At 60.3% G+C, this 224,007-nt stretch carries 205 protein-coding genes, 1 tRNA gene, 1 other RNA gene and 4 pseudogenes (1 of these 211 only partly in view); 100 read left to right on the top strand and 111 right to left on the bottom strand.

Annotated elements, in window-relative coordinates:
- Positions 1 to 394 precede the first annotated feature (394 nt).
- The 5 genes from FBZ99_RS05340 (at position 395) to FBZ99_RS05360 (ending at position 4,682) form a co-directional block, all read left to right on the top strand.
- Positions 395 to 1,468, top strand: a complete 1,074-nt coding sequence (locus tag FBZ99_RS05340; protein WP_145631832.1) for a Gfo/Idh/MocA family protein — start codon at positions 395 to 397, stop codon at positions 1,466 to 1,468.
- 3 nt (positions 1,469 to 1,471) lie between these two features.
- A complete protein-coding gene (locus FBZ99_RS05345; protein WP_145631835.1) occupies positions 1,472 to 1,933 on the top strand; it encodes a MaoC/PaaZ C-terminal domain-containing protein in 462 nt (153 codons plus the stop codon).
- The gene (locus FBZ99_RS05350) at positions 1,930 to 3,063 is read left to right on the top strand and encodes an extracellular solute-binding protein (protein ID WP_145631837.1); all 1,134 of its coding nucleotides are present in this window, start codon (positions 1,930 to 1,932) and stop codon (positions 3,061 to 3,063) included. The genes FBZ99_RS05345 and FBZ99_RS05350 overlap by 4 nt, the downstream gene beginning before the upstream one ends.
- A gap of 104 nt (positions 3,064 to 3,167) precedes the next feature.
- Positions 3,168 to 3,899, top strand: a complete 732-nt coding sequence (locus tag FBZ99_RS05355) for an SDR family oxidoreductase (RefSeq protein WP_113354848.1) — start codon at positions 3,168 to 3,170, stop codon at positions 3,897 to 3,899.
- Between the two features lie 108 nt (positions 3,900 to 4,007).
- The gene (locus tag FBZ99_RS05360; protein ID WP_113330574.1) at positions 4,008 to 4,682 is read left to right on the top strand and encodes a DUF1345 domain-containing protein; all 675 of its coding nucleotides are present in this window, start codon (positions 4,008 to 4,010) and stop codon (positions 4,680 to 4,682) included.
- Positions 4,683 to 4,713: 31 nt separating this feature from the next.
- On the opposite strand, the gene FBZ99_RS05365 is transcribed toward FBZ99_RS05360, so the two are convergent.
- The 8 genes from FBZ99_RS05365 to FBZ99_RS05400 form a co-directional block, all read right to left on the bottom strand.
- The gene (locus FBZ99_RS05365) at positions 4,714 to 4,887 is read right to left on the bottom strand and encodes a DUF1328 domain-containing protein (protein WP_069615987.1); all 174 of its coding nucleotides are present in this window, start codon (positions 4,885 to 4,887) and stop codon (positions 4,714 to 4,716) included.
- A 581-nt stretch (positions 4,888 to 5,468) separates the two neighbouring features.
- Positions 5,469 to 6,896 carry a gamma-aminobutyraldehyde dehydrogenase gene (locus tag FBZ99_RS05370; protein ID WP_113330573.1) on the bottom strand — a complete coding sequence of 476 codons (1,428 nt, stop codon included), beginning with the start codon at positions 6,894 to 6,896 and terminating at the stop codon, positions 5,469 to 5,471.
- A gap of 13 nt (positions 6,897 to 6,909) precedes the next feature.
- The gene (locus FBZ99_RS05375) at positions 6,910 to 7,725 is read right to left on the bottom strand and encodes an ABC transporter permease (RefSeq protein WP_113230843.1); all 816 of its coding nucleotides are present in this window, start codon (positions 7,723 to 7,725) and stop codon (positions 6,910 to 6,912) included.
- Positions 7,715 to 8,689, bottom strand: coding sequence for an ABC transporter permease (locus FBZ99_RS05380; protein ID WP_113354852.1), 975 nt, complete (start codon positions 8,687 to 8,689; stop codon positions 7,715 to 7,717). The genes FBZ99_RS05375 and FBZ99_RS05380 overlap by 11 nt, the downstream gene beginning before the upstream one ends.
- Complete coding sequence (locus FBZ99_RS05385) at positions 8,686 to 9,672, bottom strand: ABC transporter ATP-binding protein (RefSeq protein WP_145631839.1); 987 nt, start codon at positions 9,670 to 9,672, stop codon at positions 8,686 to 8,688. The genes FBZ99_RS05380 and FBZ99_RS05385 overlap by 4 nt, the downstream gene beginning before the upstream one ends.
- A 204-nt stretch (positions 9,673 to 9,876) precedes the next feature.
- The gene (locus tag FBZ99_RS05390) at positions 9,877 to 11,037 is read right to left on the bottom strand and encodes an ABC transporter substrate-binding protein (RefSeq protein ID WP_113354856.1); all 1,161 of its coding nucleotides are present in this window, start codon (positions 11,035 to 11,037) and stop codon (positions 9,877 to 9,879) included.
- Between the two features lie 105 nt (positions 11,038 to 11,142).
- Complete coding sequence (locus FBZ99_RS05395) at positions 11,143 to 11,799, bottom strand: 3'-5' exonuclease (protein WP_145631840.1); 657 nt, start codon at positions 11,797 to 11,799, stop codon at positions 11,143 to 11,145.
- A 68-nt stretch (positions 11,800 to 11,867) separates the two neighbouring features.
- Positions 11,868 to 12,776 (bottom strand): LysR family transcriptional regulator, encoded by a 909-nt coding sequence (locus FBZ99_RS05400; protein WP_113230838.1) that lies wholly within the window; start codon positions 12,774 to 12,776, stop codon positions 11,868 to 11,870.
- A gap of 195 nt (positions 12,777 to 12,971) precedes the next feature.
- On the opposite strand from FBZ99_RS05400, the gene FBZ99_RS05405 reads away from it, so the two are divergent.
- A complete protein-coding gene (locus tag FBZ99_RS05405; protein ID WP_113354864.1) occupies positions 12,972 to 13,808 on the top strand; it encodes a hypothetical protein in 837 nt (278 codons plus the stop codon).
- A 41-nt stretch (positions 13,809 to 13,849) separates the two neighbouring features.
- Here the strand turns inward: FBZ99_RS05405 and FBZ99_RS05410 are convergent, their stop codons facing one another.
- From FBZ99_RS05410 to gltX, 3 genes are read right to left on the bottom strand one after another with little or no spacing between them, the layout of a single operon-like run.
- Positions 13,850 to 14,134, bottom strand: a complete 285-nt coding sequence (locus FBZ99_RS05410) for a hypothetical protein (RefSeq protein ID WP_113354866.1) — start codon at positions 14,132 to 14,134, stop codon at positions 13,850 to 13,852.
- A gap of 37 nt (positions 14,135 to 14,171) precedes the next feature.
- Positions 14,172 to 15,668 (bottom strand): lysine--tRNA ligase, encoded by a 1,497-nt coding sequence (gene lysS, locus FBZ99_RS05415; protein WP_113354868.1) that lies wholly within the window; start codon positions 15,666 to 15,668, stop codon positions 14,172 to 14,174.
- 16 nt (positions 15,669 to 15,684) lie between these two features.
- The gene (gene gltX, locus FBZ99_RS05420) at positions 15,685 to 17,142 is read right to left on the bottom strand and encodes a glutamate--tRNA ligase (RefSeq protein ID WP_069615998.1); all 1,458 of its coding nucleotides are present in this window, start codon (positions 17,140 to 17,142) and stop codon (positions 15,685 to 15,687) included.
- A gap of 360 nt (positions 17,143 to 17,502) precedes the next feature.
- Here gltX and FBZ99_RS05425 point away from each other — a divergent pair, with 360 nt between their 5' ends.
- Entirely contained in the window at positions 17,503 to 17,913 is a 411-nt protein-coding gene (locus tag FBZ99_RS05425) for a hypothetical protein (RefSeq protein ID WP_113395321.1), read from the top strand.
- A gap of 45 nt (positions 17,914 to 17,958) precedes the next feature.
- On the opposite strand, the gene FBZ99_RS05430 is transcribed toward FBZ99_RS05425, so the two are convergent.
- The 3 genes from FBZ99_RS05430 to FBZ99_RS05440 all read right to left on the bottom strand — a co-directional run bounded on the left by FBZ99_RS05430 (position 17,959) and on the right by FBZ99_RS05440 (position 20,588).
- Positions 17,959 to 18,702: a TerC family protein gene (locus FBZ99_RS05430; protein WP_113354872.1), complete on the bottom strand. Its 744-nt coding sequence runs from the start codon at positions 18,700 to 18,702 to the stop codon at positions 17,959 to 17,961.
- A 157-nt stretch (positions 18,703 to 18,859) separates the two neighbouring features.
- Positions 18,860 to 19,699, bottom strand: coding sequence for a GyrI-like domain-containing protein (locus tag FBZ99_RS05435; RefSeq protein ID WP_145631842.1), 840 nt, complete (start codon positions 19,697 to 19,699; stop codon positions 18,860 to 18,862).
- A 208-nt stretch (positions 19,700 to 19,907) separates the two neighbouring features.
- A complete protein-coding gene (locus FBZ99_RS05440) occupies positions 19,908 to 20,588 on the bottom strand; it encodes a TetR/AcrR family transcriptional regulator (protein ID WP_113354877.1) in 681 nt (226 codons plus the stop codon).
- A 181-nt stretch (positions 20,589 to 20,769) separates the two neighbouring features.
- Between FBZ99_RS05440 and FBZ99_RS05445 the strand changes: the two genes are divergently transcribed.
- The 5 genes from FBZ99_RS05445 (at position 20,770) to xylA (ending at position 27,763) form a co-directional block, all read left to right on the top strand.
- A complete protein-coding gene (locus FBZ99_RS05445; RefSeq protein ID WP_113330562.1) occupies positions 20,770 to 21,990 on the top strand; it encodes an HlyD family secretion protein in 1,221 nt (406 codons plus the stop codon).
- Positions 21,991 to 22,016: 26 nt separating this feature from the next.
- Positions 22,017 to 23,618, top strand: a complete 1,602-nt coding sequence (locus FBZ99_RS05450; RefSeq protein ID WP_113354880.1) for a DHA2 family efflux MFS transporter permease subunit — start codon at positions 22,017 to 22,019, stop codon at positions 23,616 to 23,618.
- Between the two features lie 146 nt (positions 23,619 to 23,764).
- Positions 23,765 to 24,790 (top strand): LacI family DNA-binding transcriptional regulator, encoded by a 1,026-nt coding sequence (locus tag FBZ99_RS05455; protein WP_145631844.1) that lies wholly within the window; start codon positions 23,765 to 23,767, stop codon positions 24,788 to 24,790.
- 37 nt (positions 24,791 to 24,827) lie between these two features.
- Positions 24,828 to 26,285 carry a xylulokinase gene (xylB, locus tag FBZ99_RS05460; protein WP_113330559.1) on the top strand — a complete coding sequence of 486 codons (1,458 nt, stop codon included), beginning with the start codon at positions 24,828 to 24,830 and terminating at the stop codon, positions 26,283 to 26,285.
- Between the two features lie 167 nt (positions 26,286 to 26,452).
- Entirely contained in the window at positions 26,453 to 27,763 is a 1,311-nt protein-coding gene (xylA, locus tag FBZ99_RS05465; protein ID WP_113354892.1) for a xylose isomerase, read from the top strand.
- Here the strand turns inward: xylA and FBZ99_RS05470 are convergent.
- Together FBZ99_RS05470 and FBZ99_RS05475 are read right to left on the bottom strand one after the other, a co-directional pair.
- A pseudogene (locus tag FBZ99_RS05470) lies at positions 27,754 to 28,157 on the bottom strand (VOC family protein). The gene xylA and the pseudogene FBZ99_RS05470 sit on opposite strands and share 10 nt — an antisense overlap.
- A 12-nt stretch (positions 28,158 to 28,169) precedes the next feature.
- Entirely contained in the window at positions 28,170 to 29,195 is a 1,026-nt protein-coding gene (locus tag FBZ99_RS05475) for a LacI family DNA-binding transcriptional regulator (RefSeq protein ID WP_113354899.1), read from the bottom strand.
- Positions 29,196 to 29,362: 167 nt separating this feature from the next.
- Between FBZ99_RS05475 and FBZ99_RS05480 the strand changes: the two genes are divergently transcribed.
- The 5 genes from FBZ99_RS05480 to FBZ99_RS05500 all read left to right on the top strand — a co-directional run bounded on the left by FBZ99_RS05480 (position 29,363) and on the right by FBZ99_RS05500 (position 35,770).
- Positions 29,363 to 30,886 carry a sugar ABC transporter ATP-binding protein gene (locus FBZ99_RS05480; protein ID WP_113354902.1) on the top strand — a complete coding sequence of 508 codons (1,524 nt, stop codon included), beginning with the start codon at positions 29,363 to 29,365 and terminating at the stop codon, positions 30,884 to 30,886.
- Between the two features lie 58 nt (positions 30,887 to 30,944).
- Positions 30,945 to 31,955 carry an ABC transporter permease gene (locus tag FBZ99_RS05485; protein ID WP_145631847.1) on the top strand — a complete coding sequence of 337 codons (1,011 nt, stop codon included), beginning with the start codon at positions 30,945 to 30,947 and terminating at the stop codon, positions 31,953 to 31,955.
- Positions 31,956 to 32,024: 69 nt separating this feature from the next.
- A complete protein-coding gene (locus FBZ99_RS05490; protein ID WP_069616012.1) occupies positions 32,025 to 32,972 on the top strand; it encodes a substrate-binding domain-containing protein in 948 nt (315 codons plus the stop codon).
- A gap of 266 nt (positions 32,973 to 33,238) precedes the next feature.
- Entirely contained in the window at positions 33,239 to 34,294 is a 1,056-nt protein-coding gene (locus FBZ99_RS05495) for a sugar phosphate isomerase/epimerase family protein (RefSeq protein ID WP_145631849.1), read from the top strand.
- A gap of 288 nt (positions 34,295 to 34,582) precedes the next feature.
- Entirely contained in the window at positions 34,583 to 35,770 is a 1,188-nt protein-coding gene (locus FBZ99_RS05500) for a Gfo/Idh/MocA family protein (RefSeq protein ID WP_113354915.1), read from the top strand.
- Positions 35,771 to 35,815: 45 nt separating this feature from the next.
- Here the strand turns inward: FBZ99_RS05500 and FBZ99_RS05505 are convergent, their stop codons facing one another.
- On the bottom strand, positions 35,816 to 36,220 hold the full coding sequence (locus tag FBZ99_RS05505; protein ID WP_113420185.1) for a DoxX family protein: 405 nt from the start codon (positions 36,218 to 36,220) through the stop codon (positions 35,816 to 35,818).
- 258 nt (positions 36,221 to 36,478) lie between these two features.
- Between FBZ99_RS05505 and FBZ99_RS05510 the strand changes: the two genes are divergently transcribed.
- From FBZ99_RS05510 to FBZ99_RS05520, 3 genes are all read left to right on the top strand, one after another.
- The gene (locus tag FBZ99_RS05510; RefSeq protein ID WP_145631851.1) at positions 36,479 to 37,852 is read left to right on the top strand and encodes a GH1 family beta-glucosidase; all 1,374 of its coding nucleotides are present in this window, start codon (positions 36,479 to 36,481) and stop codon (positions 37,850 to 37,852) included.
- A 71-nt stretch (positions 37,853 to 37,923) separates the two neighbouring features.
- On the top strand, positions 37,924 to 38,472 hold the full coding sequence (locus tag FBZ99_RS05515; protein ID WP_173002424.1) for an NADPH-dependent FMN reductase: 549 nt from the start codon (positions 37,924 to 37,926) through the stop codon (positions 38,470 to 38,472).
- 110 nt (positions 38,473 to 38,582) lie between these two features.
- Positions 38,583 to 40,793, top strand: a complete 2,211-nt coding sequence (locus FBZ99_RS05520) for a putative bifunctional diguanylate cyclase/phosphodiesterase (RefSeq protein ID WP_145631853.1) — start codon at positions 38,583 to 38,585, stop codon at positions 40,791 to 40,793.
- A gap of 62 nt (positions 40,794 to 40,855) precedes the next feature.
- Here the strand turns inward: FBZ99_RS05520 and trhO are convergent, their stop codons facing one another.
- Both trhO and FBZ99_RS05530 read right to left on the bottom strand, forming a co-directional pair.
- On the bottom strand, positions 40,856 to 41,797 hold the full coding sequence (gene trhO, locus FBZ99_RS05525) for an oxygen-dependent tRNA uridine(34) hydroxylase TrhO (protein WP_113330586.1): 942 nt from the start codon (positions 41,795 to 41,797) through the stop codon (positions 40,856 to 40,858).
- A gap of 170 nt (positions 41,798 to 41,967) precedes the next feature.
- On the bottom strand, positions 41,968 to 42,453 hold the full coding sequence (locus FBZ99_RS05530) for a MarR family winged helix-turn-helix transcriptional regulator (protein WP_113330549.1): 486 nt from the start codon (positions 42,451 to 42,453) through the stop codon (positions 41,968 to 41,970).
- A 49-nt stretch (positions 42,454 to 42,502) separates the two neighbouring features.
- Between FBZ99_RS05530 and FBZ99_RS05535 the strand changes: the two genes are divergently transcribed.
- A complete protein-coding gene (locus FBZ99_RS05535; protein ID WP_145631855.1) occupies positions 42,503 to 44,008 on the top strand; it encodes an FAD-dependent oxidoreductase in 1,506 nt (501 codons plus the stop codon).
- A gap of 61 nt (positions 44,009 to 44,069) precedes the next feature.
- Here FBZ99_RS05535 and FBZ99_RS05540 read toward each other — a convergent pair whose 3' ends face one another.
- Positions 44,070 to 44,981 carry a CHAD domain-containing protein gene (locus FBZ99_RS05540; RefSeq protein WP_113354927.1) on the bottom strand — a complete coding sequence of 304 codons (912 nt, stop codon included), beginning with the start codon at positions 44,979 to 44,981 and terminating at the stop codon, positions 44,070 to 44,072.
- The gene (locus tag FBZ99_RS05545; protein ID WP_113330585.1) at positions 44,959 to 45,444 is read right to left on the bottom strand and encodes a CYTH domain-containing protein; all 486 of its coding nucleotides are present in this window, start codon (positions 45,442 to 45,444) and stop codon (positions 44,959 to 44,961) included. Before FBZ99_RS05545 ends, FBZ99_RS05540 begins: the two co-directional genes overlap by 23 nt.
- Before the next feature lie 160 nt (positions 45,445 to 45,604).
- Here FBZ99_RS05545 and FBZ99_RS05550 point away from each other — a divergent pair, with 160 nt between their 5' ends.
- The 3 genes from FBZ99_RS05550 (at position 45,605) to FBZ99_RS05560 (ending at position 47,370) form a co-directional block, all read left to right on the top strand.
- Positions 45,605 to 46,243, top strand: coding sequence for a 2-dehydro-3-deoxy-phosphogluconate aldolase (locus FBZ99_RS05550; RefSeq protein ID WP_113330546.1), 639 nt, complete (start codon positions 45,605 to 45,607; stop codon positions 46,241 to 46,243).
- A 126-nt stretch (positions 46,244 to 46,369) separates the two neighbouring features.
- Complete coding sequence (locus FBZ99_RS05555) at positions 46,370 to 47,065, top strand: tellurite resistance TerB family protein (protein WP_113330545.1); 696 nt, start codon at positions 46,370 to 46,372, stop codon at positions 47,063 to 47,065.
- 89 nt (positions 47,066 to 47,154) lie between these two features.
- Positions 47,155 to 47,370, top strand: coding sequence for a hypothetical protein (locus FBZ99_RS05560; protein ID WP_173002425.1), 216 nt, complete (start codon positions 47,155 to 47,157; stop codon positions 47,368 to 47,370).
- A gap of 38 nt (positions 47,371 to 47,408) precedes the next feature.
- Here FBZ99_RS05560 and FBZ99_RS05565 read toward each other — a convergent pair whose 3' ends face one another.
- The 3 genes from FBZ99_RS05565 to FBZ99_RS05575 all read right to left on the bottom strand — a co-directional run bounded on the left by FBZ99_RS05565 (position 47,409) and on the right by FBZ99_RS05575 (position 50,158).
- Positions 47,409 to 48,521, bottom strand: coding sequence for a nickel/cobalt transporter (locus FBZ99_RS05565; protein WP_145631858.1), 1,113 nt, complete (start codon positions 48,519 to 48,521; stop codon positions 47,409 to 47,411).
- Positions 48,515 to 49,174, bottom strand: a complete 660-nt coding sequence (locus tag FBZ99_RS05570; protein WP_173002426.1) for a DUF1007 family protein — start codon at positions 49,172 to 49,174, stop codon at positions 48,515 to 48,517. Before FBZ99_RS05570 ends, FBZ99_RS05565 begins: the two co-directional genes overlap by 7 nt.
- Positions 49,175 to 49,264: 90 nt before the next feature.
- Entirely contained in the window at positions 49,265 to 50,158 is an 894-nt protein-coding gene (locus FBZ99_RS05575; protein WP_113330541.1) for a LysR family transcriptional regulator, read from the bottom strand.
- 529 nt (positions 50,159 to 50,687) lie between these two features.
- Between FBZ99_RS05575 and odc2 the strand changes: the two genes are divergently transcribed.
- Together odc2 and FBZ99_RS05585 are read left to right on the top strand one after the other, a co-directional pair.
- Positions 50,688 to 51,821 carry an ornithine/lysine decarboxylase gene (gene odc2, locus FBZ99_RS05580; protein ID WP_112421581.1) on the top strand — a complete coding sequence of 378 codons (1,134 nt, stop codon included), beginning with the start codon at positions 50,688 to 50,690 and terminating at the stop codon, positions 51,819 to 51,821.
- Positions 51,822 to 51,934: 113 nt separating this feature from the next.
- Entirely contained in the window at positions 51,935 to 52,525 is a 591-nt protein-coding gene (locus tag FBZ99_RS05585; RefSeq protein WP_113354932.1) for a GNAT family N-acetyltransferase, read from the top strand.
- Between the two features lie 57 nt (positions 52,526 to 52,582).
- On the opposite strand, the gene FBZ99_RS05590 is transcribed toward FBZ99_RS05585, so the two are convergent.
- From FBZ99_RS05590 to FBZ99_RS05615, 6 genes are all read right to left on the bottom strand, one after another.
- Positions 52,583 to 53,965: a cytochrome-c peroxidase gene (locus FBZ99_RS05590; RefSeq protein WP_145631861.1), complete on the bottom strand. Its 1,383-nt coding sequence runs from the start codon at positions 53,963 to 53,965 to the stop codon at positions 52,583 to 52,585.
- A gap of 19 nt (positions 53,966 to 53,984) precedes the next feature.
- Positions 53,985 to 55,613 carry a phospholipase C gene (locus FBZ99_RS05595; protein ID WP_113355084.1) on the bottom strand — a complete coding sequence of 543 codons (1,629 nt, stop codon included), beginning with the start codon at positions 55,611 to 55,613 and terminating at the stop codon, positions 53,985 to 53,987.
- Positions 55,614 to 55,940: 327 nt separating this feature from the next.
- Positions 55,941 to 56,756, bottom strand: coding sequence for a serine O-acetyltransferase (gene cysE / locus FBZ99_RS05600; RefSeq protein WP_145631863.1), 816 nt, complete (start codon positions 56,754 to 56,756; stop codon positions 55,941 to 55,943).
- Between the two features lie 77 nt (positions 56,757 to 56,833).
- Entirely contained in the window at positions 56,834 to 57,823 is a 990-nt protein-coding gene (locus FBZ99_RS05605) for a WD40 repeat domain-containing protein (protein WP_145631865.1), read from the bottom strand.
- The gene (locus FBZ99_RS05610; protein ID WP_069613312.1) at positions 57,823 to 58,926 is read right to left on the bottom strand and encodes a CobW family GTP-binding protein; all 1,104 of its coding nucleotides are present in this window, start codon (positions 58,924 to 58,926) and stop codon (positions 57,823 to 57,825) included. Before FBZ99_RS05610 ends, FBZ99_RS05605 begins: the two co-directional genes overlap by 1 nt.
- A 140-nt stretch (positions 58,927 to 59,066) precedes the next feature.
- Positions 59,067 to 59,858, bottom strand: a complete 792-nt coding sequence (locus FBZ99_RS05615) for a creatininase family protein (RefSeq protein WP_145631867.1) — start codon at positions 59,856 to 59,858, stop codon at positions 59,067 to 59,069.
- An 86-nt stretch (positions 59,859 to 59,944) separates the two neighbouring features.
- Between FBZ99_RS05615 and FBZ99_RS05620 the strand changes: the two genes are divergently transcribed.
- The 3 genes from FBZ99_RS05620 to FBZ99_RS05630 all read left to right on the top strand — a co-directional run bounded on the left by FBZ99_RS05620 (position 59,945) and on the right by FBZ99_RS05630 (position 62,604).
- Entirely contained in the window at positions 59,945 to 60,457 is a 513-nt protein-coding gene (locus FBZ99_RS05620) for a MarR family winged helix-turn-helix transcriptional regulator (RefSeq protein ID WP_113354942.1), read from the top strand.
- Between the two features lie 117 nt (positions 60,458 to 60,574).
- Positions 60,575 to 61,594: a LacI family DNA-binding transcriptional regulator gene (locus tag FBZ99_RS05625; RefSeq protein ID WP_069613309.1), complete on the top strand. Its 1,020-nt coding sequence runs from the start codon at positions 60,575 to 60,577 to the stop codon at positions 61,592 to 61,594.
- A 41-nt stretch (positions 61,595 to 61,635) separates the two neighbouring features.
- On the top strand, positions 61,636 to 62,604 hold the full coding sequence (locus FBZ99_RS05630; RefSeq protein ID WP_145631869.1) for a 2-hydroxyacid dehydrogenase: 969 nt from the start codon (positions 61,636 to 61,638) through the stop codon (positions 62,602 to 62,604).
- Here FBZ99_RS05630 and FBZ99_RS05635 read toward each other — a convergent pair whose 3' ends face one another.
- Positions 62,605 to 63,393, bottom strand: coding sequence for a gamma-glutamyl-gamma-aminobutyrate hydrolase family protein (locus FBZ99_RS05635; protein WP_113330583.1), 789 nt, complete (start codon positions 63,391 to 63,393; stop codon positions 62,605 to 62,607).
- Positions 63,394 to 63,684: 291 nt separating this feature from the next.
- On the opposite strand from FBZ99_RS05635, the gene FBZ99_RS05640 reads away from it, so the two are divergent.
- The 6 genes from FBZ99_RS05640 (at position 63,685) to FBZ99_RS05665 (ending at position 70,869) form a co-directional block, all read left to right on the top strand.
- A complete protein-coding gene (locus tag FBZ99_RS05640; protein WP_145316010.1) occupies positions 63,685 to 64,791 on the top strand; it encodes a TRAP transporter substrate-binding protein in 1,107 nt (368 codons plus the stop codon).
- A gap of 230 nt (positions 64,792 to 65,021) precedes the next feature.
- On the top strand, positions 65,022 to 67,337 hold the full coding sequence (locus tag FBZ99_RS05645) for a putative bifunctional diguanylate cyclase/phosphodiesterase (protein ID WP_145631871.1): 2,316 nt from the start codon (positions 65,022 to 65,024) through the stop codon (positions 67,335 to 67,337).
- 228 nt (positions 67,338 to 67,565) lie between these two features.
- On the top strand, positions 67,566 to 67,790 hold the full coding sequence (locus tag FBZ99_RS05650; RefSeq protein WP_041677669.1) for an aa3-type cytochrome c oxidase subunit IV: 225 nt from the start codon (positions 67,566 to 67,568) through the stop codon (positions 67,788 to 67,790).
- A 110-nt stretch (positions 67,791 to 67,900) separates the two neighbouring features.
- Positions 67,901 to 69,064 (top strand): Re/Si-specific NAD(P)(+) transhydrogenase subunit alpha, encoded by a 1,164-nt coding sequence (locus FBZ99_RS05655; RefSeq protein WP_113354955.1) that lies wholly within the window; start codon positions 67,901 to 67,903, stop codon positions 69,062 to 69,064.
- A 1-nt stretch (position 69,065) separates the two neighbouring features.
- Positions 69,066 to 69,464: an NAD(P) transhydrogenase subunit alpha gene (locus tag FBZ99_RS05660; protein ID WP_113330529.1), complete on the top strand. Its 399-nt coding sequence runs from the start codon at positions 69,066 to 69,068 to the stop codon at positions 69,462 to 69,464.
- A gap of 10 nt (positions 69,465 to 69,474) precedes the next feature.
- On the top strand, positions 69,475 to 70,869 hold the full coding sequence (locus tag FBZ99_RS05665; protein WP_145632765.1) for an NAD(P)(+) transhydrogenase (Re/Si-specific) subunit beta: 1,395 nt from the start codon (positions 69,475 to 69,477) through the stop codon (positions 70,867 to 70,869).
- A 36-nt stretch (positions 70,870 to 70,905) separates the two neighbouring features.
- On the opposite strand, the gene FBZ99_RS05670 is transcribed toward FBZ99_RS05665, so the two are convergent.
- From FBZ99_RS05670 to rpsU, 4 genes are all read right to left on the bottom strand, one after another.
- Positions 70,906 to 72,561 carry a sensor histidine kinase gene (locus FBZ99_RS05670; protein WP_113354958.1) on the bottom strand — a complete coding sequence of 552 codons (1,656 nt, stop codon included), beginning with the start codon at positions 72,559 to 72,561 and terminating at the stop codon, positions 70,906 to 70,908.
- Positions 72,562 to 72,815: 254 nt separating this feature from the next.
- Positions 72,816 to 73,886 carry an NAD(P)/FAD-dependent oxidoreductase gene (locus FBZ99_RS05675; RefSeq protein ID WP_145631874.1) on the bottom strand — a complete coding sequence of 357 codons (1,071 nt, stop codon included), beginning with the start codon at positions 73,884 to 73,886 and terminating at the stop codon, positions 72,816 to 72,818.
- A gap of 114 nt (positions 73,887 to 74,000) precedes the next feature.
- Entirely contained in the window at positions 74,001 to 74,876 is an 876-nt protein-coding gene (locus FBZ99_RS05680) for a tetratricopeptide repeat protein (protein WP_113354963.1), read from the bottom strand.
- Positions 74,877 to 75,014: 138 nt separating this feature from the next.
- Complete coding sequence (gene rpsU, locus FBZ99_RS05685) at positions 75,015 to 75,227, bottom strand: 30S ribosomal protein S21 (protein ID WP_004117638.1); 213 nt, start codon at positions 75,225 to 75,227, stop codon at positions 75,015 to 75,017.
- 351 nt (positions 75,228 to 75,578) lie between these two features.
- Here rpsU and FBZ99_RS05690 point away from each other — a divergent pair, with 351 nt between their 5' ends.
- From FBZ99_RS05690 to FBZ99_RS05715, 6 genes are all read left to right on the top strand, one after another.
- A complete protein-coding gene (locus tag FBZ99_RS05690; protein WP_113330523.1) occupies positions 75,579 to 75,857 on the top strand; it encodes a hypothetical protein in 279 nt (92 codons plus the stop codon).
- Between the two features lie 162 nt (positions 75,858 to 76,019).
- Positions 76,020 to 77,273, top strand: coding sequence for a sarcosine oxidase subunit beta family protein (locus tag FBZ99_RS05695; RefSeq protein ID WP_113330522.1), 1,254 nt, complete (start codon positions 76,020 to 76,022; stop codon positions 77,271 to 77,273).
- Positions 77,273 to 77,692, top strand: a complete 420-nt coding sequence (locus FBZ99_RS05700) for a hypothetical protein (protein ID WP_145631876.1) — start codon at positions 77,273 to 77,275, stop codon at positions 77,690 to 77,692. The genes FBZ99_RS05695 and FBZ99_RS05700 overlap by 1 nt, the downstream gene beginning before the upstream one ends.
- A 15-nt stretch (positions 77,693 to 77,707) precedes the next feature.
- Positions 77,708 to 78,073, top strand: coding sequence for a sarcosine oxidase subunit delta (locus FBZ99_RS05705; protein ID WP_145631878.1), 366 nt, complete (start codon positions 77,708 to 77,710; stop codon positions 78,071 to 78,073).
- A complete protein-coding gene (locus FBZ99_RS05710; protein WP_145631880.1) occupies positions 78,070 to 81,066 on the top strand; it encodes a sarcosine oxidase subunit alpha in 2,997 nt (998 codons plus the stop codon). Before FBZ99_RS05705 ends, FBZ99_RS05710 begins: the two co-directional genes overlap by 4 nt.
- A complete protein-coding gene (locus FBZ99_RS05715) occupies positions 81,059 to 81,607 on the top strand; it encodes a sarcosine oxidase subunit gamma (RefSeq protein ID WP_145631882.1) in 549 nt (182 codons plus the stop codon). The genes FBZ99_RS05710 and FBZ99_RS05715 overlap by 8 nt, the downstream gene beginning before the upstream one ends.
- Here FBZ99_RS05715 and FBZ99_RS05720 read toward each other — a convergent pair.
- From FBZ99_RS05720 to FBZ99_RS05780, 13 genes are all read right to left on the bottom strand, one after another.
- Positions 81,604 to 82,092, bottom strand: a complete 489-nt coding sequence (locus FBZ99_RS05720; protein ID WP_113354973.1) for a MaoC family dehydratase — start codon at positions 82,090 to 82,092, stop codon at positions 81,604 to 81,606. The genes FBZ99_RS05715 and FBZ99_RS05720 overlap by 4 nt on opposite strands.
- Before the next feature lie 67 nt (positions 82,093 to 82,159).
- Complete coding sequence (gene glgX, locus FBZ99_RS05725; RefSeq protein ID WP_145631885.1) at positions 82,160 to 84,130, bottom strand: glycogen debranching protein GlgX; 1,971 nt, start codon at positions 84,128 to 84,130, stop codon at positions 82,160 to 82,162.
- Positions 84,131 to 84,341: 211 nt separating this feature from the next.
- Positions 84,342 to 85,970 (bottom strand): alpha-D-glucose phosphate-specific phosphoglucomutase, encoded by a 1,629-nt coding sequence (locus FBZ99_RS05730; protein ID WP_069613291.1) that lies wholly within the window; start codon positions 85,968 to 85,970, stop codon positions 84,342 to 84,344.
- A gap of 4 nt (positions 85,971 to 85,974) precedes the next feature.
- Positions 85,975 to 87,417 carry a glycogen synthase GlgA gene (glgA, locus tag FBZ99_RS05735; RefSeq protein ID WP_113330515.1) on the bottom strand — a complete coding sequence of 481 codons (1,443 nt, stop codon included), beginning with the start codon at positions 87,415 to 87,417 and terminating at the stop codon, positions 85,975 to 85,977.
- A gap of 3 nt (positions 87,418 to 87,420) precedes the next feature.
- The gene (glgC, locus tag FBZ99_RS05740; protein ID WP_113389204.1) at positions 87,421 to 88,683 is read right to left on the bottom strand and encodes a glucose-1-phosphate adenylyltransferase; all 1,263 of its coding nucleotides are present in this window, start codon (positions 88,681 to 88,683) and stop codon (positions 87,421 to 87,423) included.
- A gap of 26 nt (positions 88,684 to 88,709) precedes the next feature.
- Positions 88,710 to 90,917, bottom strand: coding sequence for a 1,4-alpha-glucan branching protein GlgB (gene glgB / locus FBZ99_RS05745; protein WP_145631888.1), 2,208 nt, complete (start codon positions 90,915 to 90,917; stop codon positions 88,710 to 88,712).
- Positions 90,914 to 93,376, bottom strand: coding sequence for a glycogen/starch/alpha-glucan phosphorylase (locus FBZ99_RS05750; protein WP_145316032.1), 2,463 nt, complete (start codon positions 93,374 to 93,376; stop codon positions 90,914 to 90,916). The genes glgB and FBZ99_RS05750 overlap by 4 nt, the downstream gene beginning before the upstream one ends.
- A gap of 296 nt (positions 93,377 to 93,672) precedes the next feature.
- On the bottom strand, positions 93,673 to 94,920 hold the full coding sequence (locus FBZ99_RS05755) for a vWA domain-containing protein (protein WP_246661080.1): 1,248 nt from the start codon (positions 94,918 to 94,920) through the stop codon (positions 93,673 to 93,675).
- Positions 94,921 to 95,068: 148 nt separating this feature from the next.
- Positions 95,069 to 95,947, bottom strand: a complete 879-nt coding sequence (locus FBZ99_RS05760; protein ID WP_113330511.1) for a transglutaminase family protein — start codon at positions 95,945 to 95,947, stop codon at positions 95,069 to 95,071.
- A 4-nt stretch (positions 95,948 to 95,951) separates the two neighbouring features.
- Complete coding sequence (locus tag FBZ99_RS05765) at positions 95,952 to 98,369, bottom strand: circularly permuted type 2 ATP-grasp protein (protein WP_145631890.1); 2,418 nt, start codon at positions 98,367 to 98,369, stop codon at positions 95,952 to 95,954.
- 13 nt (positions 98,370 to 98,382) lie between these two features.
- On the bottom strand, positions 98,383 to 101,703 hold the full coding sequence (locus FBZ99_RS05770; protein ID WP_145631892.1) for a transglutaminase family protein: 3,321 nt from the start codon (positions 101,701 to 101,703) through the stop codon (positions 98,383 to 98,385).
- A 183-nt stretch (positions 101,704 to 101,886) separates the two neighbouring features.
- Complete coding sequence (locus tag FBZ99_RS05775; protein ID WP_113354989.1) at positions 101,887 to 103,314, bottom strand: mannose-1-phosphate guanylyltransferase/mannose-6-phosphate isomerase; 1,428 nt, start codon at positions 103,312 to 103,314, stop codon at positions 101,887 to 101,889.
- Between the two features lie 299 nt (positions 103,315 to 103,613).
- Positions 103,614 to 104,714 carry a DUF475 domain-containing protein gene (locus tag FBZ99_RS05780; protein WP_145631894.1) on the bottom strand — a complete coding sequence of 367 codons (1,101 nt, stop codon included), beginning with the start codon at positions 104,712 to 104,714 and terminating at the stop codon, positions 103,614 to 103,616.
- 421 nt (positions 104,715 to 105,135) lie between these two features.
- Between FBZ99_RS05780 and FBZ99_RS05785 the strand changes: the two genes are divergently transcribed.
- Positions 105,136 to 105,387: a hypothetical protein gene (locus FBZ99_RS05785; RefSeq protein ID WP_113330506.1), complete on the top strand. Its 252-nt coding sequence runs from the start codon at positions 105,136 to 105,138 to the stop codon at positions 105,385 to 105,387.
- A 44-nt stretch (positions 105,388 to 105,431) separates the two neighbouring features.
- On the opposite strand, the gene FBZ99_RS05790 is transcribed toward FBZ99_RS05785, so the two are convergent.
- A complete protein-coding gene (locus FBZ99_RS05790; protein WP_113330505.1) occupies positions 105,432 to 105,902 on the bottom strand; it encodes a hypothetical protein in 471 nt (156 codons plus the stop codon).
- A 177-nt stretch (positions 105,903 to 106,079) separates the two neighbouring features.
- Positions 106,080 to 106,325 carry a hypothetical protein gene (locus tag FBZ99_RS05795; RefSeq protein ID WP_069613279.1) on the bottom strand — a complete coding sequence of 82 codons (246 nt, stop codon included), beginning with the start codon at positions 106,323 to 106,325 and terminating at the stop codon, positions 106,080 to 106,082.
- A gap of 213 nt (positions 106,326 to 106,538) precedes the next feature.
- On the opposite strand from FBZ99_RS05795, the gene FBZ99_RS05800 reads away from it, so the two are divergent.
- Complete coding sequence (locus tag FBZ99_RS05800; RefSeq protein ID WP_069613278.1) at positions 106,539 to 106,850, top strand: hypothetical protein; 312 nt, start codon at positions 106,539 to 106,541, stop codon at positions 106,848 to 106,850.
- Positions 106,851 to 106,989: 139 nt separating this feature from the next.
- Here the strand turns inward: FBZ99_RS05800 and FBZ99_RS05805 are convergent.
- Positions 106,990 to 107,064, bottom strand: a tRNA-Val gene (locus tag FBZ99_RS05805).
- A gap of 84 nt (positions 107,065 to 107,148) precedes the next feature.
- Positions 107,149 to 107,511, bottom strand: coding sequence for a response regulator CpdR1 (gene cpdR1, locus FBZ99_RS05810; RefSeq protein WP_004117561.1), 363 nt, complete (start codon positions 107,509 to 107,511; stop codon positions 107,149 to 107,151).
- A gap of 272 nt (positions 107,512 to 107,783) precedes the next feature.
- Between cpdR1 and FBZ99_RS05815 the strand changes: the two genes are divergently transcribed.
- The 3 genes from FBZ99_RS05815 (at position 107,784) to hisN (ending at position 110,351) form a co-directional block, all read left to right on the top strand.
- Entirely contained in the window at positions 107,784 to 108,683 is a 900-nt protein-coding gene (locus tag FBZ99_RS05815) for an N-formylglutamate amidohydrolase (RefSeq protein ID WP_245300428.1), read from the top strand.
- Between the two features lie 145 nt (positions 108,684 to 108,828).
- Positions 108,829 to 109,284, top strand: coding sequence for a YcxB family protein (locus FBZ99_RS05820; protein ID WP_145631896.1), 456 nt, complete (start codon positions 108,829 to 108,831; stop codon positions 109,282 to 109,284).
- 293 nt (positions 109,285 to 109,577) lie between these two features.
- A complete protein-coding gene (gene hisN / locus FBZ99_RS05825) occupies positions 109,578 to 110,351 on the top strand; it encodes a histidinol-phosphatase (protein WP_145631898.1) in 774 nt (257 codons plus the stop codon).
- 3 nt (positions 110,352 to 110,354) lie between these two features.
- Here the strand turns inward: hisN and FBZ99_RS05830 are convergent, their stop codons facing one another.
- Entirely contained in the window at positions 110,355 to 111,329 is a 975-nt protein-coding gene (locus FBZ99_RS05830) for an alpha/beta fold hydrolase (protein WP_145631899.1), read from the bottom strand.
- A 222-nt stretch (positions 111,330 to 111,551) separates the two neighbouring features.
- Between FBZ99_RS05830 and FBZ99_RS05835 the strand changes: the two genes are divergently transcribed.
- Positions 111,552 to 112,286, top strand: a complete 735-nt coding sequence (locus tag FBZ99_RS05835; RefSeq protein ID WP_145632768.1) for an SDR family oxidoreductase — start codon at positions 111,552 to 111,554, stop codon at positions 112,284 to 112,286.
- Here FBZ99_RS05835 and FBZ99_RS05840 read toward each other — a convergent pair.
- The 3 genes from FBZ99_RS05840 to FBZ99_RS05850 all read right to left on the bottom strand — a co-directional run bounded on the left by FBZ99_RS05840 (position 112,237) and on the right by FBZ99_RS05850 (position 115,021).
- On the bottom strand, positions 112,237 to 113,175 hold the full coding sequence (locus FBZ99_RS05840; RefSeq protein WP_145631902.1) for a LysR family transcriptional regulator: 939 nt from the start codon (positions 113,173 to 113,175) through the stop codon (positions 112,237 to 112,239). The genes FBZ99_RS05835 and FBZ99_RS05840 overlap by 50 nt on opposite strands.
- A 167-nt stretch (positions 113,176 to 113,342) precedes the next feature.
- On the bottom strand, positions 113,343 to 114,410 hold the full coding sequence (locus FBZ99_RS05845) for a cyclic nucleotide-gated ion channel (RefSeq protein ID WP_145631904.1): 1,068 nt from the start codon (positions 114,408 to 114,410) through the stop codon (positions 113,343 to 113,345).
- A 131-nt stretch (positions 114,411 to 114,541) separates the two neighbouring features.
- A complete protein-coding gene (locus tag FBZ99_RS05850; protein ID WP_113330579.1) occupies positions 114,542 to 115,021 on the bottom strand; it encodes an Lrp/AsnC family transcriptional regulator in 480 nt (159 codons plus the stop codon).
- A 131-nt stretch (positions 115,022 to 115,152) separates the two neighbouring features.
- On the opposite strand from FBZ99_RS05850, the gene FBZ99_RS05855 reads away from it, so the two are divergent.
- Complete coding sequence (locus FBZ99_RS05855; RefSeq protein ID WP_113395342.1) at positions 115,153 to 115,569, top strand: DUF2000 domain-containing protein; 417 nt, start codon at positions 115,153 to 115,155, stop codon at positions 115,567 to 115,569.
- Positions 115,570 to 115,921: 352 nt separating this feature from the next.
- Complete coding sequence (locus tag FBZ99_RS05860; RefSeq protein ID WP_015341097.1) at positions 115,922 to 116,386, top strand: Hsp20 family protein; 465 nt, start codon at positions 115,922 to 115,924, stop codon at positions 116,384 to 116,386.
- Between the two features lie 130 nt (positions 116,387 to 116,516).
- Here FBZ99_RS05860 and FBZ99_RS05865 read toward each other — a convergent pair whose 3' ends face one another.
- A complete protein-coding gene (locus FBZ99_RS05865; RefSeq protein ID WP_145631906.1) occupies positions 116,517 to 117,542 on the bottom strand; it encodes a bile acid:sodium symporter family protein in 1,026 nt (341 codons plus the stop codon).
- 107 nt (positions 117,543 to 117,649) lie between these two features.
- On the opposite strand from FBZ99_RS05865, the gene FBZ99_RS05870 reads away from it, so the two are divergent.
- Positions 117,650 to 118,507, top strand: coding sequence for a LysR family transcriptional regulator (locus tag FBZ99_RS05870; RefSeq protein WP_145631908.1), 858 nt, complete (start codon positions 117,650 to 117,652; stop codon positions 118,505 to 118,507).
- Positions 118,508 to 118,879: 372 nt separating this feature from the next.
- Here FBZ99_RS05870 and FBZ99_RS05875 read toward each other — a convergent pair whose 3' ends face one another.
- Complete coding sequence (locus FBZ99_RS05875; protein ID WP_145631910.1) at positions 118,880 to 119,929, bottom strand: threonine aldolase family protein; 1,050 nt, start codon at positions 119,927 to 119,929, stop codon at positions 118,880 to 118,882.
- 567 nt (positions 119,930 to 120,496) lie between these two features.
- On the opposite strand from FBZ99_RS05875, the gene gltB reads away from it, so the two are divergent.
- The gene (gltB, locus tag FBZ99_RS05880) at positions 120,497 to 125,221 is read left to right on the top strand and encodes a glutamate synthase large subunit (RefSeq protein WP_145631912.1); all 4,725 of its coding nucleotides are present in this window, start codon (positions 120,497 to 120,499) and stop codon (positions 125,219 to 125,221) included.
- A gap of 177 nt (positions 125,222 to 125,398) precedes the next feature.
- On the top strand, positions 125,399 to 126,853 hold the full coding sequence (locus FBZ99_RS05885; RefSeq protein WP_145631915.1) for a glutamate synthase subunit beta: 1,455 nt from the start codon (positions 125,399 to 125,401) through the stop codon (positions 126,851 to 126,853).
- 64 nt (positions 126,854 to 126,917) lie between these two features.
- On the opposite strand, the gene FBZ99_RS05890 is transcribed toward FBZ99_RS05885, so the two are convergent.
- From FBZ99_RS05890 to FBZ99_RS05900, 3 genes are all read right to left on the bottom strand, one after another.
- Positions 126,918 to 127,667, bottom strand: coding sequence for an aminoacyl--tRNA ligase-related protein (locus FBZ99_RS05890; RefSeq protein ID WP_113389191.1), 750 nt, complete (start codon positions 127,665 to 127,667; stop codon positions 126,918 to 126,920).
- Positions 127,668 to 127,906: 239 nt separating this feature from the next.
- The gene (locus tag FBZ99_RS05895; RefSeq protein WP_145631917.1) at positions 127,907 to 129,097 is read right to left on the bottom strand and encodes an SGNH/GDSL hydrolase family protein; all 1,191 of its coding nucleotides are present in this window, start codon (positions 129,095 to 129,097) and stop codon (positions 127,907 to 127,909) included.
- Positions 129,098 to 129,177: 80 nt separating this feature from the next.
- Positions 129,178 to 130,401, bottom strand: coding sequence for a lytic murein transglycosylase (locus tag FBZ99_RS05900; protein ID WP_145631919.1), 1,224 nt, complete (start codon positions 130,399 to 130,401; stop codon positions 129,178 to 129,180).
- Between the two features lie 205 nt (positions 130,402 to 130,606).
- Here FBZ99_RS05900 and galU point away from each other — a divergent pair, with 205 nt between their 5' ends.
- The gene (gene galU, locus FBZ99_RS05905; protein WP_095435793.1) at positions 130,607 to 131,494 is read left to right on the top strand and encodes a UTP--glucose-1-phosphate uridylyltransferase GalU; all 888 of its coding nucleotides are present in this window, start codon (positions 130,607 to 130,609) and stop codon (positions 131,492 to 131,494) included.
- A gap of 92 nt (positions 131,495 to 131,586) precedes the next feature.
- Here the strand turns inward: galU and FBZ99_RS05910 are convergent, their stop codons facing one another.
- On the bottom strand, positions 131,587 to 133,104 hold the full coding sequence (locus FBZ99_RS05910) for an outer membrane beta-barrel protein (protein ID WP_145631921.1): 1,518 nt from the start codon (positions 133,102 to 133,104) through the stop codon (positions 131,587 to 131,589).
- Between the two features lie 197 nt (positions 133,105 to 133,301).
- On the opposite strand from FBZ99_RS05910, the gene FBZ99_RS05915 reads away from it, so the two are divergent.
- Complete coding sequence (locus FBZ99_RS05915; protein WP_145631923.1) at positions 133,302 to 134,297, top strand: KpsF/GutQ family sugar-phosphate isomerase; 996 nt, start codon at positions 133,302 to 133,304, stop codon at positions 134,295 to 134,297.
- Here the strand turns inward: FBZ99_RS05915 and FBZ99_RS05920 are convergent, their stop codons facing one another.
- Both FBZ99_RS05920 and FBZ99_RS05925 read right to left on the bottom strand, forming a co-directional pair.
- Positions 134,298 to 134,756: an NfeD family protein gene (locus FBZ99_RS05920; RefSeq protein WP_113330415.1), complete on the bottom strand. Its 459-nt coding sequence runs from the start codon at positions 134,754 to 134,756 to the stop codon at positions 134,298 to 134,300.
- A 1-nt stretch (position 134,757) separates the two neighbouring features.
- A complete protein-coding gene (locus tag FBZ99_RS05925) occupies positions 134,758 to 135,774 on the bottom strand; it encodes an SPFH domain-containing protein (protein ID WP_145316072.1) in 1,017 nt (338 codons plus the stop codon).
- A 299-nt stretch (positions 135,775 to 136,073) separates the two neighbouring features.
- Here FBZ99_RS05925 and FBZ99_RS05930 point away from each other — a divergent pair, with 299 nt between their 5' ends.
- Positions 136,074 to 136,982, top strand: a complete 909-nt coding sequence (locus FBZ99_RS05930; protein ID WP_145631925.1) for a S1C family serine protease — start codon at positions 136,074 to 136,076, stop codon at positions 136,980 to 136,982.
- A gap of 34 nt (positions 136,983 to 137,016) precedes the next feature.
- Here FBZ99_RS05930 and hemH read toward each other — a convergent pair whose 3' ends face one another.
- The 9 genes from hemH to FBZ99_RS05975 all read right to left on the bottom strand — a co-directional run bounded on the left by hemH (position 137,017) and on the right by FBZ99_RS05975 (position 147,214).
- Entirely contained in the window at positions 137,017 to 138,051 is a 1,035-nt protein-coding gene (gene hemH, locus FBZ99_RS05935; RefSeq protein ID WP_113420222.1) for a ferrochelatase, read from the bottom strand.
- Between the two features lie 96 nt (positions 138,052 to 138,147).
- The gene (locus FBZ99_RS05940; protein ID WP_145631927.1) at positions 138,148 to 140,247 is read right to left on the bottom strand and encodes a 5'-nucleotidase C-terminal domain-containing protein; all 2,100 of its coding nucleotides are present in this window, start codon (positions 140,245 to 140,247) and stop codon (positions 138,148 to 138,150) included.
- Positions 140,248 to 140,395: 148 nt separating this feature from the next.
- Positions 140,396 to 140,719 carry a hypothetical protein gene (locus tag FBZ99_RS05945; RefSeq protein WP_145631930.1) on the bottom strand — a complete coding sequence of 108 codons (324 nt, stop codon included), beginning with the start codon at positions 140,717 to 140,719 and terminating at the stop codon, positions 140,396 to 140,398.
- Positions 140,720 to 140,747: 28 nt separating this feature from the next.
- Complete coding sequence (locus FBZ99_RS05950) at positions 140,748 to 141,137, bottom strand: hypothetical protein (protein WP_113355044.1); 390 nt, start codon at positions 141,135 to 141,137, stop codon at positions 140,748 to 140,750.
- A gap of 179 nt (positions 141,138 to 141,316) precedes the next feature.
- Positions 141,317 to 142,768 carry a homospermidine synthase gene (locus FBZ99_RS05955; RefSeq protein ID WP_113330409.1) on the bottom strand — a complete coding sequence of 484 codons (1,452 nt, stop codon included), beginning with the start codon at positions 142,766 to 142,768 and terminating at the stop codon, positions 141,317 to 141,319.
- Between the two features lie 242 nt (positions 142,769 to 143,010).
- Complete coding sequence (locus FBZ99_RS05960; RefSeq protein WP_145631932.1) at positions 143,011 to 143,295, bottom strand: YciI family protein; 285 nt, start codon at positions 143,293 to 143,295, stop codon at positions 143,011 to 143,013.
- A 4-nt stretch (positions 143,296 to 143,299) separates the two neighbouring features.
- Positions 143,300 to 143,941: an aminotransferase class IV family protein gene (locus FBZ99_RS05965; protein ID WP_145631934.1), complete on the bottom strand. Its 642-nt coding sequence runs from the start codon at positions 143,939 to 143,941 to the stop codon at positions 143,300 to 143,302.
- Positions 143,926 to 145,086: an aminodeoxychorismate synthase component I gene (locus tag FBZ99_RS05970; RefSeq protein ID WP_145631936.1), complete on the bottom strand. Its 1,161-nt coding sequence runs from the start codon at positions 145,084 to 145,086 to the stop codon at positions 143,926 to 143,928. The genes FBZ99_RS05965 and FBZ99_RS05970 overlap by 16 nt, the downstream gene beginning before the upstream one ends.
- A 268-nt stretch (positions 145,087 to 145,354) precedes the next feature.
- Positions 145,355 to 147,214 (bottom strand): M3 family oligoendopeptidase, encoded by a 1,860-nt coding sequence (locus FBZ99_RS05975; protein WP_113355062.1) that lies wholly within the window; start codon positions 147,212 to 147,214, stop codon positions 145,355 to 145,357.
- A 220-nt stretch (positions 147,215 to 147,434) separates the two neighbouring features.
- On the opposite strand from FBZ99_RS05975, the pseudogene FBZ99_RS05980 reads away from it, so the two are divergent.
- From FBZ99_RS05980 to FBZ99_RS06000, 6 genes and pseudogenes are all read left to right on the top strand, one after another.
- Positions 147,435 to 148,686, top strand: a pseudogene (locus FBZ99_RS05980) (sigma-54-dependent transcriptional regulator); the annotation flags it as partial.
- A 119-nt stretch (positions 148,687 to 148,805) separates the two neighbouring features.
- Positions 148,806 to 149,015 (top strand): annotated as a pseudogene (locus FBZ99_RS33865) (helix-turn-helix domain-containing protein); the annotation flags it as partial.
- Positions 149,016 to 149,190: 175 nt separating this feature from the next.
- Complete coding sequence (locus FBZ99_RS05985; protein ID WP_145631938.1) at positions 149,191 to 151,143, top strand: DUF882 domain-containing protein; 1,953 nt, start codon at positions 149,191 to 149,193, stop codon at positions 151,141 to 151,143.
- A 282-nt stretch (positions 151,144 to 151,425) separates the two neighbouring features.
- Entirely contained in the window at positions 151,426 to 152,043 is a 618-nt protein-coding gene (locus FBZ99_RS05990; protein ID WP_113389177.1) for a hypothetical protein, read from the top strand.
- A 123-nt stretch (positions 152,044 to 152,166) separates the two neighbouring features.
- Complete coding sequence (locus FBZ99_RS05995) at positions 152,167 to 153,009, top strand: glycosyltransferase family 25 protein (RefSeq protein ID WP_145631940.1); 843 nt, start codon at positions 152,167 to 152,169, stop codon at positions 153,007 to 153,009.
- 11 nt (positions 153,010 to 153,020) lie between these two features.
- Entirely contained in the window at positions 153,021 to 153,722 is a 702-nt protein-coding gene (locus FBZ99_RS06000; RefSeq protein ID WP_113355068.1) for a polysaccharide deacetylase family protein, read from the top strand.
- Positions 153,723 to 153,888: 166 nt separating this feature from the next.
- Here FBZ99_RS06000 and FBZ99_RS06005 read toward each other — a convergent pair whose 3' ends face one another.
- A complete protein-coding gene (locus FBZ99_RS06005) occupies positions 153,889 to 154,083 on the bottom strand; it encodes a hypothetical protein (RefSeq protein ID WP_113355070.1) in 195 nt (64 codons plus the stop codon).
- Between the two features lie 346 nt (positions 154,084 to 154,429).
- On the opposite strand from FBZ99_RS06005, the gene FBZ99_RS06010 reads away from it, so the two are divergent.
- From FBZ99_RS06010 to FBZ99_RS06025, 4 genes are all read left to right on the top strand, one after another.
- Positions 154,430 to 155,692: a flavin monoamine oxidase family protein gene (locus FBZ99_RS06010; RefSeq protein ID WP_145631943.1), complete on the top strand. Its 1,263-nt coding sequence runs from the start codon at positions 154,430 to 154,432 to the stop codon at positions 155,690 to 155,692.
- Positions 155,693 to 155,883: 191 nt separating this feature from the next.
- Positions 155,884 to 156,981: a branched-chain amino acid aminotransferase gene (locus FBZ99_RS06015; protein WP_145631946.1), complete on the top strand. Its 1,098-nt coding sequence runs from the start codon at positions 155,884 to 155,886 to the stop codon at positions 156,979 to 156,981.
- 101 nt (positions 156,982 to 157,082) lie between these two features.
- The gene (locus tag FBZ99_RS06020) at positions 157,083 to 158,012 is read left to right on the top strand and encodes an NAD(P)-dependent oxidoreductase (protein WP_145631948.1); all 930 of its coding nucleotides are present in this window, start codon (positions 157,083 to 157,085) and stop codon (positions 158,010 to 158,012) included.
- A 62-nt stretch (positions 158,013 to 158,074) separates the two neighbouring features.
- Positions 158,075 to 159,115 (top strand): NAD(P)H-dependent flavin oxidoreductase, encoded by a 1,041-nt coding sequence (locus tag FBZ99_RS06025; RefSeq protein ID WP_145631951.1) that lies wholly within the window; start codon positions 158,075 to 158,077, stop codon positions 159,113 to 159,115.
- A 65-nt stretch (positions 159,116 to 159,180) separates the two neighbouring features.
- Here FBZ99_RS06025 and FBZ99_RS06030 read toward each other — a convergent pair whose 3' ends face one another.
- The 3 genes from FBZ99_RS06030 to FBZ99_RS06040 all read right to left on the bottom strand — a co-directional run bounded on the left by FBZ99_RS06030 (position 159,181) and on the right by FBZ99_RS06040 (position 160,732).
- A complete protein-coding gene (locus FBZ99_RS06030; RefSeq protein ID WP_069613239.1) occupies positions 159,181 to 159,432 on the bottom strand; it encodes a DUF2312 domain-containing protein in 252 nt (83 codons plus the stop codon).
- Between the two features lie 172 nt (positions 159,433 to 159,604).
- The gene (locus tag FBZ99_RS06035; protein WP_113330394.1) at positions 159,605 to 159,910 is read right to left on the bottom strand and encodes a DUF1244 domain-containing protein; all 306 of its coding nucleotides are present in this window, start codon (positions 159,908 to 159,910) and stop codon (positions 159,605 to 159,607) included.
- A gap of 27 nt (positions 159,911 to 159,937) precedes the next feature.
- Complete coding sequence (locus FBZ99_RS06040; RefSeq protein WP_113389173.1) at positions 159,938 to 160,732, bottom strand: N-formylglutamate amidohydrolase; 795 nt, start codon at positions 160,730 to 160,732, stop codon at positions 159,938 to 159,940.
- A gap of 204 nt (positions 160,733 to 160,936) precedes the next feature.
- Between FBZ99_RS06040 and FBZ99_RS06045 the strand changes: the two genes are divergently transcribed.
- From FBZ99_RS06045 to FBZ99_RS06060, 4 genes are all read left to right on the top strand, one after another.
- The gene (locus FBZ99_RS06045) at positions 160,937 to 161,425 is read left to right on the top strand and encodes a DUF1036 domain-containing protein (protein ID WP_069613236.1); all 489 of its coding nucleotides are present in this window, start codon (positions 160,937 to 160,939) and stop codon (positions 161,423 to 161,425) included.
- The gene (pyk, locus tag FBZ99_RS06050; protein WP_113389172.1) at positions 161,425 to 162,864 is read left to right on the top strand and encodes a pyruvate kinase; all 1,440 of its coding nucleotides are present in this window, start codon (positions 161,425 to 161,427) and stop codon (positions 162,862 to 162,864) included. The genes FBZ99_RS06045 and pyk overlap by 1 nt, the downstream gene beginning before the upstream one ends.
- A gap of 126 nt (positions 162,865 to 162,990) precedes the next feature.
- Positions 162,991 to 163,872 (top strand): NAD(P)-dependent oxidoreductase, encoded by an 882-nt coding sequence (locus FBZ99_RS06055; RefSeq protein WP_113389171.1) that lies wholly within the window; start codon positions 162,991 to 162,993, stop codon positions 163,870 to 163,872.
- Positions 163,873 to 164,208: 336 nt separating this feature from the next.
- A complete protein-coding gene (locus FBZ99_RS06060; RefSeq protein WP_113389170.1) occupies positions 164,209 to 164,844 on the top strand; it encodes a LysE family translocator in 636 nt (211 codons plus the stop codon).
- Between the two features lie 4 nt (positions 164,845 to 164,848).
- On the opposite strand, the gene FBZ99_RS06065 is transcribed toward FBZ99_RS06060, so the two are convergent.
- The 4 genes from FBZ99_RS06065 to FBZ99_RS06080 all read right to left on the bottom strand — a co-directional run bounded on the left by FBZ99_RS06065 (position 164,849) and on the right by FBZ99_RS06080 (position 167,279).
- The gene (locus tag FBZ99_RS06065) at positions 164,849 to 165,820 is read right to left on the bottom strand and encodes a threonine ammonia-lyase (RefSeq protein WP_145631954.1); all 972 of its coding nucleotides are present in this window, start codon (positions 165,818 to 165,820) and stop codon (positions 164,849 to 164,851) included.
- An 89-nt stretch (positions 165,821 to 165,909) separates the two neighbouring features.
- Positions 165,910 to 166,482: a DUF4865 family protein gene (locus tag FBZ99_RS06070; RefSeq protein ID WP_145631956.1), complete on the bottom strand. Its 573-nt coding sequence runs from the start codon at positions 166,480 to 166,482 to the stop codon at positions 165,910 to 165,912.
- A 3-nt stretch (positions 166,483 to 166,485) separates the two neighbouring features.
- A complete protein-coding gene (locus FBZ99_RS06075; RefSeq protein WP_113355218.1) occupies positions 166,486 to 166,881 on the bottom strand; it encodes a cupin domain-containing protein in 396 nt (131 codons plus the stop codon).
- A gap of 5 nt (positions 166,882 to 166,886) precedes the next feature.
- Positions 166,887 to 167,279: a tautomerase family protein gene (locus tag FBZ99_RS06080; RefSeq protein ID WP_113355216.1), complete on the bottom strand. Its 393-nt coding sequence runs from the start codon at positions 167,277 to 167,279 to the stop codon at positions 166,887 to 166,889.
- 111 nt (positions 167,280 to 167,390) lie between these two features.
- On the opposite strand from FBZ99_RS06080, the gene FBZ99_RS06085 reads away from it, so the two are divergent.
- A complete protein-coding gene (locus tag FBZ99_RS06085) occupies positions 167,391 to 168,332 on the top strand; it encodes a LysR substrate-binding domain-containing protein (protein ID WP_145631958.1) in 942 nt (313 codons plus the stop codon).
- Here FBZ99_RS06085 and FBZ99_RS06090 read toward each other — a convergent pair.
- From FBZ99_RS06090 to FBZ99_RS06115, 6 genes are all read right to left on the bottom strand, one after another.
- Positions 168,311 to 169,360, bottom strand: coding sequence for an alpha/beta fold hydrolase (locus tag FBZ99_RS06090; RefSeq protein WP_145631960.1), 1,050 nt, complete (start codon positions 169,358 to 169,360; stop codon positions 168,311 to 168,313). The two genes, FBZ99_RS06085 and FBZ99_RS06090, sit on opposite strands and share 22 nt — an antisense overlap.
- A gap of 99 nt (positions 169,361 to 169,459) precedes the next feature.
- Entirely contained in the window at positions 169,460 to 170,089 is a 630-nt protein-coding gene (locus FBZ99_RS06095) for a hypothetical protein (protein WP_145631962.1), read from the bottom strand.
- Between the two features lie 90 nt (positions 170,090 to 170,179).
- Positions 170,180 to 170,305, bottom strand: a complete 126-nt coding sequence (gene ykgO, locus FBZ99_RS06100; RefSeq protein WP_003582204.1) for a type B 50S ribosomal protein L36 — start codon at positions 170,303 to 170,305, stop codon at positions 170,180 to 170,182.
- A 152-nt stretch (positions 170,306 to 170,457) separates the two neighbouring features.
- On the bottom strand, positions 170,458 to 171,516 hold the full coding sequence (locus tag FBZ99_RS06105) for a 5-(carboxyamino)imidazole ribonucleotide synthase (protein WP_145631964.1): 1,059 nt from the start codon (positions 171,514 to 171,516) through the stop codon (positions 170,458 to 170,460).
- Complete coding sequence (gene purE / locus FBZ99_RS06110; RefSeq protein WP_173002428.1) at positions 171,513 to 172,010, bottom strand: 5-(carboxyamino)imidazole ribonucleotide mutase; 498 nt, start codon at positions 172,008 to 172,010, stop codon at positions 171,513 to 171,515. The genes FBZ99_RS06105 and purE overlap by 4 nt, the downstream gene beginning before the upstream one ends.
- Before the next feature lie 16 nt (positions 172,011 to 172,026).
- Positions 172,027 to 172,230 carry a YdcH family protein gene (locus FBZ99_RS06115; protein WP_015341042.1) on the bottom strand — a complete coding sequence of 68 codons (204 nt, stop codon included), beginning with the start codon at positions 172,228 to 172,230 and terminating at the stop codon, positions 172,027 to 172,029.
- 230 nt (positions 172,231 to 172,460) lie between these two features.
- On the opposite strand from FBZ99_RS06115, the gene FBZ99_RS06120 reads away from it, so the two are divergent.
- Together FBZ99_RS06120 and FBZ99_RS06125 are read left to right on the top strand one after the other, a co-directional pair.
- Positions 172,461 to 172,634: a YdcH family protein gene (locus FBZ99_RS06120; protein WP_069613224.1), complete on the top strand. Its 174-nt coding sequence runs from the start codon at positions 172,461 to 172,463 to the stop codon at positions 172,632 to 172,634.
- Between the two features lie 254 nt (positions 172,635 to 172,888).
- On the top strand, positions 172,889 to 173,272 hold the full coding sequence (locus tag FBZ99_RS06125) for an NUDIX hydrolase (protein ID WP_113330382.1): 384 nt from the start codon (positions 172,889 to 172,891) through the stop codon (positions 173,270 to 173,272).
- Positions 173,273 to 173,350: 78 nt separating this feature from the next.
- On the opposite strand, the gene FBZ99_RS06130 is transcribed toward FBZ99_RS06125, so the two are convergent.
- On the bottom strand, positions 173,351 to 173,611 hold the full coding sequence (locus FBZ99_RS06130) for an ArsR/SmtB family transcription factor (protein ID WP_015341040.1): 261 nt from the start codon (positions 173,609 to 173,611) through the stop codon (positions 173,351 to 173,353).
- Positions 173,612 to 173,834: 223 nt separating this feature from the next.
- Between FBZ99_RS06130 and FBZ99_RS06135 the strand changes: the two genes are divergently transcribed.
- The 5 genes from FBZ99_RS06135 to FBZ99_RS06155 all read left to right on the top strand — a co-directional run bounded on the left by FBZ99_RS06135 (position 173,835) and on the right by FBZ99_RS06155 (position 178,923).
- On the top strand, positions 173,835 to 174,488 hold the full coding sequence (locus FBZ99_RS06135) for a thiamine phosphate synthase (RefSeq protein WP_145631966.1): 654 nt from the start codon (positions 173,835 to 173,837) through the stop codon (positions 174,486 to 174,488).
- 9 nt (positions 174,489 to 174,497) lie between these two features.
- Positions 174,498 to 175,718, top strand: coding sequence for a tetratricopeptide repeat protein (locus tag FBZ99_RS06140; RefSeq protein ID WP_145631968.1), 1,221 nt, complete (start codon positions 174,498 to 174,500; stop codon positions 175,716 to 175,718).
- A 190-nt stretch (positions 175,719 to 175,908) separates the two neighbouring features.
- Entirely contained in the window at positions 175,909 to 176,709 is an 801-nt protein-coding gene (locus tag FBZ99_RS06145) for an inositol monophosphatase family protein (RefSeq protein ID WP_112503102.1), read from the top strand.
- A 135-nt stretch (positions 176,710 to 176,844) separates the two neighbouring features.
- Positions 176,845 to 177,888, top strand: a complete 1,044-nt coding sequence (locus FBZ99_RS06150; RefSeq protein ID WP_113355205.1) for a MotA/TolQ/ExbB proton channel family protein — start codon at positions 176,845 to 176,847, stop codon at positions 177,886 to 177,888.
- A gap of 3 nt (positions 177,889 to 177,891) precedes the next feature.
- Positions 177,892 to 178,923 carry a peptidoglycan -binding protein gene (locus FBZ99_RS06155; RefSeq protein WP_113421520.1) on the top strand — a complete coding sequence of 344 codons (1,032 nt, stop codon included), beginning with the start codon at positions 177,892 to 177,894 and terminating at the stop codon, positions 178,921 to 178,923.
- Between the two features lie 4 nt (positions 178,924 to 178,927).
- Here FBZ99_RS06155 and FBZ99_RS06160 read toward each other — a convergent pair whose 3' ends face one another.
- The 4 genes from FBZ99_RS06160 to FBZ99_RS06175 all read right to left on the bottom strand — a co-directional run bounded on the left by FBZ99_RS06160 (position 178,928) and on the right by FBZ99_RS06175 (position 182,887).
- A complete protein-coding gene (locus FBZ99_RS06160) occupies positions 178,928 to 180,175 on the bottom strand; it encodes an RNA polymerase sigma factor (protein ID WP_145631970.1) in 1,248 nt (415 codons plus the stop codon).
- A gap of 7 nt (positions 180,176 to 180,182) precedes the next feature.
- Entirely contained in the window at positions 180,183 to 180,521 is a 339-nt protein-coding gene (locus tag FBZ99_RS06165; RefSeq protein ID WP_113330377.1) for a YciI family protein, read from the bottom strand.
- A gap of 248 nt (positions 180,522 to 180,769) precedes the next feature.
- Positions 180,770 to 180,958 (bottom strand): YegP family protein, encoded by a 189-nt coding sequence (locus FBZ99_RS06170; protein ID WP_015341032.1) that lies wholly within the window; start codon positions 180,956 to 180,958, stop codon positions 180,770 to 180,772.
- A 108-nt stretch (positions 180,959 to 181,066) separates the two neighbouring features.
- Positions 181,067 to 182,887 (bottom strand): ABC transporter transmembrane domain-containing protein, encoded by a 1,821-nt coding sequence (locus FBZ99_RS06175; protein ID WP_442966448.1) that lies wholly within the window; start codon positions 182,885 to 182,887, stop codon positions 181,067 to 181,069.
- 175 nt (positions 182,888 to 183,062) lie between these two features.
- Between FBZ99_RS06175 and rpmE the strand changes: the two genes are divergently transcribed.
- Positions 183,063 to 183,284 (top strand): 50S ribosomal protein L31, encoded by a 222-nt coding sequence (rpmE, locus tag FBZ99_RS06180; RefSeq protein ID WP_034503571.1) that lies wholly within the window; start codon positions 183,063 to 183,065, stop codon positions 183,282 to 183,284.
- Between the two features lie 74 nt (positions 183,285 to 183,358).
- On the opposite strand, the gene FBZ99_RS06185 is transcribed toward rpmE, so the two are convergent.
- The 4 genes from FBZ99_RS06185 to FBZ99_RS06200 form a co-directional block, all read right to left on the bottom strand.
- Entirely contained in the window at positions 183,359 to 185,296 is a 1,938-nt protein-coding gene (locus tag FBZ99_RS06185; RefSeq protein ID WP_145631974.1) for an elongation factor G, read from the bottom strand.
- A 275-nt stretch (positions 185,297 to 185,571) separates the two neighbouring features.
- Positions 185,572 to 186,087, bottom strand: coding sequence for a protease adaptor protein RcdA (rcdA, locus tag FBZ99_RS06190; protein WP_113330375.1), 516 nt, complete (start codon positions 186,085 to 186,087; stop codon positions 185,572 to 185,574).
- Positions 186,088 to 186,471: 384 nt separating this feature from the next.
- The gene (locus FBZ99_RS06195; protein WP_069611864.1) at positions 186,472 to 186,663 is read right to left on the bottom strand and encodes a DUF1192 domain-containing protein; all 192 of its coding nucleotides are present in this window, start codon (positions 186,661 to 186,663) and stop codon (positions 186,472 to 186,474) included.
- 29 nt (positions 186,664 to 186,692) lie between these two features.
- On the bottom strand, positions 186,693 to 187,967 hold the full coding sequence (locus FBZ99_RS06200) for an MFS transporter (RefSeq protein ID WP_145631976.1): 1,275 nt from the start codon (positions 187,965 to 187,967) through the stop codon (positions 186,693 to 186,695).
- A 225-nt stretch (positions 187,968 to 188,192) separates the two neighbouring features.
- Between FBZ99_RS06200 and FBZ99_RS33050 the strand changes: the two genes are divergently transcribed.
- On the top strand, positions 188,193 to 188,354 hold the full coding sequence (locus tag FBZ99_RS33050; RefSeq protein WP_173002429.1) for a hypothetical protein: 162 nt from the start codon (positions 188,193 to 188,195) through the stop codon (positions 188,352 to 188,354).
- Between the two features lie 48 nt (positions 188,355 to 188,402).
- On the opposite strand, the gene FBZ99_RS06205 is transcribed toward FBZ99_RS33050, so the two are convergent.
- The 8 genes from FBZ99_RS06205 to tkt all read right to left on the bottom strand — a co-directional run bounded on the left by FBZ99_RS06205 (position 188,403) and on the right by tkt (position 199,549).
- Positions 188,403 to 189,320, bottom strand: coding sequence for a PhzF family phenazine biosynthesis protein (locus tag FBZ99_RS06205; RefSeq protein WP_113355195.1), 918 nt, complete (start codon positions 189,318 to 189,320; stop codon positions 188,403 to 188,405).
- Positions 189,321 to 189,499: 179 nt separating this feature from the next.
- The gene (locus FBZ99_RS06210) at positions 189,500 to 190,684 is read right to left on the bottom strand and encodes a serine hydrolase domain-containing protein (RefSeq protein WP_233788672.1); all 1,185 of its coding nucleotides are present in this window, start codon (positions 190,682 to 190,684) and stop codon (positions 189,500 to 189,502) included.
- A gap of 411 nt (positions 190,685 to 191,095) precedes the next feature.
- Positions 191,096 to 192,121 (bottom strand): class I fructose-bisphosphate aldolase, encoded by a 1,026-nt coding sequence (locus tag FBZ99_RS06215; RefSeq protein ID WP_113355191.1) that lies wholly within the window; start codon positions 192,119 to 192,121, stop codon positions 191,096 to 191,098.
- 216 nt (positions 192,122 to 192,337) lie between these two features.
- On the bottom strand, positions 192,338 to 193,540 hold the full coding sequence (locus FBZ99_RS06220; RefSeq protein WP_113355189.1) for a phosphoglycerate kinase: 1,203 nt from the start codon (positions 193,538 to 193,540) through the stop codon (positions 192,338 to 192,340).
- A gap of 71 nt (positions 193,541 to 193,611) precedes the next feature.
- Positions 193,612 to 195,462 carry a potassium/proton antiporter gene (locus tag FBZ99_RS06225; protein WP_145631980.1) on the bottom strand — a complete coding sequence of 617 codons (1,851 nt, stop codon included), beginning with the start codon at positions 195,460 to 195,462 and terminating at the stop codon, positions 193,612 to 193,614.
- A gap of 442 nt (positions 195,463 to 195,904) precedes the next feature.
- Entirely contained in the window at positions 195,905 to 196,489 is a 585-nt protein-coding gene (locus tag FBZ99_RS06230; protein WP_145631982.1) for a putative glycolipid-binding domain-containing protein, read from the bottom strand.
- A 2-nt stretch (positions 196,490 to 196,491) separates the two neighbouring features.
- Positions 196,492 to 197,502 (bottom strand): type I glyceraldehyde-3-phosphate dehydrogenase, encoded by a 1,011-nt coding sequence (gene gap / locus FBZ99_RS06235; protein WP_113389153.1) that lies wholly within the window; start codon positions 197,500 to 197,502, stop codon positions 196,492 to 196,494.
- A 64-nt stretch (positions 197,503 to 197,566) separates the two neighbouring features.
- Positions 197,567 to 199,549: a transketolase gene (gene tkt / locus FBZ99_RS06240; RefSeq protein WP_145631984.1), complete on the bottom strand. Its 1,983-nt coding sequence runs from the start codon at positions 199,547 to 199,549 to the stop codon at positions 197,567 to 197,569.
- A gap of 402 nt (positions 199,550 to 199,951) precedes the next feature.
- Here tkt and FBZ99_RS06245 point away from each other — a divergent pair, with 402 nt between their 5' ends.
- The 3 genes from FBZ99_RS06245 (at position 199,952) to ssrS (ending at position 200,876) form a co-directional block, all read left to right on the top strand.
- Positions 199,952 to 200,227 (top strand): DUF4164 domain-containing protein, encoded by a 276-nt coding sequence (locus FBZ99_RS06245; RefSeq protein ID WP_015341018.1) that lies wholly within the window; start codon positions 199,952 to 199,954, stop codon positions 200,225 to 200,227.
- Positions 200,228 to 200,274: 47 nt separating this feature from the next.
- Positions 200,275 to 200,652 carry a cell division protein ZapA gene (locus FBZ99_RS06250; RefSeq protein ID WP_113355179.1) on the top strand — a complete coding sequence of 126 codons (378 nt, stop codon included), beginning with the start codon at positions 200,275 to 200,277 and terminating at the stop codon, positions 200,650 to 200,652.
- A gap of 65 nt (positions 200,653 to 200,717) precedes the next feature.
- A non-coding RNA gene (gene ssrS / locus FBZ99_RS06255) (6S RNA) lies at positions 200,718 to 200,876 on the top strand.
- 94 nt (positions 200,877 to 200,970) lie between these two features.
- Here the strand turns inward: ssrS and FBZ99_RS06260 are convergent.
- On the bottom strand, positions 200,971 to 202,770 hold the full coding sequence (locus FBZ99_RS06260; protein WP_145631986.1) for a chloride channel protein: 1,800 nt from the start codon (positions 202,768 to 202,770) through the stop codon (positions 200,971 to 200,973).
- A gap of 327 nt (positions 202,771 to 203,097) precedes the next feature.
- On the opposite strand from FBZ99_RS06260, the gene FBZ99_RS06265 reads away from it, so the two are divergent.
- The gene (locus FBZ99_RS06265; RefSeq protein WP_113330366.1) at positions 203,098 to 203,535 is read left to right on the top strand and encodes a MarR family winged helix-turn-helix transcriptional regulator; all 438 of its coding nucleotides are present in this window, start codon (positions 203,098 to 203,100) and stop codon (positions 203,533 to 203,535) included.
- A gap of 41 nt (positions 203,536 to 203,576) precedes the next feature.
- Here FBZ99_RS06265 and FBZ99_RS06270 read toward each other — a convergent pair whose 3' ends face one another.
- Positions 203,577 to 204,290: an SDR family oxidoreductase gene (locus tag FBZ99_RS06270; protein WP_145631988.1), complete on the bottom strand. Its 714-nt coding sequence runs from the start codon at positions 204,288 to 204,290 to the stop codon at positions 203,577 to 203,579.
- 43 nt (positions 204,291 to 204,333) lie between these two features.
- Positions 204,334 to 205,149 carry an SDR family NAD(P)-dependent oxidoreductase gene (locus tag FBZ99_RS06275; RefSeq protein ID WP_145631990.1) on the bottom strand — a complete coding sequence of 272 codons (816 nt, stop codon included), beginning with the start codon at positions 205,147 to 205,149 and terminating at the stop codon, positions 204,334 to 204,336.
- A gap of 101 nt (positions 205,150 to 205,250) precedes the next feature.
- Here FBZ99_RS06275 and FBZ99_RS06280 point away from each other — a divergent pair, with 101 nt between their 5' ends.
- Positions 205,251 to 206,114, top strand: a complete 864-nt coding sequence (locus tag FBZ99_RS06280) for a helix-turn-helix transcriptional regulator (protein WP_145631992.1) — start codon at positions 205,251 to 205,253, stop codon at positions 206,112 to 206,114.
- A 31-nt stretch (positions 206,115 to 206,145) separates the two neighbouring features.
- On the opposite strand, the gene FBZ99_RS06285 is transcribed toward FBZ99_RS06280, so the two are convergent.
- Positions 206,146 to 206,469, bottom strand: coding sequence for an ArsR/SmtB family transcription factor (locus tag FBZ99_RS06285; RefSeq protein ID WP_069611849.1), 324 nt, complete (start codon positions 206,467 to 206,469; stop codon positions 206,146 to 206,148).
- A 73-nt stretch (positions 206,470 to 206,542) separates the two neighbouring features.
- Here FBZ99_RS06285 and FBZ99_RS06290 point away from each other — a divergent pair, with 73 nt between their 5' ends.
- The 8 genes and pseudogenes from FBZ99_RS06290 to FBZ99_RS06325 all read left to right on the top strand — a co-directional run bounded on the left by FBZ99_RS06290 (position 206,543) and on the right by FBZ99_RS06325 (position 215,738).
- A complete protein-coding gene (locus tag FBZ99_RS06290) occupies positions 206,543 to 207,025 on the top strand; it encodes an SRPBCC domain-containing protein (RefSeq protein WP_069611848.1) in 483 nt (160 codons plus the stop codon).
- A gap of 470 nt (positions 207,026 to 207,495) precedes the next feature.
- Entirely contained in the window at positions 207,496 to 210,105 is a 2,610-nt protein-coding gene (gene mprF, locus FBZ99_RS06295) for a bifunctional lysylphosphatidylglycerol flippase/synthetase MprF (RefSeq protein ID WP_145631994.1), read from the top strand.
- The gene (locus tag FBZ99_RS06300; RefSeq protein WP_113330361.1) at positions 210,102 to 211,499 is read left to right on the top strand and encodes a virulence factor; all 1,398 of its coding nucleotides are present in this window, start codon (positions 210,102 to 210,104) and stop codon (positions 211,497 to 211,499) included. The genes mprF and FBZ99_RS06300 overlap by 4 nt, the downstream gene beginning before the upstream one ends.
- Before the next feature lie 141 nt (positions 211,500 to 211,640).
- Positions 211,641 to 212,369, top strand: coding sequence for an HAD family hydrolase (locus FBZ99_RS06305; protein ID WP_233788673.1), 729 nt, complete (start codon positions 211,641 to 211,643; stop codon positions 212,367 to 212,369).
- A gap of 105 nt (positions 212,370 to 212,474) precedes the next feature.
- Positions 212,475 to 213,062 (top strand): 5-formyltetrahydrofolate cyclo-ligase, encoded by a 588-nt coding sequence (locus tag FBZ99_RS06310; RefSeq protein ID WP_113355153.1) that lies wholly within the window; start codon positions 212,475 to 212,477, stop codon positions 213,060 to 213,062.
- 3 nt (positions 213,063 to 213,065) lie between these two features.
- Entirely contained in the window at positions 213,066 to 213,890 is an 825-nt protein-coding gene (locus FBZ99_RS06315) for a TIGR00282 family metallophosphoesterase (protein WP_113389149.1), read from the top strand.
- Positions 213,891 to 214,015: 125 nt separating this feature from the next.
- Positions 214,016 to 214,857 (top strand): annotated as a pseudogene (locus FBZ99_RS06320) (MBL fold metallo-hydrolase).
- A gap of 134 nt (positions 214,858 to 214,991) precedes the next feature.
- Positions 214,992 to 215,738: a YebC/PmpR family DNA-binding transcriptional regulator gene (locus tag FBZ99_RS06325; protein WP_069611841.1), complete on the top strand. Its 747-nt coding sequence runs from the start codon at positions 214,992 to 214,994 to the stop codon at positions 215,736 to 215,738.
- A gap of 54 nt (positions 215,739 to 215,792) precedes the next feature.
- On the opposite strand, the gene FBZ99_RS06330 is transcribed toward FBZ99_RS06325, so the two are convergent.
- A complete protein-coding gene (locus FBZ99_RS06330) occupies positions 215,793 to 216,596 on the bottom strand; it encodes an anti-sigma factor family protein (RefSeq protein ID WP_145631996.1) in 804 nt (267 codons plus the stop codon).
- Entirely contained in the window at positions 216,593 to 217,369 is a 777-nt protein-coding gene (locus FBZ99_RS06335) for a sigma-70 family RNA polymerase sigma factor (RefSeq protein WP_246661081.1), read from the bottom strand. The genes FBZ99_RS06330 and FBZ99_RS06335 overlap by 4 nt, the downstream gene beginning before the upstream one ends.
- A 321-nt stretch (positions 217,370 to 217,690) precedes the next feature.
- On the opposite strand from FBZ99_RS06335, the gene FBZ99_RS06340 reads away from it, so the two are divergent.
- The 3 genes from FBZ99_RS06340 to FBZ99_RS06350 all read left to right on the top strand — a co-directional run bounded on the left by FBZ99_RS06340 (position 217,691) and on the right by FBZ99_RS06350 (position 219,697).
- Positions 217,691 to 218,665, top strand: a complete 975-nt coding sequence (locus tag FBZ99_RS06340; protein WP_145631999.1) for an MBL fold metallo-hydrolase — start codon at positions 217,691 to 217,693, stop codon at positions 218,663 to 218,665.
- 25 nt (positions 218,666 to 218,690) lie between these two features.
- Positions 218,691 to 219,152, top strand: a complete 462-nt coding sequence (locus FBZ99_RS06345; RefSeq protein ID WP_145632001.1) for a tetratricopeptide repeat protein — start codon at positions 218,691 to 218,693, stop codon at positions 219,150 to 219,152.
- 107 nt (positions 219,153 to 219,259) lie between these two features.
- Positions 219,260 to 219,697 carry a DoxX family protein gene (locus FBZ99_RS06350; protein ID WP_145632003.1) on the top strand — a complete coding sequence of 146 codons (438 nt, stop codon included), beginning with the start codon at positions 219,260 to 219,262 and terminating at the stop codon, positions 219,695 to 219,697.
- A gap of 63 nt (positions 219,698 to 219,760) precedes the next feature.
- Here FBZ99_RS06350 and FBZ99_RS06355 read toward each other — a convergent pair whose 3' ends face one another.
- Entirely contained in the window at positions 219,761 to 220,759 is a 999-nt protein-coding gene (locus FBZ99_RS06355) for an LLM class flavin-dependent oxidoreductase (RefSeq protein WP_145632005.1), read from the bottom strand.
- Between the two features lie 192 nt (positions 220,760 to 220,951).
- Between FBZ99_RS06355 and ruvC the strand changes: the two genes are divergently transcribed.
- From ruvC to ruvB, 5 genes are all read left to right on the top strand, one after another.
- On the top strand, positions 220,952 to 221,464 hold the full coding sequence (gene ruvC, locus FBZ99_RS06360) for a crossover junction endodeoxyribonuclease RuvC (protein ID WP_015340996.1): 513 nt from the start codon (positions 220,952 to 220,954) through the stop codon (positions 221,462 to 221,464).
- A 60-nt stretch (positions 221,465 to 221,524) separates the two neighbouring features.
- A complete protein-coding gene (locus FBZ99_RS06365; protein WP_069611835.1) occupies positions 221,525 to 221,776 on the top strand; it encodes an AbrB/MazE/SpoVT family DNA-binding domain-containing protein in 252 nt (83 codons plus the stop codon).
- A 2-nt stretch (positions 221,777 to 221,778) separates the two neighbouring features.
- Positions 221,779 to 222,192 carry a type II toxin-antitoxin system VapC family toxin gene (locus FBZ99_RS06370; protein ID WP_145632007.1) on the top strand — a complete coding sequence of 138 codons (414 nt, stop codon included), beginning with the start codon at positions 221,779 to 221,781 and terminating at the stop codon, positions 222,190 to 222,192.
- A 12-nt stretch (positions 222,193 to 222,204) separates the two neighbouring features.
- Positions 222,205 to 222,819, top strand: a complete 615-nt coding sequence (gene ruvA, locus FBZ99_RS06375; RefSeq protein WP_113330350.1) for a Holliday junction branch migration protein RuvA — start codon at positions 222,205 to 222,207, stop codon at positions 222,817 to 222,819.
- A gap of 153 nt (positions 222,820 to 222,972) precedes the next feature.
- On the top strand, positions 222,973 to 224,007 hold the 5' portion of the coding sequence (gene ruvB / locus FBZ99_RS06380) for a Holliday junction branch migration DNA helicase RuvB (RefSeq protein ID WP_113250509.1). Its footprint extends 6 nt past the window's final position; 1,035 of the gene's 1,041 nt are visible here — the first part of the coding sequence; the start codon lies at positions 222,973 to 222,975; its stop codon lies off the right edge, out of view.

The following is a 224,007-nucleotide window of genomic DNA, read 5'->3' on the forward strand; positions in this document are numbered from 1 at the left end:
GCAACCATGCGAAAACTCCTCACCATCCTCAACGCCATCATTCGAGACGCAAGACCATGGCAAAACGCTTGACAGCAAAGACAGTCGCTCTCCCCAAGGGGAGAAGGAGTTTATGGTGCTCATCCGCCTCCATATGCGATAGCCCTGCCCCACAAGGGGGGAGATTGGTAAATCGCGGCTATCTCTGGCAAGCAACAGACATTGAATCTGCTGACATGACAGCTATTCGTTTCCCGAGGTGCTGCGAAACGCTTCAAGCGATCTCCCCCCTTGTGGGGGAGATGTCACGAAGTGACAGAGGGGGGTGTGTAGCTTCCACAACTTCCGAAGCCAATGTTCCTGGCTCCTTTTTCCGGGCAAAAGGTCAACCGACCTTGGTTTCAGGGAGGATGAGATGAACTTCGATCCCAAATCCCTGCGCCAATGGTGGCCGATGCCGTCGCATCCGCGTCCGATCGTGATTTTCGGTGCCGGCAGCATCGTCGGTGACGCGCATCTGCCTGCCTATAAACAAGGCGGCTTTCCGGTCGCGGGCCTCTACGATCCAAACACCGAGAAGGCGGTGGCACTGGCTGCTCGATGGGGCATTCGAGTTTTCGCCTCCGAGGCAGAAGCCCTTGCCGTCGATGGCGCGATCTTCGATCTGGCGACGCCGCCGGCAGCGCATGCGACGATCCTTTCGAAGTTGCCGTGCGGTTCCTTCGCGCTGATCCAGAAACCGATGGGCAGCGATCTTGCCGGCGCCTCCGAAATTCTGTGGGTCTGCCGCGAGAGGGATATCAAGGCGGCCGTCAACTTCCAGCTTCGCTTCGCGCCGATGATGCTGGCGCTCTACGATGCCGTGAACAAAGGGTATCTCGGCGAGGTCGTCGATTTCGATGCGTGGCTGGCGCTTGCAACACCCTGGGGCCTCTGGCCGTTCCTGAAAGGCTTGCCACGCATCGAGATAGCCATGCATTCGATCCACTATTTCGATTTCATTCGCGGGCTGCTCGGTAATCCTCAAGGGATCCACGCCAAGACCATCGGCCATCCCAACCATGATGTCGCCCAGACGCGGACGGCTGCGATTCTCGATTATGGCGACAAGGTTCGCTGCGTGCTCTCGGTCAATCACGACCATGATTTCGGCCGCAGGTTCCAGGCTTGTGAGTTTCGCATCGCCGGCACCAAGGGGGCGGCCTATGTCAAGCTCGGTGTCAATCTCGACTATCCCAGCGGGGAGCCGGACGAACTTTGGATCCGACCTGAGGGCGGCAGCGATTGGGTCGAGGTCAAGCTGGAGGGCGCCTGGTTCCCGGATGCCTTTGTCAATCGCATGGCCAACCTGCAGCGTTTTGCATCCGGCGAGGATCAGGAGCTGATCGGTTCCGTCGAGGATGCCTGGCAGACCATGGCTCTCGTCGAGGCCGCTTATCAATCGAGCGCCGCGCCGGCGACGCCGATTGCCGAACTTCCAAAGGCTTGAGCAATGGCAGAACAAACCCCCTATTTCGAAGATTATGAAGTCGGCCACGTCAGGGTGACCACGGGACGGACGATCACCGAGACGGATTTTGTTGTCCATGCTGGCCATACCGGCGATTTCTTCCCACATCACATGGATGCGGAATTCGCCAAGACCTTGCCCGGCGGCCAGCGCATCGCGCATGGCACGATGATCTTTGCGATCGGCGTCGGACTGACGGCCTCGCTCATCAACCCTGTCGCCTTTTCCTATGGTTACGATCGGCTCCGCTTCGTCCGACCGGTGCATATTGGCGATACGATCCGCACCCGCGTCACCATTTCGGCGAAGGAGGATGATCCGAAACGGCCGGCTTCCGGTCGTGTGGTCGAGCGTTGCGAAGTGCTGAACCAGCGCGACGAAGTCGTGCTTGCCGCCGATCATATCCTGGTCGTCGAGCGCAAGCCGAGCGCGGGGAAGGCATGATGGTAAAACTTAAGGGAATGACCTGGTCGCATCCGCGCGGCTACGATCCGATGATCGCCTGCTCGAAGGTGTGGCGGGAAAAGACCGGTGTCGAGATCAGCTGGGAAAAGCGCTCGCTGCAGGATTTCGAGACTTTTCCGGTGGAGGAGCTTGCCGCGCAATACGATCTCATCGTCGTCGATCATCCGCATGTCGGGCAGATCACGCGCGAGAACTGCCTGCTGCCGCTCGATGATGCAGGCTGTGCAGAGGAAATTGCCGCGATCGCCGCCGGCACCGTTGGGCGCTCCTATCCGAGCTACAACTGGCAGGGCCGGCAATGGGCCTTTCCGCTCGATGCGGCAACACAGGTGCAGGCCTATCGGCCCGACCGGCTGAGCGCGCCGGTCAAGAATCTCGCCGAATTCGTGACGCTCGCCAAGGAAGGCAAAGCGATCCTGCCGATGCGGCCGCCGCATTCGCTGATGACTTTCATCACGCTGGCTGCCCACCTCGGCACGCCCTGCAACATCGAAGGGCCGGATTTCATTGCCAAGGCCGATGGCGAAGCGGTGCTCGACTGGATCGCGCAGCTCGTTTCGGGCATGGATTCCAGCTGCTACGAAATGGATCCGATCGCGGTGCTCGACCTGATGGGCCAGCCTGACGGCCCCTATGTGGCGTCGCCGTTCATCTATGGCTACGTGAACTATTCCTTTGCCGGATTCAGGCGGGCGCGGATCGCTTTTGCAGATATGCCCGTGATCGATGGACGCGCGCCGAATGGCTCGGCACTCGGCGGCACTGGCATTGCGGTGTCGGCACGCACGCAAGCGCCTGAAGAGGCGAAGGCCTTTGCGCGCTGGATTGCGAGCGGGCCGGTGCAGGCGGGTGTTTATGCGAGTGGCAATGGTCAACCGGGCCATGCCGACGGCTGGATCAGCGATGCGGTCAATGCGCCGGCGCTCGATTTTTACCGCAACACGCGTGCGACGCTGGAAGGCGCCTATGTGCGGCCGCGGCATGATGGCTACATGGCATTTCAAAGCGATGCATCCGAGATGATTAGCAATGGACTGCGAAGCGGCGAGCGGCATACAGTCCTCGTCGACAAGCTGAATCATCGCTTCGCGCAGTCTTTCGAAGCGTAGTGAGGTTGCGCCAACTGATTGTTATTGCATGATCTTATCCGAGTTTCGGCTATGCAGCCAGCGGCATGGGTGGGGTCATGGTTCCCGAAGAAAGGATCAGGATTATGGGTCACGGGTTGGAAGGCAAGAAGGTCGTCATCACGGCGGCGGGGCAGGGCATTGGCCGGGCGTCGGCAGAGCGCTTCATCTCGCTTGGCGCACACGTCTACGCCACTGATATCAACGAGCAGACGCTCTCGACGCTTGATGGCGCGACCAAACATGTGTTGAACGTGCTCGATAGCGCCGCCGTCAAGGCCTACGCGGAAGAACTTGGCCCGATCGACGTGCTCTTCAATTGCGCCGGTTTCGTCCATGCTGGCACGATCCTGGACTGCGAGGAAAAGGATTGGGATTTCTCCTTCAACCTCAATGCCAAGGCGATGTACACCACCTGCCGGGCCTTCCTGCCGGGCATGCTGGAAAAGGGCAAGGGGTCGATCGTCAACATGTCCTCCGTTGCTTCCAGTGTGAAGGGCGTGCCGAACCGTTTCGCCTATTGCGCCTCCAAGGCTGCCGTGATCGGCCTGACCAAATCGATCGCCGCCGATTTCGTTGCCAAGGGCATTCGCGCCAATGCCATTTGCCCCGGTACGGTCGACAGCCCTTCGCTGCATGAGAGGCTCAGAGCAACCGGGGACTACGAGAAGGCAATGAAGGATTTTATCGCCCGCCAGCCGATGGGCCGGATCGCGACTGCCGAAGAGATCGCCGCACTAGTGACCTATCTCGCCGGCGACGAGGCGGGCTTCACGACAGGCCAGATCCACGTCATCGACGGCGGCTGGACGGGCTGAGGCTGCATTTTGAAGGTCGGAGGCCCCGTATTGCGAGGCTTCCTTTTATTTGCCACTCTCGTCGGCGAATCGTTGTTTTGAAAGACGATTTACGATCGGGAGAGCGGCATGGATGCGCAGGGACATTTGCATCATTCCAGATGGCGTGTGCTGTGGCGCAAGCATCATGTCATCCTGATTGCGGTTCTTGCCGGCATCGCCGTCTTTCTGCTTCTGACATCCCGCGAGTTCAATGCCAGCAATCTGCTGATCGCTTGGGATACGACCGCAATCGTCTATATCGTTTACAGCCTGTACAGGATGCTGACGGCCGACCCGCAGCGCATACGCAAGCGCTCGGCCGATCTCGATTTCTCGGATGGATTCCTGCTGTTCCTGTCGATTGCGGCAGCGCTCGCCAGCATCGGCGGCATTGCGCTGGATCTGCTTGGCGTCAAGGACGCCTCACCCGAAATCGCCTTCTACCGCGTGATGATGGCGATCGTGACGATCCTGATATCCTGGACCTTCCTGCATACGCTGTTCACCATCCACTATGCGCACCGGTTCTACAGCAGTCCGGGCAAGGGGCAGGGGCTGAAATTCGCCGAGCCTTTGGAGGAGCCGATATATTGGGACTTCCTCTATTTCTCCTTCACGATCGGGGTTGCGGCTCAGACCGCCGATATCGGTATTTCCACCGTTTCGATGCGTAAGCTCGCGCTTCTGCACGCGATCCTGTCGTTTCTGTTCAATACGACGATCCTGGCGCTCGCCATAAATGTCGGGGCGAGCCTGATCTAGGCCCGCCCCGATGCGCCGATGATTGCTGCCGTCAAACAACGGCATTGCCGGCCATGACGGCCAGGATCAGGAATATCAGGAAGATGATCAGGAAGATGGCGAAGAGAACGCGCGCAATGGTTGCGGTTGCCGCGGACACGCCGGAAAAACCGAAAAAGCCGCTGATCAAAGAAATCACAAAGAAAATGAGAGCCCATTTCAGCATTTAGCAATCTCCTCTGCGTTGTACTTCTTAAAGACGCGGGAGGAGGGTGAATTGTTCCGAAGGCGTTTTGGGGTAATGAGTATTGTTGCCTTCGACGGATGCTGTCGAGTCTGCTGAGGGTGCATACCCCCTCTGTCACTTTCGTGACATCTCCCCCACAAGGGCAGGGCTATCGCATATGGAGGCGGACGAGCGCCATAAGCTCCTTCTCCCCTTGGGGAGAAGGTGGCCCGAAGGGTCGGATGAGGGGGTTATCGATTTGAATTCATGGATTTTTGTGGTCTTGGCGGGCACCCCCTCATCCGCCTGGCGGCACCTTCTCCCCGCTGGGGAGAAGGGGGACAGCGGCGCTCTCCGCTCATATGCGATACCCTGCCCACAAGGGGGGAGATTGGTAACCTACGGCACCGTCACCGTAAAATAATCGACCTCGTATCCGCTGAACGATGGTGCCTCATTTTGAGGAGCTAGCGATGTGCCCCAACGATCTCCCCCCTTGTGGGGGAGATGTCACGAAGTGACAGAGGGGGGTACAGCCATGCGGTAAAATGGAGAATGCCGTTCACGTCGCGAACCCCTTCTCACCCATGATTGATCATCACATGCCGCACGGCGGTATAATCTTCGATAGCGTAGACTGACATATCCTTGCCGTAGCCGGATTGCTTGAGCCCGCCATGCGGCATTTCGTTGACCAGCATGAAATGGGTGTTGATCCAGGTGCAGCCATATTGCAGGCGGGCAGCGGTCTGCATGCCGCGGCTAATGTCCTTCGTCCAGACCGAGGAAGCCAGGCCGTAGTCGCTGTCGTTGGCCCAGGTGACGGCGTCGTCGGCATTGGTGAAGCGGGTTACGGAGACCACAGGGCCGAAGACTTCGCGGCGGACGATCTCGTCATCCTGCGTGGCGCCGGCAACGACGGTCGGGGCGTAGAAGAAGCCGTGCTCGCCGGAAATCTTGCCGCCTGTGGTGATTTCCATGTGCTTGTGTTCGGCGGCGCGGGTGACGAAGCTTTCGACGCGGTCGCGCTGGCGCTTGGAGATCAGCGGGCCGATTTCGTTCTCCGTGTCGTCAGCGAGGTTGAACTTGATGCTTGACACGGCCGAGGTGAGGTCGGCGACGAAATTGTCGTAGACCTTGGCGTCGGCATAGATGCGGCAGGCGGCCGTGCAATCCTGGCCGGCATTGTAATAGCCGAAGGTGCGGATGCCGGCGACCACGGCGTCGATATCGGCATCGTCGAAGACGATTACTGGGGCCTTGCCGCCAAGTTCGAGATGGGTGCGCTTGACCGTCTTGGCCGCGGCCTGCAAGACCTTCTTGCCGGTGGCAACATCGCCAGTGATGGAGACCATGCTGATCTTCGGATGGTTGATCAGCGCATTGCCGACGCTCTCGCCGCGGCCGAGGATGACGTTGACGACTCCTTCCGGCAGCACATCCGCCAGCAGCTTCGCCATCTTCAGCGCCGTCAGCGGCGTCTGTTCGGAGGGTTTGAAGACGACGGTGTTGCCGCCGGCAATGGCGGGAGCCAGCTTCCAGGCCATCATCATCAGCGGATAGTTCCAGGGCGCGATGGAGCCGACGATGCCGATCGGATCGCGGCGGATCATCGAGGTGTGGCCGGGCAGGTATTCGCCGGCGACCGGGCCGTGCAGGTTGCGCACCGCGCCGGCAAAGAAGCGATAGCAGTCGACGATCGCCGGGATTTCGTCATTGAGCACGGCATTGATCGGCTTGCCGCAGTTCAGCGCTTCCAGCGCAGCAAAGCCTTCGGCATCGCGCTCGATGGCGTCGGCGATCTTGAGGAGATAGGCCGAACGCTGGCTTGGCGTCGTCTGCGACCAGCTCGTGAAGGCCTTTTCTGCAGCATCGACGGCGGCGTCGATCTGCCCGAGCGAGGCCTCCGGCAAGTTGAGCACCGTCTCGCCTGTCTTCGGGTTGAGGACGCGTTCTTCCGTCTCCGTGCCGGCTTCGAAGCGGGAGCCGATCAGCATCTGGGTATCCATTATTCTCTCCCTTTCATTTGCCGCCGCCGGCGATCTGGTCGCCGTCGCGGGTAAGATAGTAGGCTGCCAGGATCGGCAGGAAGGTGACAAGCACGACGACCATGGCGACGACGTTGGTCACCGGTCGCTGGCGCGGGCGGATGAGTTCCTCCAGCATCCAGATCGGCAGGGTCATCTGCTGGCCGCCGGTGAAGGTGGTGACAATGACTTCATCGAAGGACAGCGCGAAGGCGAGCATGCCGCCGGCCAGCAGCGCCGTGCCAATATTCGGCAGGACGACATGGCGGAAGGTCTGGAAGCCATCGGCGCCAAGATCCATTGAGGCCTCGATCAGCGAGCCGGAGGTGCGGCGGAAGCGGGCGACGGCGTTGTTATAAACAACGACAACGCAGAAGGTCGCATGGCCGAGAACGATCGTCCAGACCGAGAAGGGGATATCGAACAGGCTGAAGGCGGAGCGCAGCGCAATGCCGGTGATGATGCCGGGCAGTGCGATCGGCAGGATGACCAAGAGCGAGATCGCCTCGCGGCCGAAGAACTTCGTTTGGCTGACGGCCGCGGCGCAGAGCGTCCCGAGGATCAATGCAATTGCGGTTGCGATGGTCGCGACCTGCACCGAGAGCGCCAGCGCCGACCAGACATCCGGCCTGTTCCAGGCGATACCGAACCATTGCAACGTCAGCCCCGGCGGCGGCCATTGATAGCTCTTCTCCTCCGTCGTGAAGGCATAGACGAAGATCAGAAGGATCGGCAGATGCAGGAAGAGCAGACCGCCCGCGGCTGCGATCTTCAGGGGGAAGGAGGCGCGTTGGCCACGATCAGAGCGCATCGAAAGCTCCCTGCTTTTTGGCGATCCAGAGATAGATGGCCATGATGACGATCGGCACGACCGAGAAGGCGGCGGCCAACGGCACGTTGCCGGCGGTTCCCTGCTGCGTATAGACGGCCTGGCCGATGAAGAGGCGCGAGGAGCCAATGATCTGCGGGATGATGTAATCACCCAGGGTCAGCGAGAAGGTAAAGATGGAGCCGGCGACGACGCCGGGCAAAGCGAGCGGCAGCAGCACGGTGCGGAAGGTCTGGTTCGGCGTTGCGCCAAGATCGGATGAGGCTTCCAGCAGATTGGCCGGCACGCGCTCAAGTGCTGCCTGCGTCGGCAGGATCATATAGGGCAGCCAGATATAGACGAAGACGAGGAAGGTGCCGATATAGCTGACCGAGAGCGAGTTGCCGCCGATGACGGGCAAGGCAAGCACGCCGTCGAGCAGCCAGCCGAGATGCAGCCTATCGAAGATCCAGGTGAGAATGCCTTCCTTGGCAAGGATCAGCTTCCAGGCATAGACTTTCACCAGATAGCTCGACCAGAGCGGCAGCATGACGCCGAGATAGAACAGCGCCTTCCATTTTCCCTGCGCATAGCGCGCCGCATAATAGGCGATGGGGAAGGCGACGAAGGCCGAGGCGACGGTGACGAGGGCGGCCATGACGACCGTGCGGACGATAATGTCGAAGTTGGCTGTATTCAGCAGCTGCGCATAGGTCGAGAGGGTAAATTCGTAATTCACCATTCCCGAGAAGTCGTCGATCGAGAAGAAGCTCTGCAGTAGCAGCGCGATCAACGAGCCGATATAGATGATGCCAAGCCAGAGCAGCGGCGGCGTCAGCATCAGGAAGAGCAGCAGCTTCGGCCGGCGCCAGAAGATATCCGATAGACGGCCAAAGATGCCGCCGCGGCGCGGCAGGATCGAGGCCGGTGCCTGGCTCGACGAGGCGGGGAAGGCGGCGGCGTTCATGCGGCGTCGTCCATATAATGCACATCCGCCGGCAGCCAGGCGAGGCGGACGGAGGCCCCTGTATCCGGAGCCGGCTGGCCGGCGGGTACGGTCACATGCAGGCGGGCGCCATTCGTCTCGACCGAGAGGCGGGTAGCGGCACCGAGAAAGCTCGTCGCCTTCACGGTCGCCGCCACGCCGCTCTCCTCAGTCAACCGGATGGCCTCGGGGCGCAGGCTCGCCCAGCGCCGTTCGCCGCCGAGCGACGACATGGTTTCGGGAGCGATGACGTTGGAGGAGCCGACGAAATCGGCAACGAAACGGGTCTTCGGCCGTTGGTAGATATCGTGTGGCGTGCCTTGCTGGACGATGCGGCCGTCGTTGAAGACGGCGACGCGATCGGCCATGGACAGGGCCTCGACCTGATCGTGGGTGACGAAGACGAAGGTGATGCCGAGCGCCCGTTGCAGGCTCTTCAACTCCTCCTGCATCTGCTCGCGCAGCTTCAGATCGAGCGCGCCAAGCGGTTCGTCGAGCAGCAGTACCTTCGGTTTGTTGACGAGAGCGCGGGCGAGCGCCACACGCTGCCGCTGGCCGCCGGAGAGCTGGCCCGGACGGCGGGCGCCATAGCCCGGCAACTTTACCAGTTCCAGCGCCTGTTCGGCAGCCCGCAGCCGTTCGGCCTTGCCGACACCCTTGACCATCAGCCCGTAGGCGACGTTGTCGAGGATGTTGAGATGCGGAAAGAGCGCATAATCCTGAAACACCGTATTGACGTTGCGCCTATAGGGTGGAACGCCTTCGGCGGTTTCGCCGAAGATTTCGATATGGCCGCCTGTGGGCTGTTCGAAGCCGGCAATCAATCTGAGGCAGGTGGTCTTGCCGGAGCCGGAAGGGCCGAGCATGGCGAAGAATTCGCCGGGCGCAATCTCCAGATCGACGCGGTCCACAGCGCGGACCTTGCCGAAATGGCGCGACACCTGCTGGAAACGAACGGCGTTCATTGGCTTCTCCAGGGAAGGGTTGTTTTTTCCTTCTCCCCAACGGGGAGAAGGTGCCCGTTAGGGCGGATGAGGGGGGCGAGGAGCGCAGCGACGAGGGCATTGAGCGGCAAGCGAAAGGCAATCCTTCGTATGCCGGGCCACCCCCTCATCCGACCCTTCGGGCCACCTTCTCCCCGAAGGGAGAAGGTATGTTTCCCGTGAAGATCACCGCCCGCCGATCACGCCGATGTAGTCGGAGACCCAGCGGTGATAGGGCACGCATTCCCCCTGCGTGCTGCATTTCGCGACGGGCGTCTTCCAGAACTTGATCTTGTCGAAGTGATCATAGCCGTTGGTGGCGCAGCCGCTGTCGGTCAGGAGTTCGTTGCCCTTGCAAGCTGCCGGAACCGAGGGCACGGCGCCGAACCAGGCGGCGGCATCGCCCTGAACCTTGGCCTGCAGCGAATGTTCCAGCCACATATAGGCGCAGTTCGGATGCTCACTGTCGGCATGCAGCATGGTTGTGTCGGCCCAGCCCGTCGTTCCCTCATCCGGGAACGTGGAGGCGATCTTCTGCTTGTCGGCCTGCAGCAGGTTCACCTGAAACGGCCAGGAGCCGGAGGCGACGACACCTTCGTTCTTGAAGTCGTCGGTCTGGATCATCGCGTCGTGCCAGTAGCGGCTGACGAGCTTGCGCTGGCCGCGCAGCAGTTCGAGGGCCGCCTTGTACTGATCTTCGTTGAGCTCGTAGGGGTCCTTGATGCCGAGTTCAGGCTTGTGGGCCATGAGATAAAGGGCGGCATCGGCAATATAGATCGGCCCGTCATAGGCCTGCACGCGACCCTTGTTCGACTTACCATCAGGCAACGTCGTTTCTTCGAAAACGACATTCCAGCTCTTCGGCGCCTGGCCCTTGAAGGCATCGGTATTGTACATCAGCACATTCGGGCCCCAGAGATAGGGCACGCCATAGTGAATGCCGTTGACCGTGTGCCAAGGGGCATTCTTCAGGCGGTCGTCGAGGTTCTTCCAGCTCGGGATCAGATCAGTATTGATCGGCTGGACGCGCTTGCCGGCAACGAGGCGCAGCGACGCGTCACCGGATGCGGTCACGAGATCGAAGCCGCCTTCGTTCATCAGCGCCACCATTTCGTCCGATGTCGCCGCGGTCTTGACGCTGACCTTGCAGCCGGTTTCCTTTTCGAAGCCGGTGACCCAATCGTAATTCTTGTCGCTTTCGCCGCGCTCGATATAGCCAGCCCAGGCGACGATGCTGACCGCACCTTCACCCTTGCCGAGCGTCTTCAACGGCTCGGCGGCAATGACCTGTGTGGCGAAACTTAAGGATGCGAGTGCGGTCGTGCATGATTTCAGCAGATGCTTCATCGGACTCTCCCGGTTTTTGAGCCTTGATGGCGTGGAGCCAGTGGCTGGCTTCCTGTTCCCGGAAGAAAAGGTGACGCGATTTCGCCGCATTCGCAAATTCATTTATCAGAAAGGTGATATCGGAATTTCCGATTCATAACTGTGCGTGGCTGAGAGATCGAAAACCTCCGGCCGCAGCTTTCCGGCCCGCATGAGGTGCTGCAGCGTGTAGGAAATGGAAAGGGCATCATCGAGCGCGTCATGGCACTTAAGCGGCGGATGCTGCACGCCATAGTAGTGGGAAAGCTCGTTGCTTGGCGTCTTCGCCAGATCTTCGACCGGCATTCCCGCCGCAAGCAGCAGCTTGACGGCATTGTCGAAACGATGCGCGGGGATCAGGGGCTGGATACCGGCGACGTAACAGCTGATCGCCATCATATTCAGCTCGTCCTTGCCCCAGGACCAGAGACGGGCACCATCCGAGAAACGATCCAGACTGGCAATGGCGTCCTGCAGGGTCATTCCTTCCGTCTCGATGTTCTCTTCGGTCACACCCGTCAATGCGGTGAAGAACGGATCGAGCGCATATCGTTTGCCAAACCGATCGACCGGGCGAACATAGGCCTTGTAGCTGTCCAGGATCGCGAAATCGTCTTCGAGGCTGAGCTTGACGGCTCCGACTTGCGCGACGACCGGATCGGGATCATGCGCCGCACACCAGGACCGGCGTTGCGACCCTTCGAGGCAAAGAAACTCACAGTCGAATATGATTGCAGTCTTCATACCTGACCCTCCATTTGCGGCAATCTTCGATTGTATTCCCCTCAGTCGGGTCGCAAGAATACTGCGTGCTACCGCTGCCGGCCCGAGCGCATGCTTTCTGCGACACCGACGAAATCGCGGGCCGCTTGCGGCAGGCTGGAGCCCTTGCGCCAGACCATGCCGACCTGCACTACAGGCAGCGAACCGGAGACGTCGCGGCTTTCGATGCGATCGCCTTCCAGCGACCATGGACGATAGACGAGATCCGGCAGCAGTGCGACACCGGCGCCGGTGGCAACCAGGCTGCGCACGGCCTCGACGGAGCGCGTGCGGAAGGCGACATGCGGACGGGCGCCGAGCGCGGTCAAAAGCTTGCCGGTGTTTTCTTCGATTTCGTCGATGGTCAGCATGATCAGTGGCTCGCGGGTGATGTCCGCAACACTGATGATATCGGCCGAGACCAGGGGGTGGCCCATCGGCAGCCAGAGGCGGTAGGGCGAGGTTTCCAGAATCTCGGCCTGCAGGGCCATGCGGTCGCGAAGATTGGAGATCACCATGACGGCGACATCGAGTTCACCGCCAACCAGAAGATGTTCCAAATAGCCGCCATTGTCCTCGATGGCACTGACTTCGACCCCGGGGCAGGCGCGGCGATAGCGCGCCAGAAGATCTGACAGAACATAGCCGGCGACAAGCGATGTCACGCCGATATTCAGCGTGCCTCCGGCCTCGTTCTGCTTGCCGGAAAAGCTGGTACGCGCGTCGGAGACCGTCGCCAGGATCTTCGTTGCGTGGCGCAGGAACTGGTGGCCGTTGTGGGTGATCGACAGGCCACGCGGATGGCGCTCGAACAGCTCCACGCCGAGATCGCTTTCTAGTTCCTTGAGAGCTTCGGTGACTGAGGATTGCGAGATGGACAGGTTCTGCGCGGCACGCGTCACGGAGCCCTGTTCCGCAACGGCGACGAAGTATTGCAGCTGTCTCAAGGTGAAGGCCATGCCAAGGTTAGAGCATGTTCGCGGCACGGAAGGCAAGCGCCCGTCATAGGTGTGAAAGTTTGGACCTTTTTTGGTAACGATGTCGAGGACAGCACAAGTTTCACCTCAGTTTTAAGTATTCCGAAACGCCAATTCCCTAACGTGAGGGTTGATCATTTTTGTCGGCTTGGAGTGGTCTATGCTGGAGCAGTTGGCGTGAGCGCCTTACTGCACATTTTCCGGATACCCCGGAAGTTTGTCGTCATGATCGGCGGAGTGGCCTTTCTCATAGGCTGCTCCGGCGTATTGGCGCTTTATGTCGGCAAGGACAGGCTGCTCGGCCTTGCCTCCGCATCTCCTAACGGGCTTCAGTGCACCGACGTCAATCTTGTCACGATCCGCAAGGATAACCGTTTCTGGGTTCGCAAATATATCCGCACGGAGCCGACCGATGGGCTGACGCGTGTCAGGACTGCGCTCCGGGTTGCCAAGGCTGTCTATCAGGAACAGAAACCGGATCTCGTTCAGGTTGTGGTTCTTGACAGAAATGGGCCGACATTGCGGTCTGACTTGCGTGGCCGGGCGCTGGGGGCCGATGTCGTTTACGTGCCGCATCCAGACAAGCTTGTCGATGGCAGTTCCGAGGCACCGCTGACGGCACGCTATTATGATGGCGGTGCGAGCAATGCCGGCCTGTTTTATGGTGAGCAGATTACTATGCTGCCGCAGGATATCGATGCGGCGATCGCGGGGTTGAAGAATCTGACGGACTGCGACAACGCGCTGGCGGCAGACAATGGCGGCGACGCCAAGAAGGACAAGATGAAGGCGGCGATCGCCGCGGAGGAGAAAGCGGCCGCAAATCAAGCGGAGGGCCACGATGCCAAACCGCAGCTGCCGGAACCGAAATCGACCGGCAATGTGCAGCCGGGCTATGATGCGAATGGTGATTTCATCGGGGCCGATGCCGGGGCGAAGGAAAAAAGCCCGTCACCGGGATTGGACCCGACCATGACGGGCGCCGCCGACCGCCGCTCGCCCGTCACCAACTGATCAAAAGCGGATTTGCGCTATCGGGCGGAAAGGCTGATGCCTCATTCCGCCAGATGTTTCTCGCCGATAGCCTGGTAGAGCGCGAAGAGCGCCTCGTGGACTTCGCCGGCAAGACGGTAGAAGTCCGGATTCGCCAGAATGGCGGGGTGCTGCAGCAGCTGGTCGTCGGTCATGTCGAGCATGATCGACGCCGTGTGCATCGCTTCGTGGCAACCGAACGTTCCCGGTGCGTATTGTGAGAGATCGATGTCGCCGATCTCGGCAATATCGGCCAGCCGCTGATGCTCGCTGTCGGCATCTGCCGCCGATATCTCTTTACCCGTCATGATACGCACCTTTGATGTTCGAGGGACGGAACCGGCCTCAATCGGCCTTGTTGCGGCGGGCCGGGAAAAGGATGATGTCGCGGATCGACGGCGAGTTGGTCAAAAGCATGATGAGGCGGTCCACACCGATGCCGAGACCGCCTGCGGGCGGCATGCCCTGATCGATCGCGTCGAGGAATTCTTCGTCGAGCTCCTTCTGCTTTTCGCCGCGCGCATGCGCCTGCTCGAGCTGCTCGACCATGCGGGCGCGCTGTTCTTCCGGATCGTTGAGCTCCGAGAAAGCGTTGCCAAGTTCCCAGGCGTTGCAATAGGTCTCGAAACGTTCGACAAGGCGCGGTTCGCCCGGCACTTCCTTGGCGAAGGGCGAGATGTCCTTCGGGAAATGCGTGACGTGCGCCGGCTGGATCAGCGTACCCTCAACCTTCTCCTCGAAGATGAAGGCCAGGCATTCGCCCCAGGTGGCGTCCTTCTCGACGGCAAAGCCGGCGGCCTTGGAGGCGTCGCGAGCTTCCTCGTCGGTCTTGATCGCCAGGAAGTCGATGCCGGTTGCTTCCTTGACGGCATCGGGCATCGGCACGCGGCGGAACGGACCCTTGAAGGAAATCTGCTTGTCGCCGAAGGCGAATTCGGTGCTGCCGTGGATCGACATGGCGAGCGTGGAGAACAGCCGCTCGACGAGGTCCATGATGTCCTCGTAGTCGGCATAGGCCCAGTAGCACTCCATCATCGTGAATTCCGGATTGTGCCGGGTGGAGACGCCTTCGTTGCGGAAGTTGCGGTTGATCTCGAATACCTTGTCGGTGAGGCCCGAAACCAGCGTGCGTTTCAGGAAGAGTTCCGGCGCGATGCGCAGGTACATGTCGAGCTTCAGCGTGTTGTGATGCGTCTTGAACGGCTCGGCGGTAGCGCCGCCATAAACCGAATGCAGCATCGGCGTTTCGACTTCCATGAAGCCGTCATTCTCCATGAAGCGGCGGATGCCGGAAACGATGCGGCTGCGCTGCTGGAAGCGGAGCTTCGATTCCTCGTTGGTCATGATGTCGAGATGGCGCTTGCGGTAGCGCAGCTCGATATCGGAAAGGCCGTGCCACTTTTCCGGCATCGGCAGGAGCGACTTCGTCAGCATGGTGATTTGCTGGGCGTTGATGGTCAGCTCACCGCGCTTGGTGCGGCGCACGACGCCGGTGACGCCGATGATGTCGCCGATATCGATCATTGGCAGCAGTGAACGTGCTTCTTCCGAGGTCACGTCCTTGTGGCTGAAGATCTGGATCTTGCCGGACGCGTCGTGGATATCCATGAACATGCCGGAGTTGCGCGAGGAATAGACGCGGCCGGCAACGGTGACGACATCGCCGGTTTCCGTATCCGGCTCCAGGCCTTCGTATTTCGCAGCGAGTTCGGCATTGGTCATGGTCCGGTGGAAATGCGCCGGATAGACGTCGCCGATCTGTTCGCGCAGCAGCTTCAGCTTCTGGCGGCGAACTTCCGTTGCGTCGGAGGAGAGGGCGGATGCTTCGGTCTTGTCGTTCATGGTTTTAAAGTCCGGTTCAATTCTTCGGGCCGACGAGGGTCGCAACGGTCTGCGCGGCAAGTTTCAGCCGCTGGCGCACGACGGAGCGGCCGAGGATCGCCATGCTATCGAAAAGCGGCAGGGAGCGCGAGGAGCCCGATACGGCGACGAAAAGCGGGGCAACGATGACCTTCAGCTTCTTGCCCATGCGGTCGGCAATGGCGCGCAGCTCGGCTTCGATCGTCTCGACGTTCCATTCGAGGATCTTTTCAAGGTCCGGCTGTACCGTGTTGAGGATCTCAAGCAATTCTTCCGGCGTCGACTTGATCTTGGCGAAGGCCGAAGGATCGAGGTTGAGATCGGATTTGAACAGGAAGCCTGTGAGGTCGGGCAGCTCGCCGAGCTTGGTGATGCGCGACTGCGAGAGCTTCAGACCTTCCTTCAGGCGGTCGTTTTCCATTGCCCAGGTCAGGACGCGGTGCTGGAACTCTTCTTCCGAGAGCTTCTCGCGGATCCAGCGGCCGTTCAGCCAGTCGAGCTTCTGGATGTCGAAGATGGCCCCGGCCTTGGACAGGTTTTCCGGATCGAACTTTTCGGCAAGTTCGTCCATGGTCAAAAGCTCTTCACCTTCGGCGATCTGGATGAAGAACAGGCCGAGGAAGTTCATCAGCGCCTCGGGAATGTAGCCGAGAGCCGTATAATAGGAGATCGACGTCGGGTTCTTGCGCTTCGACAGTTTCGACTTGTCGGCATTGCGCATCAGCGACAGGTGCATGAACACCGGCGGCTCCCAGCCGAGATACTGATAGATCAGAATGTGCTTCGGCACCGAGGCGAGCCATTCCTCGCCGCGCGCGACATGGGTGATCTTCATCAGATGGTCGTCGACCACGTTGGCCATGTGATAGGTCGGCATGCCGTCGGCCTTGAGGAGAACCTGCATGTCGACGGCATCCCACGGGATTTCGACATCGCCGTAGACGCCATCATGGAACTTGCAGGAGCCTTCGGTCGGGATCTTCATGCGCACGACATGCGGCTCGCCGGCAGCGACGCGTGAGGTCACTTCTTCGGCCGAAAGGTTCAGACAATGGCCGTCATACTTCGGCGGCAGACCGGCGGCGCGCTGCGCCTCGCGCATCTTTTCCAGGCGCTCCGGCGTGCAGAAGCAGCGAAAGCCATGGCCGTTTGTGACGATCTGCTCGACATAGGGCTTGTAGAGGTCCTTGCGGTCGCTCTGGCGATAGGGGCCGTAGGGGCCGCCGATATCGGGACCTTCGGACCATTTCAGGCCGCACCATTTCAGAGCGTCGAGCACCTTGGTCTCGAATTCCGGGGTGGAGCGGGTCGCGTCGGTATCCTCGATGCGCAGGATGAACTCGCCGCCGTGTTTCTTGGCGAAGAGATAGTTGAACAGCGCGATATAGGCGGTACCGACATGCGGCTCGCCGGTGGGGGAGGGTGCGATGCGGACGCGAACGCCTGAAGTGGTCATTTTGTTTGCCCGTCATAAAAGGCCGGGCCGCGCTTGGGACAAGCGCCGTCCAGCCGAAAATGTCTATCTGGATCAGGAAACCGGCCGGAAAAGGGCATCTTGCCGCTTCTATCAGCGTTTTCCGTATGGCTGGCCTTAGGCCATATTCAAAGGATGACGTCAAGGGAAACTGCGCCGTAAGAGCAGGCAGAGGCACCGAGGACGCTGTGCTGCATCGAAAAGGGCCGGCCTTCCAATTTCGCCAAGCATCTTTACTCTTCGTAAGTGTTTCAGAAGAAAAGCCTTACGCTTGCCGAATTTGATTTGCAATTTTCGCGGCAGTGGCAAAGTAGGTTTTCAATCGTTCATTCCGGGGATACCATGAAGAAACTGATTTTGTGCTTGCTATTGGCTGTCTCGATGGTCGACGCAGCCGCGGCCCAATCGACCATCACACGGGACAGTTCCGCCCGACTGATCGAGTCTTACCGCGCCTATATCGGCAATGACGATCTTTACAATTCCAAAGGCGAACGCCTGACGCTGCCCTGGCAGATCATCCGCCAGGACCGCGCCAACTATCACGCCTATCGCCGCCGCGACCGTGGCGACCAGGGCGACAGTTTCTTCTCGCAGGCTTCCAATCGTCAGAATCTGGAAGCCATGCTGGCCAATGGCAATATCGCAAACGATGCCGGAAACCTCATCGTGCGCGGCAATGTCTGGATCAAGGTCGATATTTACGGACATGGCGATGTCGGCCAGTGGGTCGACATCCATGTTCAGGATTGACCGATGTGATGAAGCTGCACCTCGTTATTGGCGCGGCTTTCTCGGTCAATGGCCGCCGGATGCCTTCTTGCGGCGGTTGCGCGCCATCATGTTGAGCACTTCGACCAGGGCGGAGAAGGCCATGGCGGCGTAGATGTAGCCCTTGGGAACATGCACGCCCATGCCTTCGGCGATCAGCGTCGTGCCGATCATCAGCAGGAAGGCGAGCGCCAGCATGACGATGCTCGGGTTCTTCTCGATGAAGTTGGCGAGCGGATTTGCCGCGACCAGCATGACCGTGACTGCGGCGATAACGGCGACGAACATGATCGGCAGGTGCGGCGTCATGCCGACGGCGGTGATGATGCTGTCGATCGAGAAGACCAGGTCGAGCAGCAGGATCTGGCCGATCGCCGAGGCGAAGGTCGTGGTCGTCGATTTGGCGATGAAATCCTCGCCCTGTTCCTGAGGGTCGACGTTGTGATGGATCTCCTTCGTCGCTTTCCAGACGAGGAAGAGGCCGCCGCCGATGAGGATCACGTCCTTCCAGGAGAAGCCCTGGCCGAAGATTTCGAAGACGGGCTGGGTCAGCTGGACGATCCAGGCGACGGTTCCGAGCAGCGCGAGGCGCATGATAAGGGCGAGGCCGATGCCGATCTTGCGGGCTCTGTCACGATGCTCCGGCGGCAGCTTGTTGGTGAGGATCGATATGAAGATCAGGTTGTCGATGCCGAGGACCACCTCCATGACGACAAGCGTGACGAGCGCCACCCACGCTCCCGGGTCCTGTATCAGCCCCATGATATCCATTGAATGTCCCCCTTTGATCAGCATTCGCCGATGCTGACCCCCAGCACGGCCGCTCCAGAATGGCCGTAATGTAAGGAGCACAACCGTCCGTACAAGCGCCGCCACCAATTTCGTGGCGGCGGCCTTGTTTCAAGGGCTCTGTTCCCAGGCTTGGTTTTCAGGCGTCCAGGGGTATCCAGATTTCCGTCACGCCCATGCCGGTGCGCGGATCGAAGCGGTCGTCATAGCGTTCCATCATGTCGGGTGTGCCGGCATGCTGTTGACCCGATTGCGGCAGCCATTCGCCGAAGATCTGATGCACCGTGGCGGAAATGCCGGAGATATGGCCGCGATGCGTGAAGATCGCATAGCGCTGCTGCGGCAGCTTCACCGTCACGAAGCCTTCTGGCAAGCCGTCGGCGGCGGAAACTTCGGCTGCCGACATATAGCGGAAGCTTTCGCTGCCTTCTTCCGCCTGGGTGCAGACGCCATAGGCGACATTGCCGATCTGGCCGGGAATATGGCCGAAATGCTCGTTGAATTTCTGCCAGAGCGAGGGGATGGCCTCTGTCGCCTCATAGGCATAGGTTTCCGCAAGACCGGCAAGCAGCATCGCGGGATGGGTCTCGAAGCGCGGTGCATCGAGCTTGGGAAGGCGGGTGTCGTCCATTCTGATCGGCTCCTGTAGAGCGAGGTTGCGAACGTGTCCTTGTTTGCGTAGGCTTTCCGGCGTCATGCCGAATTGCTCGCGGAAGGCACGGGTGAAAGCCTCGTGCGAGCCGTAGCCGGCATCGAGGGCAACCTGGAGAATGGAAGAGGAGCCGTCGATCAGTGCGAGAGCCGCTTCGCTGAGGCGGCGGTTCCGGATATAGCTGCTGATCGAGTGACCGGTCGTCATGCCGAAGACGCGCGAGAGATGAAAGCGCGACAGCCCGGCCGTCTCGGCGATCTCGTCGAGCGAGATGTCGGATTTAAAATGGCTTTCGATAAACCATATCGCTCTGCCGATCGCGCTCATTTTCAACTCCCCTGGTTGCCGGGCCAGTCATAGGCCTGTGGCGGCGGCAATGCTTGATCGCCATTGCGGAGTTGAATGACTACACCGTTGCGGCCAGCGGGAGAGGCCTGTTCATCCCAGAGCAGTTCAGTTTTTCACGGAATCTCCGAACCGCTCTATTCACGCAATTCCGGGCGAAAAACCGCTGCACACTTTCCCTGGAATTGCTCTAATCCCTGCGATCCGGACCGTAGCCCGCCAGGAAGACGCGGACGGCGCCGCGCACGACATAGTCGATCTCTTCCTTCGACGGCGGCTGTTCCATGTCGCCGAAGAGCCGCAGCTTGAAATAGCCGCCGCTGGCCATTTCCAGGAAGTGGCGGGCAGCCATGTCGAAGTCGTCGATCTTGAGATGGCCGGCGGCAACCTGCCGCTCGAGGAAGCCGCGCAGCACCGTGCGCAGATTTTCGGGGCCGGTGAAGAAGCGTTGACAGAGCGAGGGCATGCGTTCGCGCACGCCGATGACCGTGCGCATTGCGCTGATGGTCTTATCCGAGGTGACGTGCGTGACGAAGACGATGCCGAAATCATAAAGCGAGGTCGTGACATCCGCTTCGTCTGAAAGGGCATTGCGGACAAGGTTGACGAAATGGGTGCGCTCGCTCTCCATCATGGCGGCGAACAGATCTTCCTTGTTGGCAAAATAGACGTAGAGAGTGCCCTTGGAAACGCCCGCCTCGCGGGTGACATCGTTCATGCTCGCCGCATCGAAGCCCATTTTCATAAAGACACGCTTGGCGCCTTCGAGAATCTGATGACGCTTGGCAGGGTCCTCGCCGGCTGCCCAGCGCCCACCGGAGCCCGGCGCAGGCGCGTTCAATACGGCGGCATTTTGGGATTCGTGTTTCATCGGCTCTTTCACTGTCTCCTTTACGCGATACTCGATCACTTTTTCTGAATCTTAAACAGATTCGCGAAATAAATCGAACCGCTCAGTTCGATATCTCTTGATATGGCGTGAGAAAGGCTCTATGTCAATTGAACCGAACCGTTCGGTTCGATTATTTTGCCAGATTTTCGGTGGTAGGGAAATGTCGTCAAGTCATGGAAACAATGTAGCGCGCATCGTGAACGAGCCCGCTGATGCAGAAGTGGAAGCCCGGGAAACCGGTGCGCCTGCCGAGGCTCCAGCGGCCGAAACGCGCAGCAACCCTGCCCCCGCCCAGGCTGCGCCTGCTGCTCCGGCCCCTGCGGCCCCACCGCCATCGGAGAAAAAGCGGCGCAGCCTGGTTTTTCCGATCATCATCGTCGCGGCTCTCGCAGCCGGTGGCTGGTATGGCTATGACTGGTGGACGAACGGCCGCTTCATGGTCTCCACCGATGACGCCTATATCGGCGGCGACATCGCCACGATATCGCCGAAGGTAACGGGCTATGTCGCCAAGGTAAACGTCGTGGCCAACCAGCAGGTCAAGGCCGGCGACGTGCTCGCAACGCTCGACGACGGCGACTACAAGCTTGCGCTCGGCCAGGCTCAGGCCTCGCTCGACACCGAGCAGCTTTCACTCCATACCATCGATGCACAGATCGCTGCCGGCCAGGCAGCCCTTGCCCAGTCGCAGGCGCAGAAGGTTGCCCTGGAAGCCACGGTCCGCGGCGCCCAGATTACCCAGACGCGCGCTGCTGAACTGCAGTCGAAGTCGGTCGGCACCACGGCCGCTTTGGACAGCGCCAATATCGCGCTGGATCAGGCCAAGGCCAATCTGGTCGGCGGCGACGCCGCCATCGCATCCGCACAGGCCAACATCAACCTGCTGCAGGCCCAGCGCCGCCAGGCCGAAAGCACGATCAAGGGTCTCGAAGCCGCGCGCGACAAGGCTGCCCGCGACCTGTCCTTCACCGTGCTGAAGGCGCCTTATGACGGCATCGTCGGCAATCGCTCGGTGCAGGAAGGCGATCTCGTTTCCCCCGGTCAGAAGCTGATGGCGATCGTACCGACCAAGCAGCTCTATATCGATGCGAATTTCAAGGAAACGCAGATCCAGCATCTGGTTCCCGGCTCCAAGGTCAATGTTCACGTCGATGCCTTCAGCGATCATCCGATCGTCGGCACCGTAGAATCGATCTCGCCGGCCTCCGGCTCAGTCTTCTCGCTGCTGCCTCCGGAAAACGCGACAGGTAACTTCACCAAGATCATCCAACGCGTGCCTGTCCGTATCGCATTGCCACAGGACGCGCTCAATACCGGCCGTCTGCGCGCAGGCCTCAGCGTCGTCGTCGACGTCGATACCCGCACGGCGCCGGACAAGTAAACGATCGAGCTCGGGAGAGACGCGCCATGTCGTCCGCCAGCACTACAGCCGGGTCGTCCCCACGCGCGGCCGGCCCAGCCGCGCCTGCGGCTGACCATATCGAGCCGAGAAAGCTCATCGCCTTTCTGGCGATGGTGCTCGGCATGTTCATGTCGATCCTCGACATTCAGATCGTCTCCGCCTCGCTCAGCGAAATCCAGGCCGGCCTGAGCGCCGGCTCGGATGAAATCGGCTGGGTGCAGACCGCTTATCTGATCGCCGAAGTCATCATGATCCCGCTATCGGGAACGCTGGCGCGCATCATTTCCACGCGCTATCTCTTCGCGATCTCGGCCGCCGGCTTTACCATATCGAGCGCGCTTGCCGCGACCGCCACCAATATCGATCAGATGATCATCTACCGCGCCCTGCAGGGCTTCATCGGCGGCGGCATGATCCCCTCGGTCTTTGCGGCAGCCTTCACCATCTTTCCGCCGTCCAAGCGCAACGTCGTCTCGCCGATCATCGGCCTCATCGCGACGCTTGCGCCGACCATCGGCCCGACCGTCGGCGGCTATCTGTCCAATGCCTTCTCCTGGCACTGGCTGTTCCTGGTCAATATTCCTCCCGGTATCATCGTTGCCATCGTCACCTGGAATTTCATCGACTTCGACAAGCCCGAGCTGTCGCTGATGAAGAAGTTCGACTGGTGGGGCCTGATTTCGATGGGTGTTTTCCTCGGCGCGCTGGAATATGTGCTTGAGGAAGGCAATACGAACGACTGGTTCAACGACAATTACATCGTTGCGGGTGCCATCGCATCCGCTGTCGGCGCCGTGATTTTCTTCTACCGCGCCTTCACGGTCGAATTCCCTGTGGTCGATCTCAGAGCCTTCACGAACAAGAACTTCTCCTTCGGGTCGATGTTCTCCTTCGTCATGGGCATCGGCCTCTATGGCCTGACCTACATCTACCCGCTCTATCTCGCGCGCATTCGCGGCTACGATTCGCTGCAGATCGGCGAGACGATGTTTGTCTCCGGCCTCACCATGTTCTTCACGGCGCCGCTGGCCGGCTTCCTGTCGAGCAAGGTCGATCTGCGCATCCTGATGATCATCGGCTTCACCAGTTTCTCGGCCGGCACCTACATCATGATGCACCTGACGGTGGACTGGGATTTCTGGGAGTTGCTCATCCCGCAAATTCTGCGCGGTTTCGGTCTGATGCTCTGCATGGTGCCGATCAACAATATCGCGCTCGGAACCATGCCGCCCGCCCGTATGCGCGGTGCCTCGGGCCTGTTCAATCTCACGCGTAACCTTGGCGGAGCGGTTGGTCTTGCGATCATCAACACGCTTCTGACGAACCGGCAGGACCAGCATTATTTCAACCTTCGCGACCATGTTCATTGGGGCAGCCATGCGGCTGTTACCCAATTGAACAACATGGCCGCCAGCTTCAATGCAGCGGGCTTGGACGGTGATCAGGCCGCCCTCAAGCAAATGGTCAATATGGCGACGCGGCAGGCGGTCGTGATGTCCTTCGGGGATATTTTCCTGATGCTGACCGTGCTGTTTCTCGCGATGATCCTCGGCGTTCTGATGCTCAGCAAGCCGAATGCGGCGGGCGGTGGTGGCGGAGGCCACTAATCCGGCTCTTGATAATGCTCCCAAGGCATGGCCCCTCCTCGGAGGGGCCTTTTTCATTTGGGGGTCGTTTGGAAAAATTCACCGGCCCGAAATTTTTGATTTACGTACATCAAAAATCGCAGTAAGGGTTTCCGCAGGAGGAACCCATGAGACCGACCGTGCATGACATCGCCGCTGCTGCGGGCGTCAGCCTCGCCACTGTGGACCGAGTCCTCAACCAGCGGCCAGGCGTGCGGCTGGTGACGCGGGAGAAGGTGGAAGCCGCTATCCGGCAGATCGGCTATATCCGCGATGTCGCTGCTGCCAACCTGGCCAAGAGCCGTGTCTATCCTCTTGTTTTCATTGTGCCGACCGGCGATAATTCCTTCATGCATGGGCTGCGATTCGAGGTGCATCAGGCAACCTTGCGGGCCAGCATAGAGCGCACCGATATCCGCATCGTCGAGGTGCCGCCGTTCGATGTGCCGGCGCTGGTTACGGCGCTGAACACTTTGCAGGGGCAGGATATCGCCGGCGTCGCTCTCGTGGCGACCGATGCGCCGGAAGTGCGGACCGCCGTCGACCGTCTCGTGTCGGAGCGTATTCCCGTCATTACGCTGGTCTCGGATCTCACCGATTCCGCCCGCCATCACTATGCGGGAATCGACAATATCGCCGCCGGACGGACAGCCGCGCGGCTGCTCGGGCGCTTCCTGGGCGGTCGTGAAGGCGATCTTACCGTTCTCGCCGGCTCGATGCTGGTGCGCGATCATCGCGAGCGCCTGCAGGGCTTTTCTGCCGTGATGGCAGAGGAGTTTCCCAAGCTGCGGCTGCTGCCTGTGCTGGAAGGACGTGACGATCCCGAACAGGCCCGATCGCTCGTTTCAAAGGCGCTCTCCGCAAATAAGAGCATCATCGGCATCTACAGCCTCGGTGCCGGCAACCGTGGTCTGATTGCGGCCCTGAAAGCCGTGCGGCCCGAGCGTGAGCTGACGGTGGTCGTGCATGAACTGACGCAGCATACCCGGGCGGCGCTGTTGGACGGCACGATCGATGCCGTCCTCAATCAGGATGCCGGCCATGAAGTCCGCAGCGCCATCCGCGTCATGAAGGCAACAGCCGACGGTCAGGCCGTCATTGCCGATCAGGAGCGCATACGGCTCGACATTTTCTTGAAGGATAATCTGCCCTGAGCATTCGAACGCGGCAGAGCATAGGGAGTAATATCTGATGTATTTGGGTCTCGATCTCGGAACCTCCGGCGTCAAAGCGATGCTGATCGACGGCAATCAGAAGATCATCGGCTCCGCCAATGGCGGGCTTGACGTGTCGCGCCCGCATCCCGGCTGGTCCGAGCAGGAGCCGGCCCATTGGATTCGCGCGACGGAAGAAGCAGTTGCGGGGCTGAAGGCTGCGCATCCGAAGGAGCTGGCGGCCGTGCGCGGTATCGGCCTTTCCGGCCAGATGCATGGTGCGACGCTGCTCGATGCCGATGACAAGGTGCTGCGGCCCTGCATCCTCTGGAACGATACCCGTAGCTACCAGGAAGCCGCCGCCCTCGACGCCGATCCACGTTTCCGCGCGCTGACCGGCAATATCGTCTTCCCCGGCTTTACAGCACCGAAGCTCGCCTGGGTCGCCAAGCATGAGCCGGAGATTTTCGCTAGAGTGCGTTGGGTGCTGTTGCCGAAGGATTATCTGCGCCTTTGGCTGACGGGCGAGCACATGTCGGAAATGTCCGACTCCGCCGGCACGTCATGGCTCGATACCGGCAAACGCAAATGGTCGTCCGAGCTGTTGGCGGCGACCAATCTCGATGAGAAGCAGATGCCGACGCTGGTCGAAGGCACTGAGGTCGCCGGCAAGCTGCGTGGCGAGCTGGCCTCGAAATGGGGCATTGCCGGCGATGTCGTCGTTGCCGGCGGGGCAGGCGACAATGCGGCCTCGGCCTGCGGCATGGGTACGGTGAGCCACGGCGCTGCTTTCGTTTCGCTCGGCACGTCTGGCGTGCTCTTTGCCGCCAACGGTTCCTATCTGCCGAAGCCGGAAAGCGCCGTGCATGCGTTCTGCCACGCACTGCCGAATACCTGGCATCAGATGGGCGTCATCCTCTCGGCAACCGATGCACTGAACTGGCATTCGCATGTGACGGGCAAATCCGCTGCCGAACTCACCACAGAGCTTGGTGAGACGCTGAAGGCGCCGACCAGCGTTACTTTCCTTCCCTATCTCTCGGGCGAGCGCACGCCGCACAACGACGCTACCATCCGCGGCGCCTTCATCGGTCTCGGCCATGAAAGCGGCCGCGCCGTGCTGACGCAAGCCGTGCTCGAAGGCGTGTCCTTCGCCATTCGCGACAATCTGGAAGCGCTGCGTTCGGCCGGCACCGACATCGCGCGCGTGACCGCAATCGGCGGCGGCTCGCGTTCGCGCTACTGGCTGGCTTCGATCGCCACTGCGCTCGGCGTACCCGTCGACCTGCCGGCGGACGGCGATTTCGGTGCCGCTTTCGGTGCCGCACGCCTCGGCCTGATTGCGGCGACCGGCGCCGACCCGGTTGCAGTCTGCACCCCGCCGCAGACGGCCGGCACGATCGATCCGGTTGCGTCCCTGACGGATGCTTATGCGGATGCCTACAAGCGCTATCGGGCGGTTTATCCGGCAATCAAGCCGCTGAGCATGGTTTGAGGTCAACCCCCTCACCCTAGCCCTCTCCCCGAGGGGAGAGGGGACGACGGAGCTTACTGCGGTCACCCATACCTTCTCCCCTCGGGGAGAAGGTGGCCCGAAGGGTCGGATGAGGGGCATCAAAGTGACAAAACAATACCGAAACACCAAACCCAAGGAGATGAGACATGAGCACCGGATTTTTTGGTGACATCAGCAAGGTAAAATACGAAGGCCCGGACAGCACCAATCCGCTGGCCTTCCGCTATTACAACAAGGACGAAGTCGTTGCCGGCAAGCGCATGGAAGACCATCTGCGTTTCGCCGTCGCCTACTGGCACACCTTCACCTGGCCGGGCGGCGATCCCTTCGGCGGCCAGACCTTCCTGCGCCCCTGGTTCAACGAGACGATGGAAGCCGCCAAGCTGAAGGCCGATGTCGCCTTCGAATTCTTCACGCTGCTCGGCGCTCCCTATTACTGCTTCCACGATGCCGACGTGCGTCCGGAAGGCAAGAATTTCGCCGAGAACACCAGGAACCTCAACGAGATCGTCGACTACTTCGCCAAGAAGCAGGCCGATACCGGCGTAAAGCTGCTCTGGGGCACGGCAAACCTCTTTTCCAACCGCCGCTTCATGTCGGGCGCTGCGACCAATCCGGATCCGGATGTCTTCGCCTTCTCGGCTGCGACCGTGAAGACCTGCATGGACGCCACGCACAAGCTCAATGGCGAAAACTATGTTCTCTGGGGCGGCCGCGAAGGTTATGAGACGCTGCTCAACACCGACCTGAAGCGCGAAATGGACCAGATGGGTCGTTTCCTCAATCTCGTCGTCGAATACAAGCACAAGATCGGCTTCAAGGGCACGATCCTCATCGAGCCGAAGCCGCAGGAGCCGACCAAGCATCAGTATGACTACGATGTCGCCACGGTCTACGGCTTCCTCAAGAAGTACGGCCTCGAAAACGAGGTGAAGGTCAATATCGAGCAGGGTCATGCGATCCTTGCCGGTCATTCCTTCGAGCACGAACTGGCGCTTGCCAATGCGCTGGGCATCTTCGGCTCCATCGACATGAACCGCAATGACTACCAGTCCGGCTGGGATACCGACCAGTTCCCGAACAACGTTCCGGAAATGACGTTGGCCTATTACCAGGTTCTGGCAGGCGGCGGGTTCAAGACCGGCGGCACGAACTTCGACGCCAAGCTGCGCCGTCAGTCGCTCGACCCGGAAGACCTGCTCATCGGCCACATCGGCGGCATGGATTGCTGCGCCCGCGGCCTGAAGGCTGCTGCCAAGATGATCGAAGACAAGGCGCTCTCCAAGCCGCTCGCCGACCGTTACGCCGGCTGGGATTCGGCCGAAGGCCAGAAGCTGCTGCGCGGCGAATATTCGCTCGACCAGATCGCCCAGTGGGTCGAGACCAAGGACGTCAACCCGCAGCCGAAGTCCGGCAAGCAGGAACTGCTGGAAAACATCGTCAATCGCTACGTTTGATCGGCAGTTTCGGGAGGCGGTGTTTCATTGCCTCCCGATTTGAGCCCGAAGGCGCGGCTGGAAATGGCTATGGGATTCCCTGAGGGATCCTTGGCATTGGCGAAAACATAGCCGTCGGCTGATGCAAGGGTCCGAACTCCAGCCCCTCTTCAGCACACTTAGCGCGGAAAGCTTCGACATGCTCGACGTCGAAGACCAGCTTGACCAGCACCTGTCCCATTTTCTGCGCCTTACCCGCTGGATGGATCATCAGATTGGCGCCGCCATGCCGCGCGAGCAGCTCAACAATCCGATCGCCCTCCAGGCGGAGTGGCTTGAATCCGAAATGCTTCTCGTAAAAGCTGATCGTCGCTTCGACGTCGCGGACATAGAGGGTGATTCTGCCAAGCGACATCGCTGCGACTGCCTAGCGCCGACTGCGCGGCGGAGCTCCGACCGAGTTCCGCACGATCAGATCCGGCCGCAGCAGGATCTCCGTCTCGGCCGGCTCGCCATCCGAAAGCAGTTCCAGCAGAAGCGCCATCGCATGCTTGCCGATGGCGGTGCGGGGTTGCCGGATCGTCGTCAGCGATGGCGTCATGAAGACGGCTTGGGGCACGTCGTCGAAGCCGGTTACCGAAAAATCCTCGGGGATATCGTAGCCGCGTGCCTTCAGGCCGATCATCACGCCGATCGCGGTCTGGTCGTTGACACACATGAAGGCCGTCGGGAGCGTGTCTCGCATGAAAAGCTGCTCGACGGAGAGTCGCCCGCTCTCGATGGTGCCGTCGCCGTCCAAGACGATGCGCAGGTCCTGTCCGATGCCGGCCGCATCCAGTCCGGCCTCGTAACCCATGCGCCGGCGGCTATAGGCGAGGCGGGTGCGGGAATCGCCGATGAAGGCGATCTTGCGATGGCCCTCGGCAATCAGGAGGTCCACGGCCTTGCGCGCGCCGGCAATATCGTCGACGCCGACATAAGGGATGCCGCCGTTGAAGACCGGTTCGAAGACACCGACGCTCGGCGGCAACCGCGCTGTCATCGTCTGATGTCCGAAGGGCAAGATGCCGGTGAAGAGGATCAATCCCGCCGCCTGGTTGGAGTTCAGGAACTTCAGATATTCCAGGCCGCGCTGGGCATCGTTCTGCGTGTGGCCGATCAGGATGCCATAGCCGTGCGAACGCGCCTCGTTTTCCAGACCGATCAAAATATTCGAGAAATTGGGATCGCCGATATCGGGCGCCACGACGAGAATCATGTTCGAGCGGCCGAGTCTCAGGCTGCGCGCCATGGCATTGGTAGTATAACCGGTAACGGCGATAGCCTGATTGACTTTCAGCCGCGTCGAATTGGCGACTTTCTCTGGAGTATGGATGGCCCGCGAAACCGTTGCTATCGAAACATTGGCAATTCGGGCGACGTCTTCGATAGTTGCGGGCGTGGAATTCGACACTGCGCTCTGCCTTGGGGTCTCGTCTCGGGCTGGAGACTACACAGACTTACGTGGAGGTCAAAGGTAACCGCGAAATTTTGTACGATATCCAATGATGTAAACCTTTACACGATGTATGTAAAGGTTTACATAGCGTGGAAAGCGGGTGGGACCGCAGGGAGGATTCAATGAGTTCGGAAGCCGTCGACGGTGCGGTCGTGCTGTCTGCGAGAGGGATTTCCAAGTCCTTTAACGGCGTGCAGGTGCTGTTCAGCGTCAACTTCGATCTTCGGGCCGGCGAAATCCATGCGCTGATGGGCGAAAACGGTGCCGGCAAGTCGACGCTGGTAAAAGTTCTCTCCGGTTTCGAGCAGCCGACCTCGGGCGAAATCCTCCTCGATGGCAAGCCGGTAAAGCTGCCGCCGAACGGCGCCGCGGAGGCGCTCGGCATCGTCATCATCCATCAGGAATTCAATCTTGCGGAACATCTGACCGTCACCGAGAGTCTATTTCTTGGCCGCGAAGTCACGCGCTTCGGCGTGCTCGACCGCAAGCTCATGCGCGCGGAAACGCGGCGCGTGCTCGACCTTCTCGGCTCGCATGTCGATGAGAATGCTATCATCAGCACGCTCTCCATCGCCGACAAGCAGATGGTGGAGATCGCAAAGGCGATCAGCCGCGATGCGCGCATCGTCTTCATGGACGAGCCGACAGCTGTTCTCTCGCGCGAGGAGACCAATTTCCTGTTCAAGCAGGTTCGCAAGCTACGCGACCAGGGAACGAGCTTCGTCTTCGTCTCCCATAAGCTCGATGAGGTCATGGAACTGACGGATCGCGTCACGGTGCTACGCGACGGCCAATGGGTGAAGACATCACCGACCTCGCTGCTCGATGGTGAATCGATCGCCCAGCTAATGGTCGGGCGCGAGCTTTCCAGTCTTTATCCGGCCAAGAACGAGCCGGATGTCGACGAGAAGGTGGTGCTCAGCGTCAGCTCGGTTTCGACGGGTTATGTCCACGATGCGAGCTTCGAGCTGCGCAAGGGTGAGATATTGGGCTTTTCCGGCATGATCGGCTCCGGACGCACGGAGCTGATGGAAGCGATCGTCGGTCTGCGCTCGCGTGTCTCCGGCGAGGTCGTCGCCAACGGCCAAACGGTGCCGCCGCATGATGTGCATGCGGCCATCGATGCCGGGCTTGCCTATATGACGAAGGACCGCAAGTCGAAGGGTCTGCTTCTGAATTCCGGCATGATCGTCAATCTGACCCTGCAGTCGCTCGACCGGCATGGCAAGTTCGGCTATCTGAGCGCCTCCAGCGAGGCCGATGCGCTGGCGCGAGCGCGCCGCCGTTTTGATATACGCGTACGTGACGGCAATATCGTTGCCGGCCGCATGTCCGGCGGCAACCAGCAGAAGCTGCTTCTGGCGAAGATCATGGAGACCGAGCCGCAGATCATCATCATCGACGAGCCGACGCGCGGCATCGATGTGGGTACGAAGCAGCAGATCTATCATTTCATTTCCGCGCTGGCGCGCGACGGTCATTCGATCATTGTGATCTCTTCGGAAATGCCCGAGGTCATCGGGCTTTGCACACGGGTTGCCGTGATGCGGGAGGGCCGGATCGTCGGCGTGCTCGAAGGCGAAGAGATCACCGAGCAGGAAATCATGCGTTATGCGGCGGGCCTGAAGAAAAAGACGGCTGCCTGAAGGGCGGCGGAGCAAGGCGAATTCCCAGCAATCATGGGACGGGAGGTTGGTTTTGGTTATGAGCGTGGGTGAAGACAGCAGCGGCAAGACAGGCCGGCGGGGGCGCTCCTGGCGGGATGTCGATCTTAGGGCCGTGGCGCCGTTTGCAGCCTTGGTGCTGCTTCTGATCGTGGGCGCGCTGGTCAATCCGAACTTCATCGGCATTACCAATCTCACCAATGTTGCGACGAGATGCGCCTTCATCGCCATCATCGCGGTTGGTGCCACCTTCGTCATCTCGGCCGGCGATCTCGATCTGTCTGTCGGCGCGATGGTTGCCTTCGTTGCGAGCCTGATGATCCTCCTGATGAATTCGGGCGCCATCGCCGATCCCGCCCTGATGCTGGTGGCGGCAATATTGTTTTCAGTCGTTGCGGGTGTGCTCTGCGGCCTCGCCAACGGGCTGATCACGACCGTTGGCAAGATCGAGCCTTTCATTGCGACGCTCGGCACCATGGGTGTCTATCGCGGTTTGACGACCTGGCTGTCGCAGGGTGGTGCGATCACCTTGCGTCCGGCCAATCTGCAGGCGCTCTACAAGCCCGCCTATTATGGCACCGTGTTTGGTGTGCCGGTGCCGATCGTGGTCATTCTTGTCGTCACCGGCATTGCGGCCTTCATTCTCTACCGCACCCGCTATGGGCGGCATGTTATCGCCGTCGGTTCCAATCGCGACGTTGCGCGCTATTCCGGCGTGGCGGTCAATCGCGTGCGCACCGTCGCCTTTGTCATCCAAGGCCTGTGCGTGTCGATCGCCGTGCTTCTCTATGTGCCGCGGCTTGGTTCGACGTCGGCGACGACGGGCAGTCTCTGGGAGCTGCAGGCGATCACCGCGGTCGTCGTCGGCGGCACGGCGCTGAAGGGCGGAGCGGGCAGGGTATGGGGCACGATCTGTGGCGCCTTCATCCTGGAGCTCGTCGGCAACATCATGCTGCTTTCCAATTTCATCAGCGAGTATCTGCTGAACGCCATCCAGGGCGCGATCATCATCATCGCCATGCTGGTTCAGCGTTCACTCGCCCGCAAATAGCGAATAGCCGGGTCAGGGGGCGCCCGGTTCTTGGTGACAAGGCCCTGTCTCTATCTGGGAGGAAGAAATATGCGAAAGAGACTCATAGGCTTGGCTGTCGTGATGGCGGCTCTGGCCGGCACGGTCCATGCCGAGGACAAGAAGGTAACGATCGGCGTTTCCATTCCGGCCGCCGACCACGGCTGGACCTCGGGCGTGGTCTTCCATGCCGAGCGCGTCGCCAAGCTCTTGATGGCGGAGCATCCGGGGCTGAACGTCATCGTCAAGACCTCGCCTGACGCGGCGAGCCAGGCAAACGCCGTGCAGGACCTTGAAACACAGGGTATCGATGCGCTCGTCATCCTGCCGTCGGATCCCGATCCGCTCGTCAATGCCATCAAGGAAGTCAAGGACAAGGGCAAGTTCGTGGCGCTCGTCGACCGTGCGCCGAGCAACAACGACAATTCCGTACGTGACCTCTATGTCGCCGGCAACAATCCGGCGCTCGGCCAGGTCGCGGGCGAATACATCAAGGCCAACACGCCGGATGCCCAGGTCGTCGTCATCCGCGGCCTGCCGATCCCGATCGATCAGCAGCGCCAGGACGGCTTCGACAAGGGCATTGCCGGCTCGAACGTCAAGGTTCTTGACCGCCAGTATGGCAACTGGAACCGAGACGACGCCTTCAAGGTCATGCAGGACTACCTCACCAAGTTCCCGAAGATCGACGTCGTCTGGTGCCAGGATGACGACATGGCCGTCGGCGTTCTGCAGGCAATCGAGCAGGCCAAGCGTACCGATATCAAGTATATCATCGCCGGCGCCGGCTCGAAGGACATGATCAAGAAGGTCATGGATGGCGACAAGCTGATCCCGGTCGACGTCCTTTACCCGCCGGCAATGGTCGGCACCGCCATGGAACTGACGGCTGCCAACTTCTACGATCAGGTTCCGGTTCGCGGCAACTACATCCTGGATGCGACGCTCGTCACCAAGGACAATGCCAAGGACTTCTACTTCCCCGATTCACCGTTCTGATCGGTTCCTCGGTTCATCTTCAAGGGCGCCCGCCGGTTTCGGCGGGCGTTTTTTAAGTGTTCCGTCAGCCCCGTTTTGCGGTGGATGGAAATTTTGCGGCACGTACCTCTTGCCGTCTGTGGCGTGCCGTGATTAGGTCGCAGGGCATTCGACTTTCAGCCCGACGACCCTATAGTTTTTGGAGGCTGCGGCACCTCAGCCGCCTCGGATATGGGTCCGAAAGGCATCGGAAACGTTTACAGAACGCGATTAGGGAGGAAATACAGATGAAGACGATCAAGGGACCGGGCCTGTTTCTCGGCCAGTTCGCCGGCGATGCGGCACCGTTCAACTCGTGGTATTCGATCACGAAATGGGCAGCTGACGTCGGCTATATCGGCGTGCAGGTTCCGACCTGGGCAAGCCAGCTCATCGACCTGAAGAAGGCAGCCTCTTCGAAGGATTACTGCGACGAATTCGCCGGCGTCGCCCGCGCCAACGGCGTCGAGGTCACCGAACTTTCCACCCACCTCCAGGGCCAGCTCGTCGCCGTGCATCCGGCCTATGATGAAGCCTTTGATGGTTTTGCCGCTCCGGAAGTGCGGGGCAATCCGAAGGCTCGGCAGGAATGGGCGGTCGAACAGGTGAAGATGGCGCTGACGGCGTCGAAGCATCTCGGCATCAAGGCGCATGCGACCTTCTCCGGTGCGCTCGCCTGGCCCTTCATCTATCCCTGGCCGCAGCGCCCGGCTGGCCTTGTCGAGACCGCTTTCGAGGAGCTTGCCCGCCGCTGGACGCCGATCCTCAACCATGCCGACGAGAACGGCGTCGACGTCTGCTACGAGATCCATCCCGGCGAAGACCTGCATGACGGCATCACCTTCGAGATGTTCCTGGAGCGCGTGAAAAACCATCCGCGCGCCAACATGCTCTACGATCCCTCGCACTACGTCCTGCAGTGCCTCGATTATCTCGAGAACATCGACATCTACAAGGACCGCATCAAGATGTTCCACGTCAAGGATGCGGAGTTCAATCCGACAGGACGCCAGGGTGTCTATGGCGGCTATCAGGGCTGGGTCGAGCGCGCAGGCCGTTTCCGCTCGCTGGGTGACGGCCAGGTCGATTTCGGCGCCGTCTTCTCCAAGATGACCGCCAATAATTTCGACGGCTGGGCCGTGGTCGAATGGGAATGCGCGCTGAAGCATCCCGAAGACGGCGCCCGCGAAGGCTCCGAATTCGTCAAGGCGCACATCATCCGCGTCACGGAAAAGGCCTTCGATGACTTCGCCGGCAGTGGCACGGACCAGGCGGCGAACCGGCGCATGCTGGGGCTGTCGTAATTTCTCTTCTCCCCAACGGGGAGAGAATGCTGCCCAGGCCGCCTCTTCCTTCGAGGCTTCACTCCTTCGCAGAGCTCAGGAGGCTCCGCACCTCAGGATGAGGGCGGAGCGAGCTCTCGCGAAACTCCACTAGAGCCATCTTAGGCATCGCTAGTTGGAAGGATGTGATGCTGGCGCGGTAGACCAGCCTCACCCTGAGATGGCCTGCAAGGCCATCGAAGGGCGAGGCGGGTGGCTTGGAACGACAGGCATCCAAAATGCGAATTCTAGTTCATTTAGGAGGACAAAATGGCAATCGAAGGATCATCGGAACAGACGCGGGAGCCGCGCATCCGGCTCGGCATGGTGGGCGGCGGCGCCGGCGCTTTCATCGGCGCAGTGCATCGTATCGCCGCGCGCATTGACGACCAGTTCGACCTCGTCGCCGGCGCGCTCTCGTCTTCGCCGGAAAAGGCTCAGGCATCCGGCCGCGATCTCGGTCTCGATCCCTCGCGCACCTATTCCAGCTACCGTGACATGGCGATCCGCGAAGCGAAGCTGAAGAACGGCATCGAGGCGGTTTCGATCGTCACGCCGAACCATGTCCATTATGACGCCGCCAAGGAATTCCTGCGGCGCGGCATCCATGTCATCTGCGACAAGCCGCTGACATCCAATCTTGCCGACGCCAAGAAGCTCAAGAAGGTGGCCGACGAGAGTGGAGCGCTCTTCATCCTCACGCATAATTACACCGGCTATCCGATGATCCGCCAGGCGCGCGAGATGATCGCCAATGGCGAGCTTGGTGATATCCGCGTTGTGCAGGCGGAATATCCGCAGGATTGGCTGACGGAAAATATCGAGCAGTCCGGCCAGAAGCAGGCGGCCTGGCGTACCGACCCGGCCCAGTCGGGCGTCGGCGGCTCCACCGGCGATATCGGCACGCATGCCTATAATCTCGCTTCCTTCGTGACTGGTCTCGAGCTCGACAGTCTTGCCGCCGATCTCGACAGCTTCGTTGAAGGACGTCGCCTCGATGATAACGGCCATGTGCTGCTGCGCTTCAAGGCGAAGGGCAAGGAAAAGCCGGCAAAGGGCATGCTGTGGTGCAGCCAGGTGGCGCCCGGCCATGAGAATGGGTTGAAGCTCCGCGTTTACGGCACCAAGGGCGGCATCGAGTGGACGCAGGCCGATCCGAACTATCTTTGGTACACGCCGTTTGGCGAGCCGAAGCGGCTGATCACCCGCAACGGTGCCGGCTCCGGCGCTGCAGCCGCGCGCGTCTCGCGCATACCCTCGGGCCATCCGGAAGGCTATTTGGAAGCTTTCGCGACAATCTATACCGAGGCTGCGCGTGCCATCAACGCCCGTAAGAAGGGCGTGGCCATCGATCCTGCCGTGATCTATCCGACCGTCGATGACGGTGTGAAAGGTGTGGCTTTCGTCGAAGCCTGCGTCGCGTCCTCGAAGCGCAATGGCGCCTGGGTCAAGCTCTAGGTTTGGGGAGGTTCGAGGCGGTTTTGCCGCCTCGAACCTGCTTATTCAGACGGCGATGTCCTGCCTGCGCTTGGTCAGCGCGTCGACACTCAGCGGGCCACCGCCGGCGCTGGCGAGAAACAGGAAGATGAAGCAGAAGAGGATAGCAGATGTGCCGCCGTTCTGGGCGGGATAGAAGCTCTGCGGCGCATGACGCAGGAAATAGGCAAAGGCCATCAGGCCTGACAGAATGAACGCTGCAATCCGCGTCTTGAAGCCGATCAGGGCGAGGAAGCCGAGAGTGAGTTCGAGTAGGCCGGCGATCCAGGACAGCGATCCGACAGCGGGCACATTTTCGGCCGCCGGGAAATGCAGCACCTTCTGCGTTCCATAGCTGAAGAGCACGAGCGAGGCGACAATGCGCAGGAGACTCAGCAGATGAGGGTGGAGGGCGTGGATCGCAGGGAGCATTTGTGTCCTTTCACTGTCAAGTTTGGCTGCTACCCTCAATTGATCCCAAGCCGAAAGACAAGTCACGACTGTTGACATTGCTGTTATCAAGCCGTGCGAAGAGTGTTGCTGCTGCCGGTGAAGTTTTTTCAGGCGCCTTTCGCCGGCCTGGTTTGTCGGCGCCTGCAACGTTGCAGTTTTCCCGTGCCGGCACTGTACTTTGTCATGCCGCTTGGCTAAACCGCAGCCAACGAAGCCATAACAGACGGGATTTTCACCATGATCGATCCGAAGCTTCTTGCCGATCGCTTCCCCGGCGATTTCACATTCGGTGTTGCCACCGCCGCCTTCCAGATCGAGGGTGCCACCAAGGCCGACGGCCGCAAGCCATCCATCTGGGATGCTTTCGCCAACATGCCGGGCCGCGTCTATCAGCGCAATAATGGCGACATCGCCTGCGACCACTATAACCGTCTGGAGCAGGATCTCGATCTGATCAAGGACATGGGGGTCGAGGCTTATCGCTTCTCGATCGCCTGGCCGCGTATCATCCCCGAAGGCACCGGCCCGGTGAACGAAGCCGGCCTCGATTTCTATGATCGCCTGGTGGATGGCTGCAAGGCGCGCGGCATCAAGACTTTCGCGACCCTCTACCATTGGGATCTGCCGCTGGCGCTTGCCGGCGATGGCGGCTGGACGGCGCGCTCGACGGCGCATGCCTTCCAGCGCTACACCAAGACCGTCATGGCCCGCCTCGGCGACCGCCTGGATTCTGTCGCCACCTTCAACGAGCCTTGGTGTATCGTTTGGCTGAGCCACCTCTATGGCGTCCATGCGCCCGGCGAGCGCAATATGCAGGCGGCGCTCTATGCGATGCACTATATGAACCTTGCCCACGGCCTTGGCGTCGAGGCGATCCGCTCCGTCGCGCCGAAGGTGTCTGTCGGCATCGTGCTGAACGCCGCTTCGATCCTGCCGGGCTCCGACACCCCCGAGGATTTGGCCGCGGTAGAACGCGCGCATCAGTTCCACAATGGCGCTTTCTTCGATCCAATCTTCAAGGGCGAATATCCGAAGGAATTCGTCGAGGCGCTCGGCGATCGCATGCCTGTCATCGAGGAGGGTGATCTCAAGACCATCAACCAGAAGCTCGATTGGTGGGGCCTGAACTACTATATGCCGATGCGCGTCTCCGACGACGCCTCCAGGAGCGGTGATTTCCCCGGGACGAAGGAAGCGCCGCCAGCAAGCGACGTGAAAACCGATATCGGCTGGGAAATCTATGCACCGGGCCTGAAGCACGTCGTCGAGGATCTCAACAAGCGCTACGAGCTGCCGGAGTGCTACATCACCGAAAACGGTGCCTGCTACAACATGGGCGTCGTCAACGGCGAGGTCGATGACCAGCCGCGCCTCGATTATTATATCGAGCATCTGGGTGTCGTCGCCGATCTCATCAAGGATGGGTATCCGATGCGCGGCTACTTCGCCTGGAGCCTGATGGACAATTTCGAATGGGCTGAGGGATATCGCATGCGCTTCGGCCTCGTGCATGTCGATTACGAGACCCAGATGCGCACCATCAAGAAGAGCGGCAAGTGGTACAGGGAGCTTGCCTCGCAGTTTCCGAGGGGTAACCACAAGGCGGTCTGATGTTGTCCTGGCTCTCCCTCAAGGGGAGGGTGGCTATCGCTCGAATCGGCGAGGCCTGATAGACATCGCGCATGATCCAGCGGCCGATTTTTCTTTATGCGCTTTGCGGCAGCCTGCGGCAGGCTTCGGCCAGCCGCAGGCTGCTGGAGGCGCTGCGGTTCGCGTGCCCCGAAGGCATCACCATTGCGATTTGTGATCTGATCGGTGAATTGCCGATCTTCAATCCGGATAATGAGGGTGAGCGAACACCTGTTATCGTCGAGAGATTGGCGGCGGAGATCGGTAAGGCAGATGGTTTGATCGTGTCGTGCCCGGAATATGCCCACGGCATACCCGGCGGCTTGAAGAACGCGCTGGACTGGCTGGTGTCGCGCCACGAGGTGCCGTTCAAGCCGCTGATGTTTGCTCACGCATCGCATCGTGGCGATCTCGTCTTGGCACAGCTCACCGATGTCTTGCAGACCATGTCGCTGCATATTGTTGAAGACGCTTTCTTGCGCCTGCCGGTTGCAGGCAAGAGCGATGAGATGCAGGCCGCGATGCTGCTGGAGGCCCGAGAAAGCGGCCTTTTATCCGCAAGTCTAAGCCGTTTCGCGCGTGCGATTGCCACTAAGGCATGAATTCTTCCGGTTTCGGCAGATATACAACTCTTTCCTGTAGGAATCTCCAATTCGCCTTAACCGTTTATTGAAGACCTGACGGCAGACTTCTCCGCCAAGGAGAAAAGGTGTTGGGAGCAATTTCCAAGTCCCTGCAGAAAAATGCACAGATCGGTCGTCATTCCATTGTGACGGCCGTTTTGATTTGCTTCGCCCTGATCGTTGCCGTCGTGACCTTGATGGTTCTTACCGCTATCGGACGCGTTGCCGATTATTCCAACAAGCTGGACGACGAGCGCTCCTGGGAAACGACCGTCGGGGCATTGAAAACCTTTCAGGGACAGCTGGAAGCGACACTGCATGACCATTCCGCCCGCAACGATGCGGCGCGAAATGTCTATGGGACCGATAATCAAAATTGGATCGTCGGCAATTATGGCGACATCTCCTCCAACGGCGCGTTGTTCGATACTGCCATCATCGTGGACGACAACAACAAGCCGATTGTTGCTTACCACGATGGCCAGCCATTGACCGAGAATATCGAGGATGTCCTCGGTGCGGCCGTCTGGGCGCTCGTCGATCAGGCGCGAACAACGCGTGTGACTGGGGTACCGGAAGCTGCGGGCTACATCATGACCAGAGATGGTATCGCCGCCGCCGGGGCCGCGACGATCCGCGAAAGATCCGGTCGCATTCCGGTGGCAGAAGGTCATCGGCGCTATCTGATCCTCGTCCGTTACCTTGACGCCGACCGGATCAAGATGCTCGCCAACACCTATGTCATCAGCGGTTTGACGCTGGTGCCGCCGGATACCGTCGCCCGATATGCCGTCTCCATCGTCGATCCGCTCGGCAAGTCGCTGGGACGGTTGGTGTGGAGCTCGCGCCAGCCGGGGGATATGAGCTATCAGCAGGTCCGCCCATTGGTGCTCGGCGCGCTTGGTCTGGTGGGTCTGTTCTTCGTCGTGCTGCTAATCCTGGGATCGATGGCGGGGCGCCGGCTGCGGGCGGAGGAAGTTCAGGCACGGCAGGTCTCGCTTCGCGACCGGCTGAGCGGGCTCCTCAATCGTGAGGGATTGCGGCTCGATGTGGATCGTCTGGTCGATCGGGCGCGCTCCGACGGCACCAACGTCCTGCTTCTCTACCTAGATCTCGATGGTTTCAAGGAAATCAACGACGCCTACGGGCATGGCACCGGCGATCAGCTCATCCGCGCGGTAGCCGCTGGGCTCAAGGTTCTCGTGCCACCGCAGGCGGCCTTGGCGCGCCTTGGAGGCGATGAATTCGCCATCGCCTTCCCGACGAAGGAGCTTAATGACGCCCCAGCTTTGCGGTTGGCTGAGCAAATCCTGGATTTCCTTGCCGAGCCTCTGGAGATCGGCCGCCGGGTGGTCGTGGTCGGCGCCAGCATCGGCATCGCAAGCTCGCCCGAAGGCCGCATCGACCGTGAGGAACTGGTGCGACGCGCCGATCTTGCCATGTACAAGGCCAAGGAAGCCGGCCGCGCCCGCATGACCTGCTACGAGACAGCCATGGATGCGCATCGCGAGGAACGCAATGCGCTGGAGCTCGATCTGCGTCGCGCGATCGAGATGGAGGAACTGACGCTCGCCTACCAGCCTCTGGTTGATGCCTCGAGCTGCGAGATGATCGGGGTCGAAGCGCTGGTGCGTTGGAACCGTCCCGGACATGGACCGATTTCGCCGGAGGCCTTCATTCCGATTGCCGAAACCAGCGGCCTGATCGAGGCATTGGGCCTGCTGGTTCTCCGTAAGGCCTGCCAAGCGGCACGGCACTGGCCGGATCTGCGTGTTGCCGTCAACGTTTCGCCGGGCCAGTTCCGCAATCCCGCCTTCGCCGATTACGTCCGCAGCGTGCTCAACAGTACCGAAATCGAAGCCGAGCGCGTGACGCTGGAAATCACCGAAGGCTATATCATTCAAAATCCGGAGCGTACCCGTCAGTCGATCGAGCGGTTGAAGAGGCTCGGCGTCAAGGTGGCACTCGATGACTTCGGGTCGGGCTTCTCCTCCATCGGCTATCTGCGCCAGTTCGGTTTCGACCGCATCAAGATCGATCGCTCGCTGACGATGAATGTGCTGGAGGACAACCGCGCCCGCGAGATGGTGAAGGCGACCGTGGCACTGGCACGGTCACTCGACATTCCCGTCACGGCCGAAGGTATAGAAACCGAGGAGCAGGGAAGGGCGCTGGAGGGCTTTGGCTGCGACGAGCTGCAGGGCTATTTCTATGGCAAGCCGATGCCGGAAGCCGAGATCAGCAAGCGGCTTGCGGTACAGATGGCAACCGCACTGGATGAAGAACACGCCGCCGCCTGATATGCCTGGAGCATCCGCGCATTCCTGAGGGAGGCCGCAGTGCAGTTCTTCCGAAAATGCCTTTAGCCGATATGCTCGCGACCACGCTTGCGGGCGAGCGCGATCTGCCGCTGCCTTTCGCGATAGCGCTCGCGGTCTTCTTCAGTGCGTTCGTGATAGCAGTGGCTGCAGGAAACGCCAGCCTCGTAAAAGGGTGAGGTCACTTCCTCTGATGTAATGGGATTGCGGCAGGCGTGGCAGAGCTTGTGATTGCCTTCCTTCAGGCCGTGTTCGACTGAGACACGCTCGTCAAAGACGAAGCAGGCGCCTTCCCACAGGCTCTCCTCCGGCGGCACTTCCTCGAGATATTTCAGAATGCCGCCCTTGAGATGATAGACCTCGTCGAAGCCTTGCTGCTTCATGAAGGCGGTCGCCTTCTCGCAGCGGATGCCGCCGGTGCAGTACATGGCGATCTTCGGCTTGTTGTGCAGGCCGGTATTGTCGCGCACCCAATCGGGAAATTCGCGGAAAGTCTTCGTCTTCGGATCGACCGCGCCCTTGAAGACGCCGATGGCGGTCTCATAGTCGTTGCGGGTGTCGATGACGATGGTGTCGGGGTCGGAGATCAGTGCATTCCAATCCTTCGGCGCGACATAGGTGCCGACGACCTTGGTCGGGTCGATGTCCTCGACGCCCATGGTGACGATCTCTTTCTTGAGCTTCACCTTCATGCGCACGAACGGCATTTTTGACGCGCGGCTTTCCTTGTGTTCGAGCCCGGCAAATTCCGGCTGGGCGCGCAGGAAGGCGAGCACGGCGCCGATAGCGGCATCCGTGCCGGCGATCGTGCCGTTGATCCCTTCATGGGCCAGCAGCAGCGTGCCCTTCACGCCATTTTCCTCGCAGAGCGCAAGCAGTGGCTCGCGCAGGCTTTCGAAGCGCGGAAAGGAAACAAAATGATAGAGCGCGGCAACGAGGAATGCGCCGATCGCGTCGCGCCGTGGATCTGAAAGCATGTCGGTCATGCCGGTGAAATACAATTTTGCGGGCTTTCAGGCAATCGGGATTTGCGTCGCAGCCCGCGCCCTTGCGATCCCGCCTCTGTTGGTGCGGCGAAAGATGTGGGTTGTGCTAGCCGACGAGCTGAGATGTCCAGCGCCATACGACTTGAAAGGAAGGCATTTCGAAATGCGGCTTATCGTGCAGCTGGCGCATCATCCTTGATGTCGTCGGCAAACCTGCGCATGAGCCGCACAAGGTCCTCGATATCCTGGTCATCCCATTTGGCGAAAATGGATCGGGCGATCCTCTCGCGCGCCTCATCGATGCGATCGGTCATCGCCTTGCCCTGTTCGGTGATGACGGCCTCGCGCAGGCGTCGGTCGATCGCGTTCTCCCGCCGGCTGATCAGTCCAAGCCCCTCCATCTTCGCAACCTGACGGCTGACGGTGGTGTAGTCGCGCCCGACGCGATCGGCCAGTTCGACGACGCCGATGGGGCCGAGCCGCTCCACCAAAACCAACAGGGAAAACAGTGCGCGGTCGAGGGAGATGCCCGCCTCCTTAATCATCGCCTCATCACGCTGGGGCCGGTTCATGACGCCGACAATTTCGACCAGCGCGCTATGGAGTTCGCGTAGCTGAGCGCTGATATGTGTATTTTGCAAGCTTTTCGTTGACACCGGGCCGCCCTTCTTTTAATATGTGCATATTACACATATGGAGATGCAAATGACAGAGCAATTTACAGCCGATGTGCTGATTTGTGGTGCGGGCGCGGCCGGCCTCGCGCTGGCCATCGATTTGGCAAGGAGAGGAATTTCCTTCCGACTGATCGAAAAGATGGACGGGCCTTTCCGTGGTTCGCGCGGCAAGGGCATCCAGCCGCGAACCCAGGAAATCTTCGAGGATCTCGGCATTCTCGACCGGGTCGTTGCGGCCGGCGGCATCTATCCGCCCGTACGGCGATATCGCGACGACGGCAGTTTTACCGAGTCCGACATCGCCGAACATCAGGACCCGACACCGGCAGAACCGTACCATCTGCCGCTGATGATACCGCAATTCCTGACCGAAAAGGTGATGCGCGAGAGGTTGCTTGAGCTTGGCCATACGCCGCAATTCGGCTGCGAACTGGTTGGTTTCGAGCAAGACCCGAGTGGCGTGACAGCGCGCCTAGCGGGCAAGGCTGAAGAGGAAATTCTTCGGGTGCGCTGGCTCGTAGGCGCCGATGGCGGCCGCAGTTTCGTTCGCCACGCCCTTGGTATCGACTTTCCCGGCAAGACCCTCGGCGTTCGCGCCATCGTGGCCGATGTCATTTTGACCGGTCTCACGCGCGATGCCTGGCATCGCTTCAACGACGGCGACATGTCGCGGCAGATCATGTTCTGCCCGCTTGCCGGGACCGAGATGTTTCAGATACAGGGGCCGATCCCTCTCGACGGTGATATCGACCTCTCTGCCAAAGGGCTGGAAGCCATGGTGGCGGAGCGGACCAGGCGCGACGATATCCATATCCAATCCGTGTCGTGGTCGTCGGCCTACACCATGAATGCGCGACTTGCCGATCGATACCGTGTTGGCCGCGTGTTTCTCATCGGTGATGCCGCCCACATTCATCCGCCGACTGGTGGTCAGGGCTTCAATACCAGCGTGCAGGATGCCTATAATCTCGGATGGAAGCTGGCAGCGGCCGCCAATGGAGCCGACGACAAGCTGCTCGACAGCTATGAAGAGGAGCGTCAGCCCATCGCGGCTGCGATGCTCGGTCTGGCAACAAGGCTTCTCGATGCTCAGAAACAGGGCGACATGCGGCGCGGTCGCGAGGTGCGCCAACTCGATATAGGTTATCCTTCGTCTTCGCTTGCGCTCGAAACGCTTGGACGCAGCGGCCGCCTGTCTGCTGGCGATAGAGCCCCGGATGCGCCGATCCGTGGCGCCGCCGGCCAGCCGAAACGGCTGTTCGATCTGTTCCGAGGCCCGCATTGGACATTGCTCGGCTATGAGGTGCAGCCGGGATCGGTGCAGCCGCGCGCAGGGCTGCATATTCATACTTTCGGCCAGTCAGGCGACATGGTCGACGCCGGGGGGCATCTGCGCGACATCTACGCCCTATCCCCCGGAGAATGGGTGCTCGTGCGGCCGGACGGATATATTGGCGCGATCGCTGCCGCCGACGACATTGCGATGCTGGAAGGCTATTTCGCGCAAGTGGGGCTTGGTTCGGCGGATGCGTAGAGCGCCTAAAGCAACGCTAGGTCATGCCGATTGAACTGCCTGAGGCGGGCGCGTGACCCCGTCAGTTGGCCGCCTCCAGCCAAAGGTGCTTGATAGTCCGTGCTTCGCTCTCCGGTTTGTCGGCGAAGACCCAGCGGCCTCGCTCCAGCGCTTCCCCGCGCGCGGTCTGCTGCCGGGCAATGATCGCTTCCAGCAGGCGCGCGTGATCGTCGCTTCTGTCGAAGAGATGCGGCTCGCGGTCTGCGACATCGGCCAATATCGACATGTCGAGATAGCGGCCGAGCACGTCGACCAAGGCCTTGGCCTCCAGCTGCTTGGCATGCATGGCGGCCGGCCAGACATCGCGCAGCAGCATGTGATGCATCCAGTAATCCTGGCTGCGTTTGCGCAGATCATGAAAGCTCTCGACGTGGGCCGCTTCCGCATGGCATTCGGACAGCGCCTGCATCGCCTTGCGGACATTCTTGCGCCAGCTTTTCTGAAAGAGACGGGCCGTGTCGCGTCGGCCGCAGTCGAAGGATATCTCCTTCAACGCCTCGCGCGCCTCGGCACATATCGCGACTGCTGCCTGTGCCTTGTCTTCGAGATCGGTTTGCGCCGCCGCCAAGCGGTCGCGCCGGGTGGTCAGCAGATCGCTGACGCGGGTCAGCGCGTGCAGTTCTTCTGCGGATCTGGCGGTTGCCTGCAGGTAATGACCGATCTCGATCAGTGCGGTCGCATCGCGCACGCCGGAAAGCGTGCGTGCCATATTCCGAAGGCGGTCGTTTTCTCGCTGCTGAAATTCGCGCGCGACCGGAGCGATCAGCCGGTAGAGCGCGCGCACGCGCTTGATGTTCTTGCGGGCGTCGTGAACCGCTTCGTGCAGGCCCTGCGGTCTGTCCGTCAGTACGGCCATTGCCTTGCCGAGTTGATGCGCGGCTGCTTTGTGCACCTCGTCATCAAGGGCTCGGTCAGGCCGTATGCGATAGCTCATCGTACTCCTGCTCGAACTGCGTCGCGAGGGCCTGATTGGAATAGCGGTATTCGCCGGTTACCTCGCGTCCGATCCAGTCCGGCAGTTCCGGATTGTCGCTTTCGTCGTCCATTTCCACTTCAGCGATCACGAGGCCGCGATGGGCGCCGCGGAAGACATCGACTTCCCAGGTAAAGCCCTTGAACTGCACTTTGTGGCGGGTCTTCTCGATGACGAGGCCGATCGCCGTTTCCAGCAATTCCTCCGCCTCGTTGACGGGGATCTCATATTCGAATTCGTCCCTCGTCATCGACTTGCCGATCTTGATCGTCAAGGTTGCCTTGGTGTCGTTCGTCAGCCGTATGCGCACGGAACGGTCTGCCATGGAGGCAATATATCCTTGTCGCAGGATCAGCCGCTCCGAAACGGAATCACGCCAGTGATCGCCGCGCACCAGAAACTTTCGCTCGATCTCTTTTGCCATGCGTTTGACATGCTCCACCGGCACAGATTGGAACAGACTATAGCAAGTTGCCGCAATTTCCTACCCGTCGTATTTAAAGCGAGCTTTTGTCTCGACAAGCACCTTCGGGAAGGCTATTCGAAAGCCGGATTTCAATCGTTTTAAAGGGAGTGCACCGACCATGGGCGAGAAAACCGAGAAGCTTCTTTCCATCCTCAAACTGCAGCCCGTTGTTCCCGTGCTGATCGTCGACGATGCGAAATCGGCCGTGCCGCTCGCCCGTGCGCTCGTTGCGGGCGGTCTCAAGGCCATCGAGATCACGCTTCGCACCGCCGGTGCGCTGGATGCGATCCGTGCTGTCGCCGAAGAAGTCGAGGGTGCCGAAGTCGGCGCCGGCACGATCCTCAATGTCAAACAATGGGACGCGGCCGTCGAAGCCGGTTCGAAGTTCATCGTCAGCCCCGGCACGACGCAGGAACTGCTTGATGCTGCGCGCGGTTCGCATGTGCCGCTGCTGCCGGGTGCCGCAACGGCCAGCGAAGTGATGGCGCTGCGGGAAGAGGGCTATACGGTACTGAAGTTCTTCCCGGCCGAGCAGGCCGGCGGTGCTTCCTATCTGAAGGCCCTGTCATCGCCGCTCGCCGGCACGGTCTTTTGCCCGACTGGCGGCATCTCGCTGAAGAACGCCCATGACTATCTGTCGCTGCCGAACGTCATCTGTGTCGGCGGCTCCTGGGTTGCGCCGAAGGAGTTCGTTGCATCGGGCGATTGGGCCGGGATCACCAAGCTTGCCGCCGAGGCCGCCGCGCTCAAGGGCTGAGCGGCTGCCTCCCGTCGGTTTCGAAGGCGCGCAGGCTTCTGCACGCCTTTTTGCATTCTGCGGATTGGTATTTGCGGTTGCGCTTCCTATCTCCCTGTCACCATCAAAGGACGGAGGACCATCCATATGATCGACGCCCGCAAGCTTCTTGACCAGTTCCTGGGATCGCAGGTTCCGGGAGTGCAGGGGACCGTGAGAGACAGGGCAACCCAGGCCATCAATCTTGCCAGGGACAATCCGATGGCGACGAGCGCCATCGCTGGCGTGCTGCTGGGGACGAAGACCGGACGCCAGGTCGCCGGAAATGCGCTGGCGCTCGGCGGTCTCGCAGCCATCGCAGGCCTCGGCTATCAGGCCTACAAGAACTACCGCGACGGCAATCAGCCGCAGCCAGCCCCGCAGGCCGAGCCGCAGTTCCTGCCGCCGCCGTCGGATTCCGGCTTCAGCACAGCGCCGGCCGTCGCCAGCAATGATTTTACGCTTTCCCTGGTGCGGGCCATGATTGCGGCCGCCCGCGCCGATGGCCATATCGACGATGCGGAGCGTCAGCGCATTCTCGGCAAGGTACAGGAGGCTGGTGTCGGATCGGAGGCGGAAGCCTTTTTCCAGCGAGAGCTTGCCAATCCCGTCGATCTCGATGCCATCGTCGCTTCTGCAAAGACCGAGGAACAGCGGGTGCAGGTCTATACCGCTTCGCGGCTGGCGATCGAGCCGGATTCGCGGGCTGAGCGCGGCTATCTCGATCTGCTTGCCGGCCGCCTCGGTCTGGCCGATGCGCTTGTCGATCATATCGAAGCGACCGTTGCCGGCGCTAAAGTCTGACGCGTGTGACGATAGGGCCGGTTGCCTTTCCTCGGCAGCTGGCCTAAGCCTTCGCCGGAACTCATGTCAGGGCGTCAGGGATGGCTACATTGACGGATAAGAAAAGCGAGACCCGCTCGGCGGCGATTGCAGCCGGCGTTATCCTGCTGGTTGCGACAGCCGTGCTTTACCTGATGCCGAACGTCATCGTCTGGCTCGGAGACATTTCGCCATGGCTCGGCACCGGTTTCGGCGTGCTCGTCATCCTGGCCTTCTTCTTCGTGTTCTGGATGCGGGCGCGATACCAACGGCGCAACGGGCCGTAAGCTCCAACGTAAAGCTCTCCCAAACCCTCGGAAATCGCTCAGTTCTGCAGCGAGGCGCCGAGCAGGATGATGCCCGTGCAGATGACGAGCAGCGCGCCGAGGATCTCGATGCCGTTGCCCACCCAAACCGAAAGTCTCGAGCCCTTGCCGGTGAAACGCACGGCGGTGCCTTTCGCGAAGACAGCGATGATGGCAAGCAGCGAGACGGTCAGCGCGGTACCGATCGACATGGCGAGGACCGATAGCAGGCCACCAAGATAGAGCCCGTTCAGCATCGAAAAGGTCATGACAAGGAGCGCGCCGGAGCAGGGACGCAGCCCGACGGCGGCGATGGCGGACCAGGCCTCGCGGGCACTGAACTTTTCGTTCGACAGCATTTTCGGATCGGGAAGATGGGCGTGGCCGCACGTTTCGCAGTAGGCGCCGTCGCCGCTCGTATGAGCGGGATCATAGCATTGATAGCCGCCGGCGGCGGGCATGGCGGCGCTGCTGCGCGCAAAACCTCTTGCCGAATCCGTGCCCGTCGCTGCTCCCTCGAACAGAGAAAGGCTGATTGGCCCGGCCGACGTCGCAAGCTGCATGTCTTGACGTTGCGCCCGGCTCTGCATCATCGCCCGCAGCTTACGGAACAAGAGCCAGCTGCCGAACAGGATGACCATGACGAAGCTTGTGATCTCCATGGCATTAGTCGCCATCGTCATGGTGATGCCAGACCCGCGCAGGACGAAATAGGCGGCGCCGACAACAAGGACGGCGACGAGGCCCTGGATGAGCGCAGAGACGAAGGAGATGCCGATGCCGCGTTTCAGCTCGATCTCATTGGCGACCATGTAGGAGGAAATCACCGCCTTGCCGTGGCCGGGGCCGGCGGCATGGAAAATGCCATAGGCGAAGGAAAGGCCTATCAGCGTCCAGAGCTGCCAGGGGTCCTGGCGCATGGCCTCGATCGACTTGGTGAGCGCACGATAGAAGGCCTGCTGCTCGTAATTCACATAGAGAAAGATTGGCGCCAGCGGGCCGCCCATCGGCTGGAAGCTCGGCTCGGCGGTGCCGATGCCAAGTGGCGAGCCGGCAGCATGGGCGAGACCGGCTGCCGCCAGAAGGGCGACAGCTGCGGCCGGCGCGAGCGTCCTTATTCTCGAAATCAGCATTGCACATCTATCCGCGTTGCAAAGAGTTTCGACATGGTCGTCCCCGTCGGATCGTTGAAGAAGGCATCCGTCAATGTCGACCTGTTTTCGGCGATGACTTCATCCGGATTGGGCCGGACGACCTTATGCGTGCAGCTTTTGAAGGCATCGCCCTCCGTCACCAATTCATTGTCGCTCGGGAAATCGATCGAGGTATAGAGTGTCGGGTCGTAGATGCCGAAGCTCAGCTTGTTGCCCTTGGCGAGCGGCATCGGCTCGGCCGGTTTGACGGCGAAGAACATCAGGAGCTGGCCATCGCGGAAGTCGACATTGATGATATCGGGCTTGTCCACCTTGATCGTTTTGCCATTGAGCGTCAGGTTCGCATAATAGTCGTAATCGGCCAATGACTCGCGCACCGTCTTGCCGACTTCTTTCAGCTCGTCAGGGTCGAGCTTCAGATTGGTGTTCTTGTCGAAATCCATGAGGACGGAGGAAGAGAACACCTCGTCGAAGCGCCAGACGTTGCGCAGCTCCTGCACATTGCCATCCGCGCCGGCGAGCACTTCCAGACGGGCTTCCACGAAAATATGCGGATGCGCTGATGCTATGGCCGGCGCAAGCAACAGGCCGCCGGTCATGGCAACAGCGTGGATGATCGTGGATTTTCTCATGCGTCCGATGTGTTTCGTGAGCATTGATTCACTTCGTTTTCTGGTCAGGAAATGAGACGGAATTGGGACCGGGCGGCCAACCTTGCCCGTTCAGCCGTTCTTGCGGAACCAGTTGTGCAGGTAGTCCACAAAGATGCGCACCTTGGCCGGGAGGTAGCGGCGGTGCGGGTAGACGGCATAGATGCCGCGGTCCGTCGGCAGGTAGTCATTGAACAGCGTCAGCAGCTGTCCGCTTTCGATCGCCTTGCGGCCGATGAAATCCGGGACGATGGCAACGCCGAGATCGGCGAGCGCCGCACGCAGCGTTGCATGCGGGCTATTGACCTCGAGCGTGCCGTTGATAGCGACGTTGAAGGTCGTGCTGTCGGCATCGACGAAGCGAATAGTGCCTTGCGAGCGGGTGTTGGTGTCGATGATGAAGGGAATGCGCGCAAGGTCAGTCGGATGTTCCAGCGTCGGATAACGATCGAGGAACGCTTGCGTCGCGCAGAGATGGACGCGGAAATCGGAAATCTTGCGGGCAATCATGCCGGAGTCTTCGAGTTTGGTGATGCGCACGGCGACATCGAAGCCTTCCTCGATCAGGTCCACGAAGCGGTCGTCGGCAGCGATTTCCAGCGCAAGATCGGGATTCTCCTTGGCGAAGTCGATCAGCGACTGCCCGACATCGGCGTCGACAAAGGTGCGCGGCACGGAAACACGCAGCCGACCTTTAAGTTGCTGGTTGTTCTCGCGCACCAGGTCGGCGAGATTGTCGATCTCCTTCAGGATGTCGGAGGCGGTACGATAATAGGTATGGCCGGCCTCCGTCATGGAGAATTGACGCGTGGTGCGGTTCAACAGCAGCGCGCCGAGCTCGTCTTCCAATTCCCGGACATATTTCGACAAGAGCGCCTTGGAGCGGCCGGTCTTGCGCGCGGCTGCCGAAAATCCCTCGGCCTCGACCACGTCGATGAAGGCGCGAATCCGGGTCAAAGTGTCCATGGTGAAGCCTCCCGCTAACTGTTTCCGGATGTTGAACAAAATGCTTCGATTTGTTCAATTATTTTTTTCGGGCATGGGAGAAAAATTTTCTTGATTATGTCGGCGAATATTCCTATTTCGAGGTCAGCCCAAAGTCGCACGTGCCCGTGGGTGTCCGCCGATCCTCGATGTGGTGAGAAAATCGGTAAGGTACCTGGAATTAACCCCTCCAGTCGCTATTCCGGCCAACCGGAAAATGCGAGGACATCTGAAGCAACGACGGTGCGGGCCTTTTTGTTCTCTCCCGGCTTTCCATCAGCCGGGGTTACTGAAGAGGCACACCTTCATTGCCGGAAGTGCGGTTGGGATATTCCCTCCAATCCATGGCAGACAAAGCGAATTAGCGCCGCTTGCGGCACTGGTTCATCATCCGCGCTTCGCGCATTTGCACGGTACCGGGGTCTCCACCGGCTGGTTCCTGAGCGAGTGAGCGTCGCCCTTTGTCCTCTGGGTTTTCCCCGGAGCCTTTGGAATTTGAAAGGGAATTGACATGACCACGCAACGTATTCGCGATTTCCTCGCTGCCCGACGTCCGGACGGTCCTTGCCTGGTGGTCGATCTCGATGTCGTCCGCGACAATTTTCACGCCTTCCGTCATGCCATGCCGGACAGCGCCATCTATTATGCCGTCAAGGCCAATCCGGCTCCGGAAGTGCTGCGCCTGCTCGCAAGCCTCGGCTCCAACTTCGATTGCGCGTCCGTCGCCGAAATCGAAATGGCGCTCGATGCCGGCGCGACCGCTCAGCGTATCTCCTACGGCAACACCATCAAGAAGGAGCGCGATATCGCCCGTGCGCATGCACTCGGTATCAACCTCTTCGCCGTCGACAGCCATGAGGAAGTCGAGAAGATCTCGCGTGCCGCACCCGGCGCCCGCGTGTTCTGCCGTGTCCTGACGGATGGCGAAGGCGCGGAATGGCCGCTGTCGCGCAAGTTCGGCTGCGTCCCGCAGATGGCCGTCGACGTTCTCGTCTATGCTCATCAGCTCGGTCTGGAATCCTATGGCGTGTCTTTCCACGTCGGCTCGCAGATGACCAAGGTCGATGCCTGGGACGATGCTCTTGCCGATGCCAAGCGGGTTTTCGTTTCGCTCGCCAAGCAGGGCATCCACCTGCAGATGGTCAACATGGGTGGCGGGTTCCCGACCAAGTATCTGCGCGACGTTCCCTCGGCCGAAGCCTATGGCAAGGCGATCTTTGCGTCTCTGCGCGCCCATTTCGGCAACCAGATCCCGCACACGATCATCGAGCCGGGCCGCGGCATGGTTGGCAATGCCGGCGTGATCAAGGCTGAAGTCGTCCTGATTTCCAAGAAGTCGGACAATGACGCCGCTCGCTGGGTCTTCCTCGATATCGGCAAATTCGGCGGTCTCGCCGAAACCATGGACGAGGCGATCCGCTATCCGATCCGCACGACGCGCGACGGCGACGAGATGGAACCCTGCGTCATTGCCGGCCCGACCTGCGATTCGGCCGACGTGCTCTATGAGAAGAACCTCTATCCGCTGCCGGTGTCGCTCACCATCGGCGACGAGGTTCTGATCGAAGGCACCGGCGCCTATACCACGACCTACTCGGCTGTGGCGTTCAATGGCTTCGACCCGCTGAAGGCCTACATTATCTAAGGTCCGGCAGGGATCTGAAGTTCGACAAAGCCGCCCCCGTAACCATCCGGGGCGGCACCCTCACAATAGTTCGTCACCACCGCTGATAACGGTATTGGGCACGGGAGGCCGAGATGGCCGCTGTTCTTGATTCTGTCCGCGCATTCTTTGCGCCGTCCACATTCACTCTCGACCTGGAAAACGCAGGCGATGTCGTTGCGCGCGAAAACCTACTGGATCGCGCCATGGGTCCCGACCGCCGCAAGAAGTCGTCGGAAAAGCTGCGCCAGGGCCGCGTGCCGGCTGAAGGTCTGGCAATCGTCGCGCGCGATCGCGCCGGCCATGTCATCGGCACGGTTCGCCTCTGGAACGTCGAAGCCGGCGTCGATCGGGAGACGCGCCCGGTCGAGGCGCTGCTGCTCGGCCCGCTGGCGATCGATCCCGCCTATGAAGGTAAGGGCATCGGCTCGGCGCTGATGCGCGCCGCCATCCTGGAAGCCAAGAAGCGCGGCCATGGCGCGATCCTGCTCGTCGGCGATGCGCCTTACTACGAGCGTTTCGGCTTCTTTGCCGCAAAGACGCGCCATCTCGTCATGCCGGGGCCGTTCCAGCGCGAGCGCTTCCTGGCCCTCGAGCTCAAGGAAGGGTGGCTCGACAGCGCCGCCGGCATGATCGTCGCCAGCGGCCGCAAACTGGCCCAGCCGCCGATAGCAAAGGCTGCATAAAGGACTCGAACAGTCTCGACGTATTATAAGGCCTCCGCCGCCCGGTCGGAGGCCTTATTATTTCGCAGCCTTCACGCTGTCCTTTGTCGGGTCATAGCCATCCGTCAGCGTTTTCAGGAAGGCGACGACATCGGCTATCTCGGCGTCGTTGAGGGCTGGGGCATCGCCGGGCTTGCGGTTCATCGGGGCGTCGATGACATCGATATTCGCCCGATACTGCGCTGGCAAATCATCATATTTCAGCACCTTGCCGCTCGCATCCTTCGGATAGATCTCATCCGGGTTGGTATCGCGCTTGACATAGAAACGGGTCACATCCTCAAGGCTCCGATAGACGCCATTGTGGAAGAAGGCATGGCGGGCCGCGACATTGCGCAGCGTCGGCGTCTTGAACAGCCCGCAATTCTGCGGCTGGGCGGAATAGGTGTCGTTGCGCAGCGGGCCGCAAATGCCGGTGTCGTAGTAATGCGCATCGGCATTGGCCGGAATGGCCGGATTGCGCGGTGCGGCGAGTGCCTCGAACTCGAAATCGGTAAAGTTGGGCATCTGCCCGTCGCCGGTCATCTTATCGAGATGGCAGGAGGCGCAATTGCCCTTGTTCGCATCGTCGAAGAGCTTCAGACCCCGCGCTTCTGCATCCGTCAGCACTGCCTTGCCGCGCAGATAGTAGTCGTACTTGCTGGTATAGGGATGGAAGGAGCTGTCCTCGATCTGATAGCGGGCGAGCGCGAAGCCGATCTCGGAGATCGTCATGTCCTGATCGCTGAGGATATTGTCGCCGAAGAGCGCCGAAATCTCCTTGCCGTAACTCTCTTTCAGCTTGGCATAGACGGCGGCCGCATCGGCATTCGCCATCTCGAAGGGTGAGATCATTGGCTGCAGGGCCTGTTCCTCCAGCGAATCGACACGCCCATCCCAGAACATGCCGCCCTGCGGCACGAGGTTTGCTGCGGCTGCCGCATCGGCCTTGACGACGGCCTGGGCGGTCATCGGGCCGGCGACGGCGGCCGGAGCATTGGCCAGAGCCACGCCCGACGCTTCGGTCATCGGCGATGCTTCCGCCGCTTCGTCGGCAGCGCTCTCTTCTCCGATCGAGAAGGATGGCGTCGACATTTTGTAGGCGAGGCTCGGCACTGCGCGGATACCCGGCTGATCGAGATGCGGGCCACCGAGCTGGACGGCACGGTCGTTGGCCGGCGCGTAGTGGTTGGCCGGATCGTGACAGGTCGCGCAGGACATCTGGCCGCCGCCCGAGAGTGACGGATCGAAGAACAGCTTCTTGCCGAGTTGCGCCACCGCGCTCAGCGGCGCCTGGTCATCATAGCCATCGGTTGCCGAAGCACTGGCGGCCGGTTCGTTTGCCATGCCTGCAGCCGCACCCGCAAGCGACAGGCCCGCGAGTGCGATGAGCGGCAGGAGACGGCGGTAGGTCAGGGGCATTTCCGTCTCCCTTCTGGATTTACGATGCCTGGTTGCCGGTCTTTGGATCGAGGATCAGCTTCGGCGCGTCACCTTTGGACCAGTCGAACATGGTGTTCAGCGAGCCCGAGAGCACATCGAAGGAGCCGCCGCCGAGGCGGGCGCCGCCCATCCAGTTATCTTCGATGAAGCGCATGACGGAGGTCTGGTCCGTCAGCGTGTGATCGACGAAGTTGACCTTGGCATAAGGCGAGATGACGAGCAGCGGCTGGCGCGTGCCGTAGCCGCACCGTCCCTGCGCCGGCTGGCCGTTGACGCCGGGCAGGGCAGTGCCGGTGGAACAGCCGTCGCCGCTCAGAACGTCATAGCCTTTGACGGGGATTTTCGACGGATTGACGACCGCATGGGCATGATCATACCAGCCGTCGGAATCGTCGTAGAGGATAATGATGGCGGTGTCCTTCCAGTCCGGCGAATTCTGCACGGTGTTGACCACCTGTGTGACGAATTCCTGCTCGTCGAGCGGATCGGAATAGCCGGCGTGGCCATCTTGATAGGCCGGTGCCTTCAGGAAGCTGACGGCGGGCATATTGCCGTTCTTCAGGGCCGCGTAGAAATCCGTCATGTCGTACTGGTGATTTGCCGCATCGGTCGTGCCGATCGTTGCCACCGAAGACGGACGCGCATGTGTCGGGTTGGCCGTTGAGGCGTAATACTGGAACGGCTGGTGATGCGGAATATAATCGGTGTAATTGACCTTGGTGATGGCCGATGTAGTCGCGCGCTTGCAGCCGGTCGTGCCGTCCGGGTTGGTCTGCGAGAGGTCGAAGCCGCCCTCGAAGAAGCCCCAGGTGATCTTGTGCTCGTTCAACATGTCGCCGATGTTCTTGCCGTACATCAGCGCCGTCTGGCCGACCGAACAGACGTCGCCCGTCGGATCGAAATCGCTGATCGCGGTCCAGCCGCCATTGCCGTCGGGCACGATGCGGCCCTTGGAATAGGTGCCGTCGCTTTCCAGCGTATAGCCGGGCGGCAGGATGGCGCCATTGGTCTGGCCGGAGATCAGGTTCAGCGCGCCGGGGGTCGAAGGGCCGAAATTGGTGGAGAAGGAATTGTCGTTCAGCGCATAGTGCTGGGCATAATTCCAAAGGGCCGTGACGGTGTTACCGTCGTAATAGCCCATGACCTGACCCTTGGTGCCGAAGGCGCCGGCAGCACCCTTGGTGCCCTTGCCGGTATTGGCGGGGAAGAGGTCCATGGCGAAGTTGTTGTAGGCGGCCTGTTCGGCGGTATAGCCATGGTTCTGCGACTGGGTTGCGGCCTGCGTGCGGTCGAGCCGGAAGGGGGCTGCCGCATCGGCGCCGTTTGCCGTGTTGGTTTTGTTCGGATTGTTGTCCAGAAGACCGGCATTGGCGAGCGTATTGATATCGGTCGGCGTGTTGTCGGCGGCCTTGAATGCCGGTTCGCCATCGACGTTCGCTGCCTTGGGGTAGGTCGCGAAATAATGGTCGAAGGAGACATTTTCCTGGAAGATAACGACAAGATGCTTGATGGGGGTCGCGGTATTCGGCGCCGGCGCCATATCGGCGGCACCGGCGGCGGAACAGAGCAAAACAAGGGTAAGCGCGCTGCCGGCTTTAAGGGCGGCGCGACGTGAAAAACTGGTCATCGTCATATCCTCTTCGAGTGGGGGCATTGCTCCGGCGCATTTGCGCCACGCCGGGCATAGAGAACCCTTTCGAGCTATCAATGGAGCATGACAGTTCCATGAAGGGTAAGGGGAGCGTTTCCGGTGCTACCTTATGTCACGGACTGGTGGCGGGGCGCTTCCTCACCCGCCCTCGTGCTTCGAGACGGCCCTTCGGGCCTCCTCAGTATGAGGGCTGATCTGCGTGCCTCGTCACGGAACTTGCTCCGCCTCATGGTTAGGTGCAGCGGAAGAGCACCGAAAACGACGATGCCTCGAACCACGAGGTGGCCACAGTCCCAGGCGAAATCAGATATTCTGATCCATCGTCTCGGCCGGGATCTCGTCGGCGCGATGGATACGGACAACTACAGCCGGTACGCCTGCGACCGTGCAATGCGGCGGTACGGGTTTGACGACGACGCTGCCAGCGGCAACCTTGCTGAAGGCGCCTACCTCGATATTGCCGAGGATCTTGGCGCCGGCGCCGATCATCACGCCGTGGCGGATCTTCGGATGACGATCGCCGCTCTCCTTGCCGGTGCCGCCGAGCGTCGCATTCTGGAGGATGGACACTTCATCCTCGATAACGGCGGTTTCGCCGATGACGATGCCGGAGCCGTGGTCGAGCATGATCGACGTGCCGATCTTCGCAGCCGGATGGATATCCGGGCCGAAGACGAGAGAAACGAGATTGGAGAGCCAGCTGGCGATTTCCTTGCGGCCTTCCGCCCAGAGCGCATGAGCGATGCGGTGCGTCTGCAGGGCATGGAAGCCCTTCAGGTTCAGCAATGCGTGCAGGTAGGTCGTGCAGGCGGGGTCGCGGGTTCGCACCGCGACAAGATCCGCTTCCGTTGCCTGCAGGATGACGGGATATCGCTTGAGTACATCGGACAGCAGCGAAAGCATGTCACCATGCTCGATCCTGACGACGCAGAGCCGGGCGGCGAGAATGTTGGCAAGGCTTTCGGCATTGGAGTTTCCGTCAAGCAACTGCGCTCGCAGCAGCGACGCAAGCGTCGGCTCGCGCGCCGCCAGTTCCGCGGCTTCGCAACGGATCACGTCCCAGACATTTTCGGCTGGGGCAGGCGCATTTCCGGCGATTGCCGTTCCTGACTGAGGCATGATCCCGTCTCTCTGTATCTCATTGTTTTCACGCAATTCCGGACGGAAAACCGCTGCGCACTTTTCCTGGAATTGCTTTAACCGGAAATGTCCACAACGCCGCAGTCGCCGGCTTCGGAGGCGAAGGCGAGCAGCTTGCCGGACTTGCTCCAGCTCATCGATGTGATCGCACCCTTGCCGGGCCGGCGCAAGAGCGCTTCCTTGGCGTCGCCGATGCGAACCGCAAGGATCATACCATCGATGAAGCCGATGGCGAGAATATCCTCGGCGGGATGAAATTTCACGGAAGTCGCCATGATGTTCGCGCGCGTGCCGAGCTCGAGCGGCGCCTTGCCCATCGGGCCGTCCTTGCCCTGGAAGGGCCAGACGATCGCGGCCGGTGCGCCGGAGGAGGCAAGCCACTTGCCCTTGTTGGACCAGGAGAGCGACTTCACCTTGGCGGGATAGCCCGTCATGCGCATATGGCGGGCTTCGGCGCCGGGCTTCGTGTCCATCTTCCAGCCGTGCAGGGCGTTTTCCTGCATGGTGGTGACGATGAACTGGCCATCCGGGGAGAAGGTGACGCTCGTATGGGCACCCTTCCATTCCAGGTTGATCGGCTGCGCGCTCATGCCCACCCAGTGCAGGGATACGCCATTATAGCGGGCAACCGCGATGCGCAGGCCCTTTGGTGCAAAGGCAATGCCTTCGACGGTGCGTTCTTCCGGAAACTCTTTCGTCGTCCTATCGGAGAGCCGTACGAAGGTGCTCTTGCCATAGGAATAGGCGACGGAGCCCTGCGGGCCGGCTGCAAGCTGACTGATCCATTTGCGCGGCGCTTCGGCCAGTACCGCCGTGCTGCCGTCGGCTGCGATCCTCAGAACCTTGCCGTCCTCGCCGCCCGAAATCAGGCTTTCGCTATAGGGATCGCGGATGCAGGTCAGCATCCCCTGATGGGCTTCGGTAACCTTCTCGCCACCTTCGAGGCGGTGGATCGCGCCGGCGGCGCTGGCGAAGAAGGGGGTGTCACCTAAAAATTCGACGGCCAGAACGTGGCCGTCGATATCAAGCGGAGCAACAGTCGGCATCAGGCAGACGCCTCACACGCCTTGAAGCTGGCTTCCAGCTTTTCGCGGTCGAGCTCGCGGCCGATGAAGACGAGGCGACTTTCATGCTTCTCGCCGTCCTTCCAGGGGCGCTGATGATCGCCTTCGATGATCATGTGCACACCCTGAACGACGTAGCGCTCCGGATCGTCCTTGAAAGCGATGATCCCCTTGAGGCGCAGGATATTCGGGCCTTGCGTCTGCGTGACCTTCTGGATCCAGGGGAAGAAGCGCTCCGGGTTCATCTCGCCGCCACGCAGCGAAACCGACTGCACGGTGACGTCGTGGATCGGCGACAGGCCGTGGTGATGATGGTCGTGATCGTGGTGGTGATGATCATGATCGTGGTCATGGTGGTGGTGATCGTGATCATGGTCGTGATGGTGATGATCGCAATCCGGGCCGCAGACGTGATCCTCGTGGCCATGCTCGAGGAAATGCGGATCGTTTTCCAGCGCGCGTTCCAGATTGAAGGCGCCCTGGTTCAGCACCCGGGCGAGCTCCACGCCGGAGCGGGTCGTCTTGTACACGCGGGCAGCCGGGTTGATGGCGCGGACGATGTCCTCGATCTGTGCGAGCTCTTCCGGAGAGACGAGATCGGACTTGTTGATGACGACGACGTCGGCAAAGGCGATCTGATCTTCAGCCTCGCGGCTGTCCTTCAGGCGCAGCGGCAGATGCTTGGCGTCGACGAGCGCTACGACGGCGTCGAGTTCCGTCTTAGCGCGGACGTCGTCGTCCATGAAAAAGGTCTGGGCGACCGGAACCGGATCGGCAAGGCCTGTCGTTTCGACGATGATGCCGTCGAAGCGGCCGGGGCGGCGCATCAGGCCTTCGACGACGCGGATGAGGTCGCCGCGCACTGTGCAGCAAACGCAGCCATTGTTCATTTCGTAGATTTCTTCGTCCGACTCGACGATGAGATCATTGTCGATGCCGATCTCGCCGAATTCGTTGACGATGACGGCGTATTTCTTGCCGTGGTTTTCCGAAAGGATGCGGTTGAGCAGCGTCGTCTTGCCGGCACCGAGATAGCCGGTGAGAACGGTGACGGGAACGGGCTTTTGCGTGGCTGTTTCGGTCATGGGAGCCTCGAAATATGGAAGGTTGCCCCGGGGAGCAGACATTGGTCGGGTTCCATATAAGGAGTTGGCGACGCCAGTTCAAAGGCTTTTATATGTTATAAGATCACATTGGGTTGCGGGCAGGCGGATTGACCCTGCGCTTAAGTCAGGGTCGTCGCATCGAATTTATTGATATCCTCAAGCAGTTCGACGAGACCTTTGACGGCATGCGCAATCAATCGCTCCCCTTTTTCCGCCGTGGCCACGGCCGCGTTGCCGACCACACCCTGGCTGCTCAGATCGGCCATTTTCCAGCCGAAGGCGTGAGGTCCATAGGCGCGCAGATGCTTGAAGCCCTTGATGAACTCTGATTGCCGTGACGGGAAGTTTGCCGCCTTCGATATGTCAACCTTTTCCGGATGGAGGGCAAGCATGACCGATGTCTCGATATCGCCGCCGTGAATGTCGATGGCTTTGTCATCCGGCGCAATCAGCCCATCCGGCATGCCGAAACGCGTCCAGCTGGTGGCGACCGCCAGCATGTCGAAGCGCACGCGCGCTTCCGTTGCGACGATGGTCATCAGCGGCGAGTTGCCGCCATGAGCATTCAGCATGACGAATTTGCGGATGCCGAGATTGTTCATCTGCTCAGCAATGCCGAGCCAGCGCCGAACAGCTTCGTCGAAGGTCAATGTCTTTGTGCCGGCGACATCCATATGTTCGATGGAATAGCCAACCGGCTCGACGGGCAGGAAGGTGACGGGTAGATTTGCCGGCAAGGCAACCTTGAGGCGTGAGACGATTCCGTCGGCGATGAGTGCGTCGGTTTCGAATGGCAAATGCGGGCCGTGTTGCTCATAGGCGCCAAGTGGCAGCACCGCGATCCATTTTGTTCGCTCTTCGGGTGTCAATGTTTCATCATTGTCATCGAAACATGGCAAAGGATGCACCATCTGAGGGTGTGCCTCTTGTTTATGTCAGTAACCTGCGCAATGTCATAGCGTGATGACTTCGCGGCGAAAAGGTCAACGGAATCACGATGGGCAAAAAGAACAAGGTCGGGAAGAAAAGTAAGTCAGGTAAGAAGAAGGATCACCGAGACTACACGCTTGCCGATCTGTCGCCGGCATTGACGCAGGCGGCGCGGTCCATGCGCACGGTGATGACGCGCAGCCTGACGGCGAGCGGCCTCTACGCCGGGCAGGACGGTGTCATTCTTGCGCTTGCGGCAAGCGATGGTCTTCCGGCCGGTACGCTGGCGCAAAAGCTCGGTGTCAAGGCGCCGACGATGACGCGCACGATCGGCCGCATGGAGGCGCAAGGCTTCGTCGAACGGCGGCCAGATGCGGACGATGCCCGTCTGACCAAGGTCTATCTGACCGAAGCAGGGCGAAACAGCGTCAGCGAAATCGAAAGTTCGGCTGCCAGCTGCGATGAGCTTGCTACCCGTGGCTTCTCGGAAAAAGATATTCGTTCACTCGTGCGCCTGCTCAAAACGATCGAGCATAATCTCCAGGCGGCCGATGGCGACGAGGATGATGACGAATTCTGAGAATCCTCAAGAATTCGTGTTGCGCGGCGTGATTAAAGCTTTTAATTAAAGATTTTAAATTCCGGAATCGTAAAACGAACGGGATATGTTACGGTTGCGTTTCACGGGAGGGCGCGCGTGGCGCAAAAGATAAAGCTTTCTACGATTGCGGAAACGCTGGGTATTTCAACAGCAACGGTATCTCTGGCCTTACGCGACAGCCCATTGGTTGCGGTCAACACGCGCGAGAAGATCAAGGATCAGGCCCGCGCGTTGGGCTATATCTACAATCGCCGTGCGGCGAGTCTCAGGACATCGCGATCGGGCATCATCGGTGTCGTTGTTCATGACATCATGAACCCTTTCTATGGAGAAATCCTGAAGGCAATCGAAAGCGAGCTCGATCGCAGCCGTCACACCTTCATCCTTTCCAATCACTATGATTCGGTCGAAAAGCAGCGGACCTTCATCGAGACGCTGCTGCAGCTCGGCGGTGACGGTGTCATCATGTCGCCGGCGATAGGAACGCCGCCGGAGGATTTCGAGCTGGCGGAAGAAAACGGCATGCCGGCCATTCTGGTGGCACGACAGATCGAAGCGCTGGATCTGCCGACCTTTCGTGGCGACGACAGTTACGGCATCTCGCTTGCAACCAACCATCTGATCAGCCTTGGCCACCGCTCCATTGCCATGATCGGGGGCACCGATCAGACCTCGACGGGGCGCGACCGTTACCAGGGCTATGTGAATGCGCTGCGCAAGGCAGGCATCGAGGTCGACCCCAATCTGCGCATTCCCGGCGCCCGTTCCAAGCAAGGCGGCTTCGAGGCGGCGGTGCATTTCCTGTCGTTGCCGCAGAAGCCGACAGCCGCCGTCTGCTGGAACGATCTGGTCGCCATCGGTCTCATGAACGGCATTTCACGCGCCGGCCTCGTCCCGGGGCGGGACATTTCCGTCACCGGCTATGACGATCTGGAGGAGGCGGCGATCGCAACGCCGGCGCTGACCACCGTCTGGAACGGTCAGGCCGAGGTCGGAAGGCTTGCAGCGCGCGCGCTTTTGGATAGGCTGGCGGGAAGCCATGAGCCGGACGGTATTCATCTGATCAAGCCGGAAATGCGCATCCGCCAATCGACGGCGCCTTATAAAGCTCGCTAGCAGCGGTTCGGCGCCGAACTGTCTCTCAAGAGGAAAGATCCATGTCCGATAATCGCATCGCCGTCCTCGTTCCGGGGAAGATACACCCGCGTGTCCTTGAAAGGCTCGGGAAGCAGTTCGATATCGTTTCCGTCGAACGCGATGGCGGTCCGAAGGTCGATGCGGAAACCGCAGCCCGCATCCGCGGCGTTGCCGTTGCAGGCAGCTTCAATGCGAGCTGGATCAATGCCTTTCCGAATGTCGAAATCATTGCCAATTTCGGCGTCGGCTATGATGGCGTCGACGTCAAGCACGCAGCCTCCAAGGGCATCGTCGTCACCAACACGCCTGATGTCCTGAATGATGAGGTCGCCGATACTGCGATCGCCCTGCTGTTGAACACGCTGCGGCAATTTCCGAAGGCGGAGACTTGGCTGCGCGAGGGGCGCTGGGTCAAGGAAGGGGCTTTTCCGCTCTCGCCCTTTTCGATGAAGGGACGCCGCATCGGCATCAACGGTCTCGGTCGCATCGGCCTGGAAATCGCGAGAAGGCTGGAGCCGTTCAAGGTGAAGATCGGCTATCACACCCGCACGCCGCGTGATTCGCTGCCCTATGACTACTATCCGACGCTGAAGGAGATGGCGCAGTCGGTGGATACGCTGATTTCCATCGTGCCGAAGACGCCCGAGACGCACAAAGTCATTAACGCCGAGATCCTGTCGGCGCTCGGGCCGCAGGGCGTGTTCATCAATGTCGGCCGCGGCTGGTCCGTCGATGATGATGCGCTGATAACAGCCCTCGGCAACGGTACGCTGGGCGCTGCCGGCCTGGATGTCTTCTACGACGAACCGAATGTCCCGGCCGGATATCTCTCGCTGCCGAATGTTTCCCTGCTACCGCATGTGGCCTCGGCCTCGGCGCCGACGCGCGATGCCATGGCCGATCTCGTCGTCGACAATATCATCGAATGGTTCGCCAAGGGTGAGCCTATGACGCCGGTGCCGGAAACCCCGGTTAAGCCGCGCGGCTGATCATATGGCTTTTTGCGGATACGGAGCGACCGCTGGCCGCTCCTTGCCAGCCGCATAATCGCGCACGGCATCGCCGAAGGCGGTGAAGAGCTTCAGCGACGGCGAATCCGTTTCGGCCCAATATTCCGGATGCCATTGTACGCCGACGGCAAAGGCCTTGGCGCCGATGACGGAAACGGCCTCGATCGTACCATCCTCGGCCAGCGCTTCCACCTGCAGTCTCGGCGCGGTATCGGCGATCGCCTGGCGATGCAGCGAATTGACACGCACTTCACCCGGCCCGACGACGCGGGCGATGCAGGAGCCTTCCTTGACGAAGACGCTCTGGCGGATGGAATACATCGTGTCGCGATCGACATTCGGCGGCTTGCGATGGTCCCAGATGCCCGGCTGGTCCTGGATTTCGCTGGCCAGCGTGCCGCCAAGCGCGACGTTCAGTTCCTGAATGCCGCGGCAGATGGCGAGCATCGGAATGGCGCGATCGATGGCGCGGCGGATGAGCGGCAGCGAAGTCGCGTCGCGCGCCGGATCGAAAGGACCGTCGCTTTCAAGCGCTTCCTTTCCATAGAGCGATGGATGCACATTGGTTGCGGAGCCGGAAACGAGCAGCCCGTCCACCCGGTCGAGAATGGCGTCCACATCGTTGCCATCCTCAAGCGCGGGAACGATCAGCGCCATCAACCCAGCCGCTTTGACCGCTGCGCGGACATATTGCAGCTGAACCGCATGCCAGCTGGTGCCGTCGAACTCGCGGATATCGGCGGGAATGGCAATGATCGGTCTGGGCATGCAAGGCTCCGAAGGCAGCAGACATTTTTTCATTGGACCTCTGGACGATCATGATGTCGATCCGAGGGGGGATTTACGCCTTACGAACTTACGCGAATACGGCCCGGCCGGCAACGCGCAGAGGTTTTCGCAAGGCTTTGTTCAGGCTCGTTACGCCGATGTACAGGAATCGCCATAATGCGGTGCAAGAGCAAACTTGAAAGACCGGGTGCGGCATGGTTAGTTCCATCGCTTGCGCCGTGACGGGGGACGCGCCGTTCCCCAGCAATGCCGTCCGTATGGGAGAATTCGATGGATCGCCGTTCCTTCATCAGGCGGGCAGGAGCTGTTGGCGCAGGTGCTGCCGCTTCCGCGCTTGCGAGCCCGGCTCTTGCGCAGGAATATCCGAAGATCACCTGGAGGATGACCTCCTCCTTTCCCAAGAGCCTGGACACGATTTATGGCGGCGCGGAAGATATCGCCGCGCATGTTTCCGACGCGACCAACGGCAATTTCGTCATCCAGACCTATGAGGCCGGTGAGATCGTGCCCGGTGCGCAGGCGGCCGATGCAGTCAGCGCCGGCGCCGTCGATGCCGCGCACACCTGCTCCTATTATTTCTGGCAAAAGGATCCGACCTATGCCATCGGCACGGCGCTGCCGTTCGGCCTCAACGCCCGGCTGACCAATGCCTGGTTCTACCAGGGCGACGGCAACAAGCTGATGAACGAGTTCTACGCGACCCAGGGCATCTTAGGGCTGCCCGCAGGCAATACCGGCGCGCAGATGGGCGGCTGGTTTCGCAAGGAAATCAATACGCTCGACGATCTCAAGGGGTTGAAGATGCGCATCGCCGGCCTGGCCGGCAAGGTGATCGAGAAGATCGGTGTCGTCCCGCAACAGGATATTGCGGTCAACGGTGTCTATGATGCCCTGAGCAAGGGTACGGTCGATGCGGCCGAATGGGTCGGCCCCTATGACGACCTGAAACTCGGGCTGCAGAAGATCGCGAAGTATTATTATTATCCGGGCTGGTGGGAAGGTGGCGCCGTGGTGCATGCCTTCTTCAACCTGGAAAAATGGAATGCCTTGCCGAAGAACTATCAGGCAATCCTTGGCGACGCCTGCGCCTTCGCCAACACCAACATGCTGGCGAAATACGACGTCAAAAATCCCCAGGCGCTGAAGGATATCGTGCAGCAGGGGGTGACGCTCAGACCTTTCAGCCAGGAGATCATGGAGGCCTGCTTCCAGGCAGCCGGCGCGCTTTATGCCGATCTTTCCAAATCAAATGATTATTTCAAGCGCATCTATGAGGATCAAGTCGCCTACAAGAAGGATGCCTATCTTTGGATGCAGCTTTCCGAGTATACTTTTGATACCTTCATGATGATCCAGCAGCGGGCGGGCAAGCTGTAATCGTATTTCATAAGTCTTTTGAGATATATTGTTTTCTTTATTAGTGATTTAAATATTATATCCGTCTCGGGGGAGGCCGGGAATCATTGTGCCAGTGCAGTGCTGATCATGATCCAGCTTCAACTTAAGCTGCCGCTTTGACTGGAAAATCTGTCCGAATGGGCTCTGTTCGGGCAAGTAAATTTTAAAGGGTTTCCACTAGGGTGTCCGCCGCATCAGGGGAAGTCTGAATGAAGCCTCCAAGCCCGGACACCGTGCCGACGGATGTTTATCTGTCGTTCGTCAGTTCGCTTTTCGGAAATCGCAAAACGCTCTTTACGGGCGTGTTCGTTCATATCCTGACATATGTCCTCGTTTTCCTGAGCACGCATGCCGGCATCTATCTGGCCTTTTGCGTGGCGATTGCTGTTGTCTTTGGCTTACGCATCCATTTGTTCCGGCTGTTCGACGCCGCGGATAAGAATGATCTTACGCGCGTCGATATTGCCGGCTGGGAAACGCGCTATGTGATCGGCGCGGCGGCGACGGCGGCCATCCTCGGCATCGGCAGCGGCTATGCCATCCTCATCCTGCAGAATCCGCTGGCGGAATTCATCTGCGTCGCCGTCACGATGGCGTCGATGGTGTCGATCGTCGGCCGCAACTATGGTTCGCCTCGCGCGGTCGATCTTCAGATTCTGTGCTGCTGCGTGCCGATCATCATTGCCTGCCTGCTGCTGCAGCAACCTTACAAGGCAATCGCCTCCCTCATGCTCATTCCGTTTGGGCTGACGACACGCGCAATGGCGAATGGCATGCGCGAATTTCTCTACCGGAACATCATCGCTTCGCGCGAGATATCGCTGATGGCCGACAGGTTCGACACCGCGCTGAACAGCATGACGCACGGGCTGTTCATGCTTGATGCCCAGAACCGCATTCTGGTCGTCAATCGCAAGGCATGCGAGCTCCTTAATTTTGCCGATCCGCAGCGGCTCAAGGACTGCGAATTCGATGTCGTTCTGCGCTACGGCGCGCGCCATGCCTTCATCGACGGATCGCTACCCGGACTTATCCAGCGGCAGCTGGCACAGCTCGTCAGCGGCACGCTGTCGCGAACGCTCATTCAATTCAACGAGGATCAGTTCCTCGAATTTTCGGCCAGCCGCCGCGCCGACGGAATCGTGATCCTGATTTTCGAAGATGTGACGGTGCGCGTTCGGGCGGAGCGCAAGATCCTGCATATGGTGCGCTACGACCCTTTGACGGGACTGCCGAATCGCGAATATTTCATGGATCTGGTCAAGGAGAGGCTGGCTGCGCGCAAGCGGGAAAGCCGCATCGGCATTCTGGTTCTCGATATCGATGACTTCAAGCACGTCAACGATACCAAGGGGCACGTTGCCGGCGACCGCCTGCTGGTCGCCATAGCCGAGCGCCTGAAGCAGCTTGCCGGCGCCGCAGCGATTGCCGCTCGTCTTGTCGGCGATCAATTCGTGCTGTTCTTTCCGAATGAAGACGATGCTCCTGATATCGATGCCCGCATCCGCACCCTGCATGCGGCAATGGCCGGCACCTACAGCGTGGCAGACAGCAGTTTCCGGATTTCCGTCAGCGGCGGATACATGACCGTGTCCAGCCGGGAGTTTCGCCCGGAGGAGTGGCAGATCAAGGTCGATCTCGCGCTTTTCGATGCCAAATCGCGGCTGAAGGGCGGCTGCAGCGCCTTCGAGGAGGAGATGGACGCACGCTATGTCGAGCGGCAGAAGCTGAAGGATGATTTGCGCGAGGCGGTGGAAACCGGCAGGCTTCAGGCCGTCTATCAGCCGATGTTCACGCCCGATGGCTCCCGCATCGAATGCTGCGAGGCGCTTGCACGCTGGATTCATCCGGAAAAGGGCTCAGTCCCGCCCGATCTTTTCGTACAGGTTGCCGAGGAAATGGGCATCGTCGCCGGCATCACTCGCTTCATGGTCAACCAAGCCTGCAACGATTGTGCTTCATGGCCTGCGCCGCTCGCGGTTTCCGTCAATCTCTCGGCGCAGGATCTGCGCAATGGCGAGATTGTCAAAATCGTCATGGCGGCGCTTGATGCGTCAGGATTGGAGCCATCCCGCCTGCATCTCGAGGTTACTGAAAGTTGCCTGATGGACGAGGTGGCGACCGTTCGCTCCATCCTCGCCGATCTGCGCGCCAAAGGCATCACGATTGCGATCGACGATTTCGGAACGGGATTTTCGAGCCTCAGCTATCTCGATACCCTGCCTGTGGATGTCGTGAAGATCGACAGGTCTTTCGTTCGTGATATCACGACGGATAGCCGCCGTTTCAAGCTGCTATGCGGTATCGTCGATCTTTCCCGCGCGCTCAGCCTTCATATCGTGATCGAAGGCGTCGAGACGCTGGAGCAGCTGGCATTGGTGGTCGAGCGGAACCTGGCGGATATCATCCAAGGCTATGTATTTTCGCCGCCGGTGCCGCAGGAGCAGGTCATCGAGAGAGTGGCCAGTCTCAACCGGCGGCAGCCGGGCGCCGGCAGAATCCTGCCGTCCGATGTCACGACCTAGCCGGCGTCATCGTTTCGATGCGGGCGTCTTCGAAATCCCTGGCGATTCCGTCAGCCAACGCCCGCCTGCGACCTTCTCGTGCATTGCATTTTTCCTCGCTTTGTGTAACCCCTCGGTGGAGGAAATTGGTTGCGGCATCCCGTTGCGGGGTGTTTCAACTTTTGAGGACGAGCTCCAGCTGGCAGTTATATCGTCTGTCGGCGGAGAGGATTGAGGGGAGAATTCTGAATGGCCGAACATCATACTGGACCCGCCGAAGTGGGCGCTCCCATGGACTACAAGGAGCATGAGAAGACCTACAATCTTTTCATCTCGGGCGCCAAGGTCGGATCTGCGATCGTCGCCGCATTGTTGATTGCCATGGCGGCCGGTTTCTTTGGCCATGCCGGTTTCCTCGGCGGCGTCCTGATATTCATTGTTCTGACCATCGCCAGCGTCGTCCTGTTGCGCTGATATTGCAGCGCTGACCGATGCCGGGCCAATTGCCCGCGCTTTCCCATGATTCTGCAGACTACAGCGCCGCCGCATTCGGGAGCGGCGCCGTCTGATGCGAGGTGTCGTCGTTGAGCAATCTGGTTTTCGTGGCCAAGGAAAGCGTGGCGGAGGAGACGCGTGTTGCGGCTTCCGTCGAGACGGTGAAGAAGATGAAGAACCTGGGTTTCGACGTGGTGATCGAAGCCGGTGCGGGGGCTTTATCGCGCATTCCGGATACCGAATATGAAGCCGTCGGCGCACGGATCGGTTCCATCAAGGATGCGAAGGCGGCGGATGTCATTCTCAAGGTGAGACGTCCGACGAGCAAGGAGATCTCCGGCTACAAGAGCGGCGCGATCGTCATCGCCATCATGGACCCTTATGGCAACGAGGCCGCTCTTGCGGAGATGGCGCGCGCAGGGCTGACAAGCTTCGCCATGGAGCTGATGCCGCGCATCACCCGCGCGCAGTCGATGGACGTCTTGTCGTCGCAGGCCAATCTCGCAGGGTATCAGGCCGTGATCGAGGCTGCTGCCGTCTATGACCGGGCGCTGCCGATGATGATGACGGCAGCGGGCACGGTGCCGGCGGCAAAGGTCTTCGTCATGGGTGCCGGCGTTGCCGGGTTGCAGGCGATCGCCACCGCACGGCGTTTGGGCGCGCTCGTTTCGGCGACGGACGTACGGCCGGCTGCGAAGGAGCAGGTCGCTTCGCTCGGCGCAAAATTCGTCGCGGTCGAGGACGAGGAGTTCAAGGCAGCTGAGACTGCCGGCGGCTATGCCAAGGAAATGTCGAAGGAGTATCAGGCGAAACAGGCGGCGCTCGTCGCCGATCATATCGCCAAGCAGGATATCGTCATCACCACGGCGCTCATTCCGGGCCGGCCGGCGCCACGCCTTGTCGGGCGCGACATGCTGAAGGCGATGCGCCCCGGCGCCGTGGCCGTCGATCTCGCGGTCGAACGCGGCGGCAATATCGAGGGTGCCGAATACGGCAAGATCGCCGATGTCGAGGGCGTCAAGGTGGTCGGATATCCCAATATGGCCGGCCGGATCGCGGCCAGCGCCTCGGCCCTCTACGCCAAGAACCTCGTTACCTTCCTGGAGACGATGGTCGACAAGGATACGAAGAGCCTTGCCCTCAACCGCACCGATGAGCTGATCAAGGCGACGATGCTGACCGACGGCGGCGAAGTCGTGAACCCGAATTTCGTCGATCCCGACCAGCCGACGATCAAGAAGGGAGATCTCTGAGATGGCCAGCCAAGCAATGGACCAGGCACTCCAGCAACTGAATGATGCCGTTGCCGCCGTTACGGCCGCCGCAGCACAGGCGCCCGAGGTTGCCAGTGCCGCAGCCGGTGGAGCGATCGATCCTTTCGTCTTTCAACTGGCCATCTTCGTGCTGGCGATCTTCGTCGGCTATTATGTCGTATGGTCGGTGACGCCGGCCCTGCATACGCCGCTGATGGCGGTCACGAACGCCATTTCCTCGGTCATCGTCGTCGGCGCACTGCTGGCCGTGGGCATTTCGGCGAGCGGCCTTGCCACGGGCTTCGGCTTCGTGGCGCTGGTTCTCGTCTCGGTCAATATCGTCGGCGGCTTCCTTGTCACCCAGCGCATGCTGGCGATGTACAAGAAGAAGGACAAGTGAGGGCGGCATGCTGAGCAATATCGCAGCTTTCCTCTATCTCGTCTCCGGCGTTCTGTTCATCCTGGCGCTGCGCGGCCTGTCGCATCCGGCCACCAGCCGGCGCGGCAATCTCTACGGCATGGTCGGCATGGGCATCGCCATCGCCACGACGTTGGTGCTGGCGACGCCATCCTTTGGCGGTTTCGTGCTTATCATTCTCGGCCTTGCCATCGGCGGCGGAGCAGGTGCCTATATAGCGCGCGTCATTCCGATGACGTCGATGCCGCAACTCGTGGCCGGTTTCCATTCGCTGGTCGGTCTTGCGGCTGTCCTCGTCGCCGCTTCGGCGCTCTATACGCCGTCGTCCTTTGGTATCGGTGAGATCGGCCACATCCACACCGAGGCTCGCATCGAGATGGCGATCGGCGCCGCGATCGGCGCGCTGACCTTCACCGGTTCGATTATCGCCTTCCTGAAGCTCGACGGACGCATGTCCGGCAAGCCGATCCTGCTGCCGAACCGCCATATCATCAATGCCGCTTTGCTCGTGCTGATCGCGGTCTCCATCATCAGCCTGGCGGCGAACGAGAGTCATCTCGCCTTCTGGGCCATCGTCGCGCTGTCGTTGCTTCTCGGCGTGCTGCTGATCGTGCCGATCGGCGGTGCCGACATGCCGGTCGTCGTGTCGATGCTGAATTCCTATTCCGGCTGGGCCGCCGCCGGCATCGGCTTCACGCTCGGCAATCTCGCGCTCATCATTACCGGCGCGCTTGTCGGCTCCTCGGGTGCGATCCTGTCCTACATCATGTGCAAGGGCATGAACCGCTCCTTCATTTCGGTCATTCTCGGCGGTTTCGGCGGCGAGACGGCCTCGGGCGGGACCGACAATTCCGACAAGACGGTGAAGCTCGGTTCGGCCGAGGATGCCGCCTATCTGATGGCGAACGCCTCCAAGGTCATCATCGTGCCCGGCTATGGCATGGCGGTGGCACAGGCCCAGCATGCGCTACGCGAAATGGCCGACAGGCTGAAGGCGCATGGTGTCGAGGTGAAATATGCCATTCATCCTGTCGCCGGCCGTATGCCGGGTCACATGAACGTGCTGCTCGCCGAGGCCAATGTGCCCTATGACGAGGTGTTCGAACTCGAGGACATCAATTCGGAATTCGCCCAGGCCGATGTCGCCTATGTCATCGGCGCCAACGACGTCACCAATCCAGCGGCGCGCGATGACAAGACATCGCCGATCTACGGCATGCCGATCCTCGACGTCGACAAGGCGAAAACCTGCCTTTTCGTCAAGCGTTCGCTCGGCTCCGGCTATGCCGGCATCGACAACACGCTGTTCTATAAGGATGGCACGATGATGCTTCTGGGCGACGCCAAGAAGGTAACCGAGGACATCGTCAAGGCGATGAACGAGTAGGCTGCCGCTGCGCCCGCAAGAGCGGTGTTTCCGCTCTCAGTTCCTTTGACGTTCCATCATGCTGCGCGGTGCGGTCAGTATCCAGACGAGGCCAGCCGGGCGGAAATCGACCTCGACGTGACCGCTGAAGGATGCCGCGGCATGGGTTTTCGTGACGGTGGTGCCGAAGCCCGTGTCGCTCGGCGGCTTGACCGGCGGACCGCCGCTTTCGGTCCAGACGAAGCGAATCTTGGTGCCGGTTTCAGCGGCTTCGTTCGTCCATTCGATGGTGATCTTGCCCTCCGGCGCGGAAAGCGCGCCATATTTGACCGAATTGGTGGCAAGCTCGTGCAGGACCAGGCCGAGATTCTGCACCGCTTCCGGCTTCAGCAGGAAGTCATTGCCGAGAACGTCGAGTTGCTGAGGTCCCTGCAGGAAAGTCGCGAGGTGGATGTCGATCACGCGGCGAAGCGACACGCCGGACCATTGTTCGCTGGTCAGCACCTCGATCGAGCGCGCCAAGCCTTCGAGCCGGTCGGCGACAGCTCGCTGGAAAGTATCGACGCTATCAGTCTGCCGCGCGAGCTGACGCGTCATTGCCTGCGCGAGCGCCAGCAGATTCTTGGTGCGATGGACGAGCTCGTGCATGACGAAATGCAGCCGGTCCTCGGTGACGCTGCGGTCGAAGGAGGCGTTGGAAAGCGCGACAGCCACCTGGTTTGCCTCAATGACGCTCGTGTCGATCGGTGCCACGATCTCGCCGCGGCCCATGCGGTCCGCCATGTCGGCAATATCCTGTATGGTGGTGCGCACCTGACGTGCCAAGGCATAGACGGCAATCAGCGCAACCAGTAGCAGCGTCACACCGCCATAGATCAGAAAGCGCCAGGTGCTCATCAGCGAAGCCTGCGCGGAAGCGATCGGACCCCAGACGACGGCCTTCCAGGACCAGCCTGAGATTTGCGCATAACCGAGCACCGCGTTCGGCAGGACCTTGTCATCCTGATAGACGCCGCTGGATGCGATCAGCTTCGGCAGGATGTTCTTATTGAATGCGTCGCCCGGGGCGAGGGTCGTCGGGCCACCGGCGGCAACGACATGTCCGGATTTGTCCAGAACGGCGGCAGACCAGCCGGGTGGCAAGGCTTCCGTCGTCACGAGCTTGGCGAGCTCGTCGGCATCCTGTGTTACGGCCAAAGCGGCGCCGGCCGGCGAATGTTCGAGGGGCAGGGTGACGTTATAGACCCAGCGGCGGGCGGTCGAGCCTATGAAGACATCGGATGCCTCGATGCGGCCGGAGTTCAGTGCCGATTGAAGCGCGGCGATGTTGCCGGTCTTGCCGAGTGGCTTGCCGAGCGGCCAGCGGGTATTCAGTCGGAGCTGGCCGTCCTTTTCCATAAGCAGCACGAAAAGCGAATCCGTGCGCAATACCGTTTCCGTGCGGGCGAAGAAGGTGGCGATGTCGTTGCGCTCAAGTTCCGGCGAGGAAGACAGAAGGCGCAGCGTCGTCGCCATGTCCTGCAATTGGCGATCGATGACGCGCGAAAGCGCCTGAGCATCCTGAACCGTGTCGCCCTTCAAAGCATCGCGTTCATTATCCTCGAGTTGGACCAGAAGCAGCGCGACGAAGGCGAGAATAGGCAAGGCGATCGCCAGGGCTATGGCGATCAGATAGGCACCAATCGACGCTTTCGGAAAATGCGGCTTCCTCATGGAGCGATCAACCGATCGTGCCTCCATGAGGGTCCGACGCGCTGGCAAACGCGAAGAGAATGATATTGGTCATCATGCCAAGCGCCCCCGTGCCCAGATCATCGAGCTACATGCTCCTGAAGCGCCATGTTAGGGCTCGGTAATTTTCCTTGCAACATCTGAAAAGTCATTATTGCGAAATCCTAAGCGATCTCGGGTATTTACGACTGTGGCAATGCATCCCTGAAGTTGCGCTGGCAGGTCTTGTGTCCGAGCTAGGTAAAGCGTGAGAGACGGAAGGATGCAAGCTCGGGAGCTTCGCCACCATCGACGATTTCCTGCGCGGCGAGCAGGCCGACGAGCGGCGCCAGCGTGACGCCGGAGTGGAGAACTGCGAGGTAGAGGCCAGGTGCCGCGCCGACACCACCCAGAACCGGAAGGCCGTCTTTCGGTGTCGGGCGATAGCCGATGGTGTAGAAATCAAGCTCCAGGGCCTCGCCGCCTTTCAATGTCGTTTTGACCCTGGCGAAAAGATCGTCGGCTGCCGCTTGTGGATCTCTGCCGGGATCGGTGCCGCCGAAGTCGCCGCCGGCGATGATTCGCCCCTCTGCCGTCTGGCGCAAATGCAGTTCCGGCGCCATCACCAGACCATTCAGCATTTTCTGCACGGGGCGGGAATGGACGATAAGCCCTGGAGGCGTTTCCAGCGGCACGAGAACATCCGCCGAGGCCGCAAGTGCTGGCGTGCCCGCACCGGCGGCCAGAACGACATGATCGGCCTGCATCGGCCCTTCACTCGTTTCGATGCCGACAACCTGCTCTCCCTCTCTGAGCAGGCCTGCGACCTCGACGCCGGATAACAGGCTCGCGCCCTGACGGCGAGCGTCCTCCAGCAGCAGCTTGGTGGCGGCAACAGGTTCGACGGCGCCTTCCTCGGCAACATGCAGGGCATAGTCTGGCGGATTGGCGAGGTTCGGTTCGATCATTGCGCTCGTCGCTCGGTTGACCGGCTGTATGCCATAACCCCAGCCATGATGTTGTGCCGCATAGGCATCGAGCTCTGCTTCCGGCAGATCCCAGGAGAGGCCGCCGCACCAGGACAAGGGAAGATCCGGCAGGTTGTCTTGTAGCCGCGACCATTCGGCCATCGATCGGCGACGGACCTGGAAATAGAATTCCGGATTGCCCCAGCTCGCATTGATCCAGGCAAAGGAGTTCGGAGTTGCGACGCCGCCGGTCTTCTGAGCGACCACCGTCACGGATGCGCCCTTGCGACTCAGATGCCAGGCGATGGAGGCACCGATGATTCCGGCGCCGACGACGATGACTTTTTGTGGGGAGGGCATGTCTTTGTCTCGCTTGAACGGGTGAGCCGAGACTAAGCGTTCGACAAGGCAAAGAAAAGCCGCCGAGCGGATGGTCGCTGGCGGCTGAATGTCTTTACTGCAATATGCTCCGTATCAGGAGCCGGCGCCGACGCGAGCCAGGCCATCTCTAGCAGGCTGGTAGTTCGGATCGAGATTGACCGCGTGCTGATAGGAGCGGCGGGCTTTCGCCTTGTCGCCCTTGCGCTCATAGACGAAGGCCTGGTTTGCCCAGGATTCGGCAAGCTTGTTGTTCAGCTCGATCGCATGGTTGAAATCGGCAAAAGCGTTGTCGTCGTCGTTCTGTGCGAGATAGGAGATGCCGCGGCTGTTGTAAGGCTCTGGCGAGTTCGGCGACAGCGAGATCGCCTTGGAGAAATCGTCGATCGCCTTATCCTGCTGATTGCGCTTCTGGTAGATCACGCCGCGGCCATTATAGGCGCGGCCGTCCGTGGTGCCGAGGCTGATGGCCTTCGAATAGTCATTGAAGGCATCGTTGTCGCGGCCGGCCTGGCGGTAGAGATTGCCGCGGCCGATATAGGCGACATCGTAATTGCCGTTGATCTGCAGCGCCGCGTTATAGTCCGCAACTGCTTCCGGCAGCTTGCCCATGTTGCGATAGATGAGCGCGCGGTTGGCATAGGCCTGATAGAACTTCGGATTGAGCTGGATCGCCTGATTGAAGTCGGCAAGGGCGCGGCTGAAATCACCGCCGCGGCCATAGGCCGTGCCACGCACATTGTAGCCTTCCGGATCCTGCGGATTGGCATTGATGACCGACGTCAGTGAGGCGATATTTTCGGACGAACCTTGCGCCTTGTCGATCTGGATCACGTTATCTGTGGTGGCAGTCTGGCAGCCGGAAAGGCTGATTGCGGCAAGTATCGCCAAGGCAGGCAGAGCCGCGGCGCGCTTCGAAACAAATAAGGAGAGGTTCGAAGTGCGGAACTTTACGGAAGTCGTCATTGCCATTATCGGGTTCGCTTTCCCCATGCGTCATATCAGGCTGTTCTGATTTAATCCGATTTGCGTAGAGAATAAATCAAAAAGGCGGCGGCGAACGACTCGCCCCCGCCACACATGCATCTGAAAACGTCGAAAAAACGGCGATTACTTGGCAACAAGGCCTTCGCGCTGAGCGCGCTTGCGAGCAAGCTTGCGAACGCGACGAACAGCTTCAGCCTTCTCGCGAGCACGCTTCTGCGACGGCTTTTCATAGTAGTCGCGCATCTTCATTTCGCGGAAAATACCTTCGCGCTGCATCTTCTTCTTGAGAGCGCGGAGAGCCTGGTCGACATTGTTATCGCGGACAAGTACCTGCACGAGAATCACGTTCCTTTGGTTTGGTTGATGCCAGCGGCGACGGCAGCGCCAGGAGGCAAAAATATAACGTTCGCGCAGCCGCAGCCTTGCGATTGGTTAGGCGAGATAGCAGATCGGTTTGTCAAAGTCTAGCCAGATCGTGAGTTTGCAGAGGAAAAAGCTAGTTGTCGAGTACCGAATTCAGCCGGCCGCGTTTGTGACGCTTCATCGAAGCTGTTGATTAAGCCATCGGCCGACCCCGATCTTTGCGACATTGACATGCTTATGTGAGTATGTCGGATCACAGTCATTCGTGTGCTGCGGCGATTGCATCATCGGAAGCAACCGTTCGGAGCAAGGGGGAATCACCTTATGAAATCGCTCGGCTTTGCTGTCGTCGGAAGGCTGTTTGTGCCAACCATACTGGCGCTCATTGTTCTTGCTGGGGCGCTCGCGCCTGTCGCCGCCGGCGAAGTCCGCTTTGGCAAGAATGTGCGGGTCGGCGGCCACGACTTTTCCAATCAGACCTTTGACAACAAGCACCGGGCGAGAATTTACCTTTACAAGGGAAAGCCGCGGAATGAGGGATGTATCTGGCGCAAGGATAGCCACGGCGCGCGGGTGAAGATCTGCCATCTGCAGCGCAAATAGATCTGCCAAGCAGTCATGGGCAGGCCACTCGGCTGATTGGCAATTTTAACCGTGTCGAAAGACGGTCCTGAATGCGTCGCAAAAGAGCCGTTGTGTCGGTTTTCGATTTGCGATTTGTATGACCCACAAAAAGGGCGTCTTGCCTGAAGGAGTTGAGGGCGAATGCGTAAATACTCGGTTTTTGCCGTGGCACGGGAAGCGATGCGGGCTCACAAGGGTTGGGAGGCGCAATGGACCTCGCCAGAGCCGCGCAAGGAGTATGACGTCATCATCGTCGGCGCTGGCGGTCATGGCCTGGGTGCGGCCTACTATCTCGCCAAGGAGCACGGCATCACCAATGTCGCCGTCATCGAGAAGGGCTGGCTCGGCGGCGGCAATACCGGCCGCAACACGACCATCATCCGCTCGAACTATCTCTATGAAGAGAGCATGCACATCTACGAGCATTCGATGAAGCTCTGGGAGGGGCTGTCTCAGGATCTCAATTATAATGTCATGTATTCGCCGCGCGGCGTGATGATGCTGTCGCATAATGTGCATGACCAGCAGTCCTTCAAGCGGCATATCCACGCCAACCGTCTCTATGGCATCGACAATGAGTGGCTGACGCCGGAACAGGCCAAGGCTTATTGTCCGCCGCTCGATATTTCGAAGACGGCGCGCTATCCGATCAACGGCGCCGCCCTGCAGCGCCGCGGCGGCACGGCCCGCCACGATGCGGTGGCGTGGGGATATGCCCGCGCTGCTTCCGATCGCGGCGTGCACATCATCCAGAATTGCGAAGTGACCGGCATTCGCCGCGGGCCGGATGGCCGTGTGACGGGTGTCGATACCACCAAGGGCTTCATCGGCGCCAAGAAGATCGGCGTTTCCGCAGCCGGCCACACCACCGTCGTCATGCAGATGGCCGGCGTGCGCGTGCCGCTGCAATCGAGCCCGCTGCAGGCGCTTGTTTCCGAGCCGCTGAAGCCGATCTTCCCCTGCGTCGTCATGTCAAACACGGTGCACGCCTATATCTCGCAGTCCGACAAGGGTGAGCTCGTCATCGGCGCGGGCACGGACCAGTACAATTCCTATAGCCAGACCGGCGGGTTGCAGATCATCACCCATACGCTGGATGCGATCTGCGAGCTCTTCCCGATGTTCCGTCGTGTGAAGATGATGCGTTCCTGGGGCGGCATCGTCGACAATACGCCGGACCGTTCGGCGATCCAGTCGAAGACGCCGGTTCCCGGGCTCTATGTCAATTGCGGCTGGGGTACGGGTGGCTTCAAGGCGACGCCGGGTTCGGCCAATCTGTTTGCGCATCTCATTGCACGCGACGAGCCACATAAGTTCAATGCTGGCCTGACGCTGGATCGCTTCCGCACCGGCCGCCTGATCGATGAGGCGGCAGCCGCCGCCGTGGCGCACTGATGCCGGCGGCGGTCGGGATCGTTCTTGCGGCGGGGCTTTCCTTGCCGGTCGGAGCGATCGCGACCGAAGTCAGTGACCTTATTCCGGGAGCCAAGGATTTTCGCGTGCAGGTGATCCACAAGGCAAAGGACGAGGCTGACTGGCCCTTCGTGGCCGAAAGCGGAATGTTGCTCTGCGCCAAGGTGCTGAGCGAACCAACGGTCTATTTCGTGCCGGACCCGACGCCAGAGGCGGCCAGGGCGTTTGTAATCGATACCGACCTGCTGGGCATGAGCCTGGTCAATCTTGGGATGACCAATGTGCTGAGACCCTATGGATCGCTGGAGGCGCTGCTGAAGCGCATAACACCTTTCGTCATCATGGGACGGCAGCTTTGCGCGCAGCCTCCCGGCACAAGCCTTACAGGCTCCGAGCTTTAACACAGGTAGAAAACGATGCTGCTGATTTACTGCCCCTATTGCGAGGAAGAGCGTTCGGAACTTGAATTCCGCAACGCCGGCGACGCGCATATCGTGCGGCCGGCCAATATTGCCGGAATCTCGGACGAAGAATTCGAGGAATATTTCTTCCTGCGCGACAATCCGAAGGGGCTGATCTTCGAGCGCTGGCGGCACACCCATGGTTGCGGCCGCTTCTTCAATGCGGCGCGCGATACCGTGAGCGATCACTTCTACCGAACCTACAAGGCCGGCGAGCCGAAGCCCGACCCCGCGACGCTTAAGCCTGGCGTTTCCGAGCCGGCAGCGCAGCAACAGAACGAACAAGAACAGACGGCACAAACAGAGGGATTCGTTGAATGAGCGGCGCCAATCGTATCGCGGGCAAGGGGCGTCTGACGCCGGCCAGAACCGCTCGCTTCACTTTTGACGGCAAGACCTATACTGCGCTCGAAGGCGATACCGTCGCCTCTGCGCTGCTTGCCAATGGCGTCCATCTTGTCGGCCGGTCCTTCAAGTACCACCGTCCGCGCGGCATCCTGTCGGCCGGAGCCGAAGAGCCGAACGCGCTGCTCGATATCTCCCGCGATGCGGCGCGGCGTCAGCCGAACGTACGCGCCAGCGTTCAGGAAGTCTTCGACGGCATGAAGGCGCAGTCGCAGAACCGCTGGCCGTCGCTCGCCTTCGATATCGGCGGCGTCAACAATCTGATGTCGCCCTTCTTTGCCGCCGGCTTCTACTACAAGACCTTCATGTGGCCGAAGACGGCCTGGAAGCATATTTACGAGCCCTTCATCCGTCGTGCCGCTGGTCTCGGTGTTGCGCCGACGGAAGAAGATCCGGATCACTATGCCAGCCGTTATGCGCATTGCGACGTTCTCGTCGTCGGTGCCGGCGTTGCCGGCCTTTCCGCGGCACTCGCCGCGGCTGAAACCGGCGCCAAGGTCATCCTCTGCGATGAGCAGCCTGAGGTCGGCGGCGCGCTCCGTTTCGATACCGGCATCAAGATCGATGGCGCCGAAGGATATGAGTGGGCGCAGGCTACCGTCGCCAAGCTCAAGGCGATGCCGAATGTCCAGGTGCTGACCCGCACGACCGCCTTCGGCTATTACAACCACAATTTCTTCGGCCTTGCCGAACGGGTGACCGACCATCTGGCGAAGCCGGGCCGTGACCTGCCGCGCGAGCGCCTGTGGCAGGTCCGCGCCAAGCGCGCCATCCTGGCAACGGGCGCCATCGAACGCCACATGGTATTCCCGAACAACGACCGTCCGGGCATCATGCTGGCGTCTGCGGCACGGGCCTATCTCAACCATTATGGCGTCGCCGTTGGTGCGAAGATCGGCGTCTATACGGCGCATGACTCGGCCTATGAAGCTGCCTTCGATCTCAAGCGCGCCGGCGTGTCCGTCGTTGCTATCGTCGATAGCCGCGCGCGGCCGGGTGAGGCTGTGTTGGCCGAGGCAAAACGGCTGGGCATCGAGGTGATGACCGACTATGCCGTCGTCGATACCTCAGGCAAGCTGCGCGTCTCTTCCATGACCATCTCGCGCAACGGCAGCTCGGCGACCCGCAAGATCCCGGTGGATGCCCTGCTGGTTTCGGCCGGGTGGACGCCTTCAGTTCATCTCTTTTCGCAATCGCGCGGCAAGCTGAAATTCGATGCCGAGAAGCAGCGTTTCCTGCCGGGCACCTATGTTCAGGATTGCCTTTCGGTCGGTGCCTGCAACGGCACGGACGGGCTGCAAGCGGCGATCGAGGAATCGTTGGCCGCTGGTGAGCTGATGGCACGCGCCACGGGCAGCGCCAATGGCGGCGAGAAGATTCAGCTTCATGCCGAGCAAGCTTTCGAGTGGACCGGCGGCATGATCGGTGCTGCCGAAGGCGCCGGGCCGGATACGAACGCGAAGGCTTTCGTCGATTTCCAGCACGATGTCTGCGCCAAGGATATTCGCCTTGCAGTGCGCGAGGGCATGCATTCCATCGAGCATATCAAGCGCTTCACCACCAACGGCATGGCGTCCGATCAGGGCAAGCTTTCCAACATGCACGGGCTGGCGATCGCCGCCGAAATGCTCGGCAAGGATATTCCACAGGTCGGGCTTACCACCTTCCGCGCGCCCTATACGCCGGTGACTTACGGCACGCTCATCAGCCATTCGCGCGGGGCTCTCTTCGATCCCGCTCGCAAGACCCCGATGCATGCCTGGGAAGAGGCGCATGGCGCGATCTTCGAAGACGTCGGCAACTGGAAGCGTGCCTGGTTCTATCCGCGCGCCGGCGAGACCATGCACCAGGCCGTCAATCGCGAATGCCGCACGGCTCGCGAAGTGGCTGGCGTGTTCGATGCCTCGACGCTCGGCAAGATCGAGGTGGTCGGGCCGGACGCGGCCGAGTTCCTGAACCTCATCTACACCAATGCCTGGGATACGCTGAAGCCCGGCCGCTGCCGCTACGGCATCATGACCCGCGAGGACGGCTTCGTCTATGACGACGGCGTCGTCGGGCGTCTGGCCGAGGATCGCTTCCATGTGACGACGACGACAGGCGGCGCGCCGCGCGTGCTGCATCATATGGAAGACTATCTGCAGACCGAGTTCCCGCATCTGAAGGTGTGGCTGACCTCCACCACCGAGCAATGGGCCGTCATTGCCGTGCAAGGTCCGAAGGCACGCGAGATCATCGAGCCGCTCGTCGAAGGACAGGATCTCTCCAACGAGGCCTTCCCGCACATGAGTGTCGCCGAGTGCAAGGTTTGTGGCGTGCCGGCGCGGCTGTTCCGCGTCTCCTTCACCGGCGAAATCGGCTATGAAATCAACGTGCCGGCCGATTACGGCCAGTCGGTATGGGAAGCTGTCTGGGCGCGCGCCGAACCGCTGGGCGCCTGCCCCTACGGTACGGAGACCATGCACGTGCTGCGCGCCGAGAAGGGCTACATCATCGTGGGCCAGGATACCGATGGCACAGTGACACCCGACGATGCCGGCCTTGCCTGGGCCGTGTCCAAGAAGAAGACCGATTTCGTCGGCATTCGCGGCCTGAAGCGGCCGGATCTCGTCAAGGAAGGGCGCAAGCAGCTCGTTGGCCTCATTACGCGCGATCCGAAGGTGGTGTTGGAGGAGGGCGCACAGATCGTCGCCGATCCGAATGAGCCGAAGCCGATGACCATGCTCGGCCATGTTACTTCGGCCTATTGGTCGGAAAATCTCGGCCGCTCCATCGCCTTCGCGCTGGTTGCCGGCGGGCGTGAGCGCATGGGCAAGACGCTCTATGTGCCGATGCCCGATAAGACGATATCAGTCGAGGTGACGGATCTGGTGTTCTTTGACAAGGAAGGAGGCCGGATCAATGGCTGATCTCGCTACCCGCAAACTGCCGCTCGTTGGTCGCCACGGCGGTTCCTCGACCGTTCGGCTGACGCCTGCTGCTCCCGCAAGCCGCATTTCTCTGCGCGCTCCGGCCGATTCCGTCGGCGGTCTTTCGCAGGCGCTTGGCCTGCAACTGCCGACCCGGCCGAAGACTTCGGTCAGCGCCAATGGGCGTCACGCCCTGTGGCTCGGCCCGGACGAATGGCTCGTCATCGACGAAAACGGTGTCGAGCTGGTCGGCGTGGCTGGATCGTCTGGCGTGTTGCACTCGGCGACCGATGTCTCGCATCGCAATACAGCCATCATCGTGTCCGGCCCCGGCGCGGAAGCGACGCTCGCCGCCGGCTGCCCGCAGGATGTGTCGCTCAGCGCATTTCCGGTCGGCGCCTGCTCGCGCACGCTGCTCGGCAAGGCGGAAGTCGTGATCCTGCGGCTCGACGACGAGACATTTCGTGTCGAAGTCTGGCGTTCCTTCTCCGATTATGCTTTCGGCCTTCTGGCCGAAGGTGCGGAGGATGCGAGCCTTTAACTCTCTTCCGGTCTGTCCTTGGGGTCGAACTGCGATATGGTCGTCCATGTCGCAGTCAGCGCCGGCTTGCGTTCGTTTTCGATCTCGACCGTCACGTCATAGGTCAGCATCAGCATATTGGCGCCGCGCAGCCGGGTTTCGGCGAGCGTGAAACGGCCACGGACCCGCGCGTCGCATTTGACCGGCGACATGAGACGGATCTTCTCGAAGCCGTAATTAATGCCCATGGTCTGTTCGCGGATTTTCGGCAGGGCGCTGTAGTTCATCGCTGAAAGCAGCGAGAGCGTCAGGAAGCCGTGAGCGATGGTGCCGCCATAGGGTGTTTCCGCCTTGGCGCGTTCGGGATCGACATGGATGAACTGATGATCGAGCGTCGCATCGGCAAAAGTGTCGATCATCGTCTGGTCGACGGCAATCCAGTCGGAAACGCCGATTTCCGTTCCCGCAAGCTTCATGATCTCAACAAGCGAAATTTCGCCGGGCATGCCATCCTCGTCAGTCTGTGTCGTCAAAGCCCTTTCTGGCGAATCGGGATTGAAAGTGCAACCGCGATCAGCCTTCCAGAAGGAAGGCGACAGAGCGGGCGGGAATGTCGATCTGCTCTCCGGCTGGCGTTTCGCCTGCTGTCGTCAGCTGGGACCAGCCGCCGCTCTCGGAAGCCGGCAATATGACGGCGCGTTCGTTTGCGGCGCGATTGAAGATTATGGCGAGCCGCGTCGATCGGTGCGTCGCGCGATCCTCTGTTTGTAGCGCCATGCCAAGCACGGCCACTCCTGGCGCCTCCCAATCCGGCACCGTCATTGGCGTCCCTGCGCCTGAAAACCAAAGCACGTCACCATCACCCCGGAAGAAATTCATGTCGCCAAAGGCGGTGAAGCGGCGGCGCAGGCCGGCGAGCCAGGCAGTATGGCCGATCAGTTCCTCGTCCAGCGTCTTCCAGTCCATCCAGGTGATGGCGTTGTCCTGGCAATAGGCATTGTTGTTGCCCTGCTGGCTGCGCCCGCCTTCATCGCCTGCCGTCAGCATGATAGCGCCGCGCGTGGCAAAGAGCGTTGACAGCATAGCTTCAATATCGGCGCGGCGCTTGCGCTGGACCGAGGGATCATCCGTTTTTCCCTCGATGCCGTTGTTCCAGGAGAAGTTCTCGTTGTGACCATCGCGATTGTTCTCGCCATTGGCCTCATTGTGCTTGTTCTCGTAGGACACGAGATCCATCAGGGTGAAGCCGTCATGGGCGGCGAGGAAGTTGACGCTGCGCGTCTGTGTCCGCCCGTCACGGCCAAAGATGGACGAAGAGCCGGCAAGGATCGTTGCCAGATCGCCGATGCCGGCATCGCCGCGCCAGAAGCGGCGCAGGTCGTCGCGAGCGCGGTCGTTCCATTCGAGGAAAGGTGCCGGGAAATTTCCGAGCTGATAACCGCCTGGACCGATGTCCCAGGGTTCTGCGATCATGATTCGATCCTGCAGCACCTCGTCCGCCAGCATGGTGCGCAGCGTCATGCTTTCCGGATCGAAGCCCTTGCCGTTGCGGCCGAGCACGGTGGCGAGATCGAAGCGGAAACCGTCGATCCCGGCATTGCGGACGAAATGCCGTAGGCTGTCGATGATGAGCTTGCGTGTCGCCGGCTGATCGCATGCAACGGTGTTTCCCGTGCCGGTATCGTTGACAAGCGTCCCGGGCTGATCCGGCAGGCTGCGGAAATAAGTGGGGTTATCGAGGCCGCGCAGGGATAGCGTCGGGCCTTGACGGTCGCTCTCGCCGGTATGGTTGAAGACGAGATCGAGGATGACGGCGATGCCTTCGGCGTGAAGGGCGGCGACTGTCTCGCGCAGCTCCTTCATGCCGCCGGGTAGGAGACGTGGGTCGAGCGCCATGAAGGCGACGGGGTTATAGCCCCAGCCATTGGTGAGGCCGAGCGGCGGCAGATGCCGTTCGTCGATCCATGCTGTGATCGGCATGAGCTCGACGGCGCTCACCTGCAGGCGCTTGAGATGGGCGATGATTGAGGGATGGGCGAGGGCGCCGAGCGTGCCTCGCTTCTCAGCCGGCACATCCGGATGCAGCATGGTGAAGGGTTTGACGGCAATTTCATAGATCAGGCCGCCTGGCTGAAACAGAGGTTTGGCGGGCTTCACGGCAACGTCGCGCGAGACGATTGCCTTTGGCATCAGATCCTGAGTGTCTTCGCCGAACGCTGCGAGGCGAGCGTCGTATTGGAACGGCCGATCGATCTCCTTGGCATAGGGATCGACAAGCAGCTTGGATGGGTCGAACCATAGGCCGCGATCAGGATCGTAGGTGCCATGGGCGCGCAGGCCGTAGCGCGTGCCTTCCCCCACATCTTTCACAAAGAGGCGGTGTTCATCGCCGTCGCGGGCGAGCGGCAGACGGGCGATTTCCTTGGGGCCCTCGGCGTCGAACAGGCAAAGCTCTATCCGCTCAGCATGCCTAGAATAGACAGCAAATTCGACACCCGAGTCAGTGAGGGTGGCGCCAAGGCAGCGGGTTGTCGGTTCGGACATGTCTCGCGGGCTTTCCATTTTAGGACGTTGGAACGAACGTGATGCAATTTGCCGTCGTTCCCGGATAACCCCCTCATCCGTCTTTCGGCGATTTCGCTCCGCTCAATCACCGAAATCCACCTTCTCCCCGAGGGGAGAAGGTCCTTATGGCACAATCCCCCTCTCCCCTCGGGGAGAGGGCAGGGTGAGGGGGTTCTGCAAAAAATTGCCGTCAGGTAATCACCGTCGGTGCATCGCGGCCGGTGCGGCCCTTGATGTCGGCGATATCCTGAGCGGCCGTGATGAGATCGGCCAGTGCTTCCTGGGTCTCGATATTGTGGCGGGTCGAATCGGGCTCGTAACGCTCGATATAGACGCGCAGTGTCGCGCCCGTCGTGCCGGTGCCGGAGAGGCGGAAGACGACGCGCGAGCCGCCCTCGAACATGATGCGGATGCCCTGATGCTGGCTGACCGACTTGTCGACCGGATCGTGATAGGCAAAATCGTCGGCGGCGGAAACCGTGAGGTCGCCGAACTTCGTGCCCGGCAGGGTCGGCAGCTTTTCGCGCAGCGCTGCAATCAGGCCGTTGGCAGCATCAGTATCGACGCCTTCATAGTCGTGGCGGGAATAATAGTTGCGGCCATAGGCGGCCCAATGCTGCGTCACGATATCGATGACGCTCTCGCCGCGCACGGCAAGGATGTTCAGCCAGAGCAGCACGGCCCAAAGGCCATCCTTTTCGCGAACATGGTTGGAGCCGGTGCCGGAGCTTTCCTCGCCGCAGATCGTCGCCATGCCGGCATCGAGCAGGTTGCCGAAGAATTTCCAGCCGGTGGGCGTTTCGTAGATGCCGACACCACGCTTTTCGGCAACACGGTCGGCGGCGCCGCTTGTCGGCATCGAACGGGCGATGCCGGCGATGCCATGCGAGTAGCCGGGAGCGAGGTTGGCGTTGGCTGCCAGGATCGCCAGGCTGTCGGACGGGGTGACGTAGATGCCCTTGCCGATGATGAGATTGCGGTCGCCGTCACCGTCCGATGCTGCGCCGAAATCGGGCGCATCGTCGCTCATCATGTCGTCGTAGAGCTCCTTGCAGTAGACGAGGTTCGGGTCCGGATGATGGCCGCCGAAATCCGGCAGCGGCAGGAAGTTGCGCACCGATCCATCCGGGGCGCCAAGACGGATTTCAAAGATTTCCTTGGCATAAGGGCCGGTGACGGCGCTCATCGCATCGAAGCAGATGCGGAAGCCTAGGCTGATCAGGTTGCGGATGGCGCCGAAATCGAACAGCTCTTCCATCAGGGCTGCATAATCTTCGACCGGATCGATGACCGAAACGATCATGCCGTCGATATCTTCGCGGCCGATGCGGTCGAGGTTGATATCCGGGAAATCGGCAATCTTGTAGCTTTCGATCACCTTGGAGCGCTCGTAGATAGCGTCGGTAATCTTTTCAGGCGCGGGGCCGCCATTGCCGATGTTGTACTTGATGCCGAAGTCTTCCGTCGGGCCGCCGGGATTGTGGCTGGCCGACAGGATGATACCGCCGAAGGCCTTGTACTTGCGGATGATGTTGGAGGCTGCGGGCGTCGAGAGGATGCCGCCCTTGCCGACCATCACCTTGCCGAAGCCATTCGCGGCGGCCATCTTGATGGCCTTCTGGATGACTTCGCGATTGTAGTAGCGGCCATCGCCGCCGATGACCAGGCACTTGCCCTGATAGCCTTCGAGCGAATCAAAAATCGACTGGATGAAGTTTTCCGCGTAGTTCGGCTGCTGGAATACCGGAACCTTCTTTCGCAGGCCCGAAGTACCTGGTTTCTGGTCCGCGAAGGGGGTGGTGGGTACTGTTTTAATCATCGGGTTAAGCGCCTCTCGAGACTAGACTGGAGTAGAGAGCGGCGTAGCGTTCTGCGCTCCTGCCCCAGGATACGTCGGATTTCATGCCCTGCTTTTGCATCTGCGTCCAGACCTTTCGATCCGGGAAAAGATGCATGGCACGGCGCACGGCCTGCAAAAGCCCCTCCGCGGTGATGGGCGAAAATTGAATGCCGGTCGCGACTTTTGCCTGCAGCGCGGCATGGTTGGCGTCGATAATCGTATCGTTCAGCCCGCCCGTTCGCGCAACGATGGGTAAGCAGCCATAGCGTAAGCCATAAAGCTGCGTGAGGCCACAGGGTTCGAAGCGCGAGGGAATGATAATCGCATCACAGCCGGCCTGCATCAGATGCGACATGGGTTCGTTGTAGCCGGCCGAAACACCGACGCGACCGCGATGACGGCCGGCTGCGGCAAAAAGCGCGCCCTCCAGCGCCGCATCACCTGCGCCGAGAATTGCGAGCTTGCCGCCCATGTGGACGATCTCGCTGGCAACTTCAGCCAGAATATCCATGCCCTTCTGCCACGTGAGGCGGCTGACGACGCAGAAGATCGGACCGTCATCGTCGTCGAGGCCGAAATGCTCGACGACCCGATGACGGTTGATGGCGCGATCCTTCAGCGTCGCCGCGCTATAGGTCTGCGCGATCATCGGATCGGTCGCAGGGTTCCAGATGTCATCGTCGATGCCGTTGACGATGCCGTAGAGATTGTAGGCCCTGCTGGCGATGACGCCTTCGAGGCCCATGCCGAATTCCGGCGTCAGGATTTCTTCCGCATAGGATGGGCTGACGGTGGTCAGGGCATGTGCCGTCTGCAGCCCGCCTTTCAGGAAGCCGACATCGCCGTAATATTCGATGCCTTCCATGGAGAAAGCGTGGGCCGGCAGGCGCAGGCCGGGGAAGATGTCGGCGCCGAACTGGCCCTGGAATGCGATGTTGTGGATGGTCAGCACGCTCGGCAGCTCCGGCGTCGGATAGTAGCGCATGTAGACCGGCACCAAGGCCGACTGCCAGTCATGCGCATGCACGAGATCCGGCCGCCAGCCGGGCAGGAGGCCGGCGGCAATTTCCGCACCGGCGAGCGACAGCGCGGCGAAACGACGCCAGTTGTCGGGGTAATCCTTGCCCGTCGCATCCACATAGGGGCCGCCGGTGCGGCTGTAATAGGCCGGCGCATCGAGCACGAGGAAGGAAATTCCCGCGTGCTCGACCTCGAGAATGGTGGCAGCCTCGCCAAGGAGATCCGGAAGCTCCAGACGGGCAACCGGATCGCGGATGGCTTTCATGACCGCAGGGTAGCCCGGGATGAGGGTTTTGGTTTCAACGCCATAGGGCTTCAGTGCAATAGGCAGGGCGCCGGCCACATCGGCAAGGCCCCCTGTCTTGATCAGGGGAAAGACTTCGGACGAAACCGAGAGAACCTTCATAGGTTACAAATCCAGCTTGTCGATCATCGATTGGGTGATGAGGCAGATGCCGCTTTCCGTGCGGCGGAAACGCTTGGCATCGAGTTCCGGATCCTCACCGACTATCAGACCTTCGGGAATGGTGACGCCATGGTCGATGACGACATTCTTCAGCTGCGCGCGGCGGCCGATCTTGACACTCGGCAGCACGACGGCACCTTCCAGCTTGGAGTAGGAATTCGCGCGGACACCGGTGAAGAGCAGGCTGTTGTAGAGGCTCGCGCCGGAAATGATGCAATCGCCGGCAATGACCGAGGAGATGGCGGAGCCGCGGCGATCTTCGTCGTCATGGACGAATTTGGCCGGCGGCGTGATTTCGGCATAGGTCCAGATCGGCCAGGATTTGTCGTAGATGTCGAGCTCCGGCACCACGGCGGTCAGGTCGATATTGGCCTGCCAATAGGCGTCCACCGTTCCGACGTCCCGCCAATAGGCCTCGCGCTCGAAATCCGAACGAACGCAGGATTGCGTGAAGCGGTGAGCGATGGCTTTGCCGTTCTTGACGATATGGGGAATGATGTCCTTGCCGAAGTCGCGGCTGGAATTCGGGTCGGCCGCATCGCGCCTCAGGCATTCGATCAGGAATTTCGTGTGGAAGACGTAGATGCCCATCGAGGCGAGCGCGAAATCCGGATTGCCGGGGATGCCTGGCGGATCGGCCGGCTTCTCGACGAAGTCGATGATCTGATCCTTGTCGTCGACGTGCATGACGCCAAAGCCGACAGCTTCCATACGCGGCACTTCCAGGCAGCCGATGGTGACGTCAGCGCCGGAATCGACATGTTGCTGCAGCATCCATTCATAGTCCATCTTGTAGATGTGGTCGCCGGCGAGGATGACCATGTATTCCGGACCATAGGGCTCGATGATGTCGATGTTCTGATAGACGGCGTCCGCGGTGCCCTCGTACCACTGCGTTTCGGAAACGCGCTGCGAGGCCGGCAGGATATCGAAGCTTTCGTTTCGTTCGGGACGAAAGAAGTTCCAGCCGCGCTGCATGTGGCGGATCAGCGAATGGGCTTTGTATTGCGTCGCGACGCCGATGCGGCGGATGCCGGAATTGAGCGCGTTTGACAGCGCGAAATCGATGATCCGGGTCTTGCCGCCGAAATAGACGGCTGGCTTGGCACGGCGGTCGGTCAGTTCTTTCAGGCGGCTGCCGCGGCCCCCGGCAAGAACGTAGGCCATGGCATCGCGCGCCAGCGGCTGGAAACGTTTTTCTACCATTTTATTCCTCCCTGTCCGTAGTGATCTCAGAATTCCGGTTCGAGCATGATGGTCGCCAGCGGAGGCAGCGTTATGATCGCATGTACGCCTCCGCCTGCATTGACGGCCTGGACACGCCCGCCATTCCCCTTGCCGCTGCCGCCGTAGATGTCGGCATCGGTATTCAATATCTCGCGCCACCGCCCCTCAGCTGGCAGACGCAAAGTGTAATTCTCTCGATAGACTGGCGTGAAATTGGTGATGACGGCAACCGGCTTTTCGCCCGGCGCCTTGCGGAGCCATGCAAAGACCGAGTTTTCGAAATCGTCGACGACAAGCCATTCGAAACCCTCGCCCTCGCAGTCGCGGGCGTGGAGTGCCGGCTTGCTGCGATAGGTGAAATTGAGATCGCGAACGAGGCGGCGCATGCCTTCATGCATGCGGTACTGCAGCAGGTTCCAGTCCAGGGCACGCTCCTCGCTCCATTCGCTCCATTGTGCGAATTCCTGGCCCATGAACAGCAGCTTCTTGCCGGGATAGCCCCACATGAAGGCATAGTAGGCGCGCAGATTGGCGAATTTCTGCCAGTCGTCGCCGGACATCTTGGCGATCAGTGATCCCTTGCCGTGGACGACTTCATCATGCGAGAGCGGCAGGACGAAGTTTTCCGAGAAGGCGTAGATCAGGCCGAAGGTCAGCTCGTTGTGGTGATATTTGCGGTGCACGGGCTCGCGGGCGAGATAGCTCAGCGTGTCGTGCATGAAGCCCATGTTCCACTTGAAGCCGAAGCCGAGGCCGCCTTCATGAACCGGCTGGGATACTTTCGGCCAGGAGGTCGATTCCTCCGCGATGGTCATGACACCGGGATGCGCACCATAGATCCGGGTATTCACCGACTGCAGGAAGCGGACGGCTTCGAGATTTTCGTTGCCGCCATATTCGTTCGGGATCCATTCGCCGTGCTTGCGGGAATAGTCGAGGTAGAGCATGGAGGCGACGGCATCCACGCGCAAACCGTCCAGGTGGTATTTTTCTGCCCAGTAGAGTGCATTGTTCAGCAGATAGGCGAGCACCTCGGTGCGGCCGAAATTGTAGATCGCCGTGTTCCAGTCGGGGTGAAAACCCTTGCGCGGGTCCTCATGCTCGTAGAGGGCGGTTCCATCGAACCAGCGCAGGCCATGTTCGTCGGTCGGAAAATGCGCCGGCACCCAATCGAGGATAACGCCGATGCCGACCTTGTGGCAGCCGTTGACGAAACGGGCAAAGCCTTCCGGTTCGCCGAAGCGGGCCGTCGGGGCGTAAAGACCCGTGGTCTGATAGCCCCAGGACGGATCGTAGGGGTGTTCGGTGATCGGCAGGAATTCGATATGGGTGAAGCCCATGTCGACGCAATAGGGAATGAGGCGCGAGGCAAGCTCGTCCCACGACAGCATCGAACCGTCGTCGCGGCGCTGCCAGGAACCGGCATGCACCTCATAGATGGAGATCGGCTGGCGGCGCTGATCGACGCTTGCCCAATGTTCGCGATGCGCCGAATCGTCCCAGACCTGAAGCAGTTCGTTGGTGGTGACCGAAGCCGTCTTCGGGCGCAGTTCGCTGCGTCGGGCAAAGGGATCGGCTTTCAGCGGCAGCAAGACGCCATCATGGCCACGGATCTCGAACTTGTAGGCGACCCCGGCTGGCACATCCGGGGCGAAGATCTCCCAGATGCCGCTGTCGGCACGGAAACGCATGACGTGCCGGCGGCCATCCCAATTGTTGAAATCGCCGACGACGGAAACGCGCTGCGCATTTGGCGCCCACACGGCGAAATGAAAGCCCTGCACGCCCTCGTGCTTCAGGGGATGGGCGCCCATCTTGTCGAACAGGCGCAGATGCGTGCCCTGGCGGGCAAAATAATCGTCCATCGGCCCGAGAACCGGACCGAAGCTATAGGGATCGGTTACCGCCCATTCTGCATCGCCGCGCCGTGCGCGATAGCGGACCGGCTGCTGCTTGGCGAGCTTGACGTCGCCGGAAAAGAAGCCTGCCGGATCGAGGCATGCGAGCTCGCCGATGACGGAACCGTCGAGTGCCGTGGCGGTGACGGCTTCCGCGCCAAGGATGAAACAGCGGGCCACATAGCCGTCGTCCGTCTTGTGAACGCCGAGAACGGCGAACGGATCGGAATGGGTGCCTGCGAGAATTGCAGCAATATCCTCTGCCGAAATATCGCTCGAGCTCGTGGCGTCAGCGGTTTTTTTCGGCTTTTTCATCCGGCTCTCCAGATTTCCTTGGCGTATTGACGGATCGTTCGGTCGGAGGAGAACCAGCCCATGCGAGCAGTATTGTTGATTGTCTTTGCGTACCACTCCGACGGGTTGGCCCAGAGAATATCGACTTCGCGCTGTGCCGAGGCATAGGCGTCGAAATCGGCAGCGACCATGAACCAGTCGTGGCTATAGATGCCGTCGATCAGGCTGGCGTAGCGGTTGCGATCGTCGGGGGAGAAGACGCCGGAGGCGATGGCCGAAAGGGCTTGAGCCAATTCGCGCGAACGCTCGATGATGGCGCGAGGGTTATGACCGTCGCTGCGCAGGTTCGCGACCTCGTCGGCCCGCAGTCCGAAGATGACGATATTGTCCTCGCCGACATTGTCGCGCATTTCGACATTGGCGCCATCCAGCGTGCCGATGGTCAACGCGCCGTTGAGAGCGAATTTCATGTTGCCGGTGCCGGAGGCTTCCATGCCGGCGGTCGAAATCTGCTCTGAAAGGTCGGCGGCCGGAACCATGACTTCTGCCAGCGACACGTTGTAGTTCGGCACGAAGACGACCTTCAAGAGGCCGCGTACGGACGGATCGTTGTTGATGACGCGGGCGACGTCGTTGATCAGTTTGATGATGAGCTTCGCGTTGTGATAGCTCGGCGCCGCCTTGCCGGCAAAGAGCTTGACGCGCGGCTGCCAATCGAGTTCCGGATGCGAGCGGATCTGGTCGTAAAGTGCCACTGCCTCAATGACGTTCAGAAGCTGGCGCTTGTATTCATGGATGCGCTTGATCTGGATATCGAACATCGCGTTCGGATCGAGCTTGATGCCCATGCGGCTGGCGACGAGGTTGGAGAGCTGCACCTTGTTGGCACGCTTGACGGCGGCGAACTTCTCCTGGAAGGCGCTGTCGTGGGCGAACTGATCCAGCGGCTTCAGCTGCTCGGCATCGTCGAGGAAGGCGTCGCCGATAGTTTCGCGTACGAGATTGGTCAGCCCGGGATTGCATTGCATCAGCCAGCGCCGCGGTGTGATGCCGTTCGTCTTGTTGTTGATGCGATCGGGATAGAGCTTGTGCAGGTCGGCGAAGACCGTGACCTTCATCAAGTCGGTATGAAGCGCGGAAACGCCGTTGATCGAATGCGAGCCGACGAAGGCGAGATTACCCATGCGCACGCGGCGATCACCATTCTCGTCGATCAGCGAGATCGAGCGGATTTCGGTGTCGCTGAAATTGCGCAGCTTGCGCGCCTCCACCAGAACCTTGGCGTTGATGGCGTAGACGATCTGCATGTGCCGCGGCAAAAGCCGCTCGAACAGCGGTACGGGCCAGCTTTCGAGCGCTTCCGGCAGCAGGGTGTGGTTGGTGTAGCCAAAGGTATTTCTGGTGATATCCCAGGCCTTGTCGAAATCGAGGCCGTGGACATCGATCAGCAGGCGCATCATTTCCGTGACGGAGACGGCCGGATGCGTGTCGTTCAGCTGGATCGCAACCTTGTCGGCGAGATTGGTCAGGTCGTCATATTGCTGCAGGTGGCGGCGCAGGATGTCCTGCAGCGAGGCCGACGAGAAGAAGAATTCCTGGCGCAGGCGCAGCTCCTGGCCGGCGGGCGTCGCATCGGCCGGATAGAGAACGCGAGTCAGGCTTTCGGCCTTGTTGCTTTCGCGCAGCGCGCCGATATGGTCGCCGGCATTGAAGGCATCGAGCAGGATAGGGTCGATCGGCTGCGCCGACCAGAGGCGCAGCGTGTTGACGCGCTTGCCGCGCCAGCCGACGACGGGCGTGTCGAATGCCGTGGCGATGACGCGCTCGGCCGGCTTCCAGACGTAACGCGGCTGATCGTCGTGACCGCTGATGGTCTCGACAGCACCGCCGAAGCCGATTTCATAGGAGCTTTCCTGGCGTTCGAATTCCCATGGGTTGCCGTGCGCCAGCCAGGTTTCGGGCAATTCCACTTGCCAGCCATCGGCCATCTGCTGACGGAAGAGACCATGCACGTAACGAATGCCATAGCCATAGGCCGGCACATCGACGGTTGCCATGGATTCCATGAAGCAAGCGGCAAGGCGGCCAAGACCGCCATTGCCGAGCGCTGCGTCGGGCTCAAGGCCGGCGATGACACGAATATCGACGCCCAGCGAAGCGAGAGCGTTGGTTATCTCCTCCATCAGGCCCAGATTGGAGATGGCGTCCCGCATCAGGCGGCCGATGAGGAATTCGAGAGACAGGTAGTAAACGCGCTTGGCACCCGTCTGATAGGCTTTTCGGGTGGATTCGATCCATTTGTCGATGACGCGGTCGCGGATGACAAGGATCGTTGCCGTCAGCCAGTCGTGCGGCTTGGCGACCTTCGCATCCTTGCCGATGCGGTACGTCAAGCGCTCGATGATTTCTTCGGCAAGGATTTCGGGGCGGGAACTGCGCGGGGCTGGAACGGGGAGATCGGCCTTCGTCAAGTTATTCATACTATCAACTCTCGCCATTTATGATTTATATTCAGCGTGTTACGCTCAATTAAATCGATTTGCCTTTCCGTGTCACTATCAGTTTACGCACCGATGTAAAGCAGTTGCAACAAGCGAGTTGGGCGGATGCGAAAAATGCCGCCAAAGGTTTGTCGTGAGTCGGAAAAGACTTGATTCCGATGATGTTTCGGGCTTTTATTCGCGCATCGATCAAACGAAAAGCCGCGCGATACTCGCATCGCGCGGCTTTTTCTTTGCTGTCTATCTATGGTTGCTTGGCGCTATTGCCAGCGAGATCACTTCGTCAGCAGCGTCATCTGCTTCGATGTTTCCGTGGCGATTGTCGTAAATGCCTTGAAGAGATCCGCAGCGCTTTGGGGCGTAAAGTAGTCGGAGGCTGAAGTAGCGCAATACTTCAGCAAGGCCTGGCCATTCTCCGGTGCCATGAAGGCAATCGTGTACACGTGGATGCCGTTGCTGCGCGCCTTGTCGCATTGTGCTTTGGTATCCGTGTCCGCATTTGTCACGTTGTTTTCTCCGTCGGTCATGAATACGATGTACATGGTCGGGTTCAGGACGCCGCTCTTGTCCTTATGTTGGAGCTGCTCATATGTCAGTCCTGACGTCGGGGACGATTTCGTCAATGCGTCGACAGCGGCCGTAAACGCGGGGGCCGAATTCGTGGAGCCGCTCGAAGTCAGATTGTTGACATACGTCGTGATGCCGCTCGTACCCCAAGCCAGGGCCGTAGGTGTCTGAGCGACATTGTTATAGGAGTCCGCGCCTGTTCGAACGTACATCATGTTCGGGTCGGCACTGTTTAGCTGTGCAGCCAGATTGGACGTGGCAATCTTCAGCGATTCCATTTTGGTGTAGTAATTCGTCTTGGTGCCGGTGCACGTACTCCACACCTGCCGGCCGTTCGCATTCGTCTTCAAGCAGCTATAGGTATATGTCGTGGTCGGCTGCTGGGTATTGACCGTGTCCGTGGCTTCATCCATGGATCCGGAGCGGTCCAGAACAAAATACATCGACAGCGCATTCTGCTGGGTTTCGGTAGTCTTTCCGCTGGTTGACGTGCTGGACGCAGAAATGTTCAGGGAACTCTGCCCCGTCAGGCGGGTCATGCTGTTCACGGACATCGAATAGGATGCATTTACAACGACCGTGTAACCCGAATTCCCGGAGGAATCGGTCGTTTTTGTTACCGTCGTGCTGGTGCCCGCTTTCAGTGAATTCGTAGCATCCGTATCACCGGCGAGATAGTTCGACATTTGGCCGAGAACAAAATTGTTGGCGAGATCCTTGGCGGTCGTGGTGGTCGCACTGCCGTCCGCAAGCGCGGTTGCCGTAGCGAGCGCGGCGGCGTCCGTTGATTCCTGAAGCTGGCTGCGTGTCAGCGACATGTTCGTGACATCGACCGCTACACCTCCCGCCACAGCCAGCACGGGCACGGCAATCGCCGTCAGGATGCCAAAATTTCCGGCTCGATCACGTAGAAGTTGTTTAAATGCCCAAAGTATATCGGAGCCGGCAATCATCATGTCCGCCTATTGGAAAGAGTTAGATTCTCAAGAACGGCGGGACTATCAATTACAAATATGAGTTGAAGGTTTAAGCGGTCAGTTGATTTTTAACAAACTACATAATCTGGCGCGATTTGCTTCAAATTTTTACTACTTTAAGTATATTCTATTTTAGTGGAACGACATCTACCGCCTGAACGGCTTTCTGATTGCCGTAGCTCTTCAGTACGCCGATAACGGGGGCAACGTCCGAATAATCGCGACCATAGGCGACGACGATGTGATCCGTGCCGGCGGGAATATTGTTGGTCGGATCGAGCTCGATCCAGCCTGCCGTCTCGCCGCACCAGACGCGCACCCAGGCGTGCATGGCGTCGGCGCCTTCCAGTCTTTCCTTGCCGGGCGGCGGAATGGTGCGCAAGAAGCCGCTGACATAGCCGGCAGGGATACCGAGGCTGCGGAGCGCGATGATCATCACATGGGAAAAATCCTGGCAGACCCCGCGCTTGAGGCGAAATGCCTCCTTGGGGGTGGTATCGACCGTTGTCGCCTTGGGATCGTAGGTGAAGTCCTTGTGGATCTGCGCGCAGACCGCATGCGCAATCTGCAGTGTCGTCAGTTTGGTCGATTTCCATTGCCTGGCGTAATCGGTGATTTCGCCCGTCTCCGGCAGACGCGGGCTGCTGCCGAGGAAATGGTGGGGTGAAGACGGGTCGATCGACCAGCAGTCTTCGATCTCTTCCGGCAACTTGGCCAGCAGCGGCGAGAAGTCGGCCCCGACGGGCTGGCTTTCCACCTGAACGCGCGCCTGCATGCGGATGTCGAGCCTTTCATGCGGATCGCGAACCAGGATCGAGGTCGCCGGATGCTGGAAGAAATCCGTGAAGTTGGATTGCTCGTCCGGACCCGGGGTTATCTTTACCGAGCCGGCGATCAGCCTCTGCCGATTGGGCAGTGAGAGCGGCATGACGCGCAGGATATGCCGCGCGCCGCTTGCCGGCACGTCGTAGATGTAGCCCATGTGAAGCGAGAGATCGTAGAGCATTACGTCATCCGAGATAGGTGCGTGCCAGCAGGTCAGACAGCCGCTCCAGTTCGCGCGCCAGCTGCTGGTAGACTTCGACCGTCATCGCTTCGGGCGTCATGACAGCCAACCCTGAATGCAGGCGCATGGCCTCGCGGAAAAAAGGCGACATCTGGCCGTTGACGTAAGCGTTCGGGAGCTGTTCGACCTCGCGGTGGATCTCGTTCATCTGGAAGAGAATCGAGCGCGGGTTGAGCGGATCGAGTGCGAGCAGGTCCGTCACTGTCAGCCGAGCGGTATTGACGTTGTAGCGGCGACGATGAGTCATGACGCTGTCGCCGATTTCAAGCAGCATGTCGAGCGCGCCGTCGGGCGCATCGGGGCCGGACATATGGCCGAGCAATCGCGTCATGTGCAGGCCGCGCTCGATATAGCGGCCGAGCGACAGGAAGCGCCAGCCGGTGAAGCGATACATGTTTTCATGCACGAGACCGGCAAAGCCCGCGAGCTTGCGCAGCAAGATCGTCATGGCATGGCTGGCATCGTCGCCAGGTTTCACCCCTTCCTTGAAGCGGCGTGCCGTCTTGGCGAGATCATTCAGCGCCAGCCAGCCGTCGGGAGAGAAGCGGTCGCGAATATTGCTTGCCGAATAGACGGCGCTGTCGATGTTGCGCAGCAGGGTTTCCGGTACAGCTTGCTTCGTGTCTATATCGATGGCGGCGAGATAGGCGCTGACATCGGCAAGCAGCGGTTGGTTCGGATCGGCTGCCTCGGCGAAACGGCCATGCCAGGCGCGCAGGATGCGCAACGCACCTTCAGCCCGCTCGATATAGCGGCCGAGCCAGAAAAGGTTGTCGGCCGCCCGGCTCGGCAGGCTGCCCGGCATGTTGCGGGTGAAAGTTTCTTCGGCTGGCAGCAGCGTGTGCGCCTCGACGGGCTTGTCGGAGACGATCCAGACATCGGCGGCCGAACCTCCTGCCTGCATGGCGATCGCCGCGACATCGTCGCCGCTGCCGATACGGGCAAAGCCGCCCGGCATGATCTGCCAGCCGTTTTCCGAGCGGGCGGCGAAGACACGCAGGCTCATCGGCCGCGGCGTCAGCCTGCCGTTGACCCAGGCAGGCGTCGTCGAAAGTGTCACGACCTCCTGGCCAACCAATTTTTGACCTTCGGTTGCCAGCCAATCCGCAATCGAATCGCGGGCAGTGCTGCGCAGGGTCGAGCCCAGCACGGACTGGCCGTTGTCATCGAAGAAAGGCATGCAGGAATAGGCCGGGCCGATGACCATCTTCTCGATGTTGGCGGCGACATGCTCGCGCTCGGCCTTTTGGCCGCACCACCAGGTGGCGATCGACGGCAGCTTCAATTCCTCACCACGCAGATGCCGACAGATGGTCGGCATGAAGGCGAGAAGGGCGCGCGTCTCGAGAATGCCGGAGCCGAGCGCATTGACGATGGTCACCGTCTGCGCCCGCAGAGCCTCGACCATGCCCGGCGTGCCGATATGGGAATGCTGGTTGAGCTCCAATGGATCGGCATAGGAGGCATCGAGGCGGCGCCAGAGGACACTGATCGGTCGCAGCCCCGCGACGGTGCGCACCATCAGCTGATCGTTGACGACCGTGATATCCTCGCCCTCCAGCAGCATGAAGCCGAGATAGCGGGCGATATAGGCGTGCTCGTAATAGGTCTCGTTGGCAGGCCCCGGCGTCAGGACGGCGACACGTCCTTCGGCTCCGCGCTTGCCGCCAAGAAGCGCATCGCGAAAGGCACCGAAGAAGGAGGCAAGACGATGAACCTTGGTTTCGGCATAGATATCGGAAAAGGCACGGGTGGTAGCGACACGAGTTTCGAGAGCGAAGCCGGCGCCGGATGGCGCCTGTGCGCGGTCGGCCAGTACCCACCAGTTGCCATCAGGACCGCGGCCGACCTCGAAAGCCAGGAAATGCAGATAATGGCCGCTTGCAGGCTTCACGCCGACAAGCGGACGCAGGAATTCCGGATTGGCGGCAATCAAGGCTGGCGGCAACAGCCCTTCGCTCACCAGCCGGCTATCTCCATAGATATCGGCGATGATCGATTCCAAGAGATCGGCGCGCTGCTGTAGGCCTTCGGAGAGCGCCTGCCATTCGCGCTCGTCGATGAGCACGGGAATATGGGAGATCGGCCAGTTGCGTTCGCTGACGCCCGCCGTTCCGTAGGCGCGATAGAAGACGCCGGCGTCGCGCAAATAGCGGTCGGCGCGGGCGAAGCGCTCGGTCAATCCCTCTTCCGTCATACGCGTCAGCGCCGAGAGGAAGTTTTGCCAGACTGGGCGGACCGCGCCGGTATTGTCGACCATTTCGTCGGCCACACCGGGCAGGGGACGATAGGCAAAGGCCGGCGCCTTGGCAGTGCCGGTCTTTGCCTCATCCCGCCGTTCCGTCGCCGGTTTTCTACCCATGCTCAGTTCCGTCTCAAATTCCTGCCGGACGCCTGAGGTCGAGCGTCAGCGGGAATTCCACCGATGCAGTCTCCGGTCTTACGGCATAGCCACCTGCTGTATGCCCCCAAGGCTCGAAACGCGCAAGACGTCGCGCTTCCGCCTCATTGCCATTGACGGGGAAGGTGTCGTAGTTGCGGCCGCCCGGATGGGCAACATGGTAGATGCAGCCGCCGATCGAGCGGCGCGACCATGTATCGTAGATATCGAAGGTCAGCGGCGTATCGATGGGCAAAACCGGGTGCAAGCCTGAGGCTGGATGCCATGCCTTGTAACGCACACCGGCGACCGAGACGCCTGCCATTCCCGTCGGCGTCAGCGGTACAGGACGGCCATTGCAGGTTACCGTATAGCGGGAGGGATTGGCGGTTTCGAACCGCACCTGCAGACGCTCAACCGACGAATCGACATAGCGCACGGTGCCGCCGATCGCGCCTTCTTCGCCCATGACGTGCCAGGGTTCCAGCGCCTGGCGCAGTTCCAGCTTGCTGCCCTCGTATTCGACTTCGCCGCAGAAGGGGAAGCGGAATTCGAGCTGCGCCTGGAACCATTCCGGTCTGAGGTCGAAACCGTTTTCGCGCAGATCGGCAAGGACGTCGAGGAAATCCTGCCAGATATAATGCGGCAGCATGAAGCGATCATGCAGCGTCGTACCCCAGCGCACGAACCTTCCGTCGATGGGATTGCGCCAGAAGCGGGCGATCAGCGCGCGCACCAGTAATTGCTGGGCGAGACTCATGCGGGCATTGGGCGGCATTTCGAAGCCGCGGAATTCGACGAGGCCAAGGCGTCCCGTCGGTCCGTCAGGCGAGAACAGTTTGTCGATGCAGATTTCCGAGCGGTGCGTGTTGCCGGTGACGTCGGTGAGAAGATTGCGGAAAAGGCGATCGACCAGCCAGGGAAGTGGCTGGATGTCGCGACCGGGCGCCGGCACCTGCGCCAGCGCGATTTCCAGTTCGTAGAGACTGTCGTGGCGGGCCTCGTCGATGCGCGGGGCCTGGCTGGTCGGGCCGATGAACATGCCGGAAAAGAGATAGGAGAGCGAGGGATGGCGCTGCCAGTGCAGCACCAGGCTCTTCAACAGGTCGGGACGGCGCAGGAACGGGCTATCCATGGTATTGCGGCCACCCACAACGACATGGTTGCCGCCGCCGGTGCCGGTGTGGCGGCCGTCGATCATGAACTTGTCGGTGCCGAGCCGGCTGGCGCGTGCCTCTTCGTAAACCGCCGTGGTGATATCGACGGCTTCCTTCCAGCTCGATGCCGGATGGATGTTGACTTCGATGACGCCGGGATCGGGCGCAACGCGGATGACGTTGATGCGTTCGTCCTGCGGTGGCGGATAGCCCTCGATGTGAACCGGCAAGTTCAGGGCTGCGGCTGCGCGTTCCGCTGAGGCAACAAGATCGAGGTAATCCTCGACGCTGACCGTCGGCGGCATGAAGATGCAGAGGCGCCCGTCGCGAGGCTCGACGCTGATGGCCGTGCGGACATAGCCGCCGATCTCATCGACCGATTGCGGCATGATCGGCTGCTGGCCGGTGAAGGGTTGGAAATGAGCGGCTTGCAGCGGCCGGCCCTTGTCTTCATTGTAATCCGGCAGGGCCTCGCGGGGGATCGTTGGATCCATCGGGTTGATGTAGGGATATTGCGATGCCGGTATCCAGCCAAGCGAATTCAGCGGCAGGCGATAGCCGACCGGGCTATCGCCGGGCGTCAGGAAGATGCGGCCGCGGCGCGTGCGCCATTTCTCGCTCGTCCAGCGGCGGCCGCTGGCGCGCGCATTCCATGCCTGTATGGGAAGGACATAGCCCGTGGGCCGAGTCAGTCCACGTTCGAAGACGCGGGCCATGCGCGAACGCTCTTCCGGATCCTTCAGCTTCGAATTGGATGGATCGACATTTTCGGGCAGGTTCGCTTCCTTGACCAGCCATTCGGCCGGGTCCTCGAAGGCGGGCGCCACATAGTCCGGTTCGATATCGAGTTCGCCGGCAATGGCCGTCAGCAGTCGGCCGGCATCGTCTTCGGTGACGCTATAGTTGCGGCCCTCATTGGCGATCAGATCGGGATTCGACCAGATCGGCCGGCCATCGCGCCGCCAGTAGAGCGAGAAGGTCCAGCGCGGCAGGCTTTCGCCGGGATACCACTTGCCCTGGCCGTAATGCAGGAAGCCGTTCGGCGCGAAGCGCTCCCGCAGGCGCCGGATCAGCGTATCGGCTTTCTCACGCTTGGTCGGGCCTACAGCCGCTGTGTTCCATTCCTCTGACTGGAAATCGTCGATCGACACGAAGGTCGGCTCACCGCCCATGGTCAGGCGTACGTCGTCTTCCTTCAGGATCGCGTCGACCTTTTCGCCAAGCGCATTCAATGCGTCCCAGCTTTCGTCCGAGAAGGGCTTGGTGATGCGCGGATGCTCGGCGACGCGGGCAACCTTCATGTCGAAATCGAATTCGGTCTTGGCTTCGCCGAAATAGCCGCCCGAGATCGGCGCGGCATTGCGGTAATGCGGCGTGGCGGCCAGCGGAATATGGCTCTCGCCCGTCAGAAGGCCCGACGTCGGATCGAGGCCGACCCAGCCGGCGCCGGGAAGATAGACTTCCGCCCAGGCATGCAGGTCGGTGAAGTCGACTTCAGTACCGGAAGGGCCGTCGAGCGCCTTCAGGTCCGGCGTGAGCTGGATGAGGTAGCCTGAGACGAAGCGGGCGGCGAGTCCGAGATGGCGCAGCACCTGAACGAGCAGCCAGCTCGTATCGCGACAGGAGCCTTTCGCCTTTTCCAATGTTTCCTCAGGCGTCTGGACGCCGGCTTCCAGGCGGATGACATAGCCGATTTCCTGCTGCAGGCGCGTATTAAGGCCGACGACCATGTCGACGGTCTTTTGCTCTGAGCGGTCGAGCGTGGCGAGGAAGGCTTTCAGCCGGGGACCGGGTTCTTCCGGCTTCATGTAGATCGACAGATCCTCGCGTATTGTCTCGGGATAGTCGAAGGGCCATTTGGTGGCTTCCTCTTCGACGAAGAAATCGAAGGGATTGTAGACCGTCATGTCAGCGATGAGATCGACCTCGATCTTCAGCTCGGTGACCGGATCGGGGAAGACGAAGCGGGCGAGATAGTTGCCATAGGGGTCTTGCTGCAGATTGACGAAATGGTTTGACGGCGTGACCTTCAGCGAATGGCTGAGTACGCGGGTTTTGGAATGGGAGGCGGGTTTCAGGCGAATGATCTGGGGGCCGAGGCGGACCGGATTGTCGTATTTATAATGGGTGAGATGATAGATGCTCGCCTTGATCGCCATATGTCTCTTCGCCTAGCCCGCATCGTTGTGCGGTGATTGCTGTTCCCTTGGAGCAGTGTGTGCAATGCAGCGAAAGAAAGCAAGGTGTCTCCCGGCGCTTCGGAAAGTCCTGCCATGTAACCCCAAAACAAAAACGGCGAGCTTTTGCCCGCCGTTCTGAAATCTTGATCTGTTTGCCTGCGTTCAGCTTCTGCCGAACTCGTCGACAAGGCGGATGATGTCGTCTTCGCCGAGATAGGATCCGGTCTGCACTTCGATGAGCTCCAGCAGGATCTTGCCCGGGTTGGACAGGCGATGCACTTCGCCGAGCGGGATGTAGATCGATTCGTTTTCGCGCAGCATCTGCACGTTTTCGCCGACCGTCACTTCGGCCGTGCCCTTGACGACGATCCAGTGCTCGGAGCGGTGGTGATGCTTCTGCAGCGACAGCTTCTTGCCCGGCAGCACGAAGATGCGCTTCACCTGGAAGCGCTCACCGTTCAGCACGGAGGTATAGCCGCCCCAGGGGCGGTAAGAGGTGGGGTGCGTTTCGGTGAGCTTCGCGGTCTTCTTCTCGCTCGCCAGCAGCTTGACGAGCTTGCCGACTTCTTGGCTATCCTTGAGGTGGCCGACATAGACGGCGTCTTCGCTGGCGATGACGGCGACGTCCTCAAGGCCCTGCACGGCAACGTGCAGGCTATGCGACATGACAAGCGAATTCTTGGTGTTGACCAGCGTCGTGGCGCCCGCCGACACGTTGCCGCTTTCGTCGCGGGTGCCGACTTTCCACACCGCATCCCAGCTGCCGAGATCGGACCAGGTGAAGGGCGAGGGAACGACGGCGGCGTTCGCCGTCTTTTCCATCAGCGCGTAGTCGATGGAGATGTCCGGGCTCTTGGAGAAATTGTCGGCGTCGAGGCGGGTAAAATCGAGATCGCGCGTCGATTTCGAGACGGCCTTGCTGGCAGCCCTTTCGACGTCGGGCGCAAATTCCTTGATCTCGGCGAGAAGCTGGGAGGCCGAGAACATGAACATGCCGGAATTCCAGTAGAATTGGCCACTGGCAACCATCTCCTGAGCCTTGTCCAAGGCAGGCTTCTCGACAAAACGCTTGACGGCATGGGCGCCGGTCGAGAGCGCCTTGCCGGTTTCGATATAGCCGTAGCCGGTGGCCGGCTCGGTCGGCTTGATGCCGAAGGTAACGAGCTTGCCCTGCAGTGCCGTGTCGCGGGCCAGGCGCACGCAATCATAATAGATAGTGTTGGCATCGATCTCGTAATCGGAGCCGAGGACATGCATGATCGCGTCCTTGCCGAAGAGCTCGGTGACGAGCGCAGCGGCGGCGGCAACGGCAGCGGCAGTATTGCGGGCGATGGGCTCCAGCAGCACGGCGGCCAGTTTCAGGTCGAGTTCGCGGGCCTGCTCTGCGACGAGGAAACGGAATTCCTCATTGGTCAGGACGATCGGCGCTTCATAGAGCTCGGGATCGGCCACCCGCTCCAAAGTATTCTGGAACAGCGTCTTGTCGCCGATGAATTGAATGAATTGCTTCGGGGCGGAAGCGCGCGACAGCGGCCATAGCCGCGTACCCTTGCCACCTGCCATGATCACCGGAACGATCTTTGCTGCCATATTCTGCCTCTCCTGGACACTTCAACCGAGAGCCGACCGTCAAGAGCGCAACCGTTGCGCTCTCCGCCATGCTCCTTCGACAACGTCAATCGCCATTGCGATATTTTTTGGCAAAACGCTAGCGCTAATATGCCAGTAGCGTAAACATTCGGCGATCTCGGCTCGGAAATCCCGATGAAAGTCCGGTGCGCGCGCCTTTCCGAAAGGGGGAGCGAGGCAGAATCGATAAGTACGATCCTGCCCTCAGGATCCGCCATAGGCCAGCGAGGCTATGGTGATGATCGTCATTATGTCGGAGATCAAGCTTCCGCCCTGTCGTGCTCTTCATCGTGCACTGGCGTATGGTCGAGACCATTGCGCCTGTTGTACCGGATCGAGGACCAGAGCGAGATGCCGATCAGGGCCGCGCCGCCAAGGCCGGTGATGACTTCCGGGATATGCGTCAGCGTCTGCACGTACATGATCACCGAAAGGATCAGTATGGCGTAGAAGGCGCCATGTTCGAGGTAGCGATAGTGGGCGAGCGTTCCTTTTTCCACCAGCATGATCGTCATGGACCGGACGTACATGGCGCCGATGCCGAGGCCGATCGCGATGATGAAGAGGTTCTGGGTGAGAGCGAAGGCGCCGATGACGCCGTCGAAAGAGAAGCTGGCGTCGAGGATTTCGAGATAGAGGAAAGCGCCAAATCCACCCTTTGCCGCCGCGCTCATCGTTCTTTGCGAGGCATCCAGAAAGCCGGCCAGAACCTCCACGAGCAGGAAGGTGAGGAGGCCGTAGATCGAGGCGTGCAGGAAGATCGTGGCATCGTCACCGTCGAGCACGGAGGTGAAGATGAGGACCATGATCAGCACGAAGGCGATCTCCACGCCCTTGACGGTGGCGAAATGCGCCATCCGCTTCTCGATGAAGCTGATCCAGTGCACGTCCTTTTCGTGATTGAAGAAATAGGTCAGGCCCACCATCATCAGGAAGGTGCCGCCGAAGGCGGCGATCGGCAGATGTGCCGCCTGCATGATCTCGGCATATTGCTCGGGCTTCGCGGCGGCGAGTTTCAGCGCTTCCCATGGATTGATCCAGGCGGCGATGGCGACGATCGCCAGCGGAAAGATGATCCGCATGCCGAAGACGGCGATGATGATGCCCCAGGTCAGGAAGCGATGCTGCCAGACCGGCGTCATCTCCTTCAGCTTGTTGGCGTTGACGATGGCATTGTCAAAGGAAAGCGAGATTTCGAGCACGGCGAGGACGGCACAGATGAAGAAGGCCGTGGCAAGACCGCTGAAGGTGCCGGTGGTGTTCCAGCCCAGCAGGGCACCGAGGGCAAGGCCGCCGACTGTAGCGGCAAAAGCCCAGCCGAAATAGCCGAGTACGGATTTTGAAGCGGTGCGCGAGTTCATGTGCGCGCCTCGCCGCAAAGGGAGTGAATCTGTCCGGATTGCGCGCATAGCCGCATACCGAAGACGGCATGCGGGTGAGGCATGGTCAAGCTGATCATGGAAACGAAGTCCGCCGGCTCATCTGCAGGCGGTACCGACATCGCGAGAGCGCCGTGAAAACTCTCGCCAGAGGGGCCCGGCACCAAAGTTCAATCCGTCGCCGATGTCAGGGAGGCGCGGAGATGCTTCATAGTTAGTGAAGTTGCGATGCAGGTCAAGAGTTGAAATCGTGGCGACAGCAACTGCCCTTGATAATTGAGAATTCGAGGAACCAAACAGGGAGGGCCGCGTTTGCCCTTCAAGCGGCCTTGTGCCGCCCCGCCGCTTCAAAACCTCAGGCGGATCGTTATCCCGACAACAGCGACAGACAGGAGAAGCTCCGATGAGCCCGACACCCATCCACCCCAAGTCGCAAACGCAAAAACCGGAACTGACGGAACGACAGAAAAAGGCACGGCCGAATACGCTACGCCAAGCTCAGGTCCTGCCGCCGCATCAGGTGGATCTTACCCTGCATCCCGTCACCCACGAGGATGTACACGTTCCTGCACACGTCAACGGCGCAGACCTGTCGCGCGAGGCGCCGGCCGATGCCAATCATGGTCGGAAGCAAAAGACCACGCCGCGGCATTAATTCGAGTGTTGGAGCTCGGACGGTGGCAGCGCGGCGAATGGGTGCTACTTGTGTCGAGGCGTCTTGCCGTCGGAAGTAAAGCTGCCGTTGAAGCTCATCTCGGTCGATTTTGCCGAGCATTCGATGGCGATCGGCTTGCCGGCATAGGGATTGGCGAAGGTGCAAGTGCCCCTGGCTTCAACCTGGCCCGATATCTTGCCGCCGGCACCGGTCGAGATGACGTCGATCGGCAATTGCGCCGTCCCCTTCTGGCTGCCTGCCTTGATGCCCTTGCCGTTGCCCTGGAAGCCAAGCATCTTGCCGCCGGACGTGAAGATGAAGGTCACGGATCCATCGGGGCCGGTGACGCTGGCGATTTCGGCCTTGCATCCCTTGGAGGCATCGAGCTTGCCGACCACGAGCTTGGAGCATTTTCCACTAACGACGGTGACGCCTTTCGATGGGAAATCATCCACTGCGCCGGCCGAGGTTGCGGCCAAGATGGTCAATCCAAAAGCAATGCCTGCGAATCGCATAAGTGGGGCTCCTTTCAAGCCCCAGCAAATTCGCCGATCCAAATGTGGCAGTCAACCCGAAGCGGGGCGCAAACCCGAAACCCGCTGAAATCGCCCGGATTAACACTGGGCGCTTCAGCGTTTGACGTCACACATCTCGCTATCGCAAGGCCATCCGCGGTCCCAGCGCGAAATGCGTTAATGTTGCTGCGCCGATTCCGGAACGAGCGAGCCGATCAACTGCAGCAGGGCATTCTGGCGATTGCCGCCACCGGCCAGGAATTCATAAAGGGTCATGCTCTTCTCGCTGCCGCCGTCGACGACATAATCCGCTTGGCGAATGACGTAGACCTCGCCGCTTTCGGTGTCGCGGGCGAGGTGAAACATATATTCATCGCCGTTGGGCTTGTGGTTCTTGTAGAACTGCCGCTTCACCACCGTCATCTCGTCCTCCCGTATGATCGATGCGCTGATATGACAGTAGGATGACGGCGCGGCCGGAAGTCAAGCGGCTTGTGGCGGGAACTTGTGTCGCAGGCTCCGTTCAACTCGCAATCGCAGCGAACAGCAGCATGTGATTGGCTATCTTTCAAAAGACTACTATTCTCGACCTGCGCTCGAATTTTTCGGGACGCAGCTAGTTGGAGATCGAAGCACATGAGAATGATGTTAGCGCTGGGAGCGATTTTGAGCCTGGCATGCGTCTCTGCCGGTGAGGCGCCTTCGAATTACCAGACCTACCATGGCGGCATTCGCGCCGACAGCGATCCAGTGGTGCTGGCAAGATATGACAGGGCCCTCAATCATTGCGAGCCCGAAGCCTATTCCTGGCGGCGTGGATCGCCGGATGCGAACAGCACACTCTACTGGCTGGCTCTCAGGGATTGCCTCTACCGCCAGGGCTTCGTCGATCGTGGCGTCTATGCCTACCCGACGACGGCGGTGCTGCGGCATATTCTGGATCGCTGACGGTCGACAAACGGCCGCGGCCTGGCGAAACGCTTTGCCCATGCAAAACTTCCGCGACATGCGCGGATGTAGCCAAACGACAGGAAATGAAAAAGGCCTTTCGATTTCTCGAAAGGCCTTGCTTTTCAGCGAATTAGGATGGTGGGCGTGACAAGGATCGAACTTGTGACCCCTACGATGTCAACGTAGTGCTCTCCCGCTGAGCTACACGCCCATCCGATGGCGGCGCATAGATCACAAAACCTTGGTCGCCGTCAATAGGCTTTTTTTCGGTTTTGTAACTGGGCCGCCGAAAGCCTTACGCAGCAAGGAGTTTGTTGACCTCGTCGACCAGCTCGCGGAGGTGGAAAGGCTTGGAAAGGACCTTGGCATCCTTCGGCGCCTTCGAATCGGGGTTCAAAGCGACGGCGGCAAAGCCGGTGATGAACATCACTTTCAGATCGGGATCGAGCTCGGTGGCGCGCCGCGCCAGCTCGATGCCGTCCATCTCGGGCATAACGATGTCAGTCAAAAGCAGCGAGAACGGCTCTTCGCGCAGCCGGTCGTAAGCGCTGGCTCCATTGTCAAAGGACAAGACCTTGTAGCCGGCTTTTTCGAGTGCCTTCACGAGAAAGCGACGCATGTCGTTGTCGTCTTCGGCAAGAAGTATCTTCTGGGTCATCATCTCTATCGCTAATCAACTTTGTCTTGTTGGACTCGTCCAGCGTTTAGGGTACCGCGACGCCGTAAACAAGCCGTGAATGGTCAGCCAAAACGCGCCATTCCAGCATTTGTTCGAAGCATAGGTGGATTCCACGAAAACGTCCTGTGTTTTCGCTAATCGGGCTTCCGAGATTCCGAATACGGTGTTTTGGATTAAGGCCATTTCGCTCAAGTTACTATGGACTTGCGGTCATGCAACTGGCAACATGATTACTGCGACAAGTTGTTGACATGGTAAAGACGTTGATGTCCGCAGAAATGCGCAGTTTCGAGATTTTCGAGGTATTGGAGCCAGCCTCCCAGACGATACCGTTTGTCTACAGCTCGCCTCATAGTGGTCGCATCTATCCCCCCGATTTCGTCGCCCAGTCCCGCCTGCAGGGCATCGCCATCCGCCGCTCCGAGGATCATTATGTCGACGAGCTTTTTTCGGCGGCAAGCTCTCTCGGTGCGCCGCTGCTGTTTGCCAATTTTCCGCGCGCCTATATCGACGTGAATCGCGAGCCCTATGAGCTCGATCCGCGCATGTTCGACGGTGCGCTGCCATCCTATGCGAACATCAATTCGCTGCGGGTCGCCGGCGGTCTTGGCACGATCCCGCGAATCGTCGCCGAGAACATGGAGATCTATGCGCGCCGCGTCCCGGTAGAAGATGCGCTGAAGCGCATCGACACGATCTACAAGCCTTACCACGCCACGCTGCGGCGACTGATCGCGCGCACCCATGTCAAATTCGGCTTCGGCGTGCTGGTCGATTGTCATTCCATGCCGGGCAATATCCGTATCGCCGGCAGCAACATGCGGCCGGATTTCATCCTTGGCGATCGCTACGGCACCAGCGCCTCCGCCGAGCTTTCACGCGCGGCCATGCAGATTCTCGAGGAGCTCGGCTTCAACGCGGTGCGCAACAAGCCTTATGCCGGCGGCTTCATCACCGAACATTACGGCCGCCCATCCCGCGGGCTGCATGCCCTGCAGATAGAGGTCAATCGCTCTCTCTATGTCGACGAGACAACGCTCGAGAAGCGTCCGGATTTCGACAAGGTCGCCGCCGCCATCACGCTCTTCATGAAGCGCATGGCGGAGCATGTGGAATCCTATACGGGCGATCCGGCGCTGGCGGCGGAGTGACCGTTTGTCGTCATTGAGTTTGCCGAATTGACGCGCGGCCAGGCAAAATCTCTTTATGGGCGACGTCGGAATTCGAAGCTGCCGATAGGCTGTGCGTAGTGGGTGGGCGATGCATCGGACTATCACTGTCACCTACACGGAAGAAATGGTGCGCGATGCCGTGACGGCCTTTGTCTGGCGGCGGCTGATTGTCAATCAGCGCCTCTGGGTAGCGGAAATTGCAATAATCCTGCTGTTTCTTTGGCAGCTTTGGAGTGATGGCACCGGATGGCTGACCGGCGTCTTCGGCAGTCTCGTTCTTCTCTGCCCGGCTATGATTATCGTCTTATGGATCGCGCATTACCGCAATACGGTTGGAAAGTTCCGCAAAATGTCGACGCGACAGGCGGTGTTTGCTTTTCATGATGATGGATTTGACGTGGCGTCCGAGTTGGGGGCGGCCAACGTTCCCTGGTCCACCGTTACCGAAATCTGGCAGCGGCCGACCTATTGGATGATATTTACAGCCGTCAACCAGTTCATGACGCTGCCCACTCAGGCGGCAGACAGCAATGATCTCGATTTTGTGAAATCGAAGGTGCCTTCCACAGTACCGCAGTGAATGCGGATTCCCTTGCAAAATAGGTAGGCCAGGCAAAAAAGAACCGCGCTCGTGGCGCGGCTAAGTCTAGGGAGGAAACACCCAAGGAGGGTATTTACAGTCAGAAGACTGCATGAGGATATTGCTGCTGCGCTGCACAAATGTCAAGCACTTTATTGCAGTGCAAAATATTTAGGCAAACTTAAAAATCCTGCCTGATCCGCAGGCATTGCGCCCAGTGCGTCATCATCCGGTTTGCTTCACGACTTATATGCGTTATGACATCGCCATCCCGTCACTTATCCGGATTCACCATGCTTCCCGATCGCTCGTTCTTCTATCGTCTGGCCGAAGCGGCCAAGGCCGAAACCCTGCCGCGCTTTCGTGCCGGCATCGATGTGGTCAACAAGGAAGCCAAGGGCTTTGATCCCGTGACGGAAGGGGACCGTGCGGCCGAACAGGCGATTCGCGCATTGATCGAGGCCGAATTCCCAGAGCACGGCATTCTGGGCGAGGAGCATGGCAATGTCGGGCTCGACCGCGAGCATATCTGGGTCATCGATCCGATCGACGGCACGCGCGCGTTCATCTCGGGTGTCCCGGTCTGGGGAACGCTGATCGGCCTGCAGAAGAACGGCCGCGCCGTCATGGGCCTGATCGACCAGCCCTTTACCGGCGAGCGCTATTTTGCCGATAGCAATGGTGCTACCTATTCCGGTCCGGACGGCGAGAGACGGTTGCAGGTCCGCGATTGCGGCAGCCTCTCGAATGCCATCCTCTTCACCACCTCGCCGCATCTCTTCGTCGGCGACGAGCTTGCCAAATATCGCGAAATCGAAAGTCAGGTGCGCCTCTTCCGCTATGGCTGCGATTGTTATGCCTATGCGCTGCTTGCGGCCGGCCATATCGATCTCGTCATCGAAAATTCGCTGAAACCCTACGATGTCGGCGGCATCATTCCGGTCATCGAGCAGGCCGGCGGCATTATGACCACCTGGGATGGCGGCCGACCGGAAATGGGCGGAACGATCATTGCAGGCGGCAGCCGAGCCGTTTACGAGCAGGCTTTGGCCGTCCTGTCGCGCTGAGAATCAAGCTTGCGCTTCGATCTCATAGGCATTGCTCTCGGCGTCGCTGCCAGGGATGAAGGCGTGGATCGCGGCAAGTGCCTGGTTGCGATAGATGTCCCGTTCCTGCAGGATTTCATGCTTGGCGCCGTGAATTGGAACGAGCTGTGCGGCGCGGAAATAGCGCGACAGCCGCTCCTGATCGGCATAGGGCACGACGCCGTCGCGTGTCGGTGCAATTAGAACCGTGGGAATCTGGATCGAAAACAGATGTTCGGGCATGTTGACCCGTTCGATTGCCCGCAAGGCTTGCGACAGCCAGCTTGCCGTCGGCGGCCCCAGGCAAAGCTGTGGATAGGTGATGCCGATGCCGGTGTTGCGCCGGTAGCGCTGCTCGTCCGTGGTCAACGGGTTCTCGGCAAACGGTCTTTCCTTGAATTTCTTGCTGAACTGCATCCGGCCTAGGCCGACACCGCTGACCGCGCCGGACAGAAAGCGGATAAAACCAGGGGAGGCGCCATGGCCGGTCAAGCCGATAAAGGGGGCCGACAGCACCATACGGTCGATGCGGCTCGCGAGCCTCGGTGCGGCCGACAGGGCAATCAGCCCGCCCGTCGAATGGGCGAGCAGAAAAAAGGGCAGGCGGGTATCCGGCAGGACGATCTTGTCGAGAAAGGCGGTCAGATCCCGCTCATAATCGGAAAAATGGCGGATATGGCCGCGCAGCGGGTCTTTCAGCAGCCGCTCGGATCCGCCCTGGCCGCGCAGATCGAAGGTCGCGACCCACAGACCCTTGGCTGTGAGGTCACGGATCGTCTCGAAATATTTTTCGATGAATTCGTTACGGCCCTGCAGCAGCACAACGGTTCCCTTGGCGACCGACTGCTCGCTGCGGAAGACGGCATAGCGCAGCTTGCGGCCGTCGAAACTTTCGAAGAAGCCTTCGGTACGGTTTTCCGGTGCCGGATTGTCTGCTGTGGAATAGAGGATCGAATCCATGACGGTGTCGCGCCTCGCTGACCAATGTCTCTCCTCTAGGGGATAGCGCAGGCGGGGGGAATTGCAACAGGTTTGTTGGCGGCTCCGGCAATCGAATTCGGTGTGCCTAAGACGATACCCACCATCGGCGATTCCGATGGTGCCATCGTTTTTCTCCGTTTCATCTTCTTGCGCAGCTTTGCGAATGTTCGGCCATGGTCATCACCTGCTGGAATGAAAGACATGGCAATCACTGAAATTGCGAATTCGAGAATTCTTATTGTCGGCGGCAGCTCCGGAATGGGATTGGCGCTGGCGAAACGCGCGCTCGCAGCTGGAGCCGAGGTCATTATCGCTGGACGGAACGCGGATAAGCTCAAGCGCGCTTGCACGGAACTTCAAAGCCCATTGGTTTCCATTGAGACGGTCGATGTCGCGCAAGAAAGCCAAGTGGCCGATCTGTTTGAGCGCATCGGCCGGCTCGACCATATCGTAAGCACTGCCGCCGATATCGAAGGCGCTTATGAGTTGCTGCCTTCATTGGACCTCAGGGCTGCGCAAAGGGTCGTGGACAGTAAATTCTACGGTCCGCTGCTGCTTGCGAAATATGGGTCGCCTTTACTCTCTGCCGTTGGCTCCATCACGTTCACGTCAGGCATTGCCGCTTATCGTCCGGCCGCACGAGGGTCGGTGGTCGCTGCCGCCAATGCTGGTCTGGAAGGGCTGGTTCGCGCACTCGCCGTTGAGTTGGCGCCCATTCGTGTGAACGCCGTTTCACCTGGCTGGGTCGATACGCCCATCTGGACGTTCGTTGCCGGTGATCGCAAAGAGGAAGCATTGGGCGCGATGGCAAAACGGCTGTTAGTCGGACGAGTGGGACAACCGGAAGACATCGCCGATGCTATCAGCTTCCTGATGGGTAACGCCTTCACAACAGGGACGATACTGCATGTCGAGGGCGGGCATCGGCTGATCTAGTGGACGCAAAGCCGGCGCTTGCGAAAGCCAGGAACAGCTTCAAAGCCGGCGGCTGAACACGCCTGCGCCGCCAGATCATCACAAGCGAGGCTGTCCGCATTGGCCCCGGCCAGGGCATTTCGTCGATTTCGCCACGATGGAGTGCGTCGGCGACGGCAAACCGAGGAACAAGGCTCGAGCCCGTACCGGCTGCCACCAGCCGCGCAATGGTGCCGATGCTGCCGACTTCGGCGGCGAGCTTCGGTGCTGCCGTCCCTGCTGCCTCGAATGCCTTGTCGAACAGGTGCCGGTAGATGCAGCCGTCTTCGGTTGCTACGAAGTTCATCGAAGCGAGTGCCGCCAGATCGCTCGTCTTAGATGACGCCTCCAGTGCGGGAGGGGTGATGAGGATCAGCGGCTCCGTCGATATCACCCGCTTTGCGAGGCGTTCATCGACCTCGCCCCTGTCAAAGCAGAAGGCGACGTCGATCTCACCGGCTTCAAGCTTGCGCAATAGATCGCCACTGCCCGCGATCGTAACACGCAGATCGATATCGTGATGATCGCGCCGAAGGGTCGGCAGCCATTGCGGAAGCTTCATGGAAGCGATGGTCTCTAGCGCGCCGATCGTCACCTTGCCAGCCGCAGCTGCGGAGACTGCTTCAACGGCAGCGCGCGCCTCGTAGGCGATTGCCAGTAATTCCTCGGCATAGGGTTTCAGTGCCTCGCCGGCTGCCGTCAGCTCCAGGCCCGATCTCGACCGGATAAAAAGCGCAGTGCCCAATTCAGCCTCGAGCGACTGGATCTGATCGCTTACGCTCGATTGTGCGAGATGGACCTCTTCGGCTGCACGGGTGAAGTTCCGGTTCCGCGCGACCGCCAGGAATGTCTTGAGTAATCGGGGGTGCATCGAGCCGTGCCGAACCAATGTGAAGGCGCCCTCGAATAAGGAGACGGCGCTCAATACTCGTTAGGCTGCCATATCCGTTATATCGACGTCAATGCACCACGGGATGGCAGCTAGTATCCGCAATTTATTGTGCTCTCGGAGGGGCCTGCGGCATGAAGCCAATCGCGTCAAGCCTTCGGTGCCGCCGCTCTCCGTTCGAGCGCGGTGTTGCGGATGATCTCGGCGATCTCCGGGCTGCTGCTCGACAGCATCTGGAAATCCGATGCATAGAGCGACAGCAGCGAGACTTCGGTCGCGGCGCTGACAGTTGCCGAGCGGGGCTCGCCGGTAATCAGCGCCATCTCGCCGAAGAAGCTGCCGGAACCAAGTTCCACTGGATTCGGCGTGGCGACGCTGACGCGGCCCTCGACGATGAAATACATCTGGTCGCCGGCTTCGCCCTTGCGGCAGATGATGCCACCGGCCGGGACGACGCGAGGTCTCAGCGCCCGTACGATCTCGATGAGAGCACCCGAACCGAGCTTCTGAAACAGCGGAACTCCGGCAACCAGCTGCCAGTTGCGCACGAAGTCCTGGCGGCGAACCTCTTCGTAGAAGCCGGTGGCGAGAATACCGGCCCATAAGGCAAAGATGCCGATTCCGCACATCATGACCAACCCGGCAAGGGTGCGACCGGCGAAACTTTGCGGGATTTCGTCACCATAGCCAGTGGTCGATAACGTCGTTACGGCCCACCACATTGCGAGGGGAATACTGCCGAACTTGTCAGGCTGGACGTCACGTTCGATGATGTAAGCCGCAAGTGCTGCGGCAAACAAAACGATGACAAAGATCGAGGTGACGCCGATCAGGTTGCGCGCTTCCTTGGTCAGAACCCTGCCAAGCAGCCGGAAGAAGATCGAACCCCGCAGCGGCTTCAAAAGCCAGATGGCGCAATAGAGGCTTTGATCGCGCCCTCGGATGAGAAAAAAGGCAACCAGAGGGACCAGAACGGCCAGCATGTCGACGGCGATTTCCGGGATCCTGCCGCGCACGTCCCTTGCGCGATGTATGACCAGCGTCTCGATCAATTGCAGAACATAGATGGCCCAGACGCCAGCAAGCACGACTTCCAGGATGAGCCTGGTTTGTCCGACGATATCGGGCGTCGTAAGCACCGCCACCGTCAGCAGACCGATTGCAGCCAGAAGCGTATTCAGCGATGAGGAAATCTTCGAGAAAGAAAGCGCCGACATTATATCCCCCGGGCAATACCCTGGGGGCAGCCACTCGCCCGAGAATAGGATGGCTTAGATCCAAACGTAAAGAGCGCAGGGACGTGCTGTCTCCTCTATGCCTATAATCCGGCAATCTGTGCCTTGCGCTGCTATTTTAGGCTGACCTCAAGAGGGAAGCCCTTGAAGGGCTTGATTTCCTTCAGCACGAATGTGGTCTGCATCTCCTTGATGCGCGGCAGGCGGCGCACCACCGCCATGGCGAAGTCGGCATAGCTGTCGAGATCTGCGGCTACGACCTGCAGCAGGAAATCCGCATCCCCGGCGATGCTGTAGCAGGCCACGACCTCGTTGAGTTTCAGCACGTCGCGCGAGAATTCCTCGGCTTCCGCCTCGCTATGGCTGTCGATCTTCACCCGAATGAAGGCAAGGACGCCGAGGCCGATCTGGCGCCTGTCGAGGGTGGCCGTATAACCCTGGATCACGCCCGTTTCTTCCAGCTGGCGCACGCGCCGCCAGCATGGCGACGTCGAGAGCCCGACTTCGGAGGAAAGCGCCTGATTCGTCAGGCGTCCGTCCTTCTGAAGGGCGCCGAGAATCTTCAAATCAATGGGCTCAAGAGAATTGGGCATATCCAACCGTATATCAGCAGAAACGGGGTAGATGCTACCATATTATCCAATTATACAGCAATAAAAAGGCAAGATTGTCCCCGATGCGCGAGATATCCTGCGATCACTTTTATCAATTGCAGCAGGTCTCCATGCTTCCCGATATTCGTCTAGCCATCGTCATCAATCCGGCATTGCCGCTCGGTCTGATCGCCAACACCGCCGGTGCCATCTCGATCGGCTTGGGCGCAAAGTTTCCTGCGCTCGCGGCCAGGCAATTGACTGACAGGGAGGAGCGCACCATCGACATCAGCTCGAACATGCCCGTTCCGATACTGCAGGCGGATGCGGAAACCATACGATCTCTGTTGCTGAAGACCCTGCCGGTCGAAAACGACCGCGCAATCGTTCCGTTTCCTGCCTTTGCCCGCTCGCTGCACGATTACAGGGAATATGAGGCGATATTTCCGGATCGCGATCTTGCGGGCGAGGCGATCGACGGTCTTGGGCTGGCTGGCCCTGCGAAGTGGGTGAAATCGCTGACTGGTTCTCTGAAGTTGCTGCGATAGTGTCCGCTAAGAAAAAAGGCCGGCTTGCGGAGATAGAGAGATCCGCTTCGCCGGCCGAGCAAGGACTGAAGAAGAAGGGACGATACACTTCAGTCATCGGACGATGGTGTTCCGATGGTTTGGACGATAGGCCAGCCAGCCTGAACGGGTTCCGAACCATCCGTTCATCTGCGGTTCACGCAGCGATTTTCCGCAAAATGGGAGGCGGGCACAGGGGCTTGAACTCCGCAAAAGCGATCCCCATCTCTTTTTCGCGGGTGCCAAACGGGCCTGCGAAACCGTCCCGGGGCCGCCGAGAGTGGGGTCATGGGACAGAATTGAAATCGCAATTGTCGCTCACAGGAGGACTTCCATGCGTCACGTAGACTTCTCTCCCCTTTATCGTTCCACCGTCGGTTTCGACCGTCTCTTCACCATGCTCGACAGCCTTGGCCAGCCGGATCAGGCCCAGACCTATCCGCCCTACAATATCGAGCGCACGGGTGAAAACACCTATCGCATCACCATGGCCGTTGCCGGTTTCGATGAAAAGGAACTGAGCATCGAGGCCCACGCCCATGTCCTTCAGGTCAAGGGCGAAAAGAGCGAAGAGCCGGCTGAAACCAGCGAATATCTCTATCGCGGTATCGCCAAGCGTGCCTTCGAGCGTCGTTTCCAGCTTGCCGACCATGTCGAGGTTCAGGCTGCTTCACTGAAGAATGGTTTGCTGCACATCGACCTGCTGCGCAACATTCCTGAAGCCATGAAGCCCCGCCGTATCTCCATCGCGGCCGAGCCCGTGGAAACCCCGAAGGCCATCGAGGCTCATATCAACTAAGTACGGCTGACGGTCTTGGACCGTCATGCGGGTTGGCGGTCTCTGGCCGCTAAGCTCCTGATCCTCCCAAGATCAAAAGAAGCGGCGCTCCATGGGAGCGCCGCTTTCGTTTTGTCTGATATCGGACGGCTCAGGCCGCGTTCGTCGCTTCGCCGGACTTTGCGCCGGCCTGTGCCTTCGCAGCCTCGCGCCGCTTGGCGGCATCGGCATATTTCTGGGCAAGCACGGCGCAGGTCATCAGCTGGATCTGATGGAACAGCATGAGCGGCAGCACGATGGCGCCGATACTCTGGCCGGCGAAGATGACGTTGGCCATCGGCACACCGCTTGCCAGCGACTTCTTCGAACCGCAGAAGGTGATGGTGATCTCGTCGGCCTTTTCAAAACCAAGGGCACGGCTGCCGAACATGGTGATGCAGATTACCATTGCCAGAAGCACCATGTTCGCGATGACGACTGTGACGATGTCGAGGACGGAGAAGGTATGCCACAGCCCTTCCACCACGGCCTCGCTGAAGGCGGAATAGACGACCATGAGGATCGAGCCGCGATCGACCGGCATCAGGATCTTTTTCTTCGAACGGATCCAGTCGCCGATCCATGGCTGCAGCAGCTGGCCGGCGATGAATGGGGCGAGCAGCTGGAGCATGATCTGCCACAGAACATCCCAGGAAAAGCCACCGCCCTGGCCGCCGACCGAAAACAGGATGCCGACGAGCAGCGGCGTCAGGAACATGCCGAAGATATTGGAGGCGGACGCGGAGCAGATCGCAGCCGGCACATTGCCGCCGGCGATGGAGGTGAAGGCGATCGAAGACTGCACGGTCGAAGGCAGCACGCTCAAAAACAGCATGCCGGTATAGAGCGATACGGGGAGGATGCTGTTCGGAACGATATGGCCCATGGCCAGCACCAGCAGCGGGAAGATTCCGAAGGTCGTCAGCAGGATGACAAGGTGCAGCCGCCAGTGCAGCAGGCCGGCGATGACGACATCGCGTGACAGACGCGCGCCATGCAGGAAGAACAAGAGGCCGATGGCGAAGTTGGTGGCAATGCCGAAATAGTGAGCGCTGGCCCCCTGCACCGGAAAGAAGGATGCCGTCAGGACGGTGAGCACCAGCAGCATGGTGAAGGTGTCTGGAAGAAAGCGGCGCATCGTGCCTACCCCAATCGCATTGCAAGTCTTGATGATGACTCCTTGCAGATAGACCTATTGTGATCCACGATGCAAGGAATAACAGTTATCACAATATAGGATAATCCATGCTGGATCTCACGCAGTTGCGCAGCTTCGTCGCCGTCGAGCAGATGGGCAGCTTCACGCTTGCGGCCGAGCGGCTGGGGCTCGGGCAGTCAACGGTCAGCCAGCATATACAGCGGCTGGAAACCGAATTGGGGCGAAAACTTTTGGCGCGTGACACGCACCGCGTCGTCCTGACTGGCGATGGCGAGGCGCTGCTCGGCCATGCGCGCCAGATGCTGTCGATCGAAGGGGAGGTGCGTCAGCTTTTTGCCGGCAACAGCCTGCGCGGCAATCTTCGGCTCGGCGTTTCCGAGGATTTCGTCACCAGCCAACTCCCGGACGTATTGGAGGAATTCGTGCGTTCGCATCCTTCCGTCGATCTCGAGCTGACGGTCGCGCTTAGCGGCGTGCTTTATGAGATGCAGGATAATGGCGATCTCGATCTGGTACTTGCCAAGCGGCGGCTCGGCGACGCGAGAGGCAAGCTCGTCTACCGCGAGCCGCTGGTCTGGCTGGCCCGCGACCCGGATCGTATCCGCAAGCTTGCAGGGCCATTGCCGCTGATCGCCTTTCCGACACCGAGCGTGACGCGTGCGGTCGCGCTCGAGGCGCTGCGCCGGCAGCAGATGCCGTGGCGCATCGTCTGCACCTGCGGCAGCCTGAGTGGCCTGACCGCAGCGGCGCGTGCTGGCATGGGCGTTCTTGTTCAGCCGAAAAGCATGGCTCCCGCCGGATTGATCGAGATAGCCCCAGGCTGGCTACCCGTCCTTGAGGACGTGGAGTTCGTGCTCGTGCCGCGCAAGGGCGCGGACCAACTTCTGGTTAGTGCGCTCTCTGACGACATACTCTCCAAGGTGCGGGGGCCCCGATCAAGCTGACAACGAAATCGTCTATCAGCTATCGTTAAAAGCCGTTTCCCATCATGCAGATGAGATCCGGATTTATTTTGCCGGCTGATTTATTGTTGCGCCCGTTTTCAGGCGGAAGTCAGCTTATTCTGCTATCTCCGGTGGCGATGGGGGAGTTGCGGGGGGATAGCCGTTCCGATGACATATGGTGCCATCTTCATTTCCGGACTTGTCGCCTGCGTCGTGGCAATGACGATGATCGTACATCATGCACCGGCGTCCGACCGCGACGATCTATCGAACTTCGCAATGATCGCCCATCGGAATCAAAACTGACTTTTTGCCGCTATTGCGAGCGCCGTCCGGTCCGGAAGCCGGCTCCGGCGCTCTTTTTCTTGCGGGTCAGGCCAGGCAGGCGAGGAAATTCGCCACATCGGCTTCGGTGGTGGCGAAGCTTGTCACGAGCCGGATCAGCGTTTCATCCCTGCCGACCAGATCCGGCTGCGACTCTGGAATTGGCCATTCGTAGAACTTCGCTCCCTTGTCTTCTGCAGTCTTGGCGGAGGATTTTGGGATGATCGCAAAAACCTCGTTCGAGGCAGTCGGCCAGGCGAGACGAGCGCCGCTGGTCTCTTCGAGGCCGGCGCGCAGCCGATCGGCCATCCCGTTGGAATGGCGGGCAAGGTCGAGCCAGAGGCCGTCCTGGAAATAGCCGTCGAACTGGGCGGCAATGAAGCGCGACTTGGAGAAGAGCTGGGCGGCGCGCTTGCGGATGAAATGCATTTCCTTCGCCTTCTCCTGATCGAAGAAGACGATCGCCTCGGCGCACCAGCAGCCGTTCTTGGTGGCGCCGAAGGAAAGAATGTCGACGCCGCGCTTCCATGTCATTTCGGCAGGCGTCGTGCCGAGCGCGACCAGGGCGTTGGCTAAACGCGCGCCATCCATGTGCAGCGGTAGCCGCCCGTTTGCCTGGGCGATGGCGGCGATGGCGTCGATCTCATCCAGCGAATAGACCGTGCCGATTTCCGTCGCCTGCGTGATCGTCACGGCGGCGGCGCGGCCATGATGCACGGCATCCTGCGGGAAGCGGGCGATCTTGGCGGAAAGCGCCTTGGGATCGATCTTGCCGAGAGCGCCTTCGACGGTGGCAAGACGTGCGCCGCTGAAGAAGTCAGGAGCACCGCATTCGTCTTCGGCGACATGCGCCTCGGTATGGCAGAAGCTGATGCCGCCCGGTTTCTGGACGCTGGCAAGCGACAGCGAATTGGCGGCCGTACCGGTTGCGACAAAGAAGACCGCGACCTCGCGCTCGAAGATCTCGGAGAATCTGGCTTCGACACGCTGGTCGAGCTCGCTTGTGCCGTAGGCGGAGGCAAAACCACTCGATGCGGCGAGCAGACGTTCGGCGACTTTGGGATGGGCGCCGGCCCAGTTATCGGAAGCAAAGAACATGAAAATGCACCAGATGAAGATTGAATTGCGGCTGGATTAGATAGGGTTGGCCGGACATTACGCCAATGCAAAAACCTATCAAGAGCATGAGTTTGAAGAATGCATCACAGAAATTGATTGACGCAATCAACAAATAAAATGATGCGCCGCAGCGAAACTTTATTGCTCTATTCCTGCAACAAAGGCAATCTTCCGTCTTTCGTTGACGAAATTTTGCCGTTTTGCTCTTGCGAAGGCGTGAGCTTTCTGGCATAGAGCTGATGAATTAGGACAGGGTTGCTGTCCTATTTTGGCCGCCGAGGCCGAAGATGTGCCCTCAGGGTCCTGACGATGTCGGGATTTCGAGCTATAGTTATCAGGAGCATGCCCTTTCAAGCCTTTTGAGGCGCGGGCAATGCGGCGGTGGAATAGCAGGGCGCGGAACGCTGACGACGGGCTCCACTTAAAGGAGCTGCGGTTCGCGGCCGGATCTTCACAATGCAACAGCGCTGTCGCGCGTCGGCCCCGGAAACGGACCGCGCGGGACGAAGGAGCGCCCGCGACGCGGGCCTTACCGGAGGGAAGACCATGACGAACAGGACGACGTTGACGAGTTTTGACCAGACCGCTGCAGTGAATGCTGCCGCTACGGCCAAGACGTCGAAACGCGCTGTCGGCATCCCGCCGAAACAGGGCCTTTACGATCCGCGCAACGAGCATGACGCCTGCGGCGTCGGCTTCGTCGCGCACATGAAGGGCCAGAAGTCGCACCAGATCGTGCGCGACGGCCTGTTCATTCTCGAAAACCTGACGCATCGTGGTGCTGTCGGCGCAGATCCGCTGATGGGCGATGGCGCGGGCATTCTCGTTCAGATTCCCGATCGCTTCTTCCGTGAAGAGATGGCGAAGCAGGGCGTCATCCTGCCGAAGGCGGGCGAATATGGCGTCGGCCATTTCTTCCTGCCGCGTGACGAAGCGCTGATCGAGCATTTCAAGACTGCGATCACGCAGGTCGTTGCCGAAGAGGGCCAGGTGCTGCTCGGCTTCCGCGACGTGCCGGTCGACAACTCCTCCCTGTCGAAGGCGCCCGATATTGCCGCCACCGAGCCGCATCATGTGCAGGTCTTTATCGGCGCCGGCCGCGATGCCGGCACGAACGAGGAATTCGAGCGCCGCCTCTTCACCCTGCGCAAGGTAATCTCCAATCGCATCTATGCGGAATATGAGGGCGAGGAGAGCAGCTTCTACCCCGTGTCGCTGTCGAGCTCGACCATCGTCTACAAGGGCATGTTCCTCGCCTATCAGGTGGGCGCCTATTATAAGGACCTCTCCGATCCGCGCTTCGAGACGGCGGTTGCGCTCGTGCACCAGCGTTTCTCGACCAACACTTTCCCGTCATGGAAGCTTGCCCATCCCTACCGCATGGTCGCGCATAACGGCGAAATCAACACGCTGCGCGGCAACGTCAACTGGATGGCCGCCCGCCAGGCTTCGGTCTCTTCGCCGCTCTTCGGCGAGGATATCTCCAAGCTCTGGCCGATCTCTTATGAAGGTCAGTCGGACACCGCCTGTTTCGACAACGCGCTCGAGTTCCTCGTGCGCGGCGGATACTCACTGGCGCATGCCATGATGATGCTCATCCCCGAAGCTTGGGCCGGCAACCAGCTGATGGCGCCGGAACGCAAGGCGTTCTACGAGTATCATGCCGCCCTGATGGAGCCATGGGATGGCCCGGCCGCCGTCGCCTTCACCGATGGCAAGCAGATCGGCGCGACGCTCGACCGTAACGGCCTGCGTCCAGCCCGCTATCTCGTCACCAGCGACGACCGCATCATCATGGCGTCCGAGGCCGGCGTTCTGCCTGTCGAGGAAGAGAAGATCATCCAGAAGTGGCGCCTGCAGCCGGGCAAGATGCTGCTGATCGACATGGAAAAGGGCCGTATCATCTCCGACGACGAGGTGAAGTCGGAACTATCAGGCAAGCATCCCTATCGCAGCTGGCTGAACCGCACGCAGCTGATCCTGGAAGACCTGAAGCCTGTGGAGCCGCGGGCGCTGCGTCGCGACGTGTCGCTGCTCGACCGCCAGCAGGCCTTCGGCTACACGGCTGAAGACACCAAGCTCCTGATGTCGCCGATGGCGACGACGGGGCAGGAAGCCGTCGGTTCCATGGGCACGGATACGCCGATCTCGGCGATGTCGGACAAGCCGAAGCTGCTCTATACCTACTTCAAGCAGAACTTCGCGCAGGTGACGAACCCGCCAATCGATCCGATCCGCGAAGAGCTGGTCATGAGCCTGGTGTCGTTCATCGGCCCGCGCCCCAACCTGCTCGACCATACCGGCATGGCCAACGCCAAGCGTCTGGAAGTGCGCCAGCCGATCCTGACCAACGGCGATCTCGAAAAGATCCGCTCGATCGGTCACACCGAGGATCGCTTCGACACCAAGACGCTCGACTTCACCTATGATGTCGAACGCGGTGCCGAAGGCATGCCCGAGATGCTCGACCGTCTCTGCGAGCGGGCGGAAGCGGCCGTTCGTGGCGGCTACAACATCATCGTGCTGTCAGACCGCCAGATCGGACCGGACCGCATCGCGATCCCGGCGCTGCTGGCGACGGCTGCCGTGCACCATCACCTGATCCGCAAGGGGCTGCGCACCTCGGTCGGTATCGTCGTCGAAACCGGCGAGCCGCGTGAAGTGCATCATTTCTGCCTGCTGGCCGGCTACGGCGCGGAAGCGATCAACCCCTATCTGGCCTTCGACACGCTGCTCGACATGCATCAGCGCGGCGAATTCCCGAAGGAAGTGGACGCGACCGAGGTCGTCTACCGCTACATCAAGGCTGTCGGTAAGGGCATCCTCAAGGTCATGTCGAAGATGGGCATCTCGACCTATCAGTCCTATTGCGGTGCGCAGATCTTCGATGCTGTGGGCTTGCAGCAGGAGCTGGTCGACAAGTATTTCTTCGGCACGGCGACGATGATCGAAGGCATCGGCCTTGAGACGATCGCCGAGGAAACCGTCTCCCGCCACAAGGCTGCTTTCGGCCGCGATCCGCTGCTCGCAAGCACGCTCGACATCGGCGGCGAATATGCCTACCGTATGCGCGGCGAAAGCCACGCCTGGACGCCGGACGCTGTCGCGGCCCTTCAGCACGCCGTGCGTGGGAATGCCGAGGACCGCTATCGCGAATTCTCCGAGATGGTGAACGAGTCGGCGCTCCGGATGAACACGATCCGCGGCCTCTTCAAGATTAGGGGTGCGGAAGCCCTCGGCCGCAAGCCGATCTCGATCGACGAGGTTGAGCCGGCCGCCGATATCGTCAAGCGCTTCTCGACGGGCGCCATGTCCTTCGGCTCCATCAGTCGCGAGGCGCATACGACGCTGGCCATCGCCATGAACCGCATCGGCGGCAAGTCGAATACCGGTGAAGGTGGCGAGGAAGCCGACCGCTACATGCCGCTCTTCGACGGCTCGCCGAACCCGGAACGTTCCGCTATCAAGCAGATCGCCTCCGGCCGTTTCGGCGTGACGACCGAATATCTGGTCAATGCCGATGTGCTGCAGATCAAGGTCGCGCAGGGTGCCAAGCCCGGCGAAGGCGGCCAGTTGCCCGGCCACAAGGTCGATGCGACGGTTGCCAAGACCAGGCATTCCACACCGGGAGTCGGCCTCATCTCGCCGCCGCCGCATCATGATATCTATTCGATCGAAGATCTGGCACAGCTGATCTACGACCTGAAGAACGTCAACCCGACTTCGGATGTCTCGGTCAAGCTCGTCTCGGAAGTCGGCGTCGGCACGGTTGCCGCCGGCGTCGCCAAGGCGCGCGCCGACCACATTACCGTCTCGGGCTATGATGGCGGCACCGGCGCTTCGCCGCTGACCTCCCTCAAGCATGCCGGTTCTCCCTGGGAGATCGGCCTTGCCGAGACCCAGCAGACGTTGGTGCTGAACGGGCTGCGCTCGCGCATCGCCCTGCAGGTGGATGGCGGCCTGAAGACCGGCCGCGACGTCATCATCGGCGCGCTGCTCGGCGCCGACGAATTCGGCTTCGCCACCGCGCCGCTGATTGCGGCCGGCTGCATCATGATGCGCAAGTGCCATCTCAACACCTGTCCGGTTGGCGTCGCCACCCAGGATCCGGTGCTGCGCAAGCGCTTCAAGGGCGCGCCGGAGCATGTCATCAACTACTTCTTCTTCGTCGCCGAAGAAGTGCGCGAGATCCTCGCCTCGCTTGGCGTTGCCAAGCTGGACGACATCATCGGCGCTTCCGAGCTTCTGGAGAAGGACGACATGCTCGCCCACTGGAAGGCGAGGGGCCTCGATTTCAGCCGCATCTTCCACAAGGTCGATGTGCCGAAGGAAGAGACCTACTGGACGACGGTGCAGAAGCACCCGATCGACGACATTCTCGACCGCAAGCTGATCGAGAAGGCGGAGCCGGCGCTCTCTTCGAAGACGCCGGTTGCCTTCGAAGTCGACATCAAGAACGTCGACCGTTCGGCCGGCGCCATGCTATCGGGTGCGGTTGCCAAGCGTTACGGCCACCGCGGCCTGAAGGACGACACGATCAACGTTACCCTGAGGGGCACCGCCGGTCAGTCTTTCGGCGCGTTCCTCGCACGCGGCGTCACCTTCAACCTCATCGGCGACGGCAATGACTATGTCGGCAAGGGCCTTTCGGGCGGCCGCATCATCATCCGTCCGCCCGAAAATTCGAAGATCGTTGCTGAGAATTCGATCATCGTCGGCAACACCGTGCTCTACGGTGCGACCGAGGGCGAGTGCTATTTCCGCGGTGTCGCGGGTGAGCGCTTCGCGGTCAGAAACTCCGGCGCGATCGCCGTCGTCGAAGGCGTGGGCGACCACGGCTGCGAATATATGACCGGCGGCGTCGTCGTCGTGCTCGGCGAAACCGGCCGCAACTTCGCGGCCGGCATGTCGGGCGGCGTGGCCTATGTTCTCGACGAAAAGGGCGATTTCGCCCGTCGCTGCAACATGGCGATGGTCGAGCTGGAGCCGGTTCCGGAGGAAGACGAGCTGCTGGAGAAGCTGCACCATCACGGTGGCGACATCATGCACAAGGGACGCGTCGACGTCTCCGATGACATGACACGCCATGATGAAGAGCGCCTCTTCCAGCTGATTTCGAACCACGTCCACTATACCGGCTCGACGCGAGCAAAGGAGATCCTCGATCACTGGGCCGACTACCGCCCGAAATTCCGCAAGGTCATGCCGGTCGAGTACCGCCGTGCCCTTGAGGAAATGGAACGTAGCCGGATGAGCGTGGCGGCGGAATAATCCGTCCCGGTTCTGAAACCAGCCGAGGGTTTCGCCTCGCATTGCGATCGCCATCATGGCGATCGCGACTGTCGAATAGCGGAATCGGATTTGAATTAAAGTGCCGGACAGGGAAACCGAGATGACCCTCAGGCACGGGAGCCATGAGCTCCTCTTTTAGAGTGAGGAAACGAAAGCATGGGCAAGGTAACAGGCTTCTTGGAAATCGACCGGCAGGTGGCGAAGTATCAGCCGGCCTCGGATCGCATCCGGCATTTCCGTGAATTCACGATCCCCATGTCGGACCAGGAAGTGCAGAAACAGGCAGCTCGCTGCATGGACTGTGGCATTCCCTATTGCCACGGCCCGACCGGCTGCCCCGTGCACAACCAGATCCCCGATTGGAACGACCTCGTCTACAACAACAATTGGGAACAGGCGATCCATAACCTGCATTCGACCAACAACTTCCCGGAATTCACCGGCCGCGTCTGCCCCGCACCCTGCGAGGAAGCATGCACGCTGAACCTGGAAGATGCGCCGGTCGCCATCAAGACTGTTGAGCAGGCGATTGCCGACAAGGCCTATGAGCTGGGCTTCATCCGCCCGCAGCCGGCAACCGTGCATACGGGCAAGAAGGTCGCGATCATCGGCTCTGGCCCTGCCGGCATGGCAGCCGCCCAGCAGCTCGGCCGCGCCGGTCACGACGTCCATGTCTATGAGCGCGAAAGCAAGCCCGGCGGCCTGCTGCGCTATGGTATCCCGGACTTCAAGATGGAGAAGAACTTCATCGATCGCCGCGTCGAGCAGATGAAGGGCGAGGGCGTCACCTTCCATTGCGGCGTCAATGTCGGCGTCGATGTCAAGGTCGAGCAGCTTCTGGCGGAGCACGATGCCGTGCTCTATTGCGGCGGCTCGGAAACCCCGCGCGAAGCGGGCATTCCTGGCATGACGCTGGCAGGCGTCCATGACGCCATGCCCTATCTCGTGCAGCAGAACCGCCGCGTCGGCCGCGAAAACATCGACAGCGTTGGCTGGCCCGCCGATCCGATCCTGGCTGGCGGAAAGCACATCGTCGTCGTCGGCGGCGGCGATACGGCATCCGACTGCGTCGGCACCGCATTCCGCCAGGGCGCGGTGAAGGTGACCCAGCTCGACATCCGTCCGCAGCCGCCGGAAAAGGAAGACAAGCTCGCCGTATGGCCGTTCTGGGCGACGAAGATGCGCACGTCTTCCTCGCAGGCCGAAGGCGCGGTTCGCGAATTCCAGGTCGCAACGCTCGAGTTCATCGGCGAAGACGGCGTGCTGACGGGTGTGAAGTGCTGCGAAGTGGATGAGCGCCGCAAGCCGATCGCCGGCACGGAATTCGTCATCCGCGCTGACCTCGCCTTCATCGCCATCGGCTTCCGCGGTCCGTTCACCGACAGCGTGCTCAAGGAACTCGACGGCAAGCTGACGCTGAACACGGATCGCCGCGGCTCGACCAACGTCGTTGCCAACGACAGGGACTACAAGACTTCGATCGACAAGTTCTGGACAGCCGGTGACGTCCGCCGCGGCCAGTCGCTGGTGGTCTGGGCGATCCGCGAGGGCCGTCAGGCCGCCCGTGCGATCGACGAGGCTCTGATGGGTTCGACGGTTCTGCCGAACTAAGTTTCGCTGTCCGTTCGCGCAAAGTTATTGAAGGCCGGGTTCTCGATGAATCCGGCCTTTGTCGTTAACGGCTTGCGGCGATATTCCAGTTGTAGATGCAGCGATCGAGGCCGATGGCGATTTCGAGCACCGTGACGTCATGGTCTATCGCGGCCCCCTTCTTCGGCTGGCTGCGGTAGCGCTGAGGGAAATCCGTGCGTTTCGAGATCGAGCAGACCTCCATCCATTTATCGCCGTTATCGACCTCGATATCCATCGTCACCTCGGAATAGGCCGGAAGCCGATCGGATGGGGCGATCCGTGTCGGCAGATGGACGACCGAGGCGATCATCCGGCGGACCGGTTCAAGGGAGGCAGAGTGATAATCGTTGCCGCTATCGGTGGTGAAGGCGCATTGGAATTCGAGCTGCCAGAACTCCTTGAGCCGCACATGCTTGCTCGGTTGGTCCTGTTCCCGGCGATAGGATTTTCCCGCCTGCCAGACGCATAGTGGCAGCCTTGTTCTGGAATGGTTTCCGAGAAGATGCTGCATGTAGGCATAGGTTGAAGATGTCGTTTCCGGCCGCAGCACAAGTTCGGTCTCGGTGTTCGACATTTGCTCCTGCACCCATATGTCTGAGTTGGAATAGGCGTCCGAAACGAGGTTTCGAGGCATCAGAGTCGGTGCTTCGACCCTTCGCATACTCCAGGCGGGATTTGCCGATCGCAGGAAGTTCGCGACTTCATCGGAAAAGAAGCGGATGAAATCGTCGCGCAGTTTAATGTCCCGCTCTTCCCAGTGAACGAGCGAATTGACGTTATAGATATTGAGCACGTGCCATTCTCCATGGGCAACGTTGAAGTCTTGAGGTTGAGGGCTTTACGTCCAGCCGCCGCCGGACGCATCAACGCCTCCGGCTGTCACGACTGGACGCGGAGACCTCGGCCGGAGAAAGCGCGCAAAACCGCAACCTGCGGGCAGGTGCGGTAACGATCGATCTGATCTGCGCTTTTGGTGCTCATGCAGTTCTTCTATTGGCGGGGCGCCGCGTTGTCAAACCGCCTCCAGGTCGCCTATCGTGCAACCGATCCCGGCAATCGGTAGTCGTCTACGCGGCCGACAGGCGCCGGGTCCATCAGCCCCTTCTCGACCAGAAGATCGCGTGGCGATGAAGTCGTTGCGGCAGGAGCAGGGCTGCTGCCGAGAAGCTGCGAGCCGCCGTCGAGATCGGGATCGGAGAGGCTCATCGGCTGCGTGCGGGTAATCTTTTCCGGTTCTGCGCCGGGAAGATTGGCCTGTTGCGCCGGCAACGGATTGCCCGTGTCCAGGCGCGTGATGTCCGGGCTTGCCTGATCGCCCAGGATCCGGCGTGCGGATTTCTCCAGATAGAAGGCGACCTTGCGCTTGCCGGCTGCCGTCAGATTGACGCCGTCGGCCGTTCTCAACCGGACCTGCTGGCCGTTGATATCGGAGCCGGTCACGATGAATTCGCCGTTCTGGTCGGTAAATCCGTCCCATATGTCGATGAACTCACCGCCGACGCTGGTGGTCTGGCTTTGATAGATCTGGTTGAGCTTAACAGCGCTGGCGGTCAGCTGATCGGAGCCGAAGGAGGGCAGGCCAACCCAGAGCAGCGGAATATGACGGCTCGTCACCAGTTTGGCGAATTGCTGCACGCGCTCTTCATAGGCAAGGAACCACGGGTCGGTGCCGTATTTCTCGTTGAGCCCGTCGCCGATCATCTGCTGGCGGTCGTTGGCGCCGATCATGACGACGACCATGGCCGGTTTCAGCTGATCGATCATGCCAGGCAATTGCTGCGGCCAATTGTAATAATCCTGCCGCACGAGACCGGAGGCGACGTTGCCGCGGGACTGGATGACGACGCCGGGGGAGGTGGAGAAGGCATCCTCCAGCCCGGTTGCCAAGCCGCTTGCCAGAAAATCGCCGACGACAAGGATGGTCTTGGCATCGGGGAGCTTTTCTGCGGGCGGTGGCGTTTCCGGCTGCGCGACTGGCTGGCGCGGCGGCGGGGTCGGCCGCTTTTTCGGCTGCACCTTGCGCCGTGGCGGCGGCTGCTCGATGGGCTGATCCGGGTAATCGGGCTCGCGGGTGCCGAACAGCATATCGAACAGGTTCCGCCGCGGCCGCTCCTGCGCCTGCGCCATATTCAGCAGGCAGCCAAGCGCGATGACGACGCTGAGAAATGCCGTCAGAACAATCCTTAGAGTTGCGGTGGTCGCGCGGGCAGAGTGTTTCATCATCGCTTCTTTTCCGCTCACGAGTCCGGGCCGCGAAATGACGAGTTCATCGTCCTGGCCATCCCGGATTCGCTGGAGGCGGCCTACTTGCGCAATGCTTTCAGCAGGCTCATCGATGGCTCGCCGTCCGCATCCATACCCATGCGCTGCTGGACAGCCGATATTGCGGCCTTCGAGCCCGAGCCGAAATTCCCGTCGACCACGCCGTCATAATAGCCGAGCTCCTTCAGACGCGTCTGCAGTTCGAATTTCTGCTTGACGTCGAGCGCGCCGCTCGGACGCGGCCAGGATTGCTGCATGCCGCCATATCCGGCGATCTGGTCCGCGAGCAGACCGACGGCCAATGCATAGCTGTCGGAGGCGTTGTAGCGCTTGATGGTGAAGAAGTTGCCGGTCATCAGGAAGCCGGGACCGTTCGGCCCGCCGGGCATCTTCAACTGCGCACGGTCGGAGGTCGTGCGGAAACCCTTGCCGTTGGGACGTACGAAACCGAGGGCCGCCCATTGCGCGATCGTATGGGTCTTGCCGGCCTGGGCGTTGCCACCGGGCGGCACGACCACCTCGTAACCCCACGTCCGGCCGGTATCCCAGCCATTCTTGGCGAGAAGATTGGCTGTTGTCGCCAGGGCGTCCGGAACGGAATTCCAGATATCGGCATGGCCGCTGCCATCGGCATCGACGGCATAGAGCAGATAGCTCGTCGGAATGAACTGCGTATGGCCCATGGCGCCGGCCCAGGAGCCGTTCAGGTCCTTGCGCGAGATATCGCCCTTCTGCAGGATTTTCAGGGCGGCGATGAGCTGCTTCTTGGCGTAGTTCGCCCGCTTCGGATCGGCATAGGCAAGGGTCGCCAGCGCGCGGGGGACATAATGCAGCCGATCGTTCTTGGCGAGAACCTCGCCGTAATTCGACTCCATCGACCAGATGGCCAGCATGATATTGCGATCGACGCCGAAATGTTGTTCGAGCGTGCGCAGTGTGGACCCGTACTTGACCGCCATCTTACGGCCAATATCGACCGTATAGGGATTGACACGGGAGTCGAGGTAATCCCAGATCTGGGACTTGAATTCCGGCTGGTATTGCGCCTTTTCAAGCACCGTGGGGTCCGGGTCGGTTACGCCGGCAAATGCATTGCGATAGGTGGATTGCGTAATGCCGCTCTTTGCGGCGGTGGCGTAGAAGCCCGCGATCCATTTCTGGAACCCAGGGTCAGCATTGGCGTTAACGGGAAGGAATCCCGCCAAGGCGCCGAGCGCGAGCGCCAGAGCGAGACCACGAAGGGAGTGTTTGCGGTTTACGGTCATCTACAGCCTTGTCCATCAATCGTTGGATTTCGGTGCGGCGATGCGCGTTGCATCGGCCCATGCGTGACGCTAAACGAACGAAGTCAACAAATTCTTTACCATGGAAGTTCGCGTCAGTCATTATTTGCAAAACAGTAGCAAATCTAATCTACTGACCTTTAGAATGGCTTTGTGCCAACTGATTTAATGCCCAGGAGGTATATGCGTGGGACAGCATAAGAAGGTTCGTAAGGCAGTATTTCCGGTCGCCGGACTAGGGACGCGGTTCTTGCCGGCGACCAAGGCGGTGCCGAAGGAAATGCTGACCGTCGTGGATAAGCCGGTGATCCAGTATGTCGTCGACGAGGCGATGGAAGCGGGCATCGAGCATTTCGTGTTCGTCACCGGCCGCAGCAAGCATGTTATCGAAGATTATTTCGATATTCAGTTCGAGCTTGAGCAGACGCTGCGCCAGCGTAACAAGAATGCCGAATTGTCACTGCTGAGCGGCCTGCTGCCGAAGGCCGGCACGGCAAGCTTCACACGCCAGCAGGAGCCGCTCGGTCTCGGCCACGCCGTCTGGTGCGCCCGCGAGATCGTCGGCGACGAGCCGTTTGCGCTGCTGCTGCCCGACATGGTCATGCGCGCCGAAAAGGGCTGCATGAAGGGCATGATCGAGCTTTATGAGCATAGCGGCGGCAATGTCATCGCCGTCGAGGAATGTGCGCCGGATCAGACCCATAAGTATGGTATCGTTGGCGTCGGCGAGACGATCGGCAGCGGCTTCCGCATCACGGAAATGGTCGAAAAGCCGGCCAAGGGCACGGCTCCGTCCAACTTCTTTATCAACGGTCGCTACATCCTGCAGCCGGAAATCTTCCGTATCCTCGAAAGCCAGGAGCGCGGCGCCGGCAACGAGATCCAGCTGACGGATGGTATGCTGAAGCTTGCTAAGACGCAGGATTTCGCCGGCTATCACTTCCAGGGCCAGACGTTCGACTGTGGCGCAAAGGACGGATTCATCCTTGCCAACGTCGCCTTCGCCTTGGCGCGTGACGACATCCGCCCGACCATTGAGGACGAGTTCAAGGCGCTGATCGCAGCCCTGAAATAGGGATCCGACCTTTTGAGAAAATCTTGAGGCCTGGCATATGCCGGGCCTCGATTCATTTGAGCTGGTAGTTTGGATCTAAGCGAAGGCGGTGCCTAGCGTTTTACCGTCAAACCGAGGCCGGCCTGGAACTGCCGAGTGCTGTCGCCCACATCCCGCGTTGTCAGCTGATAACCGACATTGCTGGTAAGATCGAGGTAACGGTTGATCCCCCAGGTTAGCCCGAACGCGGCGTCGTATTCGATTTCGTCGGCGGCGCTGCCATTGGAGGGGTAATTGCGCCACGTCGGGCCTCCCGTCAGCTTGGCGGTGAGATCGTCGCGCAGCTGATGGGTTATGGTGCTCGTGAGCTGATAAGCGGTGTAGCCGCTGAGGCCGGCCGTGGTCGACGGTTGTACGGTCGTCGAAAGGCCGACGCTGATATCGGTGCCGCGCTGCGGCGACCAGGCGAGGCTGCCGTCGATCGTCGGCGAGTCGACCGAGCCCAGGCGCGAATCGTCGAATTGTGTGTGCTGGTAGCCGAAGCCAAGCTCGCCCCTGAATTTTTCACCGAGGTCGAATTCGACACCGCCCTTGCCGCCATAGCTCTGGTTCGAGCGGGCATAACCGTTGCTGTCGCGCGTCTGATCGTAGACGGCGCGACCGAGAGTGACTTCGACGAAGGGAATGATGGCGGGCGAAAGCTCGTAGCCGATGCGGCCGCGCCAGGTTCCGGCCGTCTGATTGCGATCGCTGAGGGTGACCGTCGTCCCATCCGAAAGCACGGCGTCGGAATAGACGCTGCGTGTCAGCGCCACGGCCGTCGTGCCGCGCAGCAGGCCGAAATCGCGTTCCAGCGAGAGCCCGGCCGTGTACTGGTTGACGGCGGATTGCTTCGATGCGCCGGCGATCGCATTCGGATCGCTCGTGTCCTCACGGTAGAATTGATAGCCGGCGGTGACATGCGCAGTCGTGTCGGCGGGAAGATCCAGACGCAGGTCGGCATTGAGGTTGACGGTTGGCTTTTCCTCGCCGGTGCCGCTGATGTTCTTCTGCCAGACGCCCTCACCGGTGACGGTCAGGGCATGTCTGTCCCAGTCCGAAGTCAGGGTGCTGCGCAAGTCGGTCTGCAAAAAGCCGCGGTTATCCTTGGTGTCGCCGGTGCGATCCCGCTCGATGTTGATCGACTGGTTGATCGAAGGCTTCAGAGTGAAGGTGCCGAGCGGGATGCCCTGTGCATCTGCCCGATCCGGATACCGGCGGGCTCTCAGGTCATCAACGCTTGGTTCGCGCAGGTTCACGCGGCGCAGATCGTTATCCAGCGTCGAGCCGGTGGTTGTAGGGTCGATGCCGGTGAGGCGCAGCGGCGCGTTCAAGGGTGCGTCGCTGGAGGTCGACGCCTGGTTTGTTGGCGTGGCCGCCTGGTTGCCGGTGTTGGGTGCGGCATTTGGATCGGTCGGAGATGCCGTCGTCGACGCTGGCAAGGTATCGTCGGCGTTCTGGTCGGATGGCAAGGATTGCGCGTTGACCGGCAGCGGTGCGGCAAATGCGATGCCCCAGCCGAGCACGGCGGAGGTCGCCCATGCCGCCAGCCGGAAGGCACCATGACCCGCCTTGTCCTTGCCGATGCCCATGTTGTTTATATCTGACCCTGCTGGAAATGACCTAAATTCTTACCCAAGTGTAAAGCCGCGTGGTTAACGCTTGGTTGCCAAGTGATGGCGACAAGAAAGGGTTCGATAATATTTGTCGGGAAGGCGCTGCAGGCTGTCGTATCGCCATAAGTCGATCTTTGGTGGACAGATTTGCAGAAAAGCGTTAGGCCTCGCTCATGAATAAGAGAGCTGTAAGACTGATCGAGAACGGTGCGATCGAATCCGCGATGCGAACGATCGAGACCGAGAGACGGGGCATGGAGGCGCTGGAACGCGCGCTGACCAACGGCCTGGCCGAGCCTTTCAGCCGTGCGGTGGAGATCATCGGCGATATTTCCGGCCGTGTCGTGATCACCGGCGTCGGCAAGAGCGGCCATATCGGCAACAAGCTTGCCGCAAGCCTGGCATCCACCGGAACGCCGGCCTTCTTCGTGCATCCGGTCGAAGCCAATCACGGCGATCTCGGCATGATCACGCAGGATGATGTCATCATTGCCATCTCCTGGGGCGGCGAAAGCGCCGAGCTGCGAGGGATTATCAGCTATTCCCGGCGTTTTTCGATCCCGATGATCGCGATCACCGCCGGCGAGACTTCTACGCTTGCGCGTGAGTCGGACGTTGTGCTGCTGCTGCCAAAGGAGCAGGAGGCGTGCCCGCATGGGCTCGCGCCGACGACATCGACGCTGCTGCAGCTTGCCATCGGCGATGCGCTGACCGTCGCTCTTCTGGAAGCACGCGGCTTTACGGCCGAGGATTTCCGCACTTTTCATCCGGGCGGCAAACTCGGCGCCAGCCTCTCGCATGTGGCCGATATCATGCACAAGGGCGACCGTGTGCCGCTCGTCAGGCTCGGAACCGGCATGCCGGAGGCGGCGATGACGCTATCGAAGATGCGGTTCGGCTGCGTCGGCGTGGTCGATGATGACGGTTGCCTGTGCGGCATCGTCACCGATGGCGATATCGCCCGCAATCTCGGCACCAGCCTCGCGGAGAAGCTGGTGGATGAGGTGATGACCCCCAATCCGAAGACGGTGAAGGAAACGACGCTGGCGACGAGCGCCATGGCCGTGCTCAATCGTCACAATATTTCGGCTCTCCTGGTCATCGATGAAGCACGCCGGCCGATCGGTGTCGTGCATTTCCACGATCTGCTGCGGATCGGCGTTGCCTGATCAGACAGGCTCGACGGTGAGCTCGCGGCCGTTGCTGGCGACCACTTTGACGCGGGTGCCGACCGGCAAGTCCGGTCCGTTGACCGTCCAATAAGTGTCATTGAGGCGAATGCGCCCACGGCCTTCGGCTATCGGCTGGTCGAGCGTTGCCGTGCGCCCGACAAGGCTGGCACCGCGCTGGTTCAGGAACGGCTCGTCGGTCACCTGGTTGTTGTTATAGAGATAGCGGCGGCCGAGCAGGGTGACGATAACAGCCATGGCGGCGAAGACCAGCCCTTGAACCTGCCAGACCCAGAAGCTGCTTTCCCAAAACAGAAGCGACAAGGCGCCGACGATGATCGCGGCGAGCCCGATCCATACCAAGAAGAAGCCGGGCAAGACGAGTTCGGCGGCAAGCAGCGCCAGACCGGCGAGCCACCAGCTCCAGGGGCCGAGTTCGACGATGAGATTGTCGAACATCTCAGCTCTCCTTCGGTGGCAGCGGATTGATCGTTGGCGTTGTACGGACGGGGCCGGAGCGTGGCCGGGCCGGTTGCGTCGCGCCATTGCCATCGCCATTGTCGCCGAAGACTTCGCGCGCGATAGCGCCGATACCGCCAAGAGAGCCGATGATCGAGCTCGCCTCCATCGGCATGAGGACAATCTTCGAATTGCTGGCGGAGCCGATCGCGCTCAGGGCTTCGGTGTATTTCTGGGCAACGAAATAGTTGATCGCCTGCACGTTACCCTCGGCAATCGCTTCGGATACGACGCGGGTCGCCTTGGCTTCGGCCTCGGCCAGGCGCTCGCGCGCCTCGGCGTTGCGGAAGGCAGCCTCGCGCTGGCCTTCGGCTTGCAACACGGCTGCCTGCTTTGCACCCTCAGCGCGGAGGATCTGCGCGTTGCGCAGGCCTTCCGCCTCCAGGACCTGGGCGCGCTTTTCGCGTTCGGCCTTCATCTGTCGGCCCATGGCGTCAACCAGGTCTTTCGGCGGCTGGATGTCCTTGATTTCGACGCGTGTTACCTTGATGCCCCAGGGCTCTACCGCCTCATCGACCACGCGCAGCAGTCGTTCGTTGATGGCATCGCGATTGGACAGAAGCTCGTCCAGATCCATAGAACCCATGACGGAACGGATATTGGTCTTTGTGAGATTGAGGATCGCGGTTTCCAGATTGGTGATCTGATAGGCGGCCTGCGCCGCATTCAGCACCTGGAAGAAAGCGACTGCATCAGCGGATACGCTCGCATTGTCCTTGGTGATGACCTCCTGCGTCGGCACGGCCAGCACCTGCTCCATCACGTTCATCCGCACCCCGATTGTTTCGATGAAGGGCACGATCAGGTTGAGCCCCGGTTCCAGCGTGCGGATATAGCGGCCGAAGCGCTGAACTGTGTACCGATAGCCCTGCGGTACGGTCTTGATGCCCGCAAACAGCACCAGAATGACGAAGACCACCAAGGCAATCACAACGATGCTGAAACCACCCACTACCATCGAACTCCTCCATGGACGCGGCTGTCTGAGCAGGCTCGCGTCGCCTAAACCGCTACTGTTTGGCCTCGCTATGCTCGGTCGAGCTCACGAGGCGGCAGCTCAATCTTATGTGGTGGGTTAGCATGTTCTCAGCAAGTGAGGAATGGGGCTACAGCAGGCGTTTTGCTATGAGGTAGGTCAACCAATCACCGTCTGGGTCTTGCGTCCGGCGATTGATATTCATACTTTATATGGAGATTTCCGGCTCCGCTGCCACGCAGCTTTTCGGGCCAGCCTTAGCGCATTATCAGGGTGAAGCTATGAACTTAGATAGGACCTTGCGGTCGGTTGTGGCCGTGCACGCCTCAATTCCGGAAGATGCCTTTACGGCAGGAACCCTCGGCACACGCAGGGAAGGTAGCGGCGTCGTCATCCGCGGAAACGGCCTGGTATTGACGATCGGCTATCTCATCACCGAAGCCGACGAGGTCTGGCTCACGACCAATAGCGGCCGTGTCGTGCCCGGTCATGCGCTTGCCTACGATCAGGAAACGGGTTTTGGCCTCGTGCAGGCGCTCGGGCCTCTCGATGTGCCCGCCCTCGAATTCGGTGATACCGACAAGGCTGAGATCGGTGATGAAGTCGTCATCGCTGACGGGATCGGCCAGTTTGTCGAGGCGAAGATCGTCGCAAAGCAGGAATTCGCCGGCTATTGGGAATATCTGCTCGACGAGGCGATCTTCACGGCACCCGCCCATCCATCCTGGGGAGGTGCGGCTCTTATCGATGAGGACGGCAAGCTTCTCGGCATCGGCTCGCTGCATCTGCAGATGGCGACCCAGAACGGCGACAGCGCCGATATCAACATGATCGTGCCGATCAACCTTTTGATGCCGATCCTGGACGATCTGATCAAGCGCGGCCGCGTCAACAAGCCGCCGCGGCCTTGGCTCGGTGCCTTCTCGGCCGAAAGCAATGGCGAAGTCGTCGTCATGAGCGTCACCGAGGGTGGTCCGGCCGCCAAGGCTGGCTTGCGTCGCGGCGACGTCATTTCGGAAATCCGGGATGGCGAAGTCGATGGGCTCGCGGATTTCTACCGCAAGATCTGGGAGAGCGGTCCGGCTGGCTCCGAGATCCCCATGCGCGTATTGCGCGACGGCCGCGAGGCCTGGCTGCGCGTCAAATCCGCCGATCGCGGCAGCTTCCTCAAAAAGCCGCAGCTTCAGTAGGCACGTGTCGCCGGGATCAATCCCGGCGATCCGGTCAAACCCAGCCGAGCAACTCCCGCCGCACGACTTTTTCCAGCACGTTCATGCCGTCTTCGCTGTCGTTGAGACAGGGAATGTGGGTGAATTTGTCGCCGCCGTTGTGATGGAAGGATTCGGCGGCCTGTTCGGCGATCTCTTCCAGCGTCTCAAGGCAGTCGGAGACGAAGCCGGGATTGAGCACCGCGATACGCTTGGTGCCTGTCCTGGCAAGCTCTTCCACCGTCTTGTCCGTATAGGGCTGCAGCCATTCCTCAGGGCCGAAACGCGATTGGAACGTGACCATGAACTGATCTTCGGAAAGACCCAGTTTCTCGCGCAGCAGGCGACCGGTCTTCTGACAGAAGCAGTAATAGGGATCGCCCAGCTTGAAGTAGGACATGGGAATGCCGTGGAAGGAGGCGATGATCTTTTCAGGCTGCCAGTCCAGCGTCGCGAGGTGACGGGTGACGGAATTGGCAAGCGCCTCGATATAGGTCTCGTCGTCGTGATATTGCGGCACGGTGCGGATCGCCGGCTGCCAGCGCATCTTCTGCAGTTTCTCGAAGGCCTTGTCGTTGACGGTCGCCGTCGTTGCCGCCGCATATTGCGGATAGAGCGGAAAGAGCACGATGCGCTCGCAGCCATCGTCCTTCAGCGCCTGGATGCGATCGGCGATCGAGGGCTCGCCGTACCGCATGGCCCAGTCAACCTTGACGTTGGGCAGGTCGCGCAGCCGCTCGGCCATTAGGTCGGATTGGTTGCGCGTATAGGTGCGCAGATAGCTCTCGTTCTTATCCTTGTTCCAGATCGTCTCATAGGCCTTGCCGACCTTTTGCGGTCGGGTGTTAAGCACGATGCCGAACAGGATCGGATACCATTTCCAACGCGACCACTCGATGACGCGGCGGTCTGTCAGGAATTCGCGGAGGTAGCGGCGCATCGAGGAGTAGTCGGTGCCGTCGGGCGTTCCGAGATTGATGAGCAGCACGCCGACCTTGCCGTATTTCACGCTAGGGTGATCGGGCGGAAGCGTGGTCAGGGCTGCTGTCATCGATTGAATTCCTCTCAAGATATGAAGCACTTCACATAAGAACAAAAGCCGGTCCGGGAAAGCCCGGACCGGCTGGAGCAAGCGAGACAAATCGTCTTACTTGGCCGGAATCTTCAACTTTTCGCCAACCACCAGATGATGCGGCTTGATATTGCGATTGGCGGCCACGAGTTTGTGCCATTGTTTGGCATTGCCGTAATAAGTCTTGGCAAGATCCCAGAACGTGTCGCCGGCGACGACGATGTGGGTTGTCGGCGTCTTTGGCGGCTCGTTGACCTTGGCCTCCGGCGTTGCTGTTGCCGGAGCCGTGGTCGCGGGTGAAGACGCAGCCGGCGTTTCAGCCACTGGAGCTGAGGTGGCGGGTGTCGAGGCTGCCGGATCCGATTTTGCCGGGGCAGACGGCGTAGCCATCGGGTTTGCCGGCATGGTGGTGCTTGGCGTTGTCACCGTGGGAGGCGAGGAGGCCGGAGGGGTTATCGTGGACGACGCGCCACCGCTATCTCCAGCGGCCGCCGCCGGCTTCTGCTCCGGCGCTGTCTGCGTGGTATCGGCGGGCTTTGCGGGTTCCGGCTGTGCAGCCGGCGCTGCCGCGGCTATCTGGGTTATGCGGCCGTCCGTGTAAGGCTTGTACGGATTGTGTGCGCCAAGATAATCGGCGACCACCGATTCCAGATTGGGGCCGAAATCGTAGGCGTTCTTGCCGTCCTTTGCGAAGACGGCGTAGCCGTCGCCGCCGGCGCGCATGTAGTTGTTGCTGACGACGCCGTAGGTCTTTTCGGGATCGATCGGCTTGAACTCGGTGCCTTCCTGCACGTCGACGGAGACAAGACGGCTGCCCGGCGGCTTCGATTTATCGAAGCTGTATTTGAGGCCGGCGACCTGCGGGAAGCGGCCCGCCCCGTCATCGATCTGGCTAAGGCCGTTTTCGAGTGCCGCCTTCACGTCGGCTCCGGTCAGCTGGAAGGTTGCAACCGTGTTCTGGAAGGGCAGCACGGTCAGCACGTCGCCCATGCTGACATCGCCTGCGGCGATCGAGGCACGCAGGCCGCCGCCGTTCTGGATGGCGATGGAAATGCCCTGCGTCCTGGTGCGGTCAAGCATCGCATCGGCGACAAGATTGCCCATCGAGCATTCCCGAACGCGGCAGACTTCACGCGCGCCTTCGATCGGCCCCTGCGAATTACCGATGACCTTCTTGCGCAGTTCCTCGATCGGCTTTGCCATCTCCTGCACGCGTGACAGGATCGTCGGATCCGGCTTAATGGAGGAATCGAGCAGGATCGGATCGCCTTTGGCGTCCTTGACGGCGCCATTGTCATCGAAGGTGACGACGACGTCGCCGAGATATTTGCTGTAGGACGCGGCCTGTACAACGGGGACCTTATAGCCGGCCGGATTGTCGACCATGGTCGGATAGGGGCCGGCTGCCTTCGGGTCGGTATTCGACAGGAGCGTATGCGAGTGGCCGCCGACAACGACGCTGACGCCGGCGATCTTGGCGATCTTCTCGACATCACGGGGATAGCCAACATGGGTGAGCGCGATGATCTTGTTGACACCCTGCGATTTCAGCGCGTCGACTTCGGCGCTGATTGCGGCGGCATCGTCGGTGATCTTCACATGCGGGCCGGGGGAGGCGAGTTCAGGCGTTTCGGTGGTCACCGCACCGACGATGCCGATCTTCTGGCCGCCGATATCGAGCACGATCGACTTCTTGATGCGGTTGCCGAGCTTCGATTGGTCGTCGACTACCAGATTGGCGGTTACAACTGGGAACTGCGCCTTGTCGAGGAAGGCGGCCAACGGGCCTTCGCCATCGTCGAATTCGTGATTGCCGACCGTCATGGCGTCGATCTTCATGTCGTTGAGAAACTCGACTTCGGCCGCACCCTTGTAGGTCGTGTAGAACAGGGAGCCCTGGAAATTGTCGCCGGCATCAAGGACGACTACGTTCTGGCCGGCAAGGGCGGCACGCCGCTGGTCGATGGCGGCTTTCAGCCGTGCCGCACCACCGAAGCACTCGCTCTTGGCTTCTTCGGCTGCAGAGCAGGTGGCGTCGAATTTGTTGATCGATTCGACGCGCGAATGGAAATCGTTGAAGTGCAGGATGTTGAGCTGATAGTCCGCGAAGGCGGCGCTGGTACTCAGCGCCAGCAGCGTGGCCGCCAAAAGACCCACTCCGAAGGGCTGCTTCATCTGTCTCTCCTGTTGGTCATTGCAATCCGGCCCGCCAATGCCCCAAGGCGGTCCCCCACAGCGATGTTTTCATCCCGGCGGAGCGAGCGCAAGCAAAAGCTGTTGGCGTTATTAGGATTTTTACAAAGCGGCGAAATGCGCTGCCGGATCAGGCGCATGCCTCGACGGAGGCGAGCCCATAGGACTCCCGCAATGCCGCAGCGGCATTCCAGCCGACAGAGCAGAAGACGAGCACACAGCAGAGGGCGGTGACAAGATGAAGGCGTCGATTCCGCTTTCGATAGAGCAGAATAGCGCTGGCGCCGTAAATGAGCAAAGCCGGTACGGCGAAAAGGAGGACGCTCGCGGGGCCATCGCAATCAAGGGCGTCGATGCCCTGGGCTTGACAGCTATTTGCAGGGAGGACCGCCGCCAGAATGGCGACGGGCAATGCTGCGATCAGTACCAGATGGAGGATCAGCATTCCGCGCATGATGCCTTATCCGTCCATCGGGCCTTTATCAACCCTGGCGATTGAGCGAGAAGTGTCCGCCGGTTTCGGAGGTGCAGTTGAGCTGGCTGGGATTGGCCAGGAAGCAATTCACCTTCGACGAGGTGCGCTTGATGTTCGAATAGAGGTTGATCTGGATCATGCCCGACGGATCGGTCGTGTAGGTTCCAGAGGCCATCTGCTGGTTCGTGCCATCCGTCGTGTGCGTTTCGAACCGGCCGCCGTTAAAGGTCGAATTCAGGCCATTGGAATCGGCCCAGCTGCCTTCCACGGAATTCGTGCGCGGCTGGCCGCCGCCCGGATTCATCGCCATCGGCGGCGGTCTGGAGCCACCAAAATCCACGCAGGCAGATAAAGCTGCCGCAGCAGCGAGGAGGGCAAGAACGGTTCTCATCTTCATAAATTTCTCCCGCGAATAGAGGCGGTCTAAAGGCGTATCGGTTGCAAGGAAGATGGCGCGGCCATCGAGCTAAAGCAAGCCTTCACAGGCGATCTGCTTGATTTATCTGGCTTGCGTAACAAAAATGCCCGCACGACCTGTGCGGGCATTCGCTCTTGCATCAAGCTGACACTATACTCTTAGCGAACCAGAATGTTCCGGAACTGCCAGGGATCCTTGGTGTCGATGTCTTCCGGGAAGAGGCCTGGGCGACCATCGAGCGGGGTCCAGTCGGTATAGTGACCTTCGACCGGACCGAGATAGGGCAGCTGCACTTCGAGGCAGCGCTTGTAGTCGATCTCGTCGGCTTCGACGATGCCGGCCTTCGGATTCTCCAGCGCCCAGACCATGCCGGCGAGAACGGCTGAGGTCACCTGCAGACCGGTAGCATTTTGATAGGGAGCGATGCGGCGGGTCTCTTCGAGAGACAGGCGCGAGCCGTACCAGTAGGCGTTCTTGGCATGGCCGTAGAGCAGCACGCCGAGTTCGTCGATGCCGTCTTCCAGCTCGTCCTCGTCGAGAACGTGATGAACCGGCTGCGGCGTGCCGCCATTGCCGAACATTTCGTGCAGCGAAAGCACGGCGTCGTTGGCCGGATGATAGGCGTAGTGGCAGGTTGGACGGAAGGTGACCTCGCCGTCCTTGTCGCGCACGGTGAAATAGTCGGCGATCGAGATCGACTCGTTATGGGTCACCAGGAAGCCGTATTGCGGGCCGGGGGTCGGGCACCAGGTGCGCACACGGGTGTTGGCGCCCGGTTGCTCCAGATAGATGGCGGCCTTGCAGCCCTTCTTGTGCTTCTTGGCGTTCTTCGGCATCCAGTTTTCATGGGTGCCCCAGCCGAGTTCTGCCGGCTGCATGCCTTCGGAGATGAAGCCTTCGACCGACCAGGTGTTCCAGAAGACGTTGAGCGGCTTCGGATGCTTGGTGCGCTGTGTGTCGCGCTCGGCGATGTGAACGCCCTTGACACCGACCTTCTTCATCAGCTTGGCCCAGCCTTCGCGATCGTGCTGATCCGGCTCTTCGAACTTCAGGCCAATATCCTTGGCGAGGTTGACGAGCGCCTGCTTGACGAACCAGGAAACCATGCCCGGATTGGCGCCGCAGGTGGAAACAGCCGTCGTGCCGCCCGGGTTCTTTTCCTTCTCCTTGCGCATGGTTTCGCGCAGCGCATAGTTGGTGCGGTCTGCGTTCTTCAGGCCCTTGTCGAAGTAGAAGCCGAGCCAGGGCTCGACGACGGTGTCGATATAGAGCACGTCGAGCTTGCGGCACAGCTTGACCAGATCGAGCGAGCCGGTGTCGACCGAGAGGTTGACGCAGAAGCCCTGGCCGCCGCCTTCCGTGAGAAGCGGCTTCAGGAGATCCTTGTAATTGTCCTTGGTGACATGGGCCTGGATATGGCGGACGCCATGCTTTTCCAGGATCGCCAGGTGCTCGGCATCCATCTGCGGGTCGATGACGACCATCCGGCTCTTGTCGAATTTGAAATGGCGCTCGATCAGGGGCAGGGTGCCACGGCCAATAGAGCCAAAGCCGATCATTACGATCGGACCGGTAATTTCGGCATATACCGGATAGTTTTGTTTCGTCATTCTTTTCTCCTTCGAAAGGCAGGGCGCCGTTCGGTTCACGAAATTCAATCAGAGTTGCGCAAAAACGCGAGGTGAGCGGCTCTAATCATAATTTGATGTCACAATAAAGAGCTGTTGAGGGTTAGCCGGGCAAAGTCAAGTCGAGGCCAACATACACGCCATATGCGACGAGTTTGTTGCCCTCAAGGTTGGTTTTTGCTGACATAAACGGAATGCTGCGGAAGGCAAGCACCTTCCGCCGCTTAGGCCTTCAGGCTTTCCAATCCGTCGACGACGGTGGTGAGGGCGATTTCCTGGACTTCATAAGCGGCGACGCCCTGGATCGTGAAGGGGTCTGCGGCGACATAGGCCTCCAGTTCCGCTCGCTCGCCGCGGGCGAAGATGACGCCGCCTGTGCGCGGCACCTTGCGGCCGGAAGCGAGGAACCAGCCCCTAGCATAGCCTTCCTTCACCCAGGCCATGTGCGGCTCCATGTGCTTATCGGCTTCGTCATTGCCCTTGAGATAGGTAAGCGACAGAATGAACATTCAATCAATTCCATAGGAGTTGCGCGCGGATCAGGCCGCGCAGGGAGTTTCCGACATAAAGGGGGCGATCTTTCAGGTCCTCGAGGCGGATGCGGCCGACACGGGCCTTGCGCTGGCAGATGAGTTCGGTGCGCAGGACGCCTGCAAGTAGACCGGATGATATGGGAGGAGTGCGGAGCAGGTCCGCGCTATCCTCGAGGAAGACAGAGGTGATCGTCCCCTCGCAAACCTCATCCTTCTCATTGAGCAGCAGCACTTCGTCTGCCTCGTCTGGCCGGTATTCCGCGCGGGCTGCTTCATAGATGCCTCGTCGCGTGGTTTTGAAACGCAGCAGCTTATCGGAGCAATCGAGCCGGGTCGCAGCGACGCGCAAGCGCCAGACGGTGTCAGGCAAAAGCGGGACGAAGGGAGCGGTCGTCACCTCCGTTTTGCCTTCGCGGTCCAGTGTCAGCCGAACCCTCAAAGGCGCAGCAGTACCGGCAACCGCCTGTTCCAGTTTTCCGAGCACGTTCTTTGGAGCTGAAAAGCCGAGGCGGCGGGCGGATCGTTGTAGGCGGGCAAGATGCAGGCGCAGGCGAACGAAGCCGGTTTCCGGCTCGTAGCGCAGTGTCTCGATCAGGGAAAAGTCCTCTACCGGTCGATCCATCGGTCCCCCACGGCGAAGCGCGCCTTAAGGAGGCATTCTTCATATTCCGCTTCCGCCGTCGAATCGAAGACGATGCCTCCGCCGACATTGAACACCGCGCGACCGTCTTCGAAAAGCGTGATCGTGCGGATCGCCACGGAAAAACGCATGGCGCCGCCAGGCGAAATCATGCCGATCGCGCCGCAATAGGCGTCGCGCGGGCCGTCTTCCAATTCATGCAGGATTTCCATCGCCCGCATTTTCGGCGCACCGGTGATCGAGCCGCAGGGGAAGAGTGCTGCAAGGATATCGCGGATCGATATGCCTGGCAGCAGCTTGGCCTGCACATGGCTGACCATCTGGTGCAGGGTCGGGTAGGTCTCGATCTCGAAGAGTTTCGGCACATCCAGCGTGCCGACCTCAGTGATGCGGGAGATATCGTTGCGAAGCAAGTCGACGATCATACGGTTTTCGGCCTGCGTCTTCTCGTCGGCGAGCATGGCGGCGATGATGCGCTCGTCCTCGGCGGCATTTGCGCCGCGCCTGGCCGTGCCCTTCATCGGATGCGTCTCGATCCAACCGTGCTCGTCCGTGCGGAAGAAAAGCTCCGGCGAGCGCGACAGGATGATCGGGCCGCCGAGATCGACCAACGCGCCGTATTTCACCGGCTGCCGTTCGATCAGAGACCAGAAGGCGGCGCGGGGATCGCCGTTCCATCGCGTATGGATCGGCATGGTCAGGTTTGCCTGATAGCAGTCGCCAAGGCGCAGATGCTGGTGCAGCCTGTCAAAGCGCTCCTTATATATCTCGAAACTCCAAGCGGCCTTCGGCTCCGTGAGAAACTCTCGGTTTTCCAGGCGCTGTACCGGCTGGCCCAGCAGATGGCCATCAGCGGCAGGAGCATCGAAAACGCCGAAGCAGAGCAGGGGCGTTTCCCTGTTCTCCTCGGCGAAAGGTGCGAGTTTTTCCTCGAAGAGATGGCCGGCCTCATAGGCCATGTAGCCGGCAAGCCATTGTCCCTGCCGCTTGGCTTTTTCCATCCGATCGAGGGCATCGAAAAATTGCGCACGCGTATGAGCGACAATGATCTCGGCCGGCTCGGCGAAGATCATCATCTCTCCTGTGCTGTCGTCCCTGAAAAGGACGTAGGGTACGGCATCGGCCATGCGCGGGTGTCTATCGGGTCGTTGTGGTGTCATTTGTCAGGCACGTCCATCATTGCCGCGACTTCCGTGCCTGGCCCCTCACCCCAACCCTCTCCCCGCCAATGCGGGGAGAGGGAGTTACCGCAGCCGCTACAGCGTCTTTGGCGAAGAACGATGCGGTGAATACAGAACCAGTTCCCTCTCCCCGCAAGCGGGGAGAGGGCTAGGGTGAGGGGCCATGCACAGAGCTGCAGCAAAGGCGGACGTGCCTGTCCTGCTTCTCTTCAGCTCAGTTCTTATCTAACGCTTCCAGCTCGTCGATCAGCCCTTCGATCATCGACAGGCCCTTGCTCCAGAACGACGGATCGGTCGCGTCGAGGCCGAAAGGCTTCAGGAGTTCGGAATGATGCTTGGTGCCGCCGGCCTTCAGGAGCTCGAAATATTTCTCCTGGAAGCCTTTTTCTGCGCTTTGGTAGACGGCATAGAGCGAGTTCACCAGGCAATCGCCGAAGGCATAGGCATAGACGTAAAAGGGCGAGTGGATGAAGTGGGGGATATAGGCCCAGTAGGTCTCGTAGCCCTCGGAAATCTTGATCGCGGGACCTAGGCTCTCCTCCTGTACCGAGAGCCACAGCTCGCCGATGGTGTCCGATGTCAGCTCGCCATTCTTGCGGGCGGTATGAACCTTGCGCTCGAATTCATAGAAGGCGATCTGGCGCACGACCGTGTTGATCATGTCCTCGACCTTCTGCGCGAGCATCGCCTTGCGTTCGCGCTTGTCGGTGGTCTTGTCGAGCAGCGCGCGGAAGGTCAGCATCTCGCCGAAAACGGAGGCTGTCTCCGCTAGAGTCAAAGGCGTCTGGCACATCAGTGCGCCCTGGCCTCCGGCCAGCACCTGATGCACGCCATGGCCGAGCTCATGCGCCAGCGTCATGACATCGCGCGGCTTGCCCATATAATTGACCAGTACGTAAGGATGAGCCGACGGTACAGTCGGATGGGCGAAGGCGCCCGGCGCCTTGCCGGGGCGCACCGGCGCATCGATCCATTCCTCGTCAAAGAAGCGCTTGGCGATATCAGCCATTTCGGGGGCGAAATTACCATAAGCCGATAGAACCGTATCCTTCGCATCGGCCCAGGGGATCAGCGCGTTGGGCGTTTCCGGCAGCGGCGCATTGCGGTCCCAGAAGTTCATCTGGTCCATGCCGAGCCACTTGGCCTTCATCTTGTAATAGCGATGCGAAAGCCGCGGATAGGCCTCTCGCACGGCGGCCGCCAGCGCATCCACTACCTCGCGCTCGACGCGGTTGGCGAGATGCCTGCTGTCGGCAATATCCTCGAAGCCCCGCCAGCGGTCGGCGATTTCCTTGTCCTTGGCGAGCGTATTGGTAATCAGCGTGAAGGTGCGCAGATTGGCCTTGAAGGTTTCGGCAAGCGCCATGGCGGCCTTGCGGCGCACTTCCGGGTCCTGCTCCTGCAGCATGTTCAAGGCGACTTCCAGCGGCTGCTTCTCGCCGTCGATCTCGAAGCGCAGCTCAGCCATCGTCTCGTCGAACAAGCGGTTGAATGCGGCGGCGCTCGTCATGGATTTTTCCAGGAACAGCTGCTCCAGCCTGTCGTCGAGCTGATGCGGCTTGTCCTTGCGCAGGTCGACGATCCAGGGACGATAATGGCCGGCGGCGGGGTCGTTCGCCATGCAGGCGTCCATCACCGTATCGTCGATGCGGTTCAGCTCCAGCGGGAAGAACAAAAGGTGAGAGGAATAGTCCGTGAGCTTTGCCTGGACGTCGCCATAGAGCTTGCCGTTGTTCGGATCGATGGTATTGGAGAAGTAGGTGAGCCCGGCGAACGAGCCGAGACGGCCCATGATATCGTCAAGCGCTTCATACTCCTTGATGGCTGCGCCGATGCCGGCGTCGCCTGTCTTGGCGGCGGCATCGGTAAGCTTCCCCTTCCACTTTTCCTCGAAGGCAATGGCCATCTTGCCGGCCTTTTCCAGATCTCCGACGAACTCGGGGGACGTGGAGGAAGGATAGAGATCGCTTAGCTTCCAGGCTGGCAGGTCTCCAAGTGCCTGGCCGGCTGCCGGGCTTGCCGAGAATTTAATGGCCGAGAAATTAATGAGGGGGTGGAGCGAGGTCGGGCTCATGGGCGAAATTTCCTCTGCTTTTATTTTTCGGATCGTCCGATCCGTATGGTGTCTATTCGGCTGGAAAGCCCGCTGCAAGGCCTGATTTTCCTGCACCGAAGGTTGAATCATAAGCGCTTTTACATTCGTCATAATGATTAAAATGCGATGCTTTGGCAAAACTTCATGTTCAAGCCTTTCTGCGATCTTCGCCTCAGGTTTCGCATGAAGTGAGGCACCAATGACCGTTTACAATAGCGCCAAGGGGGGCGCGCAGATTCTCGTTGTTGAGGATGATCCGATTCAACGCCGTCTGCTCAAGAATGCCATCGAGCGGCACGGACACGTTGCCCATTTGGCAGAAAATGGCCGTCTCGGCCTTGAGTTCCTGAAGCGTGGCAACGATCAGATCAACGTGATCGTGCTCGATCTCATGATGCCGGAAATGAACGGCATCGAGTTCCTGGGCGCGCTGAACGATATGGGCATCGACCTGCCCGTCATCGTGCAGACGGGGCAGGGCGGCATCGATACCGTGGTGCAGGCAATGCGCGCCGGCGCCTTCGATTTCGTCGTCAAGCCGGTATCGCCGGAGCGTATCGCGGCATCGATCGCCAATGCTTTGAAGCTCGACCAGCGCGAGGCGAAGGCCCGCGCCGGGCGCAAGTCGCGCTCGAGCAGCATCACCTTCGACGACATCGTCTCGGCAAGCCCGGCGATGATGCGGGTGATCGATCTCGCCCATCGCGCGGCGCAATCGAACATTCCAGTCGTGCTGGAAGGCGAATCCGGTGTTGGCAAGGAACTGGTGGCCCGTGCCATCCAGGCCGCCAGCGACCGCGCCGGCAAGCCATTCGTGACCGTCAACTGTGGTGCGATCCCGCACAATCTCGTCGAAAGCATCCTGTTCGGACATGAGAAGGGTGCGTTCACGGGTGCAACCGAGCGCCATGTCGGCAAATTCATGGAAGCCGATGGCGGCACGTTGTTCCTCGACGAAATCGGCGACCTGCCGCTGGAGGTCCAGGTCAAGCTTTTGCGCGCCGTGCAGCAGGGCGAAATCGAGACCGTCGGCGCGCGCGTCGCGCAGAAGGTCAATGTCCGGCTGATTTCGGCGACCAACAAGGATCTGATCGAAGAGGTCAAGGCTGGGCGCTTCCGCGAGGATCTCTATTATCGCTTGAACGTCTTTCCGATCACCATGCCGGCACTGCGTCGCCGCAAGGAAGACATCCCGCATCTTGCACGCGCTTTTGCCGACCGGTTTGCGCTGGAGCAGAAGCTCGATCATCCGCTCGGGATCAGCAACGACGCGCTTGCACTGCTGACCGCCTATGACTGGCCGGGCAATATCCGCCAGCTCGAAAACGCTGTTTTCCGCGCGGTCGTCCTGTCCGAGGGACCAGAGCTGCTCGACACGGATTTTCCGCAGATCGCCGCACAGCTGCCCGGCTATTTCGCTGCTGAGCATCCAACCTTGGTTGTGGATAATTCGCATGCCTCTTCGGCCGAGCTTCTGGCGGCTGAACGAAGCGAACGGGTCCCTTACGGGGTTTCGCACGGATCGGCTGCAACCACTCCGCTTGCCTCAGCCGATGCGTCGGTCGGTACTTCCGACAATATCATCGTCAGCACAAATACCTCGGGGGATGTCAGGAAACTAGCGGATGTCGAGGAAGAATTGATCCGATTTGCCCTCAAATTCTATCGTGGGCAGATGAGTCAAGTCGCGAGAAAGCTCGGCATCGGCCGCTCAACTCTCTACCGGAAGTTGAAAGATTACGGCATAGACCCGGATGACCCGCAAAAAAACGCGGCATGAAGTAAAGCTTAACGTTTAGGCAAGCATATTTTGTTACCCGTCGTAAAGCACTTGTTAGTGCATCGTTCACCATGTATGAAGGGGGCGACCATGTGTGGCATTTTTGCCATCGTGTCACCGCAATTGACAGCCATTTGGAACACGATGCGACATTGTCTGTCGGACGGGGATCGAATTGCCGAATTTGAGTGCAAATACCAAGCCTAATAGCTTGAGCTGGCATTCTGCGTGCTCTAACCTATTTAGCAAGGTGGCCAAGGTTGTAGCCGTTGGCCTCCTTGCTTTGTCCGTTTCTACCCCTGTTTTCGTCGGCACTCCCTCTCAGGCAGGCGGTGAAACCCGCAGCCTCAAGATTTACTATGTCCATACCGGCGAGAAGGCCGTCATCACCTACAAGCGCAACGGCAAGTTCGATCCGGACGGCCTGGAGAAGCTGAATCGCATTCTGCGCGACTGGCGCAAGAATCAGCCGACCAAGATGAACCCGCGACTGTTCGACCTGATCTGGGAAGTCTACCGCGAAAGCGGTTCACACGAATTCATCTATGTGATCTGCGGTTTCCGTTCGCCGGGCACCAACGAGATGCTGCGCACGCGCTCCGCCCATACCGGCGTTGCCAAGAAGAGCCAGCACATGCTCGGCAACGCGATGGATTTCTATATTCCTGACGTCAAGCTCACCAAGCTGCGCGAAATCGGCATGAAGCTGCAGGTGGGCGGCGTCGGCTACTATCCGACCTCCGGCTCGCCCTTTGTGCATATGGATGTCGGCGGCGTGCGCGCATGGCCGCGCATGGATCGCCAGGATCTCGTCCGCCTCTTCCCGGATGGCAAGACGATGCATATTCCGGCGGACGGCCGGCCGTTGCCGGGCTACCAGCAGGCAGTCGCCGATTACAAGCGCCGTATGTCGTCCGACGATATCCAGATCGCCAGCTCCTCTTCGCCGCGTCGCGGCTTCTTTGCCCGCCTGTTCGGTGGTGGCGGTGCCGATGAGGAAGAGGATAATGCAGATAGCGGAACGACGGCGGCACCGGTGGCTGTCGCCTCAGCTGCCCGCAAGGGCCAGCCGGCTCCGGCTGCCAGTGATGATGGTGACGAGGGCGCCGCTCCGGCTCCGGCCCAGGTTCAAGTTGCCAGCGTAAACGCGCCCGTTCCGCAGGTTCGCCCGGCATTCGGCAATCAGCCTGCCGGCAGCGACGTGGCTTCCGCTCTCGTCTCACCGTCGCGTAACGCGGCGCAGGATGCTCTTGCCGCCGCCATGCCGGATACGGGCGACCAGCCGCAATATGCCGACCTTCGCTCCTATCATGTGCCCGTGCCGTCCCTGCTTGACCGTCGTTCACCCGGGGATGCCGAAGTGGCATCGGCCGAGGCTGACATGAAAGGCCAGCTGGCTGCCGTTCCGGTGCCGGCGCAGCGTCCGGAATTGGCCGAAAGCCTGCTGGCATCAGCCGATGCCGATCAGGAGGCCGCCGACGACCAAGCTGACGCAAGTGCACTTTCGCCTTCGGTCATTGCGGCTCTCGAGCAAAGCCGTCCTGATCGATCGGACGCCAACAATGCGGTTGCGGTGATGCAGCCGTCGAACAACGTCGCGTCCAAGGATCAACTGGCGCCCGCCGGCAACGGCATGGCTGCCGGTAACGATGCGGCGCAGGCAATTGCCGCCGTCCTGCCGCAGCAGAGACCGGCACAGCAAATGCCGATGCAGGTGGCCGCGCTTGCACCGGTCCGCAACGAGGTGAAGGCCAGCAGCCGTCGCTTCAACGCCGGGTTCGAGCCGACTACGCCACAGGAACGTCCGATTGCCGCCGGTATCGCGACCAAGGGCGGCCGGCCGAACAAGCAGGACGCCGTGGTGGCCGATTCGGGCCGCGCAACGGTGACGACTGCGCCGACGCTGACGGAGAAGATGATCTCGCAGTGGGCGATCGCAAAGGCCCGGGTCGAGATTGTAAACCGCCCGGTCAAGGCGCCGCGCTTCGTGAGCCCGACGCTCCGTGCCCAACCGACTGCCGTTTACACGGATGGTTTCAAGGTACAGACGGCTTCGATCGATCCCGAACGCTTCAGCGGAAGCGCGGTGAATTTCCTTCAGGTGAAGAAGTTCAATTCGGTCGAATAGGCAGCATCCACTTCAGCGTGATTTCAAGGAGCCCGTTTGGGCTCCTTTCTGATTCGGCAGGGTGCTATCCATTTATGATCGCGATCGGGTTTGCGTGGCCTGCGGGCGGCATGCAAATCTGAGCTGAGCCCGGTTTTCAGGCACTGCTGTTGCTCGTAGGTGACATTGCGACGGCTTTCAGGTTCGTGTCAGGATTTATGCATCCTTCCCCGATCCGCCATTCAGTTTGGCTTCATTCGGCTCCGTTAGGTCGGCGACTTCAGACCTGATGGATATTCATATTTGACCCGCAAGACGGCAATCATCATTGGCAATGGCAAGCTGCAGCGTGACCTCTCTGAGGTCGTGGACAATGCAGAATTTGCGATGCGTTTCAACGAGCCGAAGGCTTCGATCGGCATGAGCGGTTCACGCACCGATATTCTCATGCTTGCAGCTTCCAGCAAGCCTATGCAGCGCCGATTGACGGACCCGACCTTCCTGACCAGCGCGACGTTCACGGCAGCCAAGGAGGTCGTGCTTGCCTATCATCCCGATATCATCCGCAAGTATCACCCCAAGCCCAATCTGCTCTCACGCCTGAAGGGCCGAAGAAGCGATTGGACGATGCGGACGATCGAATTGGTCGGTGCTGCCGGCAAGGAAATCCGCATCATGCCGCCGCAGTTTTACATCGAGGGCTGCGAGGAACTCGGTGTGAGCCAATGCCGGATGCATCAGCTCTTTCCGAGCACCGGCTTCTTCGGCATCCGATATGTGCTGTCACGATTGCCTGCAGACGAGTGGGAGGTGAAGCTGTGCGGTTTCAGCTGGGAAGGGTGGAAACGCCATGCCTGGCTGGATGAACGCCGCTGGGTTGAAGACAAGATGGCGAGCGGCCGCATCAGCATGCTCGTCTAGCTTCCTTCAGTTGTTCAGACCCGTTGAAAACAACCATTTTCAGTTTCGCCTCAGGTTTGCCTAAGCTCGCTTTCATTCAGGGTTGCTAGAGCCTCGCGAAATATGACCTCGAGGTATCCCTTCATGCAAGCCCACGAATTCAACCCGTCTTCGGCGATGCCGCTCCAAAGATCTCATACGGGATTCGAGTTCGCTCCTGCGTCCAATTCGGTCGGTGCTGCTCTGGACACGCCCGGCCAACCCGTCATTCGTGGCTTCATCATCCATCTGGATCGCGCCCGTGACCGCATGCCGCAGGTCGAAAGGCTTGCTGCAAAGCTTCCGGTGCAAAGCGAGATCGTTGAGGCAGTCGATGGCCGCACTCTGAGTGCCATCGAGATCGACAGTGTCTATCGTCCGCGGTTGCAGAAGCCATATTATCCGTTTGCCATGAGCACGGGCGAAATCGCCTGCTTTCTGTCGCATCGCAAGGCTTGGGCTGCCATTGTCGAGCAGGGCATCGATGCTGGTCTTGTCTTTGAGGACGATGTCGAGATCGACGACGCGTTCCACGCAGCCTTTGCTGCTGCCAAGGCCTGCCTGAAGCCAGGTTCTTTCATTCGCTTCCCGTTTCGCATGGGCAAGGAGCATGGCAGATCTGTTCTTTCCCAAGGGGAGACCGATGTCATTCAACCGACGAGGATAGGTCTCGGCATGGTGGCCCAGCTCGTCAGCCGAGATGCCGCCATCCGCCTGCTGGAAGCGACCTCCGTCTTCGACCGGCCCGTCGATACCACCGTGCAGATGAGCTGGTTTACGCGCGTATCGCCGCTCTCGGTCCTGCCTGGCGGCGTGCGTGAAATTTCCCCTCAGCTCGGCGGCAGTACGATCAAGAGTCGCAAGACACTGGCAGAGAGGCTCTCCAGAGAGGTGTTGCGGCCGCTCTATCGCGCCAAGATCGCGCTTCGCTCGCGCCGCATCATCTGAGACGATCCATCGTGGCTGTTCCAATCCTCGCATATCATCAGATTGCGGTGCCGCCGTCGCGCAAGGCGCCGTTCAGAAGCATGGTCGTCCATCCCGAAGCCTTCCGCCGTCAGATGGAATGGCTGAAAAAGCTTGGAATTCAGGGTGTGTCGCTGCGTGAGGCAATGCCTTACATCCGCGGCGAGAAGGCCGGCAAAGTCGCTGCCATCACCTTCGATGACAGTTATGCCAATGTCCATGAGAATGCCTTGCCCGTGCTGCAGGAGTTTGGCTTCACTGCCACGAATTTCGTTGTGGCGAACCAGATCGGCGGCAGCAATGTCTGGGATGTCCCCCTTGGCGTGGCTCAGGCGCCCTGCATGTCGGTCGAACAGCTGAAGCATTGGCACAGCCTCGGGCATGAGGTGGGATCGCATACGCTCGATCACGTTCGCCTGCCGCAATTGCCGATGGAAGAGGCGCGCCGTCAGATCACCCATTCGCGCGAGCTGCTCGAGGATTTGCTCGACGAAGGCGTTTCGTCCTTCTGCTTTCCCTATGGCGACGAAACGCCGCTCGATCGCGTGCTTGCCTATGAAGCCGGTTACAGCGCCGCCACGACGACACGCCGCGGTCGGGCGCGGCCGGGCGACGATCCGTTCGGCCTGCCGCGCGCGACCATCCGGCGCAACGACAGCTGGCTGCATTTCGTCAAGAAGTGCGTCGTCGGATAGTCAGCCCTGTAACTAGGATGCCGCCGTAAAGCTGTAGTTGCCCTTGGTCCTGTGGCCGTCGGCGGAAGGGCCTGCCATTTGATGGTCTATTTGTCAGGTGCGAGCTTATCGCTCACGGGCATGGCCAGCGTTTTTTCGCTATCGGTCGGTGTGGCCGCGGCTACAGCTATGGCTGCTTTTTCGGCGCGGGATCGGCAATCGGACGGCCATTACCGTCGCTGAGTGTGACAGCTCCGCCGACATGGTTCTGTGTTGTCGCCGCCGGCGGCATGAGGGTCCAGGTGAAATAGGCGATGAGTCCGCAGACGCCGAGCAGGAAGACACTGAGGATCGCGGGGATAGACCACTCCTTCGTGAACATCGGTGTTTCCGAATGCGATTTGAAAGAGGCGCGACGTGTGGCCGCCGTCTTATTGAGCTGTGTTGGCACAAGCGCCTCCAATACTACGCGTCGCGGTCGAGAGTGTTGTTCCGAAGGTCCGTTTCCGCACGATCTTCCTCACTATCTGTCTGGATGAAGCACGTACGACATTCGCGGTTTCAGCTCAATGCGGCAATTTGGTATCCCGTCGTCGCGCCCGTTTACAGGCCGCGCCGAGGTCGGCTACACATGATCGACAGGGTTCGCGCCGACGGATTGGCGAGCCTCATATCACCAAGTCGCGCGGCTGGTTTGTTCTCCAGCGCTTGCGCGAAGAGGAATTGGAATGCCCATCGAATCCTGGAGAGGCGGCGAGATTGACGTTGCCGTGATTGGTGCCGGAGCGGCAGGAGTAAGTGCTGCCCGACAGCTGCAATTGCTTCGGCCGGATCTCTCGATCGTCTTGCTCGAGGCTTCCGATCGCGTCGGCGGCCGCGCCCGCTCGATCCACCCATTCGGCACCGATGCCGCCGCGCTCGATCTCGGCTGCGGCTGGCTGCATGGCGCGCGCACCAATGCCTGGACTGATATTGCCGAGGAAATGGGCCTGACCGTCGATCGCACGCCCGCGCCCTGGAGCGACGGCGGCCATCGGTTAGAACAGAACGATCCCGATGCCAAGGCTGCGGCTGCCGCCGTCAACGCCTTCTTCGAGCGGGTCTATGAGTACGAGGGAGATGCAGACGCCGATCTCTCGGCCATGTTGTTGCCTGATGATCCGTGGAATGAAAGGATTTACGCCGTCGGCGCCTTCATGACCGGAGGAGAGCTCGACAAGTCCTCGGTGATCGATCTTGGCCGCTACGATCCCGGCCCTGGTCCTGACTGGCGCGTGCGGCAGGGCTACGGCACTTTGGTTGCGACCTACGGCTTGCCGGTGCCGACCGTTCTCGGCGCCGAGGTCAGCCGCATCGACCATAGCGGCGCTGGCCATGTCGTGCTTTCCACGAGCAAGGGCGAGCTGCGGGCGAGGGCCGTCGTCGTCACTGTTTCCACCAATGTGCTTGCGGCTGGACGTATCGCCTTCTGGCCGCCTCTGCCGGAGAAGATCGAAGCAGCCTCCCGCCTGCCGCTCGGTCTGGCAAACAAGCTTTTTCTTCGCGCAGCCGAACCTCGGACGTTCCCGGAGGATGCGCATGTGATGGGATCGCAGCATAGCCGCCGGACGGGAGCGTATCAGCTGAAGCCATTCGGTGCTCCGGTCATCGAGGCCTATTTCGCCGCTGATCTCGCGCTCGATCTGGAGAGGCAGGGCGTCGATGCGATGTTTGATTTTTCGGTGGAACAGCTGAAGCGCGTCTTCGGCGCCGATGTCGGCAAGACGCTGTCGCCGATGGCGGCGTCGGCCTGGGCGGGAGAGCCCTTCTTTGGCGGCTCCTATTCCTATGCGACACCCGGTGCGTCCGACCTGCGCAGCGTCCTCGCCGCTCCTCATAACGGACGTTTGTTCTTCGCCGGGGAAGCGTGCTCGAAGACGCGTTATTCGACCGCGCACGGTGCCTATGAAACCGGCGTTGTCGCTGCTGAAGCCGTTGCGGAAGCGCTCTGATGGAAAGCCGATGAAACCGATAGCCAGCTTGCAAGCGAGAAATAGCGATTCGCCTCATAATTTTATGCAAATCGCTCTTAAACTTGCGTGAGAACAGGCGTAAACGCAATCAAATACCACCCGATTTGATTTACACCATCCTTCGGGAGATGGGCGGCGAAAGCCGCGACACAAGAAGCATTGGAGGAGCCATGAGCACCGGCGAAAAATTAACCTTCGACATCCAGAAAAACCCTAATCCCGCGACGGCGAGCGAGCGGGAAGCGCTGCTGCAGAACCCGGGCTTCGGCCGCATCTTCACCGACCACATGGTGACGATCCGCTATTCGCAGGATCGCGGCTGGCACAGCGCCAAGATCGAGCCGCGCAAGGCGCTTCCTCTCGATCCCGCGACCGTGGTGCTTCACTATGCGCAGGAAATCTTCGAAGGCATGAAGGCTTATCATCTGCCGGACGGCGGTGCTGCCCTTTTCCGCCCGAGCGCCAATGCGCGCCGTTTCCTGAATTCGGCGGAGCGGTTGGCGATGCCGCGCTTGCCGGAAGAGCTCTTCGTCGAGTCCGTCCGCGAGCTGGTCAAGATCGATCGCGAATGGATCCCGACCGCCGAAGGGGCGTCGCTCTATCTCCGGCCGTTCCTGATCGGTACGGAAGTCGCCCTCGGCACAAAGCCATCGGCGGAATACATCTACTGCGTCATTGCTTCGCCGGTTGCCTCCTTTTTCAAGGGCGGCGGATCTGCCGTCACGCTCTGGGTTTCCGAGAATTTCACCCGCGCCGCTCCGGGCGGCACCGGTGCTGCCAAGTGTGGCGGCAATTATGCCGCAAGCCTCTCAGCGCTTGCCGAAGGCCAGCGTGAAGGCTGCGATCAGGTGGTCTTCCTCGATGCCGTCGAAAAGCGTTGGATCGAGGAGCTTGGCGGCATGAACGTCTTCTTCGTCTTCGACGACGGATCGCTGCAGACACCGCCGCTCACCGGCACGATTCTGCCGGGCATCACCCGCGATTCGCTGATCAAACTCGGGCGCGACATGGGCCTGACGGTGCGCGAGGAACCCTATTCGATCGAGCAGTGGCAGGCGGATGCCGAGAGCGGGCGCCTGCGCGAATCCTTCGCCTGCGGCACGGCGGCCGTCGTGACGCCGATCGGCAAGGTGAAGGGCCGCAAGCACAGCTTCACCATCGGCGACGGCAATGCCGGCGCTACGACGCAACGCCTAAAGGCAGCCCTGACCGATATCCAGTTCGGCCGCGCGCCGGACAAGAACGAGTGGCTGGACCGCCTGTTCTAAGCGAACCGTGAACCCATACCCGGCGGGAAAGGTATATGAGCTCTCCCGTCGGCTCTGACACAAGAAATCGCATAGTCACCCGAACCATCGGAGTTGTTGTGATGACCAGCGTCAGCGAACGTCCCGGCGGCGAGCCGGGCGCGGAGATTGGTTTTGTCGGCCTTGGCGTCATGGGCCAGCCGATGGCCCTTAATCTCGCAAAGGCAGGCACCAGGCTGGTGGTCTGGAACCGCTCTGCGGCAGCAGCCGATCCGTTGCGCGAGGCGGGTGCCACGGTGGCGGCGAGCGTCGAGGAGGTGTTTGCGCGCACACGCATCGTCATCCTGATGCTGGTCAACGAAACGGTGCTGGACGAGGTGTTGCGGCGGGGTACTCCGGACTTCGCCAAGCTGGTGTCCGGACATATCGTCGTGTCGATGGGCTCCAATCCGCCCGGCTATTCGCGCGGGCTTGCCGCCGATATTCTTAGCGCCGGCGGGCAATATGTCGAAGCCCCGGTTTCGGGGTCGAGGAAGCCTGCCGAGACGGCACAGCTCGTCGCGCTGCTCGGCGGCGATGCGGAGGCGGCGGTTGCCGAGGTGCGGCCGCTGCTTGCACCGATGTGCCGCGAAACGATCCTGTGCGGTCCGGTCGGCAATGCGCTGCTGATGAAACTGACCGTCAATCTCTACCTTTGCACGATGCTTGCGGGGCTTGCCGAAGCTGCACATTTTGCTGAGAGCAACGGGCTCGATCTTGAAACTTTTCAGGCGGCTATCAATTCCGGCCCGATGGCCAGCGATCTGACGCGCGTGAAAATTCCGAAGCTTGTTGCGCGGGATTTTTCAGTGCAGGCGGCGACGGCCGATGCGTTCAACAGCACGAAACTGATTGCGGAGGCGGCTTGCGCCGCGAACATGGCATCGCCTGTCCTCGATCTCTGCCGTACTCTCTATGGGGAAAGTGTCGAACTGGGAAATGGCCGGCTCGACATGGTGTCGGTGATCAAGGCGATCGAGGCCCGCACCGAAGCGCTTGGTCGCTCCTCGTAACTCACCGCGCAACCCCAATGTTGGGTTAAGACTTGGGCAGGTATTTCCGGAAGGACGGTCCTATGGACAGCAATCTTTTTCAACAGCTGGGCTTGAAGCATCCATTGATCGTCGCACCGATGGCCGGTGGTCCTTCGTCGGTAGAACTCGTGGCTGCGGCTTCCGCTGCCGGTGCCCTCGGCGCCATGGGTGGCGCCTATTTAAATGCCGCAACGATCGAAACCTTTGCAGCTCAGGTTCGCCAGCGAACCGACAAGCCGTTTTCGATCAACCTCTTCATTCCGCACTCAATCCCAGAGGTTAGCACCGATCGGCTTGAGCGCGCCGTGGCCGCGACCGCAGGATATCGCCAGGAGTTGGAACTGCCGTCGCCGCAGCTTTCTCCTCCCTACGAAGAGGATTTCGATGCGCAATTCGAAGCTGTCTTGCGCATCAAGCCGGCCTGCTTCAGCTTCGTCTTCGGCCTGTTGCCGACCGACCATGTACGAGAGGCGAAAAAGGCTGGTATCCCGCTGATCGGCACGGCAACGACACTCGACGAGGCGAAGGCGCTGAAAGAGAGCGGCGTGGATGCGATCGTGCTGCAAGGCTTCGAAGCGGGTGGTCATCGCGGCATTTTCGATGCGAGGGCAGCGGATCCGGAAATCGGCATGCGAGATCTCCTGGCGCAATGCGTCGGCACCATTCGCGTGCCGCTGATCGCAGCCGGCGGCATCATGACTTCAAGCGATATCCGGGCGGCACTGCAGGCGGGTGCACAGGCCGCGCAGATGGGCACGGCTTTCCTTGCCTGCGCTGAAGCTGGGACATCGGCACCCTATCGCAAAAAACTGCTCGAAACACCGGAGCGAAAGACGCGGACGACGCGCGCTTTCTCAGGTCGCTTTGCGCGCGGGATCGAGAACCGCTTCATGGACGAGATGGATGGGAAGCCGGAGGCCGTCCTTCCCTTTCCGGCGCAGAACAAGTTCACGCGGGACATACGCGCTGCGTCGACAGCGAAGGGATCTCCGGATCTCCTGTCTCTCTGGTCGGGAACCGGCAAGGGCGAGCTGTGGCAGGGGAGTGCCGCCGAATTGATCGGTCGTCTTTTTGCAGAGTGACGCTCAAAAAGAAAGGAGCCGGCAAGCCGGCTCCCGATCATCTTTCAAGACTGATAAAGTCTCGATCATTCCATGCCGAGTGCGGCCATGTAGGTCTGCAGGATGGATTCTTCTTCCAGGCGCTCGTTTGCGTCCTTCTTGCGAAGGCGAATGATGGTGCGGATCGCCTTGGTGTCGTAGCCGCGGCCTTTGGCTTCGCCCATGACATCCTTGATGTCGGACTGGATGGCGGCCTTTTCTTCCTCGAGGCGCTCGATGCGCTCGATGAATTGACGCAGTTCCGCCGCGGCCACGTTCTCGACGCTGTTCTCTTCCATGCACTTCTCCTAAAGGGTCTCAAAGGGGTCGCTTGCAGCCCGTCGCAGATGAGATCGGTCGGTCACCGATACGGCACATCGCTTCATGGCTTGCGCGGGATTTCGAATTCGATCGGGCAGTTGACGTGCCGCGAATGGCGCGCAAGGTCAAGCCGAATTGGTGAAGGGAGCGTTAATCTTTCGGCTTGTTCTGCTCGAAAGCGGCTTTTTGCACAGGAGAGGCTTCTTTCTGGTGCAGGTTCTTCCAATCCTCATAGGGCATGCCGTAGATCACCTCGCGCGACTCATCCTTGCTGACCGGCAGCCCCGCCTCTTCGGCCGCTTCGCGATACCAGTTGGAAAGGCAGTTGCGGCAGAAGCCGGCAAGATTCATCAGGTCAATATTCTGAACGTCGCCGCGTTCGCGCAAATGCGCAACGAGACGGCGGAAGGCGGCAGCCTCGAGCTCGATCTCTTGTTCCTTGGTGAGCGTGGTCATCTCTTTCTCCTCGATCCGCTTGTCGCTTCACGCCTCATAAGGGCCAGTGCGCGAAGGATAGCGCTTATATTCATGGAGCGCAGGATCGGCATTGATCTCGGCGAAGATCGGTGCAAGGCGATCGGCCCATTCGGCAATGCCGGCCTCGTCGCCGATCAGATCCTGCCGGACCTCCAGCAGCGCATGCGCAATGCCTTTCATCATGCAATGGCGGAACATGGTGTCATTGCGCAGGGCACCGTCATAAGGCTCGTTGTCTCCTATCACGAGATCGGTATTGGCGCCGAGCTTTGCAAGGAGCGGCACGACGGCACGGTCGTCGCTATCCCAGAGCACGCTGGCATGCCAGGGGCGCGGCACGCCTTTCCAAGCCGGTGTAAAGGAATGCATCGAGAAAACCAGGGGCGCCTTGCCCGTCGCCTCGGCTACGGCGGAAATCGTCTCGTCGACCGCTTTATGATAGGGCCGGTGGAAGGCTTCTATGCGGTAATTCCATTCCTCATCCGTGATCGGATGATTGCCCGGGATGATGGCTCCGTCCGAGATCTTCATGATGAGCGTCGGGTCATCCTCGCCACGGTTCGGATCGATCAGCAGACGGGAAAAGCCGCCCAGCACGCCGGGCACGCCCAGCCGCGCGCAGAGATGACGGCACAGGCCTTCGATGCCAATGTCATAGGCGATGTGGCGGGAAAAGGCAGTCTCCGGCAGGCCAAGGCTGCCGTAACGCCCGGGCAGGCGCCGCATGGCGTGATCGCCGAGAATGACCATGCCTTTGTCACGATTGCCGGGTATGAATTCAAACGGTCTGAAATCGGTCATGCGGATTGTCGATTATTGAAATTTTCAACTCTTTGTTTGATTGCATGTGCAGATGGAAGGTGCAAGGTTTGCAGCTTCGATCGGATGGAGAGCGGCGCATGGTGCCGTCACCATCCCGTGAAGAAAATATAATCGATTAGAGTTGCGTTGACATTCATGGGATGGCGGCGCAAGAAGACGCAACAACGAATAACCGGGAGCCAATTGGAAGCCGTGTCCAGCCAAGTCGCGCCACGTTTCGTTAAGCGGTCAGGCCCGCTCGCCCGAATCGCCTTCCTCATCCTTGCTGCGGCCGCGCCGTTCTTCTTCATGCCGAATGCCGCCCATGCCGATTTCCGAACGTGCAATGGTACGCAGAACCTTGTCGGCGTTGCGATCGGCTATCGCGCGAAGGACGGCTGGGTGACGGAGGGCTGGTGGCAGATTCCGGCCAATACCTGCGCGACTTTGATCGAGGGGCCGCTTCAATCCCGCTATTATTACCTCTACGCAGAAGACGCGGCCCGCGGCGGCCGCTGGACGGGCGACGTCGAAATGTGCGTGGCGGAAAACGAATTCAAAATCCCAGGCGTCAAGGATTGCTACGCGCGTGGCTATCAGAAGATGGGATTCAAGGAATACGACACCGGGCGCCAGGCGAGCTGGATGGTTCAGCTTTCCGAGCCCTCGGGCAGCCAAGAAAGCCAGAATTGATGAGACGAAACCGAAAAGTCAAAATCCTCGCAACGCTCGGTCCGGCCTCCTCTTCGGAGGAAATGATCCAGAAGCTTCATGAGGCCGGCGCGGACCTGTTCCGCATCAACATGAGCCATGCCAGCCATGATGTGATGCGCACGCTGATCCAGCGCATTCGCGCCGTCGAAAGCCGTTGCGGCCGTCCGATCGGCATTCTCGCTGACTTGCAGGGTCCCAAGCTGCGCGTCGGCAAGTTTGCGGAAACCAAGGTCGACCTCAAGCCCGGCCAGACCTTTACGCTCGACAATCAGGATATCCCCGGCGACAACACGCGTGTCTACCTGCCGCACCCGGAAATCCTGGAATCGGTTCAGCCCGGCCACCGCCTGCTAATCGATGACGGCAAGCTGGCGCTGCGCGCCGAAAAGTGCGACGGCAAGAGCATCGTGACAACGGTCATTTCGGGCACGAAGATTTCCGACCGCAAGGGCGTCAGCCTGCCCGATACGCTGCTCGGCGTCGGCGCGCTGACTGACAAGGACCGCGCCGACCTCGACGCCGTTCTCGCGACCAATGAAGTCGACTGGGTTGCGCTCTCCTTCATCCAGCGCCCGGAAGATCTGACGGAAGTCCGCAAGATCTCGCATGGCCGCGTCGGCCTGATGTCGAAGATCGAAAAGCCGCAGGCTGTCGAGCGCATCGAGGAAATCATTGAGCTTTCCGACGCACTGATGGTGGCCCGCGGCGACCTTGGCGTGGAAATGCCGCTGGAAGCCGTTCCCGGCATTCAGAAGCAGCTGATCCGCGCCTGCCGCCGTTCCGGCAAGCCGGTGGTCGTTGCTACGCAGATGCTGGAATCGATGATCTCCGCGCCGGTCCCGACCCGCGCCGAAGTCTCAGACGTCGCGACCGCCGTCTTCGAAGGCGCCGATGCCGTTATGCTTTCTGCAGAATCTGCATCCGGCGACTATCCGGTCGAAGCCGTTTCCATGATGGCCTCGATTGCCGGCACCATCGAGCGCGAGCCGCATTATCCGGGCATCATCTATGCCCAGCGCGCGCTGCCTGAGGCAACCGGCGCCGATGCGATCTCGCTCGCCGCCCGCCAGATCGCCGAGACGCTGAAGCTTGCCGCCATCGTCTGCTACACATCATCCGGCACCACCGGTCTGCGCGCCTCGCGCGAGCGTCCGCAAGTTCCGATCCTGGCGCTGTCGCCGATCATCCAGACCGCGCGGCGCCTGTCCGTCGTCTGGGGCATGCACTGTGTGGTCACTCATGATGCCACCGACCTCGACGACATGGTCAACAATGCTTGCCGTATCGTTGCCGAAGAAGGCTTCGGCAAGCCGGGAGACCGCATCATCATTTCGGCCGGTGTTCCGCTCGGCACGCCGGGCGCCACCAACATGCTGCGTATTGCCTATATCGGTTCGGACGGCCAGTCCGGCGTGTGATTGCCGACATCCGATTGCGGCAGCACCTGAAACATCCGAAACCCGCTGTCGAAAGACGGCGGGTTTTTTCTTGAAGCCGAAGCGTCTGCGATCCCCAAGCAGGCGGATTGAGAAGGAGATATGCCAATGAAAGTCGGATTTATCGGATTGGGCCAGATGGGCAGCGCCATGGCCGCCAATCTCATCAAGGCCGGGCATGAGGTGACCGTCTACAATCGGTCGCGCGACAAGGCCGGGGCTCTGGCCGGCGAGGGCGCCAAGGTTGCGGCGACCGTAGCGGATGCGTGCGGCGGCAAGGCTGTCTTCACCATGCTCGCACATGACGATGCGCTATCGGCCGTCGTCCATGGCGATGGCGGCGTTCTGGCAAGCCTTGGCAAGGGTGCAGTCCATATTTCCGCCAGCACGATCAGCGTGGCGATGTCCGAGCGGCTCACTAAAGAGCACACCGCGGCGGGCCAGCGCTTCGTTGCCGCGCCCGTCTTCGGTCGTCCGGAAGCTGCTGCTGCGGCGAAGCTTTTCGTTGCCGCCGCGGGTGCGCCAGACGCCATCCAGTCGGTTACGCCGCTCTTCGACGCCATCGGTCAGCGGACTTTCGTCCTCGGCGAGGAGCCGAAGTCTGCCAATCTCGTCAAGCTCAGCGGCAATTTCCTCATCGCTTCGGTCATCGAGTCGCTCGGCGAGGCCATGGCGCTGGTCGAGAAGGGCGGTGTCGACCGGCATGCCTACCTCGATCTCTTGACCTCGACGCTGTTCAACGCACCTGTCTACAAGACCTATGGCGGGCTGATCGCGGATCGCAAGTTCCAACCAGCCGGTTTCACCGCACCCCTCGGCCAGAAGGATATCCGGCTGGCATTGGCTGCCGGCGAGGCGCTGAACGTGCCGCTGCCGTTGGCGAGCCTGCTGCGCGATCGGTTCCTCAACCTGCTGGCGCATGGCGGCGAGGAGCTGGACTGGTCGGCGATTGGCGCGTTGGCGGCAAAGGATGCGGGGTTGCTGGGGTAATTGGCTGACCTTGGGGGTGTCATCGCCGACGATTGAGTTCGTGGAGGGTGTGCACCCCCCTTTGTCACTTCGCGACATCTCCCCCACAAGGAGGGAGATCGTTGGGAGCTTGCTGCTCTTCCTTTCGAACCGACGAATTGCAGTTTCTGCAGATACGATGTGCCTTGGGGCTCATGGGTGCCGCCCCAATCTCCCCCCTTGTGGGGGAGAGGTCCCGACAGGGACAGAGGGGGGTATCACAGGTGCGGCAAACTGGTGAAAGCCAGGCGAACGAAGCGACCCCTTGCTAACCACCTTCCCACATGCAACCTTCCTCTCTTCAAGAGGAGGGACACCATGCATCTCACCACGCTGCTCGCCTTCGCCGCCGTTTCCTTCATCGGTATTGCAACGCCGGGGCCGACTGTGCTTCTGGCGCTGACCAATGGTTCGCGCTTCGGCGTCAGGCGGGCCCTGCCGGGCATGATCGGTGCCGTTCTTTCTGACGCCGTACTGATCAGCGCCGTTGCCATCGGGCTTGGCGCCCTGCTGGCGGCTTCTGAATTCTGGTTTTCGGCCCTGAAATGGGTAGGTGCAGCCTATCTCGCTTTTCTCGGCATCATGATGCTGCGCTCCAAGGGAAGCATCGACGGCGCGTTGCAGGCGAGCGCGGGCCAGACGAAAGGAACCGCGTTCTCGATTGGGCTGAAGAGCTTCATGGTCGCCGTCACCAATCCGAAGGGCTATCTCTTCTTCTCGGCCTTCCTGCCGCAGTTCATCGATCCCTCGGCGCCGCAGATGCAGCAATATATCGTGCTCGGTGCGATCTTCGCCGCGCTCGATTTCGTAATCATGTTCGGCTACGCGGTCTTCGGTTCGCAGGCCGTGCGTGTGCTGAAGTCGGAAGGTGCAAAATGGCTCGAGCGCGCCTGCGGCGGCGCGCTGCTGGCTCTTGCCGGATCGCTGGCGCTCTATCGGCGTGCCGTGAATTAAAGGCCTAGTGGCGGCTTAATGCCGCCTCGAAGACTTCCCTGTCGACATTGCCGCCCGACGTGACCGCGATCACCGTATCCCCGTCGATGTGCTTGCCGTGGAAGAGTGCTGCAGCAAGCGCGACGGCGCCGCCCGGCTCCACCACGATCTTTAAACGGGTGAAGGCGAGTGCCATGGCCTTCTGTGCTTCTTCATCCGTCACGACGAGGCCGAGGCCGCAGAGACGCTTGAGGATCGGAAAAGTGATGTTGCCCGGTTGTGGCGTGATGATGGCGTCGCAGATCGAGCCCTGCAGTGCGGCATTGCGCTCGATCTTACCCGAGGCCAGCGAGCGCGTGGTGTCATCAAAATTTTCCGGCTCGCATGGATGCACCTTCAGGCCCGGAGCGCGGGATTCGAGCGCCAGTGCAATCCCCGAAGTCAGGCCTCCTCCGCCGCAGGGAACAAGGACGCTGGCCGTCTCGATGCCTTCCTCGGCGGCCTGTTCGGCAATTTCCAGCCCGGTCGTTCCCTGGCCGGCGATCACCTGCGGCTCGTCGAAAGGCTTGATGAGCGTCAGACCGCGCTCGCTGGAAATACGTGCGCCGATCTCATCGCGATCTTCCTTTACGCGATCGTAGAGCACAACCTCGGCACCGAAGGCACGGGTATTGGCGATCTTCAGCTTCGGCGCGTCGGTCGGCATGATGATGACAGAGGGGATGCCGTGCAGCTTTGCGGCCAGCGCCACACCCTGGGCATGGTTGCCGGAGGAGAAGGCGATCACGCCTCTGGCCCGCACGTTTGGCTCCAGCGCTGAAACAGCCGACCAGCCGCCGCGAAACTTGAAGGAGCCGGAATGCTGCAGGCATTCGGCTTTCACGAACAGGCGGCGCCCGGCGATTTCATCGAGAAAGGGCGAGGAGAGGAGCGGCGTGCGGCGCGCCCGGCCGCCGAGGCGAGTGCGGGCGGCTTCGATCATTGCGATATCGACCATGGAGGGATCACTCTTCTGATTTAGAAAGGCTTTCCATCCATAAAGCGCCGGACCTTCCTTTAAAATAGGGAGATTGTCTCCATGACACTTCAGGCGATACCAGGCAGCGAAAGATGTCCGACATTGTAGGTTTGGACACCCAGCCGGGCCGGATCTTTCGGCGGTTCGGCCAGGAGGCGGAAGCGCACCAGCGTCCAGTGTGTCGGCTCGAATGCGGCGACGGAGGCGAGCGCTTCGCCGTTCGAGATCACTTGCGCTGCTGCTTCGATCTCCTTCGCGCGGAGTTCACCGAGCGATGTCTCGGCATCGATTGTGACCACCTCGCGTGTCGCGAATTTGGTGCGGCGAATATCCCTGGACGTATCGGCGTGCCAGACGATCCAGGTATTGACCTGGGGGCGACCGAAATTCTCCGTCAAGGCTTGGAAGCCTGGGCCGCAGACGAAGTCGCTGAGACCTTCTTCCTCCTGCCAGACGTAGAAGGGCGAGTAGAAATTCTGCCGGCTTTCGGTGACGGCATCGCCCTTTCTCGCCGTCAGGTAGGCCTTGAATTTCAGGCCTGGAAGATTATCGAGCAGCGGACCTTTTTCGCGGATACGGCGATCGATGATCGCCATGTCATAATCCGCTGGGAGGGGAAAGTTATATTGCATGGCGATCATTGGTCATTCCTCCAGCCAGGTCACGGCGCTTCCATTCTGCGCCGCCTGGATACTGATATAGGAGAAGGCGTTCTCCGGCCCCGCGCCGTGCCGGTGGCGCTCGTTCGGGGCGAAGCTGATGCAATCGCCGGCGCGCAGCTCCTCAGCCGGGCCGCCGAAGCGTTCGGCAAGTCCGACGCCGGATAGAACGTAGAGGATCTGTCCGTGCGGATGCGTATGCCAGCGTGTCATGACGCCGGGTTCGAGTTCGCAGCGCATGGCTGTGAGGCCGCCGTTTTCGGCGTTCTCCACCAGCGACTCCACCAGGAAGGAGGCCGTGGCGATGCCCTCGGGCGACGGCCGCATATTCGTGCCGGCGCGGTGGATGGCGGGCGATTGCGAAGATGTCGTCTGAGGCATCGCTCTTAGACCTGCTCGATCATCTGCGCGCGGCCGTCAGAGAAGGACCAATCCTCGCGCGTCGCGGTGGTGATGGTAATCATGATGTCTTCGGGGCGGACGCCAGGCGCATCGCCAAGGAGTTCAGCGACGCGTCGATAGAAGGCTTTCTTGACCTCCGTGCTACGCGGCTTGCCGATCGTGACATCGAAAAAGACGTAATCATCCGAGCGCGGCTTGCTGGCGAAATAGGTCCGATCGAAGACGAGTTCATGCGGCTCCAGCTGATGAATGGACTGGAAGCGGTCGGTCGGCGGTACCTCGAAGGCTTCGACCAGAGCGCGGTGGAAGTTATCCGAAAGTGCCTTGAGATATTCCGGCGACTTGCCGCGCAGAAGGGTGATGCGGGTGAATGGCATGGGATCGTTCCTGTTTCCGTGTCACTTGACGATCATAGAATGCCAGCGGATAATCATCCTGAAAATCAGATAATTCTGAATAAATATTCCCGAAAATATGGATGGTTATTCATGCGAAAAGTCATCTTCGATCTCGATGTACTGCGCAGCTTCGTCACTGGCATGGATCTCGGCAGTTATGCCAAGGCGGCCGACAGGCTGGGGCGTTCGACCTCGGCGATCAGTGCCCAGCTGAAGAAGCTGGAAGAGCAGGCAGGCATGCCGATTTTCCGCAAGGCGGGTAGAGGGTTGGCGTTGACGGAAGCCGGGGAGGCGATGCTTGGCTATGCCCGGCGGCTGCTTGATCTCAACGACGAGGCGGCCACGGCGCTGCATGGGACGGAGCTTGAGGGCTGGGTGCGGCTCGGCTTGCAGGAGGATTTCGGCGAGACACTGCTGCCGGACGTATTGGGTCGCTTCGCCCGTGCCCATCCGAAAGTGCGCATCGAGGCGCGTGTCGTGCGCAATGCGGAACTTGTGGAGCGGGTGACATCAGGCAAGCTCGACCTGGCGCTTGCTTGGAGCGACGGTTTCCGCACTGCTCACACGGATCGTATCGCCGAAGTGCCACTGTGCTGGGTCGGTCCGGCGAATGGCGCTGTGCATTGGCATGCCGACAGCGGTGAGGTCATGCCGTTGGCTTCGCTTGAGGCGCCATGCCTGCTGCGCAACATCGCCACGAAGACGCTCGATCGCGCCGGTATCGGCTGGCGGATATCCTTCGTCAGCCCCAGCCTCGGCGGGCTCTGGGCTGCGACGGCGGCGGGTCTCGGCCTGACACTGCGCACGCCGCTCGGCTTGCCGCCAAAGGTGCGGCAATTGACGCCTGGCGAGGCGGGCCTGCCGGCGTTGCCGACGCTCGATCTCGTCCTGCATCGTGCCGAGGCGGAGGGAAGCCCGGCGACGGAGCGGCTGGCATCCATCATGTTGCAGGCAGTGCGGCAGACCATCGAGACCGTGCCGCAGAGCCGCATATTCGAGGATGCGCCTAGTCACGATGTCGTCATGGCCTGAGATACGGCAGCGGATTCCGAAGATTCCTCCGTCAGGCTGGCGATGCGGATTTCAGCCTGTGCGGCAAGCACTTGCAGATCGCGCGGCTGGCCCGCCAGCCTTTCCATGGCGGCGATCGCGACATCCGTCGTTACATAATCCGGCTTGTGGCCGAGATTGCGGATGGTGATGAGTTCGGCGCCTGCGATATCGCGGGCGAGCCCGCGCGAATGCAATTCCTCCAGCACGACATCATCACTGTCGCCGGTGATGATGATGGTGGGCGCCTTGATCTCGCTGTAGCGCGGCGCGTGAGCGGAGACATAGGCAAAGAGATTGACCACGTCGATTGCGTTGTTGCGGAAGGTCTGGGGCCGCAACACCAGTTCCGGTGCCGTCTTCATGATATAGTCCGCTGGTCGTGCATTTGGGCGGAAGATGCTGAGCGTGCCGGTCTCGACCCGGCGCAAGCCGAGCGGGATGACGAAAAGCTGAGTGAAGAGCCAGCCGAAGACGGGGGTGGCGGCAAGCGTATAATACCAGTCGACGCCGCCCGACCAGGGGTGCGTCGCCGGGGAGAGGAAGAGCAGCCCCTCGGTCTTCTCCGGATGTCGCATGCCGAAAGCGGCCGCGATCGCACCGCCGAAGGAGTGGCCGATGATGATGGCGCTCCTGATGCCACGCTTCTCCATGAGCTTGGCAATGGCATCGGCCTGACCGGAGGGAAGGGCATTTTCGGCAGGCCCGCGTTCGGAATAGCCGTGACCGGGGCGGTCGACGAACAGCATTTCAGCGCGGCCGGCCAAAGGTGCGGCAAAGGCTTCGAACTGATCTCGCAGATTGCCGCTCGCCCCATGGATAAAAACCAAGGCCGGCAGATCAGCTGTTGCCGGGCGCGGCAGATGCACGGCATTGAGGCGATAGCGGCCGATATCGGTAAGCTCGCCAATATTGGGATAGGCCTGCTCGATGGCACGGGTTTTGTAGGCGGAAAAGCCTGCGGCGAAAACGATAAGGATAACGATGACGGCGAACAAAGAATCGATCATTGCGGCACGGATCAAATATCTTAAGACGCTAATCTAGCGCGATATTGCGGCTTTTCATCCCTCCAAATGCGATTTCCGCCGGGAGACCGCCGCATGCAATCAGGTGCGGCTGCCGGCAAGTTTTTCCGAGAGCTTGCCCGCTTCTTCCTGGGCCGATCGATTCGCCGGGTAGACCTCCAGAAAGCGGTCCCAGATCTTCAGGGCCTGTGCGTCGTTGCCGCGCTCGGTCAGCATCGCCGCCATGCCGGCCAGCGCGCCGAAATGGCGCGGCTCGATGCGCAGGACCTGATTTATGTCTTCCATCGACTTGCGATAGTCGCCGATCGCAAAATTGAGCGTGGCGCGTCGGTTCCAGCCTTCGACATAGTCGGGCTTCAGCGAGATCACCTGATCGAGATAATCCATCGCGGCGGCATTACGCTTTTCCTGAATGGCCTTGCCGGCCCATTGCATCAGGAGATTGATGGTGGCGCTGCCGGAATCGCTGAGCTCGGCACTGATCTGGTCCGCAATCAGGCTTGCCTGGTCGGGATCGCGCTGCCGCTTGAGCGCTGTGAACAGATTGTCGAGCTGCTGCTTGGGCGACAGGGTGCCGGAGGAATCGCCGGAATTCTGCTTTTCCACAGGGTTTGGCTCATCAGCCAGCGCCGCATGGGGTGCAGAGGCAGCCAGGGCAAGGAGAATCGGCAGGGCTAGATATGACAAAGCAAAAACGCGCATGGCGGGCATAGTAGCCCGCCAATGTCGAAGATCAAAACAAATTTGATGCGATCAACTAAAACTGAGGCCCGATCCATGGGATCTGAGCCGCGCGCTATATCAGCCCTGACGAGCCTTGTAGCGCGGGTTCAGCTTGTTGATGATGTAGATGCGGCCCTTGCGGCGAACGAGACGGTTGTCACGGTGGCGCGCCTTGAGCGACTTGAGCGAATTCTTGATCTTCATTTTTCTGATCCGCGATCTCTGAGGGGGAATGTCACATTCGCCCGGGTCTTTTAACAATCAAAAGCGCGCTCGGGGCGCGCTCTTTAGGGTGGGGAGCAAATACCCTGTCATACCGGGCCTGTCAACCATGTCAGGGCTTTTTCCCGCTGCTCTTAGCGGAGAAGCTGTGTGACATGGCCCATCTTGCGGCCCGGCCGGGCTTCGGTCTTGCCGTAGAGATGCACGAGCGTGTCGTCAAGGCGCAGCCATTGCGGCAGTGCCAGGATGTCGTCGCCGATCAGATTTGTCATGACACAATCCGAATGGCGCTGAGGATTTCCGAGCGGCAGGCCGGCGACGGCGCGGATGTGCTGCTCGAATTGCGAGATGACGCAGGCGGCTTCCGTCCAATGGCCGGAATTATGGACGCGCGGCGCCATTTCATTGGCGATCAGGCTGCCATCGGCGAGCACGAAGAACTCGATACCGATGACGCCGACATAACCCAGCGCCGTCAATATCTTCTCCGCAGCGTCGCGCGCAGCCGCGGCCGTCTCCTGCGAAATGCTCGCCGGCAGCGTCGAGGTGTGGAGAATACCGTTGCGATGAACGTTCTCCGCCGGATCGTAGCAGGCGACCTTTCCGTCGCTTCCGCGGGCAGCGATGATCGAGATTTCGCGCTCGAAGGATACGAAGCTTTCCAGAATCAACGGCACGCTGCCCAAGGCTGCATAACCGCCTTCGGCGCTGTCGGCGGCGGAGCGATAGACGCGCTGCCCTTTGCCGTCATAGCCGAGACGGCGCGTCTTTAGCACGCCCTGACCGCCGAAATCGGCGAGCGCCTTTTCGAGATCGTCCTGGCTGTCGACGGCATGAAAACGGGCCGTCGGAATGCCACAACCATTGATGAAGCTCTTTTCGGTCAGCCGGTCCTGCGCCATTTCAAGCGCCTTGGGCGGCGGATAGACCGTTACCTGCAAGGCAAGATCCTCAGCGGCGGTCACGGGCACATTCTCGAATTCATAGGTCACGACATCGCAGCGCTTCGCCAGTTCTGCAAGCGCGGCCGCATCGTCATAGGCGGCCGCTATCTGTGCGTTGGCGACATGGGCGGCCGGGCAATCCGCCTGGGGCTCGAGGATGACGGTGCGAAAATTCAGGCGTGCGGCCGCCATGGCCAGCATGCGGCCGAGCTGGCCACCGCCGATGATGCCGATCGTCTTCGCGTTCATAGGTCGTCCATCGGATATTCGGCGACCGCCGCGCTCTGGCGGGCCCGCCATTCGTCGAGCCGGTCGGCGATCTCTTCATCGCCAAGCGCCAGCACGGCGGCGGCAAGAAGGGCGGCATTGACCGCGCCGGCCTTGCCGATCGCAAGCGTGCCGACGGGAATGCCGGCCGGCATCTGCACGATCGAGAGAAGACTGTCCTGCCCGGAGAGCGCGCGGGATTGCACCGGCACGCCGAAGACCGGCAGCGGGGTCATGGAAGCCGCCATGCCCGGCAGGTGTGCTGCGCCGCCGGCGCCAGCGATGATGACCTTGAAGCCCTCGTCCTTTGCGCCCTTGGCGAAGTTCACCAGCCTGTCCGGCGTACGATGAGCGGAAATGATGCGCGCATCATAGGTGATTTCAAGCGCTTCCAAGGTGTCCGCAGCATTCTTCATGGTTTCCCAGTCGGACTGGCTTCCCATGATGATGGCGACAGGCGGTCTTTCGGTCAGCATCGTTGCGTTGTGCTCCTCAGGCGATGATATCGGGTATAATCTGGTCTTCCAGCTTGGTTAGCTTGTCCTTGATGACGAGCTTCTTTTTCTTCATGCGCTGGATACGAAGGGCGTCGCAGCCCGTTTCAATCATGGCATTGATTGCGGCATCATAATCCTCGTGTTCCTGGCGCAAACGCGCCACGATCAGCCTGATTTCCGCCTGTTCCTGATCGGCCATGTTCATTTCCCCAGCATATCGCGGAATCGCATTCGTTCCGCCTCCTGAATTCCGCAAGCTCCTATCACCAAATGACGATAACGGGAAGTTATCCTTCATCACGAATTTGCCGCCTATAGGCCACGTTTTCGCCTTCGACAAAGGCTCGATCTTATGGCACAGTGGGAGGGTTGACACCTAGAGCCTTGGCGAATGGATGGTCAGGGCTCTTAAGAGGAAGGAAGGGTCATATGACTGTTCAAGCTCATCTTGAATCGCTCGAAAAGAAACATGTCGCGCTTGAGGAGGCGCTCCATGCGGCAATGTCATCTCCCTCTAGCAATGATACGGAAATAGCCGACATCAAACGCAGGAAACTGCGCGTCAAGGACGAAATCCAACGTCTGCGTTCCTCAGTCCACTGAGGCAACGTTCCAAAGTTTAAAAGCCATCGATCTTGAGGGCAAGAGAGGCGGATCGAAAGGTCTTAAGGCAAATTCCCAGTCAGGATCGATGAGCATTTCCGTTTAACGGATGCGCCAACTTCATAGCGTCGGAGGTAGGGGTTGGCGCAATTTTCCCCATCTTATGCAACAAATGTCGTCGGTGACGACTCTTGGCTCGTTGTGATCCTCCGGCAAATCTCGCAAATTGCCGAAATTCGAGGCGCCGAGATGATATGACGACAATCGGGCTGGCTGCATTCATCGAAAGCGGCCGGATTCTGATGGCGCGTCGCGCCGCAAACAAGCAGTATTATCCGGGACATTGGGATTTAGTTGGCGGCCATGTCGAGGCGGATGAGCCTATCGTTGCCACGCTCATCAGAGAAGCCCGCGAAGAGGTCGGTGTTACACCTGTCGCCTTCCGCTATTTGGGTTTCTTCAAAGATAGCCGATACGAAACCACCTATCATTTATATGAGGTTACAGGCTGGTCCGGCGGATTGCCCAGGTTGATCGGACACGAACATACCGATTTGGCGTGGGTGGCATTGAATGATACCAGCTTTGTCGTGCCACTGGCTCATCCAGAAGTCATGTCGTTTCTGTCACCGGCTTAGCTCTAGCGGCGGCAGGCCAAAACCTCGATTCGTGTTGCAGTGATTGCCTGCCAAATGCCGCAAAGCGAAGGTCTCTTTTCAGGACCAGAATTGATCCAGCCACAAATTCAGCTTGTCGAAGCCGCGGCTGTTGACCGCATAGATGCGTTTCGTGCCTTCGTTGGTGACGGAAACGAGGTTGCTGTCGAGCAGCGCCTTGAGATGCTGTGAGACGGCCGGGCGGCTGATCGGCAGGCCCTGCGCCAGTTCGTTGACCGTCTTGGGTGCGCGGCGCAATTCCTCCAGCAGATGACGCCGGTTCGGATCCGCGATGGCTGCGAAAGGGTCCATGGTCGACATGGGCGAAAGCTACGTCAAACACCAAAGGGCGGCAAGTTAATTGTGCGCTGCATGATATATTGTGAGAATGGTCGCTTGCGAAGGTTCGCGTCATGAGTGTCCTCTGCTGCGAATTGCCGGTTTCAGCCGCTGCCCCTTGTCAGAGCGAGCTAACGGATTTACTCACGATTATCGAACCGGTGCGCCGTCGCTGACGATGGAAGCCGAAACCATGGAAGCTCGCATGACCGTGCCCGAAGATCGTTGCCGCCTAGTTCTCATCGTTCCCGACATTGCCGATATCGAGCAGCGGGCGAAGGCGGTGGCCGATGCCTTGAGGGGCGGAGACGTCGCCTCGGTTATCATTCCTCAATATGGTCTCGATGACAGCACCTTCCAGAAACATGCGGAAAAGCTGGTGCCGGTCATCCAAGCCGCAGGTGCGGCAGCGCTCATCGCCGGGGACAGCCGCGTCGCGGGCCGTGCCAAGGCTGATGGGTTGCATATTGCCGGCAATATCACCGAGCTTACCGAAGCCGTCGAAAAATTCGTGCCGAAGCTGATCGTCGGCGGTGGCAGCGCGGCCGACAAACATAGCGCGCTGGAGGTCGGCGAGCTCAGGCCGGACTATATCTTCTTCGGCAAGCTTGACGGCGACATCAAGCCGGAGGCGCATCCGAAGAACCTGGCACTCGGCGAATGGTGGGCCTCGATGATCGAAATTCCCTGCATCGTCATGGGTGGCACCGATCCGAAGTCGGCGCTGGACGTAGCCCTGACGGGTGCCGAGTTCGTCGCGCTGCATCAGGCGGTTTTTGCCGACCCTGCGGCAGCCCCCTCCATCGTCGCGGAAGTGAATGCGCTTCTGGACGAAAAAGCGCCACGGTTTGAGGATTGATAGCGATCCATGTCGTCAGCGCCTCGATTCCGCCATCGATCCTTCCTTGCCGTGCTTGCAGCCGGGCTCGCGGCATTTCCGTTGCTGGCCGCAGCGCAATCAGGCAACAGTGATACGTCGCTGCCCGGTGTTTCGCAGCCGGCGGAGAAGGGCGCGCGTCCCGATGACAACGCACAAACCGACGACGACACAACTGTGCCGGCTGCACCGCAGCATAACGACAATGTCATGACGCGGCCTTTGGGCGCCGATGCCGGCACCTTCAAGACCGAAAAGATTCAGCCGGGCGCGGAGCCGAAAGCTGACAGCGACATCAAGCCATCTCAGGGTGTCGGGGTTTTCGAGCGCATGGGGGCAAACTTGCCCGACCTGCCGCCGGAACGGCCCTTCACCGGCAAGGTGGACGATGCTTATGGCGCCTTCCAGCGCGGCTATTACCTGACCGCCTTCCAAAAAGCATTGCCGCGGGCGCAGCTTGGCGATCCGGCCGCACAGACCTTGATCGCAGAGCTGATGGCACAGGGCCTGGGCGTTAAACGCGACACGAAGGACGCCGCCTTCTGGTACGGCAAGGCGGCCGAGGGCGGCGATCCCACGGCGATGTTCAAATACGCGCTGATCCTGATGGAAGGGCGCGATGTGCCCCGCGATCAGAAGAAGGCCGACGACTGGATGAAGAAGGCGGCCGATGCGGGTCAGCCTTCGGCGGAATTCAACGTAGCCCAGATGCTGACGGCCGAAAATCCTGGCCCCAAGGGCCTGCAGATGGCGCTTCCCTATTATGAGAAATCTGCCGAGCAGGGCATCGCCGACGCGCAATATGCCGTGTCGCAGCTCTATCTCAACCTTCCCGACCTGCCGCCGGAAAAGAAAGCGCGTGCGCGGGAATGGCTGTCGCGTGCCGCCAATGCCGGCTTCGATACCGCACAGCTCGACATGGGCATCTGGCTGATCAACGGCACCGGCGGCGCACAGGTTCTCGAAAACGGCTTCAACTGGATGAGGGTTGCAGCCTATCGCGGCAACGTCGTTGCGCAGAACAAGCTGGCGCATCTTTATATCAACGCCATCGGCACGAAGCAGGATCCGGTGGCGGCCGCTACCTGGTATGTCATTTCCCGCCGTGCCGGCCTGAAAGACCCCGAGCTCGAGGATTTCTATCAAGGGATCGAGGACTATCAGCAGAAGGCGGCCATCGACGCAGCCAACAAGTATCGGCGTGCGCGATAATAAAGTGTCGGATTGAGCCCTGGCGGAGCTGATCTGAGGTCAGTTTGCGTCTGCCATGGTCTCGCCACTTGAAATTCCCCCGATTTTATGGTCTTGAGGCCGCCAATCTTTATTTCCGCTGACGCTCCCGCTCCGTCGGGGCCTGCTTTCAGGCCCGATCAGCGCTTTCTGCATTACCCAAGGAAACCCGATGGCCCGTTCTGCTCTTCTCAATGTCATGGTTCAGGCTGCCCTCAAGGCAGGTAAGTCGCTCAGCCGCGATTTCGGCGAAGTGCAGAACCTGCAGGTTTCGGTGAAGGGACCGGGCGATTTCGTCAGCCAGGCGGATCTGAAGGCGCAGAAGATCATCCGCGACGAGCTGTTGAAGGCACGCCCGACCTACGGTTTCCTCGGCGAGGAAGGTGAAGAGGTCAAGGGCACGGATGGCGCTCATCGCTGGATCGTCGATCCACTCGACGGTACCACCAATTTCCTGCACGGCATTCCGATGTTTGCCGTTTCGATCGCGCTAGAGCGCAACGACGAGATCGTCGCCGGCGTCATCTTCAATCCGGCGACCGACGAACTCTATACGACCGAACGCGGCGGCGGCGCATTCCTCAACGATCGTCGTCTGCGCGTCGCCTCGCGCCGTGTGCTGTCGGACAGCGTCATCGGCTGCGGCGTTCCGCATCTCGGCCGCGGCAATCACGGCAAGTTCCTGGTCGAGCTGCGCCATGTGATGGGCGAAGTCGCGGGCGTGCGCCGTCTCGGCTCTGCATCGCTCGATCTTGCCTATGTTGCTGCCGGCCGCTTCGACGGCTTCTGGGAAACCGGCCTGTCTCCCTGGGATATTGCAGCCGGCATTCTGCTGATCCGCGAAGCCGGCGGTTTCGTCTCGGATTTCCATGGCGGCACGGACATGCTCGGCACCAATTCGATCATCTGCGGCAACGAACATATCCAGAAAGCACTCGCCGAAGTGGTTAAGCGACCGATCCCGACGAAGTAAGCCATTCCTCTGTTCGCTTTTTCAGATGACAAAACAGTCTGTTGCCAACGGACTGTTTTGTGCTTTCCGTCTCTTCAATTCGGCACAATGTTGCTCTAGTCTCCGCCTGCGGAAGATGCGGTGTCGGAGCGTGTGATGGAAAATGTGAATCTGTCGGATCTCGGATCGACCGACAACGTATCGGGAAATTACGCCTACAAGCTTTCCAGCCCGATGGCTTTCTTCTGGACGATGGTTCTTTTCCTGGTCATCGTCGGCTTCATCGTGGCAATCCTTTTCCGCCAGGCGCAGGTCGCCTTCCTGCACAATCCCGGCCTCAATGGCCTGATCGTCGGCGTTCTGGTCGTCGGCATTCTCCTGGTCTTCAACCATGTGCTGATGCTGAGGCCGGAGGTTCGCTGGTTCAATCATTTCCGTGCCGTCGGCAATGCGGACAAGGTCGGCCGCAATCCGCGGCTGCTGGCGCCGATGCGGGCGCTGCTTGGCAACCGCCGGGCGATGCAGCTATCCACCGCGACGCTGCGCTCGATCCTTGATTCGATCGCCACGCGTCTCGACGAATCGCGCGATACCTCGCGCTATCTCATCGGTCTGCTCGTCTTTCTCGGCCTTCTCGGCACTTTCTGGGGTCTGATCGGCACGATCGGCTCGATCAACGACGTCATCCAGGGCCTCGATGCCGGCACCGGCGACACCGGCGATATTCTGAGCGCCCTGAAGACCGGGCTTTCCGGCCCGCTGGTGGGCATGGGTACGGCCTTCTCGTCGTCCCTGCTCGGCCTTTCCGGCTCGCTGATCCTCGGCTTCCTCGACCTGCAGGCGGGCCGCGCGCAGAACCGCTTCTATACCGAGCTCGAAAACTGGCTTTCCTCCGTTACCGATGTCGGTTCCGACCTCACGCCTGTCATCGAAAGCGCGGCCGGTGCTTCCTCGGAAGATGTGCGGGCGCTGTCGGACTATCTGCGCAAGATCGCGGAGGAGGGCGGCGGCCAGCGTTCGGTGACCGCCATGGCAAACCTTGCCGAAGGCATTCAGGGCCTGGTCAAGAACATGCGCAACGAACAGCAGATGCTGCGCGATTGGATCGAGGCGCAGCAGGAAGAGGCGAAATCGATGCGCCGCACGCTCGATCGCCTCGCAGACCGGATCAGCCATACCGAGAAGACCGGGAGCAAGTAGGCCATGGCGCTCGCCCGCAACCGACGCCATCAGAGAAGCGTCGACTACTGGCCCGGCTTCGTCGACGCGTTGTCCACGCTGCTGATGGCGATCATGTTCCTGCTGACGGTATTCGTCGTTGGCCAGTTCATCCTCAGCCGTGAGATTTCGGGGCGCGACGAGGTGCTCAATCGGCTCAACAGCCGCATCAACGATCTGGTGCAGCAGCTGGCGCTGGAGAAGGGCAGCAAGCAGGATCTGGAGGATGCCGTCGCCAATCTGCAGGCGTCGCTGTCCTCTGCGGAGACAGAGCGCTCGCGGCTGCAGGCCCTGCTTGCAGCAGGCTCGGGCAGCAGCCAGGCCGCGGAAAAGCGGGCCGGATCGCTTTCGCAGGAGCTTGACGAGCAGAAGCAGGTGAGCGCGCGGGCAATGAGCCAGGTCGATCTGCTCAACCAACAGATTGCCGCCCTGCGCAGCCAGATCGCCGCTATCGAAGCTGCCCTTCAGGCATCGGAAGCCAAGGATCAGTCATCGCAGGTGAAGATTGCCGATCTCGGCCGGCGGCTGAATGTGGCACTGGCGCAGCGTGTGCAGGAGCTGAACCGCTATCGTTCCGACTTCTTCGGCCGTTTGCGCGAAATCCTTTCCGACCGCGATAACATCCGCATCGTCGGCGACCGCTTCGTGTTCCAATCCGAAGTGCTGTTCCCATCGGGTTCTGCCGATCTCAATCCGGCCGGCCAAACGGAGATGACCAAACTTGCAGCGGCTCTCATCGATCTTTCCAAGGAAATTCCGCCCGAGATCAATTGGGTACTGCGCGTCGATGGCCACACCGACAATGTGCCGCTTTCAGGCAATGGGCGTTATCCGGACAACTGGGCTCTGTCATCCGCGCGCGCCATCGCTGTCGTCAAGTTCCTGATCTCGCAGGGCGTGCCTGCCGACAGGCTGGTCGCGGCGGGCTTCGGTGAGTTCCAGCCGATCGCACCAGGCGATACGCCGGATGCCCGTGCCACCAACCGCCGCATCGAGCTGAAGCTGACGGAAAAATAATCAGTCATCGCTCCGGCGATGCGATACTATCGAGGCGCGCTTGCAGGAATTGCCGCACGGCTTCGCTGTCACTGAGGCCGATTGCGGTCCGATAGGCATTGGTGGCGTTTTCCATATCGCCAGTCTCGGTCAGCAGATGAGCGCGTACGGCCCAGTAAGGCTGATAGTTGACGATGTCGCGCCCGGCCATTCGGTCAAGAAGAGCCAAGCCCGCAGCAGGGCCTTCCACTCTGCCCGTCACAGCGGCGTGGCTGACGCGCGCGCCGGTCGTCGGCTTCATGATCACAAGCGCTTCATAGAGTCTGGCAAGAGCGGCCCAGTCTGTCATGCCCGAGCGTCGCCGGTCGGCATGCACGGACTGGATCGCAGCCTGACACTGGAATGGACCGAAACGCCCGAATGCACCGGCCCTTCGCAACAGATTGTCGGCTTCCACGATCATTTCGGCATCCCAAAGGGCCATGTCCTGCTCGTCGAGAGGGACATATCGTCCATTCGCATCGCGCCGTGCCGCGCGACGGGATTGGCTGTAGAGCATCAGCGATAACAAGCCCGCAGCCTCCGGTTCCTCGGGCAAGGTCGCAAGCAGAGTGCGGCCAAGCCAGATCGCCTCATCCGCTAGGGATCCTTGCTTGCCGATCTCTCCGTCGACCCCGTCCCAGCCGAGGCCATAGGCGGCATATATCGCCGAGAGCACGCTTTCCAATCGGTCCGGCAACACGGACCGTTCCGGAACGATAAAGGGAATATGTGCGTCGCGAATCTTGATTTTTGCCCGTACCAGCCGCTGGCTCATGGCTTGCGGCGAAACGAGGAAGGCCTTGGCGATGGTCGCGGCGTCGACGGCCAGCACGGATTGCAGCATCAGCGGGGTGTGAGCCGAGCGATCCAAAGCCGGATGGGCGCAGACGAAGAGGAGTTTCAGACGCTCATCCGGAAAGGCGGAATTGTCGGCATTCATGCGTTCCTCCGCTTCTTCGAAGGCCATCATGATCCTGTCGCGCGCTCCGGCCCTGACGCTTTCGTGCCTGACCCGGCGAAGGAGGTTACGCTTGGCTACAACCAGCAGCCAGGCTTCCGGATTGTCGGGAATGCCACGTTCCGGCCAAGTACTCAGCGCTGCAGCGATCGCATCGGACAAAGCATCCTCGGCCGCCGGCACGTCGCGGAAGCGTGTGGCGAGAAAGGCAATCAGCTTGCCGTAGGATTGACGCGCCGTTTGCTCGGCGGCGCGTCCGGCATCCAACGTCATGTGATGGCTACATCTGCAGTCGCGGCCGTATCTCGACCGAACCCTGCTGGGAGATCGGGACGCGCAGCGCCCATTCCAGCGCGGCATCGAGATCCGGCACGTCGATCAGGTAGAAGCCGCCAAGCTGCTCCTTACCTTCAGGGAAGGGACCGTCCTTTACCTCATGGTCCTCGCCCTGGCGACGGACGACCGTTGCCGTTTCCGGCGCCGTCAATCCCGCGCCCCCCGTCATGATGCCGGCCTGGATAAGGGCCTGCGTATAGGCGACCCAGCCGTTCTTATAAGTCGGATCGGCACGACGCCCAAAATCCTCGGCTGATTCACGAATAATCAAAGCATATTGCATGAGAAAAGTCTCCCATTTGCAGTTTTGACGATGGCCGAACGGCGTAACCTGCAAAGCTGAATGCCGGAATATACAACACCGCTGGCAAAACGGCTTCCTGCCGCTTCGATATGATGAGCCGTGAGCCTGCGTGAATTCGACACTCGCGGAAAGATTTTTTGAAATTTGTGGCCGAAAAATCAAACGGCCGGCATGCCCGAAGGGCAGCCAGCCGTTGATGGCTTTGCAGCGAGTGCGTGACGCGAGAATTATGCGGTGGCGGTGGTCTGGTCGTCGATGACGGCGCCGCCGACGTGGGCCTTGATCGATTCGATGGCATGCAGGGCCGAGGCCTTCGCCTTATAGCCTTCCGAACCGAACATGGTTTCGCCGTTCGAGGCCTTGAAGCGGAAGCGAAACTCGCCAGCCTTGTCCTTGTAGACTTCAAATTTATACATGGTTCTCGTCTCCTAGAATCGCGTCAGCGCGGGATAACGCCGAAAATCTAGCTCAACTTTGAAACTATTTCTACAAGGTTGTATTTGGCACGACTTGCCCGATTATCGCTATTTCGCAATGAGCATATGCTCCTCGATGCCGGCATCGAATTGCAGGCGGGCGAGCTTCGCATAGATCCCGCCGTGGCGAATCAGGCTCTGGTGCGTGCCTTCCTCGACGATACGGCCCTGATCCAGCACCAGAATGCGGTCGGCCTTGAGGACGGTCGCCAGGCGGTGAGCGATGACGAGGGTCGTGCGCGCCTCCATCAAGCCCTCCAGCGCCTTCTGAACGAGCGTCTCGCTTTCGGCATCGAGAGCGGAGGTTGCTTCATCGAGCAGCAGGATCGGCGCATTCTTCAGGATGGCGCGGGCAATGGCGACGCGCTGGCGCTGGCCGCCTGAAAGAGTGACACCGCGCTCGCCGACCTGCGTATCATAGCCTTGTTCGAGGCGTGAAATGAACTCGTCCGCCTGAGCGGCGATGGCGGCGGCGCGCACCTCGTCGCGCGAGGCGCCAGGGCGGCCGAAGGCGATGTTGTCATGAATGGAGGCTGCGAAGATGGTGGTGTCCTGAGGGACAATTGCGATGCGCTCACGCAGGGCATCCGGCAGCACATCGCGCGCATCGACACCATCCAGGGCGACGTGGCCCTTCTGCGGATCGTAAAAGCGCAGCAGCAGCGAAAAGATGGTGCTCTTGCCGGCGCCCGACGCGCCGACGATTGCGACCGTTTCCCCCGGCTTCACGGAGAAGGAGAGCCCATGCAGTGCCGATCTGTTCGGTCGCGACGGGTAAGAGAAATGGACGTCGGAAAATTCCACGCGACCCTGTGGCGGCTGCGGCAAGGGCAGGGGATTGGCCGGAGGTACGATCGGCGATACCTCTGCAAGGAGCTCGCCCAGGCGATCGGCAGCACCTGCAGCCTGGGAGAGCTCGCCCCAGACTTCCGACAGCGAGCCCAACGAGGAGCCGGCGATGACGGAATAGAGCAGGAACTGGCCGAGCGTGCCGGCCGACATCGTGCCGGCGAGCACATTCTGCGCACCGACCCAGAGAACCGCGACGATGCTGCCGAAGACCATGGCAATGGCAAAGCCCGTCAGCAGCGAGCGGGATTTGATCGCCGCACGTGCCGCCTGATAGGCATCCTCAACGGCGCTGCCGTAGCGCAGAGCGGCGGCGTTCTCGCCGTTGTAGGCCTGAATGGTGCGGTTGGCCGCGATGGTCTCGTTGGCATAGGCGGATGCCTGCGCCAGTGTCTCCTGCGCGGCTCGCGAGCGCTTGCGCACGGAACGGCCGAAACTGACCAGCGGTAGAACGATGATCGGGATCGCGATCAGCACGATGCTCGAGAGCTTCGGACTGGTGACGATCATCATGATCACTGCGCCGAGACAGAGAATCAGGTTGCGCAGCGCAACGGAGGCGGTGGCGCCGACCGCAGACTTGATCTGCGTCGTATCCGCCGTCAGCCGCGAGACGATCTCGCCGGACTGATTGACGTCGAAGAAGGAGGGCGACAGCCGCGTCACGTGGTCGAAGACCTCGCGGCGCATATCGGAGACGATGCGCTCGCCGATGGATATGACGAAGTAATAGCGCAGCGCGCTTGCAGCCGCGAGCAACAGGGCCATGATCATGATCGCTACGAAGTAGCTGTCGATCAGACCGCGATCGGCCTGATCGAAGCCGTGATCGATCATACGGCGGACGGCGACCGGCAAGGCGAGCGAGGTAACGGCGGCGATGACGAGCGATATGATTGCGCCTGCCACCATGCCCCGATATCGCCTGAGGTATGGCGCCAGTCGTCCGAGAGGACGGATCGAACGGGTTTTCTTTTCCTCAGCCTGGCCAGTCTCTGACAAGTCGTCTCCAATCCCCATATCAGCAAGGGACTCGACGTTTTCGCCCCTTGTTATCGCCGCTGCCTTCATGTATAGGCACGCCATCTTAATTGGAAGCCGTGGCCTTTAACGGACTGCGGCTTCATTTATTCAATCGGTTCGGTTGCCGCAATGCCTTGCGACAAATGGACCCTGGCATGACAGGAAGATTGTTATGAAGGCCAACATCCATCCCGACTACCACACCATCAAGGTGGTCATGACCGACGGCACCGAATATGAAACCCGCTCGACCTGGGGTTCTGAAGGCGCTGTCATGAACCTCGAAATCGACTCCAAGTCCCATCCGGCTTGGACCGGCGGCAACCAGCAGATGATGGACCGTGCCGGCCGCGTTTCGAAGTTCAACAAGCGCTTCGGCGGTCTCGGCATCTAATCGCATTGCGATTTGCCGCTTGAAAAAAGCCCGGTTTTGCCGGGCTTTTTTGCGTTGATACAGAGCTCGCACCCTCATCGCACACGCCGCAGGTAATCGGCACGGTCGAACGGATTTGCCGCTGCGCGCTCCCGTACACGGTGCGGACCCGATAAGGGCATATGGTGATCGAAGGCGTGCTCCAGGACGCCGGCTCCGCCCGACAATCCCGGCAATTGCCTTTGGATCGTGTGGATCATCGATGATGCCACCGTGCCCTCCAGTCGTGCGATACCATCGTCGATCAGCGATCTTCTCATCGATGCGCCGGATTTCGCGAGCAGGCTGTGCACGCCAGCCAACGCCGTTGCCGGTATCTCGACGTGAAAATGCTCGATAGGCTCGCATAGGATCGTCTGTGCGGATGAAAGCGCGGATGCGAGCACCAGCGGCGTCAGCTTGCGGAAGTCGACCGCCGTGCTCGCCGGCGAACTTTGCCGCGCCGCCGTCATGGCGACGTGGCAATCGATGATCTGCCAGCCGAAAAGACCTTCCTTGAGCGTTTCGAACGTAGCTTCCTCGACTGCCCGATAGAAGCTTGCCGGCATCTGGCCGACATCCACCTCGAGGGCAAAGCTGTTTCCGCTGCCTTCCGGCCGTGGCTCGACGCGCAAGCCGATGGTTGCGAGAAACGGATTGGGCTCCTTGAATATGTGCTCAACCGCGCTTCCCGTTCCAGCCGGCCTTTCGACATAGATGACGGTGCTTTCCTCGAAGGCGATGTCGAGGCCGAACTCGGTCGAGAGGGTTGCCTGGATGACCTCCTTCTGCACTTCGCCATAGAGCGAGACATATATGTCGCCTGTTTCCTCATTGGCGCGCAGGTTGATGAGCGGATCCTGCTCTGCAAGTTGCCCCAGAGCCAGCCAGAGTGCTGCGTTTTCTGAAGGGCGCAGGGCGCGAATGCGGGTTTCCAAGGTCGGCGGCGCGAAGTGGCGAAGCGTGCCGAGCGGCCCTTCGATGCCGATCCAATCTCCGATACGGGCATTTGCGAGCCCGCCGACCTTGGCGATCTGCCCCGCGTGAACCTGTGAAACCTTGTCCGCTTTGCCATCGCGGAAAAGCTGAAGACTGCCGATCTTCGCCGAGCCGCGAGGAGTTTCGATGTCATCTCGAAGGTTGATCGTGCCCGATGCCAGATAGAGGTAGGCGAGCTTCTCGCCGCCCCACCCGCGTTCAATCTTGAAGATCGTCCCGGAAACCGGGTCGTCATGGTTCGGCTGCCGGCTCGGCAGCAGGGTTTCGATTGCCGAGATCAAGGCAGAGATCCCGAGACCCCGCGTCGCCGCACCGGCAAATGCCGGATGGATAGAGGACTTCGCTACCTGATCGGCCAAGGCTTGTTCCAGCCTCTGTCGTGTCAGGCGCTCGGGAGCCACAACATAATCTTCCAGCAAAGCCTCGTCGTTGATTGAAAGTGCTTCACACAGGCGCGAGAAATGCGGATCGCCGCCGAGATCGGCAGCTTCCACGGTGGCGAGCCTGCTGCCGGCAGCATGGACGATCGACATTGCAATGGGGCGGACCGCCAGCTGGGTCGCCATATCCTCAAGCACCTCATCATAGCGTGCGCCGAGGCGGTCGACCTTGTTGACGAAGAATATGAAGGGTATCCCGAGGCGTCGCAATGCTTTCACAAGCACGCGCGTCTGTGGCTGCACGCCCTCGACTGCAGACACGACGACCACTGCCGCATCGAGCAGCTGCAGCACCCGTTCGATCTCGGCGATGAAGTCCGGATGGCCAGGCGTATCAATGAGGTTCACCGTGACGTCACCGACGATGAAGGAAACCACCGCCGCGGCGATGGTGATGCCGCGTTGTCTTTCGAGTTCGAGACTATCGGTCTGCGTGCTGCCGGCGTCGACGCTGCCGAGTTTGTCGATTATGCCGGTGTCAAAAAGGAGCCGTTCCGTGAGGCTAGTCTTGCCCGCGTCTACATGGGCGAGGATGCCCAGATTCAATGTGCGCATGGTTCATCATCTTCTCAGAATTTCGGATTTGATTTTCGTGAGAAGTGAGTCGGCGCATTGGGTCCTCCACGCACATTCGATATCGGCCTGCTTCTCCCTTGAGAGAAGCATGCACTCTTTTTTACAGAGGTTTCACGGAATCCGTCAAGTTTGGCCCGGCTTCGACTTCAGGCCTAACTCTGCGCACGGCTTTTCGGAGGGCTGGATGATTGCTCAAAACAAAACCGGCCACGTCAGGCGCGGCCGGTTTGAAATCATTGCGGATTGTCTGAAGCTCAGTTGCCGCCAAATGCGGTCTGCAGCAGGGTCAGCTGTGCCTTGACGCTGTTTTGGTTGTCCGGAACGATAGCAGCTTCCGTCGGGCGGTAGATTTCGCGATCGAGAATGGCGACGCGATTCTGCAGGCGCAGCGAACGCTCCACGAGATCACGGAAGGATTCCGGCAGGTCATTCCAGCCCGGCGCGTTGCGGTCGACGTTGAAGCCGTCGAGGCGAACCTTGTTCTTTTCGGCCAATACCTGATCGCGCGACATTTCGCCATTGTTGACGGCGCGCTGGAGGAGCAGCCAGGAGGCCATCTGCATCAGACGGGTGGTCAGTCGCATGGATTCGGCGGCATAAAGCACGGAGGCCATGCGCGGCAGAACTTTGGAAGCGGCGCGGCCTTGGCCGTCGAGATAACCGGCGGTTTCTTCGACCAGCGACATGCCTTCAGAATAAAGCGCCCTGAACTGCGCCGACGATGCGGCGTGGCCAGCAAAGCTGATCGTGTTCAACCCAAGTTCCGACATCGAATAAATCCCTGCTTCACGCAACACTTTTGTTCAGGAAAAGCCGGTCAAGTCCCTAAGAGCTTTCGGCATCCGCTTTTATGACTTTAAGATGGTTGTTTTAACTGAAATTCGCAAGGCGATTCTTAAGAAAGGGTTAATCTCCACAGTTTCGGCGAGGTCCGCGATACAGGACAAAAAAGAAGAGCCGCAAAAGCGGCTCTCAAGGTAAAACAGGGAGAAAAATCAGACCAATTCGCCAAGTGGAGGAACTGTCTGAGTCCAGAGCGAATCTGGATGGTCATAGTAATATGTCGTAAAGCTTAATATTGAGTTGACCATGCCTTGATCCTGGACTCCCCCGCACGGATTTCGTGCTATGGCAAGCCACCTTGGAACGGTGCGTCAGAAGCGGAAAAGACTATCCGCCGCTTTTCGGCCGGAGGTCTTGGTGGCGATTTCCTCTTCCAGCCGGGCTATCTCGCCCTGAAGCAATGCGACGCGACTTTTCAGCTCGTCCACCGACAGTAACGACAGGTCACTACCGATCTCATGGGCGGACGGCTGCTTGGGACGATCATCATCGAATAGGCTCATTTCGGCTCCTCCTTTCCCTTGTCGAGGGATCAGGTGCCGTAATTTACAGTTATATCGTCCTTTTTTGAAGTCTCGCTGCGCGCGAGCGCCATGCTCTCCGGCGTGATCATCTGCGCGTTGGCCGACGGCATGGTCGTATAGGCGTCGCGATCGCCCACCGGCTTTGCGGCACGCATGCGGCTGCGGAAGATCGAATAGGAGGTAATCAGCACATGGGCGATGGCGGTGACGAAGAACAGCGAGTAGGGGCCGATGGAGGACATGACCGGGCCACTCAGCGTCGGCCCTATGATTGTGCCGATGCCATAGAGCAGCAGCAGGCCGCCCGACACCTTAACGAAATCCTCCGGCGCGGCGAAGTCATTGGCATGGGCGACGGCAATCGGATAGAGGGTGTTGGCGACGGCGCCGTAGATGACGACCATGCTGATGAGGAAAGCCGGGCTGCCCGGCTTCAACAGGAAGAGCAGCAGGCCGTCGAGGGCTGCGATTGCAGCCATGCCCGCAAGCACGTAGCGGCGGTCGATGCGATCGGACAGGCGGCCGGCCGGCAGCTGCATCACAGCGCCGGCAAAGATGGTCGAACTCATCATCAGCGCGATATCGCCTTCTGAAAGGCCGGCCTTGGCGCCGAAGACGGCGCCAAGCGTGCCGTATGCGCCATTGGCGATGCCGACGAGCAGGATGCCGATCGAGGCGACCGGCGAATTGCGGTAGAGCGCTCTCAGGTCGAGGCTGACGGCCTTCAGCGGCTGCGGCGAGGCGGCGGTCGACAGCGTGGTCGGCAGCATGGCGATACAATAGCAGATGCCGCACACCATGAAGAGGATGGGCGTATGGACATCGGCGAAGGGCACCATCATCTGCCCGGCGACGGCGCCGATCAGCGTAATACCGATATAGAGTGAGAAGATCGCGCCACGGCTTTCATTGGTGGCGCGTTCGTTGAGCCAGCTTTCGATGATCATCGAAGTGCCGGCCGTGCAGAAGCCGGTCACCGCGCGCAGCGCCACCCACCAGATGGGGTCGACGATAATGCCGGTCAAAAGCGCGATAATGGCGATGACGGAGATGAAGCCCGAAAAGGCACGCACATGGCCTATGCGCCGGACCAGTTTCGGCGCCGTCAGGCAGCCGAGCACGAAGCCCGTCGCCCAGGTGGTGCCGAGCAAACCGAGCGTCGTCGTCGCATAGCCTTCGGCCGTGCCGCGCACAGGCAGCAGCAGGCTGTGCAGGCCATTGCCCGTAAACAGGAACAGCGTGCCGAACAGCAGAGCGAGTACCGGCAATATGTTTCTTTTCATGCTCCCCACCTTCATGCCGCTCCATTTAAGGAGCCGAAAGACAGGATCGTGCCCTGCCTGCATTCGCTATTGATTGTGTCCCGGATTGCCGCTATCGGCCTGTAGAAACAGTCTGTTGGCGCGGAAAAATGTCCGTCCTATGACGATTAGAGCATGATCGCGAAAGGCGTGCAGCGGTTTTTGGTCGCGGCTGCCCTCACTCTTGCATAAACGGGGAAAAATAGCGTGACAAAAGCCATAGCGATGCTGCTTCTGCTCGCCATGGCGGTGCACATCATCAAGCCTTTGGGGCTGCCGGGCCTGAGGCGCAGGGCCGATTTTTGGAAGATCGCTATCTTCGCCTTTGCCGTCTGGACCGTGGCGCTCGTTATCAACGAGGTGTTTTAGCGCATTTTAGGCTAAATTCAGGGCTTCAGCGCCGCCACGCGCGGCTGCCTAAAGTTGGATCTCTCCGCGCATGAGGGAGACGCAGCTGCCCGACAGCAAGACTTCGTTTACCGTGCCGGCAGATTTCCTGACATCAACGCCGATAAGGCTGCGTCTTCCCATCTCCACGCCCTGTTCGATAGTGATTTTCACCTCCGCATCCCGTGCCGGCAGCAGGGAAGTCAGATAGGCGCTGATCGCGGCAGAGGCGCTGCCGGTCGCCGGGTCTTCCGTGACGTTGTCGAGCGGCGCGAACATGCGGGCGCGAATAGCCCACGGATTTTCTGCCGAGCGCACATAGAGAAAGAGCGAAAAGCCGGTCTTGTCTTCCTTGTGGCGTGCGGCCGCTTCAGCAAAAACGGCGGCGTTCGGCCATGCCTTGGCGAGCGTTTCGAGGCTATCCAGCTCTGCGAAGGCGAAAGGCAGGCCGACGGACGCGAAAGTCGGCGCATGGGTTGTGTGGCGGATCGATTGCGGATCGATCTGCACGCAAGCGGCAATCAGTTCGTCGGCAATGGTTTCGCCGATCGTAAGCCTGCCCGGTGCGCGAATGCTTGCGCCGGAGACGCTGCCACCGTTGCGCAACAACGTTACCTCGACAAGCCCGGCATCCTCTTCGAAGATCAGCCTGTCGCTTATGGATTTTCCGAAGATCGCTTGCTGCTGGCCGAGGACGAAGGCGGTGCCGACATTGGGATGGCCGGCAAAAGGGATTTCGGCCGTGGGCGTGAAGATGCGGACGTGGGCCGTATGCTCCGGGTTTTCCGCCGGCAGCACGAAGGTCGTTTCCGAATAACCGAACTCGGCTGCGATCTTCTGCATGGCGCCGCTGTCGAGACCGCGGGCATCGGGAATGACGGCCAGGGGATTGCCGACGAAGCGTTCGGATGTGAAGACGTCGACGGTGACGTAGGCAACGGTGTTCATGACGGCTCCCGGCAGCTTTGGTGGAACTGCCAGGATTTAGCCGCTGCTCGGGCAAGCTTGAAAGCCGGAACTTGTGTCCGTGACAAGTTGGCTAACGGTTCTGGCGAAGATAGCCTCTTATCCCAACCCCTTCTCCTCAACGGGAGAACGGGTTTTCTGCAGCACGCATGAAGATCGCTTCAATTGCTCTGGAACTGTTTGAGCACGCTGGACCAGAGTTCGACGAGCTCGGCACTGCCGACATCGCCGGGCTTCGCACGGACCGCGGTGTGTACGAGAACCAGATGTGTCGTCGGGTCGACCAGGATGCGCTGGCCGGCTTTGCCGTCCAGGAAAAACGTTCGGCGCGGACCGGGCATCAGCCAGGTCTGATAGCCGTAGCCCCAGGGGTTCGTTTCGTGATTGACCGCCAGGAACGAGCCTTGCTTGACCGGCTCCGTGGCATCCAACAGCCATTGGCGGGGTATTATTTGCCGGCCGTTCAAGGCGCCGTCATGCGCGAGCAGCAGGCCAAAGCGGGCATAATCGCGAAGTGTCGCGCTGAAGCAGCAGTAGCCGACCTCTTGGCCGGTGCTGTCGACCTGCCAGTTCGCGCTGGCTTCCGCACCCATCGGCTGCCAGATGCGGGTCTGGAGATAATCCGCCATGCTCATATGGGTGGCGTGGGTCAGGACCAAGCTCAGCCCTTCGGTGTCAAGATTGCTATAGTGCCACACCGTATCGGGAGGAGCGACCCGCTTGTTGAACCGCGATACGGCCGTAATGGGGTCGAGTTTTTCCGGGCCGAGCAATGAATTGCTGAGATGAACGTTGTCGTCGGGGTTGCCGAAGTTTTCGGTGAAGGCAATGCCGGAAGCCATATGCAGCAATGCGCGGATCGGCGTAACGCCCATCTCTGTGCCTTTCAGTTCCGGCACATAGGTCTCAACCGTATCGTCGATCGAATGGATGGCGCCCTCGGAAATCGCAATTCCGATCATCATGGCGGTCAAGGTTTTCGCCATGGATTGCGAGACAAGCCGGTCGCGGTCGGTGCGGCCATATTGGTAATGTTCGAACAGGATCGTGTCGTTGTGGGCAATCAGCAGGCCAGTGGTGGGATTGGTGGCGAGATATTTCGACAAGGAGCCGGTTTCCGTGCCGAACGTGAACTTGACCGAAATCTCGGACGGCGCGCGTAAGAGGAGTAGCGGATGCTCGGCGGCGGCGATCATATGCGTTGGCGCAAGCTTATCGGCGTGACTGAAATTGCCGATCATGTTCCGTTGTTCGCTCAGCGGCAGGCCGACGGGATAGCCGAGTTTCTCACCGTAAGCCTCTGCATCCGGTCCTGTCGCGGAAAAGACGGGAACGGCCGTCTGCAATTGTTGGGCGCGAGAAGTGTCTATTTGTGCAACTAAGAATACAGAAAGAACAGCAACAAAACTGCGCCAAGCAAGCATATGGCAACCCCTCTATTTGGCCCCTTTATTATAAGTGGGACAATCCAGTGCCGTGTTTTCGTAACATCCATTTGACACGGATTGCTTTCCGATATCACGGCAAGCCTATTCTTGTCATTGTGACAGATGTGACTTGCTCTGTTCTGAATGCCCGGCTGGCTATTCCCCGAAAGCAAAAAAAGCCCCGGTCGCATCGCGACCGGGGCCTTTCGTGCATTCGAATACTCTAGTGGTTCAGCTTTTCACAGCGTCATCGAACCACTCTATCCCTTTGTTTCCAAGCAATTCCGAGAAAATTGCAGTGCCCTTTTCCTGGAATTGCTCCAGCTGACATCAGGCAGCCTGTTCGCGATCCTTTGTCCAGCTACCCTTGGCGGCGAGATAGTTCATCTCGGCGCGATGGGTGAAAGCACGTTGGCCGGCGGCAACGTTTTCCGGCTTGCCGCCCCATGCCTTCAGCGCGCTGTCCTGCAGGGCGCGACCATAGGAGAAGGTCACTTTCCAGGGCAGTTCATAACCGGAGTTGATGGCGGAGAGATGGGCCGTCGCCTCTTCGGTGGACTGGCCGCCGGAGAGGAAGGCGATGCCGGGAACGGCCGACGGAACGGTTTCCTTCAAAACCTTGACGGTGCGTTCGGCGACCTGCTCGACCGAGGCCTTGCGGACCTTCTTGCCGTCGATGACCATGCTCGGCTTCAGGATCATGCCTTCGAGCTTGATGCGGGCTTCTGCGAGTTCCTGGAAGACGATCTGCAGCGTCCAGCGGGTGACTTCCTCGCTGCGATCGAGGCTCTGCGTGCCGGGTTCGCCATCCATCAGCACTTCCGGTTCAACGATCGGGACGATCTTGGCCTGCTGGCAGAGGGCGGCATAACGGGCAAGCGCGTGGGCGTTGGCCTTGATGGCGCCATAGGTCGGCAGCGTATCGGAAACGGCGATCACGCCACGCCACTTGGCGAAGCGGGCGCCGGCGTCATAATATTTCGCCAGACGATCCGCGAGGCCGTCCAGGCCTTCGGTAACGGTTTCGCCGGGGAAGGCGGCGAGCGGCTTGGCGCCGACATCGACCTTGATGCCGGGAATGCTGTCGGCAGCCTTGATGATATCGACGAAGGGGGTGCCGTCGGCGGCCTTCTGGAAGAGGGTTTCCTCATAGAGGATGACGCCGGAGATGTACTTCTTCATTGCGTCGTCGGAGCGGAAGAGCATCTCGCGATAGTCGCGGCGGCTCTCTTCCGTTGATACGAGAGAGATGGCGTCGAAGCGCTTCTTGATCGTGGCGGTGGATTCATCCGCCGCCAGGAGGCCCTTGCCACCAGCAACCATCTTTACGGCAATGTCTTCAATTCGTTCGCTCATTTTGTTTCTCCAAGGCGATTTCATTCGGCGACAAGAACAATATAGATCGGCGATAACAGAAGTGTAGAAGGAGGGAAATGGCAGGCTAACTAATTGAAACGATTGAAATGATTTCAACCGTTTGAAAGTCTTTCATGTAATCCTAGCACTCATGGAAAAGCCGCGAAAGCTTTAGCTTTCGCGGCCGGTATCATTCGCGGCGATAAGGCTTGCTGTTTACTTGCCGGCCTGCAGAACTGCGACACCCGGCAGGACCTTGCCTTCCATCCATTCGAGGAAGGCACCGCCCGCCGTCGAGACATAGGTGAAGTCGTCGGCAACGCCCGCATGGTTCAGCGCCGAAACCGTATCGCCGCCGCCGGCGACGGAGGTCAGCTTGCCAGCTTTCGTGCATTCAGCAGCGTATTTGGCGACTGCGACAGTTGCGGCATCGAAGGGCGTGATTTCGAAGGCGCCGAGCGGGCCGTTCCAGACGAGCGTGGTGGCGCGGCCGATCCAGTTCTTGATTGCTTCAATCGACTTCGGACCGACATCGAGCACCATGGCATCGGCGGGGATCGCTTCGATCGCGACGACTTTGTTGTCGGCACCGGCCTTGAACTCACGGGCGACAACGCCGTCTTCCGGCAGCACGATCGCGCAGCCGGAGGCAGCGGCTTCGATCATAATCTGCTTTGCGGTATCGGCGAGATCATGTTCGCAGAGCGACTTGCCGACATTGGTGCCGCGGGCGGCGATAAAGGTGTTGGCCATGCCGCCACCGATGACAAGCGCATCGACTTTTTTCACCAGATTCATCAGGAGGTCGATCTTGGTGGAGACCTTGGCACCGCCGACAATGGCGACGACAGGGCGGACCGGATTGCCGAGGCCCTTTTCCAGGGCTTCAAGTTCCGCCTGCATTGTGCGGCCCGCATAGGCCGGCAGCAGGTGGGCAAGGCCTTCCGTGGAAGAGTGGGCGCGATGCGCGGCCGAGAAGGCGTCGTTGACGTAGATATCGCCATTGGCGGCAAGCGCCTTGGTGAAGGCTGCGTCGTTCTTTTCCTCTTCCTTATGGAAGCGAGTGTTTTCCAGCAGCAGGATGTCGCCATTGTTCATCTTGGCAACGGCGTCGGCCGCCGGAGCGCCGATGCAATCGGAGGCGAACAGAACGGCATGATCCAGAACTTCTTCGACGGCCGGCACGATGAGACCGAGGGAGAGATCCGGGGAGGGGCCATCCTTCGGGCGGCCGAAATGGGCAAGCAGAATGACCTTGGCGCCCTTTTCGGACAATTCGAGAATCGTCGGGGCGACACGTTCGATGCGGGTCGCATCGGTGACCTTGCCATCCTTGACCGGCACGTTGAGGTCGACGCGCACCAATACGCGCTTGCCGGAGATGTCGGTGAGATCGTCGAGGGTTTTGAAGGCTGCCATGGGAGGATCCAATATTGTTGGTGGCGAAAAGCGGGCCGACCATACTACGGATGATCGCAGACGCAAGGCGTTCAGACGTCGTTTTTGCCCGTCGTCGAATCGCTTGAAACGACTTCATGCGCGCGCTCGCGGCGCTTCTGCAGGTAGGCGCGGATACTCTTCAGGATATCATGGAGATTGATGAAGATCGGCATGATGACGGGCGGTTCCACCGCCTCGAGCGACATTCCGACGGATTGGATATGATCGTTCTCGTCGAGATCGCGGACGATGAGGATAATCTCGCCCAGACGAACGCGATCCGCATAGTCGGCCTTGCCACCGAGGCGATGGCGCATGAGCTCCGCTATGGTCAGTCCCTTCTCCTGCTCACTCAGCAGGCCCGGCCCATAGGCAGCATCGAGATCGGCGGCAGGGCGAAGCGGTGAGATCGAGAAGGCGCCGAAGAATTCGGCATCCTCAGGATCGACCGGCGCGCGGCTAGCGAAGAGGCGGTCGAGCAGGCGCGAATAATTGGGGGAGACGAAAAGATAGACGACATCATTTTCGCGCAGGCGCCCGGCATATTGATAGCGCATGGACTTGCCGTCGCGAACGATCAGCGATGGTGTTGCCCAGCGCGGAATGCGCTCGCCGCGCAGGACCGGACTGTCCTTCACGACACGATAGGAGAGGAGTTCGTGGTTGACCGTGCCCGGCAGGTCGACCTCGACCTTGTCGATCGCGCCCATGCGCGGGGGAATGATGAGGCCAAGCCGGCGCGCCATCGGCTTGATGGTCCAGCCCTGTACGAGCAGTGACACCAGCACGACGATGAAGGCGACGTTGAAATAGGTTTGGCCAGCCTGCAGGCCGCCGAGGATCGGCATGATGGCCAGAAGAATGGAGACGGCACCGCGCAGACCGACCCAGGCGACGAAGCCGGTTTCCCGCTGCGTATAATCGAACGGCAGCACACAGAGCCAGACGGCAATCGGCCGGGCAACGAAGATCAGGAACAGTGCCAGCGCGATGGCGGGGATGGCGATCGCCGGAAATTCCGAGGGCGTGGCGAGCAGACCGAGCACGAGGAACATGATGATCTGCGCCAGCCAGGTCATGCCGTCCTGGAAACGCTTGATCGAGGCCGATGCGGGCAGCTTGCGGTTGCCGGCATAGATGCCTGCGACATAGACGGCCAAGAAGCCGCTGCCGCCGACAGCGCCGGTAAACGAGAAGACGAGGAGCGCGAGCGCCAGCACGAAGATGGGCGTCAGGCCGCGATCCGTTTCCAGGCGGCTGACAATGAGGACGATCATCATGCCGCCGAGCAGGCCGAGTATGACACCCAGCCCCATCTGCTGGACAAAGGTGGCAAGCATGGCGAGGTTGATGCCGGCATAGCCTTCGCCATTTGCCAGGAGTTCGACCAAGGCAAGCGTCAGAAAGATCGCCATCGGATCGTTGGTGCCGGATTCGACTTCCAGTGTCGAGCGTACCTTGTCACGGATGTTGATGCCGCCAATGCGCAGCAGGAAGAAGACCGCGGCCGCATCCGTCGAGGCGACGATGGAGCCGAGCAGCAGGCCCTGCAGCCAAGTGAAGCCGAGCAGCCAGGTGGCGGCAAGGCCGAACAATGCCGCCGTTACGACGACGCCAACGGAAGCGATGGTCAGCGCGGGTGCCGCAGCAAGCTTGAAGGCCTGGATCGGAGTGCCGTAGCCGGAGTCGAAGAGGATGATGGCTAGCGCCAGAGAGCCGAGAATATAGGCGAGATAATTGTTGGAGAATTCGATGCCGAGGCCGTCCGTGCCGGCGGCAAGGCCGATCATCAGGAAGAGCAGCAGCAGGGGAGCGCCGAAACGGAAAGCAAGGAGGCTGGAGAAAGCCGCGATGAGAATGAGAACCGTGCTGATCAGCACGATAATATAAAATGCCTCCACCTTTTCTTCCCCTTTTCCGTGCGCCGCTGCTGGGGCCAAAAAGCCCGGAATGCGGAAATCCCTTCGTCATCCCATCATGCAGTCCTGCCGACCATATTGGCAAATATGGCCTTAATCAGAGGAGAGCTTTACGACTGAGCCCGCCCTGACGATTGCAACAGCATGGTGTGATGCGCTTTTGCCAGAACGGCGAAGCGGCTTGGAATACACTGGGAGACTTCCTACCAAAATTTATTGGTAAATCTGGACCATAGCAGGGCAGGGAGAGCAAAGATTGGGGCTTTTGAAGGGCAGTTGCGATGGGGGCTGCTGAGACCTCAGAGTTATCCTACCGTTCGAAACCGAAAGGCTTGTGTGGATCCTCGGCTTGATCCGGGGATCCAGCACAAGCGCGCATGATTTCATGGCATAAATGGGTAGGAGCCGTCAGCATGGGCGAAGCTCAAATATCCATACGCCTGAAATAGATCGGATAGTCGATCACCAGCCCATCTTCGTCGACCGGAAGATCGACGGTGAAATCCCGGTCCTCGGCTGCATAGCGGTAGAGCTTTTCCGGCACGATGCAGGTGTAATGCTGTCTGTCGCACACAGGTTCGAAGGTTTCGAACGGGATATAGAGCATGGAGAGCTTGGCAGTTCCATCTTGCGGCGTCATTTCCAGCCGACGGATCGGCAGGCTGTTGGTGAAGGGCGAGCCATAGAGATCGATATCGACGCAACCATCGAATTGCGGCAGGGGCTCGCTATCCTCGGTGCGCCAATGTCCTTTGCCGTCCGAGATCAGCGCGAGGCGGCGTCCGTCGGTGGTTTCGACCGAGAAGGAAAGAACGGCCCAGCCTGCGGAGCAATCGATGCGATAGGAAACGCCATAAGGCGTGCCTCCGCGGGCACCAATGATAATGCCGGCAGCACGGATGGCCGTGCTGCCGGCATTATCGAGAGGGGTGATCGTCAGGTGCTCCAGCCCGTCTCCTTCCAAGGGACGCCAGCGGACTGTCGTCGGAAGGAGCGGGCGGAAGGCCATGATCAGATCGTCTTGGCGAAGGCGACTGCCGTGTCTGACATGCGGCTCGAGAAGCCCCATTCGTTGTCGTACCACGACAGGACGCGCACGAAGTTGCCTTCCATGACCTTGGTCTGGTCGGTCGCGAAGATCGACGAGTGGCTGTCATGGTTGAAGTCACGGGAAACCAGCGGCTCGTCGGTATAGCCGAGGATGCCCTTCAGCTTGCCGTTCGATGCAGCCTTGATGGCTTCGTTGATTTCGCCGACCGTCGTTGCCTTCTTGGCCACGAACTTGAAGTCGACGACCGAGACGTTTGGCGTGGGAACGCGGATCGACGTGCCGTCGAGCTTGCCCTTGAGGTGCGGCAGAACGAGACCGACAGCTTTTGCGGCGCCCGTCGACGTCGGGATCATGGACAGGGCTGCGGCGCGGGCGCGGTACAGGTCCTTGTGCATGGTGTCGAGCGTCGGCTGGTCGCCGGTGTAGGAGTGAATGGTCGTCATGAAGCCATGGTCGATGCCAACGGCGTCATCGAGAACCTTAACGACCGGAACTAGGCAGTTCGTGGTGCAGGATGCATTGGAGATGACCAGATGCTCCTTGGTGAGCTGGTCATGGTTGACGCCGAAAACGACGGTCAGATCGGCGCCGTCGGCAGGAGCCGAAACGATGACGCGCTTGGCGCCGGCCGTCAGGTGAGCGGCGGCCTTGTCGCGAGCCGTGAAGATGCCCGTGCATTCCATGGCGATATCGACGCCGAGATCGCGGTGCGGCAGGGTTGTCGGGTCCTTGATCGCCGTGACCTTGATCGGCTTGCCGCCGCCAACGATGATCGTGTCGCCTTCGACCTTCACTTCGGCGGGGAACTTGCCATGGATGGAATCGTAACGCAGCAGGTGGGCGTTGGTCTCGACCGGCCCAAGGTCGTTGATGGCAACGATCTCGATGTCGGTGCGGCCGGATTCGACGATTGCGCGCAGAACGTTACGGCCGATACGGCCAAAGCCGTTGATAGCAACTTTTACAGTCATTGAATGTCACTCCCGTTCACTCAGGGTGTTTATCTATTGGATTTGAGAGCGCTTGTCAGCGCCCTCAGGAAAGCTTTGCCTCAGCGGCGGCGACAACGGCCTCCGTCGTGATGCCGAAATGCTTGTAGACGTCCTTGTAGGGAGCGGAAGCGCCGAAGCTCTTCATGCCGATGAACGCGCCTTCCGGTCCGATGAAGGCATCCCAGCCTTCGCGAACGCCGGCTTCGACGGCAACCTTGACCGGCGAGTTGCCGATGACTTCCTTGCGGTAGGCGTCCGGCTGCTCGAAGAAGAGTTCGGTGCAGGGAACGGAAACGACGCGCGTGGAGACGCCCTTGCCTTCCAGGACCGCGCGGGCAGCAACGGCGAGTTCAACTTCGGAGCCCGAAGCGAAGATCGTGACCTTGGCGCCGGCATTGCCGGCCAGCGTGTAGGCGCCAAGTTCGCAGAGGTTCTTCTCGCTATATTCCGTACGGGCGGCCTGCAGGTTCTGGCGCGTCAGGGCGAGGCCGGACGGACGGTTCGTCGTCTTGATGGCGATCTGCCAACATTCGGCCGTTTCCGTGGCGTCGGCCGGGCGGAACAGCTGGAAGTTCGGGATAGCGCGCAGGCTGGCGACCTGCTCGACCGGCTGGTGGGTCGGGCCGTCTTCGCCGACGCCGATGGAATCATGCGTCAGGACGTGGATGGCGCGAATGCCCATCAGGGCGGCGAGGCGCAGCGGCGGGCGGCAATAATCCGAGAAGATCAGGAAGCCGCCGCTATAGGGGATGAGACCGCCGTGGAGCGCGATGCCGTTCATGGCAGCAGCCATGCCGTGTTCGCGGATACCCCAATGCATGTAACGGCCGGAGAAATCGGTCGGGGTGATCGACTTCATCTGGCTGGTCTTGGTGTTGTTCGACGGCGTCAGGTCGGCGGAGCCGCCGAGCGTTTCCGGAATGAAGCCGTTGATGACTTCGAGCGCGTCTTCCGAAGCCTTGCGAGTTGCGACGGTCGGCTTGGTTTCCGCGAGCTTCTTCTTGTAGTCGCTGATGGCGGCGTCGAATCCATCAGGCAGCTTGTGATCGAAGCGGCGGGTGAATTCAGCCTTCTTGGCCGGGTCGGCGGCGGCAAGGCGGCCTTCCCAGGCTTCGCGGGTGCCGATGGAGCGTTCGCCGGCAGCGCGCCATTCACCGAGGATGTCGTTCGGAATGACGAAGGGCTCGTAGGGCCAGTTGAGAGCAACGCGGGTCGCGGCGATTTCCTCGACGCCGAGCGGCGAGCCGTGGACTTTATGGGTGCCCTGCTTGTTCGGAGCGCCGAAGCCGATGATCGTCTTGCAGGCGATCAGCGTCGGGCGGTCGGACTTGTGGGCGGCTTCGATGGCGGCAGCGATGGCGGCCTGGTCGTGACCGTCGATTTCGATCGTGTTCCAGTGAACAGCCTTGAAGCGAGCGACCTGATCGGTCGAGTCCGAAAGCGAAACGGCACCGTCGATGGTGATGGAGTTGTTGTCCCAGAACAGGATCAGCTTGTTGAGCTTCAGGTGGCCGGCCAGCGCGATCGCTTCATGGCTGATACCTTCCATCAGGCAGCCGTCGCCGCACATGGCATAGGTGTAGTGATCCTGAAGCTCGGCGCCGAACTCCTCGCGCAACTTGCGTTCGGCAATCGCCATGCCGACGGCATTGGCAATACCCTGGCCGAGCGGGCCGGTGGTGGTTTCGATGCCCGTGGCGTGACCATATTCCGGATGGCCGGCGGTCTTGGATCCGAGCTGGCGGAAGCGCTGGAGCTCTTCGACCGTCATGTCGGGATAACCGGTCAGATAGAGGACCGAATAAAGCAGCATCGAGCCGTGGCCAGCCGACAGGACGAAGCGGTCGCGGTCCGGCCACAGCGGGTTCTTCGGATCGAAGCGCAGATATTTGCTAAAGAGAACGGTGGCAACATCAGCCATCCCCATCGGCAAACCGGGGTGACCGGAATTGGCCTTCTCGACAGCATCCATGGCAAGGAAACGGATCGCATTCGCCATCCGGTCGTGTTGTTCGCGAGAGTTCATGGGTTTTTCCGCAGTGTTCCGGGTTCGGGGGATGGCCACACGCTTGGGAGGGAGGGCCATCGGTTGAAAGGCGGGTGAAGGGGAGACGCTCTTCCGAACGCCATTTTCAACGTCGCCTCAGGCGGTCGAGACATAGCAGTTGGGGCGAGCAAGTCAATAAATCGAGGGCTCAATACGAGCCTCTCGGGGCAATTTTTTGACATTTGCCCGTTCACTTTTACAAAAGACGACAATCATGCGACAAGGCCTGTGTAAGCGGCAAAGGCGGCATTCATCCACAGAATAGGGGGGCTGCCACATGACAGCCTTTATTGACGTGCTGTTGCCGAGTTGAATATTGTTGCGAAATCAGACAAGTGGCCGGATGTTTTGATTCGGGCCTTGCGCGGAGATGCGAAGGGTATGACACCTTCAGGCAAAACGGTGGACGCGGCGCTCGCCCAATTGCGCCAGGCGCTTTCGACTTTGGAGAGTGCCGTCGACGGACGGTTCGAGCGGGAACGGGCGCAGAGCGATATAGAAGGCGAGGTCCGTAGGGTTCACGCCGATCGATCCCGCCTTGCCCAGGAACTGGATCAGGCCGAGTTCCGCGCGAACCGGCTGGAGGAGGTCAATCGCGAAGTGTCGCGCCGGCTCGTGACGGCGATGGAAACCATAAGAGCCGTGCTGGACCGCTGATCCCTCGGGAGGCAGCCGTCGCAGTGCGGCAGTGATCGGAAAGTCGAATGGCACAAGTAACGGTAACGATCGACGGCAAAGCCTACCGGATGGCCTGCGAAGAGGGCCAGGAAGACCATCTGACGGATCTCGCCAATCGCTTCGACCGTTATGTCATGCATTTGAAGAGCCAGTTCGGTGAGATCGGCGATCTCAGGCTGACCGTCATGGCCGGGATCATGATCATGGACGAGGTATCGGAATTGACGCGGCGGGTCTCGGCGCTGGAAGCCGAGCTGGAGTCCCTGACCAGCAATCGTGATACGGCGCTCGCCGCAAACGCCCGCGCCGAGGAGACGCTGGCGAGCGTGATCGACGAAGTGACGACGCGCATTCACGGCATCACCGAGAAGCTTTTAGAGCGGCCGGGCGTCGAGCAGGCTTGAGTTATTTCTGGGGCTGCCCGTCGCAGCCCTCTGGTAGAAAGCTTCAAAGCTCTTTATATAGTTCAGGCGGTCTGCGCTTCCCGACAGGAACCACAATCCCTGGGGCCATACTCGATCCAAAGGGAGCTGTCCCTGACCAGGCCCGTGGGCCTGGACACACGGTGCCCACCTACGTTTGTAGGCGCCCAGGATCGTAAACATCCATCGGTCGTCGTGGATCGCTCTTAAATCCTCCTGGCTGATTGCCAACTTCCTGGCGGATGGCCAAGGAAGGCGCCGCGCAGTTCTTCCGCCGCGCTGACGCCACTCCTCCTCCCCTTAACCTTTGGATCGCAGGTAAGCGCCGCGCTCGAGTTCGGCGCGATTGGTCGCACTGCGCAGCCGCAGCAGATCTTTGCGGGCGATAAGGCCGACGAGGCGGCCGGTCTGCGGCTCGACGACCGGAACACGTCCCGTATCGGCATGGATCATGATATCGGCGACGCGCCCCACCGTATCTTCGAGATGGGCAACCGGAAGAGACGTATCCGAGATCACGTCATAGAGCGATTGATCCATGAGGTCCGGTTCGCTCTGCCAGCGCAAGGCATCGGCGCGCGAGATCATGCCGACGAGGCGGTTATTCTCTCCGACGACGGGATAGAAGCGATGCGCATCCGGCCGCTCCGTCATCTGCGCCAGCGCTTCCAACAGGCGCATGGAGGCTGGCAATGTGTCCACCTCGGCGATCATGATGTCGCGGGCACGGGTCAGCTCGAACGGGTCGATGCCGTATTCGCGGGTAATGTGCTGGCCACGCCTTGCGATCTTTTCCGTCAGAATCGATCGTTTCAGCAGAAGGACGGTGACGGCATAGGCCGCGACCGTTGCCGCCAGCAGCGGCACCAGCGCACTCGTGTCTCCCGTCAGCTCGACGGCGAAGAAGGTGCCCGTCAGCGGAGCGCGCATAGTGCCGCCCATCATCGCTGCCATGCCGAGCATTGCCCAGAAGCCGGGATCGCCCGGCAGGGCGAGGCCGAGGAGCCAGCCGAGAGCGCCGCCGAGAATGAGCAGCGGCGCCAAGACGCCGCCCGAGGTGCCGGAGGACAGCGCCAAGAGCCAGATGCCGGCCTTGACCAGCAGGATCGCGAGCACCGCAGCAACGGTGATATGGCTATGCAAGAGATCGGCGATGATGTCGTAACCGACGCCCAGCGCACGCGGTTCGATCAGGCCTCCGAGCCCGACGACGAGGCCGCCCAGTGCGGGCCACCACATCCAGTGGATGGGCAGTTTTTCGAAGGCATCTTCGATCTTATAGAGCAAAGTCGTCAGCAAGCCGGATTGTAGGCCGGAGACGATGCCGAGGCCGGCGGCGAGCAGAATGCCCCACCAGGAGAGCGACATCTCGAAATGCGCGGGGAAGAGTGCGCCTCCGCCGATCAGCAGCGGCCGCCAGGCGACCGAAACGCAGGCCGCGACCGCGACCGGAATGAAGCTGCGCGGCTTCCATTCGAAGAGCAGCAGTTCGACGGCAAGCATGACGGCCGCGATCGGTGTGCCGAAGACCGCGGTCATGCCCGCCGCGGCGCCGGCGACAAGCAGGGTCTTTCTCTCGGCGGCGCTCAGATGGAAGAGCTGCGCGAAGAGCGAGCCGATGGCGCCGCCGGTCATGATGATCGGACCTTCCGCGCCGAACGGCCCGCCGGAACCGATCGAGATCGCCGATGACAGGGGCTTCAGCACTGCCACCTTCGGCGACATGCGGCTGCCGCCGATCAGGATCGCCTCGATGGCTTCGGGAATGCCGTGGCCGCGAATCTTTTCCGAGCCGAAGCGTGCCATCAGGCCGATGACGATGCCGCCAAGAATGGGAGCGGCCACCATCCATGGCGAGCGTGCCACAGTGGCGAAGGAGAGCGGCTCGGTGCTGATCTTGAACAGCCAGACGGCGTTGCTGACGAGCGCGATGAGATTGATGAGTACCCAGGCGGCGAAGGCGCCGCCGGTGCCGACGACGAGCGCCATGGCGATCAGAACCAGGACGCGCTTGTCCGTGGTGAAATCGCCATTGTCCTTGCGGGAGGCCCCGCCGGAGAAATCGTGATTGTGACTTGGTTGGATTGACGTGTCCTGCATGGGAGGCCTTCTGCGCCAGAGCATTTCCGCTTTTCTTTGAAAAGCGGAAGCACTCCATCTTCCTGTTCTTACGCATCCCGAACGGAAAACCGCTGCGCACTTTTCCTGGAATGCTCCAAGCGTGCGGGCTGTCCTTCAGCCGCTGCCCGCTTCGAGATGGCAAATATATCGTAATACGATATAAATCAACTCAAGGGCATTGCGATCTGCAAGATTCGTTTTCGGCGCTTTTGGTCCTTGATCCGGAGCATGCGGTTGCCGCAAAACCGCTGAAGATTTTGCGCGACATGCTTTAGGACCGCGAACAGCGGCAATGAGGACGATTTGATGGTGCGACGTGTGGATGAAGCTCTTTCGCAGGCTGACTATGAGGCGCTGGCGACGCTGCGCTACACCCTGCGCAAGTTCATGGATTTTAGCACGTCGGCCGCGCAGGAGGCAGGCCTCCCGCCGCAACAGCATCAGGCGCTGCTGGCGATCAAAGGCAATGGAACGGCCGAGGCGATGACGATCGGCATGCTCGCGGAAAAGCTGCTGATCGCACCGCATACGGCGACGGAACTTGTGGGGCGCCTGATCGACGGCGGCTATGTCACCCGCCATCCAGATCCAACGGACAAGCGCCGGCAGACGCTGCAGTTGACGGAAAAGTCCGAAGAGGTTCTGCAAACATTGAGCTCGATCCATCTGGCCGAAATCCGTGAGATGGCACCGCGGCTGATCGAGATCCTCACGCAGCTTCAGGCCGGCGTTCGTAGCGACTGAGGGCGCCATTGCCCGGTGATACCGGCAATGGCGCGGGGCGATTATTGGCCGAAACGGATGCCGCCGTCGCAGATCAGCGTATGGCCGCTGGTGAAGCCGTTACCGATCAGGAAGGCGATGGCTTCGGCGATCTCCTCAGGGCGGCCGACACGGCCAACGGGCGTGCGGGCTGCAAATCCGGCGAAGGTCTGCTCCTTCTGCTCCGCGGTGAAATCCCACCAGGGAGTATCGACGACGCCGGGCGACACACAATTTACCCGGATCGGCTTGAGCTCGACCGCGAGGATCGGCGCGAGGGCGGCTATGGCGGCATTGATGGTTCCGAGTCCTGCGGTTCCGGGCATCGCCGCCTGTGCCGAGACGGCAGAGACGAAGGTGATGCTGCCTTGCTTCGAAAGATGCGGAAGGCAAGCCTGGGCACAGGCGAAATGCGCCATGGTCTTCTGTTCGAAGCCTTTCCTGAGATCGGCGAGGTCTACCGTGGCGAAAGGGCCGGCGCCATTGCCGCCACCCAATGCCAGGACGAGATGATCGACCGGTCCGATTGCCTGGAAGGCCTCGGCGAGGCCGGCAAAGTCGGCAGCATCCATGGTCACGGTGGCAATATCGCCGTTGAGGCTTTGCCCGGCTGCCTGAAGTTTGGCGGCATCGCGACCCGTGATGGTGACACGATAGCCTTTTTCGCGAAGATGGGCGGCGGTCGCAAGACCGATGCCGGAGGAGCCGCCGATAATAGCGACGTGTTGAGACGACATGCGTGTCTCCTTTCGAGGACGGAGAGTGGTGGGAGGGTGTGGTTCAGGCGAGGCCGGAAAGGCTTTGGCTGAGTGTTCGCAGGCGCTGTCGCGCCATTGCGTTATAGGCCTGAGCAGAGGCGCGGGATGGGCGCAGTCCGTCGTAATAGAGGCCGGAGTGTCCCTCCAGGGCGGCACCGGCGGCCAGATTGAGGATGGCATCCGCCCCTTGCTCGACGGAGCTTATCGGTGAAACGCCTGCCTGGCGCACCATGGTCGTGTCCATATAGGTCGCGGGGTGCAGGCAGTTGGCGGTGATGCCGGAGCCGGCAAGCTCCTCGGCGAGATCGAAGGTGAACATGATCTGCGCCAGCTTGCTCTGGCAATAGGCGCGCACTCCGCTATAGCCGCGCGTCAGCATGACATCGGAGAAGTCGATCGCCTGCTGGCCAACAGAGGATACATTGACGATGCGGGCGGGAGCACTTGCCTTCAACAGAGGCAGGAGCCGGTGCGTCAGCAGGAAGCCCGCGAGATAATTCACCGCGAAGCGCAGCTCGTATCCGTCTTGGCTTACCTGGCGTCCGCCGCCGCCGCTGGTACCGATGCCCGCATTGTTGATCAGAACATCGAGGCGATCGATGTCGCGCTCGATGGCGTCGGCGAGGATGCGAACCTCTTCCAGCGAGGAAAGGTCGGCGAGATAATAGGCCGCTTTGCCGCGCTTATCCTGGATGCGGGAGACCAATTCTTCCGCGCGGGTCCCGTCGCGGCCGTGAACGATCACCGTCGCGCCTGCCGCTGCCAGTCGTTCCGCAACTCGGCGCCCGACCCCATCCGTCGAGCCTGTAATCAGGACCGTCTTGCCGCTCATATCCATAGCAACCGCCTTCTCGTTGTCTGCATGATGATATGTGGCAGCTTGCGGACGCGGCAAACAGTTCTGACTTTATCCTAGTATTGATCCTGCTATGATGGGGCATGACCATCAATCAGAGCCAGACCATCCTCGAAGCCAGGCGTCGCGAGCTCGGCGCCTTTCTGCGCTCGCGTCGGGAAAAGCTGACGCCCGCCGGCGTTGGACTTCCGGAAGGGTTCCGGCGGCGCACGCCGGGGCTCAGGCGCGAAGAAGTGGCGCTTTTGGCGGGTGTCGGCACCACCTGGTACACATGGCTGGAACAGGGCCGGGACGTCCGCCCTTCTGCAGAGGTTCTATCGGCGCTGGCCGATGCGCTGCGACTCGATCCGGTCGAGCGGCGGCATCTCTTCACCCTCAGCGATCGGCCGTCTGTTGATGTTCCGTCGCGCGGGCCTGAGGAGGTACCGGCCGCACTGGTGCGCATGCTTGCGAGCCTTGCCGGCCAACCGGCCTATGTTCTGGGCAGGCGTTGGGACGTGCTCGCCTGGAATGCGGCAGCCGTCGCGCTTTTCGGCGATTATGCCTTGTTGCAGGGGGATGCGCGCAACAGCGTCCATCGGGTGTTCACCGATCCTGCGCATCGGCAGCTCCTTGTCGATTGGGAGATCGTGGCGGCGAATTCGCTGGCGATGTTTCGCGCCGACAGTGCCCGTTATGCCGGCGATCCCGATTTCGAACGGCTGATCGCCACCTTGACGCAGGCAAGCCCCGAATTTCGTGCGTGGTGGCCGAGACAGGATGTGTTGCGGCCGCTGACAGGTCACAAGCGGCTGCGCCATCCGGAGGGCGGCTTGATGACATTCGAATATACTGCGCTTGCCGTCATGGACCGTGCCGACATGAAGCTGGTGGTTTATACACCGCTCGAAGAGGACGGGACGAGCGACAAGCTGAAACGACTGTTGGGCCGCGCCGGCGCAGCCTAAATCCAGCTTCCTCCGAACCCAACCATTTCTCTTAGCCTTCCAGATCGTTCTTCAGCTGATCGAGAATGGAGAGGGCATGGCCGGCATAAGCGCTGATCCAGCGATCATGGATTTGCTTGATCGGCAAGCTGTTCAGATGGTTCCAGCGCTCGCGTCCTTCTTTCCTGGCAATCACGAGGTCTGCATCCTCAAGCACTTTCAGGTGCTGCATCACGGTGCAGCGGTCCATATCCGTGAAAGCCTCACAGAGCATGCCTGTCGTGCGTGGCGCATCCTTGAGCATGTCCAGGATTTCGCGCCGGCGACGATGCGCAAGGGCCTTGAAAATGAGGTCGCTATCCGATTCGTTTGACATGTTATATTTTTATAACATAATAGGGTCATTCGCAATGGAGCGATAACGACAGACAAACAGTGGAGGAGATGCCATGACATTGAATGTTCGGATTTCAGGACGGATCGGCCGCAAGGTGGATGAAGTCTTCGATGCTGTCGTCAACCCGAAGAAGCTTTCGAGCTATTTCACTACCGTCGGCGGGGCCAGCGCGCCCCTGGTGGCGGGAACGACCGTCATCTGGTGGAAGAACGCCCCTGTCGAGGTCAATGAAGTGGAGGCCAACAAGCGCATCGTCCTGCACTGGGAAGGCGGCACCGGCGAGGACGGCGTCCGTTACAGAACCAAGGTGGAGATGACCTTCGACGCGCTTGACGATGGCGGCACGCTTGTCATCATCGAGGAATCGGGTTGGCGGGAGGATGAGGCCGGCCGCCGCGGCACCTATCTGAACTGCGAGGGCTGGACGCAGATGCTCTGCTGCATGAAGGCCTTCGTCGAATACGGTATCAATCTGCGCGAAGGGTTCTTCCTCAGCGAGATGCGCGGCGAACCGGCGGAAGCGCCCGATCGCTGAATTCCGGCAAATCCTTATCGACGGTCACCGCCGTCCCGATCCCTTTCCCGGCTATCAGTCAGTGGCCCGGTGCCGATTTTGGCGCCGGGCCTATCTGTTTCCGGATTCAGCTACTCGGAAGTACGGTTGATGGCATGCGATGGATGTCCATCTCACGTTGTAGTAGGCTTTGGATAATCGGAAGAAGGGCAGCGGCGGCGGCGAGGGCGCTCAGGACGGGATGGGAAGATCACTTTTGTGTGTGGATAAGCTCAAAAGCCGAGTGAATGACAAAATCCTTTAAATAATAACAGATTCATTGCAGCAGGGACGGGGCCTGCGCCAAAATTGCCTAAATTCAGAAGGATGGGAGCGCGCGTCACAACGGGCTTGTCGAAAGAAGTGTATACGGCAATTCGAAGACGCGTCGTCGATATTACTGAATATCCGAACAGTCGGAACCGGCGAAGATCATTAAAAACAGGTAGAGCATGTCGAGCCCAATCGATCTGGAAAATGCCGATGAGGAATTGGAAGAACGTGGCGGTATCGTCGGTCTGTTGAACCGCTACCGGGCGCTGATCGTCGCTCTCCTCACTGTGGCCGTCTTCTGCATCGCCGCCTATGCGATCTACGACCTGACGACCGAGGTGCGCTATGACGACGTCGTCCATGCCCTGACGACAACGAAGATCTCCTCGGTGCTGCTGGCGCTGCTGTTTACCGGTCTGAGCTTCGCCTCCCTGATCTTCTACGACCAGAATGCGCTCGAGTATATCGGCAAGCGGCTGCCGTTTCCGCATGTGGCGCTGACCTCCTTCAGCGCCTACGCGGTCGGCAACACGGCTGGTTTCGGCGCGCTCAGCGCCGGTGCGATCCGTTACCGTGCCTATACCCGGCTCGGGCTATCGCCGGACGACATTACCCGCGTCATTGCTTTCGTCACGCTCGCCTTCGGTCTTGGCCTGGCTGCCGTCGGTGCTATCGCGCTTCTGATCATCGCCGACGAGATCGGCCCGCTGATCAGCGTCGATGGCTTGTGGCTGCGGCTGATCGCCATCGCCATTCTCGCGGCGCTCGCCTTCGTGGTCTATGCCGGCCGCAACGGCCGCGAGGTGCGCATCGGGCCGGTCGAAGTTCGGCTGCCGGATTCGCGCACTTGGTCGCGGCAGTTTCTAGTCACCGCCTTCGATATCGCGGCCTCGGCCTCCGTGCTCTATGTGCTGCTGCCGGAAACCTCTATCGGGTGGCCCGGCTTCTTCGCCATCTATGCCATCGCTGTCGGCCTCGGCGTGCTCAGCCACGTTCCGGCCGGCTTCGGTGTGTTCGAGACGATCATCATCGCCTGGCTCGGCAGTTCCGTGAATGAAGACGCCGTTCTGAGTTCGCTGGTTCTTTATCGCGTCATTTACAACGTCATCCCGCTCGTTATCGCGATCGCCGCGATCTCGGTGGCGGAGCTGCGTCGTTTCGTCGATCATCCGGTGGCTTCCAGCATGCGCCGCATCGGCGCGCGCGTCATGCCGCAGCTCTTGTCGGCCTTCGCGTTGTTGCTCGGCATGATGCTGGTCTTCTCAAGCGTCACGCCGACGCCGGATCAGAACCTGATCGTGCTGTCCGACTATCTGCCGCTCTCGCTGGTCGAGAGCGCGCATTTCCTCTCCAGCCTTCTCGGGCTGACGATCATCGTGGCCGCGCGCGGTCTCAGCCAGCGCCTGGACGGCGCCTGGTGGGTGTCGAGCTTTTCGGCGCTGCTTGCTCTGTTCCTGTCGCTGCTGAAGGCCATCGCCATCGTCGAAGCGGGATTGCTGGCCTTCTTTGTCTTCAGCCTCGTCGTCAGCCGCCGCCTGTTCAAGCGGCCGGCCTCGCTGCTCAACCAGACGCTGACGGCCGGATGGCTGACGGCCATTGCCGTCATCTGCATCGGCGCGATCGTGGTGCTGTTCTTTGTCTATCGCGATGTCGGATACAGCAATCAGCTCTGGTGGCAATTCGAATTCGCGGACGAGGCGCCGCGCGGACTTCGCGCAGCCCTTGGTATTTCCATCCTGTCCTCGGCGATCGCGATCTTCAGCCTTCTGCGCCCGGCGACGAAGCGTCTGGAGCCCGTTACGGACGATGCGGTAACGCGTGCCGTCGAAATCGTCCGTAAGCAAGGCGTGGCCGATGCCAATCTGGTGCGCATGGGCGACAAGAACATCATGTTCTCGGAAAAGGGCGATGCCTTCATCATGTACGGCAAGCAGGGCCGTTCGTGGATCGCGTTGTTCGATCCGGTCGGCCCACGTCAGGCGTTGCCCGATCTGATCTGGCGTTTCGTGGAGGCCGCACGCGCGGCAGGTTGCCGCTCGGTGTTCTACCAGATCTCGCCCGCACTTCTGTCCTATTGCGCCGATGCGGGCCTGCGTGCCTACAAGCTCGGTGAATTGGCCGTGGTCAATCTTGCCAATTTCGAGCTCAAGGGCGGCAAATGGGCGAACCTCAGACAGACGGCGAGCCGCGCGGTTCGCGACGGACTAGAATTTGCCGTTATCGAACCTCAAGATATACCTGAAGTCATGGATCAGCTTGCCCATGTGTCCGACACATGGCTTGCCGATCACAATGCCAAGGAAAAGAGCTTCTCGCTTGGCGCGTTCGATCCGGACTACGTGTGCTCGCAGCCGATCGGCGTGTTGAAAAAGGATGGTAATATCGTCGCTTTTGCGAATATCCTGATGACGGAGACCAAGGAGGAGGGCTCCGTCGACCTGATGCGTTTTTCGCCCGATGCCCCGAAGGGTTCGATGGATTTTCTGTTCGTGCAGATCCTCGAATACCTCAAGGGCCAGGGCTTTCAGCGTTTCAACCTCGGCATGGCACCGCTATCGGGCATGTCGAGACGGGAATCGGCGCCGGTTTGGGATAGGGTCGGGGGGACTGTCTTCGAACATGGCGAGCGGTTTTATAATTTCAAAGGGCTTCGTGCCTTCAAATCCAAGTTCCATCCCGAATGGCAGCCGCGTTACCTGGCTGTTTCGGGAGGTGTAAGTCCAATAATCGCGTTGATGGATGCCACATTCCTCATCGGGGGCGGACTTAAGGGGGTCGTGAGGAAATGATCTTGAAATACGCAATGTCATTGGCTTTCGCATGCATGGTGTCGATGGGCCTGCTGGTGTCGGGTCCGGCACGCGCGGAAGCCGACGATGCCAAATACGATCTGGGCATGATCCCGGCTCCGCACATCATGCGCCCGCAGGGCAAGGTTTCGAACGAAGTCGTGCTGATTTCCGATCTCGCCGGCTGGGGCGACAAGGAAAAAGCGGTTGCCGACAAGCTGGTCGCCAACGGTTCGCTTGTGATCGGTATCGACTATCCGTCCTTCCTGGCTTCGCTCAACAAATACGATGTCAGCCAGAACGACGGCTGTATCTATATCGTCTCGGATTTGGAGTCGCTCAGCCAGCAGGTGCAGCGGTCCTTTGCCGACAGCACCTACCAGCTGCCTATCATCGCCGGTGTCGGCGCCGGTGGTGCCATGGCGCTGACGATTGCCGCGCAGACCCCCGATGCGACAGTTGCCGGTACGCTGGCCGTCGATCCGACCGCGGGCATCGCGCTGAAGCAGGAGCTTTGCACGCCGGCCGAGAAGAAAACCGATGGCGACATGGTGTCCTTCGGCCTGCAGGAAGGCGCCTTGCCGAACCCGATCCTCGTGACGTTCACGGCCAATGCGCCGAAGGACGGACGCGACCACGTCGAGGAGATCCAGAAGGACCATCCCGAAGTCCAAACCACGAATTCGGACAATGCAGACACCTATGCGACGCTTGAGGCATCGCTCGCCGATCTGATGAAGACGATCGACAGCTCCAAGTCGCCGCTTGGGCTGCCCGTCGACATCATGGAAACGACGCCGACCGAAGATACGCTTGCAATCGTCTATTCGGGCGATGGCGGCTGGCGCGACATCGACAAGGAAGTGGGCAGCTATCTGCAGGACCAGGGCATTCCTGTCGTAGGCGTCGATACGCTGCATTATTTCTGGACCGAGAAGGACCCGCAGCAGACTGCGAACGACCTCGGCCGGATCATCGATTTCTACACCAAGCGCTTCAAGGTCAAGCATGTGGTGCTGGTCGGCTATTCCTTTGGCGCCGATGTGCTGCCGGCGAGCTACAATCGCCTGCCACAGTCTGAAAAAGACAAGATCGTACAGATGTCGCTGCTGTCCCTGTCGCAGAAGGTCGACTACGTGATCTCGGTCATGGGCTGGCTTGGTGCTTCGAGCGAGGGTAAGGGCGGCAATCCCGTCAACGACCTCAAGTCGATCAATCCGAAAATGGTGCAATGCGTCTATGGTAAGGACGACGATGAAGATGTTGCCTGCCCGCTGCTGAAGGGCACCGGCGCGGAAGTCATCGCCATGGATGGCGGTCACCATTTCGACGACGACTATGAGGCGCTGGCGAACCACATCATCAATGGTCTGAAGAGCCGCCTCGGCGAATAATTGCAAGCGGCGCGCGGCATGTATCATTGCCGCGCGCCCTTTCTCATCTTTCCCCACCGTCTCCAGCCGACTTTCTCGAGCGTCCTGTGCAGCATTTATTTGCTTCTTTCCACGGCTGCCGTTAGTCGAGAAGGGCATATCATGAGCGCCGCGTTTGCCGCAGGTGCTCACCGTCTCATCCAGAAAGGTCCGCCCTTGTCCGCCGCAACGAATTCTGCCTTCACCAAGACCTTTTCCGGCTTCCTGTTCGACATGGACGGCACGATCATCAATTCGATTGCTGCCGCCGAGCGCGTCTGGGGCAACTGGGCTCGCGCTCAGGGTCTTGATGTCGAGAAGTTCATGCCGACAATGCATGGCAAGCGCGGTGTCGATACGATCGGCCAGTTGAACCTGCCTGGTGTCGATCCGGTCGCAGAAGCGCTGAAGATCACCGAAGCCGAGATTGCCGATGTCGAGGGCGTGATCGCACTGCCAGGCGCCGTCGATTTTCTTGCATCGCTGCCGCCGGAGCGCTGGGCAATCGTTACCTCGTCGCCCTATCGGCTGGCGCTGGCGCGGCTGGACGCGGCCGGGATCCCGGTTCCACGCTTCATGGTCACCGCCGAAGACGTGAAGGTCGGCAAGCCTGATCCGCAGGGCTATATTCTTGGCGCCCAGCGCCTTGGCCTCAGCCCTTCGGAATGCCTGGTGTTTGAAGACGTCTTGGCCGGTGTCAAGGCTGGCGAAGCGGCCGGTGCCGACGTGGTGGTCATCACGGCGACGCATTCGCATCCGATCGAAACCGATCACACGATGCTGCGAAATTACGAAAATGTCCGCGTGCATGTGGATGGCGACGGAAAATTGTCGATCATCCGCAAGGATTGAAAGAGCGGACTTCCTTCTGCGACGGCTGGATGTCGCTTTCGCGCTTTGCAACGGGCGGCCGGCTCATTATGTTTTCGTGATATCATAGATATTTGCGAAGATCCGATGAGCCTCAAAGAGCTGAAAGCCCAATATCGCAGCGAGCGCCTGGCGGCGCGAGACGCTATTCCAGCGGAAGATCGTATCGAAAAAGCCCTCGCGATGGCGACGCATGGTGGCCAGGCAATCGATGTCGGGCCGGGGGAGATCATCTCCGGTTTCCTGCCGATACGTTCCGAAGTGGATATAAGGCCGTTGATGGCGCGGTTGCGGGAGCGCGGCGCGCGGCTTTGCGTACCTGTCATTCTTGATCGCAACACCATCGTCTTTCGCGAGCTTGTTGCAGGCGCGCCCTTGGTTCCGGTCGGATTCGGAACTTTTGGACCGGGGCCTGAAGCGGCTGAGCTGGACCCCGATGTCATGCTGGTGCCGCTTTCCGCTTTCGACAGGACCGGTCATCGTATCGGCTACGGAGCGGGTCACTACGACCGCGCAATCGAGCGTTTGCATCAAAAAGGCCTGAATCCGCGGCTGATCGGCATTGCATTCGATTGCCAAGAAGTGCCATCAGTGCCGGCTGAGCCGCATGACGTCCGTCTTGACGCGATTTTGACCGAGAGCGGGCTCAATTTCGTTTCGGAAGTGATTGGATAGCGAATGCGGCTGCTTTTTCTGGGAGATATGGTCGGCAAGACGGGACGGACCGCGGTGTGGGAACGCCTGCCGGGCCTCGTATCCGACCTGAAGCTCGATTTCGTCATCGTCAATGGCGAAAACGCCGCCGGCGGCTTCGGTATCACCGAGGATATCTTCCTGGAAACGATCAATGCCGGCGCCGATGTCGTGACGACCGGCAACCATGTCTGGGACCAGAAGGAAGCTGTCGTTTTCTGCGAGCGCCACGACCAGTTCCTGCGCCCCGCCAACTATCCGGCCGGCACGCCCGGCCGCGGCTCCGGCCTCTATTATGCGCGCAACGGCGCTCGCGTTCTTGTCGCGAACATCATGGGTCGCGTCTTCATGCATCCGGAGCTGGACGATCCCTTCAAGTCGGCCGAGGCCATTCTCGATGCCTGTCCGCTGAAGGAACAGGCCGATGCCATCGTCTTCGATTTCCATGCGGAGGCGACGAGCGAAAAGCAGTGTTTCGGCCACTTCGTCGATGGCCGTGCGAGCTTCGTCGTCGGCACACATACGCATGTGCCGACTGCGGACGCGCAGATCCTGAACGGCGGCACCGCCTATATGTCGGATGCCGGCATGTGCGGCGATTACGATTCTTCCCTCGGCATGGAGAAGGAAGAGCCGCTCAATCGCTTCATCTCCAAGATGCCGAAGGGGCGTTTCGAAGCGGCTTCCGGGCCTGCCACCATCTGCGGCGTCGGTGTCGAGATCTCCGACACGACCGGGCTGGCCGAAAAGATCGCGCCGCTGCGGCTTGGACCGCGCCTCGCGGAAACCATTCCGGACTTCTGGCGCTGATTGCTGCACGGTAATTCAGCATCGCCATATGATGACGCGATTGTGAGCAATCCTGTCTGATTGCCGCTGGACCCGTTTCCGATCGTGCCGCATCCTTCGGCCATTATCTGGCTTGAGGGGATGGCATGTTACAGCGATTTCCTGTCTTTGCCGCGTTTTTCCTGGCGCTGATTTTTTACTGGAGCGCGGCTGACGCCCAGCAAAAGCCTTCTCGTCCGCAACCCAGCCAATGCCAGGCGATCGCGCAATCTCTTCCGAGAGCAACTTTCGCCAGCTTTTCTTCTCCCGGTCCGACGCTCGCCGATGATCCCGTTAATGGCGACGTGAAGATCACCTTCCTTGGCCATGCCACGCTCTTCATCGAAACGCCAGGCGGCGTTTCTATCGCCACGGATTATAGCGGCGCCTATCCGCCGCCTTATACGCCTGAGGTCGTGACGATGAACAAGGCGCATCCGAGCCACTACACGCTGACGCCGGACCCGGCGATCAAATATGTGCTGCACGGCTGGAGCGACACGCCGGGGGAGCCGGCAAAGATCCGCATGACCGTTGGCGATACATTGATCCGCAATGTCGTCACCGACATTCGCTCCTGGGGCGGCGACATCGAAGCCAATGGCAATTCGATCTTCATCTTCGAGGTGGCTGGTCTCTGTATCGGCCATCTCGGGCATCTGCATTTCGAACTCACCGACCAGCAATATGCGGAGATCGGTCGGCTCGACGTGGTGATGGTGCCGGTCGATGGCGGCCTGACCATGGGGCCGACAGCATGAGCCGCGTGGTGAAAAGGCTGCGTTCCTCGCTGATCCTGCCCATGCATCGCTGGGGTCCACCGGTTGATCAGTTTCTCGCCCTGTTCGGTCCCGACTTCGACGTCGCCTATGCTCCGACCCCGAGCGTCACGGTCTCGGTGAAGAGCTTGCCGCACAAGCCGCTGATCTATGTGCTCAAGGGGCTTTGACCATCGCGATCACTTTTGAGATCTTCTCGATCGCGACCGCTCTCCATCCCCATTATCCGGCTTTTCACTTGAATGAAGGCCGCTTCGCTCTTATAAGGCGGCCATTCCCAACAAAAGACGTGAACAGGGGTGCCATGGCTGGCCATTCACAGTTTAAAAACATCATGCACCGCAAGGGCCGTCAGGACGCGGTGCGCTCGAAAATGTTCTCGAAGCTGGCGCGCGAAATCACGGTCGCTGCCAAGACGGGTCTGCCCGATCCGGCCATGAACGCGAGCCTGCGTCTGGCGATCCAGAACGCCAAGGCGCAGTCGATGCCGAAGGACAACATCGATCGTGCCATCAAGAAGGCTTCCGGTGCCGACACCGAGAATTACGATGCGATCCGTTACGAGGGCTATGGTCCGGGCGGCACGGCGATCATCGTCGAAGCGCTGACTGACAACCGCAACCGCACGGCGTCCAACGTCCGCTCGATCTTCACCAAGGCCGGCGGTGCGCTGGGCGAAACCGGTTCGGTGTCTTTCTCCTTCGATCACGTCGGCGAAATCACCTACAAGCCTTCCGCCGGCGATGCCGACAAGGTCATGGAAGCGGCGATCGAGGCCGGTGCCGATGACGTCGAAAGCGACGAAGAAGGCCATGTGATCATCTGCGCCTTCGAATCCCTCGGCGAAGTTGCCAAGGCGCTCGAAGCGACACTCGGCGAAGCCGAAACCGTCAAGGCGATCTGGCGCGCGCAGAACAACGTGCCGGTCGACGAAGAAAAGGCCCAGTCGCTGATGAAGCTCATCGAAAACCTGGAAGACGATGATGACGTCCAGAACGTCTATTCGAATTTCGAAGTTTCGGACGAAGTTCTGGCCAAGCTCTCGGCCTGATCCTTTGTAGTTATTCAAGAAAGCCGGCTGCAGCGATGCGGCCGGCTTTTTGCGTTATGGGGCTGTCGCGCGAATAAAATCGTCGCGGAAGGTGGAGAGATCCGGTGCGGCGACATCGGAGACGGCCCAGAAGACCAGTCCATCCGCATGCCATTCGACGAAATTATAGCCCTCCTTCTCGGCATTGGTTTTGGCTCCCGCAGCACCCGGCCAGATGAAGAGATTGATGACATGGCCGTGCCGGCGATAGATCAGCGCCGGCACCACGCGACCATCGAGGTAATCCACCCGGCCGCCGACGAGAGGGAAGCCCTGTGTGGCGAGATCGACCACGGGCGGGGAGAAATCGATTTTGCCGTTGAACCATGGTTTGACCGTGTGCTGGTCCGAGGTCAGCACGTCGGTCAGGTGATCCGCGAGCATCGAGCGCACATGGCTTGCGAGAAGCTGATCTTCGATCGTCTGGCTCTGCTGCGGAAGGTTCAGTAACAGCATGAGGCTGGCGGCGAGAACGGCAAGCGAGGGCACGAAGCTCCATTCGCGAACCAATCGCCAAACGCGCTGCCATGGGCTCTCCGTTTGGCTCGGGGCTCCGGTTGCACGCCTCATCATGGATTGCTCCAGCGTGAGTGCCGCCTGCACGCGGGCATGGATGGTATCAGGCGCTTGCCATTTCACACCCTCGCGTGCGGAAAGACGCTTGACCATCAGGGCATTCTCCATCTCGCCGGCGCAGTCCCGGCAAGTCGCCAGATGCGCCTCGAAGCGGGCGGCATTGGCTGCGTCCAGTTCGCCGTCGATGAAGCCGTGCAGGAGATCGTTCCATTCGCCGTGATCATTGTGGTCTCCGCCGCTCATCGTGCCGCCTCCGGTCCTTCGAGGCTGCGCCAGACCTCGCCGAAATCGTGGCGGGCGCGGGCAAGGCGCGACATGACGGTGCCGATCGGTGCGTCGATGATCTCGGCGATTTCCTTGTAGGAGAGATCTTCGAGTTCGCGCAGAACCAGAACCTCGCGCATGGCATCAGGCAACCGGTTGATGACCTCGCGCACCCGCTGCGTTTCCGACTTGCGGATGAAGGCGGCCTCGGGCGTGTCCTCTTCGGAGGCAGGATCAGGAGAGGACAAGCCCTCATCCGAATCCCGTTCGTCCGTCATCGGCTGCTCATAGCGGCTCTTGCGCCGCCCCTCCTGCAGCCAGGCGTGATAGCAGTTGCGGACGATGGTGAAGGTCCAGGCGCGGGCATCGCCATCGCGAAAGCCGCCAAAGCCGCGATAGGCGCGCAGATATGCCTCCTGCACGATATCCTGCGCGGCATCGGCGTCGCGGCTCAGGAAACGCGCAAAGTTATAGGCGGCGTCGAGATGCGGGATGATCGTTTGCTGGAAACGGCGCATGCTCTCGTCAGGCGAGACGATCACACGTTTCAATGGCGCCGCGCTGGCAGTGGATTGAGCGACCGCCATCTGGACGGCGTGATTGCTGGGCTTCGCCTCGGCAATGAAACGACGCAGGCGAGCCAGAAATCGCGCAAACCTGCTGATCGCGGTGTTTTGCGGCGAGTGCCATGTCCATGGGTGGAGCTGGCCGCCGAGCGTTATCGAACTCACAAGTCGGGCGTCTGTCATCATGATCCCCGCAAAACGCCGATGCCGACTGTAAGCTTCGGATGAGGCGCTTGCAATGTTGCCTAAGAGGCTAGATCGCGCTTGCGCGGATTTTATTCCCGGTCGGATGAAAAAAGTCGAAGCCAAGGAATGCGGAATGTCCGCCGTCCCATCCGTCAATCTCCCATCGCTAAAATAATCGAATGGATTTCAATGGCTTGCAAGAAATCTTCGGTCGAGGGGGAATAAGCGCTCATCACCATCGATCTTCTTCCTCAGTGGACGGCCGCAATTGCTTGCGACCTCCGCCTGGCCCGAAAGCCATAACCCTGAGGAGATATTGCGATGTTTGATATGACCCGCCGCGCCGTGCTCGGCACGGCTGCAGCTGCGGCAGTCTTCGGGCTGTCGTCGAAGCTCGAATTCATACCGCAAGCCTTTGCCGCCACGCCGCTGGAGCCGACGGTCGGCTTCTACAAATACAAGGTCGGTTCGATCGAGGTCACGGCCATCTATGACGGCATCTGGCGCAAGCCGCACGATCCGGCCTTCATCAAGAACGCCTCCGTCGAAGACACCAAGGAAGCGCTTTCCAAGGCCGGTCTCACTACAGAGTTCATGCCCATTCCGCTGACCGTCGTCGTTCTCGATATCGGTGGCCGCAAGATCATGATGGATGCCGGCTCCGGTGTCGGACAGTGGCAAACCAATGCCACGCATCTGCCGGCCAACATGGCTGCCGCCGGCATCGACTACAAGAAGATCGATACGATCATGATCTCGCATTTCCATCCGGATCACGTCTGGGGCCTAATGGAAAAGGGAACGAATGCGGCCGTCTTCCCGAATGCCGAGCTGATCGTCAACGCGGCCGAATACAACTGGTGGACCGATCCCGGCCGTGTCGACAAGCTGGCGGAGGGCCGCAAGGAAGCCGGCCGGCGCATCGCCTCCTTCTTTCCGACATGGAAGAACTGGAAGCTGGTCGACGACAATGCCGAAGTGGTGCCGGGCGTGCATATGCTCGCCGCCTATGGTCACACACCCGGCCATTCGGTCTTCCTCATCGATGGCGGCAGCGAACAGCTGATGGTCTCAGCCGACATCATGTATGTGCCGGCGCTGCTTGCACCTCATCCGGAATGGGAAGGCGCCTACGACCAGGACGGCCCGATGGCCGTCGCCACCCGCCGCAGGCTGATCGACCGCGTCATTGCCGACAAGATCAGGATTTGCGGCTCGCACTTCCCATTCCCGGGCTCCGGCACCTTCGTCAAGGACGGCAATGCGTACGGCTTCACCCCCACCATCCAGGCCTGAGCGGCCAGAAAGAGGAGCAACTACCATGTTCAGACATGCCATTTTCGGGATCGCCGGCCTGTGTGCCGTTGCCATTCTTCCGGCCGCAACGGCAAGCGTTGCCTTTGCCGTCGATAATATGGAATCGACCGATGCACCGGACCTGACCTCCGTGCGTGCCAAGATCGACGCGAAGGACTATGCCGGCGCGCTTGCCGAGCTTCGCGATATCGCCGAAGAGCACCAGCAGGCTGATGTCTACAATCTGATGGGCTTCACCCTGCGCAAGACCGGCGACTTCAAGACGTCGCTCACCTACTACACCAAGGCTCTCGAATTACAGCCTGATCACAAGGGCGCGCACGAATATCTCGGCGAACTCTATGTCGAGACCGGCGACATGCCCAAGGCCCGCGAGCAGCTGGCAACGCTGACCAAGCTTTGCCCTAATGGATGCGAGGAGCTTGAGGATCTGACCAAGGCGATATCAGCCAAGGCCAGCAACTGAGGCCCGATCTCCATCGTTCCGGCGGCATTTCCCTTTGACCATGTCTTGGAGGTGCTGCCGGGGATGATCGGAGCTTCGGTGAACTTATCACGGGAAGGAGAAAGGTCATGGAATTCGAAGAGGAGGATGCCATTCTGGTCAACTTCGCCGATATGGCGCTGCTGTTCGGCCGCATCCTCTTATCGCTGCTCTTTCTGGAAGAGGGTATCGAACTTGCCAGCAATTTTGACGTTGCGTTGGAGGCTATGGCCAAGCTTGGCGTCACCGCTCCCGTCGCGATTGCAACCATCGTGCTGCAACTTAGCGCCGGCTTTGCCATTGCGTTCGGGTTGATGACCCGCCTGGCGGCATTCGGTTTGGGCCTGTTCTGCTTGTTGACGGCGCTGCTCTTTCACACGAACTTCGCCAGCCACAACGAATTGCTGCATTTCGAAAAGGATCTGGCGATCGCGGGCGGTATGTTTGCTCTGATCGTCGCCGGCGCCGGCAAGCTGTCGCTCGACATGCTCATCCGGCGTCATTGGAAGACGAGGCTGGTGGCCTGAGCATATCGAGCACCCGGTGAGCCGCGTATATGAGATCGGCTCACCGCGTAGTCTGCCTGAAAGTCAGGAGACCTTCTTAAAGCTGGGAAGCGATGCGAACAGCTCTACCGACTTCAAGCGCGCCTCGATGTCATGGATCGGCATCGAAATGATGACTTCATCGGCTTCCGTGTCCTTGATGAACTGTGAAAGCTTCGCCTCCGCTGTCGCCGGCGAACCGACGACGGCATAGCGCAGCGTATTTTCCACATTCAGTTTTTCCATCGGCGTCCAGAAATCGTCCATGTCGCTGCGTGGGTGCGGGAAGGGGCCACGCACGTTGCGGCGGAGATTGACGAATTGCTGCTGTGCGGAGGTGAAGTGATATTGCGCCTCGTCATCCGTATCCGCCACAGCACCCATCGCGCCGACCATGACATAGGGCTTGTCCAATGTGGCCGAAGGCGTGAAGCGCTCGCGATAGATGGCGATGGCGTCCATCAGGGCTTCCGGTGCAAAATGCGAGGCGAAGGCGTAGGGGAGACCGAGCATGGCGGCGAGATGGGCGCTGTAGAGGCTGGACCCGAGCAGCCAGATAGGGATGTTGGCGCCATGGCCGGGAACGGCGAGGATGATCTGGTTGTCGTCGGCTGGGCTGAAGAGATGCTGTAGTTCGACGATATCCTGAGGGAAGCTCTGCGCACCGGCCTCGATATTCCGCCGAAGGGCTTGCGCGGTGCGCATGTCGGTGCCCGGTGCGCGCCCAAGGCCGAGATCGACGCGACCGGGGAACAATGCTTCCAGCGTGCCGAACTGTTCGGCAATGACGAGCGGCGAATGGTTCGGCAGCATGACGCCGCCCGAACCGATGCGGATGCGCGAGGTTGCCGCGCCGACATGGCCGATGACGACCGATGTCGCGGCGCTGGCGACACCCGGCATGCCGTGATGCTCGGCTAGCCAGAATCGATTGTAACCAAGTTCTTCCGCCTTCTGCGCCATGCGCTTCGAACTCTCGAAGGACTGGCTGATGGTGCTGCCTTCGGCAACGGGCGAAAGATCGAGGATGGAAAAGGGGACCATGGCAAGAAACCTGCGTGGTGGAAGGGAGGGTTGCTAGCACATGTAGGAGCGCGACTTCCTCATTCCAAACCCTGACGCCGCAATTTCGTCACGATGTTTTCAGCGCGGCTCCGACAATCGCAATCTGTGCCTTGTTTTTGTTTTGTTCACATTTTGCTGGCACATGTCAGGCCCGAAAGATAGGTTTGACCCATGCAGAATACGATTCGCATCATCGGCATCGATCCGGGCTTGCGCCGCACCGGCTGGGGTATCATCGATACGCTTGGCAATTCCCTGCGCTTCGTGGCGTCGGGGACCGTGACCTCGGATGGCGATATGGATCTCGCATCCCGCCTTTGCCAGCTTCATGACGGGCTCGCTGATGTCGTTCACAGCTACAAGCCGGACGAGGCTGCCGTCGAACAGACTTTCGTCAACAAGGATGCGGTGGCGACGCTGAAGCTCGGCCAAGCGCGTGGCGTCGTCATGCTGGTGCCGGCACGCGCCGGCCTGCCGGTGTCGGAATATGCGCCAAATGCGGTCAAGAAGGCCGTCATCGGCGTCGGCCACGGTGAGAAGCAGCAGATCCACATGATGCTGAAGATCCTGATGCCCAAGGTCGAGTTCAAGGGTAATGACGCCGCGGATGCGCTCGCCATTGCTGTCTGTCATGCCCACAACCGCGGTGCCAGCCGGCTGCGGCAGGCGGCGTTGGCAGGATAGTTTGTTCTTGACTTGTTCCTATGGTAATGATAATTCTTACTCTGTAATTGGAGAGTAAGAATGCGTGTGACATCCAAAGGACAGGTGACCATCCCCCGCGACTTGCGTCAGTTGGCTGGCATAGAGCTCAATAGCGAGGTCATATTCTCCATCGAGGATGGAAAGCTGGTTGTCTCGCCCAAGAACGGCAAGCGAGAGATCGAGGATCGGCAGCGGCTCGATCGGTTCATGGCTACCCTCAAGCGCCTGGAAGGCACCGGTGATCAGGATATCGACGCCGAAGCGCTGATGTCGATGACGCGTGACCGGTAGGCATGGTCACCATCGTCGACACAAATGTGTTGGTTGACCTGGCGATATCTGGTTCAGCCTGGCACGGCTGGTCCAGTGGTCAGGTTCTTTCCGCTTTCAAGCGAGGACCGGTGGTTATCAACCCCATTATCTACGCGGAATTCTCTGTGCGTTATAGCAGCATGGATCAAGTGGATGAGCTGCTGCCGCAAAGCGAATTTCGCCGTGAAAGCCTTCCCTGGCCAGCAGCATTCGCCGCAGCGGCGGCTTTTAGGGTCTATCGTCAGGCTGGCGGTGGGAGAGAGCACATTCTTCCAGACTTTCTGATCGGAGCACACGCTGCAGTGCGGGGCTACTCTATATTGACGCGAGATCCCAAGGGCTACCGCTCCTACTTCCCCTCGCTCGACCTCATCACCCCAGAAACCCATCCCTGACGGACATTATCCATGATCGGCAAGCTGAAAGGCACAATCGAAGAGATCGGCGAGGACTATGTGCTCGTGGACGTGCACGGCGTCTGCTACGTCGCCTATTGCTCGGCCCGGACGCTGTCGAAGCTCGGTTCCATCGGCGAGGCCTGCATTCTCTTCATCGAGACCTATGTCCGTGAAGACCAGATCCGCCTTTTCGGCTTCATGACGGCGCTGGAACGCGAATGGTTCAACATCGTGCAGACGGTTCAAGGCGTCGGCGCGAAGGTGGCGCTGGCGCTGCTGTCGACGCTGACGCCGGCCGAGCTGGCCAATGCGATCGCCTTGCAGGATCGCGCCGCCGTTTCGCGAGCGCCGGGTGTCGGTCCGAAGGTTGCGATGCGTATCGTGACGGAACTGAAGAACAAGGCCCCCGCTTTTGCTGGCGATGCCGCCAATATCGGGCTCAAGCAAGAGCTTGGGGAGGGTGTTGCCGCAGCACCCGTTGCCGACGCGGTTTCGGCGCTCACCAATCTCGGCTATTCCCGCGATCAGGCCGCCAACGCCATTGCCGCGGCGATGAAAACGGCCGGTGAGGGCGCCGACAGCGCAAAGCTGATCCGGCTCGGCTTGAAGGAACTGTCGCGGTGAGGCTTTGCACCTTCCGCAATCCTGACTATTGTCGCAACGTCGGGAGATCGACATGTGGTGCTTTGTTGTCGAAGACTATTTTGAGTGCGGCAGAACGAATGCTGCCTTCGGCGCGGGACCTGCGAAACGCATACCGGGAATGGAACCTCTGACATGAGTGAAGCCGCACGTCTGATATCGCCGGAAAAGCGGGGCGAAGACATCGATGCGACGCTCAGGCCGCAATCGCTGGACGAGTTTACCGGCCAGGCGGAAGCGCGCGCCAATCTGAAGGTCTTCATCGAAGCGGCCAAGGGCCGCGGTGAGGCGCTGGACCATGTGCTGTTCGTCGGCCCGCCCGGCCTCGGCAAGACGACGCTGGCGCAGATCATGGCAAAGGAACTCGGCGTCAATTTCCGCTCGACGTCCGGTCCGGTCATCGCCAAGGCGGGTGATCTTGCGGCGCTGCTCACCAATCTAGAAGAGCGGGACGTGCTCTTCATCGACGAAATCCATCGTCTCAATCCGGCTGTCGAGGAAATTCTTTATCCGGCGATGGAGGATTTCCAGCTCGATCTGATCATCGGCGAGGGCCCGGCGGCGCGTTCGGTGAAGATCGATCTCGCCAAGTTCACGCTGGTCGCCGCGACTACCCGCCTCGGCCTGCTGACAACGCCGCTGCGTGACCGTTTCGGCATTCCGGTGCGGTTGAGCTTCTATACGGTGGAGGAGCTGGAGCTGATCGTTCGGCGCGGTGCCAGGCTGATGGGCCTCGGTATGACCGACGAGGGCGCGCGCGAGATTGCAAGACGCGCTCGCGGCACGCCGCGCATTGCCGGCCGCTTGCTGCGTCGCGTGCGCGATTTCGCCGAAGTCGCCAAGGTCGAAGCGGTGACGCGCGAGATTGCCGACGAGGCCTTGACCCGGCTTCTCGTTGATAATGTTGGTTTCGACCAGCTCGACAAGCGCTACCTCAATATGATCGCGGTCAATTTTGGCGGCGGGCCTGTCGGTATCGAAACTATTGCAGCCGGGCTTTCCGAGCCGCGGGATGCCATCGAGGATATTATCGAGCCCTATATGATCCAGCAGGGCTTTATTCAGCGTACACCGCGCGGCCGTGTTTTGACCGCGATTGCCTGGAAACATCTCGGCATGCAGCCGCCCAAGGATTTGGAGGCCGCGCAGTTCGGGTTGTTCCGGGAGGAA

The sequence above is a fragment of the Rhizobium sp. ERR 1071 genome (genome assembly GCF_007828675.1).
In the GTDB taxonomy this organism is placed as follows: Bacteria; Pseudomonadota; Alphaproteobacteria; order Rhizobiales; family Rhizobiaceae; genus Rhizobium; species Rhizobium dioscoreae.

What these genes read in the sequence shown, in the direction of transcription:
- FBZ99_RS05340 (WP_145631832.1), top strand. Translation starts at nt 395, where the DNA reads ATGAACTTCGATCCCAAATCCCTGCGCCAATGGTGGCCGATGCCGTCG.
- FBZ99_RS05345 (WP_145631835.1), top strand. Translation starts at nt 1,472, where the DNA reads ATGGCAGAACAAACCCCCTATTTCGAAGATTATGAAGTCGGCCACGTC.
- FBZ99_RS05350 (WP_145631837.1), top strand. Translation starts at nt 1,930, where the DNA reads ATGATGGTAAAACTTAAGGGAATGACCTGGTCGCATCCGCGCGGCTAC.
- FBZ99_RS05355 (WP_113354848.1), top strand. Translation starts at nt 3,168, where the DNA reads ATGGGTCACGGGTTGGAAGGCAAGAAGGTCGTCATCACGGCGGCGGGG.
- FBZ99_RS05360 (WP_113330574.1), top strand. Translation starts at nt 4,008, where the DNA reads ATGGATGCGCAGGGACATTTGCATCATTCCAGATGGCGTGTGCTGTGG.
- FBZ99_RS05365 (WP_069615987.1), bottom strand. Translation starts at nt 4,887, where the DNA reads ATGCTGAAATGGGCTCTCATTTTCTTTGTGATTTCTTTGATCAGCGGC.
- FBZ99_RS05370 (WP_113330573.1), bottom strand. Translation starts at nt 6,896, where the DNA reads ATGGATACCCAGATGCTGATCGGCTCCCGCTTCGAAGCCGGCACGGAG.
- FBZ99_RS05375 (WP_113230843.1), bottom strand. Translation starts at nt 7,725, where the DNA reads ATGCGCTCTGATCGTGGCCAACGCGCCTCCTTCCCCCTGAAGATCGCA.
- FBZ99_RS05380 (WP_113354852.1), bottom strand. Translation starts at nt 8,689, where the DNA reads ATGAACGCCGCCGCCTTCCCCGCCTCGTCGAGCCAGGCACCGGCCTCG.
- FBZ99_RS05385 (WP_145631839.1), bottom strand. Translation starts at nt 9,672, where the DNA reads ATGAACGCCGTTCGTTTCCAGCAGGTGTCGCGCCATTTCGGCAAGGTC.
- FBZ99_RS05390 (WP_113354856.1), bottom strand. Translation starts at nt 11,037, where the DNA reads ATGAAGCATCTGCTGAAATCATGCACGACCGCACTCGCATCCTTAAGT.
- FBZ99_RS05395 (WP_145631840.1), bottom strand. Translation starts at nt 11,799, where the DNA reads ATGAAGACTGCAATCATATTCGACTGTGAGTTTCTTTGCCTCGAAGGG.
- FBZ99_RS05400 (WP_113230838.1), bottom strand. Translation starts at nt 12,776, where the DNA reads ATGGCCTTCACCTTGAGACAGCTGCAATACTTCGTCGCCGTTGCGGAA.
- FBZ99_RS05410 (WP_113354866.1), bottom strand. Translation starts at nt 14,134, where the DNA reads ATGACGGGTAAAGAGATATCGGCGGCAGATGCCGACAGCGAGCATCAG.
- lysS (WP_113354868.1), bottom strand. Translation starts at nt 15,668, where the DNA reads ATGAACGACAAGACCGAAGCATCCGCCCTCTCCTCCGACGCAACGGAA.
- gltX (WP_069615998.1), bottom strand. Translation starts at nt 17,142, where the DNA reads ATGACCACTTCAGGCGTTCGCGTCCGCATCGCACCCTCCCCCACCGGC.
- FBZ99_RS05425 (WP_113395321.1), top strand. Translation starts at nt 17,503, where the DNA reads ATGAAGAAACTGATTTTGTGCTTGCTATTGGCTGTCTCGATGGTCGAC.
- FBZ99_RS05430 (WP_113354872.1), bottom strand. Translation starts at nt 18,702, where the DNA reads ATGGATATCATGGGGCTGATACAGGACCCGGGAGCGTGGGTGGCGCTC.
- FBZ99_RS05435 (WP_145631842.1), bottom strand. Translation starts at nt 19,699, where the DNA reads ATGAGCGCGATCGGCAGAGCGATATGGTTTATCGAAAGCCATTTTAAA.
- FBZ99_RS05440 (WP_113354877.1), bottom strand. Translation starts at nt 20,588, where the DNA reads ATGAAACACGAATCCCAAAATGCCGCCGTATTGAACGCGCCTGCGCCG.
- FBZ99_RS05445 (WP_113330562.1), top strand. Translation starts at nt 20,770, where the DNA reads ATGTCGTCAAGTCATGGAAACAATGTAGCGCGCATCGTGAACGAGCCC.
- FBZ99_RS05450 (WP_113354880.1), top strand. Translation starts at nt 22,017, where the DNA reads ATGTCGTCCGCCAGCACTACAGCCGGGTCGTCCCCACGCGCGGCCGGC.
- FBZ99_RS05455 (WP_145631844.1), top strand. Translation starts at nt 23,765, where the DNA reads ATGAGACCGACCGTGCATGACATCGCCGCTGCTGCGGGCGTCAGCCTC.
- xylB (WP_113330559.1), top strand. Translation starts at nt 24,828, where the DNA reads ATGTATTTGGGTCTCGATCTCGGAACCTCCGGCGTCAAAGCGATGCTG.
- xylA (WP_113354892.1), top strand. Translation starts at nt 26,453, where the DNA reads ATGAGCACCGGATTTTTTGGTGACATCAGCAAGGTAAAATACGAAGGC.
- FBZ99_RS05480 (WP_113354902.1), top strand. Translation starts at nt 29,363, where the DNA reads ATGAGTTCGGAAGCCGTCGACGGTGCGGTCGTGCTGTCTGCGAGAGGG.
- FBZ99_RS05485 (WP_145631847.1), top strand. Translation starts at nt 30,945, where the DNA reads ATGAGCGTGGGTGAAGACAGCAGCGGCAAGACAGGCCGGCGGGGGCGC.
- FBZ99_RS05490 (WP_069616012.1), top strand. Translation starts at nt 32,025, where the DNA reads ATGCGAAAGAGACTCATAGGCTTGGCTGTCGTGATGGCGGCTCTGGCC.
- FBZ99_RS05495 (WP_145631849.1), top strand. Translation starts at nt 33,239, where the DNA reads ATGAAGACGATCAAGGGACCGGGCCTGTTTCTCGGCCAGTTCGCCGGC.
- FBZ99_RS05500 (WP_113354915.1), top strand. Translation starts at nt 34,583, where the DNA reads ATGGCAATCGAAGGATCATCGGAACAGACGCGGGAGCCGCGCATCCGG.
- FBZ99_RS05505 (WP_113420185.1), bottom strand. Translation starts at nt 36,220, where the DNA reads ATGCTCCCTGCGATCCACGCCCTCCACCCTCATCTGCTGAGTCTCCTG.
- FBZ99_RS05510 (WP_145631851.1), top strand. Translation starts at nt 36,479, where the DNA reads ATGATCGATCCGAAGCTTCTTGCCGATCGCTTCCCCGGCGATTTCACA.
- FBZ99_RS05515 (WP_173002424.1), top strand. Translation starts at nt 37,924, where the DNA reads ATGATCCAGCGGCCGATTTTTCTTTATGCGCTTTGCGGCAGCCTGCGG.
- trhO (WP_113330586.1), bottom strand. Translation starts at nt 41,797, where the DNA reads ATGACCGACATGCTTTCAGATCCACGGCGCGACGCGATCGGCGCATTC.
- FBZ99_RS05535 (WP_145631855.1), top strand. Translation starts at nt 42,503, where the DNA reads ATGACAGAGCAATTTACAGCCGATGTGCTGATTTGTGGTGCGGGCGCG.
- FBZ99_RS05540 (WP_113354927.1), bottom strand. Translation starts at nt 44,981, where the DNA reads ATGAGCTATCGCATACGGCCTGACCGAGCCCTTGATGACGAGGTGCAC.
- FBZ99_RS05545 (WP_113330585.1), bottom strand. Translation starts at nt 45,444, where the DNA reads ATGGCAAAAGAGATCGAGCGAAAGTTTCTGGTGCGCGGCGATCACTGG.
- FBZ99_RS05550 (WP_113330546.1), top strand. Translation starts at nt 45,605, where the DNA reads ATGGGCGAGAAAACCGAGAAGCTTCTTTCCATCCTCAAACTGCAGCCC.
- FBZ99_RS05555 (WP_113330545.1), top strand. Translation starts at nt 46,370, where the DNA reads ATGATCGACGCCCGCAAGCTTCTTGACCAGTTCCTGGGATCGCAGGTT.
- FBZ99_RS05565 (WP_145631858.1), bottom strand. Translation starts at nt 48,521, where the DNA reads ATGCTGATTTCGAGAATAAGGACGCTCGCGCCGGCCGCAGCTGTCGCC.
- FBZ99_RS05570 (WP_173002426.1), bottom strand. Translation starts at nt 49,174, where the DNA reads ATGAGAAAATCCACGATCATCCACGCTGTTGCCATGACCGGCGGCCTG.
- FBZ99_RS05575 (WP_113330541.1), bottom strand. Translation starts at nt 50,158, where the DNA reads ATGGACACTTTGACCCGGATTCGCGCCTTCATCGACGTGGTCGAGGCC.
- odc2 (WP_112421581.1), top strand. Translation starts at nt 50,688, where the DNA reads ATGACCACGCAACGTATTCGCGATTTCCTCGCTGCCCGACGTCCGGAC.
- FBZ99_RS05585 (WP_113354932.1), top strand. Translation starts at nt 51,935, where the DNA reads ATGGCCGCTGTTCTTGATTCTGTCCGCGCATTCTTTGCGCCGTCCACA.
- FBZ99_RS05590 (WP_145631861.1), bottom strand. Translation starts at nt 53,965, where the DNA reads ATGCCCCTGACCTACCGCCGTCTCCTGCCGCTCATCGCACTCGCGGGC.
- FBZ99_RS05595 (WP_113355084.1), bottom strand. Translation starts at nt 55,613, where the DNA reads ATGACCAGTTTTTCACGTCGCGCCGCCCTTAAAGCCGGCAGCGCGCTT.
- cysE (WP_145631863.1), bottom strand. Translation starts at nt 56,756, where the DNA reads ATGCCTCAGTCAGGAACGGCAATCGCCGGAAATGCGCCTGCCCCAGCC.
- FBZ99_RS05605 (WP_145631865.1), bottom strand. Translation starts at nt 57,823, where the DNA reads ATGCCGACTGTTGCTCCGCTTGATATCGACGGCCACGTTCTGGCCGTC.
- FBZ99_RS05610 (WP_069613312.1), bottom strand. Translation starts at nt 58,926, where the DNA reads ATGACCGAAACAGCCACGCAAAAGCCCGTTCCCGTCACCGTTCTCACC.
- FBZ99_RS05615 (WP_145631867.1), bottom strand. Translation starts at nt 59,858, where the DNA reads ATGGTGCATCCTTTGCCATGTTTCGATGACAATGATGAAACATTGACA.
- FBZ99_RS05620 (WP_113354942.1), top strand. Translation starts at nt 59,945, where the DNA reads ATGGGCAAAAAGAACAAGGTCGGGAAGAAAAGTAAGTCAGGTAAGAAG.
- FBZ99_RS05630 (WP_145631869.1), top strand. Translation starts at nt 61,636, where the DNA reads ATGTCCGATAATCGCATCGCCGTCCTCGTTCCGGGGAAGATACACCCG.
- FBZ99_RS05635 (WP_113330583.1), bottom strand. Translation starts at nt 63,393, where the DNA reads ATGCCCAGACCGATCATTGCCATTCCCGCCGATATCCGCGAGTTCGAC.
- FBZ99_RS05640 (WP_145316010.1), top strand. Translation starts at nt 63,685, where the DNA reads ATGGATCGCCGTTCCTTCATCAGGCGGGCAGGAGCTGTTGGCGCAGGT.
- FBZ99_RS05645 (WP_145631871.1), top strand. Translation starts at nt 65,022, where the DNA reads ATGAAGCCTCCAAGCCCGGACACCGTGCCGACGGATGTTTATCTGTCG.
- FBZ99_RS05650 (WP_041677669.1), top strand. Translation starts at nt 67,566, where the DNA reads ATGGCCGAACATCATACTGGACCCGCCGAAGTGGGCGCTCCCATGGAC.
- FBZ99_RS05660 (WP_113330529.1), top strand. Translation starts at nt 69,066, where the DNA reads ATGGCCAGCCAAGCAATGGACCAGGCACTCCAGCAACTGAATGATGCC.
- FBZ99_RS05670 (WP_113354958.1), bottom strand. Translation starts at nt 72,561, where the DNA reads ATGAGGAAGCCGCATTTTCCGAAAGCGTCGATTGGTGCCTATCTGATC.
- FBZ99_RS05675 (WP_145631874.1), bottom strand. Translation starts at nt 73,886, where the DNA reads ATGCCCTCCCCACAAAAAGTCATCGTCGTCGGCGCCGGAATCATCGGT.
- FBZ99_RS05680 (WP_113354963.1), bottom strand. Translation starts at nt 74,876, where the DNA reads ATGGCAATGACGACTTCCGTAAAGTTCCGCACTTCGAACCTCTCCTTA.
- FBZ99_RS05690 (WP_113330523.1), top strand. Translation starts at nt 75,579, where the DNA reads ATGAAATCGCTCGGCTTTGCTGTCGTCGGAAGGCTGTTTGTGCCAACC.
- FBZ99_RS05695 (WP_113330522.1), top strand. Translation starts at nt 76,020, where the DNA reads ATGCGTAAATACTCGGTTTTTGCCGTGGCACGGGAAGCGATGCGGGCT.
- FBZ99_RS05700 (WP_145631876.1), top strand. Translation starts at nt 77,273, where the DNA reads ATGCCGGCGGCGGTCGGGATCGTTCTTGCGGCGGGGCTTTCCTTGCCG.
- FBZ99_RS05705 (WP_145631878.1), top strand. Translation starts at nt 77,708, where the DNA reads ATGCTGCTGATTTACTGCCCCTATTGCGAGGAAGAGCGTTCGGAACTT.
- FBZ99_RS05710 (WP_145631880.1), top strand. Translation starts at nt 78,070, where the DNA reads ATGAGCGGCGCCAATCGTATCGCGGGCAAGGGGCGTCTGACGCCGGCC.
- FBZ99_RS05715 (WP_145631882.1), top strand. Translation starts at nt 81,059, where the DNA reads ATGGCTGATCTCGCTACCCGCAAACTGCCGCTCGTTGGTCGCCACGGC.
- FBZ99_RS05720 (WP_113354973.1), bottom strand. Translation starts at nt 82,092, where the DNA reads ATGCCCGGCGAAATTTCGCTTGTTGAGATCATGAAGCTTGCGGGAACG.
- glgX (WP_145631885.1), bottom strand. Translation starts at nt 84,130, where the DNA reads ATGTCCGAACCGACAACCCGCTGCCTTGGCGCCACCCTCACTGACTCG.
- FBZ99_RS05730 (WP_069613291.1), bottom strand. Translation starts at nt 85,970, where the DNA reads ATGATTAAAACAGTACCCACCACCCCCTTCGCGGACCAGAAACCAGGT.
- glgA (WP_113330515.1), bottom strand. Translation starts at nt 87,417, where the DNA reads ATGAAGGTTCTCTCGGTTTCGTCCGAAGTCTTTCCCCTGATCAAGACA.
- glgC (WP_113389204.1), bottom strand. Translation starts at nt 88,683, where the DNA reads ATGGTAGAAAAACGTTTCCAGCCGCTGGCGCGCGATGCCATGGCCTAC.
- glgB (WP_145631888.1), bottom strand. Translation starts at nt 90,917, where the DNA reads ATGAAAAAGCCGAAAAAAACCGCTGACGCCACGAGCTCGAGCGATATT.
- FBZ99_RS05750 (WP_145316032.1), bottom strand. Translation starts at nt 93,376, where the DNA reads ATGAATAACTTGACGAAGGCCGATCTCCCCGTTCCAGCCCCGCGCAGT.
- FBZ99_RS05755 (WP_246661080.1), bottom strand. Translation starts at nt 94,920, where the DNA reads ATGATGATTGCCGGCTCCGATATACTTTGGGCATTTAAACAACTTCTA.
- FBZ99_RS05760 (WP_113330511.1), bottom strand. Translation starts at nt 95,947, where the DNA reads ATGCTCTACGATCTCTCGCTTCACATGGGCTACATCTACGACGTGCCG.
- FBZ99_RS05765 (WP_145631890.1), bottom strand. Translation starts at nt 98,369, where the DNA reads ATGGGTAGAAAACCGGCGACGGAACGGCGGGATGAGGCAAAGACCGGC.
- FBZ99_RS05770 (WP_145631892.1), bottom strand. Translation starts at nt 101,703, where the DNA reads ATGGCGATCAAGGCGAGCATCTATCATCTCACCCATTATAAATACGAC.
- FBZ99_RS05775 (WP_113354989.1), bottom strand. Translation starts at nt 103,314, where the DNA reads ATGGCAGCAAAGATCGTTCCGGTGATCATGGCAGGTGGCAAGGGTACG.
- FBZ99_RS05780 (WP_145631894.1), bottom strand. Translation starts at nt 104,714, where the DNA reads ATGAACTCGCGCACCGCTTCAAAATCCGTACTCGGCTATTTCGGCTGG.
- FBZ99_RS05785 (WP_113330506.1), top strand. Translation starts at nt 105,136, where the DNA reads ATGAGCCCGACACCCATCCACCCCAAGTCGCAAACGCAAAAACCGGAA.
- FBZ99_RS05790 (WP_113330505.1), bottom strand. Translation starts at nt 105,902, where the DNA reads ATGCGATTCGCAGGCATTGCTTTTGGATTGACCATCTTGGCCGCAACC.
- FBZ99_RS05795 (WP_069613279.1), bottom strand. Translation starts at nt 106,325, where the DNA reads ATGACGGTGGTGAAGCGGCAGTTCTACAAGAACCACAAGCCCAACGGC.
- FBZ99_RS05800 (WP_069613278.1), top strand. Translation starts at nt 106,539, where the DNA reads ATGAGAATGATGTTAGCGCTGGGAGCGATTTTGAGCCTGGCATGCGTC.
- cpdR1 (WP_004117561.1), bottom strand. Translation starts at nt 107,511, where the DNA reads ATGACCCAGAAGATACTTCTTGCCGAAGACGACAACGACATGCGTCGC.
- FBZ99_RS05815 (WP_245300428.1), top strand. Translation starts at nt 107,784, where the DNA reads ATGGTAAAGACGTTGATGTCCGCAGAAATGCGCAGTTTCGAGATTTTC.
- FBZ99_RS05820 (WP_145631896.1), top strand. Translation starts at nt 108,829, where the DNA reads ATGGTGCGCGATGCCGTGACGGCCTTTGTCTGGCGGCGGCTGATTGTC.
- hisN (WP_145631898.1), top strand. Translation starts at nt 109,578, where the DNA reads ATGCTTCCCGATCGCTCGTTCTTCTATCGTCTGGCCGAAGCGGCCAAG.
- FBZ99_RS05830 (WP_145631899.1), bottom strand. Translation starts at nt 111,329, where the DNA reads ATGGATTCGATCCTCTATTCCACAGCAGACAATCCGGCACCGGAAAAC.
- FBZ99_RS05835 (WP_145632768.1), top strand. Translation starts at nt 111,552, where the DNA reads ATGGCAATCACTGAAATTGCGAATTCGAGAATTCTTATTGTCGGCGGC.
- FBZ99_RS05840 (WP_145631902.1), bottom strand. Translation starts at nt 113,175, where the DNA reads ATGCACCCCCGATTACTCAAGACATTCCTGGCGGTCGCGCGGAACCGG.
- FBZ99_RS05845 (WP_145631904.1), bottom strand. Translation starts at nt 114,410, where the DNA reads ATGTCGGCGCTTTCTTTCTCGAAGATTTCCTCATCGCTGAATACGCTT.
- FBZ99_RS05850 (WP_113330579.1), bottom strand. Translation starts at nt 115,021, where the DNA reads ATGCCCAATTCTCTTGAGCCCATTGATTTGAAGATTCTCGGCGCCCTT.
- FBZ99_RS05855 (WP_113395342.1), top strand. Translation starts at nt 115,153, where the DNA reads ATGCTTCCCGATATTCGTCTAGCCATCGTCATCAATCCGGCATTGCCG.
- FBZ99_RS05860 (WP_015341097.1), top strand. Translation starts at nt 115,922, where the DNA reads ATGCGTCACGTAGACTTCTCTCCCCTTTATCGTTCCACCGTCGGTTTC.
- FBZ99_RS05865 (WP_145631906.1), bottom strand. Translation starts at nt 117,542, where the DNA reads ATGCGCCGCTTTCTTCCAGACACCTTCACCATGCTGCTGGTGCTCACC.
- FBZ99_RS05870 (WP_145631908.1), top strand. Translation starts at nt 117,650, where the DNA reads ATGCTGGATCTCACGCAGTTGCGCAGCTTCGTCGCCGTCGAGCAGATG.
- FBZ99_RS05875 (WP_145631910.1), bottom strand. Translation starts at nt 119,929, where the DNA reads ATGTTCTTTGCTTCCGATAACTGGGCCGGCGCCCATCCCAAAGTCGCC.
- gltB (WP_145631912.1), top strand. Translation starts at nt 120,497, where the DNA reads ATGACGAACAGGACGACGTTGACGAGTTTTGACCAGACCGCTGCAGTG.
- FBZ99_RS05885 (WP_145631915.1), top strand. Translation starts at nt 125,399, where the DNA reads ATGGGCAAGGTAACAGGCTTCTTGGAAATCGACCGGCAGGTGGCGAAG.
- FBZ99_RS05895 (WP_145631917.1), bottom strand. Translation starts at nt 129,097, where the DNA reads ATGATGAAACACTCTGCCCGCGCGACCACCGCAACTCTAAGGATTGTT.
- FBZ99_RS05900 (WP_145631919.1), bottom strand. Translation starts at nt 130,401, where the DNA reads ATGACCGTAAACCGCAAACACTCCCTTCGTGGTCTCGCTCTGGCGCTC.
- FBZ99_RS05910 (WP_145631921.1), bottom strand. Translation starts at nt 133,104, where the DNA reads ATGGGCATCGGCAAGGACAAGGCGGGTCATGGTGCCTTCCGGCTGGCG.
- FBZ99_RS05915 (WP_145631923.1), top strand. Translation starts at nt 133,302, where the DNA reads ATGAATAAGAGAGCTGTAAGACTGATCGAGAACGGTGCGATCGAATCC.
- FBZ99_RS05920 (WP_113330415.1), bottom strand. Translation starts at nt 134,756, where the DNA reads ATGTTCGACAATCTCATCGTCGAACTCGGCCCCTGGAGCTGGTGGCTC.
- FBZ99_RS05925 (WP_145316072.1), bottom strand. Translation starts at nt 135,774, where the DNA reads ATGGTAGTGGGTGGTTTCAGCATCGTTGTGATTGCCTTGGTGGTCTTC.
- FBZ99_RS05930 (WP_145631925.1), top strand. Translation starts at nt 136,074, where the DNA reads ATGAACTTAGATAGGACCTTGCGGTCGGTTGTGGCCGTGCACGCCTCA.
- hemH (WP_113420222.1), bottom strand. Translation starts at nt 138,051, where the DNA reads ATGACAGCAGCCCTGACCACGCTTCCGCCCGATCACCCTAGCGTGAAA.
- FBZ99_RS05940 (WP_145631927.1), bottom strand. Translation starts at nt 140,247, where the DNA reads ATGAAGCAGCCCTTCGGAGTGGGTCTTTTGGCGGCCACGCTGCTGGCG.
- FBZ99_RS05945 (WP_145631930.1), bottom strand. Translation starts at nt 140,719, where the DNA reads ATGCGCGGAATGCTGATCCTCCATCTGGTACTGATCGCAGCATTGCCC.
- FBZ99_RS05950 (WP_113355044.1), bottom strand. Translation starts at nt 141,137, where the DNA reads ATGAAGATGAGAACCGTTCTTGCCCTCCTCGCTGCTGCGGCAGCTTTA.
- FBZ99_RS05955 (WP_113330409.1), bottom strand. Translation starts at nt 142,768, where the DNA reads ATGACGAAACAAAACTATCCGGTATATGCCGAAATTACCGGTCCGATC.
- FBZ99_RS05960 (WP_145631932.1), bottom strand. Translation starts at nt 143,295, where the DNA reads ATGTTCATTCTGTCGCTTACCTATCTCAAGGGCAATGACGAAGCCGAT.
- FBZ99_RS05965 (WP_145631934.1), bottom strand. Translation starts at nt 143,941, where the DNA reads ATGGATCGACCGGTAGAGGACTTTTCCCTGATCGAGACACTGCGCTAC.
- FBZ99_RS05970 (WP_145631936.1), bottom strand. Translation starts at nt 145,086, where the DNA reads ATGGCCGATGCCGTACCCTACGTCCTTTTCAGGGACGACAGCACAGGA.
- FBZ99_RS05975 (WP_113355062.1), bottom strand. Translation starts at nt 147,214, where the DNA reads ATGAGCCCGACCTCGCTCCACCCCCTCATTAATTTCTCGGCCATTAAA.
- FBZ99_RS05995 (WP_145631940.1), top strand. Translation starts at nt 152,167, where the DNA reads ATGCAAGCCCACGAATTCAACCCGTCTTCGGCGATGCCGCTCCAAAGA.
- FBZ99_RS06005 (WP_113355070.1), bottom strand. Translation starts at nt 154,083, where the DNA reads ATGTTCACGAAGGAGTGGTCTATCCCCGCGATCCTCAGTGTCTTCCTG.
- FBZ99_RS06010 (WP_145631943.1), top strand. Translation starts at nt 154,430, where the DNA reads ATGCCCATCGAATCCTGGAGAGGCGGCGAGATTGACGTTGCCGTGATT.
- FBZ99_RS06015 (WP_145631946.1), top strand. Translation starts at nt 155,884, where the DNA reads ATGAGCACCGGCGAAAAATTAACCTTCGACATCCAGAAAAACCCTAAT.
- FBZ99_RS06020 (WP_145631948.1), top strand. Translation starts at nt 157,083, where the DNA reads ATGACCAGCGTCAGCGAACGTCCCGGCGGCGAGCCGGGCGCGGAGATT.
- FBZ99_RS06025 (WP_145631951.1), top strand. Translation starts at nt 158,075, where the DNA reads ATGGACAGCAATCTTTTTCAACAGCTGGGCTTGAAGCATCCATTGATC.
- FBZ99_RS06030 (WP_069613239.1), bottom strand. Translation starts at nt 159,432, where the DNA reads ATGGAAGAGAACAGCGTCGAGAACGTGGCCGCGGCGGAACTGCGTCAA.
- FBZ99_RS06035 (WP_113330394.1), bottom strand. Translation starts at nt 159,910, where the DNA reads ATGACCACGCTCACCAAGGAACAAGAGATCGAGCTCGAGGCTGCCGCC.
- FBZ99_RS06040 (WP_113389173.1), bottom strand. Translation starts at nt 160,732, where the DNA reads ATGACCGATTTCAGACCGTTTGAATTCATACCCGGCAATCGTGACAAA.
- pyk (WP_113389172.1), top strand. Translation starts at nt 161,425, where the DNA reads ATGAGACGAAACCGAAAAGTCAAAATCCTCGCAACGCTCGGTCCGGCC.
- FBZ99_RS06055 (WP_113389171.1), top strand. Translation starts at nt 162,991, where the DNA reads ATGAAAGTCGGATTTATCGGATTGGGCCAGATGGGCAGCGCCATGGCC.
- FBZ99_RS06060 (WP_113389170.1), top strand. Translation starts at nt 164,209, where the DNA reads ATGCATCTCACCACGCTGCTCGCCTTCGCCGCCGTTTCCTTCATCGGT.
- FBZ99_RS06065 (WP_145631954.1), bottom strand. Translation starts at nt 165,820, where the DNA reads ATGGTCGATATCGCAATGATCGAAGCCGCCCGCACTCGCCTCGGCGGC.
- FBZ99_RS06070 (WP_145631956.1), bottom strand. Translation starts at nt 166,482, where the DNA reads ATGATCGCCATGCAATATAACTTTCCCCTCCCAGCGGATTATGACATG.
- FBZ99_RS06075 (WP_113355218.1), bottom strand. Translation starts at nt 166,881, where the DNA reads ATGCCTCAGACGACATCTTCGCAATCGCCCGCCATCCACCGCGCCGGC.
- FBZ99_RS06080 (WP_113355216.1), bottom strand. Translation starts at nt 167,279, where the DNA reads ATGCCATTCACCCGCATCACCCTTCTGCGCGGCAAGTCGCCGGAATAT.
- FBZ99_RS06085 (WP_145631958.1), top strand. Translation starts at nt 167,391, where the DNA reads ATGCGAAAAGTCATCTTCGATCTCGATGTACTGCGCAGCTTCGTCACT.
- FBZ99_RS06090 (WP_145631960.1), bottom strand. Translation starts at nt 169,360, where the DNA reads ATGATCGATTCTTTGTTCGCCGTCATCGTTATCCTTATCGTTTTCGCC.
- FBZ99_RS06095 (WP_145631962.1), bottom strand. Translation starts at nt 170,089, where the DNA reads ATGCCCGCCATGCGCGTTTTTGCTTTGTCATATCTAGCCCTGCCGATT.
- ykgO (WP_003582204.1), bottom strand. Translation starts at nt 170,305, where the DNA reads ATGAAGATCAAGAATTCGCTCAAGTCGCTCAAGGCGCGCCACCGTGAC.
- FBZ99_RS06105 (WP_145631964.1), bottom strand. Translation starts at nt 171,516, where the DNA reads ATGAACGCGAAGACGATCGGCATCATCGGCGGTGGCCAGCTCGGCCGC.
- purE (WP_173002428.1), bottom strand. Translation starts at nt 172,010, where the DNA reads ATGCTGACCGAAAGACCGCCTGTCGCCATCATCATGGGAAGCCAGTCC.
- FBZ99_RS06115 (WP_015341042.1), bottom strand. Translation starts at nt 172,230, where the DNA reads ATGGCCGATCAGGAACAGGCGGAAATCAGGCTGATCGTGGCGCGTTTG.
- FBZ99_RS06120 (WP_069613224.1), top strand. Translation starts at nt 172,461, where the DNA reads ATGACTGTTCAAGCTCATCTTGAATCGCTCGAAAAGAAACATGTCGCG.
- FBZ99_RS06125 (WP_113330382.1), top strand. Translation starts at nt 172,889, where the DNA reads ATGACGACAATCGGGCTGGCTGCATTCATCGAAAGCGGCCGGATTCTG.
- FBZ99_RS06130 (WP_015341040.1), bottom strand. Translation starts at nt 173,611, where the DNA reads ATGTCGACCATGGACCCTTTCGCAGCCATCGCGGATCCGAACCGGCGT.
- FBZ99_RS06135 (WP_145631966.1), top strand. Translation starts at nt 173,835, where the DNA reads ATGACCGTGCCCGAAGATCGTTGCCGCCTAGTTCTCATCGTTCCCGAC.
- FBZ99_RS06140 (WP_145631968.1), top strand. Translation starts at nt 174,498, where the DNA reads ATGTCGTCAGCGCCTCGATTCCGCCATCGATCCTTCCTTGCCGTGCTT.
- FBZ99_RS06145 (WP_112503102.1), top strand. Translation starts at nt 175,909, where the DNA reads ATGGCCCGTTCTGCTCTTCTCAATGTCATGGTTCAGGCTGCCCTCAAG.
- FBZ99_RS06150 (WP_113355205.1), top strand. Translation starts at nt 176,845, where the DNA reads ATGGAAAATGTGAATCTGTCGGATCTCGGATCGACCGACAACGTATCG.
- FBZ99_RS06155 (WP_113421520.1), top strand. Translation starts at nt 177,892, where the DNA reads ATGGCGCTCGCCCGCAACCGACGCCATCAGAGAAGCGTCGACTACTGG.
- FBZ99_RS06160 (WP_145631970.1), bottom strand. Translation starts at nt 180,175, where the DNA reads ATGACGTTGGATGCCGGACGCGCCGCCGAGCAAACGGCGCGTCAATCC.
- FBZ99_RS06165 (WP_113330377.1), bottom strand. Translation starts at nt 180,521, where the DNA reads ATGCAATATGCTTTGATTATTCGTGAATCAGCCGAGGATTTTGGGCGT.
- FBZ99_RS06170 (WP_015341032.1), bottom strand. Translation starts at nt 180,958, where the DNA reads ATGTATAAATTTGAAGTCTACAAGGACAAGGCTGGCGAGTTTCGCTTC.
- FBZ99_RS06175 (WP_442966448.1), bottom strand. Translation starts at nt 182,887, where the DNA reads ATGGGGATTGGAGACGACTTGTCAGAGACTGGCCAGGCTGAGGAAAAG.
- rpmE (WP_034503571.1), top strand. Translation starts at nt 183,063, where the DNA reads ATGAAGGCCAACATCCATCCCGACTACCACACCATCAAGGTGGTCATG.
- FBZ99_RS06185 (WP_145631974.1), bottom strand. Translation starts at nt 185,296, where the DNA reads ATGCGCACATTGAATCTGGGCATCCTCGCCCATGTAGACGCGGGCAAG.
- rcdA (WP_113330375.1), bottom strand. Translation starts at nt 186,087, where the DNA reads ATGTCGGAACTTGGGTTGAACACGATCAGCTTTGCTGGCCACGCCGCA.
- FBZ99_RS06195 (WP_069611864.1), bottom strand. Translation starts at nt 186,663, where the DNA reads ATGAGCCTATTCGATGATGATCGTCCCAAGCAGCCGTCCGCCCATGAG.
- FBZ99_RS06200 (WP_145631976.1), bottom strand. Translation starts at nt 187,967, where the DNA reads ATGAAAAGAAACATATTGCCGGTACTCGCTCTGCTGTTCGGCACGCTG.
- FBZ99_RS06205 (WP_113355195.1), bottom strand. Translation starts at nt 189,320, where the DNA reads ATGAACACCGTTGCCTACGTCACCGTCGACGTCTTCACATCCGAACGC.
- FBZ99_RS06215 (WP_113355191.1), bottom strand. Translation starts at nt 192,121, where the DNA reads ATGAGCGAACGAATTGAAGACATTGCCGTAAAGATGGTTGCTGGTGGC.
- FBZ99_RS06220 (WP_113355189.1), bottom strand. Translation starts at nt 193,540, where the DNA reads ATGGCAGCCTTCAAAACCCTCGACGATCTCACCGACATCTCCGGCAAG.
- FBZ99_RS06230 (WP_145631982.1), bottom strand. Translation starts at nt 196,489, where the DNA reads ATGGCCTTCCGCCCGCTCCTTCCGACGACAGTCCGCTGGCGTCCCTTG.
- gap (WP_113389153.1), bottom strand. Translation starts at nt 197,502, where the DNA reads ATGACTGTAAAAGTTGCTATCAACGGCTTTGGCCGTATCGGCCGTAAC.
- tkt (WP_145631984.1), bottom strand. Translation starts at nt 199,549, where the DNA reads ATGAACTCTCGCGAACAACACGACCGGATGGCGAATGCGATCCGTTTC.
- FBZ99_RS06245 (WP_015341018.1), top strand. Translation starts at nt 199,952, where the DNA reads ATGACACCTTCAGGCAAAACGGTGGACGCGGCGCTCGCCCAATTGCGC.
- FBZ99_RS06250 (WP_113355179.1), top strand. Translation starts at nt 200,275, where the DNA reads ATGGCACAAGTAACGGTAACGATCGACGGCAAAGCCTACCGGATGGCC.
- FBZ99_RS06260 (WP_145631986.1), bottom strand. Translation starts at nt 202,770, where the DNA reads ATGCAGGACACGTCAATCCAACCAAGTCACAATCACGATTTCTCCGGC.
- FBZ99_RS06265 (WP_113330366.1), top strand. Translation starts at nt 203,098, where the DNA reads ATGGTGCGACGTGTGGATGAAGCTCTTTCGCAGGCTGACTATGAGGCG.
- FBZ99_RS06270 (WP_145631988.1), bottom strand. Translation starts at nt 204,290, where the DNA reads ATGTCGTCTCAACACGTCGCTATTATCGGCGGCTCCTCCGGCATCGGT.
- FBZ99_RS06275 (WP_145631990.1), bottom strand. Translation starts at nt 205,149, where the DNA reads ATGGATATGAGCGGCAAGACGGTCCTGATTACAGGCTCGACGGATGGG.
- FBZ99_RS06280 (WP_145631992.1), top strand. Translation starts at nt 205,251, where the DNA reads ATGACCATCAATCAGAGCCAGACCATCCTCGAAGCCAGGCGTCGCGAG.
- FBZ99_RS06285 (WP_069611849.1), bottom strand. Translation starts at nt 206,469, where the DNA reads ATGTCAAACGAATCGGATAGCGACCTCATTTTCAAGGCCCTTGCGCAT.
- FBZ99_RS06290 (WP_069611848.1), top strand. Translation starts at nt 206,543, where the DNA reads ATGACATTGAATGTTCGGATTTCAGGACGGATCGGCCGCAAGGTGGAT.
- mprF (WP_145631994.1), top strand. Translation starts at nt 207,496, where the DNA reads ATGTCGAGCCCAATCGATCTGGAAAATGCCGATGAGGAATTGGAAGAA.
- FBZ99_RS06300 (WP_113330361.1), top strand. Translation starts at nt 210,102, where the DNA reads ATGATCTTGAAATACGCAATGTCATTGGCTTTCGCATGCATGGTGTCG.
- FBZ99_RS06305 (WP_233788673.1), top strand. Translation starts at nt 211,641, where the DNA reads ATGAGCGCCGCGTTTGCCGCAGGTGCTCACCGTCTCATCCAGAAAGGT.
- FBZ99_RS06310 (WP_113355153.1), top strand. Translation starts at nt 212,475, where the DNA reads ATGAGCCTCAAAGAGCTGAAAGCCCAATATCGCAGCGAGCGCCTGGCG.
- FBZ99_RS06315 (WP_113389149.1), top strand. Translation starts at nt 213,066, where the DNA reads ATGCGGCTGCTTTTTCTGGGAGATATGGTCGGCAAGACGGGACGGACC.
- FBZ99_RS06325 (WP_069611841.1), top strand. Translation starts at nt 214,992, where the DNA reads ATGGCTGGCCATTCACAGTTTAAAAACATCATGCACCGCAAGGGCCGT.
- FBZ99_RS06330 (WP_145631996.1), bottom strand. Translation starts at nt 216,596, where the DNA reads ATGAGCGGCGGAGACCACAATGATCACGGCGAATGGAACGATCTCCTG.
- FBZ99_RS06335 (WP_246661081.1), bottom strand. Translation starts at nt 217,369, where the DNA reads ATGATGACAGACGCCCGACTTGTGAGTTCGATAACGCTCGGCGGCCAG.
- FBZ99_RS06340 (WP_145631999.1), top strand. Translation starts at nt 217,691, where the DNA reads ATGTTTGATATGACCCGCCGCGCCGTGCTCGGCACGGCTGCAGCTGCG.
- FBZ99_RS06345 (WP_145632001.1), top strand. Translation starts at nt 218,691, where the DNA reads ATGTTCAGACATGCCATTTTCGGGATCGCCGGCCTGTGTGCCGTTGCC.
- FBZ99_RS06350 (WP_145632003.1), top strand. Translation starts at nt 219,260, where the DNA reads ATGGAATTCGAAGAGGAGGATGCCATTCTGGTCAACTTCGCCGATATG.
- FBZ99_RS06355 (WP_145632005.1), bottom strand. Translation starts at nt 220,759, where the DNA reads ATGGTCCCCTTTTCCATCCTCGATCTTTCGCCCGTTGCCGAAGGCAGC.
- ruvC (WP_015340996.1), top strand. Translation starts at nt 220,952, where the DNA reads ATGCAGAATACGATTCGCATCATCGGCATCGATCCGGGCTTGCGCCGC.
- FBZ99_RS06365 (WP_069611835.1), top strand. Translation starts at nt 221,525, where the DNA reads ATGCGTGTGACATCCAAAGGACAGGTGACCATCCCCCGCGACTTGCGT.
- FBZ99_RS06370 (WP_145632007.1), top strand. Translation starts at nt 221,779, where the DNA reads ATGGTCACCATCGTCGACACAAATGTGTTGGTTGACCTGGCGATATCT.
- ruvA (WP_113330350.1), top strand. Translation starts at nt 222,205, where the DNA reads ATGATCGGCAAGCTGAAAGGCACAATCGAAGAGATCGGCGAGGACTAT.